Below are 228332 nucleotides of genomic sequence, written 5' to 3'. Positions count from 1 at the left end.
TGAATGGCTCAATAGAGCGGTCGATGCGCTGCACGGAGGCGGGTGCGATGACGTGGTGGTGGTGCTGGGAGCCGCGATCGTCGAGGTGCCGCCGCCCGCGCGCGCCGTCGTGGCCGAGGCCTGGGCCGATGGGTTGTCGGCCTCGCTGCGGGCCGGCCTGTCGGCGGTGGATGCCGACTACGCCGTGCTGCACACGGTCGACACCCCGGACATCGGTGCCGACGTGGTGCGCCGTGTGATCGCCGCGGCTGTCTCGTCGATTTCCGGCGTTGCGCGCGCTCGCTACGCGACGGCGCCCGGCCACCCGGTGGTGATCGCGCGCCGGCACTGGACCGCGTTGCTGCAGCAGGCGCGCGGCGACGAGGGCGCACGGTCGTTCCTGGCCGGGCGCGACGACGTCGTCGCCGTGGATTGCGCCGATCTGGCGACCGGGCGCGACGTCGACGTCAGGTGACGCCGGCGAGCCGGCAATCAGGCGACGGTGATCCCGAGCGCCGCCGCGGCGAACCGGCGCAGCGACTGCTCGGCGATGTCCGCCGCGTCGGCGTACCCTTCGCGAAATCGGCTGCGCAGCAACGCTGTCCGAGGATCGAGCGTGATCTCCGCGAGCATCTCGCCGGTGGTCGGTTCGCATACCGCCCAGGTGTACCCGTTGTCGGAAGCCCAGAGGGCGCGGCAGCGCGGGACGTATCCGGGGTCGGTCTCACCCATGGCCGCCAGCGCTGGGCGGTCGTCGATGAGTTCGTCGTCACGGGGCGGGCGCAGATACCAGGCGCCTGCATTGATTTCGACCGGCTCCATGCGATTTCGGTGCGCTAGCGTTCGCTCAGCGACCGTTTGCGCACCGAACTCACTTGATTTCGGCCAGGACGGTGCCCTGGGTGATGGCGGCTCCGGCCTCGACTGCCAGGCCGGTGATGGTGCCCTCCTTGTGCGCGGTGACCGGGTTTTCCATCTTCATCGCCTCGAGCACCACGACGAGGTCACCAGCGGACACCTCCTGGCCCTCCTCGACCGCGACCTTGACGACGGTGCCCTGCATCGGCGCGGTCACCGCGTCGCCTGATGCGGCTGCGCCACCACCGGCACCACGCTTACGGGCCTTGGGCTTCTTGCGAACGACATTGGAACCGGAGCTGCCCGCACTGCCCGATCCGCCACCGAGTGCGAGGTCGCCGGGCAGCGAGACCTCGAGCCGGCGGCCGCCCACCTCGACGACCACGGTCTGGCGCGGGACGGTGTCCTCCTCCTCGATCGGGTCGCCACCGGTGAACGGCTCGATGGTGTTGTCCCACTCGGTTTCGATCCAGCGGGTGTGCACGGCGAAGCCGTCATCGTCGCCGATGAACGCCGGGTCGGACACGACCGCCCGGTGGAACGGGATCACGGTGGCCAGGCCCTCGACGGTGAACTCGTCAAGTGCGCGACGGGACCGCTCGAGGGCCTCCTCGCGGTTGGCGCCGCTGACGATCAGCTTGGCCAGCATCGAGTCGAACTGGCCGCCGATGACCGAGCCGGTCTCCACGCCGGAGTCCAGCCGCACGCCGGGGCCGGTCGGCGGCACGAACTTGGTGACCGGGCCCGGGGCCGGCAGGAAACCGCGGCCGGCGTCCTCGCCGTTGATGCGGAACTCGATGGAGTGCCCGCGCGGGGTCGGATCCTCGGTGATGTCGAGAGTCTCGCCGTTGGCGATGCGGAACTGCTGGCGAACCAGGTCGATACCCGAGGTCTCCTCGGTCACCGGGTGCTCGACCTGCAGGCGGGTGTTGACCTCGAGGAACGAGATCAGCCCGTCCTGGCCGACCAGGTACTCGACGGTGCCGGCGCCGTAGTAGTGGGCCTCCTTGCAGATGCGCTTGGCCGACTCGTGGATCTCCTTGCGCTGCGCGTCGGTCAAAAACGGTGCAGGGGCCTCCTCGACCAGCTTCTGGAAGCGGCGCTGCAGCGAGCAGTCGCGGGTGCCCGCGACGACGACGTTGCCGTGCTGGTCGGCGATCACCTGCGCCTCGACGTGGCGGGGCTTGTCCAGATAGCGCTCGACGAAGCACTCGCCGCGACCGAACGCGGCGACGGCCTCGCGGGTGGCCGATTCGAACAGCTCGGGGATCTCCTCGATGGTGCGGGCCACTTTCATGCCGCGGCCGCCTCCGCCGAAGGCGGCCTTGATCGCGATCGGCACGCCGTACTCCTCGGCGAACGCGACGACCTCGTCGGCGTCCTTGACCGGATCGGGGGTGCCGGGCACCAGTGGAGCCTGAGCGCGCGCGGCGATGTGGCGGGCGGTGACCTTGTCGCCGAGGTCGCGGATGGACTGGGGGCTGGGCCCGATCCAGATCAGGCCGGCGTCGATGACCGCCTGCGCGAAGTCGGCGTTCTCGGACAGAAACCCGTAGCCCGGGTGGATCGCGTTGGCGCCCGACTTCGCAGCGGCGTCGAGCAGCTTCTCGAAGACCAGATAGGACTCCGCCGACGTCTGCCCGCCCAGGGCGAACGCCTCGTCGGCGAGTCGTACGTGAGGTGCGTCGGCGTCGGGCTCGGCGTACACGGCCACGCTCTGGAGCCCGGCGTCCTTGGCGGCCCTGATCACCCGGACCGCGATCTCCCCGCGGTTGGCGACCAGCACCTTGGAGATCTTCGAGCTGGCGTGACTGGGCACTGCGCCTCCTGGTGCATGTCTAAGAATCGTCTTTAAGAATGTAACCCGCGCAGTTTATGCGCCCACGCGCTGGCCACGGCAATTGACCCTGGATAGCCGCACGGCTAGCTGGCATGGCCATGCGCCTCCTCGACGGCCGGGTGGCGATTGTCAGCGGTGGCGCGGGCAATTTGGCCTCTCCGCCGCAGAACTTTTCCACGCTGGAACCGCCGAAGCGCACGCCCTGGCGGTGATTGCCCGATTGGCCGAGCGCTCACCCAGGTACGGTTTCGGCGCTCAATTCTGTACCAGGTTGAGCGCTCGGCACAGTCAGCGCAAGCGCTTCTTGATGCGTGCCAGCATCGCCGACATGCCGCGCAGGCGCAGCGGGCTGATCAGCGCCGCGAGCCCCAACTCGGAATAGAAGTCTTCGGGCACTGCCAGAATCTCGTCGGCTGGCCGGCCGTCGAGTCCTTGGGCCAGGATTGAGGCGAATCCGCGGGTGGTCGGCGCCTCGGCGGGTGCGCTGAAGTGCAGCCGGACGTGTTCGCGATCGTCGGCGTCGACGTGCAGGAACAGTGGGGACTGACACTCCGGCACGGGCTCCATCGCGGCCTCTTCGAGGTCGGCCGGCAGCGGCGGCAACTCGTTGGCGAACTCCAGCAGCAGTTGCAGCTTGTCCTGGCCCTGCACTTCCTTGAAGTCGGACACCACCTCGGCCAGGGCGGCCGGCATAGTCACGGCGCGTCGCCTGGCTCTTCCCCGACAGCCACCGGAACCCGCACCGCGTTGCCCCATTCGGTCCACGAGCCGTCGTAGTTGCGGACACCGGGAAGACCGAGCAGGTGGGTCAGCACGAACCAGGTGTGGCTCGAGCGCTCACCGATGCGGCAGTACACGATCGTCTTGTCGTCGGGGGTGAGGAAGCCGTACAACTCCTCGAGTTCGGCGCGGCTGCGGAACCGGCCGCTGTCGTCGGCCGCCTTGGCCCACGGGATGGAGCGCGCGGTCGGCACGTGGCCGCCGCGCAGCGCGCCTTCCTCGGGATAGTCGGGCATGTGGGTGCGTTCGCCGGTGTATTCCTGCGGCGAGCGGACGTCGATCAGGGGAGCGGTCCCGAGCGCCTCGAGCACGTCTTCCTTGTACGCGCGGATCGGCGCGTCGTCGCGCTCGACGACGGGGTAGCCGGTGCTCTGTTTGTTCGGCACGTCGAGGGTGGTCTCGCGACCGTCGGAGATCCACAGGTCGCGGCCGCCGTTGAGCAGCCGGACGTCGGGGTGGCCGAACAGCGTGAACACCCACAGGGCGTAGGCGGCCCACCAATTGCTCTTGTCGCCGTAGATCACCACGGTGTCATCGCGGGAGATGCCCTTGCGGTTCATCAGGTCGGCGAACTGCTCGCCGCTGATGTAGTCGCGCACGTGAGGATCGTTCAGGTCGGTGTGCCAGTCGATCTTGACGGCGCCGGGAATGTGTCCGGTGTCGTAGAGCAGCACGTCCTCATCGGACTCGACGATGGCCAGCCCCGGCCGTCCTAGGTTCGCCGACAACCAGTCGGCGGTGACCAGGCGTTCGGGATGGGCATACGACTGCAGGGCAGGGTCTGGATCGGCAGGCAGTGGCACAACTGCGAGCCTACCGAGGCCCTTATTTGTCGTCAGGTCCGGTGACCGGGTTGGCGCGCCAGAGGTCCGCCAGCGTCAGCCCGGCGCGCTCGAACAGCCTGCGGACCAGGGGCAGGCCGATCCCGATCACCGACGACGGGTCGCCCTCGACGCCTTCGACGAACCAGCCGCCCAAACCGTCGAGGGTGAAACCACCCGCCACCGCCGTCGGCTCGCCGCTGGCCACGTAGGCCGCCAGATCGGCCGCCGATGGCGTTCCGAAGTGCACCGTGGTGGTCTCGGCCTCTGTCAGTCGACACGCTACGTCGTTGTCTCGCAACCGGATTGCGCAGTGACCGGTGTGGAGCTCACCGGCGGTGCCCGCCATCTGCTGCCAGCCGGCCAGCGCGGCTTCGGCAGAGGCCGGCTTACCGAGCAACGTTCCGTTCCGGAACAGCATGGAATCGCAGCCGATCACGACGCAGTCCGCCGCGACCGCCGGATCCAGTCCCGCGACCACGGCGTCGGCCTTGGCGGCGGCAAGCGCGACCGTGACCTCCGCGGGTGTGGCCGAGTCGTCGAGGCCGGCGACGACAGCGTCCTCATCCACCCCGGAGACCACGGTCAGGGGATCGATTCCGGCCTGCCGCAACACTTTTCGACGGCCGGATGACGCCGACGCGAGAACGACCCGCGTCATCGACGGCGCATGTGCGTCCGTTCCACGAGCGTCACCCGCTGCCAGCTGAACGCCGTGTAACGCAGCCGGTCGACCGGATGGCCCCAGAGGTTCTCTTCCTGCTCGCGCGGCTCGGCCGGTACGCCCGAGGCGGCGGCGAGCACCGCCAGCAGGGCGGCCAGTTCGTCTTCGCTCGGCTCGCCCCTGACCACCTGGATGTGCGCCTCGTGATCCTGCGGCGCAGTGGTTTCCTCGTTCGCCCCGCTCACAGGAGCTGAATTGTTCGCCCCGCTCACAGGAGCTGAATTGTTCGCCCCGCTCACACGAGCTGAATTGTTCGCCCCGCTCACAGTGGAATGTTCCCGTGCTTCTTCGGCGGCGTCTGCGTGATCTTGCGCTCCAGCAGCCGCAGCGCATTCGCGACGTAACCCCGGGTGTGCGACGGCGGAATCACCGCGTCGACGTAGCCGCGCTCGGCCGCGACGTACGGGTTGACCAAGGTGTCCTCGTAGGTCTGCTGCAGTTCCAGTCGCAGCGCGTCGACATCCTTGCCGTCCTTGGCGGCCTGACCGAGCTCCTGGCGGTAGACGAACCCGACCGCGCCCGCCGCGCCCATCACCGCGATCTGCGCGGTCGGCCACGCGACGTTCACGTCGGCGCCCATCTCCTTGGACCCCATCACGCAGTACGCCCCGCCGTACGCTTTCCGGGTGATCACCGTGATCTTTGCGACGGTCGCCTCTCCGTATGCGTAGAGCAGCTTGGCGCCGCGCCGGATGATGCCGTTGTACTCCTGGCCGGTGCCCGGCAGGAAGCCCGGCACGTCCACCAGCATGACGATCGGGACGTTGAAGCAGTCGCACGTCCGCACGAACCGGGCGGCCTTCTCCGATGCGTTGATATCCAGGCAGCCCGCGAACTGCGTCGGCTGGTTGGCCACGATGCCGACCGGGCGGCCCTCGATGCGCCCGAAGCCCACGACGATGTTCTGGGCATAACCCGCCTGCACCTCGAGGAACTCGTCGTCGTCGAGGATGCGGGTGATGACCTCGTGCATGTCGTAGGGCTGATTCGGCGAGTCCGGGATCAGCGTGTCCAACTCGAGGTCTTCCTCGGTGAGGTTGTCCTCGATCGGGCCCTCGGGAACCGGCTCCGGATAGCGCGGCGGATCGGCGTAGTTGTTGCTCGGCAGGTAGCTCAGCAGTTCACGTACATACTCGAAGGCGTCCTGCTCGCCGGAGGCCACGTAGTGCGCGGTGCCCGACTTGGCCATGTGGGTGTGCGCGCCGCCGAGCTCTTCCATCGTGACGTCCTCACCAGTGACGGTCTTGATCACGTCGGGGCCGGTGATGAACATCTGGCTGGTCTGGTCGACCATCACGATGAAGTCGGTCAGCGCGGGGGAGTACACGTGCCCACCCGCGGCGGCACCCATGACCAGCGAAATCTGGGGGATCACGCCCGAGGCCAGGATGTTGTTGTGGAAGATCTGGCTGTACAGGCCGAGCGACACCACGCCTTCCTGAATGCGGGCGCCCGCGCCGTCGTTGATGCCGATCAGCGGGCGGCCCGTCTTCATCGCCAGCTGCTGCACCTTGACGATCTTCTCGCCGTAGACCTCGCCGAGGCTGCCACCGAACACCGTGACGTCCTGGCTGAAGATGCACACCTCGCGGCCGTCGATCGTGCCGTACCCGGTAACCACGCCGTCGCCGAACGGGCGCTTGTCCTGCAGCCCGAAATTGGTGCTGCGGTGGCGGGCCAGCGCGTCGAGTTCGACGAACGATCCCTCGTCCAGCAGCGCGAGAATGCGCTCGCGGGCGGTCAGCTTGCCCTTGGCGTGAGTTTTTTCGACCGCGGCCGCACCGACCGGATGCAGGGTCTCTTCGGTCCGCCTGCGCAGATCGGCCAGCTTGCCTGCGGTGGTGTGGATGTCGATCTCGTGTTCGCCTGACGGCTCGGCCGACGGCTTTTGAACGGAGGTCATGGTGGTCGATGCTAACGAACGGCCAGCCAGCGACCGACGCCGCGTCCTTAAGATCTCCTTAACCGGCGTGCGCGACGTGCCGACGGGTGCCGGGTAGGCCGTATCTTCGAGACGATGGAGCTCGGACTCGACGGGGCGGCGCTGCGGGACGACGTGTCCCGCGGCTCGCAGGTGTGGCGGCGCATCGACGTGGTGGCCGAGACCGGATCGACCAATGCCGACCTGATTGCGCGCGCCGGCCGCGGCGAGAACATCGACGGCGCCGTGCTGATCGCCGAGAACCAGACCGCGGGCCGTGGTCGTCGGGATCGGAGCTGGTCCGCGGTGCCGTTCGCGCAGATCACGATGTCGGTGGGGGTCGACGTGACCGCGATGCCCAGTTCCGCGTGGGGATGGCTGCCACTGGCGACCGGGGTCGCTGTCGTCGACGCGGTGGCCGACACCGGCGTCGTGTCGGGTCTGAAGTGGCCCAACGACGTGCTCGCCGGAGGCCGCAAGCTGGCAGGCATCCTGGCCGAGGTCGCCGCGGCGCAGCAGGCCGTCGTGATCGGCGTCGGCCTCAACGTCTCGCTACGGGCCGAGGACGTACACGTCGAGGGGGCCACCTCGCTGCTCGAGCTCGGCGTCCCCGCACCTGACCGGCACCGGCTGAGCGTTCGGTTACTGCACGAGCTGGGCAATCGCATCGAATCGTGGCGGCTGGCCGGTGGCGCCGACGCCGAGCTGGCCGCCGATTACCGCGCCCGAAGCTTGACTCTGGGCATGGGTGTCCGCGCGTTGCTGCCCGGTGACCGGGAGATCGTCGGAGTCGCGTGTGACGTCGACGACCAGGGCAGGCTCGTCATCGAGGCCGATGGCGAGTCGGTGACGATTTCCGCGGGCGACATCGTCCACCTCCGGCCGACTCACTAGCGCGATTTGGGTGCGCTAACGATCGCTCATCGGGTGTTTGCGCACCGAAATCACCATAAGGTCATCCTCATGGGATACCCGGACAATGTGCTCGCCTCCGACGAGCAGGTGGTGCTGCACCGTCATCCGCACTGGAAGCGGCTGATCGGGCCGGTCCTGATCCTGCTCGTCGTGACCGCGCTCGCCGCGTTCGGCGCCGGGTATGTCAACACCCTCGACTGGGATCAGACCGCCCGCAATGTCGTGCTGATCGTGATCGGCGCGATCTGGCTGGTGATCATCGGGTGGCTGACGATCTGGCCGTTCTTGAATTGGTGGACAACGCATTTCGTGATCACCGACCGTCGCGTGATGTTCCGGCACGGCCTGTTGACCCGGTCGGGAATCGACATCCCGCTGGCGAGGATCAACAGCGTCGAGTTCCGCCACGGCCTGCTCGACCGCGTCCTGCGGACCGGCACGCTCATCATCGAGTCAGCCGCGCAGGACCCGCTGGAGTTCCACGACATTCCGCGAGTGGAACGGGTCCACTCGCTGCTCTATCACGAGGTCTTCGACACCCTGGGCTCGGAGGAGTCGCCGAGCTGATCCGGCCGCCCCGCGCGTCGCCTGGGCCGGTGCAGCGGAGTGACGTTTCCCTTTTCGTGCTCGGCGACCACGCCCTCGTGGTGGTCCTCGAGGAGTTCGGCGAGCCCGCCCGCAGTGAGCGACTCCATCGCCCGGTCGGGTTGGCGGCCGAGCTCGTCGGGGAACACCCAGCGCCGGAACGCCCAGAACCGGAACGCCATCTGCAGCAGGTTGCCCACGATGTAGGCCGAGATGAAGTCGGCGATGTTCTCCACGGTGAGGCTGACCTCGGGGACCCGCAGCATCAGTACGTAGCTGGAGAACCACAGCGGGGCCATGCTCAACAGCACGCCGACCCCGCTGACCCCGAAGAACAGCAGCGCCTCGTGATGGCGCTCACGCCCGCCGCGGTCGCGGAAGCTCCACTCGCGATTGAGGATGTAGGACGCGATCACCGCGACGATGCCGGCGATGATCTTGGCCGTGACCGGCTTGGGTTCGAGGACCGTGAGCTTGAGCGTGTAGAAGACCGACGTGTCGATGATGAACGTCGTCGCGCCGACGATCGCAAACTTGATCAGTTCGTGATGCCGTTCGAAGTACGGCCGTACCGGGCGGGGCAGCCGTGCGATCGTTGCATCGGTAAAGGACACAACAGCACAGTGTACGGAAATCGAGCACTCTACGCGTACACATGCAGGTGGGCGCTGGTACATGGGAGCGAGCCGGGCCGGCGCTCATGACACGATGGGAGCGTGTCGCAGAGCCTCAACGACCCACCCGTGGTGGCCATGGTCGGCGGTGGACAGCTGGCCAGAATGACCCACCAGGCGGCGATCGCGCTCGGTCAGACGCTGCGCGTACTTGCCCTCCACGCCACCGACCCGGCTGCGCAGGTGAGTCCCGATGTCGTGTTGGGCGAACACACCGATATGGAGGCACTGCGCCGCGCCGCAGCGGGCGCAGATGCCCTGACCTTCGATCATGAGCACGTGCCCACCGATCTCCTGGAGAAGTTGGTTGCCGACGGCGTCAACGTGGCTCCGCCACCGTCGGCGCTGGTGCACGCCCAGGACAAGCTCGTGATGCGTCGCAGGCTCGACGAACTCGGCGCCCCGGTGCCGCGGTTCGCGGCGGTGCGGGAGCTGTCGGACGTCGACGCGTTCGCGGCGCGAGTGAACGGCCCCGTCGTGGTCAAGACCGTGCGTGGCGGATACGACGGGCGCGGGGTGACGCTGGCGCGCGACGTGGCCGACGCGCGCGACGCCGCGCAACAGTACCTGTCGGGCGGGGCCGAGGTGCTGGTCGAGGAGAGGGTCGAGATGCGCCGCGAGCTGGCGGCCCTGGTGGCGCGCTCGCCGTTCGGGCAGGGCGCCGCGTGGCCGGTCGTAGAAACCGTGCAGCGCGACGGGATCTGCGTCGAGGTGATCGCGCCGGCACCCCGTCTGGATAACGAGTTACGTTCTGCCGCAGCGCAATTAGGTTTGCAGCTTGCCGCGGAACTCGGCGTCGTCGGCGTGCTGGCCGTCGAGTTGTTCGAGACCGTGGACGGTGCCTTGCTCGTGAACGAACTGGCGATGCGACCGCACAACTCCGGGCACTGGACCATGGACGGGGCCCGCACCTCTCAGTTCGAACAACACCTGCGCGCGGTGTTGGACTATCCGCTCGGCGATACGGCCCCGCTGGCGCCCGTGACGGTGATGGCCAACGTCCTTGGTGCTCAACAAGAACCCGAGATGACGATGGACGAGCGGCTGCACCACCTGTTCGGGAGAGTTCCGGACGCCAAGGTCCACCTCTACGGCAAGGGCGAGCGGCCCGGCCGAAAGATCGGGCACGTCAACATCATCGGCGATGCCACCGGTTCGCTCGACGACGATAAGTACGTCGCCGAGGTACGCGAACGCGCGGTCAGGGCGGCACACTGGTTGTCGCACGCGGAATGGACGGATGGATGGGACCCACATGAGTGATGCGCTCGCGCCGCCGCGGGTCGGCCTGATCATGGGCAGCGACAGCGACTGGTCGGTGATGGAGGACGCCGCGCATGCGCTGGCCGAGTTCGAGGTGCCGTTCGAGGTCGGCGTCGTCTCCGCACACCGCACCCCGGTACGCATGCTCGAGTACGCGCAGAGCGCGGCAGACCGCGGGATCGAGGTGATCATCGCGGGCGCCGGCGGGGCGGCTCACCTGCCCGGCATGGTGGCCTCGGCGACCCCGCTTCCGGTCATCGGCGTGCCGGTGCCGCTGGCCAAGCTCGACGGACTGGACTCACTGTTGTCGATCGTGCAGATGCCCGCCGGCGTGCCGGTGGCCACGGTGTCGATCGGCGGGGCCCGCAACGCGGGGTTGCTGGCGGTGCGGATCCTCGGGACGGCCGACGCCGCGCTGCGGCAGCGGGTGGTGCGGTTCCAGGCCGACTTGCACGACACGGTGCTGCAGAAGGACGCGGCGCTGCGGGACCGCCTGCTGGGGCGGTAGGTCGCCGGGGCGCCGGTACCGCGGGGAGTAGGGTCACCCGCGAGTAGCGAGGAGTTGCGAGGAACTTTCATGGCCATTTCAAATCCGTCTTTCGACCTCTTTCGGCTCTCCGACGAGCACAACGAACTGCGCGCGGTGCTGCGCGACCTCTGTGAGAAGGAGATCGCTCCGCACGCGGCCGACGTGGACGAGAAGGCGCGTTACACCGACGAGGCACTGGCGGCGCTGACCGCTTCGGGGATGGCCGCGATCCACATCCCCGAGGAGTACGGCGGGCAGGGCGGCGACTCGATCGCGGCATGCATCGTGATCGAAGAGGTCGCGCGCGTGTGCGCGTCGTCGTCGCTGATCCCGATCTGCAACAAGCTGGGCACGATGGGTCTCCTGCTGCGCGGCAGCGAGGACCTCAAGAAGCAGGTGCTGCCCTCGATCGCGGCGGGCGAGGCAGTCGCGTCGTACGCGCTCTCGGAACGGGAGGCGGGCAGCGACGCCGCGTCCATGCGCACCAGGGCACGCCGCGAGGGCGACGAGTGGGTGCTCAACGGTGCGAAGTGTTGGATCTCGAACGGCGGCCAGTCGACGTGGTACACGGTGATGGCGGTGACCGACCCGGATAAGAAGGCCAACGGCATCTCGGCGTTCGTCGTGCACAAGGACGATCCCGGCTTCTCCGTCGGCGCCAAGGAGAAGAAGATGGGCATCAAGGGTTCGCCCACCACCGAGTTGTACTTCGAGGACTGTCGCATCCCCGCCGACCGCATCATCGGCGACGAGGGCACGGGCTTCAAGACGGCGCTGGCGACGCTGGACCACACCCGACCGACCATCGGCGCGCAGGCCGTCGGTATCGCGCAGGGCGCACTCGACGCCTCGATCGCCTATGTCAAGGAGCGCAAGCAGTTCGGCAAGCCGATCGGCGACTTCCAGGCGGTGCAGTTCATGCTCGCCGACATGGCGATGAAGATCGAAGCCGCCCGGTTGACGGTCTACACCGCTGCCGCCCGCGCCGAACGCGGCGAGCCGAACCTCGGGTTCATCTCGTCGGCGTCGAAGTGCTTGGCCTCCGATGTCGCGATGGAGGTGACCACCAACGCGGTACAACTGTTCGGCGGCTACGGCTACACCACCGACTTTCCCGTCGAGCGGTTCATGCGCGACGCCAAGATCACTCAGATCTACGAGGGCACCAACCAGATTCAGCGCGTAGTGATGTCCCGCGCCCTGCTGAAGTAGCTGTCGTTCCGCGAGTCGGGCGATCAGCCCTTGGTGACTTTCTCCATCTGGCGGCGGCGGTCCAGCAGCGCCGCATCGGGATTGGCCACCTGGACAAGCGAAGCACCCGCCGCGAACACGGCCATCAGATTGCCGACGAGCGCGTCGGCGGTATCCCAGCCGGCACTGGAAAGTACGCGGTCGGATGCGCTAAAGCCCTGTGCCGCGGCAGATTCGCGGGCCGCACCGAGAACGTCGTCGACGCTGCGTCCCTCCAGTGCAAGCCCGGGCACGGGTTCGGGTGAGACCTGGTCGCCGTGCACCCGCACGGCGGTGGCGTAGTCCGTCACCCCGACCGGCAGGTCGGCTGCAGGTTTGCCGAACGGGTCCAGCGACAGCACCGCGATTTCACCTGTTCCGCTACCCATGCCCACCGCCTCGTCGGCCTCGGCCAGCCGGTCCGCGGTACACAGTGCGATGTCGGCGGATAACTCGGATACCCCGCTGCCCAGCACGACCTCCGCCCCGATCCACCAGATGCCGAACAGCACTGCGGCGGTCTGCCAGTGCGCGGGCAGCAGAACCGCGACGCGGGTCGACGGGCCCGCACCCAGTTCCTCGCGTAACAGGTTGGCGGTCTTGGCAGCCCAGTTCGCCAGTGTGGCAGTCGACAACTCGATGCGTTCGCCCGTGGCGTCGTCGTAGTAGGTGATGCGCGGCCCGGCGGGGTCCGACGCCATGAGCGGATCGAGGATCGCTCCGCTGAGCGTCGTCACGCTAGTTGACGCATGCCGGATCGTCCGAGCCGGCGGTCAGGATCGGGGATGGGGGCGGTGCGGTCTCGGTCGAACCGATGGCGACGGAATCGGTGACCAATGTCGGATCGCTGCCGTCCAGTCCGGACCCGGGGCCCGTGTAGTCGTCGGCCAGCACCACCCGCACCCAACCGGGACCCACCGACGGGTCCTCGACCACCGGCAGCCCGCCGAGGTCCTTCGAGACGGCTTGCGCGCCTAGGTCATCGGCTCTGGCCGCGCGCACCTGGCTGCTGGCCACCGGGTCGCCTTCGTGGTTACCCGTCGTGCCCTGGGTGAACCCTTTGTTGGTCAGTACCCGCGACACCGCGGCGGCCAGACCGTTGATGTCGGTGGCATTGACCACCTCGACGGTGGTCTTGTCGGGCGAATAGGCGATCTCCTCGGTCTTGCCCTGGTCCTGGTCGTGCAGCAGTCCTTCGACCCAGCTCTTCACCTCGCTGGGGTCCACCCGCACGACGCTCTGCATCCCGTCGTCGCTCCAGCCGTTCTCCTGCAGCACCGGGATGGTCGCGAATGCGACGTTGCCGGCAGCCAGATCCTGCAGCTGCTCGGCGAATTCCATGACGTCCCAACCGTCGGAGAGCACGACGGAACGTTGCACAGCTTCCTGCAGCCGGTTCAGTGTCGCCGGGCTGGACAGCGTCTTACCGGAGATCACCTCGTGCGCCAGGGAGGCCATCACCGCCTGCTGGCGTGTCACCCGGTCGAGGTCGCCGCGCGGGAGGTCGTGCCGCTGCCGAACGAAACTCAACGCCTGCGGGCCGTTCAGCTTCTGCCAGCCCGCCGGGAAATCTGCGCCCGAAAGTGGTTCGTACACTGCCTCTTTCAAGCACACATTGACGCCGCCGAGGGCATCGGTGATCAGTGCGAAGCCGAGCAGGCCGATCTCGGCGTAATGGTCGACGGTGACGCCGGTGAGGTTGGCCACGGTCTTGATCAGGGCTTCCCGGCCGGACTCGGTCGCCTGCGGCTCGGCGTCGGCCGGATCCATGCCCTTCTGTTCGACCAGCTCGGTTTTCTTCTCCAGGTGCTCCGAGCCGTACACGCCGTTGATCTTCATTTTGCCGATGCCCGGCGCCTCGACGTAGGAGTCGCGGGGGATTGAGATCGCGGTGGCGGACTTCCCGTTGTTGGGGATGCGGATCAGGATGATCGTGTCGGTGTTGGTGGCCTCGTCGTCCCCGGCCCGCAGGGTTGCCAGCTCCTCCTCGGACAGGGGGTTGCCGTGCGCGTCGGTGCGGCTGTCCATACCGACGAGGAGGATGTCGATCGCCCCGTCCTCGCCGCCCTCGCCGAGCGCGATCGACGAGATGTGATTGATGCCGGATTCGAACGACCGGATCTTGCCCCACGCAAGGCCGGTCCCGACCATCACCGCCAAGGCCGCGGACATGGCTATGACACGGAGCATTCGACCGGGCATCAGCCAAGGTTACTGGCGAGATGGGCGCAGACCGGGTAGCGCGCGTCGGCGTGCCAGACTCGTGATTGTGTCTGTTGTGGGTTCATCCGAGTCGGCCCGAATCGTTATCCCCGGCGCCGGCGGGATGGTGGGCCGGGTTCTCGCAGGTCAGGCACGCCGGCAGGGCCGCGAGGTGCTCGCGCTGAAGTCATCGGAGTGGGACATCACCGACGCGGCGGCCACCGAACGCGTCATCGAACCCGGTGACGTGGTCATCAACTGCGCGGCCTTCACCAAGGTCGACGACGCCGAGGCCGAACAGGCCCGCGCGCACGCCGTCAACGTGGAAGGGCCGGCCCGTTTGGCGCGGGTTTGCGCAAGGGTGGGCGCCCGCTTGATCCACATCTCGACCGACTATGTGTTCTCCGGCGCACAACGACGGCCATATGAGATCGACGACGACACCGGGCCCGTGAACGTATACGGCCGCACCAAGCTCGCGGGCGAGTCGGCGGTGCTCGCAGCGCTGCCCGCGGCGCATGTCGTTCGCACGTCCTGGGTTTACGAAGGGGGCGACGGGACGGACTTCGCGGCGACCATGCGGCACAGGGCCGCCGGTGACGGGCCGGTGAACGCGGTGGCCGACCAGACCGCCTCGCCGACCTACGCGGGTGACCTCGCTGCGGCGCTGCTGGAGGTCGCCGACGGCGCGATCCGTGCACCGGTGCTGCACGCCGCCAACGACGGCGAGGCAACCCGATTCGACCAGGCCCGGGCGGTGTTCGAGGCCGTCGGCGCCGATCCCGCGCGGGTGTGTCCCGTCGCCGGGGAGCGTAGGCCAGCGCCGCGCCCGCCGTACTCCGCGCTGTCCGGTCGGCGGTCCGCCCTGGCCGGGCTCACGCCGCTGCGGCCGTGGCGGGAGGCGCTGGCCGATGCGCTCGCGGCGTACCGGCCCGACGGGCCGCTACCCTCTACGCCGTGAGTTCGCAACCGTCGGTGCCTCATGAGTGACGAGTTGGTTGTCGTTACGGTGACGTACTCGCCCGGTCCGCATCTCGACCGGTTCCTGGCCTCGCTGTCGCATGCCACCGACCGGCCGGTGACCGTGGTCATGGCCGACAACGGTTCGACCGACGGCGCGCCCGAGGAAGCGCTCGAACGTTATCCCAATTCCCGATTGCTGCGCACGGGCGGCAATCTCGGGTACGGCAGCGCGGTGAACCGCGCCGTCGAGGAGTACCTGCAGGACTCGGACTACGCCGACTTTTTCGTGGTCGCCAACCCCGACGTGCAGTGGGGTCCGCGCAGCATCGACATCATGCTCGAAGCCGCCGCCCGCTGGCCGCGGGCGGGCGCGCTCGGGCCGCTGATCCGCGACCCCGACGGTTCGGTGTACCCGTCGGCCCGACACCAACCGAGCCTGGTGCGCGGTGGGATGCACGCGGTGGTCGGGCCGGTCTGGAAGTCCAACCCGTGGACCGCCGAATACCGTCAGGAGCGGTGGGAGCCCAGCGAACGGCCCGTCGGCTGGCTGTCGGGATCGTGTCTGTTGCTGCGGCGGTCGGCTTTCGAAGAGATCTCGGGGTTCGACGAGCGCTACTTCATGTACATGGAGGACGTCGACCTCGGTGATCGGTTGTTGCGGGCGGGCTGGCAGAACATTTACGTGCCGGCGGCCGAGGTTTTGCACGACAAGGGTCATGCGACCGGCAGGGACCCGGCGCGCAACTTGGCCGCCCATCACACGAGCACCTACACTTTCCTGGCGGATCGATATCCGAGGTGGTGGCAGGGTCCACTGCGGTGGACGATCCGACGATCGCTCGCCGCGCGCGCGAGCCTGGTGGTGCGCAACTCACGTCGCAGACGGGCGAAAGGACGGCGCTAGGGTGAATCCCGCACACGTGGACGCCGTCATTCTGGTCGGCGGTTTGGGTACCCGGTTGCGGCCGTTGACCTTGTCCGCGCCCAAGCCGATGCTCCCGACGGCCGGGTTGCCGTTCCTGACGCACCTGTTGTCGCGCATCGCCGACGCCGGGATCGAGCACGTCGTGCTGGGCACGTCGTACAAGCCCGGGGTGTTCGAGTCCGAGTTCGGCGACGGCTCCAAGTTCGGCGTGCAGATCGAGTACGTTGTCGAGACCGAACCGCTGGGCACCGGCGGCGGTATCGCGAACGTGGCACCGAAACTGCGCCACGACACCGCGCTGGTCTTCAACGGCGACGTGCTGTCGGGGTCGGACTTGCGCGCGCTGCTCGACTACCACGAGAAGCACAACGCCGACGTGACGCTGCACCTGGTGCGCGTCGGGGACCCGCGGGCATTCGGTTGTGTGCCAACCGATTCTGACGGCATGGTCACCGCGTTCCTGGAGAAGACCCAGGATCCGCCGACCGACCAGATCAACGCCGGCTGCTACGTGTTCAAGCGCGAGGTCATCGAGCGCATACCCAAGGGCCGCGCGCTGTCGGTGGAACGCGAGGTGTTTCCGGGCTTGCTGTCCGACGGTCTTCGCGTGTGCGGCTATGTGGACGCCACGTACTGGCGCGATATGGGCACACCCGAGGATTTCGTGCGGGGGTCGGCCGATCTGGTTCGCGGTATCGCGCCGTCGCCGGCGCTGGGTGGGCATCAGGGTGAGAAGCTTGTGCACGACGGCGCCAGCGTGGCGCCCGGTGCGCTGTTGATTGGTGGCACCGTGGTCGGCCGCGGAGCCGAGATCGCCGGTGGCGCCAGGCTGGACGGTGCGGTGATCTTCGACGGCGCGCGGGTGGGCGCCGGCGCGGTGATCGAACGCTCGATCATCGGCTTCGGCGCCCGTATCGGTCCGCGCGCACTGATCCGCGACGGCGTGATCGGCGACGGCGCCGACATCGGCGCCCGGTGCGAGCTGCTGCGCGGTGCACGGGTGTGGCCGGGGGTCACGATTCCCGACGGCGGCATCCGCTTCTCGACCGACGTCTAGGAGGGATTTCGGTGCGCTACTGATCGCTGCGCGATCGTTAGCGCACCGAAATCACCTGTTGCGGGCCGCCGCTGCCAGTTGGGTGAGGCCGAAATCGCAGTCCTCCGGCAAGCCGTCTAGCGGCCACCACCGCAAATCCAACGACTCGTCGCTCACCACGATTTCGGCACCGGCGGGGGCGTGGACGACGAACTGCATGTCGAGGTGACGGGTGGGTGCACCCAGCGAACAGGTGACGGGATGCACGTGGAGCGCGGCCAGCGTCGGGTCGATCGTGAGCCCCCCGATGCCGGACTCCTCGGTGGCTTCCCGCAACGCCGCCGCCACGATATCGGAATCGGTTGGCTCGCAATGCCCGCCGAGCTGCAACCAGCGCCCGAACCGCGGATGCAGCGTCAGCAGTGCCTGAGTCCCGGTGTGGTCGACCACGAGCGCGGACCCGGTGACGTGTCCCGGCGCGCACTCACGCAAGCAGCCGTCGGGTCGGGCGGCCAGAAACGCCAGCACCGCATGCCGCAGGGTGTCCTGCGCGGGATCGGGTGCGCGCCAACGGGTCAGCGTCTCGACCGCCGATGCGTGCAGACTCACCTGCGCACCAGCAGACCGTCGGTCGGCACCGGAGACCGAGGGTCGGAGGGTCCGCCCTCCTCGGGATAGCCGATCGCCACGGCGCCCAACGGCTCCCAGTCGTCGGGCAGCGCCAACTCGTCACGGACCACGTCGGGAGCGAAGATCGTCGAACCGATCCAGCAGCTGCCGACACCGCGCACCGCCAGTGCTACGAGCAGCGCCTGCACCGCCGCACCGACCGCGACGGTGAACATCGTGTGCTCGGCGGCGGTGCGGTCAGCGTCGGGATAGCGGTGCGCGCCATCGGGCACCACGAACGGGATGACGACTTCGGGTGCGTCGTACAGGATTCGGCCGCGATCGACCCGACGCTCGACCGCGTCGGCAGGACGGCCGTCGACGCTCAGGTCGGCGCGCCACTTGTCCTTCATCCGGTCGAGCAGCGCCGAGCGGCGGCTGGCGTCCTGCAACCACACGAATCGGGCAGGGCGGGTGTGATGCGGGGCGGGCGCGGTGAGTGCTTCGGCCACAGCGGCTTCCACGATCTCGGGGGCCACCGGCTCGGCCGAGAATCGGCGCACCGACCGGCGCAGCAGTTGCGCCTGCCGCCGACCGAGGCTGATGGCCTCCGCCGTGCCCAGCCAGAACAGATCCTCCTCACCGGCCCGCACCAGCGTGCGCGCGGTCGAACCGTCGTCGCGCAGCCGCAGCCCGCGCACCACCGCCACCGGGATGTCGGTCAGCTTGCCCTTGACCAGATCCGCCGCCGCAGCGACCTCATCGGCGACCGCGATCTCGGTGACGATCAGTTCGTTGCCGTGCCGGTCCACCGTTCCCCCGTAACCGTGCAGCACGGTCAGGCCGGCCGCCCCGATCGCAACGTCGATCTGGCCGTTGCGCCACGCCCGCCCCATCGTGTCGGTGACGACGACTCCGACGGTCACCCCGAGGCAATCCCGTAGCGCCGATCGCAGCGCCGCGGCGCTGCCGTCGGGATCGGTTGGCAGCAGCGCGAGCTCAGCGGAGTCCACGTTGGAACCGTCGACACCCGCTGCGGCCTGCACCAGACCGAACGCGTTCTCGGTGATCAGGGTGCGGCCCTTTCGGGCGAGCACCCGAACTGCCTCAGCGTCGATGAGTTTGCGCCGCAGCACATCACGCTCTTCCGGGTCGATCGGGGCATCGACGATGCGCCCCTCGCACTTCGACAGCACCTTGCTGGTCACTACGACGATGTCGTCGTCGCGCAACCATGGTGCGCCAGCCGCGATGGCCGCGGCGAGGTCGTCGCCCGGGCGGAACTCGGGCAGACCCGGCACGGGCAGCAGTTCCACCGCGGCGGCGGTTCCATGGTCGCCGCTCGGCGGCGCCGTTGAGCCGGGGTCGCCGCTCGGCGGCGTCGTGGGGCTGCGGTCGGTCATGGCTTCACACCGGCTAGATCCAGCCCGGCACGCACCATTTCACCGGTTGCCGCGGGATCGCTCATCAGCAGGGGTATCGAGCGGACCTCGACCCCGTCGATGTCCGCGCGGTCGTCCTCGTGGACCAGCCAGCCGTCGAGGATCCCGACGCCGGAGCGTGCGCCGTAGTGTCGGCCGACGGCTTCCGACGTACTCTCCACGCCGATCACCGACAGGCATTCATCGGCCATGCCGCGCAACGGTTTTCCCCCGACGATCGGGGAGTAGCCGATCACCGGAGCCGGGGTCGACCGCAGCGCACCGCGGATGCCGGGCACGGCCAAAATCGCGCCGACGCTCACCACCGGGTTCGAGGGCGCCACCAGGACGACATCGGCGGATTCGATGGCCTCGGCGACATCGGGTCCGGCAGTGGCTTTCTCGGCACCCACGAACGCGAAGCTGTGCGTGGGCACCTTGGCGCGGTACCGCACCCACCACTCCTGAAAGTGGATCGCGCGCTTCTCGCCCGCGTGCTCGCCGGGTCCGGGATCGGTGATCACGACGTGGGTTTCGCTGCGGTCATCGCTGGCGGGCAGCAACCTCGCCCCGGGTGACCACCGTGTGCACAGCGCCTCGGTCACCTGCGACAGCGGGTAACCGGCACGCAGCATCTGACTGCGCACCAGGTGCGTCGCCAAATCCCGGTCGCCGAGTCCGAACCAGTCGGGTTGCACGCCGTAGGCCGCGAGTTCCTCCCTCGCATGCCAGGTTTCGTCCCGATGTCCCCAGCCGCGGTCGGGGTCGATACCGCCGCCGAGGGTGTACATGCAGGTGTCGAGGTCCGGACAGATGCGCACGCCGAACATCCACGCGTCGTCGCCGACATTGACCACAGCAGTCAGTTCATGCTCAGCAGTATCATCAGTCCCAGCAGCATCTTTCGCCGTGTGGAATCGCCCCAGCTTCAAGAGATGTTGTACGCCAAGCAGGAAGCGGGCGCCGCCCACGCCGCCGACCAGTACCGTGACCTTCACATCGACCGAGAGTAGGCCGTCCAGCAGGATTCGGTTCGGGCAGGAGGACCGCGGCCGGGGATGTGACAGACACGCCGAGGTCACGACTCGCCGCATTTCGATCACGGAATGGTATGAATTCCTGTTCCAACGCTTGACCGGGGCAGCTAACGCGTGTGTAATCACACCAGTGTCATTTCCCGGTAGGCCATCCGGTTTCGGTGCCGCAGACCGAGATTCGATCACTTGTTCGAATTGGAAGTGCCCTACAGATTCGCGGGGCGCTTATAGGGGATCCACGAGACCAGGTGAGGAGGCAAGATGTCTTTTGAGTACGGCGATTTCGATCGCATCGTTCCGTTCGACAACCGATTCTTCGGCTCAGTAGGCAGCGCGCCGCACACCGATCCGGAACTGGCACCGATTGAGACGCCACGGCGTCCCCAGTTGACTCTGGTGCCAGATCCGATTGATGTTGTGCCGGCACTGACGCCAGAGGACGACCTGTGGCAGGAGCGCGCGCTGTGCGCTCAGACCGACCCCGAGGCATTCTTCCCCGAGAAGGGTGGCTCGACACGCGAAGCCAAGCGCATCTGCCAGGGCTGCGAGGTGCGCGACGCGTGCCTCGAGTACGCGTTGGCAAATGACGAGCGTTTCGGCATCTGGGGCGGCCTCTCCGAACGCGAGCGTCGCCGCCTCAAGCGCGGAATCATCTGACCTGCGCGGTCAGTCGTCGTCGATCGTCGGGTCGATGACCGAAGGCTCGACGCCCAGGTACGTGGCGACCTGAGCCACCAGGATTTCATGCAGCAGTTCCTCGAGTTCGATGGTGTCCTTCGCCCGTCGCTCGATTGGCTTGCGAAACAGAACAATTCGCGCCCGGGTGGCGTTGCCCCTGACGTCGACACCAGCCGGGATCAGCCGGGCCAGCACGATCGGCCCGTCGGCGATCACCTCCGGCGGCCACTGCACGCTGTGGGGATCCTTCGGGGCGATGCGGGGTATCTCGTCGACGGCCACATCCAGCGCCGTGAGCCGGTCCTGCCAGCGCCGCTCGATCGGCTCGTATGCCTCGAGCACCGCCATGTCGAACCGCTCGGCGCGACTGCGCCAACCCGGGACCGTGGGGGGAAGTAACGGCCCGCGCATCTCGCGGCCCCGGCGTGCGCGCAGGTGTCCACGCTTGGCCACCGCTTCGATGCTCCTCTCGTGCGCGATGAAAGCGATCGTAACGGTTCGAGATCGGCCGTCGGCAGGCTGCGCGTGTCCGGCGGCGCGCGGAGTGCGGCCACGATAGCCTTCCGCTGTGAACGTTCCCCGTCGCTGTTGCCGGCCCGGGTGTCCGCACTATGCGGTCGCGACGCTGACATTCGTCTACGCCGACTCGACGGCGGTCGTCGGCCCGCTGGCCACTGTCGCCGAACCGCACTCGTGGGACCTGTGTGTGGTGCACGCCGGTCGCGTGACGGCACCTCGCGGCTGGGAACTGGTTCGGCACGCGGGGCCGTTGCCCGCGTATCCCGACGACGACGATCTCGTCGCGCTAGCGGACGCGGTTCGCGAAGGATATGACGCCCCGCCGCCGATCAACAGGATGGCGACCGGTTTCTCCGATCCCGTCACCGGCGCGCACGGGGGGTCGCTGATGGCGCCGCCGGCCAGGCGGCCGGAGTCCAACGGTCGTCGTCGGGGTCATCTGCGGGTGCTGCCCGACCCCACCGACTAGTCCGAGTGCACGTCAATCGGGACGGCTAGGCTGGCGCCACAAGTAGTCCGTGTCACAAGGAGTCCTTTCCGTGCGCTCTTCGCGCGAGCGTCCCCCTACCCTTCGGGCGGGAGGTGCCCCCACATCGCAGTCCCGGCCCGCTGCGGCGGTTCATCGCGTCATCAAGGCCTATGACGTGCGCGGGCTGGTCGGAGAGGAACTCGACGAGCGGTTCGTCGCCGACGTCGGAGGTGCCTTCGCCCGCCTCGTGCGGCCCAGCGCCTCGCAGGTCGTGATCGGTTACGACATGCGGGCCAGTTCGCCGGTGCTGGCGGCGGCCTTCGCCGAAGGGGTGACCGCGCAGGGCCTCGACGTGGTGCGGATCGGGCTCGCCTCGACCGACCAGCTGTACTTCGCGTCCGGGTTTCTGGACTGTCCCGGTGCGATGTTCACCGCGAGCCACAACCCGGCGGCCTACAACGGCATCAAGCTGTGCCGGGCCGGTGCCAAACCGGTCGGCAAGGACACCGGCCTGTCCGCCATCGCCGACGAGGTCATCGCCGGGGTCCCCGGCCACGACGGTGCGCGCGGCACGATCAGCGACCGCGATGTGCTCACCGAGTACGGCGAGTTCCTTCGCTCGCTGGTGAGCCTGGCGGACCTGCGGCCGTTGAAGGTCGCCGTCGATGCGGGCAACGGCATGGCCGGCCACACCACCCCCGCGGTGCTGGGTCCGATCTCCGCGGTCACCCTGTCGCCGCTGTACTTCGAACTCGACGGCACGTTCCCCAACCACGAGGCCAACCCGCTGGACCCGGCCAACCTGACCGACCTGCAGGCCCATGTTGTGCACGCCGGCGCCGATATCGGGCTGGCCTTCGACGGTGACGCCGACCGGTGTTTCGTCGTCGACGAGAAGGGGCATCCGGTTTCGCCGTCAGCGGTGACCGCGTTGGTCGCCGCGCGGGAACTCGGTAGGGAGATCGGCGCCACGGTTATCTACAACCTGATCACCTCACGGGCAGTGCCGGAACTGGTGACCGAACGGGGCGGTACGCCGGTACGCAGCCGCGTCGGGCATTCCTATATCAAGGCGCTGATGGCCGATACCGGTGCGATCTTCGGCGGCGAACACTCGGCGCACTATTACTTCCGTGACTTCTGGGGCGCGGACTCCGGCCTGCTGGCCGCGCTGCACGTGCTGGCCGCGCTCGGCGAACAACACCGGCCGCTGTCGGAGATGATGGCCGACTATCAGCGCTACGAGGCATCCGGGGAGATCAACTTCACGGTCACCGACGCCGAGAAGTGTGTGGACGACGTGCTCAAGGCATTCGGCGCCCGGATCCACTCGATCGACCACCTCGACGGTGTCACCGTCGACCTGGGCGACGGCGTCTGGTTCAACCTGCGGATGTCCAACACCGAACCGTTGCTGCGGCTCAACGTCGAAGCCCGCAGCACCGAGGAGGTCGACGAGATCGTCGCAGAGGTCGCCTCCCAGATCACCGCCGGCGCCGAGGCGGCTACATGAGCGCGGTCCCGCCGTCCTCGGCTGCGGTCGTGAACCTCGACGACGTCGACGGTTTGCAGACCGCCGACCGCGATGGCCTGCTCCGCGCCGCCGCGATGGCCGGTGCCCAGGTGCGCGCCACCGCCGCCGCGCTCGACGAGGGCGACCTCGAATCGTTGCGGGCCGACGGAGTACCCCGGACGCTGATCTGGGTTGCCGGCCGCGGCAGTGCGGAGACGGCCGGAGCGCTGCTCGCCTCGGCCTGGGGCGCCTCGGTGGCCGCACCCGTCGTCCTCGCGCCCGAGGCGCCGCCGTGGATCGGGCCGCTGGACGTGCTGATCGTCGCGGGTGACGACCCGGGTGATCCGGCCCTGGTGAACGCCGCCGCCGCCGGGGTGCGTCGCGGCGCGCGGGTGGTCGTCGCCGCCCCCTACGAGGGCCCGCTGCGCGACGTCGCGGCCGGGAGGGCCGCGGTGCTGCCGCCCCGAATGCAGGTGCCCGACGAGTTCGGCTTCGTGCGCTACCTCGCCGCCGGTCTGGCGACGCTGAAGGTCGTCGATCCGGCCGTGCACGTCGACCTCGCGGCTCTGGCCGACGAACTCGACGCCGAGGCACTTCGCAACAGCGCGGGCCGGGAGCTGTTCACCAATCCGGCCAAGGCGCTGGCCGAGCAGATGTCCGGCCGCGAGGTCGTGCTGGCCGGTGACAGCGCGGCGACGCTCACGCTGGCTCGGCACTGTGCGGCGGTACTGTTGCGTACAGCCCGCCAGGTGGTCGCCGCGGTCGGCTTCGCCGATGCGCTGGTGGCGCTGCGCGACGGCATGGGTGGCGCGTCGGCGGCCGACCGGGAGCGGTCGATCTTCCATGACGAACAGCTCGACGGTCCACTTCCCCGGCGGGTGCAGACGTTCGTGCTGACCACCGATGCGGAGCGGCCGTTCGTCGTCGCCCGAGCCGCGGGCATGGACGACGTCGACGTGATCAGTGCCCAGGACGTGCCGGAACTGCCGGAGGCGGCGGCGGTGCCCGATGCGCCGGCGTCGGCGGGACGCCTGGAACAACAGTTGGCCATGCTGGCGCTCCGCCTCGAGATGACCGCCGTATATCTGAAACTAGTTCGAGGTTAGCCAAGTGCACTTGCTACGCGGAGCGGTGCGGACCTACGCCTGGGGTTCGCGCACGGACATTGCCGAGTTCACCGGAAGGCCAAGTCCGACACCACATCCCGAAGCGGAGCTGTGGTTCGGTGCGCATCCCGGCGACCCCGCCACGCTCGAGTGCGAGGATGGGGAACGCTCGCTGCTCGACGCGCTGCGAGACGATCCCGAGGGGCAGTTGGGATCGACGGTCTGTGGGCGCTTCGATGACATGCTGCCGTTTCTGGTCAAGGTCCTGGCCGCCGACGAGCCGCTGTCCCTGCAGGCGCACCCCAGCGCCGAGCAGGCGATCGAGGGTTTCGACCGGGAGAACAGGCTGGGCATCCCGGTGTCGGCGCCGAACCGCAACTACCGCGATCCCAGTCACAAGCCTGAATTGATCGTCGCGTTGAGTACTTTCGAGGCGTTAGCCGGCTTCCGGCCCGTCGCCCGGACCATCGAGTTGATGCGTGCGCTCGCGGTCAGCGATCTCGACCCGTTCGTCAACTTGCTCTCCGGGCAACCCGACGGCGACGGGCTGCGTGCGCTGTTCACCACCTGGATCACCGCGCCGCAACCCGACCTCGACGTAGTGGTGCCGGCGGTGATCGACGGGGCGATCCACTATGTTTGTTCGGGTAGAAGCGAATTCGCGGCCGAAGCCAAGACCGTGTTGGAGCTCGGCGAACGGTATCCCGGCGATGCTGGTGTACTGGCTTCGCTGCTGCTCAACCGCATCACCCTGAGCCCCGGCGAAGGTATCTACCTGTCGGCAGGCAACCTGCACACCTATCTCAGCGGTGTGGGGGTGGAAGTAATGGCCAACTCCGACAACGTATTACGTGGCGGGCTCACCCCCAAGCACGTCGATGTGCCGGAGTTGTTGCGTGTGCTCGACTTCACGCCCGCGGAGGACGTGGTGGTCCGGCCCGAGCACGTCGAGGACAGCATCGAGTCGGTGTACCACACACCGGCGCAGGAGTTCTCGGTCTCGGTGCTGCACATCGACGGCGACCGGATCGGGCACGAGATCGACGCGCCCACGCGGCACGACGGCCCGCAGATACTGCTGTGCACCGAAGGCTCGACCGTCGTGCACGCCAAAGGCGGGTCGGTGACGCTGGATCGCGGGTCGGCGGCGTGGGTGTCGGCCGACGAGGGTCCGATCCGCCTCGCGGCGACGCAGCCGACGACGCTGTTTCGGGTCACGGTCGGTATCTGAAGCCCACCGGTCAGTGGGCCGCGTGCTTCTTGGCGCGGCGGCCGAACGGCAGCACGTGGATCGCCGCGAGGACGATCGCGCCGACCACCAGACCGATGAGCGCCGACGCGGCGGTGTTGACCAGCCACGCCAGCACACCGCCGATACCGCCGACGGCATGGTAAACGAGTTCCTCGAGGTGGTGGACCAGGCTGTACGGCAGGTGCCAGCCCAGCTCGTTGCTTCCGACGAGCAGGATGTGGCCGCCGACCCACAGCATCGCGACCGTGCCGACCGTGGAGAGCGCCGTAAGCAGCTTCGGCATCCCGGCCACCAGGCCGCGGCCGATCTTCTGTGCGAACCTCGAACTACGTTGCGCGAGGCCGAGCCCGATGTCGTCCATCTTCACGATGCCGGCGACGACGCCGTACACCGCGATCGTGATCACGACCGCCACGATGACGAGGATGATCAGCCGCGGCCAGAACGACTGGTCGGCCACCTCGTTCAGCGCGATCACCATGATCTCGGCCGACAGGATGAAATCGGTGCGGACGGCTCCGGTGACCATGAACTTCTCGGCGTCCTCACCCGACCCGGCGACGGGTGCGGGGTGGTGGTGGCTCGCATTTCTACGAAATCTCGCCACGACCTTCTCGGCGCCCTCGTAGCTCAGGTAGGTCGCGCCGAGCATCAGCAGCGGCGTCAGCAACCACGGTATGAACTGGCTGAGCAGCAGCGCCGCCGGCAGGATGAAGACCAGCTTGTTGCGCAGTGACCCGATCGCGATGCGCTTGATGATCGGCAACTCGCGCTCGGCCGCGAGCCCGTGGACGTACTGCGGGGTCACCGCGGTGTCGTCGACGACCACGCCCGCCGCTTTGGCGGTCGCCCGCCCCGTGGCCGCACCGATGTCGTCGACCGAAGCGGCCGCCATCCGCGCCAGTACCGCGACGTCGTCGAGAAGCCCGAACAGACCCGCGCTCATCGCGTCCTCGTCATGGCTACCAAATTACCGGCCCGGGTCTCACGCCGATTGCGGCGCCGTAACCGGCTGTCTGGCCGCCCGTCTCTCGGCCAACCACAGCCGCATGTTGTGCCGGATGGTGCGGCCGACCAGTCGCGGCGACGGCACCATGTAGAGGCTGTCGAGAAGGCTGAACCGGCGCAGAAACCATTCGGCCAGAACGGGATCCGTCTCCGCCGCGCCGAGGAACTGGTCGAACAGCCCGCCCACCGGCTTGTACCACCACTTCGACTCCCCGGTCGCATGGTGCAGCGTCAGGTCGCCGATGGCCGTCATCACCCAGACCGGCCACGTCGTCTTCGCCGTCGCCTGCGCGAGTCGCTCCGCGACGTCGGGGTCGCCGGATTCCAGCACGGTGCGCAGGTTGCCGGCCTGGATCGCCGTCATCGTCATGCCCTGACCGAATGTCGGGTTGAAGCTGACGACGGCGTCACCGAACGGAAAGATGCCGGCGGGAAAGTGCTCGAGATCGTGGTAGCGCCGCCAGCGACTCGTCGGGTATCTGTGGAACGCCATCTCGCCGAGCGGCGTGGCCTGCCGCAGCGCGGCGGAGACGTGGGCGGGCAAGATCTCGTCGGCGAGGTCGAGGATTTGCGCGACGGTCTGCGGCGGTTCGACCTTGCCGACGCCGAAGGTCGTGACGTTCCAGTTGCCGTCCTCATAGAACAGCATGCCGATGCCGAGCGGCTGTGCCCGCGAAGCGCCCGCCACCACAACCTTCTCGGCGAGCAGGCCCTCGGGAACGTGAAACTGGTGGCTGGCGTAGGCGATGCCGACGTCGACGGTTTCCTCGGCCGGACGCTCGTAACCCCACTTCTGGAGCCACACCGGCAGGCGGGTGCCGCGGCCGGTGGCGTCGACGACGAGATCGGCGTCAACGATCCGATCCGAATCGAGCACCACACCGGTCACCCGTTGCCCCGCCGGGTCGTAGGCCGGTTCGGTGATCACCGCCTGGACGAGGTCCACGTTGCCGATGTCGCTCACACGCTTGCGAATCTGCCATTCCAGCTGTGGGCGGCTGGGCACGTAGGCGGTGAACTCGTTCTGCAACCGGTGCGCCGTGCCCAGTACGTGCCCGGCGGCGCCGAAATGGATGCAGTCCGGCCGGTTCTCCAGCACCGGGACACCGTCGGCAACCATGTCGGCGAGCAGACCGGGGAAGTGGCTTTCGAACTCTTCGGCGCCCCGCGCCATCAGCAGATGAACGTGGCGGCCCTGCGGCACCGCGGCGCGGTTCGCCGGATGGTCGGGCAGATCGTCGCGCTCGTAGACGGTGACCCGTTCGCTGACGTCGGAAAGCACCCGGGCCGCACACATGCCCGCCAGGCTGCCCCCGACGACGGCCACGTGTTTATAACTCCACCCCATCGGGTGCACAGTACTCGGTACATTTCGTTTCCAGGGCGTGGTACAGCCCTTCAACAGGAGGTCGCGCAATGGCTCGGCGGACGAAGTCGGTGGAGCAGTCGATCGCCGACACCGATGCCCCCGAGAGCCGGTTGCGCAAAGACCTGAACTGGTGGGACCTCACCGTATTCGGCGTTTCCATCGTGATCGGCGCGGGCATCTTCACCATCACCGCCTCGACCGCGGGCAACCTCACCGGGCCGGCGATCTCGATCTCGTTCGTGCTCGCCGCCATCGCCTGCGGTCTGGCGGCGCTCTGCTACGCTGAGTTCGCCTCCACGGTGCCGGTCGCGGGCAGCGCCTACACGTTCTCCTACGCGACGTTCGGCGAGTTCGTCGCATGGATCATCGGGTGGGACCTGATCCTCGAGTTCGCCGTCGCGGCCGCGGTGGTCGCCAAGGGCTGGTCCAGCTACCTGGGCGAGGTGTTCGAGTTCGGCGGCGGAACAGCGGATCTCGGTGCACTGCAACTGGATTGGGGCGCACTGCTGATCATCGCGTTCGTCACCGTCATCCTGGCCTGGGGCACCAAGCTCTCCGCCGGGGTCAGCCTGGCGATCACCGTGATCAAGGTGGCAGTGGTGTTGCTGGTGGTCGCCGTCGGCGCGTTCTACATCAAGGCGGCGAATTATTCGCCGTTCCTGCCGCCCGCCGAAGCCGGCGAAGGCGGAAGCGGCACCGATCAATCGCTGCTCTCGCTTCTCACCGGCGCCGAGGGCAGTAGCTACGGCTGGTACGGCCTGCTCGCCGGCGCCTCGATCGTGTTCTTCGCGTTCATCGGGTTCGACGTCGTGGCCACCACCGCGGAGGAGACCAAGAACCCTCAGCGGGATGTGCCCCGCGGCATCCTGTCCACCCTCGCCATCGTCACGGTGCTCTACGTCGCGGTGTCTGTCGTGTTGACCGGCATGGTGCACTACACCGTGCTGCGCGATGCGGGCGAGAAGGCCAACCTCGCGACGGCATTCAGCGCGAACGGAATCGACTGGGCGGCGAAGGTCATCTCGATCGGCGCACTGGCGGGCCTCACCACCGTGGTGATCGTGCTGATGCTCGGACAGACGCGCGTGTTCTTCGCGATGTCCCGCGACGGGCTGCTGCCCCGCCCGCTGGCCAGGACCGGTGGTCGTGGCACTCCGGTGCGCATCACGTTGATCGTCGGTGTTCTGGTGGCGATCACGGCATCGGTGTTCCCGATCGACAAGCTCGAGGAGATGGTCAACATCGGGACGCTGTTCGCGTTCGTGCTGGTGTCGGCCGGCGTGATCGTGCTGCGACGCATTCGGCCCGATCTGAAACGCGGCTTCCGGGTACCGGGGGTGCCGTGGCTGCCCGTCGCGTCGATCGTGGCGTGCGTGTGGCTGATGCTGAACCTCACCGCGCTGACGTGGATCCGGTTCCTCGCGTGGATGGCAATCGGCGTCGTCCTCTACTTCGCATACGGTCGCCGCCACTCCGTGCTCGGCTGCCGGGAATCCTCGGCGATTTCGATGACTTAGGGCGCGAGCGCTCAACCCGGTACAGATTGCGGGCCGAAAACCGTACGTAAGTGAGCGCTCGCGCCGAAGGCACGCGCCAGCGCGGTTTACAAAAGGGATGTTCGTGTCTAGACAGCCGACAAATATCCCGTTATAGTCAAGCGAAGTCGTGACGGCACTCACAGGAGGCATGGCAGTGACCACACAGATGTCAGACGTCGAAGTGGCTCAATGGCGCGACAAGAAGCGCTATCTCTGGCTGATGGGCTTGATCGCGCCGACGGCGCTGTTCGTGGTGCTGCCGCTGGTCTGGGCTTTCAACCAGTGGGGCTGGCACGCCGCGGCGCAGGTGCCGTTCTGGATCGGCCCGATCCTGCTGTACATCCTGCTGCCCGCGTTGGACCTGAAATTCGGGCCGGACGGACAGAACCCGCCCGACGAAGTGATGGAGCGGTTGGAGAACGACAAGTACTACCGCTACTGCACCTACATCTATATCCCGTTCCAGTACGCGAGCGTCATTGTCGGCGCCTACCTGTTCACCGCATCCGACCTGAGCTGGCTCGGCTTCGACGGCGGGCTGGGCTGGCCCGCCAAGATCGGCCTCGCATTGTCGGTCGGTCTGCTGGGCGGGGTGGGTATCAACACCGCCCACGAGATGGGGCACAAGAAGGACTCGTTGGAGCGGTGGCTGGCCAAGATCACGCTGGCGCAGACCTGCTACGGCCACTTCTATATCGAGCACAACCGCGGTCACCACGTCCGCGTCGCCACCCCCGAGGATCCCGCCTCGGCCCGCTTCGGTGAAACCTTCTGGGAGTTCCTGCCACGCAGCGTCTTCGGTTCGCTGAAGTCTGCCTGGGAACTTGAGGGCAGGAGGCTCGAGCGCGCCGGAAAGGGCAAGTGGCACTGGTCGAACGACGTGCTCAATGCTTGGGCGATGTCGGTGGTCTTCTACGGCGTGCTGATCGCGGTGTTCGGCTGGTCCTTGATCCCCTACATCGTCATCTCGGCGGTCTTCGGCTTCACGCTGCTCGAGACGGTCAACTACCTCGAGCACTACGGCCTGTTGCGGCAGAAGACCCAGAGCGGTCGCTACGAGCGTTGCGCGCCCGCGCATAGCTGGAACTCCGATCACATCGTGACCAACCTGTTCCTGTATCACCTGCAGCGGCACAGCGACCACCACGCCAACCCGACCCGGCGCTATCAGACGCTGCGCAGCATGGCGGGCGCGCCGAACCTGCCGAGCGGCTATGCGTCGATGATCGCGCTGACGTACTTTCCGCCGGTGTGGCGCCGCGTGATGGACCACCGCGTGCTCGAGCACTACGACGGCGACATCGGCCGGGTCAACGTGCACCCCCGCGTGCGCGACAAGGTGGTGGCGAAGTACGGAGTTCCGGCATGACCGCCTACCGCTGCCCGGGCTGTGACTACGTCTACGACGAACGCAACGGCGCTCCGCGGGAAGGCTTTCCAGCCGGCACCCCGTGGAGCGACATCCCCGACGACTGGTGCTGCCCGGACTGTGCAGTACGCGAGAAGTTCGACTTCGAACAGATGGGAGCAACGAAGTGAGCGACTACAAGCTCTACGAGTGCCAGGTGTGCGGCTTCGAGTACGACGAGGCCAAGGGCTGGCCGGAGGACGGCATCGCCCCCGGCACGCGCTGGGACGACATTCCCGACGACTGGACCTGCCCGAATTGCGGGGCGGCCAAGTCGGACTTCGAGATGGTCGCGGTCGCGCGTTCGTGACGACGGCTTGGGCGACGGGAAAGACTAGTGTCGCGCGTGTGAGGACGCGTGACCGCGGGCAGCGCATTCCCTACGCGGAGGCGTCGAGGGTGCTGCTGCGCGACTCCATCTTGGACGGTATGCGGGACCTGTTGATGACCCGCGACTGGTCGTCGATCACGCTGGCGCACGTCGCCAAGGGCGCCGGCATCAGCAGGCAGACCATCTACAACGAGTTCGGCTCGCGGCAGGGCCTGGCGCAGGCGTACGCGCTACGGCTCGCCGACCGGCTCGTCGACCAGATCCACGACGCGATCGAAGGCAACGTCGGTGACGTCTACGCCGCGTTCCTTCAGGGGTTCCGGGACTTCTTCACCGAGTCCGCCGCCGATCCGCTGGTGATCTCGTTGCTGACCGGTGAGGCAAAACCCGACCTGCTGCAACTCATCACCACCGACAGCGGACCGATCCTGACACGGTGCAGCGAGCGGCTGACGTCCACCTTCATCGACAGCTGGGTACATGCCAGCGAAGAGGACGCCGGAGTGCTGGCCAGGGCCATCGTCCGGCTCGCCATGAGCTACGTGTCGATGCCGCCCGAAGCCGACCATCTGACCACCGACACGGTGGCGCGCGACCTGGCCAGATTGATGACGCCGTTTGCCGAACGCTACGGTGTTCTCGATACCCCTTAGCTGTCAGAGCGCCACCGCTGTCCAAACCGCACGGGCGCCTGTCCCGCGAGCCCGCAGGCTAGGGGTCTCGCACGGCCGTGGCGGTGTGCGCTGCCGTGCGCTCCAAGCCAAAGACGAACGAAAAGGGGCTCTGTATGACTGCTCTGACCGCCGATGTCCGCAACGGTCTCGACTACAAGGTCGCCGACCTGACGCTGGCCGAATTCGGACGCAAGGAGATCCGCCTCGCCGAGCATGAGATGCCCGGCCTGATGGCGCTGCGCCACGAATACGCCGAGGTCCAGCCGCTCAAGGGGGCGCGGATCTCGGGCTCGCTGCACATGACCGTGCAGACCGCGGTGCTGATCGAAACGCTGACCGCGCTGGGCGCCGAAGTGCGCTGGGCCTCATGCAACATCTTCTCCACCCAGGACCACGCCGCCGCGGCCGTCGTCGTCGGACCCAACGGAACTCCCGAGGAGCCCAAGGGCACGCCGGTGTTCGCGTGGAAGGGCGAGACCCTCGAGGAGTACTGGTGGGCCGCCGAGCAGATGCTCACCTGGGCGGGCCAGCCGGCGAACATGATCCTCGACGACGGTGGTGACGCCACGATGATGGTGTTGCGCGGCGCGCAGTACGAGAAGGCCGGTGTGGTGCCGCCCGCCGAGGACGACGATTCGGCGGAGTGGAAGGTGTTCCTGGGTGTGCTGCGGGAGCGCTTCGAAACCGACAAGAGCAAGTGGACGAAGATTGCCGAGTCGGTCAAGGGTGTCACCGAGGAGACCACGACGGGCGTGCTGCGCCTGTACCAGTTCGCCGCCGCCGGCGAGCTGGCGTTCCCGGCCATCAACGTCAACGACTCGGTCACCAAGTCCAAGTTCGACAACAAGTACGGGACCCGGCACTCGCTGATCGACGGCATCAACCGCGGCACCGACGTGCTGATCGGCGGCAAGAAGGTGCTGATCTGTGGCTACGGCGACGTGGGCAAGGGCTGCGCGGAGTCGCTGGCGGGCCAGGGCGCGCGCGTCGCGGTCACCGAGATCGACCCGATCAACGCGCTGCAGGCGCTGATGGACGGCTTCGACGTCGTGACCGTCGACCAGGCGATCGGCGAGGCCGACATCGTCATCACGTCGACCGGCAACAAGGACATCATCACCCTCGACCACATGAAGGCGATGAAAGACCAGGCCATCCTCGGCAACATCGGCCACTTCGACAACGAGATCGACATGGCCGCCCTGGAGCGCTCCGATGCCACCCGGCTCAACATCAAGCCGCAGGTCGACCAGTGGGTCTTCGAGAGCGGCAAGTCGATCATCGTGCTGTCGGAGGGCCGCCTGCTGAACCTGGGCAACGCGACCGGTCACCCGTCGTTCGTGATGAGCAACAGCTTCAGCAACCAGGTCATCGCCCAGATCGAGCTGTGGACCAAGAACGACGAGTACGACAACGAGGTGTACCGGCTGGCCAAGCACCTCGACGAGAAGGTAGCGCGCATCCACGTCGAGGCCCTGGGTGGCGCTCTCACTCGCCTGACCAAGGAGCAGGCCGAGTACATCGGCGTCGACGTCGAGGGCCCGTACAAGCCCGAGCACTACCGCTACTGACCGCTGCTACCAGTCGAGACTGCGGTGAGATCGCGTTTTCTGCGAAGCATGCGATCTGCCCGCAGTTTCGGCGCGGTGCGGTAACCTCCGCCGCGTGGATCGGGTCGTGGGGGTTCTCGTTGCGCTGCTGTTGATCGGAAGTCTGGGGATCCCGAGGGCGACGGCCGACGACCCGACCATCGACGCCCACAACCCGATCTTCAACGAGGACGAGTACCAGGCGTTCTACACCCCGCCCGATCCGCTGCCGCCGGGCAAACCGGGCGACCTGGTTCGCACCGAGCCGTCCCGGCTGGTACTCGAACCGTCCGGTGAGCTCGGCATGATCATGGCCGACGGCACGCGAATCATGTACCGCAGCACCGACGCTCGCGGCAACCCGGACGTCGTCACCGGCACCTACTTCGAACCGCACGCGCCATGGCCGTTCGGCGGGCCGCGGCCGCTGATCGTCTATGGCCCCGGCACTCAGGGGCAGGGCGACCAGTGCGCGCCGTCGCGGCAGTTCAACCAGGGCATCCACTGGTCGCCGTACCTCGACCTGGCGTTCAACTACGAGGAGCTGTTCGTCGCGACGATGGTGGCGCGCGGCTTCGCGATCGTGATGACCGACTACGAGGGCCTCGGCACACCCGGACTGCACACCTACGCGAACCGCGTGTCGCAGGGCCACGCGATGCTCGACGCGGCGCGGGCGGCCAAGAATCTGCCCGGTACCTCGCTGGACCCGGCCGGGCCGCTGGCGTTCTGGGGTTACTCGCAGGGCGGGGGCGCGGCGGCCTCCGCGGCGGAGATGGCCGAGTCGTACGCGCCCGAGCTCCACGTGGTCGGCAGCTACGCCGGTGCGCCGCCCGCGGACCTCAAGGCGCTGTTTCCGTTCATCGACGGCAGCATGCTCATCGGAGCCGTCGGTTATGCGCTGAACGGGGTGATGGCGGCCTACCCCGAACACGAGGCGGCGATCCGGGCGACGTTGACCCCGCGCGGTGCCGACATGCTCTTCAAGGTGCAGGACCAGTGCGTCGCCGAGACACTGACGAAGTTCATGTTCCGCCACCTCCAGCCCTACTTCAATCAGGACATCTTCGCGCTGGTCGAGCAGGAGCCGTTCAAGTCGCTGTTCGACGAGCAGAAGCTCGGACGCATGAAACCCAATGCGCCGGTGCTGATCAACTCGAACCGGTTCGACCCACTTGTTCCGTGGGCGCCGGCGATGCAGATGGGCCGCGACTGGTGCGCCCAGGACGCCGACGTCGAGGCGCGCACCAACGAGCAACCGCCTTTCCTGAACAAGGCGATGGTCAACCACGGGCTGCCCATGCTGGTCGACGGCGAGCCGGCCATGCAGTGGATCGCCGACCGGTTCAAAGGTGTGCCGACGACTCCCAATTGCGGCCGTTTCTGAACAGAGGAGCGATCAGCGGGGCCCGGGCGGCCGCGGCGCGTTGAGGTCGAAGCGGACCCCGATCATCCGGATCACGAAGCACACGGCTGCACATCCCAACGCCGCGGCAGTGCCGTGCACCCCCAGGCGGTACGTGACCGCGGCGCAGCCGGCGCCGATCAACGCCGGAATCGCGTAGAGCTCGCTGCGGAGCACGGTGGGGATCTGCCCGATCATCATGTCCCGGATGGTTCCACCGCCGACCGCGGTGACGGTGCCCACGATCAGCGCCTGCGGCATACCGAAGCCCAGATTCAGCGCCTTGTAGGCGGCCAGGACCGCGAACACGCTCAATCCGACGGCGTCGAGCACGGTGATGGGCATCGTGAGCCGGTCCAGCCGCCGGCTGAGCGCGAACGCGATCAGGCCGCCCGCCACCGCCACGGTCAGGTAGCGCCAGTCGACGAACGTCGCCGGCGGCAGAGCGTCGAGGAAGACGTCGCGGATCGTCCCGCCGCCCAGCGCGGTGAACATGCCGAGTGCGGTGACCCCGAAGATGTCGAGTCGCTCGGCGCGCACCGCGGTCAACGCACCGTTGAGCGCGAAGGCGAAGGTGCCGATGAGATCGAGCACCAACAGCAACGGCGTTTCGGAGGACATGGGTCGAGGTATACCCGCCCGGTGAGGCATTCCAGGGCAGCTGCGGACGCAGTGCTCGACGGGCTGGCACACGTGCGGGACTGGCAGCAGGACTTCTACCGCGACCTGCACCGGCATCCGGAGTTGTCGCACCGGGAGGTCGACACGGCTCGCAAGGTCGCCGAACGGCTTCGCGAGTTCGGCTACGAGGTGCACGACGGCATCGGCGGGACCGGTGTCGTCGGAGTGCTGCGCAACGGGGTGGGTCCCGCGGTGCTGCTGCGCGCGGACATGGACGCCTTGCCGGTCGAGGAGGCCACCGGTTTGGACTATGCCAGCACCGTGCGGGCCACCGACGCCGACGGCAACGAGGTTCCGGTCATGCACGCCTGCGGACACGACGTCCACGTGGCCGCCCTGCTCGGGGCGGCCGAACTCCTCGCCGAAGGCACCGACCATTGGGGCGGCACGGTCGTCGCGCTGTTCCAACCCGCCGAGGAGACCTCCGACGGCGCACGAGCCATGGTGGACGATGGATTGGCGGAATTGATTCCGGGGGTCGATGTCGCCCTTGCCCAGCACGTCCTGCCCGCACCGGCGGGCCGGGTCGGCACCGCTGCCGGTCCGCTGCTGTCGGCGGCCGACAGCATGCGCGTCACCGTCTACGGCCGCGGTGCACACGGTTCCATGCCGCAGGCCGCCGTCGACCCGGTGGTGTTGGCGGCGATGATCGTCGTCCGGCTGCAGACGATCGTGTCGCGGGAAGTCGCCCCGGGCGATTCTGCCGTGCTCACCGTCGGCAGCATCCAAGCCGGCAGCAAGAGTAACGTGATTCCGGATCGTGCTGTGCTGCAACTGAACATCCGGACCTACAGCGAGCAGACCCGCACCGCGATGCTGGACGCGATCCGGCGCATCGTGACCGCCGAATGCGAGGCGTCGGACTCGCCCCGCGAGCCCGAGTTCGATATTTTCGACCGATTTCCGTTGACGGACAACGACACCGCCACCACGGAGCGGGTAAGCGACGCGTTCACAACGTTTTTCGGAGACCGCTGCCAGCCCATGCCGCAGCAGACCGCCAGCGAGGACTTCAGCGAGATCCCGGCGGCACTCGGTGTGCCCTACACGTACTGGGGTCTCGGCGGCATCGAACCGGCGGCCTACCAGGAGGCGGCGAAGCGCGGCCGGATCGATCAGGAGATCCCGGTCAACCATTCGCCGACGTTCGCCCCGGTTATTCAGCCCACGCTGGATACGGGGACTCAGGCGCTTGTCGTGGCCGCGCTGGCGTGGCTGGCGCCCGAGTGAATTTCCGGGATACCGGCGGCATCGAGGTTTAGTTCCGGTTGTCGCGGGAAAACGCGCTCAGCGGGGAGCACTGGTGCGCGATAGACCGACCCCGGTTCACGCGGAAAACAGTCGGGAGGAATCCATGGCGAAAAATCAAGGGCCGAAGGACGCCATCAAGGGCGCCGTCGAGGACGTCGTCGAAGAGGTCAAGGACAAGACCAAGGAAGTCTTGGAGGCCGCTACTGGTAAGGGTGCCGGCGCCTACGTACCGGGCGCGCCGGGTCCGCAGCCGCCGCAGTTCGACGAGCCGACCACACCACGGGAGCCGCTGCCGCCCAAGCCGGATCAGACGGCCCCCGAATTGCGCACTGCGACAGGTACTCCCGTCGAGGGCCCGCCGACCGCGCGTGGACAACAGGGCGAGTACCTCACGACCGCGCAGGGTGCCCGGCTGTACGAGACGGATCACTCGCTCAAGGCGGGCGAACGCGGACCGACGCTGCTGCAGGACCATCACCTGCGCGAGAAGGTGATGCACTTCGACCACGAGCGGATCCCCGAGCGCGTGGTGCATGCGCGCGGTGCGGGCGCGCACGGCGTGTTCCGCGGGAACGGCGCAGCCGAGAAGATCTGCAAGGCCGGGTTCCTGAAATCCGGCGTCGAGACGAAGGTTTTCGTCCGGTTCTCGACCGTGATCGGCAATCGCGGATCGCTCGACACGGCCCGCGACACCCGCGGGTTCGCCACCAAGTTCTACACCGACGAGGGCACCTTCGACCTCGTGGGCAACAACATCCCGGTCTTCTTCATCCAGGACGGCATCAAGTTCCCCGACGTCGTACACGCGGCCAAGCCGCACCCCGACCGCGAGATCCCGCAGGCCCAGACTGCGCACGACACGTTCTGGGACTTCCTGTCACTGCATACAGAGGCGACCGCGCACACGATCTGGAACATGTCCGACCGGGGGATACCGCGGTCGTACCGGATGATGGAGGGCTTCGGCGTCAACACCTTCCGGCTGGAAGCCCCAGACGGTTCCACATCGTTGGTGAAGTTCCACTGGAAGCCGCGTCAGGGTGTGCACTCGCTGGTCTGGGAGGAGGCGCAGTTGGCCGGCGGGGTCGATCCCGACTTCCATCGCCGCGACCTCGCCGACGCGATCGAGGCGGGCGCCTACCCGGAGTGGGAACTCGGAGTGCAGGTGATGCCGGATACGCCGGAACAGACCTTCGAAGGCATCGATCTGCTCGACCCGACCAAGATCGTGCCCGAGGAGCTGGCCCCGGTTCAGCCCATCGGCACGATGCAACTCAACGGCAATCCGACGAACTTCTTCGCCGAGACGGAACAGGTGGCCTTCCATCCCGGTCATCTGGTCCCCGGTATCGACGTCACCGACGACCCGCTCCTACAGGCGCGGCTGTTCTCCTACCTCGACACGCAACTGACGAGGCTGGGCGGACCGAACTTCGCGCAGATCCCGATCAACCGCCCGCACGCGCCGGTCAACGACATGCTGCGCGACGGATACCACCAGCACGGCGTTCATCCAGGGGCGGCGCCGTACCGTCCCAACTCACTGGACGGCGGCTGCCCGTTCCTCGCCGCCGCCGAAACCGGCGCGTACATCGAGATTCCCGCCGCGCTGCCGGCTTCGACGAAACGCCGTGCCGCGCCTGCCAGCTTCGATGACCACTTCACGCAGGCGACGTTGTTCTACCGCAGCCTGCAACCGGTGGAGCAGGCGCATGTCGCCGATGCGTTCATTTTCGAACTCGGCAAGTGCTACGAACAGGCGATCAAGGAGCGGGCCGTCGCGGTGCTCGCGAACGTCGATGCGGAACTGTGCGCCACGGTCGCGGCCGGCCTGGGACTTGAACCGCCCGCGCCCAGCGTGGCGCCCACCAGTCCGGAGCTCAGCCCGGCGCTCTCGCAGATCGGCGGGCGTTGGCCGGTCGAGGGACGCAAGGTCGGCATTCTCACGGGCGCCGACTCCGAGCCGGGCGAGGTCGCAGCGCTCGTCGCCGCGATCGCCGCCGCGGACCTGGTTCCGTTGGTAACCGCCTCGCATGGCGGCATGCTCCCCAACGGCAATGCGGCCCTTCCGATTTCGCGCACCTATGGCACGGGACGATCGGTGGAGTTCGACGCCCTGGTCCTCGCGGGCTCACCGCCCGACACCGGGGCCAGGATCATGGTCGACGAGGCGTTCCGGCACCTCAAGGCCATCGGCGTGCTGCCGCAGGGGGAGGGTCTGCTCGCCACGGCGGGTGTCTCCGCCGAGGGGGAAGGCGTTCTCACGGGCTCAGATCCAGCCCAACTCGCCGAGGCGCTCATCGACAGTCTCGGTGAGCACCGGGTGTGGAATCGCGTCCTCCTCGCCTAGTTTCGGTACCGGCCGGTGGGGTCAGGGATTGACCATCGCGCCGCAATGGTTCTTGAGGTCGACCAGTGGCTGCCGGATTCCGGCCATCTCGGCGTTCTCCTGCGGATGGCCTGCCATGTACCCCTTCATCTGGTCGGCTACCTGCTCACGGGTCTTGCCCTGCATGGTGTGGAGGAAGCCGTTGAGGTCGGGGTGAATGAACAGATAAGCCGACGTCGACGCGTCCACGCCGGCCCGGACCCCCTCGAGATCTGCGGCGGTGCAGCCGGGGGCGTTCATACCCGAATCCGGCGTTGCCTGCGCTGATCCCGTGACACCGAACAGTGCGGCGCCGAACAGTGCGCCGGTGCCTGCGATGCTGGCCGTCCATTGCAGCGTGCGGAGACGCGACATCGGAAGATCTCCTCGGATTGGGACTGCGGTTATCTGTTATCTGCCAGTCTGTGCGTGCCGCTGGTCGGCTGCCCGCCGCCCAAGGGCCTTGCCAGTCAATCGGCAGCGAATCTGCAGGCTGTCCGCGCGCCGGCGCGCCGGTGCCGAAGGGGTCGGGTACACCGTGACGCCGCTGGGTATCCCACAGCGGAAGCCAATGTGTCGGAACCCAGGAGAAGTCATGGCGATGCGCCACACCGCCACACCTTCGGCAATGCGAATCTCCACCGCCCTCTACAACTTCCGCGAGAGCCTGTTCGCGCTGCCGGCTCTCGTGCTGGTCGGCGGCATCGTGTTGGCCGAGGTGACGGCCTATCTCGACGATGTGGTCGGCGTCGAGAACTCGCTTCCGTTGACATTGGAGATGAACAGCAATGCTGCGATCTGGCTGCTGAGCACCGTCGCGGGCGCGACGATCACGACCGCCGGGGTGGTGTTCTCCTTGACGGTGGTGAGCCTGCAACTGGCCAGCAGCCAGTTCTCGCCACGGGTGATGCGGTCGTTCATCAGGGACAGGTTCAGTCAGTTCGTCATCGGCCTACTGGTGGCCACGTTCGTGTTCTGCGTGCTGACACTGCGTCATATCAGCGGCGAACCCAACTCGAACGCGCCGCGGGTATCGATGACGGCGGCGGTCGTGCTGGCGGTCGCGACCGTGCTGCTGATCATCGCCTACCTGAACCGGCTGGCCTACGGGTTACAGGTCGGCGAGGTGGTGCGCACGATCGCTGCGGAGGCCGACGCGGTCATCGACGAGCAGGCCAGGGAGGCCCGCACGGAGACGCCGGCGCGCGACGAGCCGACCGCCGAACCGGACCGCCACCTGACGGTGCGCGCGCACACCAACGGATGGGTCACCCAGGCGGCCAGCCGCTACATCTTGGCCGCGGTACCGCCGTCGACGACCGTGCGGTTGGAGACCCGCACCGGGGCCTACATCCACCGCGGCGAGGTGCTGATGACCTTGTGGCCGGTGCCCTCCGACCCCGAACGCGTCGAACGAAAGCTGAGGTCGACGGTCGAGATCGCCGACATCCGGACGATGCAGCAGGACGTCGACTTCGGCATCCGTCAACTCGTGGACATCGCCCTGCGCGCGCTCAGCCCCGCCATCAACGACCCGACGACCGCGACCGACGTGGTGCTGCGCCTCGGCAGTCTGATGCGCGAACTGCTGATGGCGGACACCCCACCGCCGGCGGTGCGCGGCGCCGGCGACAAGGTGCTGCTGCGGCCCTGGGACCTGTCCCACGAGGAGTACATTGCGCACGCCTTCGAACAGATCCGCCAGAGTTCGGCGAGCCAGCCGCACGTGGTCACCGCGCTGGCGCGCGTTCTGCGGATGCTGATCGAGCATGCCCGGACGGTGGGCTGCGAGCAGTACGTGCCTGCGCTGCGGGAGCAGCTTCGGCTGCTGACGGACGAGATGGCCGCGCGCGACGACATTCACCCGGCCGATCTGGAACGGCTGCAGGCGATCTCGAACGACATCGATCCGGCAGAACACGAGCTCTGACCGCAGCTTCGAAACTGAGCTTCTACGCGACTTTCGTCCAGAATCTCGCGCATGTCTTCAGATTCGCCGAAACAGGCGCGGTGGCGCTCGAGACATCTGAGTCCTCGTGGCCCGCGCTACCCTCGTCGCGTGCTCATCGTGATCGAGGGGGTCGACGGCGCGGGTAAACGCACACTGACCAACGGGCTGCGAACCGCGTTCGAGGCCGCGGGCCGGACGACGACGAGCCTGGCGTTCCCGCGCTACGGCCAGTCCGTCGAGGCCGATATGGCCGCCGAGGCGCTGCACGGATCCCACGGCGACCTGGCGGATTCGGTCTACGCGATGGCGGTGCTGTTCGCGCTCGACCGCGCGCATGCCAGAGCCGAGATCGAGCGCCTGCAGAACACGTACGACGTCGTCATCCTCGACCGCTACGTCGGATCCAACGCCGCCTACAGCGCTGCGCGCCTGCATCAGGGCGTCGACGGCGAGGTCGTCGAATGGGTCCGCGCCCTCGAATACGAGCGGCTCGCGCTGCCGAAGCCGGACGCCCAGGTGCTGCTGGCGGTCCCGACCGAACTGGCGGCTCAGCGCGCCGAGCACCGCGCCAGCACCGAGGTGGACCGTGTCAAAGACGCCTACGAACGCGACGGCGGGCTGCAGCAGCGCACCTCAGATGTCTATGCCGCGCTGGCCGCCGCGCACTGGTGCGGACGCTGGACGGTCGCCGGGCCCGACGTCAATGCCGTGGCGCTCGCCGGGGAACTGACCGCCCGATAGGGCCCGGTTCGCCGGTCAACACGCGAAACGCGCCGTGTGGTAGCCGGGGTTTATCGCAATTCGGTGACACCATGGACTCCATGAGGCAAAGGATTCTGGTTGTCGACGATGACCCGTCGCTCGCGGAGATGCTCACCATCGTGCTGCGGGGGGAAGGTTTCGACACCGCGGTCATCGGTGATGGCACCCAAGCGCTCACCGCGGTCCGCGAGCTGCGGCCCGACCTGGTGCTGCTCGACCTGATGCTGCCCGGCATGAACGGCATCGACGTCTGTCGGGTACTGCGCGCGGACTCCGGCGTGCCGATCGTCATGCTGACCGCCAAGACCGACACCGTCGACGTGGTGTTGGGCCTGGAGTCCGGCGCCGACGACTACGTGATGAAGCCGTTCAAGCCCAAAGAACTCGTGGCGCGAGTTCGGGCCAGGCTGCGGCGCAACGAGGACGAGCCGGCCGAGATGCTGTCGATCGGCGACGTCGACATCGACGTGCCTGCGCACAAGGTCACCCGGCAGGGCGAACAGATCTCCCTGACGCCGCTCGAATTCGACCTGTTGGTGGCGTTGGCGCGTAAACCACGCCAGGTGTTTACTCGAGATGTGCTGCTCGAACAGGTGTGGGGGTACCGGCACCCCGCCGACACCCGTTTGGTGAACGTGCATGTCCAACGTTTGCGGGCCAAGGTCGAGAAGGACCCGGAGAACCCGCAGGTGGTGCTGACTGTTCGAGGAGTGGGATACAAGGCCGGACCGCCGTGAGCCGGCACGGCTGCGCCGTGATCCTGACATCGACCGCCCGGCGGTCGCCGTGATCCGGCGGTGGCCTTGATCTTCAGTTCGAGGCGGCGCATCCACCGGCGATCGGCACCACTGGTGCGCGGGCTGGGCGCGTTGGGACGAGCGGTGAGCCTCGCCTGGAGACGCTCGCTGCAGTTGCGCGTCGTCTCGTTGACGCTGGGCTTGTCGCTTGCCGTCATCCTGGTGCTCGGTTTCGTGCTGACCAGCCAGATCACCGACCGCATCCTCGAGGTCAAGTTGCGCGCGGCCACGGAGGAGATCGACCGGGCGCGCACCACGGTCAGCGGCATCGTCGGCGGTGAGGAGACCCGCTCGCTCGACAGCAGCCTGCAGTTGGCGCGCAACACGTTGATCGACCGTGCCGCCGACGCCGAAGCGGGCCTGGCGGGCACTTTCGATGCGGTTCTCCTGGTGCCGGGAGACGGGCCGCGCGCAGCGACCGCGGCCGGTCCGGTCCAGCAGGTGCCCGACGCGCTGCGGGAGTTCGTCAAGGCCGGTCAAGTCAGCTACCAGTACGCAGGAGTGCACACCGACGGCTTCTCCGGGCCCGCGCTGATCGTCGGGAGCCCGACGTCCTCGCCGGTGACGAATCTCGAGCTGTACCTGATCTTCCCGCTGAACAACGAGGAGTCCACAGTTGCGCTGGTCCGCGGCACGATGGCCACCGGCGGCGTGGTGCTGCTCGGTCTGCTCGCCGCGATCGCCCTGCTGGTGGCGCGCCAGATCGTGCTGCCGGTGCGCTCGGCGTCGCGGATCGCCGAGCGGTTCGCCGAAGGACACCTCACCGAGCGGATGCCGGTGCGCGGCGAGGACGACATGGCCCGCCTCGCCGTGTCGTTCAACGACATGGCCGAGAGCCTGCACCGCCAGATCACCCAGCTCGAGGAGTTCGGCAACCTGCAGCGCCGGTTCACCTCCGACGTCAGCCACGAACTGCGCACCCCGCTGACGACGGTGCGCATGGCCGCCGACCTGATATACGACCACATCCACGATTCGGCTGACGATCTCGATCCGGCGCTGCGCCGGTCTACCGAACTGATGGTCAGCGAACTCGACCGGTTCGAGACGCTGCTCAACGACCTGCTCGAAATCTCGCGCCACGACGCCGGCGTCGCGGAGCTGTCCGTCGAGTCGCTGGATCTGCGCTCGACTGTGCGCAGCGCGCTCGACAATGTCGGGCATCTCGCGCAGGACGCCGACGTCAAGCTCATCGTCGACATGCCCACCAAGGAGGTCATTGCCGAGGTCGATCCGCGGCGGGTCGAGCGCATCCTGCGAAACCTCATCGCCAACGCCATCGACCACGCCGAGCGCAAGCCGGTACGCATCCGGATGGCAGCCGACGATGACACCGTCGCTGTCACCGTCCGTGATCACGGCGTCGGTTTGCGGCCGGGCGAGGAGAAGCTGGTGTTCAGCCGGTTCTGGCGTTCGGACCCGTCACGGGTACGGCGTTCCGGCGGCACCGGCCTCGGGCTGGCGATCAGCATCGAAGACGCCCGATTGCACCAGGGCAGGCTGGAAGCGTGGGGCGAACCCGGCAAGGGCGCCTGTTTCCGTCTCACGCTGCCGCTGGTTCGAGGGCACAAGGTGACGACTAGCCCGCTGCCGATGAAACCCGTTGAGCCCGAGGTACCGCCGCGACGCAACTGCGATCGTGAACCGGCGCAGGAGTCCGTGTGAGCCGCGTGCCGGCGGCCGGCTGGTTGTTGGCGCTGGTGCTCGTACTCGCGGGCTGCGCGGGGGTGCCGAGCTCGTCCTCGCCGCAAGCCATCGGCACCGTCGACCGTCCCGCTCCGCCCAGCCTGCCCAAGCCGACGCCGGGGATGGACCCCGACGTCCTGCTGCGCGAATTCCTCAAGGCGACAGCAGATCCGGCGAATAGGCATCTGGCCGCACGTCAGTTCCTCACCGAATCAGCTTCGCAGTCTTGGGATGACGCGGGCAGCGCGCTTCTGATCGACAACGTGGTCTTCGTCGAAACCCGTGGCCCGGAACGAGTTTCGGTGCACATGCGCGCCGACATCCTGGGCTCGCTGTCGGACATGGGCGTGTTCGAGACGGGGGAAGGTGCACTGCCGGACCCCGGACCGATCGAACTGGTCAAGACCTCCGAGGGCTGGCGCATCGACAAATTGCCCAACGGCGTCTTCCTCGACTGGCAACAGTTCCAGGCCACCTACAAGCGCAACACCCTGTACTTCGTCGACCCGACCGGTTCCACGGTCGTGCCGGACCCGCGTTATGTCGCGGTGTCCGATCCCGATCAGTTGGCCACCGAACTGGTGAGCAAGCTCATCGCCGGGCCACGACCGGAGATGGCCAAGACGGTCCGCAACCTGCTCGAGTCGCCGCTGAAACTGCGGGGCCCGGTAACCCGTGCCGACGGCGGCAAGATGGGTGTCGGTCGGGGCTATGGCGGGGCGAGGATCGATCTGGACAACTTGTCGACCACCGACCCGCACAGCAGGCAATTGCTTGCCGCACAGCTTATTTGGACGCTGTCGCGGGCGGGTGTCAACGGGCCGTATGTGATCAACGCCGACGGCGCGGCCCTCGACGACCGCTTCGCCGACGGGTGGGAGACCTCCGACGTGGCGGCCACCGACCCCGGCGCGGCCTCCGGTGTCGCCGCGGGCCTGCACGCGCTGTTGGGCGGCTCGCTCGTCGCACTCGACGGTCAGCGGGCGCCGCGGGTTCCGGGCCCGTTCGGGCAGATGCCGAACCAGACCGCCGCAGCGGTGTCGCGCTCCGGGCAGGAGGTCGCGTCGATCGTCACCCTGCGGCAGGGCGCACCCGACACGGCGTCGTCGATGTGGGTGGGGGCACTCGGCGGGGACGCCTCACAGGTTTTGGACGCGCGCAGCCTGTCGCGCCCGAGCTGGTCGCTCGACAACGCGGTGTGGGTGGTGATCGACGGCAACAACGTGGTGCGCGTCATTCAGGACGCCTCGGGTCAGCCGGCGCGGATACCGGTCGACTCCACCCCCGTGTCGAGCAAGTTCCCCGGGGTGATCACCGAGTTGCAGTTGTCCCGGGACGGCACCCGCGCGGCGATGGTGGTCGACGGGCAGGTGATCCTGGCCGGTGTCGAGCAGACGGAGGGCGGGGGGTACGCGCTGACCTATCCGCGACGGCTGGGCTTCGGTCTGCGCAACACGGTGGTGTCACTGTCGTGGCGCACGGGCGACGACATCGTGGTCAGCCGGACCGATCCGCAGCACCCGGTCTCCTATGTCAACCTCGACGGCGTCAACTCCGACGGGCCGAGCCGCAACCTGCTGATGCCGGTCACCACCGTGGCGGCCAACCCGTCCACCGTGTACGTGGCCGACGCGCGCGGGATCGTCCAACTGTCCGGATCGGTCGCCGAGGACGACCCGGCGTGGGCGGAGGTGCGCCCGCTGATGGTGCCCGGCGCCGAACCCGTGCTGCCCGGCTGACGACTTGTGTGCGAGTACGCCGATTCTTCGAGCTCAATCCCACGTTCGGCCGCTAGAAGACTCGCAGCGGCAGCCGGCTGAAGCCCCGGCGGGATAGCGGGCCTTGGTCGGCTGGTCTCACCACGTCGGCGTGTTTGAATGCCGCCCAGGTGCTCGTGGTCGTGTAGGCGACCGGGCAGGTCCGACGCAGGCGGTCGTACGCCGCAATCTGGTCGGCCAGCACCGCGGCAGCGCCCGGATCCCAGTCGGGTTGCTGCGCGTCCGTCATCGGTGTCCGGTCCCTTGGAAGGTCGGCTCGACGGGTCTTGGGGGACTGTGCCCCGAAACACTCACATCGTCGCCGATGGCGGCTCGGTCCGTGTTGTCACCGGGTACGGCCACACTGCGGACATGCTGGACCTCGTGCTACCGCTTCAGTGCGGGGGATGCGGCGCCCCGTCCACGCGGTGGTGTGACGCGTGTGCGTCGACGCTGACGGTCAGGGCCGACGACCCGCACCTCGTCTCCCCGCGGCTGGACCCAGGCGTGCCAGTGTTTTCCCTCGGCCGCTACGCGGGGCCGCGGCGCTCGGCGGTAATCGCGCTCAAAGAGCACGGTCGCGCCGACCTGCTCCGGCCGCTTGCCGCGGCGCTACGAGTGGGCCTGATCCATTTGCTCACCTGGGGTCTGATCGACATTCCGCTGACGGTGGTGCCCGCACCGACCCGCCGATGGTCGGCCCGGCGCCGCGGCGGCGACCCGGTGACCCGGATGGCGCGCTCGGCGACGGCCGACCTGCCGGAAGTGGCCGTCGTGCCCGCGTTGCGGACCCGCGCGTTCGTCGCGGACTCGGTGGGGTTGTCCACGGCCGACCGCCAGCGCAACATCGCGGGCCGGGTCAAGGCGATGCGATCGGTCGCGGGCGAGGTGCTCGTCGTCGACGACATCGTCACCACCGGCGCGACGGCCGCCGAATCAGTTCGTGTCCTGCGTACCGGTGGGGCGCGCGTGGCGGCCGTGCTGGTTGTGGCCAACGCGTGACCACGGCCGCGAACGCTGCCGTATCAGACCGATGTGAAGAACTGAAAACAGGTCGGCGGATTCGCTGGCACTACCGGGTGAACGCGGCTACCGTCGGCTGCAACACCCGTGAATGACTCACGGCCGGCGCTCAGATCCGAAGCGCCAGCATCGCCGACGCGGTAGGAGGTGAGTAGACGACACCTTGCACCGGCGAGCGGCGAGACATGCAAGCGCCGTCGGTGCGGTTTCCATGACAACCCGGGCACGCTGACGCGTGCGGACGCCGAAGAAACGAGTTGCCAAGCATGTCAAGCCAATCCGCGGACCCCCGAACGACGGTGATCGAGGACGAGACGTCCGAACCCCAAACGCGGGCCGAGGTTGCGGTCACCGGCCGCAACGTCGAGATCCCCGACCACTTCCGCACCTACGTCGCAGAGAAACTGTCACGCCTGGAACGATTCGACCGCACCATCCACCTGTTCGACGTCGAACTCGACCACGAGCGCAACCGACGTCAGCGCAAGAACTGTCAGCATGTGGAGATCACCGCCCGCGGCCGCGGCCCGGTCGTACGTGCCGAGGCGTGCGCGGACAGCTTCTATGCCGCGATGGAGTCGGCTGTCGACAAGCTCTCCGAGCGGTTGCGCCGCGCGCGTGACCGGCGAAAGATCCACTACGGCGACAAGACCCCGGTGTCGGTCGCCAGGGCCACCGCCGTCACCCCGCCGCCCGATCCGTCGGACGCGACACCGTCCGAGCACGACGGCGCCGTCCTCGACGATCACGAACCCGGGCGGATCGTGCGAGTCAAGGAGCACCCGGCCACGCCCATGACTGTCGACGACGCGCTGTCGCAGATGGAATTGGTCGGCCACGACTTCTTCCTCTTCCACGACAAGGAGTCCGACCGGCCGTGCGTGGTCTACCGCAGGCACGCCTACGACTATGGCTTGATTCGGCTCGCTTGAGCCGGGTGGCCTGATTCGGCTCGCTTGAGCCGGGTGGCTTGATTCGGCTCGCTTGAGCCGGGTGGCCTGATTCGGCCTGGTACGACGTAGCTCGGCCCGGGTCCGGCCGCATGTCACTTACCATGGGTTGAGCTCAAGACTTCCAACCCATAGGGGAACTAGCGTGCTGCAAAAGTTGCTGCGTCTCGGCGAAGGCCGCATGGTCAAGCGCCTCAAGGGGGTGGCCGACTACGTCGACTCCCTGGCAGGCGATATCGAAAAGCTGACCGACGCCGAACTGCGGGCCAAGACCGACGTGTTCCGCAAGCGTGTCGACGACGGGGAAAGCCTCGACGACCTGCTGCCCGAGGCGTTCGCGGTCGCGCGCGAGGCGGCCTGGCGCGTGCTGGATCAAAAGCCGTTCAAGGTGCAGCTGATGGGCGGCGCGGCGCTGCACTTCGGAAACGTCGCGGAGATGAAGACCGGTGAAGGCAAGACCCTCACCGGTGTGCTGCCCGCCTACCTCAATGCGCTGTCCGGCAAGGGCGTGCACATCGTCACGGTGAACGACTACCTGGCCAGGCGCGACGCCGAGTGGATGGGACGTGTGCACCGGTTCCTCGGTCTGGACGTCGGCGTCATCCTCGCGCAGATGACCCCCGACCAGCGCCGGGTCGCCTACGGCGCCGACATCACCTACGGCACCAACAACGAGTTCGGCTTCGACTATCTGCGCGACAACATGGCGCACTCCCTGGACGACCTGGTCCAGCGGGGGCACAACTTCGCGATCGTCGACGAGGTCGACTCCATCCTCATCGACGAGGCCCGCACGCCGCTGATCATCTCCGGCCCGGCCGACGGCGCCTCGCAGTGGTACACCGAGTTCGCGCGGATCGCGCCGTTGATGGAAAAGGACGTGCACTACGAGGTCGATATCCGCAAGCGGACCATCGGCGTGCACGAACTCGGGGTCGAGTTCGTCGAAGACCAGCTGGGCATCGACAACCTCTATGAGGCGGCCAACTCGCCGCTGGTCAGCTACCTCAACAACGCGATCAAGGCCAAGGAGCTGTTCCAGCGCGACAAGGACTACATCGTGCGCGACGGCGAGGTGCTCATCGTCGACGAGTTCACCGGCCGCGTACTGGTCGGGCGTCGCTACAACGAGGGCATGCACCAGGCCATCGAGGCCAAGGAACGCGTCGAGATCAAGGCCGAGAACCAGACGCTGGCCACGATCACGCTGCAGAACTACTTCCGGCTCTACGACAAGCTCGCGGGCATGACCGGCACCGCCCAGACCGAGGCGGCCGAGTTGCACGAGATCTACAAGCTCGGCGTGGTGCCCATCCCCACCAACAAGCCGATGATCCGTGCCGACCAGTCCGACCTGATCTACAAGACCGAAGAGGCGAAGTACATCGCGGTCGTCGACGACGTGTCCGAGTGCTACGAGAAGGGTCAGCCGGTGCTGATCGGCACCACCAGCGTGGAGCGCTCCGAGTACTTGTCGCGGCAGTTCACCAAGCGCCGCATCCCGCACAACGTGCTCAACGCGAAGTACCACGAGCAGGAGGCCAACATCATCGCCGAGGCCGGGCGGTTGCGCGCGATCACCGTCGCGACGAACATGGCGGGCCGCGGCACCGACATCGTGCTCGGCGGCAACCCCGACTTCCTCACCGACAAGCGGCTGCGGGAACGCGGTCTGGACCCTGTCGAAACGCCCGAGGAATACGAGAGTTTCTGGCACGAGACGCTGTCCCAGGTCAAGGCAGAATGCGCGCGAGAGGCCGAGGACGTCATCGCCGCAGGCGGCCTCTACGTGCTGGGCACGGAGCGGCACGAGTCCCGCCGCATCGACAACCAGTTGCGCGGGCGCTCCGGCCGTCAGGGCGACCCGGGTGAGTCCCGGTTCTACCTTTCACTGGGCGACGAGCTGATGCGACGCTTCAACGGCGCCACGCTGGAGGCACTGCTGACCCGGCTGAATCTGCCCGACGACGTGCCGATCGAGGCGAAGATGGTCACTCGCGCGATCAAGAGTGCCCAAACCCAGGTCGAGCAGCAGAACTTCGAGGTCCGCAAGAACGTCCTGAAGTACGACGAGGTGATGAACAAGCAGCGCGTGGTCATCTATGACGAGCGGCGGCGCATCCTCGAGGGCGAGAACCTCGCCGAGCAGGCCCGCAAGATGCTCGTCGACGTGATCACGGCCTATGTCGACGGGGCGACCGCCGAGGGCTACGCCGAGGACTGGGACCTCGACCAGCTTTGGACCGCGCTCAAACAGCTCTATCCCGTCGGTATCGACCACCACGACCTGATCGACTCCGAAGCCATCGGCGAGCCCGGCGAACTGACGCGCGACGAACTGCTCGAGGCGTTGATCGCCGACGCCGAGCGCGCCTACGCCGAGCGCGAGAAGCAGATCGAGCAGATCGCCGGTGAGGGTGCGATGCGTCAGCTGGAGCGCAACGTGTTGCTCAACGTGCTGGACCGCAAGTGGCGCGAGCATCTCTACGAGATGGACTACCTGAAGGAGGGCATCGGCCTGCGCGCGATGGCACAGCGCGATCCGCTCGTCGAGTACCAACGCGAGGGCTACGACATGTTCATCGGGATGCTCGAGGGCCTCAAAGAGGAGTCGGTCGGGTTCCTGTTCAACGTCGCGGTCGAAGCGGCGCCGCAGCCGACCGTCGCCCCGGTCGCTCCGCCGTCCGGGTTGACCGAGTTTGCCGAGGCCGCCGCGGCGCAAGCGCAGGGAGGCGTGGCGACGAAGGAGCGTCCGGCTCCGGCTGGATCGCCGGCTGGACCGGCGGCCTTGCGCGCCAAGGGAATCGACGACGACTCGCGGCCGCTGACCTACACCGGGCCGTCGGAGGACGGCTCGGCGCAGGTGCAGCGATCGGGCAACGGCGGGGGAGCACCGCGGCCGGCGGCCGGCGGCGGCACCCGCAAGCAGCGGCGCGAGGCCGCGCGCCAGCAGGCCCGCCAACAGAAGGCGATGCGCAGGCGTTAGGGCTCGACGAGCGCGGCGATGCGTTCGAGGGTGGCCCGCATCCCGTCCTCGATCTGTCTGGGCATCGCGCCCGCCGTGAGGATGAGGCGTTGCCGGTCCTCGGAGACGTCCCACGTTTCGCGCACCAGCGTTACGGGCGCGTTGATGACGCGCTGCACGCTCACGGTGTTTCCTTCCATGATGAGCACGCCAGCGCTCAACCGATCTGCAGCGCGACGATGCGCCAGCGTTCGCCCTCGAGCGCGATCCGCGCCGCGATCGCCCGGATGCGCCGTCCGCGGCTGTAGGCGCCGAACACTTCGGCGGCCGGACCGTCGTCGTCGACCATCCGTAACCGGACGCGGCGCAGGGTGGCGGCTGCGGAATGCTGGTGACCGGTCATCTCGAGGACGGTGTCGGTCAGCGCCGGGGCCAGCAGCGGGCGCAACTGCGCAATGGGGCGGCGCCGGTCGATCACCTCGAGGACGCGACGCAACGCCGCGTCGGCGAAAGCGACGGCTGCCGGCGACGGTGCCGGTTCCCCGACGGGCGCAACCGCCACCGGCCGGGGAAGGTGTCCGGACCGCACGCCGGCGCCCTGCCCGCCGGAAGGCCGGCGGTGCAGGGTTTTCGGGGTCGGCGGCGGACACGCGCCGACGCCGACGGGTGGCGGTTCGCAGTCGATGACGGGCGCCACCAACGCGGTTGGGGCTGTTTCGGCAGGGCTGCGGGATGGTGTCACAACAGGCTCTCCAGCTACTCGACGAGACGGGACGCGTCTGCTGGAGAGGGACAGACCCCACCATGATCCCACGGTTTGCGCGGGCTCAGGTGCACCGAGTTTCACCCCACCCGCCACCCCGGACGCACCCGCGCTGCGCATCCACAGCGTTGGGCTATAGCGTGGCGGAGTCTCGGCACACGCGGTGGGACCGCGGAAGGTACAGGGGAGGGTAGGCGTCGCGATGGTCACCCGGTTGTCGGCGGCGGACGCGTCGTTCTATCACCTGGAGAACACGTCGACCCCAATGTATGTGGGGTCGCTGTCGATTCTGCGCAAACCGCGCAGCGGGCTGAGCTATGAAACCCTGCTGGCCACGGTCGAACAACGGCTGCCTCAGATACCGCGCTACCGCCAGAAGGTCCGCGAGGTGCCGTTGGGCCTGGCGCGTCCGGTGTGGGTGGACGATCGCGACTTCGACATCACCTACCACGTCCGCCGGTCGGCGTTGCCGTCTCCGGGCAGCGACGCCCAACTGCACGAGCTCATCGCCCGGCTGGGATCGCGGCCGCTGGACAAATCGCGGCCGCTCTGGGAGATGTACCTGATCGAGGGCCTTGCCAAGAACCGCATCGCGATCTACACCAAGACGCACCAGGCGTTGGTGAACGGAATGACGGCCTTGGAGATCGGCCACGTCATCGCCGACCGCACCCAGAAGCCGCCGGAGTTCGGCGAGGACATTTGGATTCCGGTGCGCGAGCCCAGCGATCGGCAGTTGCTGCTCGGCGCCGTCGGCGAGTGGATCATGCGCCCGGCAGAGCAGCTCGGTGCGGTCCGCTCCGCCGTCATCGACATCGCCACGAACGCGGGCCAGTTGGTCGACATGGGACGCCGGTTCCTCGAAGTGGCCCGCACGGTCGCCCGCGGCACCGCACCGAGCAGTCCGCTGAACACCACCGTCTCGCGTAATAGGCGGTTCACCGTCGCCAGGGGGCGACTCGAGGACTTCCGCATGGTGCGGGCCCGCTACGACTGCGACGTCAACGACGTCGTGCTGGCGGTGGTGGCCGGTGCCTTACGCAACTGGCTGATGTCGCGCGGTGAGCCGGTGACGGCGACGACGAGGGTGCGGGCGATGGCGCCGATGTCGGTGTATCCGGACGCCGAACTCGACGCCGCCGGCCCCGGCCAGGCCATCAGCGAGGTGACCCCGTTTCTGGTCGACCTTCCCGTCGGCGAGCGCAATCCCGTCGTGCGGCTGTCGCAAATCGCGCACGCCACCGAATCGGCGTCCACCGCCGCCAGCCTGGTCGACGCCAGGACCATCGTGACCCTGTCCGGGTTCGGGCCGCCGACCCTGCACGCCATGGGCATCCGGGTGGCGACGACGTTCTCCGCCCGCCAGTTCAACCTGTTGATCACCAATGTGCCCGGCGCGCAGCATCAGATGTACATCGCCGGCGCCAAGCTGCTGGAGACCTATGCGGTGCCGCCGTTGCTGAGCAACCAGGTTCTGGCGCTCGGCGTGACGTCCTACAACGGCATGGTCTATTTCGGGGTGAACGCCGACCGCGATGCGATGAGCGACGTCGACGTTTTGCCCAGCTTGCTGCGCGAATCACTGGAAGAACTGTTGGAGGCCGCGCAGTGATTCGATCTGTGCGTTTGCTGGATTGACTGGCTCACGGCCAGCGGGGTCGAATTGGCTCGCCATGGCCACAAGCGCAGAGAACGAGACGACGGCAAAGGCCAAGGCCGCGACGCGGCGGGCGCTGAAATCGCCCACCGATGACGTCGTGCCCCACCCGGTGCTCGATCAGCCGCCGCGGGATGCTTTCCTCACTCGCTCGCGCGGCGTGGACTGGATTGTCTTCGGGGTTACCGCGGCCGTCGCGATCGGGTTTCTGACCTGGGGCTTCGTCAGCACTCGATCGCTGGCCTCGGCGTCGGGCAGTGCGCTGACCTGGGTGATGGACAACACCGGGTGGCTGTTCGTGCTGACAGGCTCCGGCTTCGTGGTCTTCATTCTGTGGCTGGCCATCGGCCGGTTCGGCGCGATTCCGCTGGGGCGAGACGACGAGGAACCCGAATTTCACGGGGTGTCGTGGGTAGCGATGATGTTCAGCGCCGGCATGGGTATCGGGTTGATGTTCTTCGGGGTGGCCGAACCGCTGTCCCACTTCGCGACGCCGCCACCCGGCACCGGCGAGGAGGGCAACCCGGAGGCCGTCCAGACCGCGATGGCCACCACGCTGTTCCACTGGACGCTGCACCCGTGGGCGATCTACGCGGTCGTGGGCCTGGCAATCGCCTACGGCGTTTACCGCAAGGGTCGGCTGCAGTTGATCAGCGCGGCCTTCGAACCGCTGCTGGGGTCGCGCGCGAACGGGCCGTGGGGCAAGGTCATCGACATGTTGGCGATCTTCGCCACGCTGTTCGGCTCGGCCGCGTCGCTCGGCTTGGGTGCGTTGCAGATCCGCAGCGGTCTGCAGATCGTCGGTGGTATCGGGGGAACCGGCAACACGATCCTGGTGGTCATCATCACCGTGCTGACGGTGGCGTTCGTGCTCTCGGCGGTCTCGGGCGTCGCGCGCGGCATCCAGTGGCTGTCCAACATCAACATGGTGCTGGCGGTCCTGCTCGCCGCGTTCGTATTCGTCGTCGGGCCAACGGTTTTCATCCTGAACCTGTTACCGACATCTCTGGGTAGCTACCTGGCAGACCTCGCGATGATGTCGGCGCGCACCGGCGCCGAGGGTTCCGATGTCAATGTGTGGCTGCGGTCGTGGACGATCTTCTACTGGGCCTGGTGGGTGTCGTGGACGCCGTTCGTCGGGATGTTCATCGCGCGAATCTCGCGGGGGCGCACCATCCGTCAGTTCGTCACCGGTGTGCTGTTGGTGCCGAGCCTGGTGTCGCTGGTGTGGTTTTCGGTGTTCGGAGGTTCGGCGATCCGAGTACAACAGGGCGGGGTGGACCTCGCGGGCGAGAGCAGCATCGAGGCCCAGCTGTTCGGGCTGCTCGACCGGTACCCGATCGCCACCGTCGCCAGCGTGTTGGTGATGCTGCTGGTGGCGATCTTCTTCGTCTCCGGCGCGGACGCCGCGTCGGTGGTGATGGGCTCGCTGTCCGAACGCGGCACCATCAGGCCCGGCAGGGGGACGGTGATTTTCTGGGGCGTTGCGACGGGCGCCGTCGCGGCGGTGATGCTGCTGGTCGGCGGGGAGGACGCCCTGACCGGGCTGCAGACCATCACGATCATCGCCGCGCTGCCGTTTGTGGTCGTGATGGTCGGCATGGCAGTGGCGTTGGTGCGCGATCTGCGTCGCGACCCGTTGATGGTCCGCCGACAGTACGCGGCGGAAGCCGTCGACAGCGCGGTCATCCAAGGCGTCACCGCACACGGCGACGACTTCATCATCTCGGTGGAGAAGGACCCGGCGAGCGAGAAGACCCAGGACTTCTCGGACGGTTAATCTCGCCTGGTGCGCGTCTACATCCCGGCGACCCTGACCATGCTGCAGCAGCTCGTGGCTGACGGGATGCTGCATGCCCGCAGCGGCACGGCGTTCGCGGTGACGCCCGCGCTGCGCGAGTCGTACGCCGAGGGTGATGACGAAGAACTGGCCGAGGTGGCGCGACGGGAAGCGGCGCTGGCGTCGCTGCGGTTGCTCGCCGGCGACGGGCTCGGCGCACTGCCGCCGCGGCGCGCGGTGCTGGAGGCCGACGTCGGCGGTGCGACACACCGCCCCGATCTCGACGATGCGGTCGTGCGGCTCGCCGGTCCCATCGCATACGAGGACGTCATCGCCGCCTATGTCGACAACGCCGAGGCCGAAGCGGAGGTCCTGCCCGCCCTCGATGCCGTCGATGAGGCCGACCTCGGCGACGAGGACGCGGAGTTCGTCGTCGGCGATGCGCAGGACCACGACCTGGCCTGGTATGCACCGCAAGAACTGCCGTTCCTGCTCGACCTGCTCTGAGCTCGGATTTCTCCGCGAAAAGACGCAAAACTGCCCCTCCGTCGCGCGAAACAGGCAGTCTCGCGCCTGCTGGGCAGCTAGATACGGCAGCGTAAGTTACGGTACCGTAGCTTCATGGCCAAGAACTCCGTCAAGGTCTCGGCCAACGTCGCCGACACCGTGCGACCGACCGTCGCCCAGGGCAAGCACCCGGGCTTGGGCGCGCTGCGGAAAATCGCGACGCGCATCACCACGCCACTGCTGCCCGACGACTACCTCAAGCTTGCGAACCCGCTGTGGTCGGCACGCGAACTGCGCGGCCGGGTGCTCGACGTCCGGCGCGAGACCGAGGACTCGGCGACGCTGGTCATCAAGCCGGGGTGGGGATTCTCGTTCGATTATCAGCCCGGCCAGTACATCGGGATCGGTGTGCAGATCGACGGTCGCTGGCGGTGGCGGTCGTACTCTTTGACGTCCGCGCCGTCGCGAACCGCGCGCACCATCACGATCACGGTCAAAGCCATGCCCGAGGGGTTCCTGTCGACGCATCTCGTCGAGGGCCTGGCCCCGGGCACGGTCGTGCGGTTGGCCGCGCCGCAGGGCAACTTCGTGATGCCCGACCCCGCGCCGCCGAAGGTGCTGTTTCTCACGGGCGGCTCTGGCATCACGCCCGTGATGTCGATGCTGCGCACGTTGGCCCGGCGCGATCAGATCACCGACATCGTGCACTTGCATTCGGCGCCAACGGAATCCGATGTGCTCTTCGCCGATGAGCTCGATGCGTTGGCCCGCGACCATCACGGCTACCGGCTGCGGCTGCGCTCGACGCGCAGCCAAGGTCGGCTGGATTTGTCGCGGTTGGCCGACGAGGTGCCCGACTGGCACGAGCGCCAGACATGGGCGTGCGGGCCCGAGGGCATGCTCGACGCGGCCCTGCGGGCCTGGTCGGACGCCGGCCTCGTCGAACGGCTGCATCTGGAGCGCTTCGCGGTGTCCTTGAAGGGGCAAGCGCACGGGCAGGGCGGCACGGTCGAGTTCGCGCGCAGCGGCAAGACCGCCACCGTGGACGCCGCGACCCCGCTGATGGAGGCGGGCGAGAAGGCAGGTGTCCGGATGCCGTTCGGCTGCCGGATGGGCATCTGCCAGTCGTGCGTGGTGGGCTTGGTCGACGGATATGTCCGTGACCTGCGAACCGGTGTGGAGCACGAACCGGGGAGCCGCGTGCAGACCTGTGTCTCCGTGGCATCGGGCGATTGCGTACTCGATGTGTGAGGTTTACTGGCTAGTAACTTACGGCTTCGTAGGTTACGCTAGCGTAGGCACGCGAGAGGAGGCTTGACGATGGCAATCACCGACGTTCCCGAGTTCGCGCATCTGACCGATGCGGACATCGAGAGTCTTGCCGTGGAGTTGGATGCGATCCGGCAGGACATCGAAGACTCCCGCGGTGAGCGCGATGCGCGCTATATCCGCCGCACCATCGCGGCCCAGCGCGCGCTGGAGGTGGCAGGTCGGGTGATGCTGGCGGCGAGCGCGCGGCGCTCCGCCTGGTGGGCGGGCACCGTCACGCTGGGTGTGGCCAAGATCGTCGAGAACATGGAGATCGGCCACAACGTCATGCACGGCCAGTGGGATTGGATGAACGATCCCGAGATCCACTCCTCGACGTGGGAGTGGGACATGAGCGGCGCCGCCAAGCACTGGCGCTTCACGCACAACTTCATGCATCACAAGTACACGAACATCCTGGGCATGGATGACGACGTGGGTTACGGCCTGCTGCGTGTGACCCGCGACCAGAAGTGGAAGCCGCACAACGTATTCAACGTCTTCTTCAACGCCATGCTCGCGACGCTGTTCGAGTGGGGTGTCGGGCTGCAGCACCTCGAGATCGGCAAGATCTTCAAGGGTCGCGACGACCGCAGGGCGACCTTGGTGCGGATGCGGGAGTTCGGCGCCAAGGCGGGCCAGCAGGTGGTCAAGGACTACGTGGCCTGGCCCGCGCTGACCTCGCTCTCGCCGGGCGCGACGTACAAGTCCACCCTGAAGGCCAACGCGGTGGCCAACATCATCCGCAACATCTGGTCGAACGCGGTGATCTTCTGCGGCCATTTCCCCGACGGCGCAGAGAAATTCACCAAGACCGACATGGTCGGCGAGACCAGAGGCGAGTGGTACCTGCGCCAGATGCTGGGCAGCGCGAACTTCGAGAACGGTCCCGTGTTGCGGTTCATGAGCGGCAACCTGTGCCACCAGATCGAACACCACCTCTATCCGGACCTGCCCAGCAACCGCCTCTACGAGATCTCGCTTCGGGTGCGCCAGTTGTGCGAGAAGTACGACCTGCCGTACACGACGGGTTCGTTCGTGGTGCAGTACGGCAAGACGTGGCGGACCATCGCCAAACTGTCGTTGCCGGACAGGTACCTGCGCGACACCGCCGACGATGCGCCGGAGACCCGAAGCGAGCGCATGTTCGCCGAACTCGAACCGGCTCAGCGCCGTGGGCTCAAGTCGGCGATCGCGGCAGCGCGGGCACGCCGCCGCGAGAAGCGGATGGTGCGCGAGGGTGCGCGTCTGTAGACGACACGCCGTCGAATCCCGGACCTTTGCGCACGCTCGCGGCCTACGAGCGTGACGGTGGTGCCATCGTCGTTGGGGTCCGCACCGAAAGGCGATCCCAGCCCAGGCGTCCCGGATCGCGGCGCCGGAACGTCAAATCACCGAAAGTATCGGTGACTAACTGGGTTTGACCCTTCTCGATCTACCGAAACGACATCCAAGTCCGAGGTCGAGGCGCTCCACCCGCCAATCGCGTTGGCGGACAGATCGGCCCGACGCCTCCGCGAGCGTGCGCAAAGTGCTGAATTTCCGCGGCGGGTCGTGCGCAAACACGCACGCTCACGGCACGAGGGCGGACAGCAGCCGCCTGGCCGCCGCGACACGGCCCACCGCTGAGCCGGTCAGCGTGTCCAGCGCGCACTCCGGATCGGCTGGTGGGCCCATGTGTCCGCAGCCGCGGGGACAGTCCGTGATGGCCTCCGCCAAATCCGAAAAGGCCAGCAGCACATCGTCGGGCTTGATGTGGGCCAACCCGAACGACCGGATGCCGGGGGTGTCGATGACCCAGCCGCCGAAATCGAGCGGCAGTGCCACCGACTGCGTCGATGTGTGCCTGCCCTTGCCAATGTCGGTCACCTCACCGGTGGCCCGCTCGGCCTGCGGCACAAGACGATTCACCAGTGTGGACTTGCCGACCCCGGAGTGGCCGAGCAGTACGGTGACGTGTCCGGCCAACAACGGGGCGACCACGTCGAGCGGGTCGTCACGGCCCGCGGTGGTGATGGTCAGATCCAGATCCGCGAACTGCGTCGCGAACGGTTCGGGCGCCGCGAGATCTGTCTTCGTCAGACACAGGATCGGTTGCAGGCCACCGGCGTAGGCGGCGATCAGCGCGCGCTCGACCAGACCGGCGCGCGGCGGCGGGTCGGCCAGCGCGACGACGATCAACAGCTGATCGGCGTTGGCGACGACGACGCGCTCGGTGGGATCGGTGTCATCGGCCGTGCGGCGCAACACCGTTCGCCTGTCACCGCGCCGCACGATACGGGCCAGCGTGTCCGGCTTGCCGGACAGGTCCCCGACGATGCAGACGTCGTCGCCGACGACGATCGGAGTGCGGCCCAGTTCCCGGGCCCGCATCGCGGTGACGCGGCGGCCCGGATCGCCGCCGAGCGCGCAACCCCACCGTCCCCGGTCGACGGTCACCACCATCGCTTCCTGTGCGTCGGCGTGGTCCGGCCGAATCTTGGTCCGCGGCCGCGAGCCTCGGCCGGGTCGCACCCGGACATCGGACTCGTCGTACTCGCGCGGACTCAAGCCGGGTCGACCTCCGTCGCCTGACCCGCCATCATGTCGGCCCACAACTGCGCGAAACCGGGCAGCGTCTTGGCGGTGGTTTCGATGTCCTCCACCGCTACGTCGGGCACCCGAAGCCCGACGATCGCGCCCGCCGTGGCCATCCGATGGTCGGCATACGACCGCCACAGCCCCCCGTGCAGCGGCCGCGCGGTGATCACCAGGCCGTCGGCGGTCTCCTCGCAGCGGCCGCCGAGGCCGTTGATTTCGGCCGCCAGTGCGGCGAGGCGATCGGTTTCGTGTCCGCGCAGATGCGCGACACCCGACAGCTTGGACACCGAATCGGGGGCGGCCAGTGCAGCGAGCGCCGCGACCGCGGGCGTGAGTTCTCCGATCTCGTGCAGATCCACGTCGATGCCGCCGTAGACCGCGGAGCCGTGCACTTCAAGATATGTGTCCCCATGGCGCACAACAGCTCCCAGCTTCTCGAGGATCGAGATGATGGTGTCTGCCGGTTGTGTGCTGACCCGCGGCCAGCCGGCCAACCGCACGGCGCCTCCGCTGACCACCGCGGCCGCGAGAAACGGCACCGCGTTGGACAGGTCGGGCTCGATGCTCCAGTGCCGCGCGGCGACCGGCCCGGGCGACACCCGCCACCTGTTGGGCTCGCTGTCGTCGACGTCGACACCGGCGTCGCGCAGCATCGCCACCGTCATCGCCACGTGCGGTGCAGACGGCACCGACTGGCCGGTGTGCACAACGGTCAGCCCCTCGGTGAAGCCCGCGCCGGACAGCAGCAGCCCAGAGACGAACTGCGACGACGCCGACGCGTCGATCTCCACCGTCCCGCCGGCGACCGTGCCGGCGCCGCGCACGGCGAACGGCAGCCCATCGCCGTCGATGTCGACGCCGAGGGCGCGCAGGGCGTCGAGAAGGGGCGTGATCGGGCGGGCGCGGGCCTGTTCGTCGCCGTCGAACGTGACCGTGGCGGTGCCGAGGGCCGCGACGGGCGGGACGAATCGCAGCACCGTACCCGCCAGTCCGCAGTCGATGCGCGCTCCGTCCAGCGGCGCGATCCGCCCGCTGACGCCGAGCTCGTCGCCGTCTCCGTCGACCGTCACCCCGAGCGCCTGCAGCGCACCGATCATCAGGTCGGTGTCGCGGCTGCGCAGCGCGCCGCCGATCGTCGAATCGCCGTTCGCGGTGGCGAGCGCCGCCAGCACCAGCGCCCGGTTGGTCTGCGATTTGGAGCCGGGCACGGTGACGGTCGCATGCACCGGACTCGACGTCGACGGCGCGGGCCAGGCCTCGCGTTCTTGATGTCGATGCACGCTCACCGCTCCATCTTCCCTTGTCGGCTGCGCGTGCCACCATGGGATTCATGTGTGGACGTTTTGCGGTGACCACCGACCCGGCGCTGCTGGCCGAGAAAATCAAGGCGATCGACGAGACGGTGACGGCCACCTCCGACGGTAAGGACGCCGCGGGGCCCAATTACAACGTCGCGCCGACCACCACGATCAGCAGCGTGGTCAGGCGCCACAGTGAACCCGATGACGAGGCCACTCGGCGGGTGCGGTCGATGCGGTGGGGGCTGGTGCCCCCGTGGGCCAAGGCCAGCGCGGACGGCGGCCCGGAGACCAAGGGGCCGCTGCTGATCAACGCCCGCTCCGACAAGCTGACCACCTCGCCGGTGTTTCGTGCCTCGGCGAAGAGCAAACGCTGCCTGGTGCCGATGGACGGCTGGTACGAGTGGGAGGGGCGGAAGGGCGCGAAGACCCCGTTCTACCTTTACGGCGGCGACGGTGAGCCCCTGTTCGCGGCGGGGCTGTGGTCGACGTGGCGGTCCAAGACCGCGCCGAAAGACGCCAAGCCGTTGCTCAGTTGCACGATCATCACCACCGACGCGGTCGGCCCGCTGGCCGAGATCCACGACCGGATGCCGCTGACGATCAGCGAACGTGACTGGGACCGCTGGCTGGACCCCGATGCGCCGATCGACGAAGGTCTGCTGCGCGGGCACGGCGACCTCGACCGCATTCAAATCCGGGAGGTGTCCCGCCTGGTGAACAGCGTCCGCAACAACGGCCCGGAACTGATCGAGCCCGTCGAACCGCAGGCCGAACAAGGCACCCTGCTTTGACGCGGCCGGACGCGTCCGGCACCGACCCTTGACAGAGGATTTCTCGGTTCGACTAGAGTAATCCTCGTGCCTTCGAGGATCCGTCCCGATGCGCGGAGCCGGCTGCTGGACGCCGCGCGGCGCCGGTTCGCGTTCGACGGCGCGCTGTCGGCCACCCTGGACGAGGTACGTCGCGAGGCCGACGTGAGCGTCGGCGCGCTGTATCACCACTTTCCGGACAAACTTTCGCTCGCCACCGCCGTCTTCGCCCAACTGCTCGGCGAATACCAGGTCGGCTTCGTCGCCATGCTGCGCGAACACGAAACCGCCGAGGCAGGCATCCGCGGCGGGGTCGCCTATCACCTGCGGTGGGTATCGGCTCATCGTGGCGAGGCCACCCTGCTGCTCGGCCCCCGGCTCGACAGCGCACAACTGCGCGAACACAACGACGCGTTTTTCGCCGCCGTCCGCGACTGGTGGCGCCCCCATCACGCCTACGGGGTGCTGCAGCCGATGCACATCGGGGTGACGGCGGCGCTGTGGCTCGGCCCGGCCCAGGAGTACAGCAGGTACTGGATCGCCAGGGCGGCCAAACGGATACCTCCGGCCACGATCGAGATCTTCGCCGACGCCGCCTGGGCCACGTTGCGCGCCAACACCATCGAGGAGGACACGACATGACCGACAAAGACTCGCTGTACCGGGCGATGGTCGCAGACGGCGACGACCCCGACGCGCCCGCCCGCGTGCGCGTCGAGCGCCGCGGGGACCGGGCCGTCGTCACGCTCGACGAGCCCAGGCGGCTCAACGTGCTGTCCGCCCCGCTGGTGCGCCAACTGCGGCGTGCACTGGCCGATCTGGACGCCGACCCCGACGTGCGCAGCGTCGTGATCACCGGCGCCGACCCGGGCTTCAGCGCCGGCGGGGACCTGCGCATGATGGAGGCCGCGATCGAGCAGCTCGGCGCGTCGGAGGGCGCTGCGGACATCTGGCGCTGGATTCGCCGCGAATTCGGCGGTATCGCACGGCTGATCGCCGGGTCGGACACGATATACGTGGCCGCGCTCAACGGCCCGGCGGCCGGCGTCGGGCTGGCCTGGGCGCTGACGTGCGACGTCGTGATCGCCAGCGAGCGTGCCGTTGTGGTGCCCGCATTCGGACGGTTGGGCCTGATCCCGGAGGTGGGCACCAGTTGGGCGCTGACCCGGCGTCTGGGTTATCAGGGCGCGCTGGCGTACTACCTGCGCGGCGAGCACATCGACGCGTACGAGGCGCAGCGCCTCGGCCTCGTGCAGGAAGTCGTCGAACACGACCGTCTGCTAGCGGTCGCCGACGAATGGTGCTCGCGGATCTCCGCGATGCCGCCGCATGCGGTCGCGATGACCAAGCCGCTGCTGCGTGCTGCCGCCGACGCCGAATGGGCCGGTGCGCTCACGTTGGAGGAGTTCGCCGAACCGACGTGCTTCACCACCGCCGCATTCGCCGACAGTGTGCGCTCGATGCTCTCCTGAATGCCCGGCGTCCGGTGCCGACTTCGGCCGAATCCGCCTGCTCACGCTTGAATGGCCATTAACATATTGCGCTACGACGGACGAGGGGGCCGGTATGGTCGGTGCGGTGAAGAAGGTCTTGAGCTTCGAGATGACCATCGCCGAGTGGATCGGCACCGCGCTCATTCTCGCCGCTCCGTACGTCGTCATCGGCATCGCGTGGACGGCCTTCAACCCGGGCCGGCTCGACGGCGGTGGGGTGGTCTGGCTGGTCCAGTTGATCGGTTCGATCGCGTTCTGGCCCGCGCTGGTCTTCTCGGCGGTGTGCGCGGCATGACCGACCGCTATCGCATTTCGGTCCGACGGCGCACCGCCCGATGGGACCCCGACGCTCAGGTCAGCGCTGCCGAGGCGATGGACTTCTGGGCGTTCGCCGGGGCCGCCGCCAATGTCGTCATGCAGCTGTCCTGGCCGGAGGTCGGACACGGCGTCGCGGAGAGCAAGGTCGATTCCGGGAACTTGCTCAAGCATCCCTGGAAGCGGGCCAGGACCACGTTGCAGTACCTCGCGGTGGCGGTGCTAGGGACTCCCGATGACCGCTGCGCGTTCCGGGAAGCCGTCGACGCCGCGCACCGGTACGTCAAGTCGACCGCGGAGAGCCCCGTCCGGTACAACGCCTTCGACCGCAACCTGCAGATGTGGGTGGCCGCTTGCCTTTTCGTCGGGCTGGAGGACACCTATCAGCTGCTGCGCGGGCAGATGACAGCCGAGCAGGCCGAGCAGTTCTATCGCTCTGCCTGGCCGCTGGGCACCACCCTGCAGGTGACCGAAGACCAGTGGCCGCCGACCCGCGCCGAGTTCGACGAGTATTGGCGAACCGGCTGCGAGCGGGTCTCGATCGACGACCGGGTGCGTGAACACCTGCTGCACATGTTGAACCTGCGCATGATCAACCCGCTATTGGGGCTGCCGTTTCGGCCGCTGTTGAAGTTCCTCACCGCCGGGTTCCTCGCGCCCGTCTTCCGCGACGCAATGGGGTTGCGGTGGAATCGGTTTCGGCAATTGCTGTTCGAATCGCTGTTCCTGCTGGTCGCTTTCGTCAATAGGTTCATGCCGGTGTTCCTCCGCCAGGGTGGCAGCTACGTGCTGCTCGCCGATGTGCGCCGCCGGGTTCGCGCACAGCGGGCGCTGGTATGACGACGTTGCGGCGCATGCTGAGTCGGCGTGTCAGCGTCGCGGCGATGATCGAGACCGCGATGTGGCTGGCGATCCCATACCTGCTGATCGGACTGGCGTGGGCGTTCTTCGACGCGGGGCAGGTGCAGTTGATCGACACCGCGCTGCGCACGCGGATACCGGCAGGGTCGGACATCGGCGCGTTCCTGGTGACCGCGGCGTTCTGGCCGGCCAACCTGTTCGGCATCGAGCTCTGCGTCCCCTGAGCTGTCGAGCGCGACGTGACGACGGGCCGAAGGCACGCCCACCTGATGAGATGCGCCGGCGGAGAGACCCTGTCGTCGCCGATGCGGTGGCGCGTCTCGTCGCCGGACTACGGACCGGTGTATCCCGGCGGGTTAGGGGTGTCGACCCACAAGTCGACGCCCAGTTCCGCGCCGGGCACGCAGTCGTACACCGACAGGTCCGTCACGCCGGATTCCAGCAGCACGTCCTCACACAGCAGCGACTGGCCGGTGTACTCGCGGGCGGGTTGGGTGAGGATCACGTACGCAGCGTCGGCGTAGACGTCGGGCTTGCGGGCGCGCCTCATCGCCTCGTCGCCGCCGAGCAGGTTCTGCACCGCGGCGGTGGCCACCATCGTGCGCGGCCACAGCGTGTTGGAGGCAACGCCCGCATCGCGGAGTTCTTCAGCGATGGCCAACGCGCACAACGACATTCCGTACTTGGCCATCATGTATGCGGTGGGTTTCAGCCACTGCGGCTCCAAACGCACCGGCGGCGAGAGTGTCAGGATGTGCGGGTTCTCTCGGCCCACCATGTGCGGGATGCAGGCTTGGGAAACCGCGTACGTGCCGCGCACCTGGATCCCGTTCATCAGATCAAACCGCTTGAGCGGCACCTCGGTGATCGAGCCGAGGTTGATCGCCGAGGCGTTGTTGACGCAGATATCGATACCGCCGAACTGCTCGACGGTCTTCGCGACCGCCGCCGCTACCGAGTCGCCGTCGCGGATGTCGCCCACGATCGGCAGCGCCTGCCCGCCGGCGTCCTCAAGCTCCTTGGCTGCGGTGTAAACCGTGCCGGGCAACTTGGGATGTGGCTCGGCGGTCTTGGCGATCAACGCGATGTTGGCGCCGTCGGCCGCCGCGCGCTTGGCGATCGCCAGCCCGATGCCGCGGCTCGCGCCGGAGATGAACATGGTTTTGCCGGACAACGATGCGTGTGCCATGGCTCTCACCCTAGATGCCGCGAAACTGGATCCAGCAGGCTTCCACTCGGACTTTTTCCTGACGGAATACTGATTCGTGAGCAGGCACGCCACCGCTGAAGACTGGTGCGCTGGGTGGATGCCGGGGGGTTCGGGAACAACCCGGCCCGGGGCCGCTGTTATTGCCGGTGACTGCTGCCGCGGTTCCGCGGGCAGAAAACATGTCGGTCTCAACCTCTAGGATGAGTGAAGGGGGTCAGGTGCCAACGCTGGTGATGGATATTCCAGTGCGCCCGGTGGACCTACCGGGCTGGTTCGCTGGCACCGCGACAGAAGGGACGGTGTTCCCCGTGACCGACTCCGACGGGTCAACGCCTGATACGGCGGCGCAGACGTCTCCGCCGCCGGAGACCGACGCCGAATTGACGGCCCGCTTCGAACGTGACGCGATCCCGCTGCTCGACCAGCTGTACGGCGGTGCGCTGCGCATGACGCGCAACCCCGCCGACGCCGAGGACCTCCTGCAGGAAACCATGGTCAAGGCCTACGCCGGCTTCCGGTCGTTCCGCGAAGGCACCAATCTCAAGGCCTGGCTGTACCGGATCCTGACCAACACGTACATCAACAGCTACCGAAAGAAACAGCGCCAGCCCGCGGAGTATCCGACCGAGGAGATCACCGACTGGCAGCTCGCCGCCCATGCCGAGCACTCGTCGACCGGGCTGCGCTCGGCCGAGGTCGAGGCGCTCGAGTTGCTGCCCGACAGCGAGATCAAGGAAGCCTTGCAGGCTCTGCCGGAGGATTTCCGGATGGCGGTGTACTACGCCGACGTCGAGGGCTTTCCCTACAAGGAGATCGCCGAGATCATGGACACGCCGATAGGGACGGTGATGTCGCGGTTACACCGGGGCAGGCGCCAGCTCCGCGAACTGCTGGCCGGGGTGGCCAAGGACCGCGGGTTCCTTCGGGGACAGCAGCTGGACACGCCCGAGGAGGTCTCGTCATGAGCTCTGACGAGGAGCGCTGGCAGCCCCCGATCGGCCCCGTCGACCCGGAGCACCCCGATTGCGCCGCGGTCGTCGCGGAGGTATGGACGCTCCTGGACGGCGAGTGCACCCCCGAAACACGGGACAAGTTGCGGCATCACCTCGAAGCGTGCCCTGCCTGCCTACGTCACTACGGCGTCGAGGAGCGGGTCAAGAAGCTGATCGCGAGGAAGTGCAGCGGCGAAAAAGCGCCGGAAGGGCTGCGTGAGCGGCTGCGCATCGAGATCAGCCGCACCACCATCATTCGGCGCGGTTAGCGCACTCCCGCCGTTTGGTGCGCTCAGCGCACCCGCGTCGTTTGGTGCGCTCAGCGCACCGACTTCGAACCGGCGTTCGGCCGCTTGCCGTGGTTGGCCTTGGAGTGCTTGCGGTCGCGCTTCTTACGGCCACGCTTGGCCATGGTCTACCTCCGAAATGCTCTGGCGATTTACTCGACCCGCATCCGGCGGGCGCGTTCGAACCATTGTCTCATGACCCGGCGACACCGCTGACACGCCGGTGGTGTGGTTCGATGTAGGCCGAAACGCATACAGCAGCGGAAAGCAAATGGGGTGATGATGGCCGAGGACGTTCGCGCTGAGATCGTGGCCAGTGTGCTCGAGGTCGTGGTGAGCGAGGGCGATCAGATCGGTGAGGGGGACACCCTGGTGCTGCTGGAGTCGATGAAGATGGAAATCCCGGTGCTGGCCGAGGTGGCGGGCACCGTGAGCAAGGTGAGCGTGTCAGTTGGCGACGTCATCCAGGCCGGTGACCTCATCGCGGTGATCAGCTGATCGGCGCGTCCGCCTGACACTCCGTCGGAAGTAACCCGTCATGTCGACCCTCGGTGACCTGCTCGCCGAGCACACCATGCTGCCCGGCAATGCGGTCGATCATCTGCATGCGGTGGTGGGCGAATGGCAGCTGCTCGCCGACCTGTCCTTCGCCGACTACCTGATGTGGGTGCGCCGCGACGACGGCGCCCTGGTCTGCGTGGCGCAGGTGCGGCCGAACACCGCGCCGACGGTACTGCTGGCGGACGCCGTGAGCACGCTGGCCGACGTCGACGCGATGCCGCTCGTCACCACGGCGTTCACCTCCGGTGACATCGTAGTGGGAGACGATGCCGGCCAACAGGTTTCGTCGGGGCTCAACGTCGAGGCCGTGCCCGTTCGGTACAAGGACGAGGTCGTCGCGGTGCTGACCCATCGGGCCGCGCTGGCCACCCGCAAGGCCAGCCGGCTGGAGGCTGCGTACCTCGACTGCGCCGGCGACCTTCTGCACATGCTCGCGGAGGGCACCTTTCCCAACGTGGGGGACCTGGCGATGTCGCGGTCGAGCCCGCGTGTCGGTGACGGGTTCATCCGGCTCGACGAGGCGGGTGTGGTCACCTTCGCCAGCCCGAACGCGATCTCGGCCTACCACCGGATGGGGTTTGCCGCCGAACTCGGGGGTCACAACCTCGTCACCGTCACGCGTCCGCTGATCGGCGACCCGTTCGAGGCGCAGGAGTTGGCGAACCACGTGCGCGACTCGCTGGCCGGTGGGTCGAGCATGCGCATGGAGGTCGAAGCGGGGGGCGCGGCCGTGCTGCTGCGCACCTTGCCCCTGGTGGTGCACGGCAAGGCCGTCGGGGCCGCGGTGTTGATCCGCGACGTGACCGAGGTCAAGCGCCGCGACCGTGCCCTGCTGAGCAAGGACGCGACGATTCGTGAGATTCACCATCGCGTGAAGAACAACCTGCAGACCGTCGCCGCGCTGTTGCGCCTGCAGGCCCGGCGCACCAACAACGCCGAAGGCCGCGAGGCGTTGATGGAATCGGTGCGGCGAGTGTCGTCCATCGCGTTGGTGCACGATGCGCTCTCGATGTCGGTGGACGAGGAGGTCAACCTCGACGAGGTCGTCGACCGGATCCTGCCGATGATGAACGATGTTGCGGCGGTGGACAGCCCGATCCGCATCACCCGCGTCGGCGATATGGGTGTGCTCGACGCCGACCGGGCCACCGCGCTCGTCATGGTCATCACCGAGCTGGTGCAGAACGCCATCGAGCACGCGTTCGACCCGGGCACGCCGCAGGGCTGCGTCACGATCAAGGCCGAACGGTCGGCCCGGTGGCTCGACGTGGTCATCCACGACGACGGGCGCGGCCTGCCCGATGGGTTCAGCCTGGAGAAATCCGACCGCCTCGGTCTGCAAATCGTGCGCACGCTGGTGTCGGCGGAACTGGACGGGTCGCTGGGCATGCACGAGGTGGCCACCGGCGGCACCGACGTCATCCTGCGGGTGCCGCTGGGCCGGCACCGACGGGCCGCGCAGTAATCGACTCAACTGTTCGTGAATTGACCAATGGCGTCGCTAATCGGCCTTCAATGAATTCGCAGAAAAGATACGGCCCCGACAAATGTCGGGGCCGTAATGGTTGGTGCGAGAAGGGCTCAGACTCCGCTGCGAGCCTTGGTGCGGGCGTTGCGCCGCTTGAGTGCGCGCCGCTCGTCCTCGCTCATACCACCCCACACGCCGGCGTCCTGTCCGGACTCCAATGCCCAGGTGAGGCACTCGGTGGTCACCGGACAACGATTACAGACGAGCTTCGCGTCAGCGATCTGAGTGAGCGCCGGCCCACTGTTCCCCACCGGGAAGAACAGCTCCGGATCTTCATCGCGACAGACCGCCTTGTGGCGCCAATCCATTGATTCAACTCCTCGTCAAATACGTCCCGTGTGCGCAGCACAGCGCACGGATTTTTCTTCGGCTGTTTAACGCGTGCACATTGAATGTTTCTGCAACGTTGCTTCGATGCTTTCACAGGCTGGACAGATGTCAATACTCGCGAGTTAACAAGTGCGCAATGTCACTAGACCGGTGGCTTCGCACTCCGCTCATTCGTCTGTACTAGACTCGATCCAACTGCGCCTAGAATCGTACGCCGCGGGCATATCACCGCAGGTCAGCGGCGTTCTCCGGCGGCGGTGCCAGTACGCCGAGCGCGTCGGGAACGGCAGTGAACGTCATCGAGTCACGCAACCCCACGTAATCGCCGTCGATCTGGCAGGCGACCGGTGCATCGCTGGTCACCTGTAGCCACGGCAGGTCGTCGTCGCGGATCAGGTGCTTGGCTTCGATGCGGGGTTTCTTCGCCAGCATCCGGCGCACCAAGCCCAGATTCGCCCACACATTCATGCTGGTGGTGGCGAAAACGCCCAGGCCGGTCTCGAACGTCGTCATCGGGTTGGTCCACACCGGCCTGGCGTTGACGTAAGTCCAGGGGCTGGCGTTGGACACGAATGCGAAGTGGACTCCGCGGACCGGGTCGCGACCGGGCAGATGCAACGTCAGCGACGGTTCCTTGCGGGCGCTGGCCAGCACCTCCCGGATGGCGACGCGCACATAGCGGGAGGCGGTCACCTTGCGGCCCTTCGCGCGCTGCGCCTCGACGGCCGCCACCACATCGCCGTCCACCCCCATGCCGGCCGTGAACACCCCCCAGCGTTCCCCGCAGTCCATGAGCCCGATGCGCCGCCAGACCTTGCGGCGGCGGTACCCCGACAACAGGTCGATCAGCTGATTGGTCGCCTCGATGGGATCCGCGCTGATGCCGAGGGCGCGCGCGAACACGTTGGCCGAGCCGCCGGGCACCACGCCGACGGCCGGCGCGGCGGCCCCGGGACCGCCGATCTCGAGAATGCCGTTGACCACCTCGTTCACCGTGCCGTCGCCTCCGTGCACGATCAGCACGTCGACTCCGTCGCGCGCCGAGTCGCGAGCGATCTCGATCGCGTGTCCGCGGTGATCGGTATGGACGACGGTGAGCTTCACCCGGCTTTCGAGCGCGTGCGCCAACAGGTCGCGCCCGGCCGGAGTCGTCGAGGTGGCATTCGGATTCACGATCAGCACGGCGCGCACGAGGGTCGAGCCTAACCGGCCACGGTTTAGGCTCGGGGGCGTGACCGTTCCCTCTCCGACGACGGTGCGCCAGGCCGCTGTCCTCGTCGCTTTGGAGGGTGCCGCCGCGCTGGTGGCGGCGTTGGTCTACGTCGTCAGCGGGTTCGGTAGGGCCGAGGAGTCCGGGCTCAACAAGTACGGAACCGCGCTGTGGTTCGCGCTCATGGGCGCGGGCGTGCTCGCCGCGGCCTGGGCACTGTGGACCGGGCGGCGGTGGGGTCGCGGGATCGCGGTGTTCGCACAACTGCTTCTGCTGCCGGTGGTCTATTACATGGGTGTGGGCTCACACCAGTGGCTCTACGCCGCCCCCATCGGCGTGGTGGCGGTGGTGACGCTGATACTGCTGTTCAGCCCGTCGACGCTGCAGTGGGTGGGCGCTCAGGGTGACTCTGCGGCCAGCGCCGACAACTCGGGTCCCGAGACTCGGTAGGTGATCCAGTCGGTCTGCTGCTTGCCGCCGACGGCGTCGTAGAGCGCGATCGCGTTGACGTTCCAGTCCAGCACCGCCCACGACAGCCGGCTGTATCCGTGCGCGACGCACTCACCGGCCAGCGTGGCCAGCAGCTTGCGGGCCAGTCCGCGCCTGCGGAATTGCGGGCGCACGTACAGGTCTTCCAGATAGATACCGCCGACGCCGTCCCACGTGGAAAAGTTGCAGAACCACAGCGCGCCCGCGGCCGCCTGCCCGTCGACCTCGACGATATGGCCGTACACCGTCGCCGGCTCGGTGAAAAGCGCTCGGCGCAACTGGTCTTCGGTGACGGTGCACTCGCGTGCGGCGTGTTCGAACTCGGCGAGCTCGTGGACCATCGCGGTCAATTCCAGCTCGTCACCCGGCTGCACCCGGCGTATCACCTCGGTCACGGCGGGACACCCAGAGCAGTGAGGATCGTCGTGAATTTCGTTGTGGTCTCCTCGACTTCGTCGTCGGGATCGGATTCGGCGACGATGCCGCCACCGGCATAGGCTTCGGCCGTGCGGCGATCGGCCGACAGTTGAGCACAGCGGATCGACACCACCCAGCGGCCGTCACCGCGCTGATCGCACCAGCCGACGGCGCCGGCGTAGAAGCCGCGGTCGCCTTCGAGTTCGGCTATCAGGGCGACCGCATCGGCTGTGGGCACACCACCGACCGCCGGCGTCGGGTGCAGTGCGATCGCCAAATCCAATGCGGTGATGTTTCTTTCGCGGATCTTGCCGGTGATGCGGGTGGCCAGGTGCCAGACGGCGTCGGTCTTTCGCAGCACCGGTTCGGCCGCGACGTGGAGATCTGCGCACAGCGGTTCGAGCGCATCGCGGATCGTGTCGACCACGAACTGGTGCTCGCGAAGATTCTTGGCCGACGCGGCCAGCGCGGCGCCGTTCGCCTCGTCGGTGTCCGGATCCGGGGAGCGCGGCGCCGATCCCGCGAACGGCGCGCACAGGACTTGGTCGCCGCGGCGGGCCACCAGCAGTTCCGGGCTCGCGCCCACCAGCATCGTCCCCGAGTAACCACCGCCCGCCGCGGTCAGATCGGCGAGGTAGCCGTTGGCGAGCGGATCGGCGGTGACGAGTCGGTGCAGGACGGTGCGCGCATCCAGTGGGCGCTGGGCGGCCAATCGCAGCGCGCGGGCCAGCACGACTTTGTGCAGCCCGCTCGACGGGTTGTTCAGCCGGTCCACCGTGGCGGCGACCCGCGCGCGATGTTCGTCGGGGTCCGGCAGCAACTCGGCGATCCGCACGTCCGGCAGCTCACGTAGCGGCCAGTCCGGCAGCGCGTCGAGGAACTGAACGCTCTGCGGCCGGATCAGCGCTGCCGGCTTGGTCATGTCAAAAGGCAACGCGCCCACGATGATCGGAGCGCTGTGCGACGCCAGCGCGGCGCGCGCATCGCCGACTTTCGGGAAAGCGGTGTGTACGCCGTCCGCGACGACGGCGCCGCGGGATGCCAGGACGAAGGACGGCTCGCGAGTCACCGTGGTTTACACGGATCTCGATGGCCGGTCAGTCCCTGCGCGATGATCTGACGCACCGCGTGTTCGAACCCGAGCACCGCGATCGCCGCGGGCGCCATCGCGAACCGGATGCCGTCGGGGACCGGCAACTCCAGCCACCGCGCGATCACCGAGCGGGAGAAGTGCGCGTGCCCGACGAACACCACATCGCGCGAGCGCAGGCGCCTCAGCGCCAACTCGACGGCGCCGTCGGCGCGTTGGGTGATCGCGTCGATGCTCTCGCCGCCGTCGGCGCCGTGGGTCCAGATCAGCCAGTCCGGAACCGTCTGGCGGATCTGCGGCGTCGTCAAACCCTCGTACCGGCCGTAGTCCCACTCCTGCACGAGCGGGGTCACCTCGTCGACGGTCAGCCCGGCCAGTTGGGCGGTGTCCCTGGCACGTCGCATCGGACTGCACAGCACGAGGGGATTGTCGAGTTGGAGTTCGGCCAGCGCTTCGGCGGCCAGCTTGGCACGCTCTCGGCCCGTATCGGTGAGCTCGAGGTCGGTGTGGCTGGTGTGCCGGCCGTTCTTCGACCACTCCGTCTCGCCGTGACGAAGCAGGATCAGGCGGTGCTCCAGAAGGGCCACGCCGACTGATTCTGCCGCACGGCGCGGCGCGGTGTACCCGCCCGTGCAACGATGGGCACCGTGACGCGGGTACTTGTGGTCGCCAATCAAAAGGGTGGGGTAGCCAAGACGACGACGGTGGCGTCGTTGGGTGCGGCGATGGTGGAGAACGGTCAGCGGGTGTTACTCGTCGACCTCGACCCGCAAGGGTGTCTGACGTTCTCGCTCGGCCAGGATCCCGACAAGCTGCCGGTGTCCATCCACGAGGTGCTGCTCGGCGAGGTCGAACCGGAGGCAGCCCTGGTCGACACGGCAGAGGGAATGACCCTGCTGCCCGCCAACATCGACCTGGCCGGCGCCGAGGCGATGTTGCTGATGCGCGCCGGGCGCGAATACGCGCTCAAGCGCGCGCTGGCCAAGATCAGCGACCGGTTCGACGTGGTGATCGTCGACTGCCCGCCGTCGCTCGGCGTGCTCACGCTCAACGGGCTGACGGCCGCCGACGATGTGATCGTGCCGTTGCAGTGTGAAACGCTGGCGCACCGCGGCGTCGGGCAGTTCCTGCGCACCATCGCCGACGTCCAGGCGATCACGAACCCCGATCTGAACCTGCTGGGTGCGCTGCCGACGCTGTACGACTCGCGCACGACGCACAGCCGCGACGTGTTGCTCGACGTCGCCGACCGCTACGACCTGCCGGTGCTGGCGCCGCCGATCCCGCGCACGGTGCGGTTCGCCGAGGCCAGCGCGTCGGGCGCGTCGGTGTTGGCCAGCCGCAAGAACAAGGGTGCGGGCGCCTATCGCGAGTTGGCGACCGAGCTGCTCAAGCACTGGAAGAGCGGCAAGCCGATGCCGACGTTCGCCCCGGAGATCTAGCGATTTGGGTGCGTAACCGATCGCTGCGCGACTGGTTTCGCACCCAAGTCGCTCAGCCGCCGAGCGCCACGACCTGGTCCCCGCGCTGCTCGAGCAGCGTCGAGCCGGCGACCGCGGGCACCACCGGCGCCGAACTCGACGGCCGCGTCACCGGAATGTGGCGTTCGCCCTGGCCGGTTTCGGGGTCGAACACGTCGTAGCCGCCGGTGACGGGCACCAGCAGCCGTCCCGCCATGATCGTCGCCGGACCCAGCGGAACGTTGCGGGCCGCGGCCGCGACGGTGTACTTGTAGCCAAGTCCGTTGGCGGAGAACACCATTACGCTGTCACCGGTCCACCAGGTGATCAGGTCGCCCACCCGCGACATCGTGGCTTGCGGCGACGGCGGGTTGGCCAACCCGGTGCTGGCGATCATGTCGCCTGTCTCGTCGACGATGTTCACCGCGGGTTTGGGCGTCGGCACGTAGACGGCGGTCGTGGTGTCGGCGACGGCCACCACCCGCGCGTCCGAATCCGACGCAACGCCCGGCTGCGGCACGTACTTCAAGTCGGGAGTGTCCTCCTCGTCGGAGGGCCGCAACAGCGTGAGGCGCAGATCGGGTTGCCGTGGGCACGCCTCGAGCACCGACACCGCGCTCGAACTCGCCTGCGCCGACACCAACCGGCACAGCGGCATCGTGGGGACGTCCGGCTTGATGCGGGCATCGAGGGCGCCGTAGCTGATCATCCGCACCATGTCGGAGCGCCACAGCTCCAGCCGATTCTGGCCCGCCGAGAGCACGGTGGTGCCGTCGGAGGTCAACGTCACCTCGGCGTCGGCGTATGAGGTGCGGGCCGACCCGCGCGTGCCGGTTTTGGCGTCGATGGTGCTGACTTGGCCACATCCGCGCGTGTCGGGATAGACCGCCACCGCGTACTGGTAGACGTAGCTCACTCCGCACAGGTCGAGATCACGCGCATAGGTCCACAGCGTGTTTCCCGTCGCGGGATCACGGCCCTGCACCGTTTGGCCGTCGCCGGTCACCACGGCACCCCCGACGACCAGCGGCATCGTCGTGCGCCCGCTGGGCGCGGTCCACAACTCGTGCAGCGACTGCGGAACCGTCTTCGCGGGAGTCAGGGCCGGAACCGGGGCGGCCGCGGGCCTGCTGATCGTGGCCCGCGCGTCGCTGACCCACCAGACCAACCCGGCGGCCACCGCAACCACCACGCCTATCGCAAGAGCCACCAGCACATCGGTTCGGGTGCGGCGTTCGGGTTTGACCATCGCGTGGGCGGCGCCTGGCTAGCCGGTGCCGGCCGCGGCCTTGCGTGGCCGGCGACGGCGCCTGCGCTTGGCCGGTCCCGCGTCGCCGGAACCTTCGTCGGCATCGCCCGTGCCCTGCTCGGGCGACGTCGTCGCTTCGGGATGCCCGGTGACCGGCTTGCCCCCGCGCGTGCGGCGACGTGTCCGGTTGCTGCTGCGAGCGGGACGGTCGACCGTTTTGTCCGCCTGGGCGCGCTTGCTTCGCACCTTGGCGGGCTCGCCGACGGTTCCGGTGGCATCGGTGGGGATGCCCAGCTCGCTGTAGAGGTGCGGCGAACTGGAGTACGTCTCGGCCGGATCTGGGCAGCCGAGGTTCAGCGCCTTGTCGATCATGGCCCAGCGCGCGAGCTCGTCCCAGTCGACGAGGGTGACCGCGACGCCGGTCTTACCGGCCCGCCCGGTGCGCCCGATGCGGTGCACGTAGGCCTGCTCGTCCTCGGGGATCTGGTAGTTGATCACATGGGTGACGTCGTCGATGTCGATGCCGCGGGCGGCGACGTCGGTGGCCACGAGTACGTCGATTCCGCCAGTGCGGAACGCCTTGAGTGCCTTCTCGCGTGCGCTCTGGCCGAGGTCTCCGTGCACGGCGCCGACCTTGAACCCGCGCTCGGCGAGCTCGTCGGAGACCTTCTGCGCAGTGCGCTTGGTGCGGGTGAAGATCATCGTGGCGCCACGGCCCTCGGCCTGCAGCACGCGGCTGACCAGCTCGACCTTGTCCAGCGCGTGGGCCCGGTAGGCGAACTGCTCGGTGGTGTCGTGGGTGGCCGCCGAGTGCGGGGCCTCGGCCCGGATGTGAGTGGGCTGGTTCATGAAGGTCCGGGCCAGCGTGATGATCGGGTCGGGCATCGTGGCCGAGAACAGCATCGAGTGCCTGCTGTCGGGAATCTGGCGCAGAATCCGCTCGATATCGGGCAGGAAGCCCAGGTCGAGCATCTCGTCGGCCTCGTCGAGCACCAGCATGGAAAGACCACCCAGTTTCAGGTGGCCCTGCTGGGCGAGGTCGAGCAGCCGGCCGGGCGTGCCGACGACGACGTCGACGCCCTTCTCCAGCGCCTCGATCTGTCCCTCGTACGGCCGTCCACCGTAGATCGAGGTGACCGACAGCTTGCGGTCGGGCGGGTCTGAAGACGGTCCGCCTCCGACGGTGAGATACTTCGCTGCCATCGCCAGGTCGCCGTAGACCTGAAGACACAGCTCGCGGGTCGGCACGACCACCAGCGCGCGTGGCACGCCGGTCAAGGGGCGGTCGGGATCGGTCGTGATCCGCTGCAGCAGCGGCACACCGAAGGCAAGCGTCTTGCCCATACCGGTGCGGGCCTGGCCGATCAGATCGTCGCCGGCCAGGGCCATCGGCAGGGTCAGCTCTTGAATAGCAAACGGGTGGTGCTTACCGTCCTCGGCGAGGGCGCGCACTATTTCGTCGCGAACTCCGAGTTCAGCAAATGTGGGATTGAGATGCGTCATACGCGAAAACGAGGCCTTTCACTTGTCGTCCTCATGGGCTTCCACGCGCGCACGAGTTCGACGAAATGATGGCCGGTGAAGACCAGAGCCCTGCACTGAGGTAGGCGGGCCGACTGCGTGCACGCACATTTCCTGGGCCGTGGCGGGCGTTCCGAATGCCTTTCCCGATACACGGCCCGGACCCATCATACCTGGCCGGGTTCGCCCGACGGGCGAGGTGCGTGGCGACGTTTAGAGTTGGCCGTATGAATGCGACGCCACCGGCACCCGGGCGGACCGACTCGGCCAGTCCGGGTATCGAGCCAGGGGTGTCGGCCGACCATCCCGGCGTGAACGAACTGTTCTCGCTGCTGGCCTACGGGGAGGTGGCGGCGTTCTACCGGCTCACCGACGAGGCGCGCATGGCGCCGAACCTTGGCGGGCGCATCAACATGGCGTGCATGGCTGCCGCCGAGATGAACCACTACCTGGTGCTGCGCGACGCACTCGAGGGCCGGGGAGTGGACGTCGTACCTGCGATGACGAAATACGCGTCAGCCCTTGAGAATTACCATCGGCTGACCACCCCGAGTACCTGGCTCGAGGCGTTGGTCAAGACCTATGTCGGCGACGCTCTCGCCGCGGACTTCTACCTCGAGATCGCGCACGCCATGCCCGATGAGGTCGCCGACGTGGTGCGTGCGGTGCTGTCGGAGACCGCCCACTCGCAGTTCGTCGTCGCCGAGGTGCGTGCGGCGGTGACGGCCAGCGACAAACAGCGGCATCGGCTCGCCCTGTGGTCACGGCGGCTGCTCGGTGAGGCGATCACCCAGGCGCAGTTCGTGCTGGCCGACCACGATGAGCTCGTGGATCTGGTGTTGGCGAGCGGCGAGGGGTTGACGCAGATGACCGAGTTCTTCGCCCGGCTGCAGCACACGCACGCCTCCCGCATGCAGGAGTTGGGCCTGGCGTGACGCGATCGCCCGAGCCCGCTATCGGGTGCAGGTGGCGATCATCGAGTTGTTGTTCTGCGCGGCGATCAGCGTGCCCGCCGCATCGAGGATGCTGCAGTTGAGCTGGCCGGCGACGCTGGTCGCGGTGACCGACTTGAGCTCCACGCCGGGGTCGAGGATCACCTGTTTGACCCACGGCAGCGCGACGTTGACGTCGGTCCTCAGCGCGCCCTGTCCATCGGTGTAGATCACCGTCACCAGATCGAGCAGCTGGCGGTTGCCCGTCACCCGGTAGGTGAAGGTGCGCGGGGACGGTGGCGGGGGCGGCGGGACGGCGGCCGGCGGCGTCGTACTGGGTGGTGGCGTCACTTCGGCGGTGGGGCTGACGGTCGTGACCGTCTCCGGCGGCAGTGAGGGCACGATCGGCGCAGACGTGCCCGCGGCGCGTGGTGCGCTGGTGGTGGCCGGCGCGCTCGACGGCGCGGGCGCCTCGGACGTCGCGGTGGCGGACACCGAACCGCTGTCGCCGCCGCCCAGGATGATGCCGGTGGTGCCGATCGCGATGAACAGGATGGCGCCGGCGATTCCGGCCACCCACATCCAGCGCCGGTCGATGCGCTCCTCGTCGAACCGCTGCTCGTAATCGTCGTAATCGTCGTCGTAGTCGCGGTATTCCTCGGGTTCTTGCTCCCCGGGGTACTCGTAGTCGAGGTCCTCCGCGGGCGGATCGGAGTATCCGGGGTAGCTGGGAATCCGCTCCGTCGGGGCCAGCGAATACGGTGAGTGCGCGGTATGTGACCTGTTCATGTGGGCTTTCCCAGTCGTCTTAACCATTGCCGCGCCTGATGCTATCGAGGCGCAAGTGACAGATGAGGTTCACCGGCTGGTGTGTTGATTACGGTCCGGACTCGGTTCGGTCGCCGATTGTCTCGAAGCTTCGCTGACCGCGAAGTCACCGGCGCGGAGCGAGCGGTGCGCCGTCCACTAGCCTTGCCTCAAGTACTTCGATGCGACGGAAGGACCATGGCGTGGAGGTCAAGATCGGTGTCACGGACAGCCCGCGCGAGCTGAGCTTCAACAGCGCGCAGACACCAAGCGAGGTGGAGCAGTTGTTCACGGACGCGCTGGCCAAGGACTCGGGCGTGCTGGCCCTCACCGACGAGAAGGGCCGGCGTTTCCTGGTGCAGACGTCCAAGATCGCCTACGTGGAGATCGGCGCCGCCGATGTGCGGCGCGTCGGTTTCGGGGTCGGGCTCGGGGCTAAGACCGGGTAAGCGGGACGTGTGACAGGCCGCCCCAGGCGAACTGCACGGTGCCCTCGACCGCGTCGTCCTTGGAGATCGGCCGGTCGTTGTTGAGCCAGTAGCGCGCGGAGTCCACGCTGATCGCGACCAGACCGACCGCGATCATCCTGGCGCGGTGCGCCTCCAGCCCCGAATCGCGGCTGATCAGGTCGAACACCGCGTCGGTGCACGCCTCGGTGGCCACTTTCACCTGTGCGGCGACCTTCGGTTCGTTCACATAGTCGTTCTCGAAGATCAGGCGGTAGCCCTGGCTGTCGTGCTCGATGAAGTCGAAGAACGCCTGGACCGCGGCACGCAGCCGCTGACGGTTGTCGGTGGTGGTGCGCAGCGCCTGGCGCACACCGGAGACCAGGTTTTCGACATGCCTGGCAAGCACCGCCAGGTACAGCTCCAACTTCGACGAGAAGTGTTGGTAGAGAACCGGTTTGCTCACACCGGCACGCTCGGCGATCTCGTCCATCCCCGCCGCGTGGTAGCCGCGGTCGACGAAAACCTTGCTCGCAGCGCCCAGTAGCTGACCGCGGCGCTCATCGCGCGGCAGCCTGCCGCCCCGACGGTTCAAGGCTTCGCCGCTGCCCGGCTGCGCGCCTCTCCTCGCGGCGGTGTCGGCGAGCTCGCTCATCGCATCCTTCGTCCGGGGTCATCTGGGTCAGGTTTTCGCAATGACATTACTACCGTCGGCGAAGCGTGCAGCTGAGGCGCGGCTCACAGTGCCCGCGACGATCGCGGGCGTGCCGGAAGTAGGAGGGCTCTGACCTGTGTCATCCTGTTGCGGTGACCTACGACTCCCGCACGCTAGGAGGAGAAATGGGTCTGGAGCATCGCGGGGGTGGTCGCGTGCCCGCGCTGCGCAACGAGTGGCGCGAGCCGCTCCGCGCCCAGCGCGACCCCCTCACGGAGAGTTCGGGACGGCCCAGGTCCAACCGCGACGAGCGCCGCGGGTTGCGCAAACAGACGTGGCTGGGCCGTTTCATCTCCACCTACGGCTGGCGGGCATACGCGCTCCCGGTTCTGGTCGTGCTGACCGCGGTCGTCGTCTACCAGACGATCACCGGGACCAGCGCGCCCGCACCCAAGCAGGCCGAAGGTCCGGTCCAGGGGCCACCGACGATCGGGGTGGCGAGCACGGCGATCATCGGCGCGCCACCGAAGGGACTGACGCAGTTCGACGCCAACCTGCCGACCGGGATCCTGCCGCAGGGCGGTCCGTTCACCGAGGCCGGAGCCAAGACGTGGCACGTCGTACCGGGCGGCACTCCGCAAGTCGGTCAGGGCACCGCGAAGGCGTTCACCTACACCGTCGAGGTGGAGGACGGCATCGACACCACGACGTTCGGCGGTGACGAGGCGTTCGCCCGCATGGTCACCGAAACCCTGGCCAATCCCAAGAGCTGGACGCACAATCCACAGTTCGCATTCACCCGCCTCGACGCGGCGTCCGGGGTCGAGCCCGACTTCCGGGTGTCGTTGAGCACGCCGATGACGGTGCGCGAGGGGTGCGGCTACGACATCCAGCTGGAGGCGTCCTGCTACAACCCGGCCTACCGTGACGGGCAGCCGCGCGTGTTCATCAACGAGGCTCGCTGGGTGCGCGGCGCGGTCCCGTTCCAGGGCGACGTCGGCTCCTATCGCCAATACCTCGTCAACCACGAGGTCGGCCACGCGATCGGCTATCAGCGGCACGAGCCGTGCGGCGGCGACGACGAACTGGCGCCGGTGATGATGCAGCAGACGTTTTCGACCAGCAACAACGACGCCGCTCGGTTCGACCCGCAGTCGGTGCAGCCGGACAACCACACCTGCAAACCGAACCCCTGGCCGTACCCTATCGCCTGATCGCTGCCCCCTTTCTTCGCGAGCGTGCGCGCCTGCACGCGACACGCCGCCGTTTTTCAGCCTTTTGCGCACACTCGCCGGCGCCGTGGCCCCACGCGCAGCTGGGGACGTGCGGGAAGCGTCGGCGTCTCGTTGTTGTTGAACGTCGCAACTGCTGAGATGGTCAGAGACGTAGCGTCAAGCTGCAACGTCAAGGTGAGACAAGGAGAAACACGGTGTCGACACCGTTGCCGCCGCTGGTGGAACCGGCGGCCGAACTCACCCGCGAGGAGGTGGCGCGTTACAGCCGTCACCTCATCATTCCGGACTTCGGTCTGGACGGGCAGAAGCGGCTGAAGAACGCCCGCGTGCTGGTGATCGGGGCGGGCGGACTCGGTTCACCGACGCTCTTGTACCTGGCCGCCGCCGGCGTCGGGACGATCGGGATTGTCGAGTTCGATGTGGTCGACGAGTCGAACCTGCAGCGCCAGATCATCCACGGCGTGTCCGACATCGGCCGCGCCAAGGCCGAGAGCGCCCGTGACTCGATTCGCGCCGTCAACCCGCTGGTTGATGTGCGGTTGCACCAGTTCCGGCTCGAGGCCGACAACGCGGTCCAGTTGTTCGCGCAGTACGACCTGATCCTGGACGGAACCGACAACTTCGCGACGCGCTACCTGGTCAACGACGCCGCAGTGCTGGCCCACAAGCCTTACGTGTGGGGGTCCATCTACCGGTTCGAGGGCCAGATCTCGGTGTTCTGGGAGGACGCCCCCGACGCGCCGGATGGTGAAAAGCGGGGCCTGAACTACCGGGATCTGTACCCGGAGCCGCCTCCGCCGGGAATGGTGCCGTCGTGCGCCGAGGGCGGGGTGCTCGGCATCCTGTGCTCCTCGGTTGCCTCGGTGATGGGCACCGAAGCCATCAAGCTGATCACCGGCACCGGGGAAAGCCTGCTGGGCCGTCTGATGGTCTACGACGCACTGGACATGACCTACCGCACCATCAAGATCCGCAAGGACCCCTCGACACCGAAGATCACCGAGCTCATCGACTACGAGGAGTTCTGCGGGGTGGTCTCCGACGCCGCCACCGAAGCCGCCGCCGACGCGACCATCACGCCGACGGAACTCAAGGAACTGTTGGACTCCGGAAAGCCGTTGGCGCTGATCGACGTCCGCGAACAGGTCGAGTGGGACATCAACCGCATCGAGGGCGCCGAGCTCATTCCGAAGGGCGCGTTCGAGTCGGGTGAGGCGCTGGCCAAGCTGCCCGTCGACCGGACGCCGGTGTTCTACTGCAAGACCGGTGTGCGCTCGGCGGAGGTCTTGGCCATCGCCAAGAAGGCGGGCTTCTCCGACGCGCTGCATGTGCAGGGCGGCATCGTCGCATGGGGCAGGCAACTCGAGCCCGACATGGTCATGTACTAACCGCTGGTTTGCCAGAACTCGGCTTACGCTGAGGTGGTGACTGTCGAACGGCCACCGGATCATGTGCTGGCCGCATTCGGTCTGACGGGTGTCGCACCGGTTCCGCTCGGGCCGGGTTGGGAAGGCGGCTGGCGTTGCGGCGAAGTCGTGGTGTCGATGGTCGCCGACCATGCCCGCGCCGCTTGGTCGGCCAAGGTGCGGGAGACGTTGTTCGTCGACGGGGTGCGGCTCGCGCGGCCGGTGCGCTCCACCGACGGACGGTATGTGGTGGCTGGGTGGCGCGCGGATACTTTCGTCGCCGGGACCCCGGAACCCCGCCATGACGAGGTGGTTTCGGCCGCAGTGCGGCTACACGAGGCGACGGCCAAACTCGAACGCCCGAGGTTCTTGACGCAGCCGCCGGTGGCGCCGTGGGCCGACGTCGACGTGTTCATCGCCGCCGACCGCGCCGCGTGGGAGGAACGCCCGCTGCATTCGTTGCCGCCCGGCGCCACGGTTTCCCCCGGCTCCGCCGATGGGGAGCGGTCGATCGAGTTGCTCAATCAACTTGCCGGCTTGCGCAGGCCGACGAAGAGCCCCAGCCAGTTGGTGCACGGCGACCTCTACGGCACGGTGCTCTTCTCCGGCACCGCCGCACCCGGTATCACCGACATCATCCCGTACTGGCGGCCCGCCTCGTGGGCGGCCGGTGTCGTCGTCGTCGACGCGCTGGCCTGGGGCGAGGCTGACGACGGGCTCATCGAACGTTGGAGTCCGTTACCCGAATGGCCACAGATGTTGTTGCGCGCGTTGATGTTCCGCATCGCCGTACATGCGCTTCACCCGCGGTCGACGGCGGCTGCGTTTCCCGGTCTGGCGCGCACGGCGGCGCTGGTCCGCCTGGTGCTGTGAACCCGGCATCCACGAAATAGCATTCCTGGCGGCATTTCGGCCTCCATCACGACCACCGGTTCTCGCTCGGCGCTAGCTAGAAGGCGTGACGGACCTCGCTGAGGCGGACGCGGCCGTCATCGGCCAGCACCCCTTCGGCGCGCAGCCGTTCCAGTTGTCGGGTGGCCAGATGCGCGGCCGGTTTGCCCGAGGCGGTGATCACCCGGTGCCACGGCAGGTCCGACGAATCGGTGCGCATGATCCAACCGACGATGCGCGGACTGGAAAGCCCTGCGGCTTGCGCGATGTCGCCATACGTCGACACCCGGCCGGGAGGAATCGCGGCGACCAGCGCGCGCACGGTTTCCACCTGCTCGTCGGTGATCGCCGCCATCGCTAGGACTCGAGTTGCTCGCGGATCAACGCCGCCGTTTCGGCGGGCTTGGCGTGGGGCACCATATGGTCGCAGTCCCACTCCAACAGTGTGAGATCCGCGCCGAGACGCTGCGCCAGCGCCGCGACGATTTCCTCGGTCGCATACGGCGGTGTCGTGCGGGCGGCACGCACCAAGGTCGTGGGAGTACCAGTGGGCGGCAACGGAACCGGACGGGCCAGCTCGCTCCAATACGACATCATCGCCGGGATGCTGATCCGCCAGCCGACCCGCCCGGACGGCAGTGCGATCAGGTGTTCGTCGAGATCACGATCCAGTTCGGCCGGCTCGACCTCACCCCACGACCCGTTCGCCTTCTCGGCGCGCGCCTCGGCGCGGTCCGTGTAGTCGGGCGAGGCGAACATGTCGTCGGCGATCCGACGCATCCAGTCGCCGTCCAGGCCCATCGCCGGGTCCAGCAGCACCACCCGCGACACCAGATCCGGCCGGGCGGCAGCGAGACTCAGCGCGACCGCGCCGCCGAAGGAGTGGCCGACCACCACCACGGGTCCGTCCGCTTCGATCAACTCGGCCAGTGCCGCGACGTTCGACTCGACCGTCCACGGCGCCGCCCATGACGACCGCCCATGCCCGATCAGATCCGGTGCGACGATGGCATGCTCGGGCAGGTGCCGTGCCGCCAGCGTCTGCCACCGCTGACCGTGGCCGGTCAGGCCGTGGATCGCCAACACCTGGGCCCGCGTCGCCGGCCCGTACCGGTGAACATGCAGTAGTTCGGTCACAACGGTTGATGCTGCCAGCTTCGGCTGCCGGTGAGATGTCGGACCCCCGTGGTGTCATGCCCACATGTCTGCACCGCACACCGACCTCACGCCGAGCGCGCTCACCGATCCCGGCGCCCGCGGCGTGGTTCGGGTGATCGGCGGGGCGGGTAATGGTAAGAGCGCGCTGCTGGTCCAGACGGCGGCCGCGCGCATCGCCGCCGGGATGGACCCGGAATCGGTTCTGCTGCTGACCGGTTCGGCCCGGCTCGGTGTGCGGGCGCGCGCACACATCACCTCCACGCTGTTGCGGGCGGGTGTCCGCGCGGTGGTGCGCGAACCACTGGTGCGCACCGTGCACTCGTACGCGTTCGCGGTGTTGCGCTTGGCCGCGCAGCGCAACGGCGATCCGCCCCCCCGGTTGATCACCAGTGCCGAACAGGACGGCATCATCCGCGAACTGCTCGCCGGCGACCTCGAGGACGGCGACTCCGCGGCGACCGCGTGGCCGCAACACCTGCGGCCCGCGCTGAGCACCGTCGGCTTCGCCAACGAGTTGCGTGACCTGCTTTCTCGCTGCACCGAACGCGGAGTGGATCCCCTTGAGCTGCAACGAATCGGGCGGCGTGCGGGCCGGTCGGAGTGGCTGGCGGCCGGTCAGTTCGCCCAAGCCTATGAACAGATCATGCTGCTGCGCTCGGCGGTGGGAACGGCCGCACCGCAAGCCACCATCCCGGCGCTCGGCGCCGCCGAGCTGGTGGGCGCGGCGCTGGAGGCGTTCGCCACCGACTCCGAGCTACTGGCCGGCGAGCTGGCCCGCGTCAGACTGCTCCTCGTCGATGACGCGCAGCAACTGGACCCGCAGGCCGCGCGGTTGGTTCAACTGCTCGCGCAGGGTGCCGAACTCACCGTGCTCGCAGGCGATCCCAACCAGGCGGTATTCGGTTACCGCGGTGCCGACCCGGTGTTGCTGCGCGGTGACGAACCGGCGATCGTCCTGACCGAGTCGCGCCGCTGCGCACCGGTCATCGCCGGAGCCATCACCGAAGTCGCACGACGGTTGCCGGGTGCCGGCGACGGTCGCGTGCTGACCGGAAGACCCGGTTCGGCGGGCACGCTTGGCGTGCGCATCGCCGCCTCACCGCACGCCGAGTCGGCGATGATCGCCGATGCGCTGCGACGGGCCCACCTCGTCGACGGGGTCCCGTGGTCGCAGATGGCTGTCATCGTGCGCTCGGTCCCTCGCCTCGGCGCCGCGCTGGCCCGCACGCTGTCGGCCGCGGGCGTCCCGGTGCACACGTCGACGTCCGCGGCGCCGCTGGGGGAGCAGCCCGCGGTGCGGGCCCTGCTGACCGTGCTCGCGGCGACCGCGCAGGGTCTCGACGCCGAACAGGCGTCGGCATTGATGACCGGGCCGATCGGTCGCGTCGATCCGGTGTCGTTGCGCCAGTTACGGCGCGCGCTCCGGCGGGCCGACGGTTCCCAACCGCCACGCGAGTTCGCCGGGCTGCTGGTCGACGCACTGAAGTGTGGCGTCGACGGACTGCCCGAGCACCTGGCTCGGCCCGTGAATCGCGTGCGCAATGTGCTGGCCGCCGCCGGCCGCAGCGTCGACGACGGGGCCGACTTGCGCTACACCCTGTGGCAGGCCTGGCACCGCTGCGGCCTGCAACGGCGCTGGCTCGCGGCAAGCGAACGCGGCGGCCCATCGGGCGCGCAGGCCGATCGTGATCTCGACGCCGTCACCGCGCTGTTCGATGTCGCCGAGCAGTACGTCAACCGCACCGCGGGCGCCACCCTGCGCGGGCTCATCGACCATGTCCAGGGGCTGCGGCTGCCTCCCCGCGACGAGGGCAGCGACCTCGAGGCGGTCGCGGTGCTCAGCGCTCACGCCGCGATGGGCCGCGATTGGGAATTCGTCGTCATCGCCGGTCTGCAGGAAGGCCTCTGGCCCAACACCGTTCCTCGCGGCGGTGTGCTGGCCACCCAACAGCTCGTCGACGTGCTTGACGGCGTCATCGCACCCGGCGACCGCGCAGTGTCGACCAGGGCGCCGCTGTTGGCGGAGGAGCGCCGGTTGCTCATCGCCGCGATGGGCCGTGCCCGAAACCGCCTGCTGGTGACGGCCGTCGACAGCGACAACGGTGACGAGTCGATGCTCCCCTCGGCGTTCTGCTATGAGTTGAGCGCGCTGGCCGGCGACAGTGGTACGGACGTCACCGCCCCGGTCGCCGCACCCCGGGTGCTGGCGCCCGCCGCGTTGGTCGGGCGGTTGCGGGCAGTGGTGTGCGCAGCCGATGGTGCGGTCGATGATTCCGCCCGCCGCTGTGCAGCAACGCAGTTGGCGCGTCTGGCGGCTGCCGGTGTGCCGGGCGCCGACCCCGCGCAGTGGCAGTCGCTGACGCCGCTGTCCAGCGAGGAACCGCTGTGGAGCGGCGACGGCCACGTCGTGACGCTCTCGCCGTCGACGCTGCAGATGCTCACCGATTGCCCGCTGCGCTGGCTGCTGGAGCGTCACGGCGGCGCCGACGCTCGCGATGTGCGTTCCGCGGTCGGCTCGCTGGTGCACGCCCTTGTCGCCGGCCCGGAACGCACCGAAAGCCAGATGGTCAACGAGCTCGAAAAGGTCTGGCCCAAGCTGCCGTTCGAGTCGCACTGGTATGCCGGCAACGAACTCGGCCGCCACCGTGCGATGCTGGCGACGTTCGCGCAGTGGCTCGCACAGACCCGTGGCGAACTCACCGAGGCGGGCACCGAGATCGATATCGACGGCGTGATCGTCGGCGGCCCGGACGGCGAGCCGGACGTGCGAGTGCGTGGGCGCGTCGACCGCCTCGAGCGGGACAGTGATGGGCGGCTCGTGGTGGTCGACCTCAAGACCGGCAAGAGCCCGGTGACCAAGAACGACGCGCAGAGCCACGCCCAACTGGCGATGTATCAGCTTGCGATCGCCGAAGGCCTGCTCGGTCAGGGTGACTCGGCGGGTGGCGGTCGCCTGGTCTACCTCGGCAAGACCGGTGCCGCGGGTGCCACCGAGCGGGTCCAGGACGCGCTGACGCCCGAGAAACGCAGCGGATGGCGCGACATCGTGCGCCAGGCCGCGACAGCCACGCAGGGCCCCGAGTTCGTCGCGCGGATCAACGACGGGTGCAGTCACTGCCCGGTCCGCGCGATGTGCCCCGCACACACCACCATTGGAGGCGGACGATGAACCAGCGCTACAGTCCGCACGAACTCGCCGCGGCACTGGGCATCTTCGCACCGACCGACGAGCAGGCCGCGGTGATCGCCGCGCCCTCGGGACCCCTCGTGGTCATCGCCGGCGCCGGCGCGGGCAAGACGGAGACGATGGCCGCACGGGTGGTGTGGCTGGTCGCCAACGGGTACGCCCGCCCCGGCGAGGTTCTCGGCCTCACGTTCACCCGCAAGGCCGCCGGACAACTGCTGCGTCGGGTTCGCACCCGGCTGGCCCGCCTCTCGGGAACCAGCATCCTCGATGGCGCCATCGGCGTTGACGAAACCCCCACCGTCAGCACGTACCACGCCTTCGCGGGCAACCTGCTACGCGAGCACGGGCTGCTGCTGCCCCTCGAGCCCGAAACCCGGCTGGTGAGCCAAACCGAACTGTGGCAGTTGGCCTTTCGCGTGGTCTGCGACTACCCGCAACTGGACACCGAGAAGACACCGGCTGCGGTCACGTCGATGGTGATCAGACTTGCGGGCCAGCTTGCCGAGCACCTCGTCGACACCAACCAGTTGCGCTACACCCACGTCGAACTCGAGCGGCTGGTGCACACGCTGCCCGCCGGTCCGTACCAACGCGATCGTGGTCCGAGCCAGTGGCTGCTGCGCCTGCTGGCCGCCCAGACCGACCGCACCGAGCTGGTGCCTTTGATCGACGCATTGCGCCAGCGGATGCGCGCCGAGAAGGTGATGGACTTCGGTATGCAGATGGCTTCGGCCGCCCGGCTGGCCGAGGGTTTCCCGCACGTCGGGGAGCAACTGCGCGCCCGCTACCGGGTCGTGCTGCTCGACGAGTACCAGGACACCGGCCACGCCCAGCGGGTCGCGTTGTCGTCGTTGTTCGGCGGCGGGGTGGACGACGGCCTCGCCCTGACCGCCGTCGGCGACCCCATCCAGTCGATTTACGGCTGGCGCGGCGCGTCGGCCACCAACCTCCCGCGCTTCACCACCGACTTTCCCCGTTCGGACGGCACTCCGGCGCCCACGTTGGAGCTGCGCACCAGCTGGCGTAACCCGCCGCGCGCCCTGTACCTGGCCAACGCGGTGTCGGCACAGGCGCGGCGCCGTTCGGTGGCGGTGCGTTCGCTGCTGCCCAGGCCCGACGCCCAGCCCGGGACGGTCCGGTGTGCGCTGTTGAACAACGTTGCAGCAGAGCGTGATTGGGTTGCCGATCACATCGCCGAGATCTACCACGGTGCGCGTGCCGACGGTGTGCCCGCGCCGACGGCGGCCGTACTGTTGCGGCGTAACGCCGATGCCGCACCGATGGCCGATGCGCTCACCGCACGCGGCGTGCCGGTCGAAGTGGTGGGTCTGGCAGGCCTTCTCGGCATGCCTGAGGTCGCCGACGTGGTTGCGATGTTGCGACTGATCGCCGATCCGACGGCGGGCAGCGCGGCCATGCGTGTGCTCGCTGGGCCGCGGTGGCGGCTTGGTGGCCGCGACATCACGGCGCTGTGGCGGCGCGCGGTGCAACTGGACGGCATCGGCAGCGACGAGATCGCCGGCGCCGCCGAGCGGATCGCCGCTCAGGCTGCCCCTGACGCCGACACCGCCTGTCTGGCCGAGGCGGTGACCGATCCCGGTGCGGCCGAGGCGTATTCGTCGACAGGTTACGCCCGGATCGTCGCGCTGGGTCGCGAGTTGACCGCCCTGCGGGCGCACCTCTCGCACCCGCTTGCCGAATTCGTCGCCGAAGTGCGCAGGGTGTTGGGAGTCGACACCGAGGTGCGCGCACGCCGTCCGGTCTCGGCGGGCTGGTCGGGGACCGAACATCTCGACGCGTTCGCCGATGTGGTGGCCGACTTCGCCGGCCGCCCGGGCTCCGACGTGACCGGGCTTCTGGCCTACCTGGAGGCCGCCGAAGACGTCGAGGACGGGCTGGCGCCCGCCGAGATCTCCGTCGCCACCGACCGGGTGCAGATTCTGACGATCCACGCGGCGAAGGGACTCGAATGGCAGGTGGTGGCCGTTCCACACCTGAGCGGCCGGGTGTTTCCGTCCACCGGCGCCAGCCGCACCTGGCTCACCGACGCGGGGGAGCTACCGCCGTTGCTGCGCGGCGACCGGGCCACGATGTCCGAGCACGGCGTCCCGGTGCTCGACGCCACGGACGTCAACGACCGCAAGCAGTTGTCCGACGTGATCGCCGAGCACAAGAAGACTCTCGAGCAGCGCCGTATCGATGAGGAACGCCGATTGCTCTACGTGGCGCTCACCCGCGCCGAGGGCACCCTGCTTCTGTCCGGTCACCACTGGGGAGCGGCCGAGACCAAGGCCCGCGGCCCGTCGGCGTTCCTGTGCGAACTCAAGGACATCATCGACGAGTCCGCCGCCGCGGGTGAACCCTGCGGCGTCGTCGAGCAGTGGGCGACCGCTCCCGCCGACGGCGAACCGAACCCGCTGCGGGACAGGGTTATCGAAGCCGTGTGGCCCGCAGACCCGGCCGGATCGCAGCGCGGCGACCTGGATCGGGGCGCCGCGCTCGTGGCCGAGGCGATGGCGGGGGGCTGCGAGGAGTCTGCCGCCGACTCCGGCGAGGGTTGGGTGGCCGACGTCGACGCGCTCATCGCCGAGCGCGATCCAGTGGCCGATCGGTCCGCGCCTCCGCTCTCACTTCAGGTGTCGGTCAGCACGCTGGTGGAACTGGGTAGGGACCCCAAGTCGGTCGTGCAGCGGATGCGCCGGCGCGTACCGACGCGGCCCGATCCGCATGCGCTGTTGGGCACGGCATTTCACGATTGGGTTCAGCGCTTCTATCATGCCGAGCGGCTGTTCGACCTCGACGATCTGCCGGGCGCGGTCGACCACGCCGCCGTCGTGGCCGACGAACTCGCCGAACTGCAGGCGGCGTTCGCGGTGTCACCGTGGGCCGCCCGCACCCCGATCGATGTGGAGGTACCCTTCGACATGGTCATCGGCGAGCGGGTGGTGCGGGGCCGCATCGACGCGGTGTTCGCCGACGACGACGGCGGCGCGACCGTGGTGGATTGGAAAACCGGTGAGCCGCCGAGCACACCGCAAGCCAAGCAGCACAGCGCAATTCAGCTGGCGGTCTACCGGCTGGCGTGGGCGGCGCTGCACGGATGCGCGGTCGAATCGGTACGGGCCGCGTTCCACTACGTGCGCAGCGGCGTCACCGTCACCCCCGACACGCTGCCCGGCGTCGACGAACTCGCCGGATTGCTCGAGGTCGCCTAGGACTCGCGGTAGACCTTCACGGCCTCGACGATCATCGGAACCTGCAGCGGCAGGCGAACGATCGCGATCGCTCGCATCGGCCACGGCTTGTTCCACCACAACCGGACCATGTTGAGGTTGCCCGGGAAGACCGCAAAGAACAGCGCCGCCGCGGCCAGGGCACCGAAGCGCCGCGTCTGCGGGGCGGCCAGCAGCCCCGCCACGCCGAGTTCGGCCACACCCGACGCGTAGGTGTAGAACCGCGGGCTGCCGGGCAGTTCGGCGGGAATGATCGCGTCGAACGGTTTCGGCGCGACGAAGTGCAGGGTGCCGATTCCGAGCAGGCCGGCGGCCATCCGGTAGGCGCGCGACGGATTGGCGGCTTGCTGCAGTTCGGGCGGGACAGAGGTCATGATTACATTGTGGCGTGCACATCCCTGCGGGACCGGTAATGGGTTCTCGTGGAAAAAGGTAGGTTGCGGCGCCGGCTCGCCGCGATCGAGCAGGACCTGACCACCCAGCCCGTCGCGGCGCTCACCGACATCCTGCGGATTCCCGAACCGTTCGTCAGCCCGGGGCAGAAGATCTTCCGCCGGGTCATCTACGCCACGCTGGCGCTGTTCGCCGCGGTGCTCATCGTCTATTTCGACCGCGACGGCTACCGCGACGTGCAGGACAACCAGCTGTCGTTTTTGGACTGCTTCTACTACGCGACGGTGTCGCTGTCGACGACCGGCTACGGCGACATCACCCCGTTCTCGCCCGAGGCGCGGTTGGTCAACGTCCTGGTGATCACCCCGTTGCGGGTGGCGTTCCTGATCGTTTTGATCGGCACCACGGTGGAGACGCTGACCAGCCAGTCGCGTGCGGCATTGAAGATCCAGCGATGGAGGAGCAGAGTGCGCAACCACACCGTCGTCATCGGCTATGGCACCAAGGGCAGGACGGCCGTCGCCGCGATGGTCGGCGACGAGGTCGCACCCGCCGACATCGTCGTCGTCGACATGAATTCCACTTCGCTGGAGCGGGCCCGCGGCGCCGGACTGGTCACCGTCCACGGTGACGCAACCAAAGCCGACATCCTGCGCCTGGCCAGCGCACAGCACGCGAAGTCGATCATCGTCGCCACGGACGACGACGCCAGCGCGGTGCTGGTCACCCTGACCGCACGGGAACTCGCGCCAAACGCCAAGATCATCGCCGCCGCCCGTGAATCCGACAACCAGCACCTGCTCAAACAGTCCGGGGCGGACTCCACCGTGGTGTCCTCCGAAACCGCGGGACGGCTGCTGGGCATCGCCACCCAGACCCCCAGCGTCGTCCAGATCATGGAAGACCTGCTGACCCCCGACGCCGGCTTCGCGATCGCCGAACGCGAGGTGACGCCCAAAGAGGTCGGCGGGTCCCCGCGGCATCTGCACGACATCGTGCTCGGCGTGGTGCGCGACGGAGCGCTGCTGCGGGTCGACTCACCGGAGGTGGACACGGTCGAGGCCGGTGACCGGCTTCTCTACATCCGCAATGCGGATTCCGAGTGAATATCCGAGTGAATATCCGAGTGAATATCCGAGTGATATCCGAGTGATGACGCCGTTCCGCCTTCGCAACGTCCCGCTGCTCTCCCGCATCGGCGCCGACCGCGCCGACGCGCTGCGTACCGATATCGACGCGGCGCTGGCCGGGTGGCCGGACGCGCAGGTGCTGCGCGTCGACCGTCGCAACCAGGTGCTGATCGCCGACGGCCGGGTCGTGCTCGGCGACGCCGCCAAGCTGGGGGACCGGCCTCCGGAGGGCGCGGTGTTCCTCGGCCGGCTGAACGACGGTCGGCATGTGTGGGCGATCCGCGCCGCGCTCGAGGGCCCGCAGAACCCGCACACCGAGACCGAGGTGCTCGACCTGCGCCGGGCCGGCCAGGTGTTCGACGACGTCAGCGCGCAGCTCGTCGCGACCGCGACCGCGCTGCTCAACTGGCATGACAACGCGCGGTTCAGCACCGTCGACGGTTCACCGACCAAATCGATCAAGGGCGGCTGGTCGCGGATCAACCCGGTCAACAGGCACGAGGAATTCCCCCGCATCGATCCCGCGGTCATCTGCCTGGTGCACGACGGACACGATCGCGCGGTGCTGGCCCGCCAAACGGTGTGGCCGGAGCGGCTGTTCTCGATACTGGCGGGCTTCGTCGAGGCCGGTGAGTCGTTCGAAAGCTGCGTCACCCGCGAGATCGCCGAAGAGATCGGATTGACCGTCACCGACGTGACCTATCTCGGCAGCCAGCCGTGGCCGTTCCCGCGCTCGCTGATGGTCGGCTTCCACGCGATCGGCGATCCCGAGCAGGAGTTCTCGTTCAACGACGGCGAGATCGCCGAGGCGGCGTGGTTCACTCGCGCCGAGATCCGCGACGCCCTCGAGCACGGCGACTGGAGCAGCGACTCGCCGTCCCGGCTACTGCTACCGGGGTCGATCTCGATCGCGCGGGAGATCATCGAATCCTGGGCCGCACTGGACTGAGCGCGACTAACTCGCCAGCTTGGCCTTGACCTCACGGGCGGTCGGGTTCGTCAGCGTGGAACCGTCGGGCAGCTTCAGTGTGGGGACGGTCTGGTTGCCGCCGTTGGCCGCGGCGACGAACTCCGCGGCAGCGGGGTCCTCTTCAATGTCGACCTCGGTGAACGCGATGCCCTCGACCTGTAGCGCCTTCTTCAGGCGCACGCAGTAGCCACACCACGTGGTGGTGTACATGATCACGGGAGTCTGTGTTGCGCTCATAACGGGTTCAACGTAACGGATGGATCGAACATGCCCTGCGGCGTACCGGTCACTTGTCACCGGGCCCTGCCAAGATGGACCGCATGTCGGTAGAGGCCGCTTCTGTGCGCAGTGGCTCGAACTCGATCGAAGACCTCGACGACGAGCAGCGCGAAGCCGTGCTGGCCGCACGCGGACCGGTGTGCGTGCTGGCCGGCGCGGGTACCGGCAAGACCCGCACCATCACCCGGCGCATCGCTCATCTGGTCGCGGCCGGGCACGTCGCGCCCGGACAGGTCCTCGCGGTCACGTTCACTCAACGCGCCGCCGGGGAAATGCGGGCTCGGTTGCGCGCGCTCGATGAAGGCGTCGGCACCGGTTCGGTGCAGGCGATGACGTTTCACGCCGCTGCCCGGCGCCAACTGTCCTACTTCTGGCCCCGGGTCGTCGGCGACACCACCTGGGAACTGCTCGACACCAAATTCGCGGTGGTGGCGCAGGCCGCGAACCGGGCGCGCCTGTCGACCAGCACCGACGATGTGCGCGACCTCGCCGGCGAGATCGAGTGGGCGAAGGCGTCGTTGATCAGCCCGGAGGGCTATCCCGCGGCGGTCGCGCAGGTGGGCCGCGACATCCCGTTCGAAGCGGCGAAGGTGGCGGCGGTGTACGCGGGCTATGAGGCGCTCAAGGCCCGCCGCGACGGGACCACCCTTCTGGATTTCGACGACCTGCTGCTGCACACCGCCGCGGCCGTCGAGACGGATGCCGCGGTCGCGCAGGAGTTCCGCGACCGCTACCGCTGTTTCGTCGTCGACGAGTATCAGGACGTCACGCCCCTTCAGCAGCGCGTGCTCGATGCCTGGCTCGGTGAACGCGACGACCTCACCGTCGTCGGCGACGCCAACCAGACCATCTACTCGTTCACCGGCGCCACTCCCCGCTACCTACTGGACTTCTCGCGGCGCTTTCCCGATGCGGCGGTTGTCCGCCTGGAACGCGACTACCGTTCGACGCCGCAGGTGGTGTCGCTGGCGAACCGGGTCATCGCCGCCGCGCGTGGCCGGATGGCGGGCAGCAAGCTGCATCTCGTCGGCCAGCGGGACCCTGGCCCGGCGCCCTCGTTCGGCGAATATCCCGACGAGGTCGCCGAAGCCAAGGCGGTGGCCAAGCACATCAAACGCCTGCTGGAATCCGGCACCGAACCGGCCGAGATCGCGGTGCTCTACCGCATCAACGCACAATCGGAGGTTTACGAGGAGGCGCTCACCGAGGCGGGCGTGCCGTTCCAGGTCCGCGGCGGCGAGGGGTTCTTCAACCGCCAGGAGATCCGGCAGGCGCTGGTGGCGCTGCAGCGGGCGGCCGAACGTGACCTCGACGGCGAGCTGCCCGAGGTGGTGCGTTCCGTGCTGGAACCGCTCGGGCTCACCGCCGAGCCGCCGCCGGGCACCAAGGCGCGGGAACGGTGGGAAGCGCTGACGTCGCTGGCCGAACTCGTCGACGAGGAGGTCGCGCTGCGTCCCGGCCTTGATCTGCGCGCACTGCTGGCCGAACTACGCCACCGGGCCGATGCCCGCCACCCTCCGGTCGTTCAGGGCGTCACGCTGGCGTCGCTGCATGCGGCCAAGGGACTGGAGTGGGACGCGGTGTTCCTGGTCGGGCTCGCCGACGGCACGTTGCCGATTTCGCACGCCCTGGCGCACGGTCCCGACAGTGAAGCGGTGGAGGAGGAGCGCCGGCTCCTTTATGTCGGAATCACCAGGGCCCGTGTGCATTTGGCGCTCAGCTGGGCGCTGGCCCGCGCACCCGGTGGTCGTCAGAGCCGCAAACCGTCCCGGTTCCTCAACGGCATCGCACCACAGTTCCCGACGAACAGCGACATCCCGGCCAAGCCCCGCCGTCCGCGCGGTGCCACCCCGCGCTGCCGCGTGTGCAACGGCGTGTTGAGCGCACCTGCCGCAATCATGTTGCGCCGCTGCGAAAGCTGCCCGTCCGACATCGACGAGGCATTGCTGACCGAACTCAAGGACTGGCGCCTGCGCACCTCCAAGGAGATGAGCGTGCCCGCCTATGTGGTGTTCACCGACAACACACTGATCGCGATCGCCGAGGCGCTGCCCACCGACGATGCCGCGCTCGTTGCGATCCCGGGTATCGGTGCACGCAAGCTCGAGCAGTACGGCGCCGACGTGCTCGCGATGGTCAAGGCCCGCCAATCGTCGTAAAGATCGCGCCAAAACCGCTGGTCAGAAAATCAGTTGTCAGTCGCGGCTGTTACGCTTAGCCTCGAGTTCGCACCGCTTGGGTGCTTTTTCGTGCGAGAGGAGGGGCCGACATCATGGGTAGCAACAGCGCGTTCACCGGCGTAGCCGCTGTCGGCATGCCGCGGTCCCTCCATGCCGTCGCCACTGCGGCGCATCCCGCGCACGCCGCCGGTGCCGCCGCTGCCATCACCCCGCAGCGCAAGCGCCGCGCCGCCGCCGCGACTGCGAAGTCCGTCGATCGGGGCACCATCTAGGTAAGCCCAGATTTCGCCGAAAAAGGCCACGGACCCGCAGTCGGATCCGTGGCCTTAGTCATTGAGAAGTCATCGGCCCTCTCGAAGACCTGGTCACGGATCGAGCAGAAGAGATACGAAACCCACGACCAGGAAGCAGAGGACTGGACATGTCAATCGCGACATGCCGAGAGAAGACGAAGCTGGCGGTGCCGTGTCACGAGACCGATCCCGATCTGTGGTTCGCCGAGGATCCCCTCGAACTCGAACGCGCCAAGGCGTTGTGCGCGGACTGCCCGATCCGGCGCGAGTGTCTCGCTGCCGCGCTGGAAAGGCAAGAGCCATGGGGTGTTTGGGGTGGTGAGATCCTCGAGCGGGGCACGATCATCGCCCGTAAGCGGCCACGTGGCCGGCCACGCAAGGACACCGTCGGGAACCCGGCAGCGGCCTGAGCCGGCTGTGCGAATACGTCGCCGAGCGCACGGTTGTGCACGCAAACCGCGAGTAGAGCCGCGAACAAGCGTGCGCTCGGCGTGACGCCGCCGAAACGTTAGGCCGCTTCCTGGGCGAAGCCCGGAATCAGCTCGGTGGCCAGCCTTCTCGCCGGAACGTGGGCATCCAGTTGGCACGCGATCGCCACGTTGGAGGCGATCACCCGCATCGGAATCGCCAGATGGGCCGGGATGTCCATCTGCCGAGCGGCCTTGAGTTGGCCGGCGGCGCGATCGGGTCTGATGTTCGCCGTGGTGATGCGCTGCAGCCATTTGCGGTTGTAATGGAACGTCTCGTTTTCGAGTGGTTCGACGTATTGGCGCATCATGTCGTCCATCTCACGCTTGGACACCTGCTCGCCCTTCTGGATGAACCCGACCTTCTGCATCGTCGTCAGCAGGTTGTCGTAGTCGTCCTCCAAGGCATACCGCGTCGCCAGGCCGATCTCGATCGGAATACCGCCGGGCATCGGCGCGACGGCGCCGAAGTCGATGACGCCCATCCTGTCGTCGGACAGCAGCATGAAGTTACCGGGATGCGTGTCGCCGTGCATCATCTCCAGCCGGCGAGGCGCGTCGTAGGTCAGCTCGAAAAGCCTGGTGCCCATCAGGTCTCGCTGTTGCTGGGTACCCTCGCGAATGATCACCGACATCGGCACGCCCTCGATCCACTCCTGGATCACCACCTTGGGCGCGCTGGCCACGATGTGCGGCACCACGAAGTGCGGGTGGCCTTCGTAGGCCTTGGCGAACGCCCGCTGATTGTCGGCCTCGAGCCGATAGTCGAGTTCCATCTCGGTGCGCTCGATGAGCTCGTTGACCACACCGTCGACGTCGGCGCCGGGAGCGAGCTGCTTGATCACACCCACCATCCGCTGCATCGTCTTCAGGTCCGCGCGCAGCGCCTCGTCGGCGCCGGGGTACTGAATCTTGACGGCGACCTCGCGGCCGTCCGACCACACCGCCTTGTGCACCTGGCCGATGCTGGCCGACGCGATGGGTTTGTCGTCGAACGACGAGAACCGCTCGCGCCACTTCGTGCCCAGTTGCGCGTCCAGGACCCGGTGGACCCTGGCGGCGGGCAACGGCGGAGCCTCGCGCTGCAACTTGGTCAGCGCCTCGCGGTACGGCTTGCCGTACTGCTCGGGGATCGCCGCCTCCATCACCGACAGGGCCTGGCCGACCTTCATCGCGCCGCCTTTGAGCTCACCGAGCACGGTGAACAGCTGCTGGGCAGCTTTGTCCATCAGCTCGGCGTTGACCTCGTCTTTCGACTTACCGGTCAACCGCTTTCCGAAGCCCAACGCGGCCCGGCCGGCCATGCCGACGGGCAGGCTCGCCAGCTTGGCGTTGCGCGCAGCCCGGCCCCGTTTGATTTCACTCACCAGACCATCATCCACGACACCGCTGAACACACCGCACCGACTTGCCAACGCGCGATGTCAACATGCGCACCGCGGATGCCGCGACCATCGGCGCGCCACCACCGAGCCCACGTTGACGTCGAACTCCAGCGTGGTGTCGAGCGTCGGTGGCGGGTCGGTGGGACGGCTCACGTCGGCGCCGCCGCGGACCGCCCGAATGACGCGGTCGACCTGGTTGAGTGCCAGCGCGGCGGTAGCCAGCACCGTCGCCCGGTCGGCGCTTCCGACGGTGTGGCGCAGCTGCGCGGCGACCGCGGGCCACGCCGCATCCCGGTCGCTGCGGTGTAGATCCGCGCACCTCAGACAGCTCGTCACACCCGGGATGACCAGCGGCCCGACCAGGCCGACGCCGTCGCGCACCCGCACGGGCAGATGTGCGACCCCGGCGGCGTGCAGTTCGCGCACCACGCGGGGGTCCGCCACCAGATAGTCCGCCAGGACCACCAGATCAGTGGGCGCCGACGGCGCGCCGGTGTTGGTTCGGTTGCTGTGGGTGATGCGCGCACCCGAGCAGCGCAGCGCCCCGGCGAGCAGATCCGACAGGGGCCCGCGGCCATGGATGCGCACCGCCGCGGCGCGACCGCGACGTCGCGCGCCGGATGTGACCACCCCGGCGTCGACCAACGACGCGATCAGGTCCTCAACGATCGCTGCGTCCACCGCGGGGGCGCGCGCCTGCAGGTCGGTCAGTTCTGCGCCGGACTGCAGGTGGCGCAGCAGGTTCGCCAACGTCGCTGTGGGCAGCCCGGACGGCGGACGGATCAGCACCGCACGCCGCGGGTCCCAGCCCACCTGCACGGCCCCGTCGGGCCGCAGGAGCACCGGTGTCTCCGCGCTCAACGCGTATCGCGTCATCGATCGAGCCTGCCACGGCGCGCGAGGACCAACCGGAGTTATCCACAGGGCTCAGCGGCCGGTGTCGTCGTCCTTGCCGCTGTCGGGATTCTGGATCTCTTTTTCGAGGTCGGCGATCGCCTCCTCGATGGCGCTGTCCATGCCGCTGGTGTCGCCACCGATCATCCGGTCGATGAACCCGGCGGGCTCGTCGAGATCCTCGGCGCTGGGCAACAGGTCGGGGTGCTGCCACACCGCGTCGCGACGGTCGGAGCCGACAGCCTGGGTCAACCGCTCCCAGAGCACCGCGGCCTCGCGCATCTTGCGCGGCCGCAGTTCCAGCCCCACCAGCGTCGCGAACGTCTGCTCGGCCGGTCCTCCGGTGGCGCGGCGCCTGCGCAACATCTCCGCCAGCGCCGACGTCCCTGGAATGCGGTTGCCGAGCGCGTCGGACACGACGGTCTGCACCCAACCCTCGATGAGCGCAAGCAGCGTCTCCAGCCGCTCCAGGGCTGCGGTCTGCTCCGGCGTCGCCTTCGGCTCGAAGATGCCCTGGTTGAGTAGCTGCTCCATCTGCGCGGGGTCGGTCAGGGCGGCCGGATTGATCCCCGACGCCAATTCCTCGATACCGCTCATGTCGATCTTCATGCCCCGGGCGAACGCCTCGACCGCGCTGAGCAGCTGACTGGCCAGCCACGGCACGTGGCTGAACAGACGGTGGTGCGCGGCCTCGCGGGCAGCAAGGAACGTGAGCACCTCGCTGCGCGGCTGCTCGTGGCCTTCCGACAGCGACTCGACCGCCTCCGGCAGCAGCGCGGCCACCCCCTTGGGTCCCAGGGGCAGCCCGATATCGGTGGAGGTCAACACTTCTCGCGACAGCTTGCCCAGCGCCTGACCGAGCTGCGAGCCGAACGCCATTCCGCCCATCTGCGTCATCATCGCCAGCAGCGGGCCGGCCATCGCGCGGGCCTCCTCGGGTAGCGCGGAGACCCACACCGTGGAGATCTGCTCGGCGACCGGGTCGCACAGCCGCTTCCACGTGTCGAGCGTGTTGTCGATCCAGTCCGTCGGCGTCCAGGCGACGGCCTTGCTGGTGCCGGCGGGCAGCGCGGTCACGCCGTCGAGCCAGGTGTCAGCCAGATGCACGGCGTCGGCGATGGCCGCAGCGGTCTTTTCCGGCACCGGCGCGACGAAACCGATCTGGCTCGACGCCAGCTGGCGGGCCAGGTCGTAGTTCACCGGTCCGGACTGCTTACCGCCGGCCATCGCGCCGCCGGCGCCGCTGAACATCTCGCCGAGCTTGGAAAAGATCTGACCCAGCTGCGACATGTCGAACTCGGACCCGCCTTCGAAGCCCATGCCGAACGGGTCGCCGGCCCCGCCGGGGCCGGAGTCGGGATCTTTCTTGCGCTTCTCGCCCTCGGGGTCATCCCCGGCGGAAAAGCCGAAAGGCAGGTCAGCCATGTCCTCAACCGTACTCACCGAGGCCGTGCGGTGTGGGTGCGCGGCTCTCGCTGACAGCGAACCGGCCCTCGACCCCGCCGATTTCTGCGTGACGGTCGTGCTCGGGGGTTTTTCACAGCCCTGCGGTGGAAGTCGTGTGCACGGTCACCTTTACATTGGGCGGCGTGAACAGGCGGACTTTGACGTTGCTCGTCGCGCTCGCCCCCATCGTGGCGTTCGGGGTGCTGGTGTCGATGGTGAAGGTGCCGTACGTCTCACTGGGGCCCGGGCCGACGTTCAACACGCTCGGCGAGGTCGACGGCAAGCAGGTCGTCGCCATCGAGGGTGCCGACGTCTATCCGACGTCGGGACATCTGAACATGACCACGGTGTCGCAGCGCGATCAGCTCAGGCTGGGCGAGGCGATGGTGCTGTGGCTGTCGGGCCGCGAGCAGCTGGTCCCGCGTGATCTGGTGTACCCGCCGGACAAGACCCGCGAAGAGATCGACAAGGCCAACACCACCGACTTCCGCAACTCCGAGCGCAGCGCCGAGTACGCCGCGCTGCACTACCTGGACTTTCCGATGGCGGTGACGGTGGAGAACGTCAACGACCCGGGACCGTCGGCGGGCAAGCTGGCCGACGGCGACGCGATCGACGCCGTCAACGGCAAGCCGGTGGCGACCCTCGAGGAGTTCCAGGCCCTGCTGAAGGACACCAAGCCCGGCGACACCGTGGTGCTCGACTACCGTCGCCAGGACGGTCCGCCCGGCGTCGCCACCATCACGCTGGGCGAGCACCCCGAGCGCGACCAGGGCTATCTCGGCATCGGGGTCCTCGACGCGCCCTGGGCGCCGTTCTCGATCGACTTCAACCTCGCGAACATCGGCGGTCCGTCTGCGGGATTGATGTTCTCGCTGGCGGTGGTGGACAAGCTCACCACCGGCGACCTCAACGACGGCCAGTTCGTCGCGGGCAGCGGGACCATCAGCGGGGACGGGGAGGTCGGCGGGATAGGCGGCATCACCCACAAGATGCTGTCCGCGCGCGAGGCGGGCGCGACCATCTTCCTGGTGCCCGCCGACAACTGCGAGGAAGCCAAGACCGCACCGCAGGACGGCCTGGAACTGATCAAGGTCGACACCCTGGGGCACGCCGTCGACGCCCTGAAGACCTTGTCCGCCGGTGGCGAACGCCCCCATTGTTAGATCGACGCGGCAGAGCCGTTGCGTAGAGTTGTGGCGGAGTTTGGGGTGACGTCGATCAGGACGTACGGGAATGAGACTGGAGTCGACGAGTGGGTATGCGGCCCGCAGCACGAATGCCGAAGCTGACACGACGTAGCCGAATTCTCATCGCGGTGGGGGCCGTAGCCGTCCTCCTGTTGTTGATCGGGCCCCGGCTGATCGACACCTACGTCGACTGGCTGTGGTTCGGCGAACTCGGCTACCGCTCGGTGTTCACCACGGTGCTGTTCACCCAGATCATCTTGTTCCTCGTCGTGTCGCTGGTGATCGGCTCCATCCTGTTCGCCGGGCTGGCACTGGCCTATCGCACGCGGCCGGTGTTCGTGCCGACCAACGGCCCCAACGACCCGGTCGCGAGCTACCGCACCGCGGTGATGGCGCGGCTGCGGCTCGTGGGCTTCGGCATCCCCGCGCTGATCGGCCTGTTCATCGGGCTGTTCGCGCTGGGGCAGTGGGAGACCGTGCAGCTCTTCCTGCACGGCAACAGCTTCGGGATCACCGACCCCCAGTTCGGCAAGGATCTCGGCTTCTACGCCTTCGACCTGCCGTTCTATCGGCTCGTCCTCAACTACTTGTTCGTCGCGACCTTCCTGGCGTTCCTCGGAAACCTGTTGGGCCACTACCTGTTCGGCGGTATCCGGCTGTCCGGCCGCACCGGCGCGTTGAGCCGTGCGGCGCGCATCCAGTTGATCACCCTGGTCGGCATCCTGATGCTGCTCAAGGCGGTCGCCTACTGGCTGGACCGCTACGAGTTGCTCAGCCACACCCGCGGCGGTAAGCCGTTCACCGGCGCGGGCTACACCGACATCAACGCGGTGCTGCCGGCCAAGCTGATCCTGATGGCGATCGCGGTGATCTGCGCGGCCGCCGTGTTCTCGGCGATCGTGTTGCGCGACCTGCGCATTCCGGCGATCGGCGTGGTGCTCTTGCTGCTGTCGTCGCTGGTGGTCGGTGCGGGCTGGCCGCTGGTGGTCGAGCAGTTCAGCGTGCGGCCCAACGCGGCGCAGAAGGAAAGCGAATACATCAGCCGCAGCATCTCGGCGACCAGACAGGCCTACGGACTCACCGACGAGGTGGTCAGCTATCGAGACTACCCGGGCGACGCCCCGGCGACCGCCGCGCAGGTGGCCACCGACCGGGCGACGACATCGAACATCCGGGTGCTCGACCCCAACATCGTCAGCCCGGCTTTCACGCAGTTCCAGCAGGGCAAGAACTTCTACTACTTCCCTGATCAGCTGAACATGGACCGGTACCGCGACAACGACGGCAACCTGCGCGACTTCGTCGTCGCCGCGCGCGAACTCAATCCCGACCGACTCATCGACAACCAGCGGGACTGGATCAACCGCCACTCGGTTTACACCCACGGCAACGGCTTCGTCGCCTCACCGGCGAACACCGTGCGCGGGGTGGCCAACGACCCCAACCAGAACGGCGGGTATCCGGAGTTCCTGGCCAGCGTCGTCGGCGCCAACGGCGAGGTGATCTCGCCCGGGCCGGCCCCGCTGTCGCAGCCACGGATCTACTACGGTCCGGTCATCGCCAACACACCGGCCGATTACGCGATCGTCGGCGAGAACGGCGCGCCACGCGAGTACGACTACGAGAACAACGTCGAGACCAGGAACTACACCTACACCGGCAGCGGCGGCGTCCCGATCGGCAACTGGCTGACCCGCAGCGTGTTCGCCGCCAAGTACGCCGAGCGGAACTTCCTGTTCTCCAACGTGATCGGTGAAAACAGCAAGCTGCTGTTCAACCGAGACCCGGCCGACCGCGTGAAGGCGGTGGCGCCGTGGCTGACCACCGACACCACCGTGTACCCCGCGATCGTCAACGAGCGGATCGTCTGGATCGTCGATGGTTACACCACGCTGGACAACTACCCGTACTCCGAGCTGACGTCGTTGTCCTCGGCCACCGTCGACTCCAACGAGGTGGCGCTGAACCGGCTGCAGCCCGACAAACAGGTCTCCTACATCCGAAATTCCGTCAAGGCCACCGTCGACGCCTATGACGGCACGGTGTCGCTGTACGCCCAGGACGAGCAGGATCCTGTTCTGCAGGCGTGGATGAAGGTCTTCCCCGGCACCGTCAAGCCCAAGAGCGAGATCACCCCGGAATTGCAGGAACATCTGCGCTATCCCGAGGATATGTTCAAGGTGCAGCGTGCGCTGCTGGCCAAGTACCACGTCGACGACCCGGTGACCTTCTTCTCGACGTCGGACTTCTGGGATGTCCCGCTGGATCCGAACCCGACGGCCAGCAGCTTCCAGCCGCCGTACTATATCGTCGCCAAAGACCTTGCCTCCGACGATCGTTCGGCGTCCTTCCAGCTGACCAGCGCGATGAACCGGTTCCGCCGCGACTTCCTGGCCGCCTTCATCAGCGCCAGTTCTGACCCGGACACCTACGGCAGGCTCACTGTGCTGACGATTCCCGGTCAGGTCAACGGTCCGAAGCTGGCGTTCAACGCGATCAGCACCGACACCACGGTGTCTCAGGAACTGGGCCTGATCGGCCGCGACGGCCAAAACCGCATCCGCTGGGGCAACCTGCTCACGTTGCCCATGGCCGACGGAGGGTTGCTCTATGTCGCTCCGGTGTACGCCTCGCCGGGTACCAGCGATGCCGCATCGTCCTACCCGCGCCTGATCCGGGTGGCGATGATGTACAACGACAAGATTGGTTTCGGCCCCACCGTGCGCGATGCGCTGACCAAGTTGTTCGGCCCCGGAGCTGACGCCACGGCCACCGGGCCCGCGCCGATCGCCGGGCCGGGCGGGCAGCAACCCGCCGCGCCGCCACCGGCCGACGGTCAACAGCCCGCGGCCCGTCCGCCGGCCAACCAGGAAGGCCGGGCGCCGGAGGCGCCTACCCCCGCGGCGGTGCCGCCGGGTGGGCCGGTGCAGCTGTCGGGTCCGAAAGCCGCTGCGCTGCAGGAGGTCAATACGGCGCTCGACGCGCTGCGTCAAGCCCAGCAGAGCGGTAACTTCGGTCAGTTCGGCGAGGCTCTGCAACGCCTCGACGACGCGATGCGCAAGTACCAGTCGGCCGGGTAATCACTTGCCGGCGCGAGCGACCGCGTCTGTACAGCGACACGCCGCGTCGGCACGTACATTCGCGGTCGCTCGCGCCAGGTGACCGGCCATGCGAGGGCAAGTCATCGCCCGCGGTGACCGCGCGATTTGGAAGTGCACGTCCGCCTTCGGTAACGTGGCGTTCACCCGACGCGGGGTGGAGCAGCTCGGTAGCTCGCTGGGCTCATAACCCAGAGGTCGCAGGTTCGAATCCTGTCCCCGCTACTAGATGAGAACGGCCCTCGGACTTCGGTCCGGGGGCCGTTCTCTATGGGGTGGGCGACACGCTTGGGAGCATTAGCTGAGCTAGTAGACAATTGGCTCACGGCGCGGCGACCGGTTTCATTCGCCGGCTGGGTCGTGTGGTGGAGGAGAGAGTCACGATGAGCGATGCCGGAGTCGGGACATTCCGGCGGCCCCCTGCGGTGGCCGTTGAGGCGGTCGGCCGGAAATTGATCGAAGCGGGTCTTGGGAGAGCCGATTCTCTACTGACACCAGGGCGTCCCGTGTGGACCATCGACAACCTCGATGAGCTGACCCGGCTGTATGTCGACAAGCCCGACGAGAGCGACCGCGGCTTCTTCGAGAAGTTGCACGATCAGCTGACCGGCGCAGCACCGGATGCGGTCCAGTTGTTCGCCGAACTGCTGATTCTCAACGTCCTGCCCATCGTCAACGTGGGAGGCGTCTTGAAGGTGAAGCAGGTGAAAGAGGTTCTGGCAATGAGCGCCACACCAGTCGACCTGCCCGATGACGTGGAGGCTGCCCTCGCTGGTGGTGGTGTCTTCCACGGTGGCCAAGCTTTCACGACCTACCGGTGGGCCCAGCTCGTGTACTTGATCGAGTTGGCTCAGCACTTCAAGTCTTTACCTGAAGCGCGGTTGCTGGATGTGATGGCTGAGCCGATCCCGTTTCGGGAGGAGGTCAACGCCGTGCCCACTGGGCAGGCGGCGCAGCGACAGTCGCTGCTTTACCTGGCTTTTCCTCTGTTCTTCCTTCCTGTCGTGAAGTTCGAGCACCGCAAGGCGATTCGAGATGGACTGGCTCCAGACTTCCTGACCACGCCCACTGGAGACGTCGACGCCGATCTGTCTGCGATCTACGAGGCCATCACCGATAGCGAAGGCGGTCACGTCGACCTCTACGGGGAGCCTTGGCTGAGCCGTTGGCAGAAGCCCAACAAAGAGTCGGAGCCTACTAGCCCGGTGCAGCACGCATGGAAGGTGCACGGGTCGAACGTCAAAGGCCAAGACATGGTGCCGATCTGGCGGCACAAGCAGTCGGTGTCGCTCGCGGCGAGCTTGCTAAGACCCGTTGATGACGACCTCAGGCGAGAAGAGCTGAAAGACATCGTCGACGAGGATTATCGTTCGTCGGGATACGCAGCTCGCCAAGAGAAATTTGAGGAGTTCTATTCGTTCCTCAAGCGAATGCATCGCGGGGACCTGATCGTGACGGTAAGCCAAGGAGGCGTCGTCCACCTTGGCACCATCACCGGACCCGCCGAATTCGTCGCAAGTAGCGACGGCCGATCAAACCTGCGTCGGTCGGTGAAGTGGTTCGACTACCAGTGCCCGTGGTCGGATGTTCCCGACGACCTCGCAGCCCTCCTGAGTGCGCAACGGGAAGTTCTCGACCTCAGCCAACACTTGGAGACGCTCGTGGCGCTGGCCGAACGGCGTCCAAGGCAGCCGGGCTCCGGAACAGTTCACCTTCCGGACGCCACCGGCGAGCTTGCCGATCGGATCCATGTCGGTGTCGGTTGGCTGCAAGACTGCATCGAGCTTCTTCGGGAGCGTCGTCAGCTCGTTTTCTACGGCCCACCCGGGACCGGAAAGACCTACATCGCACAGCAACTCGCCCGTCACATCACCGACAAGGCGAATGTGAAACTGGTGCAGTTCCACCCGGCCTACTCGTACGAGGACTTCTTCGAGGGCTTCCGTCCTCAGGGCGAGGGGGAAGGTCAGATCGGGTTCACGTTGAAGGCCGGCCCGCTTCGCTCGCTGGTTGACAAAGCCGCCGACAATCCCGACGCCGCATACGTTCTGATCATCGACGAGATCAATCGCGGCAACCTGCCGAAGATTTTCGGTGAACTGTACTTCCTCCTGGAATATCGCGATCAAGCGATCGACCTGATGTACTCGTCGGACAGTTCCGAGCCGTTCTCGCTACCGAAGAACATCTTCGTGATCGGCACGATGAACACCGCGGACCGGTCCATCGCCCTCGTCGACGCCGCACTGCGGCGACGCTTCGCCTTTCTGCCGCTTCACCCCTCCGAGGAGCCCACCCGCGGAATCCTGCGGAGCTGGCTGGCGTCCAAGGGACATCCGAGCGCCCTGGCCGACCTGCACGAGGAGCTGAACTCGCGCATAGCCGACACCGATTTCAAGGTCGGACCGTCCTACTTCATGCGCGACCGGATCGCCGGCGACGCAACGGGCAAAGCCCTGGAACTCATGTGGCGCACCGACATCCTGCCTTTGCTTGAAGAGCACCACTTCGGTGATCGCAACGTGGACGTCCGCGCCAGGTACGGGCTGGATGTCTTGACCAAGAGCATTGCCGCGAAATCTGCTGTGGTCTATGAGGATAGTGACGATGCCGGAACCACTTCTTCTGACTGAGGGCGGTCCGCCTCAAACTGCGAAACTGTCGGTCAGCGAATACCGAGCGTTGACGGACCTTGGTCTTGCGGTTGTCACTCCGACGCTGCATGACGGGCTGTTCGACGTGGTTGCCGGACGCAAGATCGGTGCCGTCAGCATAGACGGACGTCAAGTCGTCGTGCGGCCGAAGATCACCGACTTGAACCGACTGTTGTTCTTGCTCGGATATGCACGAGACCCGCAGATATGGCGCGACGACGCGGTGCAACTCGACGCGGCCGACGACCTCTTGCCGGCCGTCGCCGAACCGTTCGCCCGGCTCGGCGGCCGTGCAGTCGAGCAAGGGCTGCTACAGGGATACCGGACGATCACCGACACCCTTCCGGTGCTACGCGGCCGCATCCTGGCCGGTGAACAGATGAACCGCCTTTACGGCCTTCCGGTTCCGATTGCGGTCGAATACGACGACTTCACGGTGGACATTGCGGAGAATCAACTTCTGGCAATGGCGGCTCTGCGACTGTTGACCGTTCCGCGCGTCAGCGACCCCGCACGCAGATTGCTGCAACGGCTCCGGCGCACGCTGGCTGAAGTATCGATACCTGCTCGCGGCAGCCGGCTTCCGCGGTGGCAGCCGAGCCGGCTCAATACCCGCTACCAGCCGGCGTTGCAGCTGGCCGAGATCGTCTTGGCCGCTGAGTCGTTCGACCACCACCTCGGGGATGTCACCGTCACCGGCTACATGTTCGACATGTGGCGGATCTTCGAGGACTTCGTCACCGTCGCGTTGTCCGAATCCCTGACCGCCCGCGGATGGCAGTGCGAGACGCAAGCCAGATTGCATCTGGACGAGCACCGCCGGGTCGACATGCGACCGGATCTCTTATGCCGCCGCCGTGGATTGCCGGCAGGGGTCATCGACGCCAAGTACAAAGCCGAACGGCCCGAGGGCTTTCCGAACGCTGACCTCTACCAAATGCTGGCCTATTGCACGGTTCTCGGACTGCGGAACGGGCACCTCGTCTATGCAAAGGGTAACGAGCCGGTAAGTACCCACATTGTGCAGAACGCCGGTGTGACGATTCATTGCCACGCACTTGATTTGGCGCTTCAACCCACCGATCTGCTCGGACAGATCGACGGCCTCGCACAAACGATGACCCCGATACACATGCTTGAGTATCACTGAGGAGTGATGACCGTTGGCAGAGGGAACTAGCGCCCGGCTCGACACCGTCGATGTCGCGGATAATTCGGGTTGGACAATCGAGTCGACGCATCAGGCCGATCTATTCACCAGAGGTGACACCGTTATTGAAGTCCGGTACTCCACAAGCGATGTCATCGAGAGCGCCGTGAAGCATGGCACGAAAGGTGAATCCGAGGCCATCGACCAGGAGACCGCCCGCAAGGTCGACCTACTTCGTTCTTGGCTGACCGGCGGCGGGCAAATTGTGGCAGACGAAGTGGTTACCGCTGCAGACCCTATTACAACGCAATCCCAGCTCTACTCGGAGTTTTGGCGACAGTTCCGTGACCGTGTCGCCACGGAGCATCCCGACTGGAAGGCGCGAGCCGGTACGTCGAGAACGTCGCCGAATGCCACCCTGCCGGCCGGCACGCCCCGGACGATCTTCTGTTCGGCTTTCAAACCGGGACCTCTTCGCTTTGAGCTGGCATTCGTACATCCCGACCCTGCGGTCAATATCGCTCGCTTCGAAGCCTTGCGCGCGAAGAAGGAGCAGTTCGAGAAGGCGTTGGGATACAGCCTGGTGTGGGATGAGATGAAGGGCAAGAACGACACTCGGGTGTACATCGAGTCGCCGTTCCGCAGCATTGATGCGCGCGATGGGTGGCCAGCGATGATGGATTGGCTCATCGAACAGCACGTTCGTTTCAGACAAGCGATACAGGTAGTCGGTGGCCTGGACGACGGGCCGACGATCACACGCAATCGATAACATCCGATTCATACGCTCAAGTACGAGATCAGGAGACCGTATTGGTGCAGGGAACTGGAGCTCGGCTCGACACAGTGGACCTCGCGGACAGCTCAGGGTGGAAGGTTGAGTCGACGCACGAGGCCGATTTGTTCACGAAAAGTGATACCACCATTGAAGTTCGGTACTCCAGGAACGACACGATCGACAGCGCGGTGAAGCGTGGTGCAAACGGCGACGTTGACATTATCGACCACAAGACGGCTCGGAAGGTCGAGCTGCTCCGGTCATGGCTGACCGGCCGGCCGTTGGTTCCCAGCGCCTCGGCGAGCTACCCCGAGGCCTACTCCACGGCGGAGGCGGGAGGCTGGACGCGTCGAGAGTTCGTGGCGGCCGTCGAAGATCCGGGCGACCAGGCCTTTCTCCTGCGATTCCTCGAACTGATCGACGCCAACGGCCAGCTCCCCGCGCAGGGAACCCATTCCAGGTTGCACTACGGGAAGCGCCCGCGTGGGGCGGTGTTCGTCTACCCCTATGGAAGAAGGTTCCCGCCGTTCAAACTGTCGATCAAAGACGGGCGCCTGATGATCTCGGGCTGCTGGAAGGGCAACTTCAAAGCCACCGGTCATCCCGGATTCGCCGAGATCGCCTCGATGTTGGGCCAGGACGAGAACGGGCCGGCGAGCGTGGTACCGGTCGCGGGACTTGATCCCGATGAGCTCTGGAACGTGGGAGACAGGGTCTCTCGGGCGGTGAATTGATTGCGTGGTGGTCTGGAGTACCGCCAGGCTCGTCGTCACGGGCGGCCCCGCTACAACAAGTGGCGTCAACCCCAACCGGGATCTGAGGCAGAGCCCCGGAGCGGAGGAATCGCCGCAAGATCCGAACGGACGCCCTTGCGCCAGCCCCACATAGGATCAACGCGGCCGAACACAATGACGCCGAGGCCATACAAGCGCCGTAGCGCATCGATCACGAGCTCGCGGTCACCGCGGTCGTCACCGTGCGCGACCGCGTCAACCACCTCCTCCGTCGTTCGACGGCCGTCGCAGTTTTCGAGCAGTGCGACGACGACGGGATTGACCTCCAGCTCACACGGCACAAGGTTCACGGTTCGGTGGAACAGGACGAGGCAGTGCCGGGCCTCGGCCCTCGCCAGGGGATCGTCCGCGGCGGTGTCGCTTGGCCGGCCCGCGCCGAACACCTTGGACACGTCGTAGTCGAACTCCTCGACAACCGCCGAGTTTCCGCGCACCGGATACAGCTTGGCCGCGTCGCTCAAGCTGAACACGCGGCCGTGAAGTTCGTCGGCAACCGCAAACGGCGGCGGGTCGCCAGCCACGTCGAATCCGGCGCGAAGGCGCGCGGCCGTGTACCGCAGCGCTTCGGCAAGAACGGGTCGTCGATCTTCGGCCAATGCCGCCGGCAAGTCGTGTCCGAGAACGGAACAGAAGTCCAGAGCGCAGCCGGGAAGTCCGGCGTCGCCGCCACCGTTGATGAACCTGTCGACGATGGACGGCCCCACTGTCTCGGCGTAGGCCAGAAGGGACGGCACGGCCACCTCGAGCGCCAACCGGCGGGCCGTCGGGCCCCGAGCGACCGCGCTGGTGAGAGGCCGGGAGAAACGCTCGAAGAGACCCTCCCACGCGACAATAAATCGCTCGTACTCGCCATGCTGGGCCACGGCTTGCGCGCCCGCTGCCCCGATCTCCTTTGCCCTCGCTGGATCGTCGACGACGGTACGGAGACATTCCGCGAGCTCATCGGTGTCGCGCGGATCGCTGACCACGAGAAGATGAACCCCACTGGCCAGCTGTTCACGGTTCCACTGCTTGTCGGCGATCTCTTTGGAGACGACAAGACAAGAACCACATGCGAGGACCTCGCGCGCGATCATCGGCCCATGGCTGACGACTGGAAAACCGCGCTCCAAGAAGCACACCGCGGTACAGGCGCGAATGAACTCAGCTACCCGCCAGTTCGGGAGGAACGGAAGAATCAGCGTTCGTTCGGCGATGCCTGCTTCCACCAGAGCGGTTCGCAGTGTTGACCCGAAGTCGTCACCCACCATCGCAGCGAACTGAAAGGACCGACCCTCGTCGGCCAGCCGGCCGAGTGCGGTGATGAGATCGAATGTCCCCTTTGCCATCCCGACCTTGCCGTAAACGCCGAACGTCGGTATGGGTGCTCGTCGAAGAAACGGCCTTCCCGCCCCGTCGCAAAGTGCCGTCGCACCCACATCGAGGACGGCTCCGTCGCGGCTGAAGAAGCGGGAGTCATGCCGATAACGCGGCGCCTCCACAATCTGCGATGGGGCGACACGCATGCCCGCGAAGCGACGCACGAGCCAAGGGAACGTCAGCACCGCGGCGGCGTCGCGAAGAATCTCCTTGTACGCGAGCGCTAGGTCGGGCACCCTGGCAAGGCGGTCGATGTCACTGGCAGCATGCCTGATCAGCAGGGGCCTACCGCAACGCTGGGCGGCGAACCACCCCGCCATCCCATAAGGCTCGAGGTAAGACGCCAGGACCACCTCGCACTCGAATCGACGAACCACGTCGGTTGCCAGTGACGCGAGCCGGGTGAAGTAGGGGTTGGCGGACGGGATGTGAGCCATCGCGATCGGGTCGAACGCCTCGATGTGATGGACGCGAACAAAACCACCGTTGTCGAACTGCGCCGCAAGCATTTCTGCGTCACCTGGCTCAAGTCGCATACGAAACCGGTCTTCGACCTCATCGGCGTTGGTGACGATGTGTATCTCGTGCCCCCGCGATGCCAGACCCCGAGCCAACCAGTAGGTCGTCGCGCTCACTCCGCCCTCGATCGGTGGGTACTTGCCCACGATGCAGACGCGCAGTGGCCTCATGGTCACCCGCGCGACCGCGCCGCAACTGTGACTCGTCGAAGAGACCAAAGTGGCTGCACGACGCCCGCTCGTCGTGGTCTCATAGGTGCAAACTCTTGCATTTATCGAGGACGACAGCAATGAGCACCGTGACAAGGCTCGGTAGCAGAATCGGTGCGCGAGTCGACGGCGTGCGGCTCGGTGGCGACCTTGATACGGCCACCGTCTGCGAGATTCGCCGGGCCCTGTTGGCCTATCGGGTGATCTTCTTCCGCGGCCAACTCCACCTCGATGACGATCAACAGCTCGCGTTCGCCAGATTGCTGGGCACGCCGATCGCCAACCCGGCCGCGCACCGAACACGACGCGGAAGGCCGACGTTCTGGCACACCGACCTCGCGTACTTCGCCAATTACCCCGCGGCGTCGATCCTGCGCCCGGTCAATCTGCCCACCTACGGCGGGTCGACGCTGTGGGCGTCCACCGCGGCGGCCTATGAGGAGCTGCCCGGTCCGCTCAAAGTGCTCACCGAGAACCTGTGGGCTCTGCACACCAACCGCTACGACTACGTGATGACCGAAACCGTCACCGACCAGCGGCAGGCACCGGATTTCCGCACCGAGCATCCCGTCGTGCGCGTGCACCCCGAGACGGGCGAACGGACCCTGTTGGCCGGCGCCTTCGTGCGCGGCTTCATCGGTCTGGACAACCACGAATCAAGCGTGCTGCTCGAGTTGCTGCAACGACGAATCACCACGGCTAACAACACTGTTCGATGGAACTGGGAGTTGGGTGACGTCGCCATCTGGGATAACCGCGCCACACAGCATCGGGCCGTCGACGACTACGACGACCAGCATCGGCTGATGCACCGGGTCACGTTGATGGGCGACGTGCCCGTCGATATCCACGGGCAGACGAGTCGAATGATCAGCGGCACGCCGATGGTCGCGGCCGCTGACTGACCGGCTAGGGCCGCGGATCGTCGACGCTTCCGAGGATGGACACCAGCACCTGGGCGTATTCGGACCAGGGGCGGCTGGGTTCGGATCCTGCCTTCTTCGACAAGCAGTACAAGGCGCGTTGCGACACGATCAACGGAAGCTCAAGTGCTTGGAGCCAGGTTCGAGCGAGTATGTAGTCGTCGAAGTCGAGAGGCGATGCTTCGCCTCCTGCGATCGACGGCTTGACGCCAGGGCACGGTTCCAGGTCGGCGGCCAAGCGCAGTCCGCTGGCGGCATTGCGCACGCGCCAGTCGAAAACGAAGTGGTGGCTCGGCCACAGGGCAGCCAGCAGGGAAGCGGTGGTCGATACGTCCGCGCCCGCCAGGTTGTCGCGCAGGGATTCCCACGACGCGCGGTCGTCTCGATCGACACGCAGACCCTCGGGAGTATCAAACGAGTCGGCGATCTTGGGCTGCTGCCGCGGGATTGCCGCCAGCGGGTCGGGACGCAGCCACCGGGCCCGCGGCCGCTTGAAATTGCCGGCGGCCAACACGAGATGGTGCCATCTGACAGCGCGATCGACTGTGTCGCCCGCAGCCCAGAAGCGTTCGCCAAGCCACGCTACGTCGTCCCAGAGCCCGTCGTCGTCCCACTCCGCGGCGAGTCTGCGTGCTCTCGATGCAGTAAAGCCGGGAAGCGGGTACGAGTCGTCTCGAGGTGACATAGTTGGTGACAGTATGACGTGGCCCAGTGGAGGAGCCATGCTGTCGCGAAAGAAGATTCTGTGCGCCGGGGCGCCCATCTATGGCCACACGGTGCCTGTGTTGTCGTTGGGCCTCGAGCTTTTCAAGGCCGGGAACGATGTACAGATGGTGTCGTTCAACGATACGACCCAGGAGCTGTTCGGTCGATACCAGATCTGTGCGACCCCCGCGACGTTGCGGCCGAATGATCCGGTGCGAAATCTGTTGGAAGTCAAGAAGATTCTCGAGACCTATCGACCTGACGTCACCGTCTGTGACTGGAGCAGGGCGCTGTGGCTGGCGCTGCAGGCGTGGCGCCCGGCATGTCGGGTCTCGATCCTGCGATGCGAGCTGCTGTACGGATACGAGCGTCGCAATCCATTACTCCCGGCCAAGTTTCCGTTCGAAACCGTGGGTTTGCTCGACAGGGTGAATGACTGCCTGTCCCAGCTCGGGCTGGACCGGCTCACCGACTGGCGGGAGCTCTGCCGAGCCGAGATCATTGTCGTGCCGAGCATCCCTGAGATCGATCCGCTGCCCGAGGGTGTACGGGACCACTACCCGGAGTCGACGTTCGTGTACACCGGTCCTCTGTTGCTTCAGATCGGCAGCCCTACACCCGCGTCGCTGCGAGAGTGGATCGCGTCTTGCCGACGAAGAGGTGCTCCGGTCATTCTCGTGACCCTTGGGACGGCGTGGGAAACGAAGATGTACACGGCGCTCGCCGACTGCCTGGACCGAACCGACTTCGCCGCCATCATGGTCGTTCCCGACGACCGTGAGCGGCAGCGTCTCGAGCGGCGAAACGGCTCACGATTTCAAGTCGTCGGTCTCACCGACCTCAGTGATCTGGCCGAACGGGTGGACCTCGTCGTCCACCATTGCGGGCACGGAACGCTGCATACCGTGCTCCTCGCCGGCAAACCGTCGCTGACGCTGACAAGCGGTCAATACGATCGAGAGGACAACGCTTTACGTCTCGAAGATCTTGACTGCGGACGTCATCTCGGCCGTGACTTCCTCAGGAACAGTCTGGATGCTCAAGCGTTTTCAGCCGCGGTGAACAGCGTTCTGACCGACGACGCCATCAAGACAGGCGTGTCGGCGATGTCAAGGACCGTGTCGGAGTACGTCGAAAAGCGTGGTGCGGCAGAGTTGGGGCGCGCCTTGTCGGCGCAAGGCACCATGCAGTGATGGTCCTCCCCACGCGTCACCGGAGGTCGTAGCCATAGCCCCCGGCGATGCGCGACGTCTCCGCTGAACACTCGATCACCACGGGAGGACGGGTTGCCGTACGGGTCTGTCGCACGGCTTCGTCCAGCATGTCGGGAGAGGTCGACAGTTGGAGGAAGGCGAACAACCGCGAAACCTCCTCTTCAGTCCGTTCGCAGAGGTCCTCGTACCGCAGGCTGTGCACGCGGTCGGGCAGCCTGTCGCGAAGCGATAGGACTCGTTGCTCGTGGAAGGCCCACCGTTCGACCTTCTCCTCGCGGGTAAGGCCCAGCCAGAAGTCCCCGCCGCGCCTCTCGTTGAAGCGGTCCGAGCTGAGCGCCACCGAAAACGGATGACGGACGATGTGCAGGAAATGCGCATCGGGAAAGTGCTCGAGCATGAAGGTCACCAGTTGCGGATCGCCGTGCTGGAACGGCTTTTTGTCGCCGATCCAACAGAGCTTGGATTTGGTCTGGGCCGGCAGGAAAGGGGTGCCGGCGGCCATCAGCCGCCGTTGGACGGCCAGGAAACTCTCGCGTGGGCTCAAGTCCTGACGAAACAGGTCCGCGCAGCTGTTTACGGTGTGCCGGAGACCGCGGTCGGAATCCCACGGATGGGATCGAAACGGCTGATTGTGGGAGAACTGATAGAGGGCCCACACGATGTCCGATTCGTGGGAGACGAAGACCTGTGGGTGCAGGTTCAAGAGACGGACCAGATGCGAAGTGCCCGAGCGCTTGTTGCCGACGATGAACAGCGGCCGAGTCATACCGGTACTGTTTCGATCTCGAACTCGTCGAGCAACTGCCGCATGCGTGCTTCCACCTCATCGACGGAGATCCCGCTCACATGAACTCCGCCGGAACCGAAATGTGAATTCCGCCGCGGTGTGATGACATCTCCCGGCTGGAACCTCACGAACCCTTCCAGGATTTCGGGCCGCTCGAGCAGTTCGTCGACCGTGGTGATCTTGGTGATCCGGCCGGCCGGTGCCGGAAACACCAAGTCGCCCACGAACCGGAATTGCGTAGGGGTCAAGTCGGGAACTCGACCGACATGGATGTCGAGCAAGGCGTCGAATACGTCGTAACCGAAAGCGAGGGAGTGGTTGCGAGGGATCAGACCGCCGGCCACACGCGCCGCCACCTCGCCGAAGGTCAATCTGGCGTCATTCAAGAAGAATTCCGAGTGCAGGTATCCGGCTTCGAGCCCTAAGCCGCTGATCACAGCCTGGGCGATTTCCCGCGGTTGGATCGGAACATCGCAGGGGAGTTCGCGGAATGTGATGTTGGCGTTCATGGCCCCCTCGACGATCGCAAGAGGGCGCTCGGGCATCGCGGACAGGAACGCCGCGAGTACGCGACCGTGCTGGAACAGCGCACACAACTCGTATTCGACTCCGTGCTGGTAAGCCTCAACCATCATGGGCCACTGATTGAGCGGACCCAGCGCCGTGAGGTCTTTCTCGCTGTTGACCAGATGCGTGCCGATGCAGGCAAGGCCATCGCGCCGCTTCACCACTACAGGCCAACCATGTTGTGCGGCAAAGTCAATGACGTCCTCAGGCCGGATGACCAAGGCGTGAGCAGCGACGTGAAAGCCGATAGCTCGCAGTTTGTGTTTCATCGCCGACTTGTCCCGGACCCACAACACTTGTTCTGCGCTCAACGCCGGGAGGCCGGCGTGACGGGCGAAGGTGTGCGCGATGTCCTGACGGGCTTCGCTCGGGTTACAGAAGTACTCCACGGAATGACCCTGGGCGCCCATCCACGCTCTGAATCGTTGCGCCTCCACCGCCGCGTCACGATCGGTATCGACCATGAATGAGGAAAACCGCTCCGTTCTGGCCAGGTGTTCGCGAGGCAGATCGGAGAGCGCATCGGAGAAGCGCAGCAGCACCGGGGCGATATCGGTTCGCTTGGCCAGCGCGTCGAAAAGTGGGCCCGGCCGATCGTCGACGAACACCAGGGTCGGGTTCACGGCTTTCTCAATCGGTTCCTGCGGCGTCGGGTAGGCGTAATCGCAGCGTCTCACCCGGCGCGTTTCGGATCCGAAGGGCGGTACCGTCTTCGGTCACGTGATCTCCATCCACCCGAACCTTTCCGATGGTCGTCGTGATCACATACTCCGGCACGGCGAAACCCGTTGTCGACCACTCCAACTGACGCATGATTTCCCGTCCGGTCTGAAGCGAGGTCTGGAAATGGCTCACGCCTGTCACGTTGTCGCAGTGGTAGAGGTAATAAGGCCGCACCCGTGCTCGTACGAGTCCAGTATTCAACGCGCGCATGGTGTCGATATCGTCATTGACGCCCTTCAGCAGCACGGTCTGATTCTGCACGGGTACCCCTGCACGCAACAGCCTGTCGCACGCCGCTTTTGCTACCGACGTCAGTTCCTTCGGGTGATTGAAATGAGTGCTCACCCAGACCGGATGGTGCCGTTCGAGCATCTGGCAGAAAGAGGAAGTGATTCGTTGGGGCAACAAGACGGGAAAGCGCGTTCCGATACGGAGGATTTCCACATGGGGTATGGCCCGCAGCAGTCCGAGCAGGTGATCGAGCCTGGCATCGGGATAGGTCAGCGGATCGCCGCCGGTGAGGAGAACATCGCGAATCTCGGGGTGTGCGGCGATGTATGCGACGTCTTCGTCGTACGGCAACGCCTCGCCGTCGCCGAAATAAGTTCCGTCCAGATTCGTGGTGTGGAACTTGCGCGTGCAATGGCGGCAGTAGACAGGACACACCCTCGTGACGAGAAGGATCGCACGATCGGGATACTTGTGAACGACCCGGTTGGTCTTGCGAAACTGCCGGTCGCCCACGGGGTCGACGTCGTCCCCGGGTCGGATCTCGAATTCGCTCATCCTCGGTATGGCCTGCCGGCGCACGGGACATTCCGGGTCGACCGGATCCATCAGGGCCGCGTAGTAGGGGGTGATCCCCCAGCGGTAGACGCCCGCGCAGGCCTCGATCGCCTTTGCCTCGTCCTCGGTGACATCGATCCAGCCGCGCAGCCCGTCTAGGCTGACGATGCGGTTGGCGAGATGCCACCTGTAGTCGTCCCACGATTCCGAGTCGATCTGGCCTCGTTGCGTTGTCTTCGGCATCGTCAACTCATTTGCGGCGTCAGTCGCAGGTGACGAGCGTGAAGAGGCCCGTCTCTTCCAATGCCTCTGTGAGCGCCCATCTTTCGTCGTCGGTCAAGCGTCCAGGTATGTCCTGCACATCGAAATATGGTGCGGCGACACAGAAGGCGATCGCTTCCCGAGCGACGCGTGAAACCGTGAGTTCTTCGACCCACCCGCCCTCTGTCTCGACGCCGAGAGCAACGGAATCGCCTGTTTCTCGGTAGTCGAGGACCAACTCGTCGTGGGACCGGACAAGAGTGCGCGTCGTCGGCGATCCGGCGTTCGTAAGGTCGCCTCCGCCCAATCCATAGATGAACCGCCGAGTCCCAGAGCAGCCTTGCTGAACGCAGCGCTCAAGCAGATGGGCGGCCGGTACCACCTCGATTTGTGCGAGGAATTGGGCGATCACGCGAAGCTTCAGCTGACGCAGTCGAGTCGCAATGACCTTGTCGTAGGCGGCGCCGAGACCGCTCACCCGACGCGATGCGAATTCATTGAGTATGGGCAGACATTGCTCGTCGTCTGCCGGCCGTTGACCGTCATGTGGGCTACTGACGTGCATCGAGAGCGACCACTTGTCCGATGGGTTGCGCGGATCGTGGATGCAGGGCTCGTAGATGAAGCCGACCTCTCCGGCATGAGCATCGAACAGATTCTTCGGAACCAAGCTCTGACGGCGGTACGACTCATTGCGGTCGAAGGTCTGGACGAGCAGCCGATTGCGGCAGACGCTGGTGATCGTCCAGTCAGTGTGTTCGTGGGCACCGGCGTTGCTGCCCGGCGGCCAATAGCCGAAGGCGAAGCGAATCCCGGTTCCGGGGACGGTGAAGAACGGCACCAAGTCCTGACGACGCCGACTGGGCCGTTCCAGCAGCGTCAGCTCATATCCGAGGCAATCGGCCAGAAACTCGTCGTCGCGAACGGCCGCGGTCATCGCCGCACGGGCGGCGAGGACTGCGTCCTTGTGTGGACGCTCGAGCTCTTGCTCGCCGGGGAATGCGTACCTTTCGATTTGGTCGCAGAGCTCTTCGAATTTCACGGACCCCCCGGGATTTCAACCGACTCGGAGGACCTTGAGTTCGACCAGTGCCGAGACCAGCGCGACCTTCTCCTGCACGGTGAGGTCGTCGGGTATTTCGCGGACGTAAAATGCGCCTGTGTCGACAATGAATCGCAATGCGTTCTGCGCGATGGGGCTCACACTGAGTAGGGTTCGGCCCTTGCCGTCCACCAAGTCAACCATCCCGCCGGCGGCGCCGAGTGCCCATTGTCCGGGGAAGTAGTTCACCACTCGCCGGCGGGGGGTCACCCAAGTTGCGTCATCCCAGACCGACGGCAACGCCTCACCGAACACGTCCCGATACCGGTCACAGAACTCGACGAATGTCGCTTCGGGAGCGTGCCCCTCGCCGATGTCAGGCGCATTGCTCGGCGCGTGGTGGCGGTAACGACCGAAGTACTTGGCGCAGAACGCGGTGTACTCCGCGGTGAAGAGCACGAACTGGTGCCACGCCTCATCGACGGCCAGCGAATGCATCTTCCAGGATTTCGTCCGGTCGACATGGCATAGCACCAGGTATCGCTTCACCTCGGCGAAAAGCGCGTCGGCGCCTTGGGCCGTGTCGACAAACTGTTCTTTGACCAGCTTCTCGATTACGAACGGCGCCTCGTAATCGAGCGCTTCAAATGCGCCGGGCAGGACGTCGGGAACTGAGAGGGCCACAGTCGGTCCCCTGACTGACGGTGTAGCCGGATTCGGCTACACCAGCAATTCCTTTTCATAACAACAACATGCACCACATGTGCCGGAGCAGTTGGACATGCCCTCAGCGCTTGAGTGCAACACAATCCGCAGGCGGCCACTCTCGACTTCGGTCGGCTCGACCATGTCAATTCCTGTACTCATAACCGCGGATAGTATCTCCGCCCGTTATCATGTACCGACACTTTTTGCAAGATTGCAGTGAAATCCGGTGCATCATATTGCTTAGACAACGATGTGTTCACCTGAAAAGTGCTTGCTACTAGCTGAAGTGGTCCCGGAAGGACATCGTGGGCCTCTTTTTTCGTCGGTGAGCGTCCCCGGAAAACGTTGAATATCGAAGGATTCTCATCACAGTGCCGGATGCAGCTGGACTTCTTGTGTTTTGACGACGAAGTACACCTCTTGACCCGGTTGAAGGTCGAGATCAGCGGCAGCGGCAACAGTGACATCGGCGGCCAGCCCGGTGCCGCCGTCGGGCTGCTCGGCACCTCGGATCCGGACCGCCATCCCGTGTACGTCGAGTTCTGCGATTCGCACCGCGATGACGTTGCGGGGGCTGGCGTGCGGTGGATCGAGATGGACGGCCACTGCAGCGGGCCGAAACAGTGCGATCGCTTCGGCACCCGGATCGACGTCGCCGAGCCCGGAGATGCTTGGCCCCCAACCGCTCTGAAGTACTCCCGGCTTAACGATGACCCCGGACATGAGGTTGACGCCCGCGATACGGGCGGCGAAATCGCTGCGGGGTGCGCCCAGAACGGTGCGGACGGGACCGCTCTCGACCACACGCCCGCCGTCGACGACGACGACTTTGTCGGCCACCGCCAGAACGTCGAGCAGGTCGTGGGTCACGATGATGGCCGTGCGGCGGCCCCGGTTCAGCACTTCGCGGAGCAGGCGGCGAAGGGCCGGGGCGGCAGTGACATCGAGCGCGGCCATCGGTTCGTCGAGTAGCAGCAATTGCGGATCGGCGGCCAGGGCGCGGGCGACCGCCACGCGCTGGGCCTGGCCACCCGACAGCTCGGCGGGTTTACGGTCGGCGAGATCGCCGGCGTCCACTGCGTCGAGCCAGTGCTGCGCCACACTCCGCGCCGCCGAGCGGGAATGCCCTTTGCAGCGTGGGCCGTACGCCACGTTCGCGAGAACGTTCATATGGGGAAACAACATCGCTCGCTGGCTCAACATCGCCACGCCGCGAGCATGAGCGGGGACAAACCTTCCGGTGGAAGTGTCGGTGACGACGGATCCACCGAGTTCGATGCGACCGTGATCGGGCTTGAGCAGACCGGCGATCAGCAGCAGCAGTGTCGACTTGCCAACGCCGTTGGGCCCCAGCACAGCCAGGACCTCTCCGTCGTCGAGCGCGACGTCGAACTCGACGCCGCGCTGCGCCAGCCCGGCCTGCACCAGCACCCCACTCATAGCGGGCCCGTCAATCGACGGCTGGCAGAGGCGATGACGATCACCGCGGCGACGACGATGAGCAGCAGCGACAGCGCCACGGCGGCATCGGCGTCGGTTTCGCGCTGCAGATAGATCTCCAACGGCAGCGTCCGCGTCACCCCCTGCAGCGACCCGGCGAATGTCAAGGTTGCGCCGAACTCACCGAGCGAGCGCGCAAACGAAAGCACCGCCCCCGACATGAGTCCGGGTAGCACCAGCGGCAACGAGACCGTCCGCAACACCGTGGTGGGTTTGGCCCCGAGGGTCGCGGCGATGTGCTCGTAGCCCGACCCTGCGGATCGGAGCGCACCCTCGAGGCTGACCACCAGGAAGGGCAGCGACACGAACGACTGGGCCAACACCACCGCCGTGGTGGAGAAGGCGATGCGGATGCCCAGCACCTCGAGATGGTGGCCCAGCAGTCCCTGTCGGCCGAAGGTGTACAGCAGTGCGATGCCGCCCACGACCGGTGGAAGCACCAATGGCAGCAACACCAGTGATCGCAGTACCGGCTGGCCGGGAAACTGCCCGCGGGCCAGGACCAGAGCCATCGGGACACCGACGAGCACACAGACCGCCGTGCTCGCAGCCGCGGTCTTGATGCTCAAAACCAGTGCCGCACACGATGATTCCGACGTCACGAGTGGGACGAAGTGCGCCCAGTCGATCTTGAGCAAAATCGCGATCAACGGCAATAGCACAAACAGCGCACCGACCGTCGCCGGGAAGTAGACCCAGGCCGGCAGGCCGACCTGGATCAGTCCACCCGCTCGTCGCCCAGGGCTCACGGCTTTGCGAAGCCCGCCGCCGTAAGGACCCCCTGACCCTCCGGGCTCGTCACGAGTTCGACGAACTCCTGCGCTGCTTGAGGATTCGTCGACCCTTTCAGAACGGCGATCGGGTAGGTGTTCACCGCCTCGCTGGACTCGGGAAAGGGGATGGCGGTGACCTTGTCCCCGGCACCGGCGGCGTCAGTGACGTACACCAGTCCGGCGTCGGCCTGACCCGACGTGATCTTGCCGAGGACATCGGTGACGGCGGACTCCTCGCTCACCGGCGCCAGCGTGACGCCGGTGGCCTTCTCGATCCTGTCGGTCGCCGAGCCGCACGGTACCTGCGGCGCGCACACCACCACCTGCAACCCGGGTCTGGCCAGGTCCGCGAAAGACGCGATGTGCCCTGGGTTCTCCGGCGGGGTGACGATTGTCAGGGTATTGGCCGCGAAGTTCACCGGCCCCCCCGATACCAGGCCCGCATCGACTGCCTTCGTCATGTTGTTCGTGTCGGCGGAAGCGAAAACGTCGCCTGGCGCGCCCTGGCCGAGTTGCGTGGCGAGATCCGACGAGCCGGCGAAGTTGAAGGTGACTTTCGTTCCGGGGTGGGCGGTTTCGAACTTGGCCCCCAGTTCGGTGAACGTCGACTTCAGCGACGCGGCCGCGAGGACGGTGAGATCTCCGGCGATACCCGTCGACGAGCCGTTCTGCGATGAGGAACAACCCGCGGCGAGCGCACTGACACTCAACACCGCCGCGATGCCGACGATCGATTTCACGACGATCCTCCTGGGGTCTCGACGATCACGTTGGTCGCCTTGACCACGGCCACCGCCAGCACGCCGGCTTCGAGGCCGAGTTGCTTCGCCGATTGGGTGCTCATGAGGGAGACGACGGTGAACGGTCCGCATTGCATCTGCACTTCGCTCATCACCTGGTCGGCGGTCACCTTCGTGACCAGACCCACGAGTCGGTTTCGCGCTGAACTGCCAACTCCGAGCGGGTCCGGTGGCGGCGTCGCATGGTCCCGGGCGAACTCGGCCAGCACCTCACCGGCGATCACCTTGCGGCCCGACTCGTCCTTGAACGACGCCAGCGCGCCGCTGTCGATCCACCGGCGCACGGTGTCGTCGCTGACCCCGAGGACCGCCGCCGCATCCCTGACTCGAATCGCCGGCACCCGAACTCCTCAAGGTCATATAAATCCGCGTTCGCGGCTAATTCAGCCTAGTTCATCCCAGGCCACGGATGATTCCACCTTTTGGACCCGCATTATCGGTGTGCCGTAGTTCGCCGTGCAGTAAGGAACATGCGGTAAGAAGTCGGTGGCGAAAGGAGCTCAATCATGCGTCTGTCCACCCGTAACCAACTCACCGGAACCGTCGCCGAGGTCAACATCGGGACCGTGATGGCAACCGTCAAGGTGCGACTCGAGCCCGGAGGGCAGATCGTGACCGCGTCCATCACCAAGGAGGCCACCGAGGAACTCGGACTGGCCGAGGGCGCCGCAGTCACCGTGCTGGTGAAATCGACCGAAGTCATGCTCGGCGTGGAGTAGGGCTCGGCGAAAACCGCACCGAGGCTACAGGTTCGCCAATCGGTCGCTGCCAGGTCGAGAGCAGTCGTAGGCTCACGGCGATGCTGGGCAAGTCCACGATCCGGTTCCTTCCCCTCGGCGCCCGTCGGATGGCGTACGAGGTAGCCGGCGACGGCCCACCGCTCGTCGCACCGGCGTGGTGGGTGAGCCACCTCGAACTCGACGCGCAGAGCGCGGGTCTCCGGCGCTTCTGGGAGGACCTGGCGCACGGGTACACGCTGATCCGCTATGACCGCCTCGGCGTCGGCATGTCGGACCGCACGCTGCGGGATTCGGATCTGACCCTCGACTGCGAGGTCGCGACACTGCGCGCCCTCCTCGACGAGCTCGGACTGGAGCGTGTCTCGCTCGTCGGCGGCTCATCCGGGAGTTGCACCGCGATCGCCTTCGCCGCGGCGTATCCGGATCGTGTCGACCGGCTGGTCTTGTACGGGTCCTACCGCGACGGCACGACCCTCACGGCTCCCGGTGTCGCCGACGCGATCCTGGCGGCGGTGCGCGCGCATTGGGGACTGGGTTCTCGCCTGCTTACCGACATCTTCCTCGGCAGCTCCGAGCCAGCAGAGCAGGAACACTTCGCACGATTGCAGCGCGAGGCGACGACCGCCGAAACTGCAGCCGCCCTACTGGATTTCGTCTATCACCTCGACGTCCGCGACCGCCTGCCCCTCGTCCGCTGCCCGACACTCGTCGTACATCGCCGCGACGACCGTGCCGTACCCTACCGATGCGGGCGTGAGGTCGCTGCGGCGATTTCAGGCGCGACATTCATTCCGCTGCAGGGGAGTGCGCACTTCCCTTGGCACGGTGACGCCGACTCCGTCGTCCGCGCTTGCCGGGAAGCGCTGGCGCCTGTCGAGCCGCCGGAGCGCCATCCGAGTGGACCGGCGGCGGGCCTCCTGACTGGCCGTGAGCGTGAGGTTCTTGTTTGCATCGCGCGCGGTCTCGGCGATCGCGAGATAGCCGAGCAGCTGGTGCTGAGTCCGCACACCGTGCACCGCCACGTCGCGAACATCCGCCGCAAGCTGGGGCGCACCTCACGCACGGCCGCCGTCGCGGAGGCCGCCCGTCTCGGCCTTCTGTGACATTGGCCGAAATCGGCCAGCTGAGCATGATGGCCCCGGCGGGCGATGCGCGGATCACCTGGATGTTCGTATCTTCGGCGGCATGACCGAAACAGCGAACCTCCGAGCGAGCACCGAACCCTCGACGGGTGGGCCGTCTGCGGCGTGGCTGCGGATCATGGCCCGGTTGTACGATCCGTTTCTCTGGCTTGGCGAGATAGCAGGTATGCGCCGCCGGCGGAGGGCGCTGCTGGCCGGTGCCTACGGTCGTGTCGTCGAGATCGGTGCCGGGACAGGACTGAACATTGAGCACTATCCCGAGGACGTCGCAGAGCTGGTTCTCAGCGAGCCCGAGCCCGCGATGCGCCGGCGACTCGGTTGCCACCTGGAACAGAATCGGCGCGTCGCGCGGATAATCGACGCCCCTGCGGAGCACCTACCGCTGGCCGACGCATCCGTCGATACCGTCGTTTCGACGCTCGTCCTGTGCACCGTCGACGACCCCGAGGGCGCGCTCCGCGAGATCGCACGAGTGCTCCGCCCGAACGGGCAGCTGCTGTTCATCGAGCACGTGCGCGCGAGCTCGCGGTTGCTCGCGGCGTTCCAGGACAGGCTGGTCACGCCATGGCGCCACTTCGCGGGCGGATGCCTGTGCAACCGGCCGACCACGGAGCTGATGCGCGCTTGCGGCTTCACCGTCGAAGCCGACGACGTCGTGTGGCGTGGCATGCCGGCGATCGTCCATCCGCTGAGGGCGGGACGTGGGACACCGTCGCAGTAACTCTCGTCAGCCGCCGGGAGGAGTCTCGGCCGGGCGGGTCGTTGCCGTCGTCGTCGTCGGCGGTGCGGTGGTTGTCGTCGCGTCCGTCGTCTGCACGTGGTCGTGGCGGTGGTCGCATCGACCGGCGACACATCGGCTCACGCCGCCTGACAGGATGTCCGGCGTGGGTGAACGCGTCAGTTTCCCGAGCAGCAGCGGACCCGCCCTCGCGGGCGTGGTCGACATGCCCGACGGCGATGTCCGCGGCTGGGGCGTCTTCGCGCACGGCTTCACGCTCGGCAAGGACAGTCCCGCCGCGAGCCGGATCTGCAAGCAACTCGCCATCGAGGGCATCGGCATGTTGCGCTTCGACAACCTCGGCCTCGGCGACTCCGAAGGCGACTGGAGCGACGGGTCGTTCTCGCACAAGGTCGCCGACACCGTGCGCGCCGTGGAGTTCATGGCCTCGGAAGGCCGCGAGGCGCACCTGCTGGTCGGGCATTCCTTCGGTGGCTCGGCCGTTATCGCCGCCGCCCAGGAGTGTCCGAGCGTCGTTGCGGTGGTCAGCATCGCGGCGCCCTATGACCCCGCCCACGTCGAGCGCATCTATGACGCGCTGGTGGAACGGATCGAGAACGAGGGGGAGGCGCCGTTCCTCATCGGCGGTAAGGCGCTCACGCTCAAGCGGCACTTCATCGAAGACGTCCGCAACGTCGATCTCCGGGAGCGTATTCACACGCTGCGCCGTGCGCTGCTCGTCATGCATTCGCCGACCGACAACGTCGTCGGCATCGCGAACGCCAGCGAGATCTTCCAGTGCGCGCGGCACCCGCGCAGCTTCGTCTCGCTCGAGGGCGCCGACCATCTGCTGACCGAAGGGCAGCAGGCGGTGCGTGCGGCACGGATCATCAGCGCCTGGGCCGACCCCTACCTGTAGTCATCGAACTGCTGTAGTCATCGAACCGCTGTAGTCATTTAACTGCGACGACGACCTTGCCCTTCGCCGAGCGGTCCTCGAGCGCGGCGATCGCGTCCGCGGCGCGCTCGAACGGAAAAACCTCGGGCTCGGGCGCCGACACCTTCCCCGACGCCAGCAGTGGCTCGAGCTCGGCCCACTGCTCGGCGAGGTAGTTGGGATGGGTGAAAGTCCAAGCGCCCCAGCCAACGCCGACCACGTCGACGTTGTTGAGCAGCAGCCGGTTCACCTTGACGGTCGGGATCTCGCCACCGGTGAAGCCGATCACGAGCAGTCGTCCGCCCGGCGCCAGCGAGCGCAGCGAGTCGGTGAACCGGTCACCGCCGACCGGGTCGACGACGATGTCCACGCCGCGACCCTTCGTCAGCTCCTTCACCCGGTCCTTGAACCCGTCTACCAGCACCACATCGGTCGCCCCGGCCGCTCGGGCCACTGCGGCCTTGTCCTCGGTGCTCACCACCGCGATGACTCGCGACGCACCCCACGCGGGCGCCAACCGCAGCGTCGACGTCCCGATACCGCCGGCCGCCCCGTGCACCAGCACGGTCTCGCCTTCGGCCAGCCGCCCCCGGGTCCGCAACGCGTGGTGCATCGTGAGGTCGTTGAAGAGCAGACCCGCACCGGCCTCGAAGGAGACGTTGTCGGGCAGCTTGAAGACTCGTTCGGCGGGGAGTGCGACGACTTCGGCCATCGCGCCGCACAGCATCGTCAGCGCCGCGACGCGATCGCCGGCCTGCACGTGCGCGTCGGCCGGCGCGCTGCGCACCACGCCGGCGACCTCGCCGCCGGGCGTATACGGCATCTCCGGTTTGTACTGGTAGAGGCCGCGCGACTGCAGGACATCGGGAAACGCCACGCCGGCCGCGTGCACGTCGATGACAACCGCGCCGTCGCCGACCGGCTCGTCGACCTCGACGAGTTTGGCGGCTTGCGGTCCGTCGAGGCTGGCAATCTGAATCGCGCGCATGGGCGCTATTTAACCCGCACCGGGTGCCCGGGTCCGCGCCGCGGCGGCAGATCGCCGTCGATACCGGGCGGGTCGGACATTCGGAGCGCACACTCTTAGATACGCTCAGTTATTCGGCAACGTTGCCGAGTCCGAACGGAGCGCACATGAACAGTGGTCCACGAGGCCGGTCCAAGGTGCACGGGTTCGCCCCCGCCGAGTCACTGCCACCAGGTCGCGCGACCGTGGTGCGCTCCAAGGACGGCACCCGCCTGCACGCCGAAATCTTCGGGCGCGAGGACGGCTATCCGATCGTGTTGGCGCACGGCATCACGTGCGCGATCCGGGTGTGGGCGCATCAGATCACCGACCTGTCGCAGGACTACCGCGTCATCGCGTTCGACCACCGCGGCCACGGCCGTAGCGCGGTACCGGCCCGACGGCACGGCTACAGCCTCGATCATCTGGCTGCCGACCTGGATTCCGTGCTCGACGCGACGCTCGCGCCCGGGGAACGCGCGGTCATCGCCGGCCATTCGATGGGCGGCATCGCGATCACCTCGTGGGCGGAACGGCACGCCGAGCAGGTGGCCGAACGCGCCGACGCCGTCGCGCTCATCAACACCACCACCGGCGACCTCTTGCGCGACATCCAACTGCTGCCCGTGCCTCCGCCGCTGTCGCGGCTTCGGATACGCACCGCCGGGACATTTCTGAAGACGTTCGGAGCGGTGCCGGTGCCGCGCGCTATTCACGGCCCGAATCAGCGGTTTCTGTCGATGTTGGCGGTGGGCCGCGACGCCGATCCCACGATTGCGGCGTTCGTGCACGACTTGTTCACTTCGACCCCGCCCGCCGGTCGTGGCGGTTGGGCCCGCACGCTCGTCGACCACGTCGGTTCGCGGCACATCGGGCTGGCCAACCTGGTGGTGCCGACGCTGGTGATCGGCAGCGAGAAGGACCGGCTGCTGCCGGTGACGTCGGCTCGTCGCATCGCGAGCGGGGTGCCCAATCTGGCCGACTTCGTCGAACTCGATGGTGGGCACTGCGCGATCCTGGAACGGCCCGACGAGGTCAACAAGCATCTGCGGGGACTGATCGAGTCGGTGACCGCCGACCGCCGCCTCAGCTCCTAACCCGCCAGCGCCCGATGCACCTCGTCGGCGGCGCGCCGGCCGGACCGTACGGCGCCGTCGAGGAAACCGGTCCAAGTGTCGGCAGTTTCCGTTCCGGCCCAATAGATCCCGTCGATCGGCTCGCGCAACCACGGTCCATACGTCGTCCAGGAGCCCGGCGGCACTGCGGCCGTCGGCCCGCCCGGCGCGAACTGCTCTGCGCCCCAACAATGATCGAGGTAGTCGATCGGCTGTAGCGCGGCCTCACCGAACAATGCCGCAAAGCCCGACAGTGCCCGGTCGCGGCGCTGCGCCGGCGGCAACGAGTCGAACGAGCGGGCGTCGACGAACCCGAGCAGGATGCCGGGACCCTCATCTCCGGGGCTGACGTCGAACGTGATGAAAACCGGGCCTTCATCGGAAAGCGCCTCTCCGGAGAGGCCTTTCGCGCGCCAGAACGGCGTTTCGTACGAGGCGTAGGCCTTGCTGAGATTGCCCTGAGGCCAGTGCTGCGCGAGCTTGCCGTACTCGGGTGGTAGCTCGGGCGCGAATTCGATGGCTTTGCGGTGTTCGGGCGGGATGGCCACGACGACCGCCTTCGCGCGCACGGCACCCTGGTTGGAAGTTACGGTGAGTGTGCCGTCGCTGTGGCGTTCGATGCTGCGCACCGCGGCGTCGAGCACGACCCGCGAACCCAGCTCCTGGGCCATCCGGATCGCGATCTGCTGTGTGCCGCCGGGGAAGCGGCTCTGTTGCGCGCCGCCCTCGACGTCGAGCATGCGGTCCAGCCCGCCGGCGGCCTTGACGTAGCGCACCGCGTGCAGCATCGACACCTCGTCGGGCTCACAACCCCAGGTGACCCTCGACATGATCGCCATCAGGTCCCGCGTTCCCGCGCTGGCATGCACCGACTTGAGCCATCCGTCGAGTGACTGTGAGTCCAAGGCGTCGGCGTTCGGCGACGTCCACGGCGCGTCGACCGACACCCGACGGCAGGCCCGCTCGAAGCGCCACTGAATTCGCGACACGTCGAGCAGCTCGATGATCGACAGCCGCGGAATGGTGCTGCGGTAGGAGCGGACCCGGCCCCGCCACCGGATCAGGTTCTTACCGCGACTGAAGGTGGGGACGGCCGCACAGCCCAGTTCTGCGGCCAACTTGCCGACGGCGTCCTGGGTCGGCCCGACGAACGTGGCGCCGAGGTCGACCGGAAGGCCGGCGATGGTCGCCGTCGACGACCGCCCGCCCACGCGGTCGCGGCCCTCGAGGACTACGACGTCGTGACCGAGGCGAACCAATGCGCGCGCCGCCGTCAACCCGGCGAACCCTGCACCTACCACGACGACATCTGTACTGGCTGGGGATGTCACGCGATTAGGCTCTCACGCCGTGAAGGTCATGACAGCGTTGTTCGGCCCAACCGATGCGATCGAACGCGCGGGATTGCTGCGCGACGCGGGGGCCGGCGGCGTGTTCACGTTCGAGGGGCCGCACGACGTGTTCGCGCCGCTGACCCTGGCATCCGCCGTCGACGGCTTGGACCTGATGACCAACGTGGCCATCGCGTTCCCGCGCAATCCGATTCAGCTCGCCCATCAGGCCTACGACCATCAACTGCTGGCCAAAGGCCGCTTCACGCTGGGCCTCGGCACGCAGGTGCGCGCGCAGATCGAGAAGCGCTACGGCGCGGCGTTCGACCGACCGGTCGCCCGGATGACCGAGATGGTCGGCGCGCTGCGGGCGATATTCGCGGCGTGGGAGACCGGCGAACGCCTCGACTTCCGCGGCGAGTACTTCCAGCACACGTTGATGACCCCGACGTTCAACCCCGGCCCCAACCCGTACGGAGTGCCACCCATCTACCTCGGTGCCCTGGGCCCGCGGTTGACCCGGGCCACCGCGGCCGTCGCCGACGGCCTGCTGGTGATGCCGTTCGGCTCGAAGCGGTTCCTGCACGAGGTGACGATGCCCGAGGTCCGCGCCGGATTATCCGAGTCGGGGCGGTCCCTCGACGACTTCGCGGTGGTGCCGGAGATCATCGTGTCGGTCAGTTCAGGCAACGAGCACGGAGCCGCGCGCCGGCTGTTGGCGTTCTACGGCTCGACGCCGGCCTACCGGCCGGTGCTCGAGGCTCACGGTTGGGGTGCACTGCAGCCGGAGCTCAACGCGCTGTCCAAGCAGGGTCGTTGGCAGGAGATGGCCACGCTGATCGACGACGAGGTGCTGTACACCATCGCCGCGTGCGGCAGTCCGGCCGAGGTCGCTGCCCACATCCGCGACCGGGTCGACGGGGTGTCCGACCGCATCTGCCTCTACCAGCCCGGACCCATCGCGATCGACGCGTTGGCCGAGATCGTCGACGCGCTGGCCGCCTGACTCCTATGGTGGTACTCAGCGGGACCAAGGGAGGTTGCGGACAGTGGATTACGCCGACGTATTGATCATCGGCGCGGGCATCTCGGGAATCGGGGCTGCCTACCGCCTGCAGGAGAAGAACCCAAGCGTGTCGTACACGGTGCTCGAGCGTCGAGCGCGCATCGGGGGCACCTGGGACCTGCATCGCTATCCGGGTATCCGGTCCGACAGCGACATCTTCACGCTGAGCTACCCGTTCGAACCGTGGACACGGCCGGAGAACGTGGCCGACGGACCCGACATCCGTGACTATCTGGTGCAGACCGCCCGCAAGCACGGGATCGACGACCACATCCGGTTCAACACCCGCGTGTTGTCGGCGGACTGGGATTCGACGACAGACACGTGGACGGTGCAGGCCGAGCAAGACGGGACGCCCGCGGCGTACCGCAGCCGCTTTCTGTTCTTCGGTACCGGTTACTACAACTACGACGAGCCCTACCGTCCGGAACTGCCGGGCCTCGACGAGTTCGGCGGCCAGGTGGTGCACCCGCAGCACTGGCCCGAGTCGCTGGACTACGCCGGCAAGCGCATCGTGGTGATCGGCAGCGGCGCAACCGCGGTGAGCATGATCCCGTCGCTGTCCGAGAAAGCCGGGCACGTGACGATGCTGCAGCGGTCGCCGACGTACATGCTGTCGACGCCGCGGGTCAACCCCGTCGTGCAGGCGCTGCGTAAGGTGCTGCCTGGTCGGGTCGGTTACTGGGGTGCCCGCATCTACAACACCATCTTCACGGTGTTCATCTATGCGTTCGCCAAGGCGGCGCCCAAGCTCAGCCGGCGCTTCATCCGCGCGAACGCCGCACGCCAGTTGCCCACCGGCTATCCCGTCGACGTGCACTTCAAGCCGCGTTACGACCCGTGGGATCAACGGTTGTGCGCGATGCTGGACAACGACTTCTACGAGGCGATCAGCACCGGCCGCCTGGACGTCGTGACCGACCACATCGACCAAATCGACGCGACCGGCATCGTGTTGCGCTCGGGGCAGCGACTCGACGCCGACGTGATCATCACCGCCACCGGCATCCAGTTGCAGGCGCTCGGCGGGGTGATCCTGCGCATCGACGGCGAAGAGGTCAAGCCGCAGGACCGCTTCGTCTACAAGGAGCACATGCTCGAGGACGTGCCGAACCTGGCCTGGTGCGTCGGCTACATCAACGCCTCATGGACGTTGCGCGCCGATCTGACCGCGCGAGCCTTCGCAAAACTGGTTTCCTACATGGACTCTCACGGTTACACGCACGCCTACCCGCATCTGGGCGACAAGCCGATGGCGGAGAAGCCCGCATGGAACATCAACGCCGGTTACGTGCAACGCTCCGCCCACGTGCTGCCGAAGTCAGGCACACACCGGCCGTGGAACGTACGACACAACTATGTGCTCGACGCCATCGACCACCGACTCGACCGCATCGAGGAGTCGATGGTGTTCGGCCGGACGCCGGCGCGGATGACGCCGGTCGCCTGACGATTTGGTGATTTCGGTGCGCTACTGATCGCTCGGCGATTGGTTACGCACCGAAGTCCGCTCAGTCGACGACGGTGAACCAGTCCTTGAAACCGGAGGGGTCATGCCGGCCGAGCGCACCGTGCTCGAACAGCCCCCAGCCCTCGGCGGACTTACCGCCCTCCTGACATACCGCGCGTCCGACGTGATCGATGACCCCGAACATGCTGCGGCCGTTGACCGCCGGATCGGTCATGTCGTAGGTGAGACGTTCGGTGAACTTGTCGCCCTTCCACATTCCGTGCAGCCAGTCGGAGTCGCCGCCATACCCGCCGCCGATGTGGATCGGAACCGCCAACTTCGACTCGACCTCGAACACCACCGGCGAACCATCCGTGGCGGTCGCTTCGATGGTGGCGCCGTAGGGGATTCGAGTGCCCGAGGTGTAATGGATCTTCACCCGCGGCCAGCCGAGTTGTTCGACCCGGCCGTCGCGCCAGATGCGCGTGCAGTCATTGAGGCTTCGGAATCCGCTGGGCTCCTCCTGGATGATCAGCACGATGCCGAAGTCCTCGAAGGCCATCGGCACGTACAGCCACCACATCCCCTCGAACGGCGGATACGCCGGCCGGCCCGCGGGTTCCGGTTCGCCGATGGGGCGGATGCCCCATGACCGGTCGCGACTCCCGATCCACACCGACGGGTCGACGCTGATCTCCTCGCCGTCGACCGACATGACGCCGCTCCACGACCCGACCTGCGCGAATCGCTGAGCGTCCAAGGTGATTCGGGTACCGGTGCGCAGCACGTGCCGCTGTTCTTGCACCGCGTCGAAAAGACCGTTCCAGGTGAGGTCGACGGCGATGCCGTCGGTCTCCTCGAGGACGATCCTCAGCTTGCGCAGCGGTTCGCTGACCTCGACGCGATAGCCGAGTACGCGCTGGTTGAGCCGGTCGGAGTCGATGCCGTCGGACAGGTGCACCGCGGTCTGGGTATCTCCCCGCCGCACCAACACGAACGCGTCCTTCACGCCCAGATTGGGGTAGTAGCCGATGCCGGTGATCAGGAAGATGTCGCCGGTGCGGTCGTGGGCGTTGAAGTAGGACCGGTCGTAGAAGTTGCGGTCGGAGGATCCGGGCCAGGCGATCGGTTGCGGGATCTGGTGAATGGGGAATTCGTCGGTAGGACCGAGCATTACGCCTCCTCGCCAATGAGCCTCTTGAGCAGCGCGCCGTGGTAGAACAACGATTCGACGTCGTCGGGCCGTTCGATCTCGCCGAAGCGCGCCCGCCTCGCGCTGGTGCGCATGAACACGCACGCCCAGATCACGCCGGAGTACACATAGAACCAGTGCAGATCACCGAGGTCGACGCCGGTCAACGCGGCGTAGGTCGACTTGACGTCGTCCTCACGCATGAAATCGGGCAGCCCGGGCAGCCCCGCGAGCCCGGCCAGCTCTTGGAACACGTTGTGCGCGAAGATCATCCATGCCGCATCCATCTCGCGCGGGCCCAGCGTGGCCATCTCCCAGTCGAGTACCGCGACCGGCTGATAGCCGGAGTACAGCACGTTGCCGACACGGGAGTCGCCCCACACCAGGACCGGGTCGTTCGCCGCGACCTCAGCCGGCCAGTTCGCCTCGAGCCAAGCGAGGGCACGCTCGACCAGCGGTGACCGCCCGATGTCCGGGACTGCGAACTGGTACCAGTCTTTGAGCCAGTTCAGATTGCGCCGCAACGCATTACGGTCGGACCCGTCATCGAGGAAGCCGAACGTCGTCTGCGGCTGTGGAATCGAATGCAGCGCAGCGATCACACCGACGGTGTTGTCCTGCAGTTCCCGCTGTTGTTCGGCGGAGGAGTCGGCGAACCAGTTCCCGCCGAAGGTGTACGGCATGACATCCGGCGGCACCCGGCCGTCGACGTAGTCCATCAGAAAGAACGGCGTACCGAGCACGTCCCCGCTGTTCTCCAGCCACCGCACCTGCGGCACCGGGACATCGGTCTGCTCCTGCACCAACCGGATCACATCGAACTGATGATCCATCCGGTACGACGAGAACACCGGGACGTCTTCGCTGGTGGGTGCGACCCGCGCCACCCACTTCTGTTCCTGCCTCCGATCGTCTTCGGTCCATCGTCCGGTCAGGATGATCGTCTCCGATGACATCCCGTTGGCGTCGACGCCGCTCTCGACGGTGATCTCCGGCGTCACGCCGCCCGGCAAGACGGTCGAGAGCCAACGCGACATCACACCGGGCAGCGTGGACAGATCGCGACTCGAATGCTCGAGGCGGCTGACGTCTTCGACAGCCGGTTCGTCGGCCACAGGTTCTTCCTTCTGGCGATAATTACGATACGGTTAGTAGCGTTATGAAACCAGACGCGCCATCGGTTGACAAGACCCCGGGCGCCGGGCGACCCCGCGATCCGCGTATTGACGCTGCCATACTGCGGGCGACCGCGGATCTCCTTGCGGAAATCGGCTATTCGAACCTCACGATCGCCGCGGTGGCCGAGCGGGCGGGCACCACCAAGACCGCGTTGTACCGACGGTGGTCGAGCAAGGCCGAACTCGTGCACGAAGCCGCGTTCCCGGCCGCGCCGACGGCGATCGGGACGCCGCCGGGCGACATCGCCGCCGACATTCGCGCCATGCTCGCGGCCACCCGTGACGTGTTCGCCACTCCCGTGGTGCGCGCGGCGTTACCCGGCCTGATCGCCGACATGGTCGCCGACGCCGATCTCAACGTGCGGGTGATGGACCGATTCACCGGGGTGTTCGCAGCGGTGCGCAACCGGTTGACCGAGGCGGTTCAGCGCGGCGAAGTCCGTCCCGATGTCGAACCGGATCGGCTTGTCGAAGTGATCGGCGGAGCGACCCTGCTGCGAATGCTGCTGCAGCCCGGCCAGCCGCTCGGTGACGATTGGGTGGAGCAGACCACTGCGCTCGTGGTCCACGGTGTGGTGGCATAGCAGGCGTGGCTGACGTATTCCCGTCCGATTGGCGCACCGCGCTGGTGCTGGTGCCGCATCCCGATGATCCCGAGTACGGCTGCGCCGCGGCGGTGGCCAAATGGACCGCTGCGGGCAAGACCGTCCATTACGCGCTGGCCAGCCGGGGGGAGGCCGGCGTCGCCGGAATGGCGATCGAACAGGCCGGCCCGCTGCGTGAGCAGGAGCAGCGGCGGTCGGCTGCGGTCGTCGGCGTCGCCGACGTCCGGTTCTGGGAGTTTCCGGACGGCGCGATCCGCAACAGCGCGGGACTGCGCGCACAGATCGTCGAGGCGATCACCGAGTTCGAGCCGGATGTGGTGATCAGTGTCTACGGCGGTCCCGAGTGGGCGCCCGGGGCCCCCAACCAGCGGGATCACATGGAGTTCGCGGCGGCCGTCGTCGCCGCTCATGACAGCCTGCCCGACCCGCCGCGCTGGCTGTTCCAGAACGGTCCAGAGCTCACGCACGCCGAGGTGATCGACGACGCCTGCTTCGAGCGGGCGGTCGCGTCGCTGGCCGAGCACAAGGTTTATCTTTCGGTGCTCGATCCGGGTACTCCGGTCACGGCGCAGGCCCGTAAGCAGGTGGAGCTGTCGACGCCGCCGCGGCCCGAGTTCGGCGGGCGCCGCGCTGTCGGCTTCATCCAGGTGCGCCCCTGACTTCTTCCGCGAGCGTGCGCGTCTGAACACGAAACACCGCGCTGAAGCGGCACTTTCGGCACGCTCGTCAGCCCGCGAGCGTGCACAAACCCGGTACGGCGACGGCGAGTCGCGCAGCAGACACGCACGCTCGCGCAAAAAGGCTGGCTAACGGTCGATCTGGCGCTTGTTGCGCTCCGACACTGCACGGAACTGGTCGCCAAGCCCATCGAAAGCGGTGCCGGGGTCGCGATGCTGTGCGAAGGCGATCTTCTCCTCGGCGGCCAACGCGGGATCGATCACCGCGGCCGCGCCGGTCGTATAGATCTCCTTCAGGCCGTGCATGACCGACGACGGCACCTCGGCGATCTGGGTGGCCAGTTCGACGGTACGGTCGAGCAACCGATCATGCGCGACGACCTCGGTGACCAGTCCGATGCGCTCGGCGCGCGGCGCGTCCACCACCTCGCCGGTCATCGACAGTCGACGTGCCGTCGCGAGGCCCACCAACTGGGGGAGTCGGGCGGTCATGCCGCCACCCGGCAAAATGCCGACCCGAGCGTGGGTGTCGGCGAACACGGCTCGCTCCGAGGCGATGAGAAAGTCGCAGCCGAGCGCCATCTCCAGACCGCCGGTGAACGTCGCCCCGTTGATCGCCCCGATGATCGGCGTGCGCATGTTGCCCGTGGCCGCGATGCAACTCTGCGACCGGAACTCCTCGAAATAACCCAGGCCGTCGCGCTGCGCCTCCTTGAGGTCGACACCGGCGCAGAATGCCGGGTCGGTTCCGGTGAGCACCACGACGCCGACGGACTCATCGGCGTCGGCCTCGGTGAGCGCGCTGTAGGCGGCCTTGATCAGCGTACGGCTCAACGCGTTTCGTGCCTCAGGGCGGTTGAGGGTGAGCACCCGCACAGGCCCACGGTCGGCGACGAGGACGAGTTCGGTCATGCCTAGACGGTAGCCGGGCGCGGCTGAGCGCAAAAGATACGGTTAACGCAGGAACTGGTCTGCGTTGTTCGCCAGGTCCAGCAGCGGCTGCGGCAGCGCGCCGAGCACGAAGGTGACCGCCGCCGTGACCGTCACCACCGTGGTGCTCAGCAGGCTCGGCACCACCACCGTCGGAGCGTCGTCGGGGGGGTCGGTGAAGAACATCAACACGATCACCCGCACGTAGAAGTACGCGGCGATCGCGCTCGCGATCACACCGACGATGACCAATGGGATCGCGCCGCCCTCGCCCGCGGCTTTGAACACCGCGAACTTGCTGACGAAGCCGCTAGTCAACGGGATACCGGCGAAAGCCAGCAGGAACAGTGAAAACACAACGCCGACAATGGGATAGCGTCGTCCGAGTCCAGCCCAGCGCGCCATTGCGGTGTCCTCCTCGCCGCCCGCGTCGCGCACGAGGCCGACGACGGCGAACGCTCCCACGGTGCTGAACCCGTAGGCGAACAGATAGAACAGCGTCGACGAGACCCCGGCTTCGTTGGCGGCGATCAACCCGGTCAGCATGAAACCGGTATGCGACACCGCGGAATACGCCAGCATCCGCTTGACGTCGGCCTGAGTAACCGCGGCCACGGTGGCGACCACCATCGTGAGGATTGAGACAGCCCAGAGCACCGGACGCCAGTCGTCGCGCAGTTCGGGCAACACGACGTAGAACACGCGCAGCATGGCCCCGAATGCGGCGATCTTGACCGCCGCCGCCATGAACGCCGTGATCGGGGTCGGCGCGCCCTGATACACGTCGGGGACCCAGAACTGGAACGGTACCGCGCCGATCTTGAACAGCAGGCCGACCAACAGCAGGCCGGTGCCGACCAGCACCAGTGAGGTCTTGCCCGACCCGGCGGCGACCACCTCGGCAATGCCGACCAGCTCCAGCGTGCCCGCGTACCCGTACAACATGGCCACGCCGTAGAGGAAGAACGCCGACGAGAATGCGCCCAGCAGAAAGTATTTCAGCGCCGCCTCTTGGGAGAGCAGGCGACGCTTGCGCGCCAGCCCGCACAACAGGTACAGCGGCAGTGACAGAACTTCCAGCGCGACGAACATCGTCAGCAGGTCGTCGGATGCGGGGAACAACAGCATGCCGCCGATGGCAAACATCGTCAGCGGGAAGACCTCGGTCTGGATGACCCCGGCCTTGGTGGCCAGCTGCTCGGTGATGCTGCCTGGTACCGCGGACGCCTGCGAGGTGAACCCGTCCAGACCTCGGCGCACCCCAGGGCCGTCGCCGGCGCCGACCTGACGTTCGGCGATCAGCAGGATGCCCAGCACGCCCACCAGCAGAATGGTGCCCTGAAGGAACAGGGCCGGGGTGTCTACGACGACCGCCCCCATCACGGCCGAACGTCCGACGGTGCCGTGCAGGTCGCGCGCCAGCACCACCACCGCCACCAGAGCGGCGGCCAATGCACCGAAGCAGATCAACAGTTGGCTGGCGTACCGGCGCTGCCGCGGGAGCAATGCCTCGACGAGCACCCCGGCGATGGCAGCCCCGAACACGATCAACATCGGGGAGACCAGGCCGTATTCGACGGTCGGCGGGGTGAGGGTCATGGCGTCGGCCCTTCCGCGAGTCTGGGGGCGGGGTCAGGCTTGTCGATGGTGATCAGCGTGTGGTCGACCGCCGGATTGATCACGTCCAGAGCGGGTTTCGGATACACGCCCAGCACCAGCAGCAAGGCGATCAACGGTGCGACGACGACGAGTTCGCGGGGCACCAGGTCGCGCACTCGGTCGTTGCCGTGGGTGACGGGGCCGCCCATCATCCGCTGATACATCCACAGGATGTAGATCGCCGACAGCACCAGTGCTGTAGACGCGAACACCGCCAGCACCGGGTAACGCGTGAAAGTACCGATGAGGACCAGGAATTCGCTGATGAACGGCGCCAGGCCCGGCAGCGACAGCGTCGCCATGCCGGCCACCAGGAAGGTGCCCGCCAGCACCGGCGCCACCTTCTGCACGCCTCCGTAGGCGTTGATCAGTCGAGTTCCCCTGCGCGACACGAGGAATCCGGCGATCAGGAACAGCGCGGCCGTCGACAAGCCGTGGTTGATCATGTACAGCGTCGAACCGGACTGTCCCTGGCTAGTCATCACAAAGATGCCCAGGATGATGAAGCCGAAGTGAGAGATCGACGTGTAGGCGATCAACCGCATGACATCGGTTTGGCCGATCGCGAGGATCGCCCCGTAGACGATTCCGATCACCGCCAGTGTGACCACCAACGGCTGGAAATACGTTGACGCGTCGGGGAACAACTGCAGGCAGTAGCGCAGCATCCCGAATGTGCCGACCTTGTCCATGACCGCCATCATCAGCACCGCGCTCGCCGGGGTTGCTTCGACGGCCGCGTCGGGCAGCCAGCGGTGGAACGGCCACAGCGGCGCCTTGACGGCGAAGGCGAACATGAAGCCGAGGAACAGCAGGTTCACTACGGCTGGGTTGACGGCGAACTCACCGCTGGCCACCGCGGCCACGATCTCGCGGAAGTCGAACGTGCCCGAGGCGAACGCGTCGCTCGAGGCGGTCACCACATACAGCCCGATCACCGCGGCCAGCATGATCAGGCCACCGAACAGGTTGTACAGCAAAAACTTCACCGCCGCCTTACTCCGGTTCGCACCGCCGAAGCCGCCGATGAGGAAATACATCGGGATCAGCATGGCCTCGAAGAACACGTAGAACAGCAGGATGTCCAGCGAGATCAGCGACATGAGGACCATGCCCTCGACGGCCAGTGTCAGCGCAAGATAGGTCTGCACCGACCGTCCGCGGAGGCCGATCTGGGCGTCGGCATCGTTCCAGCCCGCGATAATCAGCAACGGGACCAACACGGCGGTGAGCACGACGAGCGCGAGCGCGATGCCGTCGACACCGAGGATGTAGCCGGTGCCGAAAGACGGTATCCAGCGGTGGGACTCGACGAACTGGTACTGCTCACCGCCGGGTTCGAACCCGATCGCCAGCACGGCGGTGATCGCCAGCACCGCCACCGAGATGGCCAACGCGAACCACTTGGCCAGCACCCGCTGAGCGGCGGGCAGCGCGATCACCAGCGCGGCACCGACGGTCGGCGTCGCCCACAGCACCGTGAGCCAGGGGAAGTTGTCTACCACAGTTGCACCGCCAGGATTGCCGCGACCACCAGGACTGCACCCGTGAGCATCGAGAGCGCATACGAGCGGGCATAACCGGTCTGCGCCCGCAGCAGGCTCGCCGATATTCGGCTGACCAGTCCGGCGAGCCCGCCGGCCGCGCCCTCGACCGCCTCGTCGTCGATCTCGACGAGTCCGCGGGTCAGCACCTGGCCGGGCCGCATCAGCACCGCTTCGTTGAAGGCATCGCCGTACAGATCCCGGCGCGCCGCGACGGTCAGCGCCGAGCCCGCCGGGACTTGTTCGGGCACAGGCTTGGTGCCGTACATCCGGTAGGCGATCAGGATGCCCACCGCGACCACGGAAAGGATCACCGTCGTCACCACCCAGACGGGTGCGACGTGGTGCACCTCATGCGCCCCGACGACCGGTTCGAGCCAGTGCTCGAGGGTGCCGCCGATCGCGAACGCTGCGCCGGATCCGACGGAGCCGATGGCCAGCAGGATCATCGGCCAGGTCATCACGGCCGGCGATTCGTGCGGATGGGCCTCTGCTTGTCCCGTCGTCCCCTGCCCTTCGGGCGTGGGCCCACCGCTCGCACCGGTGGCGGCCCAACGCTTCTCGCCGAAGAACGTCATCAGCATGACCCTGGTCATGTAGAACGCGGTGATACCGGCGCCCAGGATCGCCGCGCCGCCCAGAATGAATCCCTTGACGCCGCCGGCGCCGAGCGCCGCTTCGATGATCCCGTCCTTGGAGAAGAACCCTGCCAGCGGCGGCACGCCGATGATCGCGAGGTAGCCGAGGCCGAACGTGACGAACGTGATCGGCAGCGCTTTGCGCAGGCCGCCGTAGCGGCGCATATCGACCTCGTCGTTCATCGCGTGCATCACCGACCCGGCACCCAGGAACAGGCCGGCCTTGAAGAAGCCGTGGGTGAGCAGGTGCATGATCGCGAACGCGTAGCCGGTCGGGCCGAGGCCCGCGGCCAGCACCATGTAGCCGATCTGCGACATCGTCGACGCCGCAAGCGCTTTCTTGATGTCGTCCTTCGCGCAGCCGATGATGGCGCCGAACAGCAGGGTGACCGCGCCGACGATGACGACGCCCAACTGCGCGTTGGGTGCGAGGTTGAACACCGGCCCGGAACGCACGATCAGGTAGACGCCGGCCGTCACCATGGTGGCGGCGTGTATCAGCGCGGACACCGGGGTCGGGCCCTCCATCGCGTCACCCAGCCAGGACTGCAGCGGCACCTGCGCCGACTTGCCGCACGCGCCCAGCAAGAGCAGCAGCCCGATGAACGTGAGCGCGCCCTCGCTCACCTCGGGCGCTGCGGCGAAAACGCCTTCGTACGAGATGGAACCGACGTTGGCGAACATCGCGAAAATGGCTATCACCAAAGCCATGTCGCCGACGCGGTTGACGACGAACGCCTTTTTGGCCGCCGTGGCCGCCGACGGCTTGTGCGACCAGAAGCCGATCAGCAGATAGGACGCCAGACCGACACCCTCCCAGCCGACGTAGAGGCCGAGGTAGTTGTCGGCGAGCACGAGCAGCAGCATCGCCGCAAGGAACAAGTTCAGGTATGCGAAAAACCTTCGACGGCCGGGATCGTCGGCCATGTAGCCGATGGAGTAGATGTGGATCAACGAGCCGACCCCGGTGATCAGCAGCACGAAGCACATCGACAGCTGGTCGAGTTGCAGCCCGAAATCGACCTGCAGGCCCGCCACCGGGACCCAGGAGAACAGGTTCTCGTGGATCGTGCGGTGTTCGGCGTCGCGGCCGAGCATGTCGGCGAACAGCACCGCACCGACGGCGAACGACGCGATCGATGCCGCACAACCCAACAGATGACCCCAGCCGTTGGTGCGTCGGCCGCCGATCAGGAGTATCGCGGCACCCACCAACGGAAGGGCGATGGTAAGCCACACCGGAGTTGTCATCGTGCCCACCTGGGTTGTCTCTTCTTCGCGCGAGCGCTCATCAGTGTCTCAGCAGATTGGCGTCGTCGACCGAAGCCGAGCGACGCGTGCGGAAGATGGTCATGATGATCGCCAGGCCAACCACGACCTCGCATGCGGCGACGACCATCGTGAAGAACGCCACCACCTGGCCGTCCAGTTGGCCGTGCATACGCGAGAACGCGACCAGAGCCAGGTTGGCGGCGTTGAGCATCAACTCGACGGACATGAACATGACGATGGCATTGCTGCGCAGCAGTACTCCGCTGGCGCCGATGGTGAACAACAGCGCCGACAGGTACAGGTAGTTGTCCGGGTTCATGTGCGACCGTTCCCGCCGTCGATCGAGGTGACGGATCGCTTCTGCAGAATGGGGCTGACGGACAGCTCGGAATCGGAGCCGTCGGGCAGGCGCGCTGCGACATCGACTGCGTTATAGCGGGCGTAGACACCGGGATTGGGCAACGTCGTCGGATAGCCGCCTGGCTTGAACCGCTCTTCGGCGAGTTCGCGCTGGCTCTTACGACGCGCGAAGCGTTCGCGGTGCGCCAGCACCATGGCGCCGAGGGCGGCGGTGATCAGCAGTGCGCTCGTCAACTCGAACGCCCACAGGTAGCGGATGAAGATCAGCGCCGCCAACCCCTCGACGTTGCCGCCGGCATTGGCCGACCCCAGCCCGGCGAACCCGCCCGCTGAGACGTTTCCGATTCCGGCGATCATCAGGATGCCGAACCCCAACGCGAACACCATCGTGGCGACACGTTGTCCGCGAATGGTTTCCACCAGGGATTCCGCGGAATCGACGCCGATGAGCATCATGACGAACAGGAACAGCATCATCACCGCGCCGGTGTAGACCACGACTTGCACGACGCCGAGGAACAGGGCCCCCTGCGCGATGTAGAACACCGCCAGCACGATCATGGTCAAGGCCAGAAACATCGCGGAGTACACCGCCTTGGGCGCGATCACCACGCCCAAGGCGCCGATCAACGCGACCGTTCCGAGCACCCAGAACAGCACCGCTTCGGTGGTCGTCGTGTGGCCTGCGGTATCGGCGGCCATCGCGGCGACCCACTCGAGCGTCATCGGATGTCCTCGGTCACGGGTTTGATGTTTCCGAGGTAGTAGTCCTCATCGGTGCTGCCCTCGGCCATGGGGTGCGGCGGTAACAGCATCCCCGGCTCGAGCGGGGCCAGCAGCTTGTCCTTACCGAAGATCAGGTCGGCGCGGTTGTCATCGGCCATCTCGTAGTTGTTGGTCATCGTCAGCGCGCGGGTGGGGCAGGCCTCCACGCAGTAGCCGCAGCCGATGCATCGCAGGTAGTTGATCTGGTAGACGCGGCCATAGCGCTCGCCGGGCGAGTACCTTTCCTCCTCGGTGTTGTCGTCGCCCTCGACGTAGATGGCGTCGGCCGGACATGCCCATGCACACAGTTCGCAACCGATGCACTTCTCCAGTCCGTCGGGGTAACGGTTGAGTTGGTGTCTGCCGTGATAGCGCGGCGCGACAGGGCCCGGCTTCTCCGGATACTCCTCGGTAATGGGTTTCTTGAACATGGTCCCGAAGGTGACCCCGAAACCCTTTATCGCCTCGAGGAACTTAGGCATCGGCTCGCTCCTTAGTTGCGGTCGGCTCCTTGGTGATCGGCAGGGGCGGGGTGGGGAAGATGCCGTGGTCCAGCTTCTGCTCCGGAATCGTGCGAACCTTCCGCCGGCGTGCTGTGCGCCAAAGGCCGGCGACGATCAGCAGCGCCACGATGGTGCCGAGCGACGCCAACGTCGTCGTCACTTGGCTGAAGCCCTCGTTACGCACGGCACGCGCGGTGGCGACGATCATGATCCACGCCAGCGAGAACGGGATCAGCATCTTCCAGCCCAACGCCATGAACTGGTCGTAGCGCATGCGCGGCAGGGTGGCGCGCAGCCAGAAGAACAGGAACATGAACGCCCATACCTTGGCGACGAACCACAGCAGCGGCCACCAACCGGTGTTGGCGCCGTCCCACATGTTGATCGGCCACGGGGCGTGCCAGCCGCCGAGGAACATCGTGGTCGCCAGAGCGGACACCGTGGTCATGTTGACGTACTCGGCGAGCATGAACATCGCGAACTTGATCGACGAGTACTCGGTGTGGAAGCCGCCGACGAGCTCGCCCTCGGCTTCGGGCAGATCGAAAGGCGCGCGGTTGGTTTCGCCGACCATCGAAATGACGTAGACCAGGAACGAGGGCAACAGCAGGAAGATGAACCAGGTGCCGTCCTGGGCGGCGACGATGCCGGACGTCGACATCGATCCGGCGTAGATGAACACCGCCACGAACGATAACGCCATCGCGATCTCATACGAGATGACCTGTGCGCTGGAGCGAATGCCGCCGAGAAGCGGGTACGTCGATCCGGATGACCAGCCCGCCAACACGATCCCGTACACGCCGATCGAAGTCGCCGCGAGGATGTAGAGCACGGCGACGGGCATGTCGGTCAGCTGTAACGCTGTGCGGTGGCCGAAGACGGACACCTCGCCGCCCATCGGGATGACCGCGAACGCGATGAAGGCGGGCACCGCCGAGATCACGGGCGCCGCCAGGTAGACGAACTTGTCGACCCCGGCGGGGACCAGGCCCTCCTTCAGTGCGAGCTTGACGCCGTCCACCAGTGACTGCAGAAGTCCTCTGGGCCCGACGCGGTTGGGGCCGAACCGCATCTGCATGCGTCCCAGCAGTTTGCGTTCGATCAGGATGGCCGCGAGGACCGACAGCATCAGGAACCCGAAGATCGCGACCGCCTTGCCTGCGATCAGCCACCACGGATCGTGCCCGAACAGCGTCGGATCGGGATGGATCACGGCTCGGCCCGCCCAATCGACACGACGTCGCCGATGGAAACGCCCAAGCTCGGATGCACCGTTGAACCGGGGGAGTTCAGCGGCAGCCAGAGCACGCGGTCGGCCATCTCAGTGATGGTCAACGGCAGCGTGATCGTTCCGCGCGGTGTCCTCGCGGTGACCAGATCCCCGTCGGCGGCACCGATTTCGGCGGCCGTTGCGGCAGAGAGTCGGGCGACCGGTGCGCGAGCGGTGCCCCCCAGGTGTGGCTCACCGTCCTGTAGGCGACCCTGGTCGAGCAGCAGGCGCCAACCGGTGAGCACGGCCTGGCCCTCGGCCGGGGGAGTCGGCTTTGACGGCGGGACATCCGGCGGCTCGGGTCGTCGACCGCCCCACCAGCCCAGGCGCGACAATTCGTCGCCCGCCGCGGACGGATTCGGCAGGTTCAGCGCGACACCGATCTCGTCGGCCAAGAAGTTCAGCACCCGCAGATCCGGGATGGCGTTCGTCTTCAGCGACGGCTCGAACGGGCGAAGCCGCCCTTCCCAGTTCAAGAATGAACCAGCCTTCTCCACCACCGGTGCGATGGGGAAGACCACGTCGGCGACCGCGGTGACCGCGCTCTCCCGGAGCTCCAGGCTGACCACGAAAGGCACAGTCTGGATGGCGGCCAGCGCCGCGTCGGGGTCGGGCAGGTCAGCGACCTCCACGCCACCGATGAGCAGGGCGCCCAGTTCACCGCTGCGCGCCGCCTCCAGGATCGCGGTGGTGTCACGACCCGGAGCGGTGGGCAGCTCACCGACATGCCAAGCCGCCGCGGTCTGCTCACGGGCTGCGCTGTCTTCGACCGGTCGGCCACCGGGCAGCAGGTTCGGCAACGCACCGGCCTCCACCGCGCCACGTTCGCCTGCGCGCCGTGGCACCCACGCCAACCGGGCGCCGGTCGCCGCCGCCAATCTGCTTGCCGCCGAGAGCGCCCCGGGTGAGGTGGCCAGTCGCTCGCCGACCAGGATGATCGCGCCCGGCAGCTGCAACTGCGGGTCGTCGGCAAGACCGTCGAGCGCAGCGGCCTCGTCGCCGGGCGTCGCTGCGACCAGCCGGCCACGTAGCTTGGTCAGGCTCCGGGTCGCGAACGGTGCAACGGAGATCACCTGCAGCGCCTTCTTGCGCACCGCCTTGCGCAGCCGCAAGAACACGATCGGCGATTCCTCTTCGGGTTCGAACCCCGCCAACAGGACCGCAGGCGCGTTCTCCAGATCGGTGTAGGTCACCGTCATCGGCTGGCCGGCTACGTGAGCTGCGAGGAAATCCGCCTCCTCGGAACTGAGCGCCCGGGCCCGCAGATCGATGTCGTTGGTGTTGAGCACAATTCGCGCGAACTTGGCGTAGGCATACGCATCCTCGACGGTCATCCGCCCGCCGACCAGCACGCCGGCGCTGCCGCTGGCCCCCGCCAGCCCGTTACCGGCCACCGCGAGCGCCTCGGACCACGACGCGGGCCGCAACTCGCCGCCTTCGTCGCGGATGAGCGGCGTGGTGATGCGATCACCCTGCGTGGTGTAGGTGAACGCAAACCGGCCCTTGTCGCAGTTCCATTCCTCGTTGACCTGTGGGTCGTCACCGGCCAAGCGGCGCATGACCTTTCCGCGGCGATGGTCGGCGCGCTGCGCGCATCCCGACGCGCAGTGTTCGCACACGCTGGGACTGGACACCAGGTCGAACGGCCGCGCACGGAACCGGTAGGCCGCGCTGGTGAGCGCACCGACCGGGCAGATCTGCACGGTGTTGCCGGAGAAGTACGACTGGAACGGCTCGCCCGGCGCGATGCCGACCTGTTGCAGCGCACCGCGTTCCAGCAGATCGATGAAGGGGTCGCCGGCGATCTGTTCGGAGAACCGGGTGCAGCGCGCGCACATCACGCAACGCTCGCGATCCAACAGCACCTGCGAGGAGACGTTGATCGGCTTGGGGAAGGTCCGCTTCACGTCCTCGAAACGCGTTTCCGGGCGGCCGGCGGACATCGCCTGGTTCTGCAGCGGACATTCACCGCCCTTGTCGCACACCGGGCAGTCCAGCGGGTGGTTGATCAGCAGAAACTCCATGATGCCCTGCTGAGCCTTGTCGGCGACCTCGGACGTGAACTGGGTGCGCACCACCATGTCGGGCGTGCATGTGATGGTGCACGACGCCATCGGCTTACGCTGCCCTTCGATGTCGACGAGGCATTGTCTGCACGCACCCACGGGGTCCAGAAGCGGGTGGTCGCAGAACCGCGGAATCTCCACACCGATCAACTCCGCGGCCCGAATCACCAAAGTGCCCTTCGGAACACTGATCTCCACGCCGTCGATGGTGAGATTCACCATTTCGACCGGCGTCGCATCGGCACCGGTGTCAGCCGTCTGCGTCATCGCGCTCCCACCCCCAGGGCTCTGCGAACGTGCAGCCACTGCGAAAATTCGCAGCGATTTTCGCGTTGAGCGCACGTTCGACGACTCATGGTGTGCAGTTTCATCACATCCCCACGCCTTCGGTGGCCATCAACGTCGAGGCGTGCGGGTCGAACGGGCAGCCTCCGTCGAGATGGGCGATGTACTCGTCGCGGAAATACTGGATCGAGGACATGACCGGGGCTGTCGCGCCGTCGCCCAATGCGCAGAATGCTCTTCCGAGGATGTTGTCGGAAATGTCGAGAAGCTTTTGGATGTCGTCCGGCGTCCCGGCGCCTGTCTCGAGGCGCTCATAGATCTGGATGAGCCAATAGGTTCCCTCGCGGCAGGGTGTGCACTTGCCGCACGACTCGTGCGCGTAGAACTCGCTCCACCGGCGAACCGCCCGCACCACGCAGGTGGTCTCGTCGAAGATCTGCAGGGCCTTGGTGCCGAGCATGGTGCCGGCGCCGGCCATGCCCTCGTAATCCAGTGGTACGTCGAGGTGCTCATCGGTCAACAGCGGCGTCGACGAACCGCCCGGCGTCCAGAACTTCAGCTTGTGGCCGGCGCGGACGCCGCCGGCGTACTCGAGGAGTTCACGCAGCGTGATGCCGAGCGGCGCTTCGTACTGCCCGGGATTGGTGACATGGCCGGACAGCGAATACAGCGTGAAGCCAGGAGATTTCTCCGTGCCCATCGACCGGAACCAGTCCACCCCGTTGAGCACGATCGGTGGCACGCTGGCGATGGATTCCACATTGTTGACCACTGTCGGACAGGCGTACAGTCCGGCGACCGCCGGAAACGGCGGGCGCAGCCGGGGCTGGCCGCGTCGGCCCTCCAACGAGTCCAGCAGCGCCGTCTCCTCACCGCAGATGTAGGCGCCGGCGCCGGCATGCACGATCAGCTGCAAATCGAATCCGGAGCCCGCAACATCCTCACCGAGGAAGCCGGCCTGATACGCCTCGGCCACCGCGGTATTGAGTCGCCGCAGTACCGGAGCCACTTCACCGCGCAGATAGATGAACGCGTGGTGCGCCCGAATGGCGTACGAAGCGATGATCGCGCCTTCTATCAGGAAGTGCGGCGTCGTCAGCATCAACGGAATGTCTTTACAGGTACCGGGTTCCGACTCGTCGGCATTGACCACGAGGTAGTGCGGCTTTGCGCCCGCGCCGGTGTCGTCCTGCGGAATGAACGACCACTTCGTGCCGGTCGGGAAGCCCGCACCGCCGCGGCCCCGCAGGCCGGAATCCTTCACGAGCGTGATGACGTCGTCGGGCGACATGGCCAACGCCTTCTCGAGTGCGCGGTAACCGCCGTGCCGTCGATAGGTGTCCAGGGACCACGGCTCCGGTTCGTCCCAGAACTTGCTGAGTACGGGTGTCAGTGCGGTCATTCTTGCGAATCCGTTGCGTCTGGGGTTGTCTCAGTCGTGTTCGGCTTGGGCGGGACCGTCGCCGACGGCCCCGGCGCCGGAGCATCCTGAGTCGCTTCTGCGGCTGCCTTCTGGTCGTCCGGTGCGTCGCCGGATACCGCTGCGGTGTCCGGGGCCGGAGCCGTCATGCCGTGTTCGCGCGCCACCCGCAGGCCCGCGAGGGTGGCGTCACCGGTCCGGTCGCCGCCGGATCGCGAATCGGGCAGGCCTGCCAGCGTGCGCGCCGTCTCGCGGAACGTGCACAGCGGTGCGCCGCGCGTTGGCTCCGGCGGATTTCCTGCGCGTAACCCGTCGACCAGGTCGCGTGCCGAAGACGTGGTCTGGTTGTCGAAGAACTCCCAGTTGACCATCACTACCGGTGCGTAATCGCATGCCGCGTTGCACTCGATGTGTTCCAGCGTGACGCGACCGTCTTCGGTCGTCTGGCCTGCGTGAACGCCGAGATGGTCCTGGAGTGCATCCAGGATCGCGTCACCGCCCATGATCGCGCACAACGTGTTGGTGCATACGCCGACCAGATAGTCACCCGTCGGGGTGCGCCGGTACATCGTGTAGAACGTGGCCACCGCGGTGACTTCGGCGTCCGTTAGCCCTAACCGCTTGGCGCAGAACGCGATACCCGCCGTGGTGAGGCAGCCGTCTTCGGCCTGCACCAGATGCAGCAACGGCAACAGCGCTGAGCGTGGTTGCGGATAGCGCGCGATGATCTTCTCGGCGTCGGCCGCCAACCGTGCCGTGACGTCATCCGGATACGATGCACGCCCGCTGATCGGTGGGCCGGGTTCTTCGGGTCGCTGACCAAGCTCGAGGAAAATGCTCATCGGGCCCCTCGCCTCTTCGCGCAAACGCTCATCACCGGTCCACCCCGCCCATCACCGGATCGATCGATGCCACCGCGGTGATCAGATCGGCGACCATGCCGCCCTCGCACATCGCCGCTACAGCCTGCAGGTTGTTGAACGACGGATCGCGGTAGTGCACCCGATAGGGGCGGGTGCCGCCGTCGGACACCATGTGGACCCCAAGCTCCCCGCGGGGCGACTCGACCGCGGAGTACACCTGGCCCGGCGGGACCCGGATGCCTTCGGTCACCAGCTTGAAGTGGTGGATCAGCCCCTCCATCGAATGTCCCATGATGTTCGCGATGTGTTCGGGTGAGTTACCGAGGCCGTCGGAGCCGACTTTCAGATCGGCCGGCCACGCCAACTTCTTGTCCTGCAACACCACCGGGCCCGGCTTGAGCTTGTCCAGACACTGCTCGACGATCTTCAGCGACTCGTGCATCTCTTTGACCCTGATCATATAGCGGCCGTAGGAGTCGCAACCCTCGTCGGTGATGACGTCGAAGTCGTAAGTCTCATAACCGCAATAGGGTTGGGCCTTTCGCAGATCGTGAGGCAGGCCGGTGGAGCGCAGGCACGGCCCGGTGATGCCAAGCGCCATGCACCCGGTCAGATCCAAGTAGCCGATGCCCTGCGTGCGAGCCTTCCAGATGTAGTTCTCGTTGAGCAGGTCTTCGAGGTCTTTGATCCGTTTCGGCAGCAACTCGAGCAGATCGCGAATCTGAGGGACGGCGTCGTCGGGAAGGTCCATGGCCACCCCGCCGGGACGGACGTACGCGTGGTTCATCCGCAGGCCGCTGACGGCTTCGAAGACGTTCAGCACCAACTCGCGCTCCCGGAAGCCGTAGAACATCGCGCTCATCGCGCCGAGTTCCATGCCGCCGGTGGCCAACGCGACCAGATGCGAGGAGATCCGGTTGAGTTCCATCATCATCACTCGGATGACGCTGGCCCGCTCCGGGATGTCGTCGGTGACCCCGAGGAGCTTTTCGACGGCCAGGCAGTATGCCGTTTCGTTGAAAAAGGGTGAGAGGTAGTCCATCCGGGTCACGAAGGTGACCCCTTGAGTCCAGTTGCGGAACTCCAGGTTCTTCTCGATCCCGGTGTGCAGATACCCGATCCCGCAGCGGGCCGAAATGACCGTCTCGCCTTCGATTTCGAGGATCAGCCGCAGCACGCCGTGCGTGGAGGGGTGCTGCGGCCCCATGTTGACGACGATCCGTTCGCCCGCGTGCGTCGCCGCCGCCTCCCTGGCGGCCCGCACGACCTGGTCCCAATCCTGGCCGCCGACAACGACGACAGGTCCGTCGCCGGATGCGCCCGAGGGGGAAGCGCCGCCCTGCTCGGGCGGGGTGGGGGATGCGCTCATCAGTTGTAGGCCCTCCGCTGATCGGGCGGTGGGATCTCGGCACCGTGATACTCCACCGGAATGCCGCCCAACGGGTAGTCCTTCCGTTGCGGGTGCCCGACCCAGTCGTCGGGCATCTCGATGCGGGTCAGTGAGGGGTGGCCGTCGAAGATGATCCCGAAGAAGTCATAGGTCTCGCGTTCGTGCCAGTCGACGGTCGGGTACACGCCGAACAGCGACGGAATGTGCGGATCGTCGTCCGGCGTCGCCACCTCCAGGTGAATCCGCCGGTTGTGGGTGATCGACATCAGCGGATAGAAGGCGTGCAGCTCGCGTCCGGTTTCATCCGGGTAGTGCACCCCGCTGACGCCGAGGCACAGCTCGAAGCGCAGCCCCGGATCGTCGCGTAACGCCTGCGCGACCGCGGGTAGCTGCCCGCGGAACACCTCCAGCGTCAGTTGATCGCGGTATACCACCACCCGCTCGATCGACTGCGCGTAGCCGTCATCGCCCAGCGCGGCCTGCAGCTTGTCGACGACGTCGTCGAAATAGCCGCCGTACGGGCGCGGTGAGCCGCCCGGAAGCTCGATCGGCTGGATGAGGCGGCCGTAGCCCGACGTGTCGCCAACGCCCTCGACGCCGAACATGCCGCGGCGCACGCCGATGATCTCGGGTGCCTCGGCCGAGGTGTCGCTGTCGTTCCCGCTCATCTTTGTCTGTTCTTCGCCCGAGTGGCTCGTCACCGCAGCAGGCCTTTGAGCTCGATGGTCGGAGGAACTGCCAGTGCCGCCTGCTCTGCTTCGCGAATCGCTTCCTCGCGGTTGACGCCGAGCGGCATCTGCTGAATCTTGTCGTGCAGCTTGAGGATCGCGTGCAGCAACATTTCAGGCCGCGGCGGACAACCCGGCAGGTAGATGTCGACCGGTACGACATGGTCGACGCCCTGCACGATGGCGTAGTTATTGAACATCCCGCCGGACGATGCGCACACTCCCATCGCCAGCACCCACTTGGGCTCGACCATCTGGTCGTAGATCTGCCGCAGCACCGGAGCCATCTTCTGGCTGACCCGACCTGCCACGATCATCAGATCGGCCTGCCGCGGAGTGGCGGAGAACCGCTCCATTCCGAACCGGGAGATGTCGAACCGCGGGCCCGCTGTGGCCATCATCTCGATCGCGCAGCAGGCTAGGCCGAAGGTCGCGGGCCACAACGAACCCTTCCGGATGTAGCCGGCCACCGTCTCGACGGTGGACAGCAGAATCCCGGCGGGTAGCTTTTCCTCTAGTCCCATGTCAGGCCTCCCCGCCGCCATACGTAGGCGTAGGCGACGAACACCGTCGCCATGAACAGCAGCATCTCTATCAGCGCAAACAGCCCGAGGCTGTCGAACGCCACGGCCCACGGGTACAGGAACACGATCTCGATGTCGAAAATGATGAACAACATCGCGGTCAGGTAGTACTTGATCGGGAACCGTTGACCGATCCCTTGGCGCGACGGATCGTCTGGCGGCAGCGGCTCGATGCCGCACTCGTAGGCCTCGAGCTTCGAGCGGTTGTAGCGCCGCGGACCGACCAGCAGAGCAATGCCGACCGAGCCGACTGCGAAGGCAGCCGCAATAGCGCCAAGCACCAGGATTGGCGTGTACAAATCCATACCGAGCAAACGCTCCCTCGTGGGCTGTTACGTGTGAGCTTACCCACACCCTAGCGGGCTTTTGGATACACCCCACACCTTTTGGTTAGTATCGCTATTGGCAACGCGTGGCTATGTCGTCGTGCCTTCAAAAGCCAAGCGCGCCAGGTGATTATGTCTTTTCTGGCTATCGCACCGGCGTGCGCAGCAGCGACGCTACGGCGTCCCCGAGTCGGATCGGGTCGATCGGGTGAGGAACCGCGGCTTCCGCACGCGACCAGCGGGCCAGCCACGCGTCGTCCGGCCGGCCGGTGAGCACCAGGATCGGCGGGCAGTCGGCGATCTCGTCCTTGAGTTGTTTGGCGATTCCCATGCCGCCGGTCGGCGCGGCCTCGCCGTCGAGGATCACCAGATCGAACCCGCCCTGGTCCATCTGCCGGATGACCATGGGACCGGTCGCCACCTCCAGGTAGCTCAGTTCGGGCAACTCCGGATGCACCCGCTTGCCGAGCGCGAGCTGCACCTCTTCCCGGGTCCTGGGGTTGTCGCTGTAGACGAGGACCCGCAACGGGCGCGATGACTCGACCATGCGGTGATCGTACGGCTACCCGGTGTGCCGGAACACCAAGTCGCCGGAGATCGTCGCGTTGTCCCCGACCATGCCCACCAGGTTGCCGTCGACGCCGAAGTCCTGTCGGTTGACGGTCGCCTTCGTGACGAGGCGCATTCCGCCGTCACCGACCGGTGTCACCTTGGTCCGCAGCGTCAGCGGTTTCGTGGTGCCCTTGATGGTCAGCTCGGCACGAAGATCGATGGTGTCACCGTCGACCGCGTCGACTCCGGAAACGAGCACCCCGATTTCCGGGAACTTCTCGGCCGCAAAGAAATCGGCGGAATGCAGGTGTTTGTCTCGTTTGCGGATACCGGTGCGCAGGGATGCGGACTTGATGGCGACGCTGCCGGAAATCGTTTGCGGCGCGGTCAGTTGGCCGTCGCCGCTGAACTCGGCGAACCGGCCCTTGACGGGCACGAGGCCCCACATCGACTTCGCTATCACCGCGATGGTGGATGGGCCGGGGTCGAGGGTCCATGTGCCGGCCGATGCCTGATCGCTGAGAAGCTCGCTCAGACTTGCCATGTCGTCTCCTCGGTTTCTCGGTCGGCTCGCCGACGGGTCATTGGGCCGGCTCGAGCAGCGGCGCGATCTCCGCTGGATCGAAGTACTCGTCGATCCGGCTGATCAGCCCGTTGGCTGCGAGCTTGATCACGATGCCGACGCGCATTGCGATCACCCCGCCGTTGTGTCCGGTCGCGTGCAGGATGTGCTGTTGGACGAACCCTCCGTCGAACAGTTGGCGATCGAGGATCTCGTATCGGCGCTCTGTGGTGGTATCGATGAACCAGTAGAGAACTCGCAGCGCGCGATCCTTGTCACGCTCGCGGTCGGCGACCTTCCAGACCACGATGTCGTCGTTCCACAGCCGGTCAATCGCGTCGTGGTCCCCGGACTCGATCGCCTGGAACAGTCGGTCCGCCACGTCGGCGACGGTGTCGTCGGCAATGGTCACGATGTCCTCCTTCACCTCAACATTCGTTGAGGTTGAACACTGGCGGCAGGGACGCGGCACCTACTCTCTCGCGATTCGACGACGCCGACAAGCCGCACGATTTGTGGAGCCGCACCGGCGCTCACCGCCGCTGCCACTCCACAAGTCGCTAGTAACCGGGGTGGGCGATGTCGAGACGGTGCCGCACCAGTGTGCGCAACACCGGTAACACATCGGCGACGCGGCCGTCCAGCTCGCCCGCGCGGATCGCGGCCGCCAGCGTCGGTTCATCGGTGAAACCGAGAGTCTCGAGCGCGTCGCTGACCTCACCGGCGGTGGAATCGAGCAGCTCGCGCTCGACGATGCGCAGCACGTTGGCCGCGACACGGGCGTGAAAGTTGACCTGCGCGGCATCGGCGAGCGGACTGTCGGGCCCGGTGGCGTTTCGTACGTCGTTCTCCAGGAATGCGGCGACCGCGGCGACGAGTTCCGCCGCGGTCGGGCGGCCGTAGAGCCAACTCATCGCGGACCTCCACCTTCCAACAGATCCAGTACGTCCCATTCGGTTTCGCTGACCCGCCGCCCGATCGCGGCGAGCTCGACCGACTCCGTCAGTCCCGACAAATGACGTTCGGCCTGATACCGGCAGATGACGCCCCACCGCAAGGTGGCGACGGTCAGCCACCAGCGGAACGCGTCGCGGTCCAGCGTCATGCCCGCCGCCGATTCGTAGGCGCTCAGGAAGGTCTCGACGCTGCCCAATCCGCCGGCGCCTTGATGTTCGGGGGCGCCGAAGCGCCACGCGCGGATGCAGAACCAGGCCAGGTCCTCGTAGACCTCACCGACATGTACCAGTTCCCAGTCCAGTACCGCGGCCAGACCCTCGTCGTCGACGATCAGGTTGCCCATCCGAAAGTCACCGTGCACCAAAACCTGCGGGGTGGGGGAGGGTCGGTGCTCGGCCACCCAGCGAAACGCCCATTCGAATGTCGCTGTGGTATCGCCCATCTCGTCGAGCCGCTCACGCCACTCGGAGAGCTGGTCTGACGGCGCGACGCCGATCCCCTGATAGTCGGCGCGGTGGATCGCGGCCAGCGCGCGGGCGCATTGGTTCAGCAAGCGTTCCCGCTTGGTGTCGTCCAGGGCGCGGTAGATCCTGCGCACGATCGTCTCACCACCGATGGCATCGCAGATCAGGTACGGATTGCCCAGCGCCACAGGGGAGTTGTCGGCGGTCAAGATGTGCGGCACCGGTGCTCCGGCGGCGGCGGCCCGCTGCTGAACGGCGGCTTCCAACTCCATGCTGGCGTGGACGTCATCCGGCAGCCCGGTGCGCAGGATCAGCGCCCTGCGGGACTTCGCCACCGCTTCGAACGCCCACGTCGTGCGGCTGGCACCGCCGGTCAGGGCGTGCAGGTTCTCGACGCCGACGCCCTCGCCGAGCACCGGGCCCAGCACCCCGGTGAGAGCCTCGGCAAGTTCCCGGCTCAACGCTTGCCGAACCCGAACAGGCGCTGCGCCACGCGCCGGATCTGGATCTCCTCGGCCCCCTCGGTGATCCGGTAGCGGCGGTGATGCCGGTAGATGTGTTCGAACGGTTCATGCCTGCTGTAGCCGACGCCGCCGAACACCTGCATCGCGCGGTCGGCGGCCTCACACACCAACCGATTGGCGCGGTAGTTGGCCATCGACACCTTGTCCGAGACCTCCATATGGTGGTTGCGGTCCAACTCCGTGGCCGCGTAGTACACCAGCAGCCGCACCATCTGGGCCTCGGTCTGCAACTCGACCAGTGGCCACTGCACCGCTTGGTTCACCGCCAGCGGCTTGCCGAAGACCTTGCGGTCTCTTGCGTACTGCACGGCGCGGTCGATGCAGTACTGCGCGGCGCCGAGGCTGCTGGCGGCCTGGCGGATCCTGTTCTCGTGCAGGAATGTCTGGCCCACCTCGAGGCCGCGGTCCACCTCGCCCAGGACCGCGCCGGCGGGCACCCGGACGTCCTTGAGTTCGACCTCGCCGTGGTCGGTCGGCATGTTGAACGACCACCAGTAGTACGGCACCGTGAACCCGGGAGCTTCCGTGGGCACCAGGAACGCGGTGATGCCGCGTGCCTGTCCGGGGTCACCGGAGGTCCGGGCGAACACCAGGTCATGAGTGGCGCGGTGCACACCGGTGTTGAATCGCTTGGCGCCGTTGATGACCCATTCGTCACCGTCGCGTACCGCGGTGGTCTCCATCCAGGTGGCGTCGGATCCGTGGTTAGGTTCGGTCAGGCCGAACGCCATCGACCGCTTTCCGGTGATCAGTGCGTCGGTCCACTCGGCCTTCTGCGTCTCGGTGCCGAACCGGTCCATCATGATGACCTGGGGGAAGTTGCCGACGATCGACGACTCGTTCTGCAGGTCGTTGTGCAGTCCGAGGCCCTTATGCGCGAGATGCTCGCGGATGACCGCCATGTCGATGTTGCTGCCGTCTCGCCCGCCGAACCGCGACGGCAACCCGTAGCGCAGCCATCCCGCCGCGTCCGCGCGCCTACGCATCTCGTCGAGTAGGTCCTCCCATTCCCGGCGCGGCACACCGTCGTTGTCCCAATCGGTGCGGGCATGTTCACGGCGCTTGTCGAAGTACTGGATGTTCTCGCGTTCCAGCGGTTTGATCTCGGCTTCGATGAACGCGTCCATCTCGGCGAGCAGTCCGGGCAGATGGTCGGGAAGGGTGAAATCCACGGTGACTTCCTTTCAAACTTGTCGCCGAGCGCACGGTTGTTCGCGGTCGCACTCGGGGTTTGCGTACAACAACCGTGCGCTCGGCGGCTGTGGACTAAAAGCCATACAGCGTCTTCTTCCAGATCCGCGACAGTGTCGCGATCGCATCCTCGTCGGTGAGTTCGACGCCGAGACCGGAGCTTCCGACGAAGACCGTGGTGAAGTTCTCGAACAACAGCGCGATGGCCGCGGCGGTGTGCTCGGGGTTCAGTTCGACACCGTAGCCCTGTTCCCGCGCACGGTGTACGGATGAGGCGACGATATCCATACCGAACCGCCGGAACTCGTTCTGGACAGCGGCAAACCGTGGCTGTGTCGCGGCCAACTGCGCAACCGCGATCATGATGCCGATGTTCTGCTTGAACATGTTCCAGTAACCGGTGACCGCCGTGCGGAAGAACGCTTCGTCATCCGGTGAGCTGGGCAGGTCGAGGTTCACCCCGGAGGGCGCCACCACCTCGTGCAGGAAGGACTCCGCCAGCACCGCCAACAGGTCTTCCTTGTCGGCGAAATAGCGATAGAACGCGGCAGGCGACTTGCCTGCCGCGGACGTGATGTCGCCCAGCGTCGTACCGTGAAAACCACGCTCGGCGAACAGCTTCCGGGCAGCCTGCTCGATCGCCTCGCGGGTCTGGCGGCCCTTGGCGCTGAGCGTCTCGGCGGGCACGCGGCTACTCGCCGAGAATCCGGTCGCCGGCGCGCAACAGCGAACTCGGGAGGTCGTGTGCGACCAGGCGTTGCGCCACACCGGCCGCCTCGATCGCAGCACTGAGGTCGACGTCGACACCAATCCCGCTGTCACGCAACAGGTAAACCAAGTCCTCGGTGGCAATGTTGCCGCTCGCACCTGGCGCGAATGGGCAGCCGCCGAGGCCGCCCACCGACGCGTCCAGCCGGGCGACGCCCGCACCGACCGCCGCATAGGCGCTGGCCAGTCCGGCGCCCCGGGTGTTGTGGAAGTGCGCACCCAAAGGGATCTCGCCGATCAGCGGCCGCAGCGCCGCAACGGTTTGCGTCACCCGCCGCGGGGTGGTGGTGCCGATGGTGTCGGCGATCGCCAGCCGGTCGACATCGCCCTCCAGTGCCGCGGTGATCACGTCGACCACCCGCTGATGCGGCGTCGGACCGTCGAACGGGCAATCCCATGCGGTCGCGACGATCACCTCGACGGTCGCGCCGCTGTCATGCGCGATCGCGACGATCTCGCCGATCAGCGCCGTCGCCTCGGCGGAGGTGCGGCCCACGTTCGCGCGGCTGTGCCCGTCGGCGGCCGAGACCACGTACTCGATCGACGACAACCCCGCCGCAATCGCGCGTTTGGCGCCGTTCGGGCTGGCCACCAGCGCCGAGAACTCGATGCCGCGTGAGTCGCGAAACTCCTGCAGGTGCGCGGCCAGTTCGGCGGCGTCGGCCAGTGCGGGCACCTTCGAGGGCGACACGAACGCCGTCGCCTCCATCTCCTGCACCCCGGTGGCGGCGACGGCGGCGAGCAGTTCGAGCTTGGCCGACAACGGGATCGGCTCCTCGATCTGCAGCCCGTCGCGCAGCGAGACATCGCGGATGCGTACGTGTTCCGGTAATTCGCTCACAGCACTCACAGCACTCCCTCCGCATTCAGCGCCTCGAGTTCGGTGGCGCTCTTACCGAGTAGGCCGCGGTAGATCTCGTCGTTGTGCTGGCCGGGTGTGGCCGGTCCGGCGTAGCGCACCGTGCCGGGGGTCTCCGAGAGCACCGGCACGACGCCGGGACCCAATACCGGCCGACCGATTCGTTGGTCGTGATGCTCGACCAGCATTCCGCGGGCACGCAACTGGGGATCCTCGACGACCTCGGCAACGGTGTTGATGGGCCCGGCGATCACTCCCGCCGCGCTGAGGGTTTCGATGATGTCGGCGGGCTGGCGCTCGGCGGCCCAGTCAGCGATGATCTTGTCCAGCTCGTCCTGGTTGCGGCCGCGGGCCACATGATTGGCGAACCGGTCGTCGGTGGCGAGTTCGGGTCGGCCCATCGCCTCGCACAGTCGCCGGAACACGGTGTCCTGGTTGGCAGCGATCACCACCCAACTGCCGTCGGCGCTGCGGTAGATGTTCGACGGCGCGATGCCCTCCAGCCGGGTGCCCGACGGGCCGCGCACCACGCCGCCGACGTCGTAGTCGGGAATGGTGGATTCCTGCACCGCCAAACAGGATTCGGTCAGCGCCGCGTCGACGACCTGACCGTCCCCGGTGACCGAGCGGCGGTACAGCGCCGCCAACGCGCCTTGCGCGGCGAACATGCCCGCCAGGCTGTCGCCCAGCGACAGTGCCAGCCGCGGCGGCGGACCCCCGGGAAAGCCGTTCATGTGCCGCAGGCCGCTGGCCGCCTCGGCAACCGAGGCGTAGCCGGCCTTGTGGGCCTCGGGACCGGTCTGCCCGTACCCGGAGACGCGAACCAGGATGATGCCGCGGTTGCGTTCGCGTAGAACGCTATAGCCGAGGTTCCACTTTTCCATCGTGCCCGGTCGGAAGTTCTCCACGATGATGTCGGAGCGCTCGACGAGCTCGAGAAACAGTGCCCGCCCCGCCTCGGTGCGCAGGTTCAGCGTCACCGCTTTCTTGTTGCGGGCGTGCACAGTCCAGAAGAAGTGATGGCCGTCGAGTTCGGCCTGCCCCCAGGTACGTAACGGGTCGGGCGCGCCGGGCGGCTCGATCTTGATCACCTCGGCGCCCATGTCGCCGAGCAGGCGTCCGGCGAACGGCCCGGAGATCAGCGTGCCGACCTCGATGACGCGGATGCCGTCCAGCGGACCGGTCACGCTCATAGCGAGAAGCCGTGCCTGTGCAGCCAGTCGGTGACGACATCGACCGCCTCGCGCAGCTTGTCGCGCTGGTCGGCGCCCGCGTAGTAGTGGTTCGCGCCCGGAATCTCGTGCATCTCCTTGTCATCATGCCCGATCGCCCCGAAGAGCCTGTGGGTATGACTCGGTGTGCAGGCGTCGTCGGCGAGGTTGCCGATCACCAGCGTCGGCACCGCGATGTCCGGTCCGCACTGCACCGCGTCGCCGTTGGCGTCGTCGTAGCTCCATTGCGACAGCCAGCTGCGCAGGGTGCAGAACCGGGCCAGCCCGACGGGGCTGTTGTTCACCACCGCAGGATCACCGAGATAGCAGGTGCCCGGGGCACGCTCGTTCGGGTCGACGGCGGGATCCAGCCATCGCGGGTCGGCCATCGTGCCGTGCACGACGAAGGCGAACTCGTCATCGGGCCGGCCGTCAGCGGCAAGCTTCGCGAGTTTCTCCTTGACCCACTTGGTGATTCGGCGGTTGCGGTCGATCTGAGCCTGCCGATAGCGGTCGAGGAACTCTTGGGTATAGGGCGGCTGATTGGGGTTGTCCGGGTTGTAGAGATCCAGTTCCGGATTGCGCTTGGTCGGGTCCGACTCGTCGAGGATCGACGCGTCGAGCCACTCGGTCATGGTGCCGTGGCGGCTGATGTGGGCGGCCAGCAGCATCAGCCCGTCGGCGGGAATCAGGCCGAGCTTGGTCAGGTCGGGGCCGTCGCCCGAGGGGCTGGCGGTGACCGTCGGGTGCTGCGCCTGCTGCTGGTAAAAGACCGACAGCGAACCGCCGCCGCTCCAGCCGGCCAGCACCACCTTCGAGTAGCCCAACCGGTTCTTGGCGTCCTTGATGCACTCGCCGAGATCCTCGACGACCTTCTCCATCAGCAGCGCGGAGTCGGTGCCGCGAAAGCGGCTGTTGCAGTAGATGACGTGATGACCCGCGCGCGCCAGCGCGTTGATCATCGGCAGATAAGCACCCCCGCCGATCGGGTGCATGAACACCAGCACGGTATCCGAGGGCTTGTCCTTCGGTCGTAGCAGGTGGCTTTCCAGCACGACCAGTTCCGCGACGCCGCCGTATACATCCCGAACCCCCGACTTGTTCTGGTAGGCAACCAGATACGGGATTCGGTCGTATTCGTGTTTGACTGCGGTGGTCATGAGTGCTGCGCCAGGTCGTGTGCCAATACCTCGGCCGACGGCGTCAGCCGTTTGGTGGTGTCGATCGAGATGACGTACCAACCGACGCGGTCCTGTTCGTCGAACTTGCGCCGCGCCCGTTCGCGGGCCTTCTCGGGCGCGCCATGATGCACGCCCTGCGGGGCATGGCTGACCAGACCCGGCGGCATCGGGATGCCGAACAGGTCGCCGCCGTGGAAGAACGAGACCTCGTCGTAGTCGACGTTGCGGTGATACCACGGTGGCCGCTCGGTGCCGGGCACGGTTTCGGCGGGCCGGGGCAGGAAGTTCATCACCGCCACGCCCGTCGCCTGCATGAACAGGTGCACGGTCGGCGGCAGATGGACACTCTCGCTGGCGATGACGTTGTAGTCGGCGATATTGAAGGTGAACGGGAAGTTGTCACCCCGCCAGCCTTCGACATCCATCGGATTGTGTTGGTAGAACAGCGATGTCGGCCCGCCGTCATGGACCAGCCGGACTTCGTACTCGGCTCGACCATCGTCGTCGATCGGTTGCGGTTCCGGCACGGTGACCTGCGACGGGTCGAACGGGAAATGCCTGCCGAGCGGGCCCGGGGGAGGGACCCTGAACTCGTCGGTGGCCTCGATCATCAGCAGCGTGGTCTCGCTGTCGGGTAGCTGCCGCCACGTCGTCGCCTTCGGCACGTAGACCCAGTCGCCCTCGCGGTAGCGCAGGGGGCCGAACTCCGTCTCAAAATGGCCCGCACCCCGGTGCACGAACGACAGGAGATCCCCGTCGACGTACCGCACGAAGAACGGCATCTCCTCGCTGCGCCGGCTCAGCGAGATCCGGCAGTCCGCGTTGCTGAACAGCAGCAGCGGCGTGCCGGCGGCGTCGGTCGCATCGCCGGGTTTGAGCTCGCTGGTCATCACGTCGACCGGGCGCAGCGGCCCCGAGGCCCGGTACGACGTGGGGTCGTGGCGGCGGTAGATGTTCGCGGTGCGGCCCACGAACCCGCCGCGCCCGAGTTCGTCGTCCTTCAATCCGTCCAGGTCGGCGTGCAGCCGTTTGGGTGTGCGGCCCTTGCGCAGGTGAACAAACGATTCCATGGTTCGCTCCATCGACGGCTACCGCGGGGCCAAACGAGCCCAGAACTAAAACTAACTTTAGTTTTACTTAGGGGCGGAGTCAATCCTCGAGATCGACTCTGATGGTCAGTAGGTTCGTGCCGAAGGTCCGCACGCCGAAGCTGTTGAACTGCGGGAGCGAACGCAGCCGTTCATGGGGGTCGTCGTCGGGCACCAGATGCGCAACGCCCTTGTGCCACTTGCCGTTCAGCCTCACTCGCACGGCGGGATTGGCGCGGATGTTCTTCACGTAGTGCGAGTTCTCGCCGAACTCGGAGACGAACCAGAACTCGTTCCCGACGCGGCGTCCGCCCAGCGGGGTGCGGCGCGGCTGACCCGACTTCCGTCCCGTCGTTTCCAGCAGCGTCTGGAACGGCAGGACTTTGGTCAACCGGTTCGCGACGTTCTTCTGAAACAGCTTGGTGACTCGGTCGCGTAAGTCCTCGGCCATGGTTCCCCCTTCGGTCACACCATCGCGGTCCTTGACACCTTCATACCCAACCTAAGCGCACCGGCGAGCTCGCGGCTGGTGTCGTAGTCGAAGACGACGTGGCCGGCCAGTACGTCCACGTCGCGCTTGATCCGCTGCAGCGGATTGTCGACGAAATGGACGCTGGCGCCCGACGCCTCGAGCAGCAGTCCGATGACTTGGCGCGACTCGTGCACGATCTGGGCCGCCGCCATCCGGGCGGCGCCGCGCACCGGTCGCGGCACGGGGTCGCCCGCCGCGACGATGCCTTCGATCTCGCCGACGGTATCGGCCAGCAGACCGCGCAGCGCCCGCAGACGGACCTCGGCCTCCCCGAGGCGAGCCTGCGCGATCGGCTTGTCCTTCTGCATGACGCCCTCGTACGCCAGGACGCGCTCCGACAGGCGTTCGGCATAGATTTCGGCAACGCGTTCGGCGCTGCCCAGCGCCGGCATGGCCGCCAGCAGGGCCAGCGCGGGCACCATCGGCCAGCGATAGGTATCCGTGTCGTGCAGCGCGGCGCCGGGCGCGGTGCCGGTGTAGATGTCGGCGACCCGCACCAGCCGGTGTTCGGGGACGAATGCGTCGCTGATCACGACGTCGTTCGAGCCGGTCGCACGCATGCCGTCGGTGTGCCAGACGTCGTCGATCGCGGCCTCGTCGATCGGCAGCAGCGCGAGCGCCGGGTAGATCGCGTCGTCCGGTCCGCACAGCGCGCCGACGATGATCCAGTTGCCGTGCATCACGCCGGTGGCCCACGACCAGCGGCCGGTGAGCGTGATCCCGCCCTCGACGGGCAGCCCTCGACCGGTCGGCGCCAGCGGGGCGGGGGCCAGGAACGGGCGGGTCGCGAATGCCTCCTCCTGGGCCCGCTCATCGAAAAGCGCCAGCATCCAGTTGTGCAGGACGTAGAAGCCGATGGTCCACGCGCTCGACGCGCAGCCGTGCGCCATCCGGCGAACCGGATCGAGGATCGCCGGCAGCGGCGCCTGCCTGCCGCCGTACCGCGCCGGTACCAGCAGGTCGGTGAGTCCCGACGCGGTGACTTCGTCGACCGTCGCCGACGGGAGCCGGCGCAACCGCTCGGCCTCCGCCGCCCGCTCGGCGAGCCGACCGACGAATCCGGCGTCGATCAGAGCCGGAGCCGAGATGGCCGTCATGCGCCCGACGTTACCATACTTTTTTGTATGGTCGGCTACGGTTCCGGCCGAGGGTCCGCGTCTGCCCCCCGACACGCCGATCCGGAGGGGCAATCCTGCACGCTCGCGGGCGATCAGCGTGCGGGTCAGCCGGCGAGCATGATGTCGAGAAAGCGTTCCCGGCGCGCGGCGACCTTCGCGCTGGCCTTCGAACCCGACAGGTGCAGAAACCCGATACCCGCCGCGAACGTGGCGTTGGCACGCAAGTCGGCCTCCTCGTCGTCGAACCCGTGATCGACGAACGCCTGTCGCACGGCGTCGACCACCTTTGCATCCGACTCCCGCACGCCCGCCGCCACCGTGGGATCAGTTCGGGCCCACTCCCGCATCGCTTGTTCGACCGTCCAATGCCGCGGGTCGACGAGCGCCGACATCATTTGCGACAACCGCTGCCGGGGCGGCAGATCGGTCAGCGTGGCGAAATGCCGGCGATCGACGTCGCGCGACTCGCTCCACGCCTGGATCAACGCGGCCCGATAGCCGGCCATATCGGTGAAGTGCCAGTAAAAGCTGCCTTTCGTGGCCCCGACGCGAGCGCACAGGGAATCCAGCTTGAGCGCCTTGATGCCCTCCTCGGCGAGGATCGCGTAGCCGGCCTGGATCCAGCTCTCGACCGACAATCGCGGCGTGCGCGCCGTTGCCATGACGGGCAGCCTACGGGTGCTCGACGGGCCCTGCCGACACCTGTAATGCGTGCGTGGTCGACGTCGCCGTCAGTTTTCCATCGGCTCAAGACGTGACGCGCGGCGCCGCCCTGAGTTTCTCCTGCGCTGACGATCATGTTTTACTGCACACGCGACAACTGAAATTTTCTCGGTCCGTTCGACGGCCCTAGACTCGGTCGAGCGGGCATGACAGCGCAGCGAAGTCGGTGCGGTGTCGATGGCGATCGCTCGATCGCGTAACGGAAGAGCCTCGTAAGCGGCAACCGGAAGATGGATGGACTTGCAGTATGAGCTTGATTGACAAGATTCGTGGCCCATGGGCGCGGCGCTTCGCGGTGGCAGCCATCGCGGCGGCCCTGCTACCCGGCCTGGTGAGCTTGACCGGCCAGTCAGCCACCGCTGGGGCGTTCTCCCGGCCCGGCCTGCCGGTCGAGTACCTGATGGTGCCGTCGCCGTCGATGGGCCGCGACATCAAGGTGCAGTTCCAGAAGGGCACCGGCTCCAAGGCGGTGTACCTGCTCGACGGCCTGCGCGCTCGTGACGACTACAACGGCTGGGACCTCGAGACCCCGGTGTTCGAGTGGTTCTACGAGACCCCGCTGTCGCTGATCCTGCCGGTGGGCGGCCAGTCCAGCTTCTACTCCGACTGGTATGCGCCGGCCTGCGGCAACAACGGCTGCCAGACCTATAAGTGGGAAACCTTCCTGACCAGTGAGCTGCCCCAGTGGCTGGCCGCGAACCGGGGCGTTTCCACCACCGGCAACGCCGCCGTGGGCCTGTCGATGGCCGGTAACTCGGCGATCATCCTGTCGGTCTACCACCCGGACCAGTTCATCTACGCCGGGTCGCTGTCAGCGTTCCTGAATCCATCCGAGGGCCAGTGGCCGTTCCTGATCAACATGGCGATGGGCGACGCGGGCGGATACAACGCCAACGACATGTGGGGCAGGACCGAAGACCCGAACAGCGCGTGGAAGCGCAACGACCCGATGGTGCAGATCCCGCAGATCGTGGCCAACGGGACGCGTCTTTGGGTGTACTGCGGGAACGGCACGCCGAACGAACTGGGTGGCGCGAACATGCCCGCCGAGTTCCTCGAGGGCCTGACGATCCGCACGAACATCACGTTCCGGGACAACTACATCGCCGCCGGCGGCAACAACGGAGTGTTCAACTTCCCGCCGTACGGCACGCACAGCTGGGAGTACTGGGGTGCGCAGCTTCAGGAGATGAAGCCTGACCTGATCTCGCACCTCGGCTCGTAGCCCAAGTCGCAAGGTCCCCGGACGATGCACGTCCGGGGACCTTTGCGTGTGATGAACAATGAGCGGCATGAGCGCAGTCAACGCCTTGGTCGCACATCAGGACGCCGAAGGGGAGATCACCCTCCGCCACGAGGTCGTCGACGACACCTTCCTGCCCGACGGGGACGTCACGATCTCCGTCGAGTACTCGGGGGTCAACTACAAGGACGCTCTCGCAGTGACGGCCAAAGGTGGTGTGGCGCGGTCTTATCCGCTTATTCCAGGGATCGATGTGGCCGGCACTGTCACGGCGTCGTCGACGCCGGAGTTCGCCGTCGGTGACCGGGTCGTCGCCCACGGCTACGACATCGGCACCGGTAGGCACGGCGGGTACGCCGACACCGCCCGCTATCCGGCCGACTACGTGGTCAAGCTCGGCGGTTTGACGACGGCGGAGGCGGCCGCGGTCGGCACCGCCGGCTTCACCGCGGCTATGAGCGTCAACGCGATTCGCGCACACGGCGTGCGGCCACCGGACGGCCCAGTGCTGGTCACCGGTGCGACGGGCGGTGTCGGCAGCATCGGCGTCGACCTGCTGGCCGGTCTGGGCTACGAGGTTGTCGCCTCGACGGGCAAGGCCGAGGCGCACGACTATCTCATGGGCCTCGGCGCGAACCAGGTGATCGGGCGGCTACCCGAAGAGGGGGAGAAGGTCCGGCCGCTCGGCAAGTCCAAGTGGGCGGCTGTTTTCGACAGTGTCGGGGGCGACACCCTGGCCTATGCCTTGAGCACGTTGAATTACGGTGGTGTTGCGGCGATTTCGGGCCTGGCCCGATCCGCCAACCTCCCGACGACGGTGATGCCGTTCATCCTGCGCGGCGTCACCCTGGCCGGGATCGACTCCGTCCAGCTCGCGATCGGGCCGCGCCGCGAGATCTGGAAGCAGATCGACGGCGAGCTCAAACCCAGGCATCTCGCCGACATCACCACAGACGTTTCGGTGTTGGAGGCGTCGCAAACCTTGCGCACGATCATTGGCGGCGCGGTCATCGGCCGTACCCGCGTGGTCGTGCACGACGGCTTCTGATCCCATCAGCCGCGAGGGAACGTTACTTCAGTTCGGCCGACGACAGGCCGAGGAGACGGCGCGCCACCACCAGCAACTGAATCTGCTGGGTGCCCTCGAAGATGTCGAGGATCTTGCTGTCGCGGGCCCACTTCTCCAGCAGGGTGACCTCCGAATATCCGACGGTGCCGGCGAGCTCGACGGCCTTGAGCGTGATGTCGCTGGCCACCCGGCCCGCCTTCGCCTTGCCCATCGACGCTTCCTTCGAGTTCGGAATGGCGTTGTCGGCCTGCCACGCCGAGCGCACCATCAGCAGATACGCTGCCTCCCAATCGGATTCCATCCGCAGGAACTCCGCAGCGGGTGCGCTTTGGGCGTGGGAGGGCTTGTCGTAGGAGATTTCGATGCCCGCCTCGGTGAGGATCTTGCGCACCTCCTCGAGCGCGGCGCGCGCAATGCCGACGGCCATCGCCGCGACGACCGGCCGAGTGTTGTCGAAGGTCTCCATAACCCCGGCAAAGCCCTTCTCCACCTGAATCTCCGGGCTGCCCAGCAGGTTGTCCTTGGGAATCCGGGCGTTGTCGAACCGGATGACCGCGGTGTCGGAGGCCTTGATGCCGAGCTTGTCCTCGAGCCGCTCGACCGTCACCCCGGGGTGTTCGCGCGGCACGATGAACGACTTGATCGCCGCGCGCCCGAGCGACTTGTCCAGCGTCGCCCACACCACGATGTGGGTAGCCCGGGATCCGGCCGTGACGAATATCTTCTCGCCGTTGATCACGTACTCGTCGCCGTCGAGCTTGGCCGTCGTCGACACCGCCGCCGAGTCGGAGCCGAAGCCCGGTTCGGTGATCGCCATCGCCGCCCACACGTCCTTGCCGAGCCGGTCCAGCTGCTCGGGCGTCGCCACGCTCGAGATCGCCGCGTTACCCAGCCCTTGACGCGGGACCGACAGCATCAAAGCCACGTCGCCCCAACTGATCTCCATCACGTTGAGCACGGCCGACATATTCGCGCCGTTGTGGTTGGTGTCTCTGGTCTCGGTGCCGTCGCGGAACGCCTCGGCACCGGCGAACGCGACCGTCTTCGCGCCCTGGATACCCTCGAAGAGCGTGGCCAGGGTGTCCAGCTCCACCGGGTACTCGTGCTCGCGCAGGTCCCACTTGCGCGATATCGGGCGCAGCATCTCCGCGGCCCCCTGGTGGGCTTTCTCGATTACCGCCTCGAGCTTGCGCGGCAGTTCCAAATTGATTGCCATGGTTCGACTTCCGCTCGTAAGACCCAGATGACTGCTAGATGACCACGACACCTTCGGCAACGCCGACGGCGCGCAGATCGCGATACCAACGTTCGACCGGGTGTTCCTTGGTGTAGCCGTGGCCGCCGAGTAGCTGTACGCCGTCCAAGCCGATCTGCATGCCCTTGTCGGTGCCCAGTCGCTTGGCCAGCGCCGCCTCGCGGGCGAAGGGCAGGCCTTGATCGGCGCGTGATGCCCCGCGCCACGTGATCAACCGCAGGCCGTCGAACTCGATCGCCATGTCGGCGCACATGAACGCCACCGCCTGACGGTGCGCGATCGGTTCGCCGAAAGCCTGCCGCTCCTTGACATATGGGACGACGTAGTCGAGCACCGCATGTGAGGTGCCGACGGCCAGCGCCGCCCAGCCGAGGCGCGACAACGCAAGGGCCTCCGAGTAGTCGTCGTCGGTCGCGCCGTCCTCGCCGAGTCGGGCCGACAGCGGCACGGTGACCCCGTCGAGGGCGACCTGGCCTATCGCCGCGGCGCGAATACCCATGCCGGGGTCGGGCGTGACGCTCAACCCCTTCGATGCCGACTCGACGATGAAAAGCGCCGGCTTGCCGTTAAGCTGCGCCGCCACGATGAACAGTTCGGCGTCCGCCGCGGCCGGCACGAGCGACTTGACGCCGTCGAGGCGGTAACCGCTGGGGGTGCGTACGGCGGTGGTTTTCAAGGCGGTCGGATCGAACAGCGGACGCGGTTCGGCGATCGCCACACACGCCTGCGGCACGTTCTCGCCGGCGAACTCCTTCAGGTAGGTGGCTTGCTGATCGGCGCTGCCCCAGTGCGTCAGCGCCGACGCGACACCCGCGGGGGCCAAGATCGGCAGCGCAAGCCCCATATCCCCGTAGGCCAACGCCTCGGCCACCAACACGTTGGTGACCGCCGCCCGGTGCGCCGCGATGCCCTCGAAGTCCTCCGGCACGTTGATCGCGGTGATGCCGAGTTCCGACGCCTTGGCGACGAGGTCCCCGGGGTAGCGGGCGGACTCGTCGGCCTCGCGCGCCACCGGACGAATGGCCTCCTCGGCGAACTCGGTGACAGTCTCGACGATCATCTGCTGCTCGTCGTCGGGAGTGAGGTCGAAGTAGTCCGAACCGCTCTTCTTCAGCCTTGTGGGACCGGCCTGGCTGCCGGCGACGCGCTTGAACTGGCGGCTCGCCGCGCCTGCGACGGAGAAAACCTGCTTGACGCCGTACTTCAGGCCGCGGTTGAGTGGGTCGCGCAGGTTGTGGCGGTCGAGGAACTCCTGGCCGACCAGGGGGGTGACCAGCGCGATCCCGAGATCGATCGCACTGCGCTTGTGTTTCTTCAGGCCGACGGCGCTTTCTCTGCCGCTTTCTCTGCCGCTTTTATGTCGCTTGGATCCGCTTTTCGACGGCGCGGGTCTGGTCATGTCGACTGCTGCCTCGCTTGGTGGGGGACGTTCGGGTTCGCCGAACTGACTCCAGAGTAAGGTATCAGCGCAAGCGAGCGAGCACCGCCTCGTGCAGCAGGCCGTTGGTCGCCACCGCGCTGCCGCCGTGGGGCCCGGGTTCGCCGAGGAGGTTGGTGAACCGACCGCCGGCCTCACGCACCAGGACATCGAGCGGCGCCAGATCCCACGTCGACACCTCCGGCTCCATCGCGATGTCGACGGCCCCCTCGGCGACCAGGCAGTAGTTGTAGAAGTCGCCGTATCCGCGCACCCGCCACACGTCGTCGGTCAGTGCGACGAAGCGCTCCCGTAGCCCTCGCGTGGCCCAGCCGGAGAGGCTGGAGAAGGCCAGGCTCGCCGACCCCAGCTCGTCGACCTTGGACACGCTCAGGCGCCGCTCCGCCTGCCCGGCTACCCGCGCGAACGCGCCCAAGCCGGTAGCCGCCCGCCAACGACGTTGCAGCGCAGGCGCACTCACAACACCAAGCACCGGAACGCCGTCGTTCAACAACGCGATCAACGTCGCCCATACCGGCACTCCGCGGACGAAGTTCTTGGTGCCGTCGATCGGATCGATGACCCACTGCCTGCCCACCAACGCCTTCGTGCCGCCGAACTCCTCGCCGAACACGGAATCGTCCGGACGCGCACGGTCCAACCGGCTGCGAATCATCGATTCGACGTCCAGGTCGGCATCGGTGGCGGGGGTCAGGTCGGGTTTGGTCTCGACGACGAGGTCGAGCGCGCCGAATCGGGCCGTCGTCTGCGCATCCGCGTCGTCGGCCAGGGCAAGTGCCAGCGTCAGATCGTCCGCCAGGGAAACCATGCCTGTCGTCCTACCATGTCGGTGTGTGGGAATTGACGGTGATACTGCTGCTGGTCGGTGCGCTGATACTGCTGGCCCGACCGATGCTGATGCGGCGCCGCGGCGTCCCCGCCGAGTGGCCGTCCGGTCAGCTGCTGGTCACCGGCGTCAGCCCCCGGCCCACAGACGTCGCCGGGCCGCAATACGTGACCATCACCGGCGTCATCAACGGTCCGACGGTCAACGAGCACGTCGTCTATCAGCGCCTCGAAGTGGACGTCAACGATTGGCCGGCGATGGGCCAGTTGCTTCCGGTCGTGTACTCGCCGAAGAACCCGGACAACTGGCGGTTCGCACCGCCCCAAGCACCGCCACCGCCTCCGGCACCCTACTCGTGAGATTGCACACCGGGTCGTTGATCCGCGGGAATCGCAGCCCTCAGCGCGATATCGAGCGCCGAAGGGGCTAAGCGTGCCCGATACGCAACATCTCCGCCACGCTCGTCAGCTTCACCCGCGGCCGGCCGTGCGGTTCACCGGCTGACCGCTCGTACTCGTCGATCACCCGCCAGTGGTCGTCTGTGACCACCTTGGGTTGCCGCTCGACCAGCCACTCCGCCAGCCGCTGGGAATGGTCGTCGGCGAATTCGGACAACTGGGCGCCGGACAGATCGGCGAGCAACGTGTCGACGGTTTCCTGCGAGTCGCTCTTGTTGCTGCCGATGACGCCGGTGGGCCCCCGTTTGATCCAGCCGACGACGTACTCGTTGCGGCTTCCCTCGATGCGGCCCTTGGTGTGCGGGATCGTGCCGTTGCGCTCGTCGAACGGCAGACCGGTCGTGGGCACACCGCGATAACCGACGGCGCGCACCACCAGTTGCGCGGGCACCTCCTCGCGCTCGCCGGTGTCCTTGGCGGCGATGTGGCCGTTGTCGTCGACCAACTCGTTGCGTCCGAGCACGATCGATTCCACGCGGCCGTCGCCCTTGATCTCGATCGGCGAGGTGCGGAACCGGAACACGATGCGCCGCTTGGCGTTCTTCGGTGTCTGTTCGGCGTACCCGCGCAGCACCTTGATGTTGTTGCGCACGGTCTTGCCCGCCGCCTCGAGGTCCTCGTCGGTGATGTCGGCGAAGTCGGCGGGATCGATGATCACGTCCACGTCGCAGAGCCCCTCCAGCTGGCCGAGCTCGCGCAACTCCAGCGTGGTGAACGGCGCCTGCAGCGGCCCCCGCCTGCCGATGATGAGGACTTCCTCCACACCGCGGTCGTGCAGCGACTTCAACGCGTGGTCGGCGATGTCCGTCGCACCCAGCACATCGGGGTCGGTGACGAGGATCCGCGCGACATCGAGCGCGACGTTGCCGTTGCCGATCACCACAGCGCGCCCGCAGGAGATGTCCGGCGCGCACTCCTCGAAGTGGGGGTGGGCGTTGTACCAGCCGACGAAGTCGACGGCGGCGACGCTGCCCGGCAGGTCCTCCCCGGGGATGCCCAGGGCGCGGTCGGACTGCGCGCCGACGGCGTAGACCACCGCGTCGTAGCGCTCGGCCAGTTCGGCGGGCTGCACATGCTCACCGACGGCGACGTTGCCGAAGAACCGGAACCGCGGATCCAGCGCGGTCTTCTCGAACTGCGCGCTGATCGACTTGATCTTGGGATGATCGGGCGCCACACCGGAGCGCACCAGCCCCCACGGGGTCGGCAACATCTCGAGCATGTCGACGCGCACATCTGTTTTCTGGCCGGCGCCGCCTTGCGACTCCTGAGAATCGGCGAACTTGAGCAACGACGCCGCGGCAAAGTAACCCGAGGGGCCTGAGCCGACGATTGCCACGTGGTAAGGGCGCATGGATACCTTTTGTTGAAGCCTTCGGTTGCTGGCTGGACTCGCGCGGAGGCTGTCGCGCGGGGCCGGGCCGGTTACCCCCCGATGCTAGATCGCGCACCGCGTTCGTTGCCGCCAGTCGTGAGAACCGGCGCCGATCCGCCCACGGGTAACCTGAACTCCCGTGGATCCTGACCGTCAAGCCGACCTCGCCGCCCTAGACTCCACTCTCACCACGGTGGAGCGGGTGCTCGACGTCGAGGGCCTTCGCGGTCGCATCGAAAAGCTCGAGCACGAAGCGTCCGACCCGAATCTGTGGGACGACCAGGCGCGGGCTCAGAAGGTCACCAGCGAGTTGTCGCACACCCAGGGCGAGTTGCGGCGCGTCGAGGAACTGCGGCAGCGCCTCGACGACCTGCCGGTGCTCTACGAACTGGCTGCCGAAGCCGGCGACTCCGACGAACTCGCAGGAGCCGACGCGGAGCTGGCCAAGCTGCGCGAGGACATCGAGGCGATGGAGGTCCGCACCCTGCTGTCCGGCGAGTACGACGAGCGCGAGGCCGTCGTCACGATCCGCTCGGGCGCGGGCGGGGTGGACGCCGCGGACTGGGCCGAGATGTTGATGCGGATGTACATCCGGTGGGCCGAGCAGCACAACTATCCCGTCGAGGTGTTCGACACCTCCTACGCCGAGGAGGCGGGCATCAAGAGCGCGACGTTCGCGGTGCACGCGCCGTTCGCCTACGGCACGCTCTCGGTCGAGCAGGGCACCCACCGGCTGGTGCGGATAAGCCCGTTCGACAACCAGAGCCGCAGGCAGACGTCGTTCGCCGACGTCGAGGTGCTGCCGGTGGTGGACACCACCGACCACATCGACATCCCGGAAAGCGACGTGCGTGTTGACGTGTATCGGTCCAGCGGGCCGGGCGGGCAGTCGGTCAACACCACCGACTCCGCGGTTCGGCTCACCCACGTCCCGACCGGCATCGTGGTGACCTGTCAGAATGAAAAGTCGCAGCTGCAGAACAAGGTCTCGGCGATGCGGGTTCTGCAGGCAAAGTTGTTGGAACGCAAGCGCTTGGAGGAACGCGCCGAGATGGACGCGCTGAAGGGCGACGGCGGCAGCTCGTGGGGCAACCAGATGCGGTCCTACGTATTGCACCCTTATCAGATGGTCAAGGATCTGCGCACCGAGTACGAGGTCGGGAACCCGGCCGCGGTGCTGGACGGCGACATCGACGGCTTCCTGGAAGCCGGCATCCGTTGGCGCAAGAGCCAAGATGGCGAATAGCATCCTCGCCGTCTCGCCGGTCGACGCCTGGCATGACTTCTGGCATCGGGGGGTCGGCGAGTGGCTCCTCACCAAGGGACTGAATATCGCGCTGCTGGTGATCGGCGCGATCCTGGCGGCCCGCTTCATCAACTGGGCGGCGCGTCGCGTCACTCGGCGGCTGGAGGAGAGTTTCCAGTCCGGCGACAGGTTGGTGCGGTCGGAGGCCTCCAAGCACCGTCAGGCGGTCGCGAACGTCATCTCGTGGGTCGCGATCGTGCTGCTTTTTGTGATGGTGACGGCACAGATCACCGATGTCCTCGACCTGCCGATCAGCTCTCTGGTGGCGCCGGCGGCCGTGCTGGGTGCCGCGCTGGGCTTCGGTGCCCAGAAGGTGGTGCAGGACCTGCTCAGCGGTTTCTTCATCATCACCGAGCGCCAGTACGGATTCGGCGACCTCGTGCAGTTGAGCATGGTGGGCGCATCGGAGGAGTCGGTCGGCACCGTCGAAGAGGTCACGCTGCGGGTGACCAAGCTGCGCACCGCCGAGGGTGAGGTCTACACCGTCCCCAACGGCAACATCGTCCGGTCGTTGAACCTGTCCAAGGACTGGGCGCGTGCGGTTATCGACATCCCCGTTCCGGTGAGCGCCGATCTCAATCGCGTCAACGAACTGCTGCACGAGGTGGGTGGCAAGTCGATGGAGGATCGTCAGCTCAAGGATCTGTTGTTGGACGAGCCATCGCTCATGGGCGTGGAGAACATCGGTTTGGACAACGTCAACCTGCGCATGGTCGCGCGCACCCTGCCGGGCAAGCAGTTCGAGGCCGGCAGGCGCTTGCGCGTGCTGGTTCTTCACGCGCTGGCCACCGCTGGGGTGGTCAACCCGGCCGACGCGACGCCGGTCGCCAGCGCGATGCCGCAGTCGGCGGCGACCCGCGACCCTGAATTCGACAAGCAGACCGCCGAAGCCCGGAGATCCGGTGACGGCGAGTAGGTTCCGCATCCCGGGCCACCTGTTCGGCGGTCGCATCCGCACGTCGACGGCCACGCTGCTCGTCGCGTTCGTCGCCCTGGTGTGGTTGAACAACGTGTACCAACCGCCGCCGCAGGAACCGCCGGCGGCGCCGCAGGTGGTACCGCCGGGTTTCGTACCCGACCCGCAATACACGTGGGTGCCGCGCACCAATGTGCGACGGACCACTGAACCGGAGTACACGACCACCACGACCACCCCGACGACGACCACCACGACCGAGACCACCACGACGAGTCCGACTCCGACGCCCGCTACCGAACCGGACGGCTCACCGGAGACGACACCGACGACGACCGAGTCGCCGTCGTTGCTGCCGGACGTGCCGCAACTGGTACCGCCGACCACGACCACGACTCCGCCCAGCTAGGGCACCGCCGTTGCCCCGCTACACTGGCGTGCCGTGATGATCACCCTCGACAACGTGACCAAGCAGTACAAGTCGTCTGCGCGGCCCGCGCTCGACAACGTCTCGGTCAAGATCGACAAGGGTGAGTTCGTCTTCCTCATCGGTCCGTCGGGTTCGGGCAAGTCGACGTTCATGCGGCTGCTGCTGGCCGAGGAGACCCCGACCCACGGCGACATCCAGGTCTCGAAGTTCCACGTCAACAAGCTGCCCGGCCGCCACATCCCCGGCCTGCGCCAGGTCATCGGCTGCGTGTTCCAGGACTTCCGGCTGCTGCAGCAGAAGACCGTCTTCGAGAACGTCGCGTTCGCGCTCGAGGTCATCGGCAAGCGTGCCGAGACCATCAACCGGGTGGTGCCCGACGTGCTGGAGATGGTCGGCCTGTCGGGCAAGGCCAACCGGCTGCCCGCCGAACTGTCCGGCGGCGAACAGCAGCGCGTTGCGATCGCCCGGGCCTTCGTCAACCGGCCCCTCGTGCTGCTCGCCGACGAACCGACCGGCAACCTGGATCCCGAAACCAGCAAGGACATCATGGATCTGCTCGAGCGGATCAACCGCACCGGAACCACGGTGCTGATGGCCACCCACGACCACCACATCGTCGACTCGATGCGCCAGCGGGTCGTCGAACTCGAACTCGGCCGGCTGATTCGCGACGAGCAGCGCGGCGTCTACGGAATGGATCGCTAGTGCGCTTCGGCTTCCTCATCAACGAGGTCCTCACCGGGTTTCGTCGCAACGTCACCATGACCGTGGCGATGATCCTGACGACCGCGATCTCGATCGGCCTGTTCGGCGGCGGCCTGCTCGTCGTCCGGCTCGCCGACCAGTCCCGCAACATCTATCTGGATCGCGTCGAGAGCCAGGTCTTCCTGACCAACGACGTCTCGGCCAACGACCCGTCGTGCGATGCCGATCCGTGCAAGGCGCTGCGCCAGCAGATCGAGGACCGCGACGACGTGCGCTCGGTGCGGTTCCTCAACCGCGACGAGGCCTACGACGACGCGATCAAGAAGTTCCCGCAATACAAGGACGTCGCCGGGCGCGACGCGTTCCCGGCGTCGTTCGTCGTCAAGCTCGACGATCCCGAGCAGCACAAGGACTTCGACGAGGCGATGGTCGGTCAGCCCGGCGTGCTCAACGTGCTCAACCAGAAGGACTTGATAGACCGGTTGTTCGCGGTGCTCGACGGGATCAGTAACGCCGCGTTCGCGGTGGCGTTGGTACAGGCGATCGGCGCGGTCCTGTTGATCGCCAACATGGTTCAAGTCGCGGCGTACACCAGACGCACCGAGATCGGCATCATGCGACTGGTCGGGGCCAGCCGCTGGTACACCCAGTTGCCCTTCCTGGTGGAGGCGATGTTGGCTGCGTTGATCGGCGTGGTCATCGCGATCATCGGGCTGATACTGGTGCGGGCGCTGTTCCTGGAGAACGCGCTGAACCAGTTCTATCAGGCCAACCTGATCGCCAAGGTCGACTACGCCGACGTGCTGTACTTCAGCGCTCCGTTGATGCTGTTCCTGGGTCTGGCGATGTCCGGAATCACCGCCTACGCCACACTTCGGCTCTACATCCGAAGGTAGCGGTGGCCAAGAAGGCGGACCCCGCACGGTCCAGAAACAACAGGATCGTCGCGTCGAATCGCAAGGCCCGGCACAACTATTCGATCTTGGAGACCTTCGAGGCGGGCATCCAGCTGGTCGGCACCGAGGTGAAGAGCCTGCGTGACGGGCAGGCGTCGCTGGCCGACGCGTTCGCCACGGTCGACGACGGTGAGGTGTGGCTGCGCAACGTCCACATCCCCGAGTATCACCACGGCAGCTGGACGAACCACGCGCCGCGGCGCAACCGGAAACTGCTGCTGCACCGCAGGCAGATCGATCAGCTGATCGGCCGGATCCGGGACGGCAACCTCACCCTGGTGCCGCTGTCGCTCTACTTCTCCGACGGCAAGGTGAAGGTGGAACTGGCGCTGGCCCGCGGTAAAGAGGCCCGCGACAAACGCCAGGACTTGGCACGCCGCGATGCGCAACGGGAGATCACCCGCGAGTTGGGCCGCCGCGCCAAGGGCATGACCTGATCGGAGTGGCGCTGGCGCTGGCGTCGGCGCTGGGTTACGGGATCAGTGATTTCGTGGGCGGGTTGGCCTCCCGCCGGGTGGCCGCGCTGCGGGTGGTGCTGGTCTCGTATCCGATCGCGATGGTGTTGCTCGCGGTGGTGGCCGCGGTGGTCGGCGGCGACGTGTCGCAGGGCGCGGTTCTCTGGGGCGTGTTGTGCGGGGTGTCGCAGGCGTTCGGGGTGTGGTGGTTCTACGCCGCGCTGGGTTCAGGGCCGATCTCGGTGGTGTCGCCGTTGACCGCGATCCTGGTCGCGGGCATTCCGGTCGGTGTCGGCTTGGCGTTGGGGGAGCGGCCCGGCCTGGTCGCCGGGATCGGCGTCGTGCTGGCGTTGATCGCGGTGGTGCTGGTCAGCCGCGATGCCACCGACGAGGACGTGACCACGCACAGGTTCACCGCGACGGTGGCGTGGCTGACGGTCGGCTCCGGCGTCGCCTTCGGGTTGAACTTCGTGCTGATCGACCAGGCGCCGGTGGAGGCGCGACTGTGGCCGCTGGTGTTCGCCCGCGCGTCGGCGACGGCTCTGGTGATCGTCATCGCGCTGTTGAGCTGCAATCTGCGGCCGCCATCCGGCACGCCGCTGAAGCTGGCGGTGCTGGCGGCATTCCTCGACGTCGGCGCGAACATCGCGATGTTGCTGGCGCTGCAGGCGTCGTTGCTGTCGCTCGCCGGCGTGCTGATGTCGCTGTACCCGGCGGCGACGGTGCTGCTGGCGATCGTGGTGCTGCGCGAGCGGGTGTCACGCGGGCAGGCACTCGGAATGGCGCTGGCGCTGGCCGCCGTAGCGATGATCGCGGCGGGCTGACTCCCACCCGCCGCCAGCGACCGCGTCTGCACATCGACACGCCGCGATCGCGCGTACAAATGCGGTCGCTCGCGAACTGAACATGGCTAGCATCACGGGGTGCTCAAACTGAAGAGTGGAATCGTCGTCGCCGCAATCACCTTGATGGTCTCGGGGCTGACGCTGACGGCCGCGCCGGCAAGCGCACAACCCGACACCGCCCCCGGCGGTGCACACATCACCGGCGTCGAACAGGTCACCGATCGCTGGCAGAAGATCTCGGTCTTCTCCCCGTCGATGGACAAAATCATCGTCAACGACGTGTTCCGCGCGCCGGACGGCGTGCAGGCGCCGATCTTCTATCTGCTCAACGGCGCCGACGGCGGCGTCGACGACAAGGGCTGGTTCGGCCTGACCAACATCCCGGAGTTCTTCGGCGACAAGCGGGTCAACGTGGTGTCGCCGATCGGCGGGCGGTCGAGCTTTTACACCGACTGGATCGCCGACGACCCCGCGCTCGGCCGCAACAAATGGCAGACCTACCTGACGCAGGAGCTGCCGCCGCTGATGGATCAGGAGCTGAACAGCAACGGCCTCAACGCGATCGCTAGACTGTCGATGAGCGGCGGCTCGGCGCTCGACCTCGCCATCCAGGCACCCGGCCTGTACAAGGCCGCCGGCTCGTACAGCGGCTGTCCGGCAACGTCGCAGGGCAAGCAGTACACCCAGACGGTGCTGACCGTCTTGGGCGGGGGCGGCAACGCCACCAACATGTGGGGGCCGGAGGGCAGCCCCGAGTGGCGCGCGCACGACCCTTCGCTGAACGCCGGAAAGCTCAACGGCGTAGCGGTGTACGTGGCCGCGTCGGCAGGTGGCGTCGGCGCGGTCGACAACCTTCCTCCGGACTTTCCCACCCCCGCCGGCGGGCTCCTCGTCGAGGGCATCACACTGGACTGCAGCCGCCAGTTCAGGGACGCGGCGCAGGCCGCCAGCGTGCCGATCACGTACATCGAACGGCCCGAAGGAGCTCACACCTGGGGGCTGTTCGACTCGGAGATGAGGGAGTCGTGGAATCTGGTGATCGGACCGGCGTTGGGCGTCTGAGATGACTCGGCTGGTCACTCGCTTGGACAAGACAACAGTGCTCGACGCCTTGTTCGCGCAGTGGGACGCCATCGGCGACGTGGTCGACGGATTGGCCGACGACCAGTGGCAGGCGCCGACCGCGCTGCCCGGATGGTCCGTGCGCGACGTCGTCGCGCACGTGGTCGGGACCGAGTCGATGCTGCAGGGCGTGGGCACGCCGGACGCCGATGTCGACGTCTCGACGCTCGAGCACGTCCGCAACGACATCGGCGTGCTGAACGAGCGGTGGGTGCGCACGCTTCGCGGCCTTCCCGCCGACGAACTGCTGGACACGTACCGGACCATCACCGCGCAGCGGCAACAGACACTGGCTGCGATGCCGGACTCCGATTGGAACGCGATCACCGCGACGCCGGCGGGCCCGGACAGCTACGGCCGCTTCATGCGGGTGCGCGTCTTCGACTGCTGGATGCACGAGCACGACATCCGCGACGCGATGGAGCTACCCGCCGCGAACCCGGCCGGTGCGCCTGCGGAACTCGCGTTGGACGAAATGGCGGCCAGCATGGGCTTCGTGGTCGGCAAGCTGGGTCGGGCGCCCGACGGTTCTCGGGTATCGATCGTGCTGACCGGGCCGTTGGGGAGGACGATCAACGTCGCGGTCGAGGGCCGTGGCGCGGTGGTCGACGACTTCGGTGACGAGGAACCCACGGCGACGATCACCCTCGACGCGTTACTGTTCGCACGTCTGGCCGGTGGGCGTACCGCGTTGGCCCAGCATGCCGACGCCATCGTCTACGGCGGCGACGAGTCGGTTGGGAAGCGAGTCGTCGAGCACCTGAATTACGTGATCTGAGCTTTACCGTGGGACAACCCGGTAGCGATGTTCAGATCGGGCAGGTCGCCGAGTAACTCCGGGTTGTCGACCCTGCGGGAGGCCGCGGCGTACTTGACGTGGCGACCCAGGAAGAAATCGATGGCCTCGCCTGTTACAACTCGCGTAGGATGAAATGTCCTGCCGCAGGCCGGCGGGCACGTTGTTCGATAAGTAAACAGGGGGCTGAACGGTTTCGACTTCGAGCGTCGAATCAAGGGAAGCGTGCCGGTGCAGGCAAGAGACCACCGTAAGCGTCGTTGCAACCAATTAAGCGCCGATTCCAATCAGCGCGACTACGCTCTCGCTGCTTAAGCGACAGCTAGTCTGTCAGCCCGGGAGTTCCCTCGACCCGGTGTCTGGCATCAGCTAGAGGGATCCACCGGTGAGTTCGGTCGCGGGACTCATCGGGACACCAAACAGCGACTGGGATCGTCATCCTGACTTGTTCGCATGATCAGGAGATCCGAGTAGAGGCATAGCGAACTGCGCACGGAGAAGTCTTGAGGGAACGCCGTAGGACCCGGGTTCGATTCCCGGCAGCTCCACTAGAAGGGCCGCAGAGATGCGGCCCTTTTTTGGGCCGAGGAATCAGCAGCGGTGCGGTGAGAGCCTTCCCGTCGTCCGTCAGCGGTTGTGCAGCGTATGCATGCGCGCCTGGTCCGCTGCGAGGGCCCGATCGAGGCCGTCGACTTCCCCCACGCGTCACTCCCAGACGAGGCGATCCTGCACGCCGTCGTTGTACACCACCCGGGTGGGGCTCGCGCCGGTCACGTCGAAGTAAAGGTTGCCTTGGGCCTCTGCCCCTTGGCTCAGGGTGGCCCCCCTCACGGATTCCTCTCCGACGACCTGGTAGAGCACGCGGTAGTTCTGGCCGTCGGCGGAGCGGGCGTTGAAGAACGGGATAACGGGTATGACGGTGCCTTGGACGGCCTTGACGGTGATGTCTGCTTCCCACAGCTCACCTTGGACCGCGAAATCGACGGTGTCATCGCTGGGCTCGAATTCGTCGATGGCGTAGGCGATGGTGACGCCGCCATCGTTAAGTTCTTGAGCCGCGCCGAACTGCGCGACAGTCGGCTCGGCGGACGCGATGCCTGCGCTGCAGACCGCTAGCACTGCTGCAACCGGTGCCATGGCGATTCGTGTGCTCAACTTCATCGTCTTCGCACCTTCCGTGAGTGCCTGACCGGCCAGCCCAACTGCTGGTCGTTGCGCACCGAATATTGCCCGGACCTGATCTCCGAGTCCAGCGAAGTCGCTTCTGTGCCGGTCGCACTCTTTGCCACCAGCGCACCGCCCGTGACTTCCCGGTACTTCGAGGGCTCTTCCGTACTCGAACGCTCGCTGTCAGAGCGAACGAGCAACGCGGTGTATAGCCGCCACCACTGTGCGCAGGCGAGCCTGCGTAGGCTACTAAAGGCCACTGCGCGGCCGTCGTTCGCGTTCTACGACACTTCGACGCGAGACACGTTCCTCCGCACGGCGCGCCGCATCGCCGACGGCGGGACAGATAACGGATAGACCTGAAGGGGACACTCTGTGGGCCAGATCTACGACGACGTCACCGAACTGATCGGACGGACACCGCTCGTGCGGTTGAACAAGCTGACCGGGGGACTCGACGCGCAGGTCCTCGCGAAACTCGAGTTCTACAATCCGGCCAGCAGCGTCAAGGACCGGATCGCGGCGGCGATCATCGATGCCGCCGAGCAGTCGGGCGAGCTGCGGCCCGGCGGCACCATCGTCGAGGCGACGAGTGGGAACACCGGCATCGCGCTGGCGATGATCGGGGCTGCCCGCGGCTACAAGGTCATCCTGACGATGCCCGACACCATGTCCACCGAACGCCGGGTGATGCTACGCGCCTTCGGCGCCGAGATCGTGCTCACCCCGGGCGCGGAAGGTATGGCCGGGGCGGTGGCACGCGCGAAGCAGATCATCGACGACACACACAATGCGGTGGCTGCTGACCAGTTCGCCAACCCCGCCAACCCGGCAATCCATGAGAAGACGACGGCCGAGGAGATCTGGGCGGACACCGACGGCGCGGTCGACATCTTCGTCGCCGGTATCGGCACGGGTGGGACGCTGACCGGGGTCGGTCACATCCTCAAGGCGCGCAAGCCCGGCGTGCAGATCGTCGGTGTCGAGCCGAAGGATTCCCCGATCCTCAACGGCGGCGATCCCGGACCCCACAAAATCCAGGGGCTCGGCCCGAATTTCGTCCCCGAGGTGCTCGATCGCGACGTCTACGACGAGATCATCGACGCGGAGTTCGACGACTCGATCCGGGTGGCCCGCGCGCTGGGAACCGAGGAGGGCATCCTCGGCGGAATCTCGGCGGGGGCCAACGTCTGGGCCGCCCTCGAACTCGCCAAGCGGCCCGAGAACGCGGGAAAGCTCATCGTGGTGATCATCCCCGACTTCGGCGAACGCTATATCTCCACCCCGCTGTTCGAGCACATTCGGGAGTGAGCCGGTGACGTTCCTGTCCAGGTTGCGCGAGGATCTCGAGAACGCGCGCCGCCATGACCCGGCTGCCCGCGGCGATCTCGAGAACCTGATCGTCTACTCCGGCTTGCATGCGATCTGGTCCCATCGCCTGGCCCACCGGCTGTGGGCGCATGACCGGCTGCGGAGCGTCGCGCGGGTACTCGCGCAGCTGACGCGGTTCTTGACCGGCATCGAGATCCATCCGGGTGCGACGATCGGGCGCCGGTTCTTCATCGACCACGGCATGGGCGTGGTGATCGGCGAGACCACCGAGATCGGCGACGACGTCATGCTCTACCACGGCGTGACGCTCGGCGGCCGGTCGATGAACAAGGGCAAGCGGCATCCGACGATCGGTAACCGGGTGACCGTCGGCGCCGGCGCCAAGGTCATCGGACCGGTGGTCGTCGGCGATGACAGTGCGATCGGCGCGAATTCCGTTGTCACGCACGACATCGCTCCAGAGTCGATCGCGACCGGTATTCCCGCGGTCGTTCGCCCGCGCACCGCAAAGCAACGGGAGCCGAACGTGGACCCCACCGAGTACATCGACCCGGCGATGTACATCTGAGCTGGGCAGAGTTCCACTTTCGGGTAGACCGACCTTCGCACCCCAGCAGAAAGCGATAACCTCTCGGCATGGCAAAGTCGTTCGACTGCACCGTCGAATCTTCGATCAGCATCCAACAGATGCACGCCGTGTATTGCGAGCGGGACTATTGGTTGGCGCGGTTGGCGCCTCACAGTGAAACGGTTGAACTCCGGTCATTCGACGTGGACGCAGGCGGCACGGTGCGGGTGACGGTCGTCCAGAACCTGCGAGACGTTGTCTTACCCCCGCCCTTCGGGAAGCTCTATCCCCGGGGTCTTGAACTCGTCCAAAACGAAACGTGGGCCGTGGACCGCGGGGACTCGATGCGTGGAGAATTCCACGTGAAGGCCCACGGGGCCCCAGGCTCCGGGCGCAGCACCATATTGATCGCCCCTGCGCGCGACGGGGAGCGTCTCGATTGCAACGCGACGATCAAGGTCAAAGTCCCGCTCGTCGGCGGCAAACTCGAGAGCCTTTTTGGCCGCCAGATCGTCGAGCAGATCCCTGAGACACTCCGCTCGGTCACGGAGTGGCTCGGTGAGCGGGCCTGACGGCCAATACACCCGAGATATTACGGTTTCCGCAGCACAGATGCCGAGGATCGTGGTTCACTGACCTCCTGGCTGATTCTTGACGGGCGTCAGGGGGAGAACAATGGCCGACCAAAGCGTCGACGGCCCGGAGCAGGACCACGACTCGGAGCTGGCGGTGGAGGCACGCGTCGTCGTCAACCGAGCTACGGACACCGAGGCGCGTGGCGTCATTGTTGAGGACTTCGGCGAAATGACGGCCGTTTCCGTGGACATCGGGTCCAACCATTTCGCCGATCCCGCCCGTCGGTGGGCGGTACGGCTTGACGAGGGCACCCTGTTGTTCGCCGATTCCGACCAACTCTCGCGCGAGTAGACCGCTCAGCGAGGCCCGCCGAAGCCTTTTACGCCGGCGGTGGGGGTGGTGGCGGTAGCGGAGGCGGTGGTGGCGGCGCGGGTCCGAGAATGATCGGCGGCAGTCCCGGAATCTGCACGACCATCGGATCCGGTGGAGGCGGCGGTGGAGCATTCGGCGGTGCGCCAGGCGACGACGGCGGCGGCGGTTCCACCGGACGGGGCGGCGGCGCGGGTGCAATCCCGGTGCTGGTGTTGATCGTGACGATGGAACCGGGGATGGTGCGGCCACTTGGCGTCGTTCCCACCACGGCACCGTAGGAGGCCGTGCTGTTGACCGGGGTCGTCTTCTCGGCGACCTGGAATCCGGCGTCCCGCAGCCGCTGACGGGCCCGGTCGACATTCATGCCGGACACGTCGGGCACCTCGCTACCCGGTGCGCCCTCGACGTAACGCGGATCGGTCGGTGGTAGATGCACCTCACCGAAGTCGTTGGCGATCGGCTTCATCGCCTCGAACCAGATGCGCGCCGGCTCGTTGCCGCCGTACAGGTCACCGCTGTAGCACTTGCGCAGCGGGAACGAGCAGATCCCCGACGGCTCGTTGGAGTCGTCGAAGATGTAGACACTCGCCGCGTACTGATTGGTGAAGCCGACGAAGCCCGAGGACCGGTGCGATTCCGTCGTGCCGGTCTTACCCGACATCGGCAGATCCCATCCCACCGAACCGGCCGCGCCCGCGGCCGTCCCGCCGCCTTTGTCATCCTTGCTCATCGCGTTCGCGAGCGTGTTCGCCAGTCCCGTCGGCACTGCCTGGTCACACTTTTCCGCGGTGAACGTCACCTCGTTGCCGTGGCGGTCGACGATCTTGTCGATGGGGTTGGGCGGGCACCACATGCCGCCAGAGCCCAGGGTCGCCGCCACGTTCGACAGCTCGAGCGCGTTGAGCTGAAACGGCCCCAGCGTGAATGACCCGGCATTCTGTCTTTTGATGTAGTCGGCCAGGCTCTCGTTACTCGTCCGGTCGTAAGCGCGTGCCGTTCCCGGAACCGCGTACGAACGCAGCCCCAACCGAACGGCCATGTCGACCGCGCGGGGCACCCCGACCTGCTGAATCAGCTTGGCGAACGCGGTGTTGGGCGAGGCGGCCAATGCGTCGGTGACGTTCATCGATCCGCGGTAGTTGCCTACGTTTCTCACGCACCAGGTCTCCTTGGGGCAACCGGGCGTATCGCTGCTGCCCAGCCCCCTGGCTTGGAAAAACCCCGGCACGGGCAGCTGAAAGTCGATGCCCATGCCCATCTCCAGCGCCGCGGCCGTGGTGAAGAGCTTGTAGATCGATCCCGCTCCGTCGCCGGCGAGCGAAAACGGTTGCGGTTGGACCGTCTCCCCAGCATCCCGGTTGAGGCCGTACCGACGATTGCTGGCCATCGCCAGAACGCGATGTGAATCTCTGCCCGGCTTAATGACGCTCATCACGCTGGCGATTCCCGGCAGCGTTGGGCTCGCAACCTTGTCGATCGCTTGTTTGACCGAGGATTGGACCCTCGGATCCAGGGTGGTGCGGATCAGGTAGCCGCCGCGGGCGATTTGTTCCTTCCCGATGCCGGCGCGCGCCAGAAAGGCGAGCACGTACTCACAGAAAAAACCGCGGTCGCCGGCGGCGATGCATCCGCCTGGCAACTGGTTGGGCCGCGGCAGCACGCCGAGCGGAGCTGACTTGGCGGAGCGTAGTTCGTCGGCATGCTGAGGGAGGTGTTGAATCATGGTGTCCAACACCAGGTTCCGACGCTGCAATGCACCCTGCGGATTGACGTAGGGGTCGAGCGACGTGGGCGACTGAACCAGCCCTGCCAGCAACGCCGCCTGCTGCCAGTTCAACTGTGATGCGTTGATCCCGAAGTAGGTCTTCGCCGCGTCCTGAACCCCGAAAGCCCCGTTGCCGAATCCGACCAGGTTCAGGTATCTGGTGAGGATCTCGGCTTTGGTGAACGTCCTGTCGAGGGTCAATGCCATCCGCATTTCACGGAGCTTGCGCGCCGGCGTCAGTTCGACCGCAGCCCGCCGCTCGGCGTTCGTCTGAGCGGTCACCAGCAACTGGAAGTTCTTCACGTACTGCTGTTCGATGGTCGAACCGCCCCGGGTGTCGAGGTTGCCCGAGAGGTAGCCGGACAAACCGGTTAGCGTGCCTTGCCAATCCACGCCACTGTGCTCGGCGAACCGCTTGTCCTCGATCGACACGATCGCCAGTTTCATGGTGTTGGCGATCTGATCGCTCGCCACCTCGAACCGGCGCTGGGTGTACAGCCAGGCGATCGGTTTACCTGAAGCGTCGACCATCGTCGTCACCTGGGGAACGTCTTCTTCGACCAGTTGCGCCGATCCGTTGGCGACGACGTCCGAGGCCCGATTCGACAACAATCCGAACCCGCCCGCGATCGGAAACATGAGCGCAGCCAACAGCACGCCCGCCAGAACGCAGCACAAGGCCAGCTTGGTGACCGTCCCCCCGGGCGGGTCGCGCTCCGGCATGTCAGCAGGGTAGTAAATGCGGGCCGACTACGAAGGCTCCCGCGCCGATTCGGCGCGCGATGTTGCGCCTCTGTCGAGGTCCCACTGGCCGAAATCGGGCGCGAGGACCTCGTCCACGTCCACGTGCGTGTCCCCGATGGGTACACCGGCCTCGGACCCGCCGATCACCACGGTTTGATACAGCACTGCCCGTGGCTCCCGCTCACCACCGGACCATGCCTTGGTCTGCCAGGCCCACCAGTGTCCGTCGCTGGTCGAGCGTCCGATGACCTCGTCGCCGATCGCCCACGCACACGCCCTCGAGTGCCCGTAGAGGCCGGTGCGGTCGACGCCCAGCACAGAATTGATCCCTCGGAACCATTCGACGGCAACGTTTCGCCAGGTGTCGAGGTCGATATCCTCGTCGACGCTGAAGAAGATCGGCGCCCCGTCCGGACCGCCCGCCGCGCCGTGCAACCGAAGGGCCGTCCGGGCATCCGCCACGCCGCCGTCGTACCCGCGGGTGTAATCCGATGGCGTCGGCCATCCGGGCTTGCCGTACTGGTAGCAACTGACGACATGCAGGCCCTCGGCGCGCAGCGATTCGGCATACTCGCGGGTCACCGGTTTGAAGTCGAAGTCCGCGCCCGGCCGTAGTTCGGAGACATAGACAAGCGCGCCGTCGAAGCCCGCCGCTTTGAGCTGATCCGCCGGGACCTTTCGGTGAGCGAAATCGACCAGCCTCAGCGGGGCGGCGCGGGCCTGCTGTCCCTGAAGCGTCGCCGCCGCCGCCCCGAGAAGCACGAGCGACGGTGCCGCGACGGCGTACTTGAGAACATCGCGCCGTGAACGAGCGGGCCACCCGCCGCTGCGGAAGGGCGCGGGGGAGTCGGGCACGGCGCGATGGTAACAACAGCAGGCCTGCGCGGATGCCGGTCGGCGGATTCCTCTTGGCCGAAGCGCCTTCCGCCTATGCTGGTGGCCGGCCCGCAGCTGGACGTTGCGGCGTTGCACGCGCACGACGAGGTGGTATGCCAGCAGACCGAACAGCCACGCTCGGCACACGGTCTATGCGGAGGACCATGGCCGTTGCGGCGGTCTTGCTCACACTCGCAGCGGCTCCCGCGTGTGGCCGTGCCGACCATCCGGCGGCCAATCCCGGTCCGCCGGCGCCGCCGCCCGCTGCGGCCCCGGCTCGCACGCCTACCCCCGACCTTCCGGCGGTTTCCCGCCTGATGAACGACGCCGTCGCCGCAAACAGAATGCCCGGCGCCGTGGTCGCGGTCGGGCACGGCGGCGAGATCGTATTTCAGCGGGCATACGGTTCGCGAAGGCTGGCAACCGAACCGGCGTTGGACGGAGCGCCTGCGCCTGCCGAGCCGATGACCGAGGACACGATTTTCGACGTCGCGTCGCTGACGAAACCCCTCGCCACGGCGACAGCGGTCATGCAACTGTACGAGCAGGGCAAGGTCGGGCTCGACGATCCAGTGCAGCGGTATCTGCCGCGCTTCAACAGTGCGGATGACCCGCAGCGCGCCGAGGTGACGGTCCGCATGTTGCTTACGCACACTTCAGGGATAGCGGGGGATATCGACCTCAGAGATCCGTGGGGACTGGCCGGCGCCGACAGCGCTGAAGGCGTCCGTCGTGCGCTCGCTACGCCGCTGCAGTCGGTCCCCGGCGAGGTGTTCCGCTACTCCGACATCAACTTCATCCTGCTCGGGATGCTGATCGAAGAGGTCACCGGCGAGCCGGAAGACGTCTACGTCCAGCGGAAGGTGTTCGCGCCGCTCGGCATGGAAGACACCCGCTACCTTCCGCCCGCCAAAGCGTGCGGCCCGCACAAGACCAGGGGCGCTGCGATCGCATGGGCTTCTGCGTCAGCGCCGCCCGCGTTTCCCGCCTGCCCTGCAGACGCTTGGAGCACCGGCCTTCTGCCGCGGATCGCGCCGACAGCGCGTGACGAGGAAGGCAGAGCCCAGCCCGGCAGCAATCCGGATATCGACTACCTGCTCCGAGGCACGGTTCACGACCCGACGGCCCGCCGCATGGGGGGTGTCGCCGGGCATGCCGGTGTGTTCTCCACGGCGCTCGATATCGGCACCTATGCGCAGGCGCTGCTCGACCGGTTGGCGGGCCGCCCGAGCAAGTTCCCGCTGACGCAGGCGACCTTGCAGCTGATGACCACTCCGCAGCAGCCCGGACATTCGGCACAACAACTCCAAGCGGCCAACGTCGCCGCCCGAGATGCCCTCGTCGCGACGCCGAATTCCTGGCTCGCGCCGGAGTATCCGGCGATTGGGGGACAAGTCCTGCGAGGTCTCGGCTGGGACATCGACTCCGGTCATTCCCGGCCGCGCGGATCGATCTTTCCCGTTGGCAGCTTCGGACATACGGGGTTCACCGGGACCTCCGTGTGGGTGGATCCTGGATCGGACACCTTCGTCATCTTGCTCACCAACGCGATCCATGTGCGTGGTAGTCGGCCGCTCTCGGATCTGCAAGGCGAACTGGCGACGGTGGCGGCCCAGTCACTGGGCCTGTATGGCAGCGCGGTTGCGGACACGACTTCGCCACCGGGCCCTCGGCCGCGCTGAAGTAGCGCTGTGAACAGGGAGGTGCTCGACTTGTTCTACGCACAACGAGAATTCGAGGCGTACGGGCCGTCGCACCTCGTGGTGCTGGCACTCTTCGCGGCGGGCGCCGCACTGTTGATCTGGACCGGTCGCCGGCAGACCGAAGCTCAGGCCCGAGTGTTCTCTCGCGTCTTCGCGCTTCTGCTTCTCGCAGCCTTCTTGGTGGCGCTGGTCTACAAACTGGCCCGGCCAGACCTCCAGACGTCCGTTCCGATCCAGCTGTGTGACATCGCGGAGCTGGTAGCCGCATATGCGCTTTGGTCGCATCGGCATTGGGCCTTCGCGCTGACGTACTACTGGTGCCTGGTGCTCAGCTCGCAGGCGTTGGTCACACCGGACGTCGGCACACCCAGAGAAGGCGCTCCGGATTTTCCACACCATCTGTTCGTCACGTTCTTCGTCCTTCACGTCCTCGCGGTGTGGGCGGCCATCTATCTCACGTGGGGCCGCGGGATGCGTCCGCGATGGCGCAGTTACCGTTTCGCCATCGTCACGACCCTGGTCTGGGCAGCGTCGACGTTCACGTTCAACGCGGTCGTCGGGACCAATTACGGCTACCTGAACAGAAAACCGCCGACCGCGTCCATATTGGACGTCTTCGGGCCTTGGCCGGTGTACCTGCTGGCCGAAGCCGCGGTCGTGGTCGCAGTGTGGGCGCTGATGACCTGGCCGTGGGAGCGGAGGCGAAGAAATGCGACCGAAGGCGCGGGGTTGGCCTGAGTGATGCACACGTGAGAGAAGTTCCCTATTGAAATCGGTTGCGGCTGGGGCGTAACACTCCTAGCGTCCTGCCCAGCGGGGGAGCCGCCTTGGCTGCCGGCGTCGCTGCGACGGCCACGGTGCGAGACGAAGGTTCGCCGCTGCGAGTGCATGGGCGACCGCTTGCCGTAGCACGTTCCGGGTCCCACGCCACCTCGGCAGAGCCGCACCCGCCATGAATCCGCAGAGGACGCCGAGTAGGAAGACGCGCCGTGCGTGTCGCTTGCCCCGCCGCATTGCCGTCGATGTGGCGAATCCACTCGCCGCGCCGACGATGGCGACGACGAACAGCAGAGCAAGCGAATGGGGCGGTCCGAGCGAACCCATAGGCAACCTTCCGGCCCGACGTCTACGTACGCCGCTCGGCCATCAAATCATTCCGTTGCCGCACTGGCGCTCTCGTTCACGGTTCGTGATCAAAGCGAGCGAAAAGCGTTAGCAGGATGACCGCGCACTTGCCGCTACGTGATCGTCACACCGCCATCGACAACGATGGTCTGGCCGGTGACGTATCCGCCGGCGTCGGACGCGAGCCAGATCAACGTGGCCGACAGTTCATACGGCTCACCCACCCGGTTGAACACCACGCGACTGGCCAGTGTGCGGTCCAGGTATCCCGGCGCGTACTCGTCGGTCATCTCCGACTTGAAGAAACCCGGTGCCAGCGCGTTGACACGTATTCCTTTCCGTCCACCCCACTGTTGGGCGAGGTCGCGGGTGAGCCCGACGATCGCCGCCTTGCTCGCGCTGTAGGCGGCCTGGGGCAGTCCCGCGGTGGTCAGACCCAACACACTCGACACGTTGATGATCGAACTGCCGGGCTGCATCACCCGCGCGCCCGCCTGAGCGGCCCAATACGATCCGTTCAGGTTGACGTCGATCACCGTGCGGAACTGCTCGGGAGTCTCCCGGACGGCGGGCACCGCGGTACCCACACCGGCGTTGTTCACCAGGACATCGACACGGCCGAACTTCCGCATCGCGGCATCGACGAGCGCCGCACACTGGTCGGGATCCGCAACATCGGTTTGGACGGTGAGCGCACCCCGGCCGGTGGCTCGGACGAGTTCGGCTGTCGCCTCGAGCTTTTCGGCGCGCCGAGCAGCCAGGACCACATCGGCGCCGGCCTCTGCACACGCCTTGGCGAACGACACTCCGAGACCGGACGATGCGCCGGTGATGACGGCGACTTTGTCGTCGAGTCGGAAGCGGTCCAGGATCGTCATCTGCGGCGTTCCCCAATCTGTCGTGTGATCCGTCAACTCGACCAACCGTAGTGTGCGGGGCGGCCGCGTTGACCACGGCGGGTCGCGAACAGCACACGAAGATTCGGCCCGGCGATTGGAGCTACTACTACAGGCCATCGTCGATGGGAGGGCAAGATGGTCTCAGACGAGGAATAGCGAGCGGCGCATGGATATATCCGGATGGGTGTGGGCGCTGACGGTTGCCGGCATTGCCGGGCTCCTGGCCTTCGACTTCGTCTTCCATGTGCGAAAGGCCCACGTCCCGACCCTGAAGGAGGCGGCGGTCTGGTCGGCGGCGTATGTCGGGATCGCGCTGCTGTTCGGGGTGGGTGTGCTGATCTTCGGCGGGGTTGAACCCGGCTCGGAGTACTTCGCGGGCTACGTCACCGAGAAAGCCCTGTCAGTTGACAATCTCTTCGTCTTCTTGATCATCATCAGCAGCTTCCGGGTGCCGCGCGAGGACCAGCAGAAGGTCCTGCTGTTCGGCATAGTGTTCGCGCTGATCGCACGCACCGGCCTCATCTTCGTCGGAGCCGCGCTGATCAACACCTTTGCCTGGGTCTTTTATGCGTTCGGACTGGTTCTGCTGCTCACCGCGGGCAACATGCTCGCGCCCAAGGGCGGCGACGACTCCCATACGGCCGACAACTTCGTCATTCGCCTGGCCAGGAAGACCTTCCACACCACCGACCACTACGACGGTGACAAACTCTTCACGACGGTGGACGGTAAGCGGGCGATGACGCCGATGCTTCTGGTGATGGTGGCCATCGGCGGCACCGACATTCTCTTCGCGCTCGACTCGATCCCGGCGATCTTCGGTCTGACGCAGAACGTGTACCTCGTCTTCACCGCGACGGCGTTCTCACTGTTGGGTCTGCGGCAGTTGTACTTCCTCATCGACGGCCTGCTCGACCGGCTGATCTACCTGTCCTACGGGTTGGCGGCCATCCTGGGATTCATCGGCGTAAAGCTGATTGTGCATGCGCTGCATGAGAACAACGTGCCGTTCATCAACGACGGGGAACCCGTGAAGGTCGTCGAGATCAGCACCGGCCTCTCGCTCTCCGTGATCATCGGCATCCTCATCGTCACCATCGTCGCATCGTTGTTCAGCCGTAGGGGGGCGGCCCGGACCGCGATCGCCAACGCGCGTCGGCACGCGACGGCCTACCTCGACTCGGAGTACACCCGCAGCGCCGCGGAACGCGAACGTATCTTCAAGGCGCTGCTTCGTGAGCGCGACCAGATCATCTCGCTGGGCCCCAAGTACCGTCGTATGGTCCGTGACGAACCGGCCCTCACAGAACTGCTCGATCGTGCGGCCGCCAAACACAACGAGGCGGTCGAGCGAGGCGAGGCCGAGCCGTTCACCCGAAGGGGGCTCACGTCCTGACCGGGCGCGCCGCGGACCTCTGCGAAGCCGTTGTCTGGTTCACCGTTACGCTGCCCGTCGACGCCGGTGCAATGCAGTGGCCGACACCGACTGGGGGTTCGCGATATGGGCGTATATGTGGTAACCGGATCCGCGTCCGGTATGGGGAGCCAAGCGGCCACGAAGCTGACGGGCCGCGGCCACACGGTCATCTCCGTCGACGTCAAAGAAGGCGACGTCGTAGCCGATCTGTCGACACGCGATGGGCGACAGGCGGCGGCCGATGCGGTGCTGGAGACGGCATCGAACCGACTTGACGGCGCCGTGCTGGCCGCCGGGATCGGGCCGACGCCCGGCAAAGACAGCGTGCGGCGGATCCTCGAGGTCAACTATCACGGTGTGGTGGACCTGCTGCAGAAGTGGCGACCGGCCTTGGCTGCCGCGGATCGGGCGAAAGTCGTAGTGATCGGGAGCAATTCGACGACCACCACACCGGCGGTGCCGCGGCGCACGGTTCGTGCGCTGCTAGCCGGCGACACCGACAAGGCGGTGCGCTCGCTGCGGTTCCTCGGTCCGGCCGCGCCGTCGTTGGGATACGCCGCCTCCAAGATCGCGGTATCGCACTGGGTGCGGCGCAGCGCGGTGACACTGCAATGGGCGGGTGAGGGCATCCGACTGAACGCTCTCGCACCGGGCGCGATCATGACGCCCCTGTTGGAGAAGCAACTGTCGACACCGAACCAGGCCAAGGCCGTCAACGCATTCCCGGTGCCCATCGGAGGATTCGGAGACGCCGCTCAACTCGCCGACTGGATGCTGTTCATGCTGTCGGACTCCGCGGATTTCCTCTGCGGCAGTGTCATTTTCGTCGACGGCGGCTCCGACGCATACTTCCGCGCGCAGGACTGGCCGAAGAGCCTGCCCGCTCGACGGCTGCCGTCGTACCTGTGGCGCTTCGGCAGGTTCAACGCCTCCAGGTGAGGCAGCGGTCAGAATTTCGCGACGGCACCGGCGTCGACGGGCAGCGCCGCCCCGGTGATGTACTGCGCCTCGTCGGAGGCCAGAAACAACACGGCGTTGCTCACGGCGCGTGCTTCGATCACCGGCTTCGGCAACAGATGGAAGTGTCCGATGACCTGGGTGGCGTCGTCCATTGTCGGATCGCGCAGGTCCGGTCGTACGGTGCGACGGAAGTGGTCGTTGTCGATCATCGGCGTCAGGATGTTGCCGGGATGTATCGAGTTGACCCGGATCCATTGTGGTGCAAGCTCGTTCGCCAGCGAGTTCATCAAGCCGACCACGGCGTGTTTGGCGGACGCATAGTGGGCCATGTAGCCGCCGCCGCGGAGCCCCAGCATCGAACTGACCAGGATGATCGATCCGCCGCCGTTGGTCATGTGCGGTAGGGCGGCTGTCACGGTATTCCAAACGCCGGTCACGTTGATGTCGAACATCGTCTGCCACGCGGACTGCTCGATCATCGCGGCAGGGGCGGGATTCGCGCTGATGCCGGCATTGGCCACCACGATGTCGACCGGGCCGAGTTCGGTCACGCCACGATCGAGGGCCGCACGGAGGCTTGCCAGGTCGCGCACGTCGGCCTTGGCGGTCACGATGCGACGGCCCGACTTCTCGACGAGGGCCGCCGTGTCGGCCAGGTCCGCCTCGGTGGGGCCCGGATATCCGGCGGCGTCGATGTCGCTGCACACGTCGACCGCGATGATGTCGGCGCCCTCTTCGGCGAGCCGGACCGCGTGTTCGCGGCCCTGACCGCGCGCTGCGCCGGTGATGAAGGCGACCTTGCCGGCAACTCTGCCTACCTTGTTCTCTGTCATTGCGGCCTTTCGCCTGACGATGGGGGAGCGCAGACAGCGCACACGGTAGCGCTCATCGGTTTTCGGTGTGCTCGATGACGAATTTGACCACGGCCGCGGCGAAGACGTCGTTGCGATCGCCGGCGACCATGTGCCCGGCACCGCCGACGTCGACGAACTCGATCTCGGGGAACCGACCGAGAAACCGCTCGGCACGCTCTTCGGTGACGAGGTCGCTCATCTGCCCCCGCACGAGGAGCACCGGTACGCCGGTCCGCAGGATCGACGCCACCGCCGCGTTCATCCGCTCCACGTCGGTCACCTCGACGGGCGGGGATGCCGCCGTCCCGTCGACGAACTTCGGGTCCCAATGCCAATACCAGCGGCCGTCGCGCTCGCGGAGATTGGTCCGCAGCCCGTCGAGATCGCTTGGTCTGCGGCGGTGCGGGTTGTACTCGGAGATCATGTCGGCGACTTCGTCGAGCGACTCGAACCCCGACCGCATGCGGTCGACCATGAAGTCGTGGATGCGTGATGCGCCGGACGGGTCCATGTCCGGCACGATGTCGACGAGCACGACGGCGCGTACGGTGCCGGGCGCCAGTTCACCGGCCAGCAGCATCGTCGTGAACCCGCCGAGAGAGGCGCCGACGATGACGGGCTGTGGTGGCAGCTCACGGAGCACTTCGAGAACGTCACCGGCGAAGCTGGTGACGCGGTAGTCGCCGTCAGGTGACCAATCCGACTCGCCGTGGCCGCGCAGGTCCACCGTGACGGCCTGCCATCCGCGTTCGGCGACCGCCACCGCCGCCCGGCCCCACGATCGCCGGGTCTGCCCGCCGCCGTGCAGGAACACCACCGCCGGTGCGGTCGGATCACCGATGCGATCGGCGACAACCGTCACGCCGCCGGCGCCGAATACCCGAAATACATTGGGCGGGCGAGTCATCGGCAGGCTCCGGCGATGACGGTACGGGTGATCGACTCCGCCCGGCTCCGGCGGAACGAGCGTCCCTCGTTGAGGATCGCGTAGACGATACCGCCGACGATGGCGTCGGCCGCAGCTTGCGACGTGGCGGAGTCCAGGCCGTCGGCCGACAGTCGCGTCTTGACACTGCCGTGCAGCGGCGCGCTGAGTCCCGCATGCATCCGCGCCTTGGTTTCGTCGTGCTCCAACCCCGCGACGGTGAGGATGCGCAGCATGGCGTTGCCCCGTTCGGTGGTGAGCGTCGCCGCGAGGTTGACCGCCCAACGGCTCAGATCGGCTACGAGGTCGTCGGTGTGGGCGACTGGTCGCAGAATCTTGTCGGCGTCTTCGAGCAGCACGTCGGCGACGAGCGCGGGACGACTGGGCCACCAGCGGTAGATCGTCTGCTTGCCGACGCCGGCGCGTGCCGCGACGGCTTCGATGCTGAGCCCGTCGAATCCGCGCTCCAGCAGCAGTTCCTTGGTGGCCGTGACGATCGCCGACCGGGACTTCTCGCTACGACGACGAGGGGTGCTCGTCTCGGTGACCATGAGTTGACTCCGCATCTGACGGTGGGCCGTCTTTACAGATCGTGACACTGCGCCATACTCTTGGCAAGACGAGACGTTGCGTCTCGTAGCAGATGAGAGGGAACCAGATTGGCCGACCACCGGTGACGCCCACGAAACTCGTCATCGGCGCCAGCGGATTCCTTGGGTCGCACGTCACCAAGCAGTTGGTCGCTCGCGGCGACGACGTGCGGGTGCTGATCCGCCCGACCAGTTCCACCCGCGGCATCGACGGGCTGCCCGTCGACGTCCGGCGCGGCGACATCTTCGACCCGGGCAGCGTGCGCTCCGCGATGAGCGGATGCGACGTCGTGTACTACTGCGTCGTCGACGCCCGCGCGTGGCTGCTGGACCCGGCACCGATGTGGCGCACCAACGTCGACGGCCTGCGCGCTGTGCTCGACGTCGCGGTCGAGGCTGACCTGCACCGCTTCGTGTTCACCAGTTCGATCGCCACGATCGGACGGCGTACCGACGGCCTCGCCGACGAAACCACGGCGCATAACTGGCTCGACATCGGCGGCGACTACGTCCGCAGTCGCGTCGAGGCCGAGCAGATGGTGCTGCGTTACAGCTACGAGCAGGGGCTGCCGGCGGTCGCGATGTGCGTCTCGAACACGTACGGGCCGGGGGACTGGTTGCCGACCCCGCACGGCGCGCTGCTCGCTGCGGCCGTGCACGGAAGGATGCCCTTCTACATCGACGGGTACGAGGCCGAGACGGTGGGAATCGAGGACGCCGCACAGGCGATGATCCTGGCCGCCGAGCACGGCAGGATCGGCGAGCGGTACATCGTCTCCGAGCGGTGGATGAGCTCGCGCGAGATCTTCGAAGCCGGCTGTCGTGCAGTGGGAGTCGAACCTCCGCGGTATCGCGTGCCGATCGCGGTGATGGCCGCCGCGAGCTACCCGAGCAGCTGGATCGCCCGGCTCCGTGGTCACGACACAAAGCTGACGCCGCTGAACATTCTCCTGATGCACGTCATGACCCCGCTGGACCACTCGAAAGCGGTCCGCGAGTTGGGCTGGAATCCCTCACCCACCCCCGAGGCGATCGTTGCCGCGGCCCAGTTCTACCGCGAATCGCGCCTGACCGGCAGGGGATCCCGTTGACCCTGGCCCTCACTCCCGAACAGCGCGAACTCAGCGAGTCGATCGGCCGGTTCGCCGCACGACGCGCTCCGATAGCCGCCACCCGCGAGGCCTTCGAATCGATTGCGCAAGGCCGCCTTCCGTCATGGTGGGAGGAGTTCGTGGCCAACGGCTTTCACGCCGTGCACCTGCCGGAGAACTACGGCGGTCAGGGCGGGGATCTGCTCGACGCCGCCTGTGTGCTCGAGGCGGCGGGCAAGGCGTCACTGCCGGGTCCGCTGCTGCCCACGGTGGCGACGGGCGCGGTCGCGCTACTCGCCGAACCAGCCCGGCCCGCCGAAGCGCTGCTGACCCGTCTCGCCGAGGGCACGCCCGCCGCGCTCGTGTTGCCACGCAACTCCGCCTTCACCGCCCGCCCCGACGGGGAGCAGTGGACGATCACCGGCGACTCGGGCCTGACAGCGGGGATCTGCGCAGCAGCAACCGTTTTGGTGTGTGCAGCCACGGATGCCGAAGCCGATATCTGGGTCGTCGTCGACAGGACGCACCCAGCCGCCGTCGTCGAATCCGTGGCCGGCACCGATCTGTTGACCGATCTCGGTACGATGCGTCTCGCGGGATACCCGGTCGAGAAGGCCGATGTTCTCATCGGTATCGATGCCGACCGGGCCGAATACCTCGACACCGCGCTGACGGCGAGTGTGGCCGCGGGCATCGCACAGTGGTGCGTGCAAGCCGCGACCGCGCACCTGCGCACGCGCGAGCAGTTCGGCAAGCTCATCGGCACGTTCCAGGCACTACAGCACAGCGCTGCGATGCTGCTGGTCGACAGTGAGTTGGCAAGTGCGGCAACGTGGGACGCCCTGCGGGCGGCCGGTGAACCGGTCGAACAGCAGCGAGTGGCTGCGGCCGGCGCGGCATTGATGGCGATCGCGCCGTGCCCGGACCTCGCGCTGGACACGCTGACCATGTTCGGGGCCATCGGCTTCACCTGGGAACACGACCTGCACCTGTACTGGCGGCGCGCGACCAGCCTGGCCGCGTCGGTCGGGTCCCCAAGCCGGTGGGCCAGGCGGCTCGGCGAGGTGACCGCCACACAGGAGCGGGACTTCTCTGTCGACCTCGGCGACGCCGAAGCGGAGTTCCGGGCCCGCGTGGCCGAGACGCTCGACGCAGCCGCCGCGCTGCGCAACGACGGGCCCGGCCGCCAGGGCGACTACGAGCACTTCGCGACCGGACCGCAGCGGACCGCGATCGCCGAGGCGGGGCTGATCGCACCACACTGGCCGCCGCCCTGGGGGATCGACGCCAGCCCGCTGCAACAGCTCATCATCGACGAGGAGTTCGGCAAGCGATCCGCGGTGGTGCGGCCGTCCCTGGGGATCGCCGAGTGGATTCTGCCGTCGCTGATCAAGGCAGGCTCAAAAGAGCTGCAGGACCGCCTCATTCAGGCTACTCAGCGCGGGGAGCTCGCGTGGTGCCAGCTGTTCAGCGAGCCGGGCGCGGGTTCGGATCTGGCCGCGCTGGCGACGCGGGCGACCAAGGTCGACGGCGGGTGGCGCATCCACGGACACAAGATCTGGACGTCGTCGGCACACCGGGCGGACTTCGGGGCACTGTTGGCCCGCACCGATCCAACCGCCGCCAAGCACCGCGGGATCGGATACTTCATCGTGGACATGCGCTCCGACGGCATCGACGTGCAGCCGATCAAGCAGGCGAGCGGCGAGCAGGAGTTCAACGAGGTCTTCCTGGACGACGTCTTCGTTCCCGACGAGATGCTGCTCGGCGAACCGACCGGGGGATGGGCGCTGGCGATCGCCACGATGGCCGAAGAGCGTTCGGCCATCAGCGGATACGTCCAGTACGACCGTGCGGCACCACTGCGCCGGCTCGCCGCTGGTGACGAGCGCGACGATATCCTGCGCGCGCTCGGCGAACTCGACGCGTACGCCAACGCGATCAAGGCGCTGGGGGTGCGCGAGACGATCCGATTGCTCGGCGGGCAGGCATCGGGACCGGCCTCCAGCATCGCCAAGGTCGCGATGAATGAGCTGCTGCGGCGGACGTTCCCGGTCACGCTGGCGTCGGTGGGCCGGTCGGCGATGGCTGCCGAGTCCGACGTCGTGCAGCCGTACCTGCGGGTGCCCGCGGAACTGATCGGGGGCGGCACCAAGGAGATTCAGCTCAACATCATCGCCCAGATGATCCTCGGGCTGCCCCGCAAGTAGCGAATCAAAGGACACCAGATGGGATTACGTGGGGAAGCCGCGATCGTCGGCTATGTGGAACTGCCGCCGGAACGGATGAACAAGGCCTCCCCGGCGCCGTTCACCCTCGAACAGTGGGCCGAACTGGGATCGGCTGCGCTCGCGGACGCCGGGCTCTCAGGTGAACTCGTCAACGGCATCGTCACCTCGCACCTCGCCGAGTCGGAGATCTTCGTGCCGTCCACGATCGCCGAATACCTTGGTGTCGGAGCGAACTTCGCCGAACTCGTCGACCTCGGCGGGGCCAGCGCGGCCGCAATGGTGTGGCGAGCGGCCGCGGCGGTCGAACTGGGCCTGTGCGACGTGGTGCTGTGCGCGCTGCCCGCGCGCTACATCACGCCGATGTCGGAGAAGAAGCCGAGGCCGTTGGTGGACGCGGTGTTCTTCGGGTCGTCGAGCAACCAGTACGGCTCCCCGCAGGCCGAATTCGAGATTCCCTACGGCAACCTCGGGCAGAACGGGCCGTACGGTCAGGTGGCCACCCGCTACGGTGCGGTCTACGGCTACGACGAACGGGCGATGGCCAAGATCGTCGTCGACCAGCGGGTCAACGCCAACCACACCGACGGCGCGATCTGGAAGGACAAGCCGCTCACGGTCGAAGACGTACTCGCCAGCCCGGTCATCGCCGACCCCTTGCGCATGCTCGAGATCGTGATGCCGTGCGTGGGCGGCGCTGCGGTGGTCATCGCGAACGCCGACATCGCCAGGCGGGCGCGTAACCGGCCGGTGTGGATCAAGGGCTTCGGCGAGCACGTGCCGTTCAAGACCCCGACCTACGCGGCCGACCTGCTGCACACCCCGATGGCCGAAGCCGCCGAAACCGCCTTCGGGATGACCGATCTGGCGCGCGCCGAAATGGACATGGTGTCGATCTACGACTGCTACACGATCACCGTGCTGCTCTCGCTGGAGGACGCCGGGTTCTGCGAGAAGGGCAAAGGCATGCAGTTCGTCGCCGATCACGACCTCACGTTCCGCGGCGACTTCCCGCTCAACACCGCCGGCGGTCAACTCGGCTTCGGCCAGGCCGGCTTGGCGGGGGGAATGCACCATGTCTGCGACGCCGCCCGGCAGATCATGGGGCGCGCGGGCGCCGCGCAGGTGGCCGACTGCAATCGCGCGTTCGTATCCGGCAACGGCGGGATCCTGTCCGAGCAGACCGCGTTGATTCTCGAAGGAGCCTGACCCGTGACCACGTTCGAGCGGCCGATGCCGGTCAAAACCCCCACCACCGCGCCGTTCTGGGACGCGTTGACGCAGCACCGCATCGTGATCCAGTACTCGCCGTCATCGGAGGCGTACGTGTTCTATCCGCGCGTGCGGGCGCCCCGCACCCTTGCCGGCGACCTCGAGTGGCGCGAGATCTCCGGGATGGGCACGCTGTACTCCTACACGGTGGCGCGCCGGCCCGTCGGGCCACACTTCGCCGACGCGGTGCCGCAGTTGCTCGCGATCGTCGAATGGGATGAGGGCCCGCGGTTCTCCACCGAGCTCGTCAATGTCGACCCGGCCGAACTGAAGGTCGGGATGCGGGTCAAACCGGTGTTCTTCGACTACCCCGAGCACGATGTGACGATGCTGCGCTACGAGCCCGCCGACATCGCGCCGAAATAGCATTCCAGGTCGTGACTCGCGACGGATCACGACCATGGCTTCTCAGTCGCGAGGGTGTCTCGAAGGCGCAACGATGCCAGCAGCGCTTGCAGGCCGTACTCGAAGACCGCGTCGTAGTCGGTCGGCGACTGCAGCGCCCGCACCAGCGCCTGATCAGGCCAGTCGTCGGTCCACAGCGACGGGTCCTCCTCGTCGTGCTTGGCCCCACGCACCGCCGAGAACTGCATCACCGCAGACGAAATGACGTGCACCTGAACGGCGCGCAGTACGAGCGCGGCGTCCTGGCCCGTTACGCCGAGTGCCGCCAGTTGAGCCGCCAACGCCCGTTGCACCGGCAGGAACAGCCGCGGCGTGGTGTCCCTTTCATGGGCGATGGCAAGCAGGTGCTGCCGCTCGATCAGCAGCTTGCGTTGCGCGCGGGCCAGCGAAGCGATGCGGTCCACGGGGGTGTCTCCGGTGACGGGTAGGTGCGCCATCTCGTCGAGCAGTCGATCCACCAGGCTGTCGAACAGTTTGTCGCGACCGCCGACATGCCAGTAGATCGACGTCGCGGCGACACCGAGTTGTTCGGCCAACCCCCGCATGGTGAAGCCGTCCACCCCGTGCGTTTCGATCAGCTTCGCGGCGCTGTCGAGGATGGCTTCGGGGCTGCTCGGTGTGCTAATCGGTCTCACCTCCGGTCATCCGGTCGGACTCCGGCAGGTCGAGGTAGCGCTCGAGGTTGCGGTGCATGTTGATCACGCGTCGCTCCTCGTTGGACAGCGTCAGGTGCGTGAAACCGGGCTGATGCATGCCGCGCTGCAACCCGGCCAGCACCGAGATGTCCTGTGTGAGAACCAGTCCCGGGTGAGCCTCGGCGGCGGTCATCCGCACGTCGACCGGTTTGGTGCGGGGCGCACCGGGTGGCATGCGCGTCCACAGCACCATCACCAACTCGCCGCGATCCGGGTCGGCCCCGGGATGTGACGTCATCACGGTCAGGTGGTCGGCGTTCATCAAGAGCGTCATATTCGGGAACACGTTGTACTGGTGCAGTCGCATGACCTCGTCGGTGCCGGCCCAGTCCAGGTCGACGCCGCGGGAGGCCGCGAACGCCCGGGTCCGAGCGGCGATCACGTCGGCCACCGAAGCTCCGGGGTCACGGTCGTCGGGCAGCGGCGTGCCCTCCTCGACGCCCATCAGCGCACCCTGGGTGCAGACGTATGCGTCCCAGACCTCGCTGTCGGCGAGGGCGCGCTTCAGGTGTGGGCTCGGAACACCGTACAGCTGTTCGGATTTGCCCGTGTGTCCCCAGATCGTCTGCGGCGCATAGACGTCGTCCATGCAGCGGTGCAGCTCCGGGTGCAGGGTCTGGATGTGGTAGGTCTCGCTGTACCCGTCGGCGATCGTCTTCCAATTCGCGTCGACGTCGATCGTCATGGTGGCGTAGCAGCGGAAGTCGGCGAGCCTGCACCACTCGACATCGCCCGGCATGCCTTCCAGGTAGTCGAGCAGGGGCATCGCGTCGACATCGAGGTTGACGAAGACCAGCCGCTCCCAGGTGTCCACGGCGACCGGGACCAGCGGAAGCTCGGCCATGCGCAGGGCGCCGAAGCCTTTGCGGTTCGGCACTCGTCGCAACTCGCCGCCGAGATCCCATGTCCAGCCGTGATATCCGCATCGCAACTCGTTCAGGCCCGAGCCGGAGCCCGAGCACAACGAGTTGCCGCGGTGCCGGCACACGTTCTGGAACCCGCGCAGGACGCCGTCCTCGCCACGCACGATCAGAACCGAGTATGGGCCGCAACGGTATTCGAAGTAGTCACCGGGCTCGGCGACGTGGTCGACCGTGCAGGCGCACTGCCAGACCTTCGGCCACATGCGCTCGATCTCCAATCGCGCGAACGCCGCCGAGTAGTACCGCTCGGCGGGCACCAGCGTCGGCCGCGCGGGCGGGGCGCCGATCGCGTCTTCGCGACGGACGTCGTGCGCGATGCGCGTCATGATCGGTCCTCTCCGAAGCCGCCTCATGGCTCTCTGTAACGGTGTTACAGTGCCCGACATTAGCGGCTGCAATCCGGATCCGGAGGAGTAATCGTGTTCGACCTGAAGATCACCGGCGGGACGGTCGTCGACGGCACGGGTGCGGACCGGTTCATCGCCGACATCGGGGTGAAGGACGGCAAGATCGTCGACGTCCGCCGACGAGGCGCCGGCGACGCGCCGATGCAGGGTGGGGCCGCCGAGACCATCGACGCGAGCGGGAAGGTCGTCGCGCCCGGCTTCGTGGACATCCACACCCATTACGACGGTCAGGTCAGTTGGGACAGCATGCTCGAGCCCTCCAGCGGTCACGGGGTGACCACCGTGGTCACCGGCAACTGCGGTGTCGGGTTCGCGCCGGTACGGCCCGGCCGGGAGGAGTGGCTGATCGGGCTGATGGAGGGCGTCGAGGACATCCCGGGCACCGCGCTCACCGAAGGTATCTCGTGGGGGTGGGAGAGTTACCCCGAATACCTCGACGTTGTCGACAAGCAGCAGTTCGCCATCGACGTGGGCAGCCAGATCGCGCACGGTGCGGTTCGCGCGTACGCGATGGGGGAGCGGGGAGCCCGCAACGAGCCCGCCTCCTCCGAGGACATCGCCGCGATGGCGCGCCTGGTGCAGGACGGCATCGAGGCGGGCGCGCTGGGTTTCTCGACCTCGCGCACCCTGGGCCACCGTGCCATCGACGGTGAACCGGTCCCCGGCACCTTCGCCGCGGAGGACGAACTCTTCGGGCTCGGCCGGGCCATGGCCGCCGGTGGGCGGGCCGTGTTCGAGCTGGCGCCGCAGGGTGTCGCCGGCGAGGACATCATCGCTCCCAAGAAGGAACTGGAGTGGATGAAGCGCCTCGCCGCGGAGATCGACCGCCCGATCTCGTTCGGGATGATCCAGGTCGACGCGGCGCCCGACTTGTGGCGCGAACAACTCGACATCTCGGCCGAGGCGCACGCCGCGGGCAGCCAACTGTATCCGCAGATCGCCGCGCGCCCGTTCGGGATGTTGTTCGGCTTCCCGGGACACCATGCGTTCACGCACCGCCCCACCTTCCGCAGGCTCAAGGCCGAGTGCAGCCGGGAGGGACTGGCGGCGCGCCTGGCCGATCCCGCGGTCAAGGCAGCGATCCTCTCCGAGGCCGACCTGCCGGCTGACCCTTCGGTGTTGTTCGACGCCATGTTCGCGCTCGTGCAGCACTCGCTCGGTCGCATCTATTCGCTGGGCGATCCGCCCGACTACGAACCGACACCGGACCGCGCGGTGACCGCCATCGCGAGTGAACGCGGCGAAGACCCGCTGTCGACGCTCTACGACCTGATGCTCGAAGACGACGCCACGGCGATGTTGATGCTGCCGTTCTACAACTACTTCTACGGCAACCACGACGCGATCCGGGAGATGCTGCTGCATCCGGCTGGTGTGGTCGGACTGTCCGACGGTGGGGCGCACTGCGGCATGATCTGCGACGCCTCGTATCCGACGTTCCTGCTGACCCATTGGGCGCGGGACCGCCATCGCGGTGACAAGCTGCCGCTGGAATATGTGGTCCGCAAGCAGTCCCACGACACCGCGCAGCTGTTCGGGCTCTCCGATCGCGGCGTCATCGAGGTGGGTAAGAAGGCCGACCTCAACGTCATCGACATGGACGCGCTTACCCTGCATCCCGCGCGGATGGCCTACGACCTGCCCGCCGGCGGTCAGCGTCTGGTACAGGGTGCCTCCGGATACAGCGCGACGGTCGTCAGCGGCGTCGTGACGCGCCGCGACGGCGCCGACACCGGGGCCCGGCCGGGACGGCTCGTGCGTGGTGCGCGCTGAGCGGCGTCCGGTATCTGTGAACTCGCTGTCAGACCTGCGTTGACAGTGGATACTTCGACGGGCTAGATATACGACACACCTGACGGAGTTTTCAATGTCCGAGCTCCGCCGTGAAGTGACGGGCGAGCGAGGGGCGGGGCATGAGCAGAACCGAGGCGGTTCGCGCCCAGCATGGCGACCCGGGACCCGGAACCGTGCCCGCCCACCGCTCGCGGATCGCCCATGCCATCCGGGTGCTCGCGGTGCCCATCATCATCGGGTGGTTGGTCTTGACCGCGGTCACCAACGTGTTGGTCCCGTCGCTGGAAGAGGTGGGCAAGGCCAACACCGTTTCAATGAACGCCCATGACGCACCGGCCTTCATCGCGATGCAGCGCGTCGGCGCGAATTTTCAGGAGTTCGACTCCGACAGCAACGCGATGGTCATCCTCGAGGGCGACAAGCCACTCGGCGCCGACGCGCACCGCTACTACGACGAGCTGATCAAGAGGTTCCGGGCCGACCCACACCACATCGAGCACGTCGCCGACTTCTGGAGCGACCCGCTCACCGCGGCGGGCGCCCAGAGCGCCGACGGTAAGTCCGCCTACGTGCAGATCTATCTGCGCGGCAACATGGGCGAGACGATTTCCAACGAGTCGATCCAAGCCGTCCGCGACATCATCGCGGAAACGCCCGCCCCGCCAGGGGTCGAGGCCTATGTCACCGGCGGAGCGGCGCTGGGCGCAGACCAGCGCGTCGCCGGCGACAAGGGAGCCTTCAAGGCCACCGTCGCCACGCTGATCGTCATCGCGGTGATGCTGCTGTTCGTCTTTCGCTCGATCGCCACCATGATCCTGATCCTGTTGATGGTGTTCGTGGAACTCGGTTCCTCCCGCGGGATCGTCGCGTTCCTCGGGGACTCCGGGCTGATCGGGCTGTCGACGTTCGCGACCAGCCTGCTGACCCTCATCGCGATCGCCGCGGGCACCGATTACGCGATCTTCCTCATCGGCCGGTACCAGGAGGCGCGACAACTCGGCGAGGACCGCGAAACCGCTTACTACACCATGTTTCACGGCACCGCCCACGTGGTGCTGGCCTCGGGGCTCACGATCGCAGGCGCGCTGCTGTGCCTGAAGTTCACTCGGCTGCCGTGGTTCCAGACCATGGCGGTGCCGTGCGCGGTGGGCGTTCTCGTCGCGGTGATCGCCGCCTTGACGCTGGGACCGGCCGTGGTCGTCGTCGGCGGCCGGTTCGGGCTGTTCGAACCGAAGCGGGCCATCAACTCGCGCTGGTGGCGGCGGGTGGGCGTCGTGGTCGTGCGGTGGCCCGGGCCGGTCCTCGTCGCGACGTGCGCGCTGTCGCTGATCGGGCTGTTGGCATTGACCGGATACAAGGTCGACTACGACGGTCGCCACTTCCTGCCCGCCGACACCCCGGCCAACATCGGATATGACGTGGCCGACCGGCATTTCGACGCGGCCCGGATGAACCCTGAGCTGATGATGGTGGAAAGCGACCACGATCTGCGCAACTCGGCCGACTTCCTGGTGATCGACAAGATCGCCAAGGGGGTGTTCCGCGTACCGGGCATCGCCCGGGTGCAGACCATCACCCGGCCGCAGGGTAAGCCGATCGAGCACACCACGATCCCGTTCCTGCTCAGCATGCAGGGCACCACCAACCAGATGAACCAGAAGTATCTGCAGGACCGGATGGCCGACATGCTGGTGCAGGCCGACGAGATGCAGACGACCATCGACACGATGGAGAAGATGGCCGGCCTGATGCAGCAGATGGCCGACACCACCCACAGCATGGTCCAGAAGACCAAGGCCATGGCGATCGACGTCGCCGAGTTGCGGGACCACATCAGCGATTTCGACGATTTCTTTCGGCCGATCCGCAATTACTTCTACTGGGAACCGCACTGTTACAACATCCCGGTGTGCTGGTCGCTGCGGTCGGTGTTCGACACGCTCGACGGTATCGACACGCTGACCGACGACATCCAAGAGCTGGTACCGGACCTCGAACACCTCGACACCCTGATGCCCCAGCTGGTCGTGCTGCTGCCACAGCAGATCGAGACCATGAAGACGATGAAGTTGATGATGCTGACCATGCGCACCTCGCAGAAGGGGCTGCAGGATCAGATGGCGGCCATGCAGGAGAACTCGCACGCGATGGGCGACGCGTTCGACGCATCGATGAACGACGACTCGTTCTATCTGCCGCCGGAGGCGTTCGAGAACAAGGACTTCCAGCGCGGCATGGACAACTTCATCTCACCGGATGGCAAGTCGGTGCGCTTCATCATCGAGCACGAGGGCGACCCGGCCACTCCGGAGGGCATCGACCACATCGACGCGATCAAGCTGGCCGCCAAGGAAGCGATCAAGGGCACCCCGCTGGAGGGCTCGACCATCTACCTCGGCGGGACCGCTGCCACGTACAAGGACATGCGCGACGGCTCGAACTATGACCTGGTGATCGCCGGATTATCCGCGGCCGCACTGATTTTCATCATCATGCTGATCGTCACGCGCGCCGTGGTGGCGGCAGCGGTGATCGTCGGCACGGTGCTGCTCTCGCTCGGCACGTCGTTCGGTCTGTCCGTGCTCGTCTGGCAGCACCTGCTGGGCATCCGCCTGCACTGGATCGTGCTGGTGATGTCGGTGATCCTGTTGTTGGCGGTGGGTTCGGACTACAACCTGCTGCTGGTGTCCCGGTTCAAGGAGGAACTGCACCACGGCTTCAAGGTCGCGATCATCCGGGCGATGGCCGGTTCCGGCTCGGTGGTCACCTCGGCGGGTCTGGTGTTCGCCGCGACGATGGCCTCGTTCGTCGTCGGTGATCTGCGCAGCATCGCCCAGGTCGGCAGCACCATCGCGCTGGGCCTGCTGTTCGACACTCTGGTCGTGCGTGCCTTCATGACGCCGTCCATCGCGGCACTGCTGGGCCGGTGGTTCTGGTGGCCGCAGGTGGTGGCCACACCGGCGTCGAAACGCAGGCTGGCCGCCGTATTCCCGGAACGCGTGGCGGCGTCGACCCGCGCGGGCGGCTGAGTCCGATCTGACCGGTACGGGGCTTTTCGAACCCGCTCCTCACGGCGGTTGTGGTGCGATGATGGGGGTATGTCGAACCCGGAGCCGGCGGGTAGTCCGCTGCCATCCGCCTCGGGCTGGGCCACCGCGGACCGCAACGTCGGCACGTTCCGGTTCTGGTTCGTCGGGCAGCGCTGGGAGTGGTCCGACGAAGTGGCGCGGATGCACGGATACGAACCCGGTGCCGTGGTGCCGACAACCGAGTTGCTGTTGTCACACAAACACCCCGACGACCGCCAGCATGTGCAGGACCTTCTCGACCACGCGCTGCACATGGGCGGGTCGTTCTCCAGCCGCCACAGGTTCATCGACACGGCGGGCAGGGTGCACACCGTGATCGTGCTGGGGGACCGGATGCTCGACGACGCGGGTGCCGTGGTCGGTACCGAGGGCTACTACGTCGATCTGACCGACACATTCGCGCAAACTCGCCGCCAGGCGTTGAGCGACTCACTTCCCGAGCTGTTCGAGGCGCGGGCGGCGATCGAGCAGGCCAAGGGCGCCCTGATGCTCGTGTACCGGATCGACGCCGACGCCGCGTTCGAGCTGTTGATGTGGCGCTCCCAGCACACGAACACCAAACTGCGCGCGCTCGCCGCCCAGATCGTCGCCGAACTCGGCACCATCGATCCCCCGCGTGACGATCTGCGCAGGCAGTTCGATCATCTGCTGCTCACCGCGCACAATCGCGTCGACGCCGACCGCGGCGAGTAGGCGAACGAGGGTCGTGTGGCGCTGATAGACGTGAGCCTGGATCTGCGTGATGCGGCCGTGCTGGTGTCCGTGGTGGGCGAAGTGGACTCGGGCAGTGTAGGCACGCTGCAGCCCGAGCTCGACGCCGCGATCGAGGCCGCCGGCGGACATCCGGCCAAGCTGCTGATCGTCGAACTCTCGAGGGTTGCCTACTTCGGCAGCGCGGGGCTCAACGCCGTTCTCGAGTGCTACGAGAAGGGACTCGCAGCAGGGGTCTCGGTGCGGGTGGTGGCCGCCAACCCCGAAGTGGTGCGACCCATCGAGATCACCAAGCTCGACACCATCATCCGGCCATACCCGAACGTCGCCGACGCGGTCCGAGATGAGTGACGCGAGCGGGTCGCGGGATCGGCTGACCACCGTCTTCGACGCAGACAGCGAGGTCGGAGCCGACCTCGCCCGGGTGCGTTGGGAGGCCACTTTGCTCGGTGCGCCCCCGAGCTGGCCGCAGAGCCTGCAGACCGCGGTCTCCATCCTGCTGTCGTCGCGATTTCCGATGTGGATGGCCTGGGGGCCGGAGCTGACGTTCTTCTGCAACGCGGCGTATCGCCGGGACACGCTGGGGCGCAAATACCCCTGGGCGCTCGCCCGTCCCGCCCGCGAGGTTTGGGCCGAGATCTGGCCCGATATCGGCCCGCGCATCGACAAGGTGCTCTCGACCGGCCAGGCCACCTGGGACTCGGCGCTGCTGCTGTTCCTCGAGCGTTCCGGATATCAGGAGGAGACGTACCACACGTTCTCCTACAGCCCACTTCGCGACGACGCGGACCGGGTGGTCGGGATGTTGTGCGTGGTCAGCGAGGACACCCAGCAGGTGATCAGCGAGCGCCGGATGGCGACGTTACGCGACCTCGGATCGGATCCGAGCGTCGTGCGCACCGAAGAGGAGGTCATGGCGTTCGCCGAGCGCCAACTCGGCCAGAACCTGCGCGACCTCCCCTTCACGCTGACCTACCTGTTCGACACCGACGGCGGCGCACGGCTCGCCGGGAGCAGCGGGATCGCCGTGGGGCACCCAGTCGCTCCGGCGCGGCTTGCCGCGGGCGGGCAAACAACGTGGCCGCTGGACGGACCGGTGCGTGGGGAGGCCGTGGTCGTCGAACTCGACGACGGTCGGTATCCGAACCTGCCGACCGGCGACTGGCATGGTCCACCGATCCGCGCGCTGGTCGTGCCGTTACAGCAGCAGGGTGCCTCGCCGAGCGGCTTTCTGGTGGCCGCTCTGAATCGCTACCGCCCGTTCGACGACGCGTACCGCGGCTTCGTCACACTCGTCTCGGGGCACATCGCCGCGGGCATCGACAGCGCGCGCAACTACCAGGCCCAGCAGCAACGCGCTGAGGAACTCGCCGAGCTGGACCGCGTCAAGACGACGTTCTTCTCCAACATCAGCCACGAGTTCCGCACCCCCTTGACGTTGATCCTCGACCCGGTTGCAGAGCTACGGGCCCGCAGCACCGGTCTCGACGAACTGGCCCGCGAAGAGCTGGATATCATCTGGCGCAACGGATTACGGCTAGCCAAGCTGGTCAACACACTGCTCGACTTCTCGCGGATCGAGGCCGGCCGCATGCAGGCCAACTTCGCGCCGGTCGACCTCGGCGCGGTCACCGGCGAATTCGCCAGCGTCTTCCGGTCGGCGATCGAGCGGGCCGGGCTCAGGTTCACCGTCGACTGTGCTGCCCTCGACGACACGGTCTACATCGACCTCGACCTGTGGGAGAAGGTGGTATTCAATCTCCTGTCGAACGCGCTCAAGTTCACGTTCAGCGGCGGTATCTCGGTCGGCGTGGGCCGTGACGGCGGCGAAGCGGTGGTGACCATCTCCGACACCGGTGTCGGCATGGCCGCCGCGGAGATGCCCCGATTGTTCGATCGGTTCCACCGCATCGAGAACGTACGGGCGCGGTCCAACGAGGGCAGCGGCATCGGGTTGGCGTTGGTCAAGGAGCTGATCGAATTACACAGCGGCAGCATCTCCGTCGACAGCACCGAAGGTGCGGGCACCGCCTTCACGATTCGCCTGCCGTTCGGCGCCGCGCATCTTCCCGCCGATGCCCTCGCATCGCCCGAGCAGACCGGAACGCCGACCGCTGGTGCCGAGCCCTATCTGCAGGAGGCGCTGCGCTGGCTGCCGCCCGACGGCGAAGCGCCCATGCCCCACACCTCGCCGCAGGCACCTGGGGCGCTCGGTTCCGGTCCGACACCGTACGTGCTCGTCGCCGACGACAACGCCGACATGCGTGACTACGTCGCCCGGCTGCTGCGTAACCACGGCTACCTCGTCGACACGGTCGCCGACGGTCGGCAGGCGCTCGACGCGGTACGTGCGGACCTGCCCGACATGGTGATCAGCGACGTGATGATGCCCGGCGTCGACGGATTGCATCTGGTCGCCGCTTTGCGGTCGGATTCCCGTACCGCAGCCGTGCCGGTGCTCCTGCTATCCGCGCGCGCCGGACAGGAGGCCGCCATTGAGGGCCTGCAGGCCGGCGCCGACGACTATCTCGTCAAGCCGTTCGCCGCCGCAGAACTGCTGGCCCGGGTCCGCGCCAACGTCAAACTCGCCCGCCTGCGCAACCACCACGCCCGCTGGCGCACCGCGCTGATCGACTCCTTGCAGGAAGCGTTCTTCGTGGCCGACGACCGCGGCGTAGTGGTCGAGATCAACGCGGCGTTCACCGACATCCTCGGCTTCGGCGTCGAGGGACTGCCGTATGAGCCCCTGCAACCGTGGTGGCCGTCGGCTGAGTCCGACCCGGACGCGCACCGCCAGGCGCGCGAGGTGTTGGCGCGGGTACTGACCGAACCACATGGCAGGCACACGGTTCCGGTCACCCATCGCGACGGGCATCGCCTGTGGGTGACGTTCACCTTCAACCAGATCGAGGAGATCGACACCGGCCGCCGCGTGATGGTCGGCACCTTCCGTGACGTCACCGCCGAGCACTACACCGTACAGCGGGAGGCCGCGTTGGCCGCCCTCAACCAAGAACTCGCCCAAGCCGATACGCTCGACGACGCGGTGCGTGCGGCCGCCGACGAGCTGCGTTCGATATGGGGTGCGCGCCGTGTTTTGGCAGCGACCTTCCCGACCGACGAGGGTGAGACAGCGCTCGAGCCGACGGCCCTGATCTGTTCCGGCGAGCCGGCGCAGTGGCAGGACCTGTCGGCGGCCGCCAAACTGTCGATCACCTCGCTGCGCTCCGCCGATTCGCTCGTCGCCGACATCTCGGAACCGGGATCGGCGCGCATCGGGCTGCAGCATCCGCAGGGGGTGCTCGTCGTCTACCTCGAGTTGGCCGAGCGGCGCCCGTTCGTACCGGAGGACCAGACACTGCTGGCCGTCCTCGCCGGGCGCCTGGGCCAGGGCCTGCATCGCGTACACCAACTCGACCAGCAGCGTGAAACGGCGCTCGCGCTGCAACACGCGATTCTCGGGCCCAGCGTCTCGAGCGGGTTCGCCGTGCGGTACCAGCCGGCCACCCGCCCGCTCCAGGTGGGCGGTGACTGGTATGACCTCGTCGACCTCGACGACGGCCGCATCGCGTTGGTCGTCGGCGACTGCGTCGGGCACGGGCTGAGCGCCGCGACCGTGATGGGCCAACTGAGAAGCGCCTGCCGGGCGCTGCTACTCGAACATCCCGGCCCTGCCGCGACGTTGACGGCCCTCGACCGGTTCGCCGCCCGCTTACCGGGGGCGCGCTGCACGACCGCGTTCTGTGCCGTGCTCAATCCGGACACCGGTGAGCTGTTGTACTCCAGCGCCGGACACCCGCCGCCCGTCGTGGTGCTGCCCGACGGCAGCAGTCGGCTGCTCGACGATGCCTCGGTCACTCCACTGGGATTGCCCTACGACCACGTCCGTCCCGAGGGCCGCGCAATTCTGCCGCCCCGCGCGACCCTGCTGCTCTACACCGACGGCCTGGTCGAGCGCCGGCGCGAGGCGTTGGACAAGGGCATCCGCCGGGCCGCGAGCGTGCTCGGGAAGCATCCCACCACCACGCTCGAGGACCTGGCCGACGAGATCATGTCGAAGCTGGCCCCCCGCAACGGATACCAGGACGACGTCGCACTGCTGCTGTATCGCCAGCCGGCGCCGCTGGATCTCCATTTCACCGCGGACGCGCGCGAATTGGCGGGCACACGCGACGTGCTGCGTAAGTGGCTGAAGCGGGCCGGGGTCGATCCGACGCAGACGCTCGACGTGCTCATCGCCACCGGGGAGGCGCTCGCCAACGCCGTCGAGCATGGCCACCGCGACGATCCCGGCGGGACCGTGCGTCTGCACGCAACCGCGCTGGCCGACCGACTGCACCTCACCATCGCCGACACCGGCGCCTGGAAAGCGCCGCATCACGACCCTGCCGCGCATCGCGGCCGCGGCATCGCGATGATGCGGGCGCTGATGCACGAAGTCTCGATCGAACCGGGCGAAAGCGGCACGACGATCAACATGCACGCGAGCATCGCCTGATGGCCACCCCATTGACCCTGCGCACCCGCCGCCGCGAGGACGGCACCGTGCTGCTGACCGCAACCGGGGAACTCGACCTGAGCAACATCGAGGCGTTCAGCAAAGCCATCGCCGCCGCCGTGAACGACCAGAAGGACGATGTCGCAAGGCTGACCGTCGATCTGAGCGCGGTCGAGTACCTCGACAGCGGCGCGATCAACACGTTGTTCGAACACGCCGAGCGGATCCGCCGGATCGTCGCCAATCCGATCCTGATGCCGGTCCTGACCATCAGCGGTCTGACGTCGGTGGCCACAGTCGAAGCGGCGGAAGAGAATTGAGTTCGACCGTCGGCGTTACGGCAGCACGGTGCGCATCAACATGACGTTGTAGGCAGACCACAGCGAAAGGTTGAAGTACAGCTCCTTACCGGTCGACCACGGGTGCAGGAACGGCGCGTAAATGCCGCCGGGAATGTCCCACGACCGCACCAGCAACTGCTCGGGACCCCAGGGGCCCTGCGGGGCGGGCGCCATCCTGGCCACCACGTCGTTGGCTCCGTTGCAGTACAGCGCCACGTACTGCTTGAGGTAGGTGTTGTACTGGGCGCTCATCTCTCCCACCGGGCCGGGAATCACGACCGTCGCGACGCCGGGATCCCTTGGTACCCAGGCATTCTGCTCGGCGTTCCAGTACTCGTACCGATTGAGATCGGGCACCGCTCCTTGTGGAACGCGCGCAATGTAGGCCGCGCCGGCCCGGCCCGACGGCGTGCCGAACGAGTACACGTAGGGATCGCCCGGCCCGCCTCGAAGGAACGCGCCCTGCTGGAAGTTCTCGTTGCCGCGCACATACGCAGCGTCTCGGACGTCGCCCTCGCGGGCCGCCCGCACGCTGCCGGGGTACACCCCCCAGTGCTCGCCGTTGTCGGGGGAGACCGCGATCGCCGAGAAGTTCGTCGTCCATCTCCCGTCGGCGTCCCAGTTCTTGATGGACATGAAGTTCACGTACTGGTTGCCGCCGTCGGCGATACCCGCCGTCGGGATGATGCCCTTTTCGTTCGGTGCCCACTTGGTGCTGTTGATGATCTGCTTGGAGAGGCCCGGGGCCCACAGCGGTGAACCGGAATACCGGTTGGCGAGCACGCCGTCGGGCACTGCGACCGTTTTGGAAAGAGCGCCGTCCTGAGTGCGGAACAGCGTGTTGTACCGCCACTGTTGACCGCGCACGCTGCAGTACCCGTAGGTGTCGCCGAAGGCCACCAGCACCTGGCGGTTGGCGGGATCGCCGTTGTCCCACATGATCCCGAGGTCGGTGCCGGTGATCGCGAAGCGCCCCACGGTGTTGTTCGGGCTCTCCGGCCCGGTCACCCAGCCGACGAGTGTGGTCCCGGGCGGCGCGGGCGGCGGGGGTGGATCGGGGGTCGCGGCAGCGGGAACCTGTTGCGCTGCAGGTTGATCGGCGGTCGGACGGGGCGGTACGGGCCGCACGCCGGCCTGCTGTTCGACCGCCGCCGAATCCGGCGACAGCGAGTCGAGAATCTCCCCGGGCAACCGGCCGAGCTGCGGTAGCGGCGCCTCCTCGTTCGTGTTGCGCGGCCGATGGCCCACCGGCGGCCCGCCGGGCAGTTCAGGGGTCGCTTCGGTGTTCGGCGCGGCGGGAGGTTGGGCGGCTGCCGCGGCACCGGTGCAGGGTTCCGCCGTGGCCGACGGGGCGACGCCGAGCACGGAGCACAATCCGATCACGGTTGCCGACGCCACTGAAATCGAGGCGATGCGCGGACGCGGCGACATGTCACACCTTTCCGGAAGCGAACGTCGGAGCGACGTCAGCGATGGGCGGATGTGACGTTAGTGACCAAAGTGACGGTTGAGATGTTGGTGTCCGGATAGGTACTCATCCGTGACCGTGTCGCAACCCGAACAACCCGCAAGTTGCGCGTAATTGCCCGCGCTGAACTCTTGTTTTCACGCCCGGATCGCGTACTCGCCGCTGGCGTGGGGTATGAAGACCGCCATGACTTCCGCGGCGAGGGCGCATACCAGCGAGCCTGACGACACGGCCGCCGGCAGGCTCAAGCGCGGGATCACCGGACCGCTGCTGTTCCTGTTCGTCCTCGGCGACGTGCTCGGTGCCGGGATCTACGCGCTGATGGGTGTGTTGGCCGGTGACGTCGGCGGCGCGCTGTGGGCGCCGCTGCTCGTGGCGCTGCTGCTCGCCCTGCTCACCGCCGGTTCCTACGCCGAACTCGTGACCAAGTACCCGAAGGCCGGCGGAGCGGCGGTGTTCGCCGAGCGGGCCTTCGGCCGACCCGCGGTGTCGTTCCTGGTCGGATTCTGCATGCTGGCCGCGGGCGTGACCAGCGCGGCCGGATTGGCGCTCGCCTTCGCCGGCGACTACCTCGCGACGTTCATCGACGTTCCCGCCGTCCCCGCAGCGATCGTGTTCCTGGCACTGATCGGCTGCCTGAACGCGCGGGGCATCAGCGAGTCGGTCAAGAGCAACGTCGTGATGACGGTGATCGAGTTGACCGGTCTGCTGATCGTCGTCATCGCGGTAGCGGTCATGGTCGGCGCCGGCCGCGGCGAGGTCGGCCGTGTCACCCAGTTCCCCGACGGCGCGACGCCGGCGCTGGCGATTCTCAGCGGGGCGATCGTCGCCTATTACTCGTTCGTCGGCTTCGAAACCTCGGCCAATGTCGCCGAGGAGATCCGCAACCCGAGCAAGGTGTATCCCACGGCGCTGTTCGGCGCGCTCATCACCGCGGGTGTCCTCTACGTCCTGGTCGGGATGGCGAGCGCGACCGCGCTGCCTGCCGAAGAACTCGCGCAGTCGTCGGGGCCGTTGCTCGACGTGGTGGCGGCCTCGGGCGTGGGCGTGCCCGATTGGGTCTTCAGCGCGATCGCGCTCGTCGCGGTCGCCAACGGCGCGCTGCTGACGATGATCATGGCGAGCCGGCTCACCTACGGCATGGCCGAATACGGGCTGCTGCCCAGCGTGCTCGGTCGGGTGCTGCCGCGGCGGCGTACGCCGTGGACGGCGATCGTGGCGACCACCGCGGTCGCGATGGTGCTGAGCCTGTTTTCAAATCTGGCCACGCTCGCCGAAACCGTGGTGCTGCTGCTGTTGGTCGTGTTCATCTCGACGAACACCGCAGTGCTGGTGCTTCGCCGCGACCAGGTCGAACATCGTCATTTCCGGGTGTGGACAGCGGTGCCGGTGCTCGGCGTGGCGTCCTGCGTGCTGCTGCTGACTCAGCAGACCGCCCAGGTCTGGCTCTTTGCCGCGATCCTGGTGGCGGTCGGCCTGGTGCTCTATCTGGCGGCTCGGGCGGCGACGCGACGCTGACCAGCCTTGTTCGCGACACCTACGACGAATACGTTTGCGCACATTGGGTTTCGTCGATGACCACCGCCGGATGCCGGCCGTCGATCGAAACGAAACCGGCCGACCCGGGGCAAAAGGGGAACACGCTGGACCAGCGTGCATTACGTTCGCGCCCGTGGCTGCAGTTCGGAACGGGGGTGGACGTGTCGTGAGGGCGATCGTGCGATCGGCGGTCGTGCTGGCGGCGGTGTGCTGTCTTTTCGGATCCGGCGGCGCGCGGGCGTCGGCGTTCCCCGGCGGTGACGCCGCGGGCGCGCTGACGATCGGCGGGCTGAACCGCACCTATCACGTGCACGCCCCGCACGGGCTCGATCGCCCGGCCGGGCTCGTGCTCAACCTGCACGGTGCCGGAATGACCGGGCCGGCGCAGGCGGGGGCGACCAACTACAACGCGATCGCCGATCAGTACGGATTCGTGGTGGCCTATCCCGACGGCGTCGATATGAGCTGGGCGGACGGGCGCGGCGCCTCGATACCGGACCGCCAGGGCGTCGACGACGTAGGTTTTCTCGTCGCCCTGGCGGACCGACTTCGTCAGGAGTACGGCATCGACCCCGGTCACGTCTTCGCCATCGGGACGTCGGCGGGGGGCTTCATGGCGTCGCGGTTGGCGTGCGAACGTGCCGACGTCTTCGCCGCCGTGGCGCCGGTCGCGGGCTCGTTGGCGGCGGGACTTCCGTGTGCGCCGTCGCAGCCCGTGTCCGTGCTCGCGGTGAACGGGACGGCGGATCCCGTCGTACCGATCGGCGGGGGGCGGATGATGGGCCGCGGCGGTCCGAGCGACATCGTGGCACCGGCGGCGATGGCGCAGCGATGGCGCGACATCAACGGATGCCCACCGCCGGTGGACGAGGTGCAGGGCAGCGTGCACCGGTTGGTGGCCACCGGCTGCGCGGGCGGCAGCGAGGTGGTGTTCGTGCAGATCGACGGCGGAGGCCACGTCTGGCCCGGGGGCATGTTCGCCCCGTTCGACACCTCCCAATCCAGCGGACAGTTCTTCGCAACCCACGGCAGATGAAGTCAGGAGATCCAATGAGCGACGACGTGCCGGGCATCACCGGCATACACCACATCTCCATCACCGTGACGGACCTGGCGGCCAGCCTGGCTTGGTACGAACGGCTGCTCGGGGCCGACCGGCTGCCGATGAAGTTCCCTCACTACGAATGCGAAGACACCGGATACGCCGAACTGCTGATCGAGCCGGGCTCGGGTGTCGTGATCGGCCTGCACACCAATACCGGCAACGACGGGGCCCGATTCGATGAAGCCGCAACCGGATTGGACCACGTGGCGTTCAATGTGGCTTCCCGCGCCGAGTTGGACGCATGGACGCGGCGACTCGACGAGCTCGGCATCGAGCACTCCGATGTCAGGGCTGTTGAGGAACCGTTTCCGTTCGCGACGGTGGTTTTCCGCGACCCCGACAACATCCAGCTCGAGTTGTTCGCTGTGGGCTGACATGTGAGTCGACCGCGCCGCTCAGGGCGAGCTCAGCAGGTCAAAAGCAGGCACCCCGCGATCGGTCCGCCGCCGGCCGCAGCGACCGCCACTTCCGGGCGGCGCGCCAGCTGCCGGCCACCGGCCTGCCCGCGTAGCTGCAGACATGCCTCGTGCAGCAGCCAGTAGCCGTGCATCCGGCCCGCCGACAGCTGTCCTCCGTAGGTGTTGAGGGGCAGCGCGCCGTCGAGCGCGATCCGCGATGCGCCTTCGACGAACGGACCGGCCTCGCCGTCGGCGCAGAACCCCAGCGCCTCGAGCCAGGCGAAGGTCAGAAAGGTGAAACCGTCGTAGAGTTCGGCGATGTCGACGTCCGACGGTGTCAGGTCGGTGCGCGACCACATCTCGGCTGCGGCGTCGGTGGACGCCATCTTCGGGAAATCGTCACGGTGGAACCAGCCTCCCGAACCGTACGCTCCGCCAACGGCTTCCACAGCCACCGGCGGCTGCGGGCAGTCCGGCGCGAAGTCAGCATGAGAGATGACGAACGCGATCGATCCGTCGATCGGCACGTCGCAGTCGAACAGCCCGAACGGTGTGGACACCGGCCGCGACGCCAGATAGTCGGCCATGGTCATCGGGTCTCGGTAAGCCGCAAGCGGATTGAGCCCGGCATTGCGCCTGCTGTTGATCGCCAGCCAGCCCAGCTGTTCCTTCGTCGTGCCGTACAGCTCCATGTGCCGCATGCAGTGCATCGCCAGCCAGTTCGCCGCCGAGTAGGCGTGTGCGGCCAGCAATTCGTCGATATCGCCGAACGGCCCGAGCTGGCGCCGGGTTCCGGGTGCGCGCGGCTCGATCGGCGGGTTGGCCAGCGGGCTGGGCTCGGAAGTAGGCGGTGCCTGTGTCATCGTCCCGCCGAGCATCTGCACGGTCCGATACACCAACACATGCCGTGCGCGCCGCTCGGACACCGCCAGGATCGCCGACATCACCGGGGTGAGCACACCGCCGGTCGGAAATCCGTACCCTTGGTCGACGGCCTGAGTGCCCAGTGCCGCAACGACTTCGGCCAACGGTGTGTCACCGAAGGTGACGATCCCGTCGATGTCCCGCGCAGCCAGGCCGGCATCGGCGACGGCGCCGTGCACCGCCTCCATCGTCAGTTCCAACCCGGCAATCCCCGTGCGGCGGCCGATGCGGGAGATACCGAGGCCGCTGATGATCGCGTCCTTTTCGAACGTGCTCAACCGGCCACCGCCTCGCTGCGTCGCACTTCCTGTCGCGGAAGTCTTGTGATGACACCCGGTGCAGACTGTACTTTCCTAGACGTGTCCGAAGACGTGCCACCCGCCGCTGCGGCCAGAGTGCTGCCGACCCTCGATGAGCACAATCGGGCGTTCTGGACAGGTGGGGGCGGCAACCGACTGCTGATCCTTCGATGCGTGCGCTGCGAACTATGGGTGTCCCCGCCTGCCGCCGACTGCCCCGAGTGCGGGGGAGAACTCAACCCCCGCCCGGTCTCGGGTCGCGGCACGGTGTTCACCCACACCGTCAATTACCAGCCGTTCAATCCCGCCGTCCCGGTGCCGTATGTCGTCGCGATCATCGAGCTCGACGAGCAACCGGATCTGCGAATTGCAGCGAATATCGTGGACTGCGAACCGGATTCGGTTCGCGTCGGCCTACCCGTCGAGGTGCGCTTCGAACGGCAGGACGTCTACGGCGAAATCGCTTTCGTTCCCGTGTTCGCGCCGCGGTAGCGAATACGGCTGCGAACTCAGGCGCCGCGCTTGAGATGAGACGCCGGCGCAGGTGTGACGGGTATGGCCGACGGATGTCGCCCGCCCGCCGGCGCAGCGTTCACGCCGGGGTCGCACACCTGTTCGCGAAGTCGGCGAAGGGCCTGGGCGAGCAGACGCGACACATGCATCTGCGAGTAACCCATCCGTTCGGCGATCTGGGTCTGCGTCATGCTCTCGAAGAACCTCAGGAGCAGCACGGTCTTCTCACGCTCGGGCAACGCGGTGATCAGTGGTCGCACCGTTTCGAGGTCGACGACCTTGTCGATATTCGGGTCGATGTCGCCAAGGGTGTCACCGACCGAGCGGAACTCGTCATCGGCGGTGGCTTGGACATCGGTCGACAAGGTGGAGTAGTTGCTGCTGGCGATCGTCGCCTCCATCACCGCTTCACGTTCGATGCCGAGATGCCTGGCGACCTCGGACGGGGTGGGAGCACGACCGATCTGCTGCGACAACTCGGCGCGCGCCTTGACCAGCTGCCCCTGGAGGTCCTTGAGCCGGCGCGGCACCTTGACCGCCCAGCCGTAGTCCCGGAAGTGACGACGAACCTCACCCATGATGGTCGGGACCGCAAACGACAGAAAATCGGCACCGTTGTCCGAGTCGAAGCGGTTCACCGCGTTGACCAAGCCGACCCGCGCCGCCTGCACGAGATCGTCGATCGGCTCACCGCGATTGCGGTAGCGGCGAGCGACGTGGTCGGCGAGCGGCGATGTGCGTTCGACGATCGCCTCGCGCTGACGCCGGTAAGCCGGAGTGTCGTTTCCGAGCGTCTTGAGACGACGGAACATGTCGGTCACGTCTGCGTACTCGGAAGTCGCCTCGGATTGAGACTGGGACACTGCACAGGCTCCTAACGTCGCGACCCTGCCGTACGGATCACACGGCTCGGATCTGAACCTGTGGCTGCGGCGGTTTACCCCTCGGGACGCCGTGCCGAAACATCGCCCGTCGGACTTCTCCGCACCTCAGCGTAGCCCTCGCAGGGCCTTCCCGTGGTCAACCGGCGAATTCTTGCGCCTTTCGCGGTGCGTTGACCGGCATCGCGTGCTTTCCGTACGGGCGCTGTCTGCGCCCGGGTCGCGCGGGCGCGGTGACCAGGGGACTGTCCCAGATCGCCCCGGTGAACACTGCCGCACCCAGGGCCGTCAAGCCCGCCATCGCGATCAACGTGTCGGCGTCCATGGTTGCAGGGATACCCACCGATGGCGGCTTCGCAACCCGCGAACGCGGCGTGATTTGCTCGACCGTCAGCGGGCCCGGCGGGCGAGCAGTTCGGTCTGATGGATCACGAGGCTCTTACCGTCGACGGTGATCCAGCCCCGCTGGACGAACTCCGACAGCGCCTTGTTGACCGATTCCCTTGAGGCGCCCACCAATTGAGCGATCTCGGCTTGGGTCAGACCGTGGTCGAGGCGTAGCTGGCAATCATGCCGGATGCCGAAACGCTGTGCGAGGTGGAGTAGTTGTTTGGCGATCCGGCCGGGGACGTCGGTGAAGTTGATGTCGGTGATCAGGTCTTCGGTGCGCTGCAGGCTCCGCGCCAGAAGGCGCATCAATTGCTCGGCGATGTGCGGCCGGCCGTCGATACACGCCTGCAACGTGCCGCGGTCGATCGCCGCGGCGACCACAGCGGTCAGCGCCGTCGCGGAAGCGATGCGTGGCGCGGGATCGAACATCGACTCGGCGCCGAGGATGTCCGACGGGCCCAGGACGCCGAGGAGCTTCTCGGGGAGGTCCGGTGAACGCCAGCCGATCTTCACCTTGCCGTCGATGACGATGTACAGCCGGTCATCGAGCTGGCCTTCGCGGTAGATGGGTTCACCGGCGAGGAACCGGACGTGGGTGAAGAGGCCGGCCAGTGCCGCTCGGTCAGCCGGCTCCAGCCCACGCAGGATCGCCGAGCGGGTCAGCACTGCATCGCTGCGACCGTCCAGGTCGTTTCGGACCGCGGCGCCGGCAACCATGGCCATGTCTCTCTTAAGCCCCCTCCCAAGCGCCCTCCCAACCCGATGCGTACGGGGCTACCCGGCAGCGGGGCGGGTAAACGCCGGCGCTGGACTCACGGTCGCGCGGTGTTCTCCACGATGATCTCGCGCGCGGTCTCGTAGAACGCGCTGATGAGTGTGGAGAAGGACAACTCGAAGGGGTAGATCATGTGCACGTCGAGGGATTCGAGCTGCCATCCTGGCAGCACCGGCACGAGACTGCCTTCGCGAAGCTCCGTGGTGCACAGGATCTGGCTGGGCATCGCACCGATGCCCAGGCCCTGCATGATGTACTGCTTGCACACTTGAAAGTTGTTGGCACGGGCCCGGACCGGCGGCGTGAGCTCCCGTCGCCCGGTGTCTGCGGTGACGGCGAGCTTGCGGGGCCCACCGAATCCGAAGTCGATGAACGGCAGCGTGTTCAACTGCGTCGGATCGGTGATCGGCTCCGGCAGCTGCGCAACGAAATCCGATGAAGCGCAGAGGAACAGCTCGAGGCTGAACACCTTGCGGGCGATCAGCGTGGAATCTTGCAGCGGGCCGGTGCTGAACACCACGTCGAACCCGTCTCGAATCGGGTCGGCCATGTTGTCGACGAGGCGAATGTCCAGCCGCGAGTTCGGGTAGTGCCGCAGGAAGGCGGCACCCACCCGCGACGCATAGTCGATGCCGACGAACACCGGGAGCGCCACGCGCAGTTCCCCGCGGGGTTCTTGCCTGCTGCCCTCGACGAGTGCGCGGACGCCGTTGGCTTCGGCCAAAATGTTGACCGCGTGGTCGTACACCTTTTCGCCGAGGTCGGTGACGGTGAGCTGACGGGTGTTCTTGCGCAGGAGCTTGATGCCGAGGTCGGACTCCAGCTTGGCCAGCTTGCGGCTGACGGTCGACTTCGGCATGCCGAGGAGCGCCGCCGCCTTCGACAGGCTCCGGTTCTCCACCACCTTGCCGAAGATCAGCAGGGCGTCGACGTCGAAGGGCGGGTTCTGTTTCATCTCGTTCCGAATATGCAACAGCGTGTTGCGGCCATGGGTCTGTTTTGCCCATTTCGCCGCCGGTACCTTCGGCCCTACCGTCTTCATCCCGGCGGAGGAGAGACCGTTGAGCCACGACAGCCTGGTGGAAAAGCCCGCGAGCGGGCACTGGACCGACGCCTACCCCGAACTCGGCCGCGGGCCGGTGTCGCTTCAGGACTGCGTTTCAGAGGAGTTCTACGAAAAGGAACGCGAACACGTCTTCAAGAAGACCTGGCTGTACGTCGGGCGGGTCGAGCGGGTGCCCAAGTTTGGCAGCTACTTCACCCGGGAGTTCAAGTTTCTCAACACCTCGGTGATCGTTGTCCGCGGCAAGGACGACAAGATCCGGGCCTTCCACAACATCTGCCCGCACCGGGGCAACAAGATGTTGTGGGAGGACGATCCCTTCGAGGAGGTCCAGGGCCGCGCGCCCCTGCTGTACTGCCGCTTCCACGGCTGGCGCTACAAGCTGGACGGCTCGCTGCACTCGGCCACCCGCGCGGATCTGCTGCTCGACTTCGACGCCGACGGCTGCCGGGTGCCGGCGATCCAGTGCGAGGTGTGGGAGGGCTTCATCTTCATCAACCTCAACCCGCACAACACCGAACCGGTGCGCGCTTTCCTCGGCGAGTTGGCGCACGACATCGAGGGGTATCCCTTCGCCGGCCCGCACCAGGTCTACAAGTTCAAGGCCGAACTGCAGTGCAATTGGAAGATCTTCGCCGACGGTTTCGCCGAGAGCTACCACGGTCCGTATCTGCACGCGTCGTCATTCGGCAATCTCACCGCGGAGGCCAAAGAAGCGCTGGACAAGCCGAACCCGTTCACCGACGCGCTGGCGTACCGCATCAAGGGCCCGCACCGGATGTTCTCCTTCTCCGGTGAACCGTCGCGAAAGACGCCGTACTCCAAACCGATCGAGTGCGTGTTCGAGGCCAGTGCGGCCGGCCCGTGGAACAAGCGCACCGATCGTGGGCCGCTGCCCCCGGGGTTGAACCCCACCCGGTCGGAGAAGTACGGCTTCGATTCGTTCCAGTTCTTCCCGAACTTCGTGCTGATCTTCGGGGCGTCCGGCTACACCGTCCACACGCACTGGCCGACGGGTCCGCACTCGCACATCTTCGAGACCGAGATGTACTACCAGCCGCCCAAGACGCACAAGGAGCGCCTCGGCCAAGAGTTGACGGTCACCTTCCTCAACGACATCATCCTCGAGGATGCCAGCCCCTCCGAGGGGCTGCAGGCCATGCTCAACAGCGGTGTGCTGACCCACTTCACGATGAACGACGAGGAGATCCTGCTGCGCCATCTGCACAAGGTCGTCGGCGACTACGTCCGGATCGGTGAGGGGGCACAGGTGTGAACGCCCCTCTGCCACCTGAGTTTTCGCAGCTCGAACACCTCGTGCCCGAATGGGCGATCGAGGACGGGCACGAGCGCTACGTGAAGCGCGTCAACACCCCGATGCAGGAGATCCGCGCCTTCTATGACGAGATCTTCCCCTACGCCGAGGAAGCGGTCGCCTACATCGACAAGTTCGACTACTCCGAACCGCTGCCCGAGGACGTCGCGAACCTGCGTAACCTCCTCTACTCGTTGATCACGGTCTCGCTCGCGGTCGAGTTGTGGAACCAGCCGCGAGTCAAGCATTCGGCCAACACTATTCTGACGAGAGTGAGCTGAGCCGTCGTGAGCCTGACCTCCGCACAACTTGACGTCATCGACCTGACCCCCAGGATCGGCAGCGAGATCAGAACCGACCTCGACACACTGAGCAGCGGCCGGGAGGCCGAAAAGATCCGCGCCACACTGGAACAACGCGGCGTCGTGTTCTTCCGAGGACTGCAGATCAGCGACGAACAACAGGTCACGATCGCCAGAACGCTCGGCACTGTCGTCGCCAACGAGGGCGAAGACGGAATCTACAGGATCTCACTCGACGAGAATGTCAACCAGCGCGCGAAGTACCTCAGGGGCTCGTTGTTCTGGCACTTCGACGGTTCCCTGCAGCCCTATCCGAACCTGGCGACGCTGCTGCGGGCGGTGAAGCTGCCGGAGACCGGGGGAGACACGGAGTTCTGCAACACCTATGCCGCCTACGACGATCTACCGCAGTCGGACAAGGATTTGATCGCCGACCTCCGCGTCGTGCACAGCGCCGAACGGTCGCAGTACTACGTGACACCCGAGATGAGCTACGACGAGATCGCGTTCTGGCAGAAGTCCCCGACGAAGGCGTGCCCCATCGTGTGGACGCACCAGTCCGGCCGAAAGTCGCTGCTGCTCGGCGCGACGGCCGACTACGTGGTGGGGATGCCCGTCGAACAGAGCCGGGCACTGCTTGCGCGGCTTCGTGATTGGGCCACGCAGCCGCAATATGTTTACCGCCACAAATGGGAGGTCGGCGATCTGCTCATCTGGGACAACACCGGGACCATGCACCGCGCGCTGCCCTACGCCGCCGACAGCGGTCGCCTCATGCACCGGACGATCCTGGCCGGCGAGGAGCCGTTGACTTGAGACTGGGCATCGCGACACCCGTCGTCACCAACGTCGCCGGTGCGGCGTTGACGTGGGAGCGGGACGCCACGATCGAGGACATCGGCCGCGTCGCCGAAGCAGCGGACCGGCTCGGCTATCACCACCTCACCTGCAGCGAGCACATCGGCATCCCGGCATCCGAGGCCGGGCGACGCGGAGCCAGGTATTGGGATCCGCTGGCCACCCTGGGATACGTGGCGGCCCGCACCGAACGCATCCGGCTTGCCACCATGACGTTGGTACTCGGGTACCACCATCCGCTGGCGGTCGTAAAGCGTTACGGCACACTGGATCACGTCAGCGGTGGCCGGGTGATCCTCGGGGTGGGCGTCGGGTCACTCAAGGAGGAGTTCGACCTCCTCGGGGCCCCGTTCGACGACCGGGGTCCGCGTGGGGACGACGCCCTGCGGGCATTGCGGGCGTCGCTGTCGAGCAACGAACCGACCTACGACGGCGAGTACTACTCGTTCGGCGGCCTCATCGTCGACCCGTGCGCACTGCAGCCGCACATGCCGATCTGGGTGGGCGGTCGCACCAAACGCTCGCTGCGACGGGCGCTCACCCTCGCCGAAGGGTGGGCCCCGTTCGGAATTCCGGTTGCGACCGCGGCGGAATGGCTGCGGGCCCGTGAGGTGCCGCCCGACTTCGACGTAGTACTGGCCGCCGACCGTCCGCTCGATCCGCTGGACAACCCCGACGCGACGCGGGAGACATTGCGCGCGATGGCGGCGGCCGGCACCACGATCGTGTCCGCGCGGTTCGTCCACCGTTCGGTCGAGCACTACCTCGAGCAGATCCACGCGCTCGCCGAACTGCACCACGCCGACGAAGGATGACCATGACCGAAGACACGGCGGACGTTCCGCTGCTGACGCCGGTGACGGCCGAGGAATGGGGTGACGACGAGTACGCCGCCGTCGGTGCGCTGATGGGGATACCGGGCGAGGACGTACCACGGGCCGGCTCGGGCGAGGCCAGGGACCCGCTCAACTTCGACATCATCGGCGTACTGGCCCGCCACCCGAAGATGGCGCGAAAGTTCCTCGGCTACAACGCTTACCTGTTGCAGCGCGGCGAGCTGCCCCTGCGCCTGCGCGAGCTGGCCGTGCTGCGGCTGGCCCATGCCCGGCGCTCCTCGTTCTTCTGGGGCGAGCACGTGAGGGTCGCCAAGGCCGGTGGCCTTTCGGGCGACGACATCGCCCGGCTCGCGCGCGGCAACGCCGAGTTCGACGGAGTGGACCGGCTGGTGCTCGAGACGACCGACGAGCTGCTCGCTAACGGCCGGGCGACACCCACTGCGTGGCGCCGGCTCGTCGACGAACTCGGCACCCATCAGGCGATGGAGCTGATCTTCGTCGTCGGCACCTACGCCATGCTGGCGATGGCGTGCGACACCTGGCGGCTCGTCCCGCCGCCCGGCAGCGTTGCGCTGCCGGACTAAACGCTGCGAGCCGGCAGCGCAGCGCTCGCTGCGAGCCCTCGTGTGTGAAACGGTGGCGCAAATCAGGCCCGGTTTCCGCCAAATCTTCACACGGGGCGCGCCCTCCTCACCCTCAGCCGACTCAGTCTGGTGCCGGTTCGTCGTCGGTGCGTGCCCGTCCGCGCCAACTCCGCACCCCCCGGTGGGCGGCGAACGCACCGACGACGGCGGTGCCACACCACACCGCGATCGCCGCATATGTCAGCGGCGAGGACAGGTCCGAGATCGACGCGCCCAGCGCGGTGTACACGAAGGCCCGCGGCACGGAACCGATGAACGCGCCGACGGCCATCTGCCACACCGGAACTCCGAACGCGCCGAAGGCATAGGAGGCGAGCGCGTCGGAGATGCCGGGAACGAAGCGCTGCCCGACGACCGCCCACAGGCCTCGTCGCGCGATGAGATCGTCCAGCCGGGCGGCCCGGTCCTCACCGAGAAGCGCGCGGGCACTGTCGCGTCCGGCGCGTCTGCCCAGCAGGCTGGTGACGACCGCGGTCGTGACGGTCGCACCGAGTGTGGCAAACGTGCCGACCACCGGGCCGAACAACACCCCGCTGGTGGCGGCCAGGATCGGGCCGGGCACGAACACCGCGCCGAGCAGACCCGATACCACGACGTAGACCAGCGGAGCGGCGGGACCGGCGGCGGCCACCGTGCGCCGGACGTGCTCGACGTCGACGGCACCGGTGACAGCCACCAGATAGAACAGCCCCAGCAGGAAGGCTGCGAACAGCACCAGCCGGAGAATGTGTCGCCGACGTGTGGTGGGGCGGTCGCTGAGCGTCATGTCGAGGCCATCTTCCCGCACGCCCGACTGCACCTCCGACCCCGAGTGAGAGGCCATGGCTGTTGTGGCGGCGAAAAGACTGCCAGGAATGCTATTTCGGCGACCGGTTTGGCCCTTCTCCGGGACGCCAGCATGTACCATCTGGTACATGATTACCGAGAGCGACGTCGAGATCGACGCACCCGCCGCCGTCGTCTGGGAGGTGTTCAGTGACGTCCAGCGCTGGCCGGAGTGGACGGCCTCGGTGACTCGACTCGTGGCACTCGATGGTCCAGAGCTGGTCGCGGGCAACCGATTCGAGATCAAACAACCCCGCATGCCGAAGTTGGTCTGGACGGTCACCGAGGTGTCGCCGGGCTCGTTGTGGACGTGGGCGCAGCGCTCGCCGGGCGGGCTGACGCTGGCCCGCCACGAGATCATCGCCGAATCCGAGGCGCGGAGCCGAATCCACCAGCGGCTCGAACAAAGTGGTCCGGTCGGGGCTCTCGTAGGGTTGCTGATGCGCTCGATGACCAGGCGCTATCTTGCACTCGAGGGCGAGGGTCTGAAGGCGCGTTGCGAGCAGCTGCATCGGCTCGATGGCCCGACCCCCTGACCTACAGCGGCGGCGGGAGCTACTGGACGCGCTCGTCGCGGACGTCGCCGCCAACGGCATCGGCGACCGGTCGCTGCGCGATCTAGCTGCGGCGGTCGGCACCAGTCACCGCATGCTGCTGCACCATTTCACCTCGCGTGAGGAACTGCTTCTGGCGGTCGTCGGCGAGGTCGAGCGGCGTCAGATGGTGCTGACGCGGGAGTTGCCCGCGGATCCCGCCGAGGCCATCGCAGCGATGTGGGCGAACCTGCGGCGCCCGGAACTGCGTCCGTTCGAGCGGCTGTTCTTCGAGTGCTACGCGCGTGGTGTGCAGGGCGAGCAGCCATTTGCCCGGATGCTTCCGGGCGCGGTCGAGGACTGGCTGTCCCGGGCGCCGATCGGCACGAATCCCGCGATGATGCGTCTCGGCCTGGCCGTGGCGCGCGGCCTGCTGCTGGACCTCGTCGCGACCGACGACCTCGACGGCGTCGACGCCGCGGTCATCGCCTTCGCCGAACTGGTCCGCGCGGATGTCAGTCCTCGCTGCTGCGACGCTCGCCGATGAACTCGAGCAGGCGGGGGTCGTCGGAGGTGAACACGTCGACCTCCTCGCCGCCGTCGCAGCGCAGCAAGGCGACGGTCACGCCGTCGTCGCGGCGG

Annotated in this window: 224 protein-coding genes, 1 tRNA gene and 1 other RNA gene (2 of these 226 running past the window's edge); 120 read left to right on the top strand and 106 right to left on the bottom strand. The window is 67.0% G+C overall.

The genetic code is table 11. The annotated features are described in order from the left end of the window. Nucleotides 1–454, top strand: partial view of a nucleotidyltransferase family protein gene (locus tag QGN32_RS05760; protein WP_326547675.1) — the 3' portion only. 83 nt of this gene lie to the left of the window's left edge; the window shows 454 of its 537 coding nt (coding positions 84–537); its start codon lies off the left edge, out of view; its stop codon occupies nt 452–454. A gap of 17 nt (nt 455–471) precedes the next feature. On the opposite strand, the gene QGN32_RS05755 is transcribed toward QGN32_RS05760, so the two are convergent. From QGN32_RS05755 to QGN32_RS05725, 7 genes are all read right to left on the bottom strand, one after another. Continuing rightward, on the bottom strand, nt 472–801 hold the full coding sequence (locus QGN32_RS05755) for a hypothetical protein (protein ID WP_326547674.1): 330 nt from the start codon (nt 799–801) through the stop codon (nt 472–474). Between the two features lie 49 nt (nt 802–850). Continuing rightward, nucleotides 851–2656, bottom strand: coding sequence for an ATP-binding protein (locus tag QGN32_RS05750; protein ID WP_326547673.1), 1806 nt, complete (start codon nt 2654–2656; stop codon nt 851–853). A 309-nt stretch (nt 2657–2965) separates the two neighbouring features. Further along, nucleotides 2966–3370: a SufE family protein gene (locus QGN32_RS05745; RefSeq protein ID WP_326548951.1), complete on the bottom strand. Its 405-nt coding sequence runs from the start codon at nt 3368–3370 to the stop codon at nt 2966–2968. Nucleotides 3371–3372: 2 nt separating this feature from the next. Beyond that, on the bottom strand, nt 3373–4260 hold the full coding sequence (locus tag QGN32_RS05740; protein ID WP_326547672.1) for a sulfurtransferase: 888 nt from the start codon (nt 4258–4260) through the stop codon (nt 3373–3375). A 22-nt stretch (nt 4261–4282) separates the two neighbouring features. Next, nucleotides 4283–4939, bottom strand: a complete 657-nt coding sequence (locus QGN32_RS05735) for a Maf family protein (protein WP_326547671.1) — start codon at nt 4937–4939, stop codon at nt 4283–4285. Further along, entirely contained in the window at nt 4936–5187 is a 252-nt protein-coding gene (locus QGN32_RS05730) for an acyl-CoA carboxylase epsilon subunit (protein ID WP_326547670.1), read from the bottom strand. Before QGN32_RS05730 ends, QGN32_RS05735 begins: the two co-directional genes overlap by 4 nt. 77 nt (nt 5188–5264) lie before the next feature. Beyond that, on the bottom strand, nt 5265–6905 hold the full coding sequence (locus QGN32_RS05725; protein WP_326547669.1) for an acyl-CoA carboxylase subunit beta: 1641 nt from the start codon (nt 6903–6905) through the stop codon (nt 5265–5267). A 114-nt stretch (nt 6906–7019) separates the two neighbouring features. On the opposite strand from QGN32_RS05725, the gene QGN32_RS05720 reads away from it, so the two are divergent. Together QGN32_RS05720 and QGN32_RS05715 are read left to right on the top strand one after the other, a co-directional pair. Beyond that, nucleotides 7020–7817: a biotin--[acetyl-CoA-carboxylase] ligase gene (locus tag QGN32_RS05720; protein ID WP_326547668.1), complete on the top strand. Its 798-nt coding sequence runs from the start codon at nt 7020–7022 to the stop codon at nt 7815–7817. Nucleotides 7818–7886: 69 nt separating this feature from the next. Beyond that, nucleotides 7887–8405 (top strand): PH domain-containing protein, encoded by a 519-nt coding sequence (locus tag QGN32_RS05715; RefSeq protein ID WP_326547667.1) that lies wholly within the window; start codon nt 7887–7889, stop codon nt 8403–8405. On the opposite strand, the gene QGN32_RS05710 is transcribed toward QGN32_RS05715, so the two are convergent. After that, the gene (locus tag QGN32_RS05710; protein WP_326547666.1) at nt 8360–9037 is read right to left on the bottom strand and encodes a GtrA family protein; all 678 of its coding nucleotides are present in this window, start codon (nt 9035–9037) and stop codon (nt 8360–8362) included. The two genes, QGN32_RS05715 and QGN32_RS05710, sit on opposite strands and share 46 nt — an antisense overlap. A gap of 138 nt (nt 9038–9175) precedes the next feature. Here QGN32_RS05710 and QGN32_RS05705 point away from each other — a divergent pair, with 138 nt between their 5' ends. The 3 genes from QGN32_RS05705 to QGN32_RS05695 all read left to right on the top strand — a co-directional run bounded on the left by QGN32_RS05705 (nt 9176) and on the right by QGN32_RS05695 (nt 12101). After that, nucleotides 9176–10360, top strand: coding sequence for a 5-(carboxyamino)imidazole ribonucleotide synthase (locus tag QGN32_RS05705; protein ID WP_326548950.1), 1185 nt, complete (start codon nt 9176–9178; stop codon nt 10358–10360). After that, nucleotides 10353–10868 carry a 5-(carboxyamino)imidazole ribonucleotide mutase gene (purE, locus tag QGN32_RS05700; protein ID WP_326547665.1) on the top strand — a complete coding sequence of 172 codons (516 nt, stop codon included), beginning with the start codon at nt 10353–10355 and terminating at the stop codon, nt 10866–10868. The genes QGN32_RS05705 and purE overlap by 8 nt, the downstream gene beginning before the upstream one ends. Before the next feature lie 69 nt (nt 10869–10937). Next, a complete protein-coding gene (locus QGN32_RS05695; protein WP_326547664.1) occupies nt 10938–12101 on the top strand; it encodes an acyl-CoA dehydrogenase in 1164 nt (387 codons plus the stop codon). Nucleotides 12102–12124: 23 nt separating this feature from the next. Here QGN32_RS05695 and QGN32_RS05690 read toward each other — a convergent pair whose 3' ends face one another. Together QGN32_RS05690 and QGN32_RS05685 are read right to left on the bottom strand one after the other, a co-directional pair. Then, nucleotides 12125–12856, bottom strand: coding sequence for a TIGR03089 family protein (locus QGN32_RS05690; RefSeq protein ID WP_326547663.1), 732 nt, complete (start codon nt 12854–12856; stop codon nt 12125–12127). Between the two features lies 1 nt (nt 12857). Then, on the bottom strand, nt 12858–14321 hold the full coding sequence (locus tag QGN32_RS05685) for an LCP family protein (protein ID WP_326547662.1): 1464 nt from the start codon (nt 14319–14321) through the stop codon (nt 12858–12860). Nucleotides 14322–14445: 124 nt separating this feature from the next. Between QGN32_RS05685 and rfbD the strand changes: the two genes are divergently transcribed. From rfbD to manB, 3 genes are read left to right on the top strand one after another with little or no spacing between them, the layout of a single operon-like run. Beyond that, a complete protein-coding gene (rfbD, locus tag QGN32_RS05680; protein ID WP_326548949.1) occupies nt 14446–15282 on the top strand; it encodes a dTDP-4-dehydrorhamnose reductase in 837 nt (278 codons plus the stop codon). Between the two features lie 21 nt (nt 15283–15303). Continuing rightward, nucleotides 15304–16188: a glycosyltransferase family 2 protein gene (locus tag QGN32_RS05675; protein ID WP_326547661.1), complete on the top strand. Its 885-nt coding sequence runs from the start codon at nt 15304–15306 to the stop codon at nt 16186–16188. Between the two features lies 1 nt (nt 16189). Further along, on the top strand, nt 16190–17266 hold the full coding sequence (manB, locus tag QGN32_RS05670; protein ID WP_326547660.1) for a mannose-1-phosphate guanylyltransferase: 1077 nt from the start codon (nt 16190–16192) through the stop codon (nt 17264–17266). Between the two features lie 51 nt (nt 17267–17317). Here manB and QGN32_RS05665 read toward each other — a convergent pair whose 3' ends face one another. The 3 genes from QGN32_RS05665 to cofD are packed head-to-tail and all read right to left on the bottom strand — an operon-like array spanning nt 17318 to nt 20228. Next, entirely contained in the window at nt 17318–17854 is a 537-nt protein-coding gene (locus QGN32_RS05665) for an NUDIX hydrolase (RefSeq protein WP_326547659.1), read from the bottom strand. After that, nucleotides 17851–19257 (bottom strand): coenzyme F420-0:L-glutamate ligase, encoded by a 1407-nt coding sequence (locus tag QGN32_RS05660; protein ID WP_326547658.1) that lies wholly within the window; start codon nt 19255–19257, stop codon nt 17851–17853. Before QGN32_RS05660 ends, QGN32_RS05665 begins: the two co-directional genes overlap by 4 nt. Then, nucleotides 19254–20228 carry a 2-phospho-L-lactate transferase gene (cofD, locus tag QGN32_RS05655; RefSeq protein WP_326548948.1) on the bottom strand — a complete coding sequence of 325 codons (975 nt, stop codon included), beginning with the start codon at nt 20226–20228 and terminating at the stop codon, nt 19254–19256. Before cofD ends, QGN32_RS05660 begins: the two co-directional genes overlap by 4 nt. 477 nt (nt 20229–20705) lie before the next feature. On the opposite strand from cofD, the gene QGN32_RS05650 reads away from it, so the two are divergent. Beyond that, nucleotides 20706–20969, top strand: a complete 264-nt coding sequence (locus QGN32_RS05650) for a WhiB family transcriptional regulator (RefSeq protein ID WP_442791824.1) — start codon at nt 20706–20708, stop codon at nt 20967–20969. Nucleotides 20970–20978: 9 nt separating this feature from the next. Here QGN32_RS05650 and QGN32_RS05645 read toward each other — a convergent pair whose 3' ends face one another. Further along, entirely contained in the window at nt 20979–21401 is a 423-nt protein-coding gene (locus tag QGN32_RS05645) for a metallopeptidase family protein (RefSeq protein ID WP_326548946.1), read from the bottom strand. 157 nt (nt 21402–21558) lie between these two features. On the opposite strand from QGN32_RS05645, the gene QGN32_RS05640 reads away from it, so the two are divergent. The 4 genes from QGN32_RS05640 to manA all read left to right on the top strand — a co-directional run bounded on the left by QGN32_RS05640 (nt 21559) and on the right by manA (nt 25828). After that, the gene (locus QGN32_RS05640; protein WP_326547657.1) at nt 21559–21978 is read left to right on the top strand and encodes a DUF3499 domain-containing protein; all 420 of its coding nucleotides are present in this window, start codon (nt 21559–21561) and stop codon (nt 21976–21978) included. A gap of 70 nt (nt 21979–22048) precedes the next feature. Further along, nucleotides 22049–23491, top strand: coding sequence for a phosphomannomutase/phosphoglucomutase (locus QGN32_RS05635; RefSeq protein ID WP_326547656.1), 1443 nt, complete (start codon nt 22049–22051; stop codon nt 23489–23491). Continuing rightward, nucleotides 23488–24597: a TobH protein gene (locus tag QGN32_RS05630; RefSeq protein WP_326547655.1), complete on the top strand. Its 1110-nt coding sequence runs from the start codon at nt 23488–23490 to the stop codon at nt 24595–24597. The genes QGN32_RS05635 and QGN32_RS05630 overlap by 4 nt, the downstream gene beginning before the upstream one ends. A 4-nt stretch (nt 24598–24601) precedes the next feature. Further along, nucleotides 24602–25828: a mannose-6-phosphate isomerase, class I gene (gene manA, locus QGN32_RS05625; protein ID WP_326547654.1), complete on the top strand. Its 1227-nt coding sequence runs from the start codon at nt 24602–24604 to the stop codon at nt 25826–25828. 10 nt (nt 25829–25838) lie between these two features. On the opposite strand, the gene QGN32_RS05620 is transcribed toward manA, so the two are convergent. Then, nucleotides 25839–26795, bottom strand: coding sequence for a DUF808 domain-containing protein (locus QGN32_RS05620; protein WP_326547653.1), 957 nt, complete (start codon nt 26793–26795; stop codon nt 25839–25841). Between the two features lie 39 nt (nt 26796–26834). Further along, the gene (locus tag QGN32_RS05615; RefSeq protein WP_326547652.1) at nt 26835–28205 is read right to left on the bottom strand and encodes an FAD-dependent oxidoreductase; all 1371 of its coding nucleotides are present in this window, start codon (nt 28203–28205) and stop codon (nt 26835–26837) included. 68 nt (nt 28206–28273) lie between these two features. On the opposite strand from QGN32_RS05615, the gene QGN32_RS05610 reads away from it, so the two are divergent. The 7 genes from QGN32_RS05610 to QGN32_RS05580 all read left to right on the top strand — a co-directional run bounded on the left by QGN32_RS05610 (nt 28274) and on the right by QGN32_RS05580 (nt 35153). Beyond that, a complete protein-coding gene (locus QGN32_RS05610) occupies nt 28274–29743 on the top strand; it encodes an amino acid permease (protein ID WP_326547651.1) in 1470 nt (489 codons plus the stop codon). A 169-nt stretch (nt 29744–29912) separates the two neighbouring features. Beyond that, nucleotides 29913–31133, top strand: a complete 1221-nt coding sequence (locus QGN32_RS05605) for an alkane 1-monooxygenase (RefSeq protein ID WP_442791785.1) — start codon at nt 29913–29915, stop codon at nt 31131–31133. Then, entirely contained in the window at nt 31130–31303 is a 174-nt protein-coding gene (locus tag QGN32_RS05600; protein ID WP_326547650.1) for a rubredoxin, read from the top strand. The genes QGN32_RS05605 and QGN32_RS05600 overlap by 4 nt, the downstream gene beginning before the upstream one ends. After that, nucleotides 31300–31482: a rubredoxin gene (locus tag QGN32_RS05595; RefSeq protein ID WP_326547649.1), complete on the top strand. Its 183-nt coding sequence runs from the start codon at nt 31300–31302 to the stop codon at nt 31480–31482. Before QGN32_RS05600 ends, QGN32_RS05595 begins: the two co-directional genes overlap by 4 nt. 38 nt (nt 31483–31520) lie before the next feature. Continuing rightward, nucleotides 31521–32156 carry a TetR family transcriptional regulator AlkX gene (alkX, locus tag QGN32_RS05590; RefSeq protein WP_326547648.1) on the top strand — a complete coding sequence of 212 codons (636 nt, stop codon included), beginning with the start codon at nt 31521–31523 and terminating at the stop codon, nt 32154–32156. Between the two features lie 134 nt (nt 32157–32290). Then, on the top strand, nt 32291–33748 hold the full coding sequence (gene ahcY / locus QGN32_RS05585; RefSeq protein ID WP_326547647.1) for an adenosylhomocysteinase: 1458 nt from the start codon (nt 32291–32293) through the stop codon (nt 33746–33748). Nucleotides 33749–33842: 94 nt separating this feature from the next. Continuing rightward, on the top strand, nt 33843–35153 hold the full coding sequence (locus tag QGN32_RS05580) for a lipase family protein (RefSeq protein ID WP_326547646.1): 1311 nt from the start codon (nt 33843–33845) through the stop codon (nt 35151–35153). Nucleotides 35154–35165: 12 nt separating this feature from the next. On the opposite strand, the gene QGN32_RS05575 is transcribed toward QGN32_RS05580, so the two are convergent. Then, on the bottom strand, nt 35166–35792 hold the full coding sequence (locus tag QGN32_RS05575) for a trimeric intracellular cation channel family protein (protein WP_326547645.1): 627 nt from the start codon (nt 35790–35792) through the stop codon (nt 35166–35168). A gap of 21 nt (nt 35793–35813) precedes the next feature. On the opposite strand from QGN32_RS05575, the gene QGN32_RS05570 reads away from it, so the two are divergent. Together QGN32_RS05570 and QGN32_RS05565 are read left to right on the top strand one after the other, a co-directional pair. Next, entirely contained in the window at nt 35814–37082 is a 1269-nt protein-coding gene (locus QGN32_RS05570) for an amidohydrolase (protein WP_326547644.1), read from the top strand. Between the two features lie 124 nt (nt 37083–37206). Next, nucleotides 37207–39453: a catalase gene (locus tag QGN32_RS05565; protein WP_326547643.1), complete on the top strand. Its 2247-nt coding sequence runs from the start codon at nt 37207–37209 to the stop codon at nt 39451–39453. Nucleotides 39454–39474: 21 nt separating this feature from the next. Here QGN32_RS05565 and QGN32_RS05560 read toward each other — a convergent pair whose 3' ends face one another. Further along, nucleotides 39475–39846 carry a heme-binding protein gene (locus tag QGN32_RS05560; RefSeq protein ID WP_326547642.1) on the bottom strand — a complete coding sequence of 124 codons (372 nt, stop codon included), beginning with the start codon at nt 39844–39846 and terminating at the stop codon, nt 39475–39477. A gap of 220 nt (nt 39847–40066) precedes the next feature. Here QGN32_RS05560 and QGN32_RS05555 point away from each other — a divergent pair, with 220 nt between their 5' ends. The 5 genes from QGN32_RS05555 to lpqB all read left to right on the top strand — a co-directional run bounded on the left by QGN32_RS05555 (nt 40067) and on the right by lpqB (nt 46406). Then, on the top strand, nt 40067–41401 hold the full coding sequence (locus QGN32_RS05555; protein WP_326547641.1) for a DUF2254 domain-containing protein: 1335 nt from the start codon (nt 40067–40069) through the stop codon (nt 41399–41401). A gap of 129 nt (nt 41402–41530) precedes the next feature. Then, the gene (locus QGN32_RS05550) at nt 41531–42163 is read left to right on the top strand and encodes a dTMP kinase (protein ID WP_326547640.1); all 633 of its coding nucleotides are present in this window, start codon (nt 41531–41533) and stop codon (nt 42161–42163) included. A 71-nt stretch (nt 42164–42234) separates the two neighbouring features. Beyond that, a complete protein-coding gene (mtrA, locus tag QGN32_RS05545; RefSeq protein ID WP_059099010.1) occupies nt 42235–42921 on the top strand; it encodes a two-component system response regulator MtrA in 687 nt (228 codons plus the stop codon). 66 nt (nt 42922–42987) lie between these two features. Continuing rightward, nucleotides 42988–44646, top strand: a complete 1659-nt coding sequence (gene mtrB / locus QGN32_RS05540) for an MtrAB system histidine kinase MtrB (RefSeq protein WP_326548944.1) — start codon at nt 42988–42990, stop codon at nt 44644–44646. Continuing rightward, nucleotides 44643–46406 (top strand): MtrAB system accessory lipoprotein LpqB, encoded by a 1764-nt coding sequence (gene lpqB, locus QGN32_RS05535; protein ID WP_326547639.1) that lies wholly within the window; start codon nt 44643–44645, stop codon nt 46404–46406. Before mtrB ends, lpqB begins: the two co-directional genes overlap by 4 nt. Before the next feature lie 52 nt (nt 46407–46458). Here the strand turns inward: lpqB and QGN32_RS05530 are convergent, their stop codons facing one another. Then, nucleotides 46459–46674, bottom strand: coding sequence for a hypothetical protein (locus QGN32_RS05530; protein ID WP_326547638.1), 216 nt, complete (start codon nt 46672–46674; stop codon nt 46459–46461). 122 nt (nt 46675–46796) lie between these two features. Here QGN32_RS05530 and QGN32_RS05525 point away from each other — a divergent pair, with 122 nt between their 5' ends. The 3 genes from QGN32_RS05525 to secA all read left to right on the top strand — a co-directional run bounded on the left by QGN32_RS05525 (nt 46797) and on the right by secA (nt 51383). Further along, nucleotides 46797–47426: a ComF family protein gene (locus QGN32_RS05525; RefSeq protein WP_326547637.1), complete on the top strand. Its 630-nt coding sequence runs from the start codon at nt 46797–46799 to the stop codon at nt 47424–47426. A 287-nt stretch (nt 47427–47713) separates the two neighbouring features. Continuing rightward, nucleotides 47714–48379 carry a ribosome hibernation-promoting factor, HPF/YfiA family gene (hpf, locus tag QGN32_RS05520; protein ID WP_326547636.1) on the top strand — a complete coding sequence of 222 codons (666 nt, stop codon included), beginning with the start codon at nt 47714–47716 and terminating at the stop codon, nt 48377–48379. Between the two features lie 163 nt (nt 48380–48542). Beyond that, nucleotides 48543–51383, top strand: coding sequence for a preprotein translocase subunit SecA (gene secA, locus QGN32_RS05515; RefSeq protein WP_326547635.1), 2841 nt, complete (start codon nt 48543–48545; stop codon nt 51381–51383). Here secA and QGN32_RS05510 read toward each other — a convergent pair. Together QGN32_RS05510 and QGN32_RS05505 are read right to left on the bottom strand one after the other, a co-directional pair. After that, on the bottom strand, nt 51380–51547 hold the full coding sequence (locus tag QGN32_RS05510) for a hypothetical protein (RefSeq protein ID WP_326547634.1): 168 nt from the start codon (nt 51545–51547) through the stop codon (nt 51380–51382). The genes secA and QGN32_RS05510 overlap by 4 nt on opposite strands. Nucleotides 51548–51579: 32 nt before the next feature. Then, nucleotides 51580–52104, bottom strand: a complete 525-nt coding sequence (locus tag QGN32_RS05505) for an Rv3235 family protein (RefSeq protein WP_326547633.1) — start codon at nt 52102–52104, stop codon at nt 51580–51582. Nucleotides 52105–52327: 223 nt separating this feature from the next. Here QGN32_RS05505 and QGN32_RS05500 point away from each other — a divergent pair, with 223 nt between their 5' ends. The 5 genes from QGN32_RS05500 to QGN32_RS05480 all read left to right on the top strand — a co-directional run bounded on the left by QGN32_RS05500 (nt 52328) and on the right by QGN32_RS05480 (nt 58631). Then, entirely contained in the window at nt 52328–53737 is a 1410-nt protein-coding gene (locus tag QGN32_RS05500; RefSeq protein ID WP_326547632.1) for a WS/DGAT/MGAT family O-acyltransferase, read from the top strand. A 61-nt stretch (nt 53738–53798) separates the two neighbouring features. Further along, the gene (locus QGN32_RS05495; protein ID WP_326547631.1) at nt 53799–55562 is read left to right on the top strand and encodes a BCCT family transporter; all 1764 of its coding nucleotides are present in this window, start codon (nt 53799–53801) and stop codon (nt 55560–55562) included. A 6-nt stretch (nt 55563–55568) separates the two neighbouring features. Then, nucleotides 55569–56069 (top strand): DUF6912 family protein, encoded by a 501-nt coding sequence (locus QGN32_RS05490; RefSeq protein WP_326548943.1) that lies wholly within the window; start codon nt 55569–55571, stop codon nt 56067–56069. Between the two features lie 114 nt (nt 56070–56183). Continuing rightward, a complete protein-coding gene (locus QGN32_RS05485) occupies nt 56184–57320 on the top strand; it encodes a ferredoxin reductase (protein WP_326547630.1) in 1137 nt (378 codons plus the stop codon). 69 nt (nt 57321–57389) lie between these two features. Beyond that, complete coding sequence (locus QGN32_RS05480; protein ID WP_326547629.1) at nt 57390–58631, top strand: fatty acid desaturase family protein; 1242 nt, start codon at nt 57390–57392, stop codon at nt 58629–58631. Nucleotides 58632–58949: 318 nt separating this feature from the next. Here QGN32_RS05480 and rsgA read toward each other — a convergent pair whose 3' ends face one another. Beyond that, nucleotides 58950–59927: a ribosome small subunit-dependent GTPase A gene (gene rsgA, locus QGN32_RS05475; protein WP_326547628.1), complete on the bottom strand. Its 978-nt coding sequence runs from the start codon at nt 59925–59927 to the stop codon at nt 58950–58952. Then, nucleotides 59924–61237, bottom strand: coding sequence for a 3-phosphoshikimate 1-carboxyvinyltransferase (gene aroA, locus QGN32_RS05470; RefSeq protein ID WP_326548942.1), 1314 nt, complete (start codon nt 61235–61237; stop codon nt 59924–59926). The genes rsgA and aroA overlap by 4 nt, the downstream gene beginning before the upstream one ends. Before the next feature lie 50 nt (nt 61238–61287). Between aroA and QGN32_RS05465 the strand changes: the two genes are divergently transcribed. The 6 genes from QGN32_RS05465 (at nt 61288) to QGN32_RS05440 (ending at nt 64960) form a co-directional block, all read left to right on the top strand. Beyond that, nucleotides 61288–62049 carry an SOS response-associated peptidase gene (locus QGN32_RS05465; protein ID WP_326547627.1) on the top strand — a complete coding sequence of 254 codons (762 nt, stop codon included), beginning with the start codon at nt 61288–61290 and terminating at the stop codon, nt 62047–62049. A 66-nt stretch (nt 62050–62115) separates the two neighbouring features. Then, nucleotides 62116–62709, top strand: coding sequence for a TetR/AcrR family transcriptional regulator (locus QGN32_RS05460; protein ID WP_326547626.1), 594 nt, complete (start codon nt 62116–62118; stop codon nt 62707–62709). Continuing rightward, nucleotides 62706–63539, top strand: a complete 834-nt coding sequence (locus tag QGN32_RS05455) for an enoyl-CoA hydratase/isomerase family protein (RefSeq protein ID WP_326547625.1) — start codon at nt 62706–62708, stop codon at nt 63537–63539. Before QGN32_RS05460 ends, QGN32_RS05455 begins: the two co-directional genes overlap by 4 nt. A 106-nt stretch (nt 63540–63645) precedes the next feature. Further along, nucleotides 63646–63855: a hypothetical protein gene (locus tag QGN32_RS05450; protein WP_326547624.1), complete on the top strand. Its 210-nt coding sequence runs from the start codon at nt 63646–63648 to the stop codon at nt 63853–63855. Then, nucleotides 63852–64715 carry an oxygenase MpaB family protein gene (locus tag QGN32_RS05445; RefSeq protein ID WP_326547623.1) on the top strand — a complete coding sequence of 288 codons (864 nt, stop codon included), beginning with the start codon at nt 63852–63854 and terminating at the stop codon, nt 64713–64715. The genes QGN32_RS05450 and QGN32_RS05445 overlap by 4 nt, the downstream gene beginning before the upstream one ends. Before the next feature lie 14 nt (nt 64716–64729). Then, nucleotides 64730–64960, top strand: coding sequence for a hypothetical protein (locus QGN32_RS05440; protein ID WP_326547622.1), 231 nt, complete (start codon nt 64730–64732; stop codon nt 64958–64960). Between the two features lie 107 nt (nt 64961–65067). Here QGN32_RS05440 and QGN32_RS05435 read toward each other — a convergent pair whose 3' ends face one another. Further along, the gene (locus QGN32_RS05435) at nt 65068–65925 is read right to left on the bottom strand and encodes an SDR family oxidoreductase (RefSeq protein ID WP_326547621.1); all 858 of its coding nucleotides are present in this window, start codon (nt 65923–65925) and stop codon (nt 65068–65070) included. Nucleotides 65926–66254: 329 nt separating this feature from the next. Here QGN32_RS05435 and QGN32_RS05430 point away from each other — a divergent pair, with 329 nt between their 5' ends. Further along, on the top strand, nt 66255–66911 hold the full coding sequence (locus tag QGN32_RS05430; protein WP_442791823.1) for a sigma-70 family RNA polymerase sigma factor: 657 nt from the start codon (nt 66255–66257) through the stop codon (nt 66909–66911). Further along, entirely contained in the window at nt 66908–67207 is a 300-nt protein-coding gene (gene rsrA / locus QGN32_RS05425; RefSeq protein WP_326547620.1) for a mycothiol system anti-sigma-R factor, read from the top strand. The genes QGN32_RS05430 and rsrA overlap by 4 nt, the downstream gene beginning before the upstream one ends. A 50-nt stretch (nt 67208–67257) precedes the next feature. On the opposite strand, the gene QGN32_RS24245 is transcribed toward rsrA, so the two are convergent. After that, complete coding sequence (locus QGN32_RS24245; protein WP_003882799.1) at nt 67258–67350, bottom strand: 50S ribosomal protein bL37; 93 nt, start codon at nt 67348–67350, stop codon at nt 67258–67260. A gap of 157 nt (nt 67351–67507) precedes the next feature. Between QGN32_RS24245 and QGN32_RS05420 the strand changes: the two genes are divergently transcribed. Both QGN32_RS05420 and QGN32_RS05415 read left to right on the top strand, forming a co-directional pair. Continuing rightward, the gene (locus tag QGN32_RS05420) at nt 67508–67723 is read left to right on the top strand and encodes a biotin/lipoyl-binding carrier protein (RefSeq protein WP_043414713.1); all 216 of its coding nucleotides are present in this window, start codon (nt 67508–67510) and stop codon (nt 67721–67723) included. 40 nt (nt 67724–67763) lie between these two features. Continuing rightward, the gene (locus QGN32_RS05415; RefSeq protein ID WP_326547619.1) at nt 67764–69251 is read left to right on the top strand and encodes a sensor histidine kinase; all 1488 of its coding nucleotides are present in this window, start codon (nt 67764–67766) and stop codon (nt 69249–69251) included. Between the two features lie 116 nt (nt 69252–69367). On the opposite strand, the gene QGN32_RS05410 is transcribed toward QGN32_RS05415, so the two are convergent. Further along, nucleotides 69368–69622, bottom strand: coding sequence for a WhiB family transcriptional regulator (locus QGN32_RS05410; protein ID WP_326547618.1), 255 nt, complete (start codon nt 69620–69622; stop codon nt 69368–69370). A 247-nt stretch (nt 69623–69869) separates the two neighbouring features. Next, nucleotides 69870–70835 (bottom strand): diacylglycerol/lipid kinase family protein, encoded by a 966-nt coding sequence (locus QGN32_RS05405; RefSeq protein WP_326547617.1) that lies wholly within the window; start codon nt 70833–70835, stop codon nt 69870–69872. 40 nt (nt 70836–70875) lie between these two features. On the opposite strand from QGN32_RS05405, the gene QGN32_RS05400 reads away from it, so the two are divergent. Then, on the top strand, nt 70876–71304 hold the full coding sequence (locus QGN32_RS05400) for a hypothetical protein (RefSeq protein WP_326547616.1): 429 nt from the start codon (nt 70876–70878) through the stop codon (nt 71302–71304). Here the strand turns inward: QGN32_RS05400 and QGN32_RS05395 are convergent. From QGN32_RS05395 to QGN32_RS05385, 3 genes are read right to left on the bottom strand one after another with little or no spacing between them, the layout of a single operon-like run. After that, a complete protein-coding gene (locus tag QGN32_RS05395; RefSeq protein WP_326547615.1) occupies nt 71253–71738 on the bottom strand; it encodes a GNAT family N-acetyltransferase in 486 nt (161 codons plus the stop codon). The two genes, QGN32_RS05400 and QGN32_RS05395, sit on opposite strands and share 52 nt — an antisense overlap. Then, a complete protein-coding gene (locus QGN32_RS05390; protein ID WP_326547614.1) occupies nt 71735–72829 on the bottom strand; it encodes an isochorismate synthase in 1095 nt (364 codons plus the stop codon). Before QGN32_RS05390 ends, QGN32_RS05395 begins: the two co-directional genes overlap by 4 nt. Continuing rightward, a complete protein-coding gene (locus tag QGN32_RS05385) occupies nt 72826–73437 on the bottom strand; it encodes an acid phosphatase (protein ID WP_326547613.1) in 612 nt (203 codons plus the stop codon). The genes QGN32_RS05390 and QGN32_RS05385 overlap by 4 nt, the downstream gene beginning before the upstream one ends. Nucleotides 73438–73488: 51 nt before the next feature. On the opposite strand from QGN32_RS05385, the gene QGN32_RS05380 reads away from it, so the two are divergent. Then, on the top strand, nt 73489–74292 hold the full coding sequence (locus tag QGN32_RS05380) for a ParA family protein (protein ID WP_326547612.1): 804 nt from the start codon (nt 73489–73491) through the stop codon (nt 74290–74292). Between the two features lie 52 nt (nt 74293–74344). On the opposite strand, the gene QGN32_RS05375 is transcribed toward QGN32_RS05380, so the two are convergent. Further along, on the bottom strand, nt 74345–75559 hold the full coding sequence (locus QGN32_RS05375; RefSeq protein ID WP_326547611.1) for an Rv3212 family protein: 1215 nt from the start codon (nt 75557–75559) through the stop codon (nt 74345–74347). Nucleotides 75560–75577: 18 nt separating this feature from the next. Then, on the bottom strand, nt 75578–77062 hold the full coding sequence (locus tag QGN32_RS05370) for a DEAD/DEAH box helicase (protein ID WP_326547610.1): 1485 nt from the start codon (nt 77060–77062) through the stop codon (nt 75578–75580). 245 nt (nt 77063–77307) lie between these two features. Between QGN32_RS05370 and QGN32_RS05365 the strand changes: the two genes are divergently transcribed. Next, on the top strand, nt 77308–78015 hold the full coding sequence (locus tag QGN32_RS05365) for a ferritin-like fold-containing protein (protein WP_326547609.1): 708 nt from the start codon (nt 77308–77310) through the stop codon (nt 78013–78015). 18 nt (nt 78016–78033) lie between these two features. Here QGN32_RS05365 and QGN32_RS05360 read toward each other — a convergent pair whose 3' ends face one another. Then, the gene (locus QGN32_RS05360; protein WP_326547608.1) at nt 78034–78801 is read right to left on the bottom strand and encodes a hypothetical protein; all 768 of its coding nucleotides are present in this window, start codon (nt 78799–78801) and stop codon (nt 78034–78036) included. Between the two features lie 221 nt (nt 78802–79022). Here QGN32_RS05360 and QGN32_RS05355 point away from each other — a divergent pair, with 221 nt between their 5' ends. Next, complete coding sequence (locus QGN32_RS05355) at nt 79023–79268, top strand: DUF3107 domain-containing protein (protein WP_326547607.1); 246 nt, start codon at nt 79023–79025, stop codon at nt 79266–79268. Here QGN32_RS05355 and fasR read toward each other — a convergent pair. Then, nucleotides 79255–79920 (bottom strand): HTH-type transcriptional activator FasR, encoded by a 666-nt coding sequence (gene fasR / locus QGN32_RS05350; RefSeq protein ID WP_326547606.1) that lies wholly within the window; start codon nt 79918–79920, stop codon nt 79255–79257. The genes QGN32_RS05355 and fasR overlap by 14 nt on opposite strands. 185 nt (nt 79921–80105) lie before the next feature. On the opposite strand from fasR, the gene QGN32_RS05345 reads away from it, so the two are divergent. The 3 genes from QGN32_RS05345 to QGN32_RS05335 all read left to right on the top strand — a co-directional run bounded on the left by QGN32_RS05345 (nt 80106) and on the right by QGN32_RS05335 (nt 83434). Then, entirely contained in the window at nt 80106–81134 is a 1029-nt protein-coding gene (locus QGN32_RS05345; RefSeq protein WP_326547605.1) for a DUF3152 domain-containing protein, read from the top strand. A gap of 215 nt (nt 81135–81349) precedes the next feature. Further along, entirely contained in the window at nt 81350–82543 is a 1194-nt protein-coding gene (gene moeZ / locus QGN32_RS05340) for an adenylyltransferase/sulfurtransferase MoeZ (RefSeq protein ID WP_326547604.1), read from the top strand. Nucleotides 82544–82579: 36 nt separating this feature from the next. Next, nucleotides 82580–83434: a TIGR02569 family protein gene (locus QGN32_RS05335; protein ID WP_326547603.1), complete on the top strand. Its 855-nt coding sequence runs from the start codon at nt 82580–82582 to the stop codon at nt 83432–83434. Nucleotides 83435–83510: 76 nt separating this feature from the next. Here QGN32_RS05335 and QGN32_RS05330 read toward each other — a convergent pair whose 3' ends face one another. Next, complete coding sequence (locus QGN32_RS05330; RefSeq protein ID WP_326547602.1) at nt 83511–83807, bottom strand: MGMT family protein; 297 nt, start codon at nt 83805–83807, stop codon at nt 83511–83513. A gap of 2 nt (nt 83808–83809) precedes the next feature. After that, entirely contained in the window at nt 83810–84589 is a 780-nt protein-coding gene (locus tag QGN32_RS05325) for an alpha/beta fold hydrolase (protein ID WP_326547601.1), read from the bottom strand. A 64-nt stretch (nt 84590–84653) separates the two neighbouring features. Between QGN32_RS05325 and QGN32_RS05320 the strand changes: the two genes are divergently transcribed. Together QGN32_RS05320 and QGN32_RS05315 are read left to right on the top strand one after the other, a co-directional pair. Then, nucleotides 84654–87779 (top strand): ATP-dependent helicase, encoded by a 3126-nt coding sequence (locus QGN32_RS05320; protein WP_326547600.1) that lies wholly within the window; start codon nt 84654–84656, stop codon nt 87777–87779. After that, nucleotides 87776–91012 carry an ATP-dependent helicase gene (locus QGN32_RS05315; protein ID WP_326547599.1) on the top strand — a complete coding sequence of 1079 codons (3237 nt, stop codon included), beginning with the start codon at nt 87776–87778 and terminating at the stop codon, nt 91010–91012. Before QGN32_RS05320 ends, QGN32_RS05315 begins: the two co-directional genes overlap by 4 nt. Here the strand turns inward: QGN32_RS05315 and QGN32_RS05310 are convergent. Then, complete coding sequence (locus tag QGN32_RS05310; protein WP_326547598.1) at nt 91009–91404, bottom strand: DoxX family protein; 396 nt, start codon at nt 91402–91404, stop codon at nt 91009–91011. The two genes, QGN32_RS05315 and QGN32_RS05310, sit on opposite strands and share 4 nt — an antisense overlap. A 48-nt stretch (nt 91405–91452) precedes the next feature. Here QGN32_RS05310 and QGN32_RS05305 point away from each other — a divergent pair, with 48 nt between their 5' ends. Next, a complete protein-coding gene (locus QGN32_RS05305) occupies nt 91453–92529 on the top strand; it encodes a potassium channel family protein (protein ID WP_326547597.1) in 1077 nt (358 codons plus the stop codon). Nucleotides 92530–92575: 46 nt separating this feature from the next. Further along, nucleotides 92576–93502 carry an NAD(+) diphosphatase gene (nudC, locus tag QGN32_RS05300; protein ID WP_326547596.1) on the top strand — a complete coding sequence of 309 codons (927 nt, stop codon included), beginning with the start codon at nt 92576–92578 and terminating at the stop codon, nt 93500–93502. A gap of 6 nt (nt 93503–93508) precedes the next feature. Here nudC and QGN32_RS05295 read toward each other — a convergent pair whose 3' ends face one another. After that, a complete protein-coding gene (locus QGN32_RS05295; RefSeq protein WP_326547595.1) occupies nt 93509–93760 on the bottom strand; it encodes a mycoredoxin in 252 nt (83 codons plus the stop codon). Nucleotides 93761–93834: 74 nt separating this feature from the next. Between QGN32_RS05295 and QGN32_RS05290 the strand changes: the two genes are divergently transcribed. From QGN32_RS05290 to QGN32_RS05280, 3 genes are all read left to right on the top strand, one after another. Beyond that, a complete protein-coding gene (locus QGN32_RS05290) occupies nt 93835–95961 on the top strand; it encodes an ATP-dependent DNA helicase UvrD2 (RefSeq protein ID WP_326547594.1) in 2127 nt (708 codons plus the stop codon). A gap of 113 nt (nt 95962–96074) precedes the next feature. Next, the gene (locus tag QGN32_RS05285) at nt 96075–96254 is read left to right on the top strand and encodes a hypothetical protein (RefSeq protein WP_326547593.1); all 180 of its coding nucleotides are present in this window, start codon (nt 96075–96077) and stop codon (nt 96252–96254) included. A gap of 149 nt (nt 96255–96403) precedes the next feature. After that, the gene (locus QGN32_RS05280; protein ID WP_326547592.1) at nt 96404–96685 is read left to right on the top strand and encodes a WhiB family transcriptional regulator; all 282 of its coding nucleotides are present in this window, start codon (nt 96404–96406) and stop codon (nt 96683–96685) included. 98 nt (nt 96686–96783) lie between these two features. Here the strand turns inward: QGN32_RS05280 and QGN32_RS05275 are convergent, their stop codons facing one another. From QGN32_RS05275 to QGN32_RS05265, 3 genes are read right to left on the bottom strand one after another with little or no spacing between them, the layout of a single operon-like run. Continuing rightward, complete coding sequence (locus QGN32_RS05275) at nt 96784–98124, bottom strand: macrolide-binding ATPase MABP-1 (RefSeq protein ID WP_326547591.1); 1341 nt, start codon at nt 98122–98124, stop codon at nt 96784–96786. A 42-nt stretch (nt 98125–98166) separates the two neighbouring features. Then, nucleotides 98167–99003 (bottom strand): cyclodehydratase, encoded by an 837-nt coding sequence (locus QGN32_RS05270; protein ID WP_326547590.1) that lies wholly within the window; start codon nt 99001–99003, stop codon nt 98167–98169. A gap of 51 nt (nt 99004–99054) precedes the next feature. After that, nucleotides 99055–100446 (bottom strand): zinc-dependent metalloprotease, encoded by a 1392-nt coding sequence (locus QGN32_RS05265; protein ID WP_326547589.1) that lies wholly within the window; start codon nt 100444–100446, stop codon nt 99055–99057. A gap of 164 nt (nt 100447–100610) precedes the next feature. On the opposite strand from QGN32_RS05265, the gene QGN32_RS05260 reads away from it, so the two are divergent. From QGN32_RS05260 to QGN32_RS05230, 7 genes are all read left to right on the top strand, one after another. Continuing rightward, nucleotides 100611–101633 carry a YlbL family protein gene (locus QGN32_RS05260; RefSeq protein WP_326547588.1) on the top strand — a complete coding sequence of 341 codons (1023 nt, stop codon included), beginning with the start codon at nt 100611–100613 and terminating at the stop codon, nt 101631–101633. An 89-nt stretch (nt 101634–101722) separates the two neighbouring features. Then, the gene (locus tag QGN32_RS05255; protein ID WP_326547587.1) at nt 101723–104737 is read left to right on the top strand and encodes a UPF0182 family protein; all 3015 of its coding nucleotides are present in this window, start codon (nt 101723–101725) and stop codon (nt 104735–104737) included. Between the two features lie 169 nt (nt 104738–104906). Then, a tRNA-Met gene (locus QGN32_RS05250) sits at nt 104907–104980 on the top strand. 158 nt (nt 104981–105138) lie between these two features. Then, complete coding sequence (locus QGN32_RS05245) at nt 105139–107388, top strand: McrB family protein (RefSeq protein WP_326547586.1); 2250 nt, start codon at nt 105139–105141, stop codon at nt 107386–107388. A gap of 49 nt (nt 107389–107437) precedes the next feature. Further along, nucleotides 107438–108559: an McrC family protein gene (locus QGN32_RS05240; protein WP_326547585.1), complete on the top strand. Its 1122-nt coding sequence runs from the start codon at nt 107438–107440 to the stop codon at nt 108557–108559. A gap of 13 nt (nt 108560–108572) precedes the next feature. Further along, nucleotides 108573–109331: a DUF4268 domain-containing protein gene (locus QGN32_RS05235; RefSeq protein ID WP_326547584.1), complete on the top strand. Its 759-nt coding sequence runs from the start codon at nt 108573–108575 to the stop codon at nt 109329–109331. A gap of 74 nt (nt 109332–109405) precedes the next feature. Then, on the top strand, nt 109406–110071 hold the full coding sequence (locus QGN32_RS05230) for a hypothetical protein (protein ID WP_326547583.1): 666 nt from the start codon (nt 109406–109408) through the stop codon (nt 110069–110071). Nucleotides 110072–110136: 65 nt separating this feature from the next. On the opposite strand, the gene QGN32_RS05225 is transcribed toward QGN32_RS05230, so the two are convergent. Further along, complete coding sequence (locus tag QGN32_RS05225) at nt 110137–112179, bottom strand: glycosyltransferase (protein ID WP_326548940.1); 2043 nt, start codon at nt 112177–112179, stop codon at nt 110137–110139. 119 nt (nt 112180–112298) lie between these two features. On the opposite strand from QGN32_RS05225, the gene QGN32_RS05220 reads away from it, so the two are divergent. Beyond that, nucleotides 112299–113123, top strand: coding sequence for a TauD/TfdA dioxygenase family protein (locus QGN32_RS05220; protein WP_326547582.1), 825 nt, complete (start codon nt 112299–112301; stop codon nt 113121–113123). Nucleotides 113124–113127: 4 nt separating this feature from the next. Here the strand turns inward: QGN32_RS05220 and QGN32_RS05215 are convergent, their stop codons facing one another. Further along, entirely contained in the window at nt 113128–113652 is a 525-nt protein-coding gene (locus QGN32_RS05215) for a hypothetical protein (protein ID WP_326547581.1), read from the bottom strand. A gap of 187 nt (nt 113653–113839) precedes the next feature. Between QGN32_RS05215 and QGN32_RS05210 the strand changes: the two genes are divergently transcribed. Beyond that, nucleotides 113840–115039, top strand: a complete 1200-nt coding sequence (locus QGN32_RS05210) for a glycosyltransferase (RefSeq protein ID WP_326547580.1) — start codon at nt 113840–113842, stop codon at nt 115037–115039. A 16-nt stretch (nt 115040–115055) separates the two neighbouring features. On the opposite strand, the gene QGN32_RS05205 is transcribed toward QGN32_RS05210, so the two are convergent. The 9 genes from QGN32_RS05205 to QGN32_RS05165 form a co-directional block, all read right to left on the bottom strand. After that, nucleotides 115056–115826 (bottom strand): sulfotransferase family protein, encoded by a 771-nt coding sequence (locus tag QGN32_RS05205; protein ID WP_326547579.1) that lies wholly within the window; start codon nt 115824–115826, stop codon nt 115056–115058. Then, on the bottom strand, nt 115823–116956 hold the full coding sequence (locus tag QGN32_RS05200) for an ATP-grasp domain-containing protein (protein WP_326547578.1): 1134 nt from the start codon (nt 116954–116956) through the stop codon (nt 115823–115825). The genes QGN32_RS05205 and QGN32_RS05200 overlap by 4 nt, the downstream gene beginning before the upstream one ends. An 88-nt stretch (nt 116957–117044) precedes the next feature. After that, nucleotides 117045–118166 (bottom strand): KamA family radical SAM protein, encoded by a 1122-nt coding sequence (locus QGN32_RS05195; RefSeq protein WP_326548939.1) that lies wholly within the window; start codon nt 118164–118166, stop codon nt 117045–117047. 19 nt (nt 118167–118185) lie between these two features. Next, nucleotides 118186–119121: a cupin domain-containing protein gene (locus tag QGN32_RS05190; protein WP_326547577.1), complete on the bottom strand. Its 936-nt coding sequence runs from the start codon at nt 119119–119121 to the stop codon at nt 118186–118188. Nucleotides 119122–119241: 120 nt separating this feature from the next. After that, nucleotides 119242–119910, bottom strand: a complete 669-nt coding sequence (locus tag QGN32_RS05185; RefSeq protein ID WP_326547576.1) for a glycine-rich domain-containing protein — start codon at nt 119908–119910, stop codon at nt 119242–119244. A 390-nt stretch (nt 119911–120300) separates the two neighbouring features. Continuing rightward, nucleotides 120301–121374 carry a sulfate/molybdate ABC transporter ATP-binding protein gene (locus QGN32_RS05180; protein ID WP_326547575.1) on the bottom strand — a complete coding sequence of 358 codons (1074 nt, stop codon included), beginning with the start codon at nt 121372–121374 and terminating at the stop codon, nt 120301–120303. Continuing rightward, nucleotides 121371–122183 (bottom strand): ABC transporter permease, encoded by an 813-nt coding sequence (locus QGN32_RS05175; RefSeq protein ID WP_326547574.1) that lies wholly within the window; start codon nt 122181–122183, stop codon nt 121371–121373. The genes QGN32_RS05180 and QGN32_RS05175 overlap by 4 nt, the downstream gene beginning before the upstream one ends. Beyond that, nucleotides 122180–122947, bottom strand: coding sequence for a molybdate ABC transporter substrate-binding protein (modA, locus tag QGN32_RS05170; RefSeq protein ID WP_442791784.1), 768 nt, complete (start codon nt 122945–122947; stop codon nt 122180–122182). Before modA ends, QGN32_RS05175 begins: the two co-directional genes overlap by 4 nt. Further along, complete coding sequence (locus tag QGN32_RS05165) at nt 122944–123348, bottom strand: TOBE domain-containing protein (protein ID WP_326547573.1); 405 nt, start codon at nt 123346–123348, stop codon at nt 122944–122946. Before QGN32_RS05165 ends, modA begins: the two co-directional genes overlap by 4 nt. A gap of 165 nt (nt 123349–123513) precedes the next feature. Between QGN32_RS05165 and QGN32_RS05160 the strand changes: the two genes are divergently transcribed. The 4 genes from QGN32_RS05160 to QGN32_RS05145 all read left to right on the top strand — a co-directional run bounded on the left by QGN32_RS05160 (nt 123514) and on the right by QGN32_RS05145 (nt 126526). Further along, on the top strand, nt 123514–123726 hold the full coding sequence (locus tag QGN32_RS05160) for a TOBE domain-containing protein (RefSeq protein ID WP_326547572.1): 213 nt from the start codon (nt 123514–123516) through the stop codon (nt 123724–123726). A gap of 80 nt (nt 123727–123806) precedes the next feature. Then, nucleotides 123807–124850, top strand: a complete 1044-nt coding sequence (locus QGN32_RS05155) for an alpha/beta fold hydrolase (protein WP_326547571.1) — start codon at nt 123807–123809, stop codon at nt 124848–124850. Between the two features lie 82 nt (nt 124851–124932). Continuing rightward, nucleotides 124933–125610 (top strand): class I SAM-dependent methyltransferase, encoded by a 678-nt coding sequence (locus QGN32_RS05150; RefSeq protein WP_326547570.1) that lies wholly within the window; start codon nt 124933–124935, stop codon nt 125608–125610. A gap of 163 nt (nt 125611–125773) precedes the next feature. Then, nucleotides 125774–126526: an alpha/beta hydrolase family protein gene (locus QGN32_RS05145; protein ID WP_326547569.1), complete on the top strand. Its 753-nt coding sequence runs from the start codon at nt 125774–125776 to the stop codon at nt 126524–126526. 34 nt (nt 126527–126560) lie between these two features. Here the strand turns inward: QGN32_RS05145 and QGN32_RS05140 are convergent, their stop codons facing one another. Next, nucleotides 126561–127532, bottom strand: coding sequence for an NADPH:quinone oxidoreductase family protein (locus tag QGN32_RS05140; protein WP_326547568.1), 972 nt, complete (start codon nt 127530–127532; stop codon nt 126561–126563). A gap of 146 nt (nt 127533–127678) precedes the next feature. On the opposite strand from QGN32_RS05140, the gene QGN32_RS05135 reads away from it, so the two are divergent. Beyond that, nucleotides 127679–128647, top strand: a complete 969-nt coding sequence (locus QGN32_RS05135) for an alpha/beta fold hydrolase (protein WP_326547567.1) — start codon at nt 127679–127681, stop codon at nt 128645–128647. On the opposite strand, the gene QGN32_RS05130 is transcribed toward QGN32_RS05135, so the two are convergent. Further along, complete coding sequence (locus tag QGN32_RS05130) at nt 128644–129996, bottom strand: flavin monoamine oxidase family protein (protein ID WP_326547566.1); 1353 nt, start codon at nt 129994–129996, stop codon at nt 128644–128646. The two genes, QGN32_RS05135 and QGN32_RS05130, sit on opposite strands and share 4 nt — an antisense overlap. Before the next feature lie 19 nt (nt 129997–130015). Here QGN32_RS05130 and QGN32_RS05125 point away from each other — a divergent pair, with 19 nt between their 5' ends. Together QGN32_RS05125 and QGN32_RS05120 are read left to right on the top strand one after the other, a co-directional pair. Continuing rightward, nucleotides 130016–131002: a TIGR03617 family F420-dependent LLM class oxidoreductase gene (locus QGN32_RS05125; RefSeq protein ID WP_326547565.1), complete on the top strand. Its 987-nt coding sequence runs from the start codon at nt 130016–130018 to the stop codon at nt 131000–131002. Between the two features lie 43 nt (nt 131003–131045). Further along, nucleotides 131046–132512 (top strand): flavin-containing monooxygenase, encoded by a 1467-nt coding sequence (locus QGN32_RS05120; RefSeq protein ID WP_442791783.1) that lies wholly within the window; start codon nt 131046–131048, stop codon nt 132510–132512. Between the two features lie 61 nt (nt 132513–132573). Here the strand turns inward: QGN32_RS05120 and QGN32_RS05115 are convergent, their stop codons facing one another. After that, nucleotides 132574–133686, bottom strand: coding sequence for an Rv3169 family protein (locus QGN32_RS05115; RefSeq protein ID WP_326547563.1), 1113 nt, complete (start codon nt 133684–133686; stop codon nt 132574–132576). Next, the gene (locus tag QGN32_RS05110; protein WP_326547562.1) at nt 133686–134819 is read right to left on the bottom strand and encodes a phosphotransferase family protein; all 1134 of its coding nucleotides are present in this window, start codon (nt 134817–134819) and stop codon (nt 133686–133688) included. Before QGN32_RS05110 ends, QGN32_RS05115 begins: the two co-directional genes overlap by 1 nt. Nucleotides 134820–134863: 44 nt before the next feature. Between QGN32_RS05110 and QGN32_RS05105 the strand changes: the two genes are divergently transcribed. Next, the gene (locus QGN32_RS05105; protein WP_326547561.1) at nt 134864–135466 is read left to right on the top strand and encodes a TetR/AcrR family transcriptional regulator; all 603 of its coding nucleotides are present in this window, start codon (nt 134864–134866) and stop codon (nt 135464–135466) included. A gap of 5 nt (nt 135467–135471) precedes the next feature. Continuing rightward, complete coding sequence (locus tag QGN32_RS05100) at nt 135472–136146, top strand: PIG-L deacetylase family protein (RefSeq protein WP_326547560.1); 675 nt, start codon at nt 135472–135474, stop codon at nt 136144–136146. 147 nt (nt 136147–136293) lie between these two features. Here QGN32_RS05100 and QGN32_RS05095 read toward each other — a convergent pair whose 3' ends face one another. The 29 genes from QGN32_RS05095 to QGN32_RS04955 all read right to left on the bottom strand — a co-directional run bounded on the left by QGN32_RS05095 (nt 136294) and on the right by QGN32_RS04955 (nt 164439). After that, a complete protein-coding gene (locus tag QGN32_RS05095) occupies nt 136294–137076 on the bottom strand; it encodes an enoyl-CoA hydratase (protein ID WP_326547559.1) in 783 nt (260 codons plus the stop codon). Between the two features lie 42 nt (nt 137077–137118). Then, nucleotides 137119–138693, bottom strand: a complete 1575-nt coding sequence (gene nuoN / locus QGN32_RS05090) for an NADH-quinone oxidoreductase subunit NuoN (protein WP_326547558.1) — start codon at nt 138691–138693, stop codon at nt 137119–137121. Then, entirely contained in the window at nt 138690–140258 is a 1569-nt protein-coding gene (locus tag QGN32_RS05085; protein ID WP_326547557.1) for an NADH-quinone oxidoreductase subunit M, read from the bottom strand. Before QGN32_RS05085 ends, nuoN begins: the two co-directional genes overlap by 4 nt. After that, nucleotides 140252–142186: an NADH-quinone oxidoreductase subunit L gene (nuoL, locus tag QGN32_RS05080; protein ID WP_326547556.1), complete on the bottom strand. Its 1935-nt coding sequence runs from the start codon at nt 142184–142186 to the stop codon at nt 140252–140254. The genes QGN32_RS05085 and nuoL overlap by 7 nt, the downstream gene beginning before the upstream one ends. Nucleotides 142187–142226: 40 nt before the next feature. Beyond that, nucleotides 142227–142526, bottom strand: coding sequence for an NADH-quinone oxidoreductase subunit NuoK (gene nuoK, locus QGN32_RS05075; RefSeq protein WP_326547555.1), 300 nt, complete (start codon nt 142524–142526; stop codon nt 142227–142229). After that, nucleotides 142523–143293, bottom strand: coding sequence for an NADH-quinone oxidoreductase subunit J (locus tag QGN32_RS05070; RefSeq protein WP_326547554.1), 771 nt, complete (start codon nt 143291–143293; stop codon nt 142523–142525). Before QGN32_RS05070 ends, nuoK begins: the two co-directional genes overlap by 4 nt. Next, the gene (nuoI, locus tag QGN32_RS05065) at nt 143290–143814 is read right to left on the bottom strand and encodes an NADH-quinone oxidoreductase subunit NuoI (RefSeq protein ID WP_326547553.1); all 525 of its coding nucleotides are present in this window, start codon (nt 143812–143814) and stop codon (nt 143290–143292) included. Before nuoI ends, QGN32_RS05070 begins: the two co-directional genes overlap by 4 nt. Then, complete coding sequence (gene nuoH / locus QGN32_RS05060) at nt 143807–145051, bottom strand: NADH-quinone oxidoreductase subunit NuoH (protein WP_326547552.1); 1245 nt, start codon at nt 145049–145051, stop codon at nt 143807–143809. Before nuoH ends, nuoI begins: the two co-directional genes overlap by 8 nt. Continuing rightward, on the bottom strand, nt 145048–147441 hold the full coding sequence (locus tag QGN32_RS05055) for an NADH-quinone oxidoreductase subunit G (RefSeq protein ID WP_326547551.1): 2394 nt from the start codon (nt 147439–147441) through the stop codon (nt 145048–145050). The genes nuoH and QGN32_RS05055 overlap by 4 nt, the downstream gene beginning before the upstream one ends. Before the next feature lie 103 nt (nt 147442–147544). Further along, nucleotides 147545–148861: an NADH-quinone oxidoreductase subunit NuoF gene (gene nuoF, locus QGN32_RS05050; protein ID WP_326547550.1), complete on the bottom strand. Its 1317-nt coding sequence runs from the start codon at nt 148859–148861 to the stop codon at nt 147545–147547. Continuing rightward, nucleotides 148858–149721: an NADH-quinone oxidoreductase subunit NuoE gene (nuoE, locus tag QGN32_RS05045; RefSeq protein ID WP_326547549.1), complete on the bottom strand. Its 864-nt coding sequence runs from the start codon at nt 149719–149721 to the stop codon at nt 148858–148860. Before nuoE ends, nuoF begins: the two co-directional genes overlap by 4 nt. A gap of 31 nt (nt 149722–149752) precedes the next feature. Then, nucleotides 149753–151111 (bottom strand): NADH dehydrogenase (quinone) subunit D, encoded by a 1359-nt coding sequence (gene nuoD, locus QGN32_RS05040; protein WP_326547548.1) that lies wholly within the window; start codon nt 151109–151111, stop codon nt 149753–149755. Continuing rightward, complete coding sequence (locus tag QGN32_RS05035; protein WP_326547547.1) at nt 151111–151800, bottom strand: NADH-quinone oxidoreductase subunit C; 690 nt, start codon at nt 151798–151800, stop codon at nt 151111–151113. Before QGN32_RS05035 ends, nuoD begins: the two co-directional genes overlap by 1 nt. A 29-nt stretch (nt 151801–151829) precedes the next feature. Next, nucleotides 151830–152384 (bottom strand): NuoB/complex I 20 kDa subunit family protein, encoded by a 555-nt coding sequence (locus QGN32_RS05030; protein WP_326547546.1) that lies wholly within the window; start codon nt 152382–152384, stop codon nt 151830–151832. After that, on the bottom strand, nt 152375–152749 hold the full coding sequence (locus tag QGN32_RS05025) for an NADH-quinone oxidoreductase subunit A (RefSeq protein ID WP_326547545.1): 375 nt from the start codon (nt 152747–152749) through the stop codon (nt 152375–152377). Before QGN32_RS05025 ends, QGN32_RS05030 begins: the two co-directional genes overlap by 10 nt. A gap of 166 nt (nt 152750–152915) precedes the next feature. Next, on the bottom strand, nt 152916–153317 hold the full coding sequence (locus QGN32_RS05020) for an Rv3143 family two-component system response regulator (RefSeq protein WP_326547544.1): 402 nt from the start codon (nt 153315–153317) through the stop codon (nt 152916–152918). A 15-nt stretch (nt 153318–153332) separates the two neighbouring features. After that, nucleotides 153333–153866, bottom strand: coding sequence for a YceI family protein (locus QGN32_RS05015; protein WP_326547543.1), 534 nt, complete (start codon nt 153864–153866; stop codon nt 153333–153335). Between the two features lie 37 nt (nt 153867–153903). Continuing rightward, on the bottom strand, nt 153904–154299 hold the full coding sequence (locus QGN32_RS05010) for a nuclear transport factor 2 family protein (protein ID WP_326548937.1): 396 nt from the start codon (nt 154297–154299) through the stop codon (nt 153904–153906). A gap of 145 nt (nt 154300–154444) precedes the next feature. Then, entirely contained in the window at nt 154445–154798 is a 354-nt protein-coding gene (locus QGN32_RS05005; RefSeq protein WP_326547542.1) for a DUF6285 domain-containing protein, read from the bottom strand. Further along, nucleotides 154795–155766, bottom strand: a complete 972-nt coding sequence (locus QGN32_RS05000; protein ID WP_326547541.1) for a phosphotransferase family protein — start codon at nt 155764–155766, stop codon at nt 154795–154797. The genes QGN32_RS05005 and QGN32_RS05000 overlap by 4 nt, the downstream gene beginning before the upstream one ends. Further along, nucleotides 155763–157001: an acyl-CoA dehydrogenase family protein gene (locus QGN32_RS04995; protein ID WP_326547540.1), complete on the bottom strand. Its 1239-nt coding sequence runs from the start codon at nt 156999–157001 to the stop codon at nt 155763–155765. The genes QGN32_RS05000 and QGN32_RS04995 overlap by 4 nt, the downstream gene beginning before the upstream one ends. A gap of 94 nt (nt 157002–157095) precedes the next feature. Then, complete coding sequence (locus QGN32_RS04990; protein ID WP_326547539.1) at nt 157096–157707, bottom strand: TetR/AcrR family transcriptional regulator; 612 nt, start codon at nt 157705–157707, stop codon at nt 157096–157098. A 4-nt stretch (nt 157708–157711) separates the two neighbouring features. Then, nucleotides 157712–158629, bottom strand: coding sequence for a hydroxymethylglutaryl-CoA lyase (locus QGN32_RS04985; RefSeq protein WP_326547538.1), 918 nt, complete (start codon nt 158627–158629; stop codon nt 157712–157714). Nucleotides 158630–158634: 5 nt separating this feature from the next. Further along, a complete protein-coding gene (locus QGN32_RS04980; protein ID WP_326547537.1) occupies nt 158635–159840 on the bottom strand; it encodes a CaiB/BaiF CoA transferase family protein in 1206 nt (401 codons plus the stop codon). After that, the gene (locus QGN32_RS04975) at nt 159837–161018 is read right to left on the bottom strand and encodes an alpha/beta hydrolase (RefSeq protein ID WP_326547536.1); all 1182 of its coding nucleotides are present in this window, start codon (nt 161016–161018) and stop codon (nt 159837–159839) included. The genes QGN32_RS04980 and QGN32_RS04975 overlap by 4 nt, the downstream gene beginning before the upstream one ends. Continuing rightward, nucleotides 161015–162109 carry a homogentisate 1,2-dioxygenase gene (locus tag QGN32_RS04970; protein ID WP_326547535.1) on the bottom strand — a complete coding sequence of 365 codons (1095 nt, stop codon included), beginning with the start codon at nt 162107–162109 and terminating at the stop codon, nt 161015–161017. The genes QGN32_RS04975 and QGN32_RS04970 overlap by 4 nt, the downstream gene beginning before the upstream one ends. Before the next feature lie 79 nt (nt 162110–162188). Further along, nucleotides 162189–162578 (bottom strand): nitroreductase/quinone reductase family protein, encoded by a 390-nt coding sequence (locus tag QGN32_RS04965; RefSeq protein WP_326547534.1) that lies wholly within the window; start codon nt 162576–162578, stop codon nt 162189–162191. A gap of 14 nt (nt 162579–162592) precedes the next feature. Continuing rightward, the gene (locus QGN32_RS04960; RefSeq protein ID WP_326547533.1) at nt 162593–163756 is read right to left on the bottom strand and encodes an acyl-CoA dehydrogenase family protein; all 1164 of its coding nucleotides are present in this window, start codon (nt 163754–163756) and stop codon (nt 162593–162595) included. Between the two features lie 125 nt (nt 163757–163881). Beyond that, on the bottom strand, nt 163882–164439 hold the full coding sequence (locus QGN32_RS04955) for a TetR/AcrR family transcriptional regulator (RefSeq protein ID WP_326547532.1): 558 nt from the start codon (nt 164437–164439) through the stop codon (nt 163882–163884). 308 nt (nt 164440–164747) lie between these two features. Between QGN32_RS04955 and QGN32_RS04950 the strand changes: the two genes are divergently transcribed. Next, a complete protein-coding gene (locus QGN32_RS04950) occupies nt 164748–165725 on the top strand; it encodes an esterase family protein (protein WP_326547531.1) in 978 nt (325 codons plus the stop codon). Between the two features lie 67 nt (nt 165726–165792). Then, entirely contained in the window at nt 165793–166791 is a 999-nt protein-coding gene (locus QGN32_RS04945) for an MDR family oxidoreductase (RefSeq protein WP_326547530.1), read from the top strand. Nucleotides 166792–166813: 22 nt separating this feature from the next. Here QGN32_RS04945 and QGN32_RS04940 read toward each other — a convergent pair whose 3' ends face one another. From QGN32_RS04940 to hisN, 3 genes are all read right to left on the bottom strand, one after another. Next, a complete protein-coding gene (locus QGN32_RS04940; RefSeq protein ID WP_326547529.1) occupies nt 166814–168028 on the bottom strand; it encodes an acyl-CoA dehydrogenase family protein in 1215 nt (404 codons plus the stop codon). Between the two features lie 34 nt (nt 168029–168062). Next, entirely contained in the window at nt 168063–169466 is a 1404-nt protein-coding gene (locus QGN32_RS04935) for an acyl-CoA dehydrogenase family protein (RefSeq protein ID WP_326547528.1), read from the bottom strand. A 64-nt stretch (nt 169467–169530) separates the two neighbouring features. Then, nucleotides 169531–170313 carry a histidinol-phosphatase gene (hisN, locus tag QGN32_RS04930; RefSeq protein WP_326547527.1) on the bottom strand — a complete coding sequence of 261 codons (783 nt, stop codon included), beginning with the start codon at nt 170311–170313 and terminating at the stop codon, nt 169531–169533. A 23-nt stretch (nt 170314–170336) separates the two neighbouring features. Between hisN and QGN32_RS04925 the strand changes: the two genes are divergently transcribed. Next, nucleotides 170337–170690: a hypothetical protein gene (locus QGN32_RS04925; RefSeq protein WP_326547526.1), complete on the top strand. Its 354-nt coding sequence runs from the start codon at nt 170337–170339 to the stop codon at nt 170688–170690. A gap of 67 nt (nt 170691–170757) precedes the next feature. Here the strand turns inward: QGN32_RS04925 and QGN32_RS04920 are convergent, their stop codons facing one another. Beyond that, nucleotides 170758–172143, bottom strand: coding sequence for an FAD-dependent oxidoreductase (locus QGN32_RS04920; RefSeq protein ID WP_326547525.1), 1386 nt, complete (start codon nt 172141–172143; stop codon nt 170758–170760). 160 nt (nt 172144–172303) lie between these two features. On the opposite strand from QGN32_RS04920, the gene prfB reads away from it, so the two are divergent. From prfB to ssrA, 10 genes are all read left to right on the top strand, one after another. Further along, nucleotides 172304–173410 carry a peptide chain release factor 2 gene (gene prfB / locus QGN32_RS04915; RefSeq protein ID WP_326547524.1) on the top strand — a complete coding sequence of 369 codons (1107 nt, stop codon included), beginning with the start codon at nt 172304–172306 and terminating at the stop codon, nt 173408–173410. Beyond that, the gene (locus tag QGN32_RS04910; RefSeq protein ID WP_326547523.1) at nt 173400–174386 is read left to right on the top strand and encodes a mechanosensitive ion channel family protein; all 987 of its coding nucleotides are present in this window, start codon (nt 173400–173402) and stop codon (nt 174384–174386) included. Before prfB ends, QGN32_RS04910 begins: the two co-directional genes overlap by 11 nt. Beyond that, a complete protein-coding gene (locus QGN32_RS04905) occupies nt 174373–174795 on the top strand; it encodes an Rv3103c family proline-rich protein (RefSeq protein ID WP_326547522.1) in 423 nt (140 codons plus the stop codon). Before QGN32_RS04910 ends, QGN32_RS04905 begins: the two co-directional genes overlap by 14 nt. A gap of 36 nt (nt 174796–174831) precedes the next feature. Continuing rightward, nucleotides 174832–175521 (top strand): cell division ATP-binding protein FtsE, encoded by a 690-nt coding sequence (gene ftsE, locus QGN32_RS04900; RefSeq protein ID WP_326548936.1) that lies wholly within the window; start codon nt 174832–174834, stop codon nt 175519–175521. After that, a complete protein-coding gene (gene ftsX, locus QGN32_RS04895; protein WP_326547521.1) occupies nt 175521–176417 on the top strand; it encodes a permease-like cell division protein FtsX in 897 nt (298 codons plus the stop codon). Before ftsE ends, ftsX begins: the two co-directional genes overlap by 1 nt. Before the next feature lie 2 nt (nt 176418–176419). Continuing rightward, complete coding sequence (gene smpB, locus QGN32_RS04890; RefSeq protein ID WP_326547520.1) at nt 176420–176914, top strand: SsrA-binding protein SmpB; 495 nt, start codon at nt 176420–176422, stop codon at nt 176912–176914. Next, entirely contained in the window at nt 176911–177756 is an 846-nt protein-coding gene (locus QGN32_RS04885) for an EamA family transporter (protein ID WP_500862310.1), read from the top strand. Before smpB ends, QGN32_RS04885 begins: the two co-directional genes overlap by 4 nt. Before the next feature lie 99 nt (nt 177757–177855). Beyond that, nucleotides 177856–178839 (top strand): alpha/beta hydrolase, encoded by a 984-nt coding sequence (locus tag QGN32_RS04880; protein WP_326547519.1) that lies wholly within the window; start codon nt 177856–177858, stop codon nt 178837–178839. 1 nt (nt 178840) lies between these two features. Further along, nucleotides 178841–179677 carry a maleylpyruvate isomerase family mycothiol-dependent enzyme gene (locus QGN32_RS04875; protein WP_326547518.1) on the top strand — a complete coding sequence of 279 codons (837 nt, stop codon included), beginning with the start codon at nt 178841–178843 and terminating at the stop codon, nt 179675–179677. A gap of 200 nt (nt 179678–179877) precedes the next feature. Continuing rightward, nucleotides 179878–180246, top strand: a transfer-messenger RNA (tmRNA) gene (ssrA, locus tag QGN32_RS04870). Between the two features lie 154 nt (nt 180247–180400). On the opposite strand, the gene QGN32_RS04865 is transcribed toward ssrA, so the two are convergent. Next, the gene (locus QGN32_RS04865; RefSeq protein WP_326547517.1) at nt 180401–180856 is read right to left on the bottom strand and encodes an MPT63 family protein; all 456 of its coding nucleotides are present in this window, start codon (nt 180854–180856) and stop codon (nt 180401–180403) included. 381 nt (nt 180857–181237) lie between these two features. Here QGN32_RS04865 and cysK point away from each other — a divergent pair, with 381 nt between their 5' ends. The 4 genes from cysK to QGN32_RS04840 all read left to right on the top strand — a co-directional run bounded on the left by cysK (nt 181238) and on the right by QGN32_RS04840 (nt 183689). After that, nucleotides 181238–182173, top strand: a complete 936-nt coding sequence (cysK, locus tag QGN32_RS04855; protein ID WP_326547516.1) for a cysteine synthase A — start codon at nt 181238–181240, stop codon at nt 182171–182173. A 4-nt stretch (nt 182174–182177) separates the two neighbouring features. Continuing rightward, nucleotides 182178–182762, top strand: a complete 585-nt coding sequence (gene epsC, locus QGN32_RS04850) for a serine O-acetyltransferase EpsC (protein WP_326547515.1) — start codon at nt 182178–182180, stop codon at nt 182760–182762. A 68-nt stretch (nt 182763–182830) separates the two neighbouring features. Beyond that, the gene (locus tag QGN32_RS04845) at nt 182831–183334 is read left to right on the top strand and encodes a DUF2505 domain-containing protein (protein ID WP_326547514.1); all 504 of its coding nucleotides are present in this window, start codon (nt 182831–182833) and stop codon (nt 183332–183334) included. 103 nt (nt 183335–183437) lie between these two features. Continuing rightward, nucleotides 183438–183689, top strand: a complete 252-nt coding sequence (locus tag QGN32_RS04840; protein WP_326547513.1) for a hypothetical protein — start codon at nt 183438–183440, stop codon at nt 183687–183689. A gap of 28 nt (nt 183690–183717) precedes the next feature. Here the strand turns inward: QGN32_RS04840 and ponA2 are convergent, their stop codons facing one another. Together ponA2 and QGN32_RS04830 are read right to left on the bottom strand one after the other, a co-directional pair. Continuing rightward, nucleotides 183718–186198, bottom strand: coding sequence for a transglycosylase/D,D-transpeptidase PonA2 (gene ponA2 / locus QGN32_RS04835; RefSeq protein ID WP_326547512.1), 2481 nt, complete (start codon nt 186196–186198; stop codon nt 183718–183720). Nucleotides 186199–186225: 27 nt separating this feature from the next. Then, on the bottom strand, nt 186226–187074 hold the full coding sequence (locus QGN32_RS04830) for a DUF1906 domain-containing protein (RefSeq protein WP_326547511.1): 849 nt from the start codon (nt 187072–187074) through the stop codon (nt 186226–186228). 185 nt (nt 187075–187259) lie between these two features. Here QGN32_RS04830 and QGN32_RS04825 point away from each other — a divergent pair, with 185 nt between their 5' ends. After that, nucleotides 187260–188777, top strand: a complete 1518-nt coding sequence (locus QGN32_RS04825; protein ID WP_326547510.1) for a serine hydrolase domain-containing protein — start codon at nt 187260–187262, stop codon at nt 188775–188777. Nucleotides 188778–188798: 21 nt separating this feature from the next. After that, nucleotides 188799–189536 carry a YwaF family protein gene (locus QGN32_RS04820; RefSeq protein WP_442791822.1) on the top strand — a complete coding sequence of 246 codons (738 nt, stop codon included), beginning with the start codon at nt 188799–188801 and terminating at the stop codon, nt 189534–189536. 500 nt (nt 189537–190036) lie between these two features. Here the strand turns inward: QGN32_RS04820 and QGN32_RS04815 are convergent, their stop codons facing one another. Beyond that, a complete protein-coding gene (locus QGN32_RS04815) occupies nt 190037–190801 on the bottom strand; it encodes an SDR family NAD(P)-dependent oxidoreductase (protein WP_326547509.1) in 765 nt (254 codons plus the stop codon). A 187-nt stretch (nt 190802–190988) separates the two neighbouring features. Between QGN32_RS04815 and QGN32_RS04810 the strand changes: the two genes are divergently transcribed. After that, nucleotides 190989–192218 (top strand): TerC family protein, encoded by a 1230-nt coding sequence (locus QGN32_RS04810; RefSeq protein ID WP_326547508.1) that lies wholly within the window; start codon nt 190989–190991, stop codon nt 192216–192218. A 105-nt stretch (nt 192219–192323) separates the two neighbouring features. Further along, nucleotides 192324–193178, top strand: a complete 855-nt coding sequence (locus QGN32_RS04805; protein ID WP_326547507.1) for an SDR family oxidoreductase — start codon at nt 192324–192326, stop codon at nt 193176–193178. 8 nt (nt 193179–193186) lie between these two features. Here the strand turns inward: QGN32_RS04805 and QGN32_RS04800 are convergent, their stop codons facing one another. From QGN32_RS04800 to QGN32_RS04790, 3 genes are read right to left on the bottom strand one after another with little or no spacing between them, the layout of a single operon-like run. Beyond that, on the bottom strand, nt 193187–194032 hold the full coding sequence (locus tag QGN32_RS04800; protein WP_326547506.1) for a mycofactocin-coupled SDR family oxidoreductase: 846 nt from the start codon (nt 194030–194032) through the stop codon (nt 193187–193189). 52 nt (nt 194033–194084) lie between these two features. Beyond that, nucleotides 194085–194960, bottom strand: a complete 876-nt coding sequence (locus QGN32_RS04795; RefSeq protein ID WP_326547505.1) for an alpha/beta fold hydrolase — start codon at nt 194958–194960, stop codon at nt 194085–194087. Beyond that, on the bottom strand, nt 194957–195529 hold the full coding sequence (locus QGN32_RS04790) for a TetR/AcrR family transcriptional regulator (RefSeq protein WP_326547504.1): 573 nt from the start codon (nt 195527–195529) through the stop codon (nt 194957–194959). Before QGN32_RS04790 ends, QGN32_RS04795 begins: the two co-directional genes overlap by 4 nt. A 122-nt stretch (nt 195530–195651) precedes the next feature. On the opposite strand from QGN32_RS04790, the gene QGN32_RS04785 reads away from it, so the two are divergent. From QGN32_RS04785 to QGN32_RS04770, 4 genes are read left to right on the top strand one after another with little or no spacing between them, the layout of a single operon-like run. After that, a complete protein-coding gene (locus QGN32_RS04785; protein WP_326547503.1) occupies nt 195652–196659 on the top strand; it encodes an NAD-dependent epimerase/dehydratase family protein in 1008 nt (335 codons plus the stop codon). Continuing rightward, a complete protein-coding gene (locus QGN32_RS04780; RefSeq protein WP_326547502.1) occupies nt 196656–198869 on the top strand; it encodes an acyl-CoA dehydrogenase family protein in 2214 nt (737 codons plus the stop codon). The genes QGN32_RS04785 and QGN32_RS04780 overlap by 4 nt, the downstream gene beginning before the upstream one ends. 18 nt (nt 198870–198887) lie before the next feature. Beyond that, nucleotides 198888–200096, top strand: coding sequence for a thiolase family protein (locus QGN32_RS04775; RefSeq protein WP_326547501.1), 1209 nt, complete (start codon nt 198888–198890; stop codon nt 200094–200096). 3 nt (nt 200097–200099) lie between these two features. Further along, nucleotides 200100–200525: a Zn-ribbon domain-containing OB-fold protein gene (locus tag QGN32_RS04770; protein WP_326547500.1), complete on the top strand. Its 426-nt coding sequence runs from the start codon at nt 200100–200102 to the stop codon at nt 200523–200525. 26 nt (nt 200526–200551) lie between these two features. Here QGN32_RS04770 and QGN32_RS04765 read toward each other — a convergent pair whose 3' ends face one another. Then, nucleotides 200552–201199 carry a TetR/AcrR family transcriptional regulator gene (locus QGN32_RS04765; RefSeq protein ID WP_326547499.1) on the bottom strand — a complete coding sequence of 216 codons (648 nt, stop codon included), beginning with the start codon at nt 201197–201199 and terminating at the stop codon, nt 200552–200554. Next, nucleotides 201186–202508 (bottom strand): aromatic ring-hydroxylating oxygenase subunit alpha, encoded by a 1323-nt coding sequence (locus QGN32_RS04760; protein WP_326547498.1) that lies wholly within the window; start codon nt 202506–202508, stop codon nt 201186–201188. Before QGN32_RS04760 ends, QGN32_RS04765 begins: the two co-directional genes overlap by 14 nt. Nucleotides 202509–202601: 93 nt before the next feature. Here QGN32_RS04760 and QGN32_RS04755 point away from each other — a divergent pair, with 93 nt between their 5' ends. The 6 genes from QGN32_RS04755 (at nt 202602) to QGN32_RS04730 (ending at nt 213001) form a co-directional block, all read left to right on the top strand. Continuing rightward, the gene (locus QGN32_RS04755) at nt 202602–204362 is read left to right on the top strand and encodes an N-acyl-D-amino-acid deacylase family protein (protein WP_326547497.1); all 1761 of its coding nucleotides are present in this window, start codon (nt 202602–202604) and stop codon (nt 204360–204362) included. 140 nt (nt 204363–204502) lie between these two features. Further along, nucleotides 204503–207412 carry an MMPL/RND family transporter gene (locus QGN32_RS04750; protein WP_326547496.1) on the top strand — a complete coding sequence of 970 codons (2910 nt, stop codon included), beginning with the start codon at nt 204503–204505 and terminating at the stop codon, nt 207410–207412. Between the two features lie 69 nt (nt 207413–207481). Beyond that, the gene (locus tag QGN32_RS04745) at nt 207482–208165 is read left to right on the top strand and encodes a PAS and ANTAR domain-containing protein (RefSeq protein ID WP_326547495.1); all 684 of its coding nucleotides are present in this window, start codon (nt 207482–207484) and stop codon (nt 208163–208165) included. A 15-nt stretch (nt 208166–208180) separates the two neighbouring features. Then, entirely contained in the window at nt 208181–208534 is a 354-nt protein-coding gene (locus tag QGN32_RS04740; RefSeq protein WP_326547494.1) for an STAS domain-containing protein, read from the top strand. Further along, complete coding sequence (locus QGN32_RS04735; protein ID WP_326547493.1) at nt 208527–212681, top strand: SpoIIE family protein phosphatase; 4155 nt, start codon at nt 208527–208529, stop codon at nt 212679–212681. Before QGN32_RS04740 ends, QGN32_RS04735 begins: the two co-directional genes overlap by 8 nt. Beyond that, a complete protein-coding gene (locus QGN32_RS04730; RefSeq protein WP_326547492.1) occupies nt 212681–213001 on the top strand; it encodes an STAS domain-containing protein in 321 nt (106 codons plus the stop codon). Before QGN32_RS04735 ends, QGN32_RS04730 begins: the two co-directional genes overlap by 1 nt. Before the next feature lie 15 nt (nt 213002–213016). On the opposite strand, the gene QGN32_RS04725 is transcribed toward QGN32_RS04730, so the two are convergent. Further along, nucleotides 213017–214453: a glycoside hydrolase family 183 protein gene (locus QGN32_RS04725; RefSeq protein ID WP_326547491.1), complete on the bottom strand. Its 1437-nt coding sequence runs from the start codon at nt 214451–214453 to the stop codon at nt 213017–213019. 223 nt (nt 214454–214676) lie between these two features. Between QGN32_RS04725 and QGN32_RS04720 the strand changes: the two genes are divergently transcribed. From QGN32_RS04720 to QGN32_RS04710, 3 genes are all read left to right on the top strand, one after another. Further along, a complete protein-coding gene (locus tag QGN32_RS04720; protein WP_326547490.1) occupies nt 214677–216008 on the top strand; it encodes an APC family permease in 1332 nt (443 codons plus the stop codon). Nucleotides 216009–216162: 154 nt separating this feature from the next. Next, nucleotides 216163–217065, top strand: coding sequence for an extracellular catalytic domain type 1 short-chain-length polyhydroxyalkanoate depolymerase (locus QGN32_RS04715; RefSeq protein ID WP_326547489.1), 903 nt, complete (start codon nt 216163–216165; stop codon nt 217063–217065). Between the two features lie 14 nt (nt 217066–217079). After that, nucleotides 217080–217508 (top strand): VOC family protein, encoded by a 429-nt coding sequence (locus tag QGN32_RS04710; protein WP_326547488.1) that lies wholly within the window; start codon nt 217080–217082, stop codon nt 217506–217508. Between the two features lie 32 nt (nt 217509–217540). Here the strand turns inward: QGN32_RS04710 and QGN32_RS04705 are convergent, their stop codons facing one another. Then, complete coding sequence (locus QGN32_RS04705; protein WP_326547487.1) at nt 217541–218734, bottom strand: thiolase family protein; 1194 nt, start codon at nt 218732–218734, stop codon at nt 217541–217543. 81 nt (nt 218735–218815) lie between these two features. On the opposite strand from QGN32_RS04705, the gene QGN32_RS04700 reads away from it, so the two are divergent. After that, on the top strand, nt 218816–219247 hold the full coding sequence (locus QGN32_RS04700; RefSeq protein ID WP_326547486.1) for a Zn-ribbon domain-containing OB-fold protein: 432 nt from the start codon (nt 218816–218818) through the stop codon (nt 219245–219247). Nucleotides 219248–219264: 17 nt separating this feature from the next. Here the strand turns inward: QGN32_RS04700 and QGN32_RS04695 are convergent, their stop codons facing one another. The 4 genes from QGN32_RS04695 to QGN32_RS04680 all read right to left on the bottom strand — a co-directional run bounded on the left by QGN32_RS04695 (nt 219265) and on the right by QGN32_RS04680 (nt 222269). Continuing rightward, nucleotides 219265–220080 carry a SigB/SigF/SigG family RNA polymerase sigma factor gene (locus tag QGN32_RS04695; RefSeq protein ID WP_326548933.1) on the bottom strand — a complete coding sequence of 272 codons (816 nt, stop codon included), beginning with the start codon at nt 220078–220080 and terminating at the stop codon, nt 219265–219267. A gap of 208 nt (nt 220081–220288) precedes the next feature. After that, entirely contained in the window at nt 220289–220492 is a 204-nt protein-coding gene (locus QGN32_RS04690; protein ID WP_326547485.1) for a hypothetical protein, read from the bottom strand. A 47-nt stretch (nt 220493–220539) separates the two neighbouring features. Further along, a complete protein-coding gene (locus QGN32_RS04685; protein ID WP_326548932.1) occupies nt 220540–221256 on the bottom strand; it encodes a Crp/Fnr family transcriptional regulator in 717 nt (238 codons plus the stop codon). A 95-nt stretch (nt 221257–221351) separates the two neighbouring features. Next, nucleotides 221352–222269: a LysR family transcriptional regulator gene (locus QGN32_RS04680; RefSeq protein WP_326547484.1), complete on the bottom strand. Its 918-nt coding sequence runs from the start codon at nt 222267–222269 to the stop codon at nt 221352–221354. 106 nt (nt 222270–222375) lie between these two features. Between QGN32_RS04680 and QGN32_RS04675 the strand changes: the two genes are divergently transcribed. The 5 genes from QGN32_RS04675 to QGN32_RS04655 are packed head-to-tail and all read left to right on the top strand — an operon-like array spanning nt 222376 to nt 226272. Continuing rightward, a complete protein-coding gene (locus tag QGN32_RS04675; RefSeq protein ID WP_326547483.1) occupies nt 222376–223653 on the top strand; it encodes an aromatic ring-hydroxylating oxygenase subunit alpha in 1278 nt (425 codons plus the stop codon). Next, nucleotides 223650–223973: a hypothetical protein gene (locus tag QGN32_RS04670; protein ID WP_326547482.1), complete on the top strand. Its 324-nt coding sequence runs from the start codon at nt 223650–223652 to the stop codon at nt 223971–223973. The genes QGN32_RS04675 and QGN32_RS04670 overlap by 4 nt, the downstream gene beginning before the upstream one ends. Before the next feature lie 6 nt (nt 223974–223979). After that, nucleotides 223980–224810, top strand: a complete 831-nt coding sequence (locus QGN32_RS04665; protein ID WP_326547481.1) for a TauD/TfdA dioxygenase family protein — start codon at nt 223980–223982, stop codon at nt 224808–224810. Further along, nucleotides 224807–225667, top strand: coding sequence for an LLM class F420-dependent oxidoreductase (locus QGN32_RS04660; RefSeq protein ID WP_326547480.1), 861 nt, complete (start codon nt 224807–224809; stop codon nt 225665–225667). Before QGN32_RS04665 ends, QGN32_RS04660 begins: the two co-directional genes overlap by 4 nt. Nucleotides 225668–225669: 2 nt before the next feature. Further along, nucleotides 225670–226272, top strand: a complete 603-nt coding sequence (locus QGN32_RS04655; RefSeq protein WP_326547479.1) for a carboxymuconolactone decarboxylase family protein — start codon at nt 225670–225672, stop codon at nt 226270–226272. A gap of 121 nt (nt 226273–226393) precedes the next feature. Here QGN32_RS04655 and QGN32_RS04650 read toward each other — a convergent pair whose 3' ends face one another. After that, nucleotides 226394–227098 carry a TVP38/TMEM64 family protein gene (locus QGN32_RS04650; protein ID WP_326547478.1) on the bottom strand — a complete coding sequence of 235 codons (705 nt, stop codon included), beginning with the start codon at nt 227096–227098 and terminating at the stop codon, nt 226394–226396. 148 nt (nt 227099–227246) lie between these two features. On the opposite strand from QGN32_RS04650, the gene QGN32_RS04645 reads away from it, so the two are divergent. After that, nucleotides 227247–227693 (top strand): SRPBCC family protein, encoded by a 447-nt coding sequence (locus QGN32_RS04645; RefSeq protein WP_326547477.1) that lies wholly within the window; start codon nt 227247–227249, stop codon nt 227691–227693. Beyond that, nucleotides 227677–228237, top strand: coding sequence for a TetR/AcrR family transcriptional regulator (locus tag QGN32_RS04640; protein ID WP_326547476.1), 561 nt, complete (start codon nt 227677–227679; stop codon nt 228235–228237). Before QGN32_RS04645 ends, QGN32_RS04640 begins: the two co-directional genes overlap by 17 nt. On the opposite strand, the gene QGN32_RS04635 is transcribed toward QGN32_RS04640, so the two are convergent. Continuing rightward, nucleotides 228206–228332 carry the 3' portion of a hypothetical protein gene (locus QGN32_RS04635; RefSeq protein WP_326547475.1) on the bottom strand. The gene runs 68 nt beyond the window's last position, so 127 of the gene's 195 nt are visible here — the last part of the coding sequence; its start codon lies beyond the right edge, outside the window; its stop codon occupies nt 228206–228208. The genes QGN32_RS04640 and QGN32_RS04635 overlap by 32 nt on opposite strands.

Origin of the sequence: Mycolicibacterium sp. ND9-15 (genome assembly GCF_035918395.1) — a bacterium.
Lineage (GTDB): Bacteria > Actinomycetota > Actinomycetes > Mycobacteriales > Mycobacteriaceae > Mycobacterium.
This window is presented reverse-complemented; position numbering and strand designations above follow the sequence as displayed.

What these genes read in the sequence shown, in the direction of transcription:
- QGN32_RS05755 (WP_326547674.1), bottom strand. Translation starts at nt 801, where the DNA reads ATGGAGCCGGTCGAAATCAATGCAGGCGCCTGGTATCTGCGCCCGCCC.
- QGN32_RS05745 (WP_326548951.1), bottom strand. Translation starts at nt 3,370, where the DNA reads ATGCCGGCCGCCCTGGCCGAGGTGGTGTCCGACTTCAAGGAAGTGCAG.
- QGN32_RS05735 (WP_326547671.1), bottom strand. Translation starts at nt 4,939, where the DNA reads ATGACGCGGGTCGTTCTCGCGTCGGCGTCATCCGGCCGTCGAAAAGTG.
- QGN32_RS05725 (WP_326547669.1), bottom strand. Translation starts at nt 6,905, where the DNA reads ATGACCTCCGTTCAAAAGCCGTCGGCCGAGCCGTCAGGCGAACACGAG.
- QGN32_RS05720 (WP_326547668.1), top strand. Translation starts at nt 7,020, where the DNA reads ATGGAGCTCGGACTCGACGGGGCGGCGCTGCGGGACGACGTGTCCCGC.
- QGN32_RS05715 (WP_326547667.1), top strand. Translation starts at nt 7,887, where the DNA reads ATGGGATACCCGGACAATGTGCTCGCCTCCGACGAGCAGGTGGTGCTG.
- QGN32_RS05705 (WP_326548950.1), top strand. Translation starts at nt 9,176, where the DNA reads ATGGTCGGCGGTGGACAGCTGGCCAGAATGACCCACCAGGCGGCGATC.
- purE (WP_326547665.1), top strand. Translation starts at nt 10,353, where the DNA reads ATGAGTGATGCGCTCGCGCCGCCGCGGGTCGGCCTGATCATGGGCAGC.
- QGN32_RS05695 (WP_326547664.1), top strand. Translation starts at nt 10,938, where the DNA reads ATGGCCATTTCAAATCCGTCTTTCGACCTCTTTCGGCTCTCCGACGAG.
- QGN32_RS05685 (WP_326547662.1), bottom strand. Translation starts at nt 14,321, where the DNA reads ATGCCCGGTCGAATGCTCCGTGTCATAGCCATGTCCGCGGCCTTGGCG.
- rfbD (WP_326548949.1), top strand. Translation starts at nt 14,446, where the DNA reads ATGGTGGGCCGGGTTCTCGCAGGTCAGGCACGCCGGCAGGGCCGCGAG.
- QGN32_RS05675 (WP_326547661.1), top strand. Translation starts at nt 15,304, where the DNA reads ATGAGTGACGAGTTGGTTGTCGTTACGGTGACGTACTCGCCCGGTCCG.
- QGN32_RS05660 (WP_326547658.1), bottom strand. Translation starts at nt 19,257, where the DNA reads ATGACCGACCGCAGCCCCACGACGCCGCCGAGCGGCGACCCCGGCTCA.
- QGN32_RS05645 (WP_326548946.1), bottom strand. Translation starts at nt 21,401, where the DNA reads ATGCGCGGGCCGTTACTTCCCCCCACGGTCCCGGGTTGGCGCAGTCGC.
- QGN32_RS05630 (WP_326547655.1), top strand. Translation starts at nt 23,488, where the DNA reads ATGAGCGCGGTCCCGCCGTCCTCGGCTGCGGTCGTGAACCTCGACGAC.
- QGN32_RS05620 (WP_326547653.1), bottom strand. Translation starts at nt 26,795, where the DNA reads ATGAGCGCGGGTCTGTTCGGGCTTCTCGACGACGTCGCGGTACTGGCG.
- QGN32_RS05615 (WP_326547652.1), bottom strand. Translation starts at nt 28,205, where the DNA reads ATGGGGTGGAGTTATAAACACGTGGCCGTCGTCGGGGGCAGCCTGGCG.
- QGN32_RS05610 (WP_326547651.1), top strand. Translation starts at nt 28,274, where the DNA reads ATGGCTCGGCGGACGAAGTCGGTGGAGCAGTCGATCGCCGACACCGAT.
- QGN32_RS05605 (WP_442791785.1), top strand. Translation starts at nt 29,913, where the DNA reads ATGGCAGTGACCACACAGATGTCAGACGTCGAAGTGGCTCAATGGCGC.
- QGN32_RS05600 (WP_326547650.1), top strand. Translation starts at nt 31,130, where the DNA reads ATGACCGCCTACCGCTGCCCGGGCTGTGACTACGTCTACGACGAACGC.
- ahcY (WP_326547647.1), top strand. Translation starts at nt 32,291, where the DNA reads ATGACTGCTCTGACCGCCGATGTCCGCAACGGTCTCGACTACAAGGTC.
- QGN32_RS05575 (WP_326547645.1), bottom strand. Translation starts at nt 35,792, where the DNA reads ATGTCCTCCGAAACGCCGTTGCTGTTGGTGCTCGATCTCATCGGCACC.
- QGN32_RS05565 (WP_326547643.1), top strand. Translation starts at nt 37,207, where the DNA reads ATGGCGAAAAATCAAGGGCCGAAGGACGCCATCAAGGGCGCCGTCGAG.
- QGN32_RS05560 (WP_326547642.1), bottom strand. Translation starts at nt 39,846, where the DNA reads ATGTCGCGTCTCCGCACGCTGCAATGGACGGCCAGCATCGCAGGCACC.
- QGN32_RS05555 (WP_326547641.1), top strand. Translation starts at nt 40,067, where the DNA reads ATGGCGATGCGCCACACCGCCACACCTTCGGCAATGCGAATCTCCACC.
- mtrA (WP_059099010.1), top strand. Translation starts at nt 42,235, where the DNA reads ATGGACTCCATGAGGCAAAGGATTCTGGTTGTCGACGATGACCCGTCG.
- QGN32_RS05530 (WP_326547638.1), bottom strand. Translation starts at nt 46,674, where the DNA reads ATGACGGACGCGCAGCAACCCGACTGGGATCCGGGCGCTGCCGCGGTG.
- QGN32_RS05525 (WP_326547637.1), top strand. Translation starts at nt 46,797, where the DNA reads ATGCTGGACCTCGTGCTACCGCTTCAGTGCGGGGGATGCGGCGCCCCG.
- hpf (WP_326547636.1), top strand. Translation starts at nt 47,714, where the DNA reads ATGTCAAGCCAATCCGCGGACCCCCGAACGACGGTGATCGAGGACGAG.
- QGN32_RS05500 (WP_326547632.1), top strand. Translation starts at nt 52,328, where the DNA reads ATGGTCACCCGGTTGTCGGCGGCGGACGCGTCGTTCTATCACCTGGAG.
- QGN32_RS05495 (WP_326547631.1), top strand. Translation starts at nt 53,799, where the DNA reads ATGGCCACAAGCGCAGAGAACGAGACGACGGCAAAGGCCAAGGCCGCG.
- QGN32_RS05485 (WP_326547630.1), top strand. Translation starts at nt 56,184, where the DNA reads ATGGCCAAGAACTCCGTCAAGGTCTCGGCCAACGTCGCCGACACCGTG.
- QGN32_RS05480 (WP_326547629.1), top strand. Translation starts at nt 57,390, where the DNA reads ATGGCAATCACCGACGTTCCCGAGTTCGCGCATCTGACCGATGCGGAC.
- QGN32_RS05465 (WP_326547627.1), top strand. Translation starts at nt 61,288, where the DNA reads ATGTGTGGACGTTTTGCGGTGACCACCGACCCGGCGCTGCTGGCCGAG.
- QGN32_RS05455 (WP_326547625.1), top strand. Translation starts at nt 62,706, where the DNA reads ATGACCGACAAAGACTCGCTGTACCGGGCGATGGTCGCAGACGGCGAC.
- QGN32_RS05445 (WP_326547623.1), top strand. Translation starts at nt 63,852, where the DNA reads ATGACCGACCGCTATCGCATTTCGGTCCGACGGCGCACCGCCCGATGG.
- QGN32_RS05440 (WP_326547622.1), top strand. Translation starts at nt 64,730, where the DNA reads ATGCTGAGTCGGCGTGTCAGCGTCGCGGCGATGATCGAGACCGCGATG.
- QGN32_RS05435 (WP_326547621.1), bottom strand. Translation starts at nt 65,925, where the DNA reads ATGGCACACGCATCGTTGTCCGGCAAAACCATGTTCATCTCCGGCGCG.
- rsrA (WP_326547620.1), top strand. Translation starts at nt 66,908, where the DNA reads ATGAGCTCTGACGAGGAGCGCTGGCAGCCCCCGATCGGCCCCGTCGAC.
- QGN32_RS24245 (WP_003882799.1), bottom strand. Translation starts at nt 67,350, where the DNA reads ATGGCCAAGCGTGGCCGTAAGAAGCGCGACCGCAAGCACTCCAAGGCC.
- QGN32_RS05420 (WP_043414713.1), top strand. Translation starts at nt 67,508, where the DNA reads ATGGCCGAGGACGTTCGCGCTGAGATCGTGGCCAGTGTGCTCGAGGTC.
- QGN32_RS05415 (WP_326547619.1), top strand. Translation starts at nt 67,764, where the DNA reads ATGTCGACCCTCGGTGACCTGCTCGCCGAGCACACCATGCTGCCCGGC.
- QGN32_RS05410 (WP_326547618.1), bottom strand. Translation starts at nt 69,622, where the DNA reads ATGGATTGGCGCCACAAGGCGGTCTGTCGCGATGAAGATCCGGAGCTG.
- QGN32_RS05380 (WP_326547612.1), top strand. Translation starts at nt 73,489, where the DNA reads ATGGGCACCGTGACGCGGGTACTTGTGGTCGCCAATCAAAAGGGTGGG.
- QGN32_RS05375 (WP_326547611.1), bottom strand. Translation starts at nt 75,559, where the DNA reads ATGGTCAAACCCGAACGCCGCACCCGAACCGATGTGCTGGTGGCTCTT.
- QGN32_RS05370 (WP_326547610.1), bottom strand. Translation starts at nt 77,062, where the DNA reads ATGACGCATCTCAATCCCACATTTGCTGAACTCGGAGTTCGCGACGAA.
- QGN32_RS05365 (WP_326547609.1), top strand. Translation starts at nt 77,308, where the DNA reads ATGAATGCGACGCCACCGGCACCCGGGCGGACCGACTCGGCCAGTCCG.
- QGN32_RS05360 (WP_326547608.1), bottom strand. Translation starts at nt 78,801, where the DNA reads ATGAACAGGTCACATACCGCGCACTCACCGTATTCGCTGGCCCCGACG.
- fasR (WP_326547606.1), bottom strand. Translation starts at nt 79,920, where the DNA reads ATGAGCGAGCTCGCCGACACCGCCGCGAGGAGAGGCGCGCAGCCGGGC.
- QGN32_RS05345 (WP_326547605.1), top strand. Translation starts at nt 80,106, where the DNA reads ATGGGTCTGGAGCATCGCGGGGGTGGTCGCGTGCCCGCGCTGCGCAAC.
- QGN32_RS05330 (WP_326547602.1), bottom strand. Translation starts at nt 83,807, where the DNA reads ATGGCGGCGATCACCGACGAGCAGGTGGAAACCGTGCGCGCGCTGGTC.
- QGN32_RS05320 (WP_326547600.1), top strand. Translation starts at nt 84,654, where the DNA reads ATGTCTGCACCGCACACCGACCTCACGCCGAGCGCGCTCACCGATCCC.
- QGN32_RS05315 (WP_326547599.1), top strand. Translation starts at nt 87,776, where the DNA reads ATGAACCAGCGCTACAGTCCGCACGAACTCGCCGCGGCACTGGGCATC.
- QGN32_RS05310 (WP_326547598.1), bottom strand. Translation starts at nt 91,404, where the DNA reads ATGACCTCTGTCCCGCCCGAACTGCAGCAAGCCGCCAATCCGTCGCGC.
- nudC (WP_326547596.1), top strand. Translation starts at nt 92,576, where the DNA reads ATGACGCCGTTCCGCCTTCGCAACGTCCCGCTGCTCTCCCGCATCGGC.
- QGN32_RS05295 (WP_326547595.1), bottom strand. Translation starts at nt 93,760, where the DNA reads ATGAGCGCAACACAGACTCCCGTGATCATGTACACCACCACGTGGTGT.
- QGN32_RS05290 (WP_326547594.1), top strand. Translation starts at nt 93,835, where the DNA reads ATGGACCGCATGTCGGTAGAGGCCGCTTCTGTGCGCAGTGGCTCGAAC.
- QGN32_RS05285 (WP_326547593.1), top strand. Translation starts at nt 96,075, where the DNA reads ATGGGTAGCAACAGCGCGTTCACCGGCGTAGCCGCTGTCGGCATGCCG.
- QGN32_RS05280 (WP_326547592.1), top strand. Translation starts at nt 96,404, where the DNA reads ATGTCAATCGCGACATGCCGAGAGAAGACGAAGCTGGCGGTGCCGTGT.
- QGN32_RS05270 (WP_326547590.1), bottom strand. Translation starts at nt 99,003, where the DNA reads ATGACGCGATACGCGTTGAGCGCGGAGACACCGGTGCTCCTGCGGCCC.
- QGN32_RS05265 (WP_326547589.1), bottom strand. Translation starts at nt 100,446, where the DNA reads ATGGCTGACCTGCCTTTCGGCTTTTCCGCCGGGGATGACCCCGAGGGC.
- QGN32_RS05245 (WP_326547586.1), top strand. Translation starts at nt 105,139, where the DNA reads ATGAGCGATGCCGGAGTCGGGACATTCCGGCGGCCCCCTGCGGTGGCC.
- QGN32_RS05225 (WP_326548940.1), bottom strand. Translation starts at nt 112,179, where the DNA reads ATGAGGCCACTGCGCGTCTGCATCGTGGGCAAGTACCCACCGATCGAG.
- QGN32_RS05220 (WP_326547582.1), top strand. Translation starts at nt 112,299, where the DNA reads ATGAGCACCGTGACAAGGCTCGGTAGCAGAATCGGTGCGCGAGTCGAC.
- QGN32_RS05210 (WP_326547580.1), top strand. Translation starts at nt 113,840, where the DNA reads ATGACGTGGCCCAGTGGAGGAGCCATGCTGTCGCGAAAGAAGATTCTG.
- QGN32_RS05205 (WP_326547579.1), bottom strand. Translation starts at nt 115,826, where the DNA reads ATGACTCGGCCGCTGTTCATCGTCGGCAACAAGCGCTCGGGCACTTCG.
- QGN32_RS05195 (WP_326548939.1), bottom strand. Translation starts at nt 118,166, where the DNA reads ATGCCGAAGACAACGCAACGAGGCCAGATCGACTCGGAATCGTGGGAC.
- QGN32_RS05190 (WP_326547577.1), bottom strand. Translation starts at nt 119,121, where the DNA reads ATGACCGCGGCCGTTCGCGACGACGAGTTTCTGGCCGATTGCCTCGGA.
- QGN32_RS05180 (WP_326547575.1), bottom strand. Translation starts at nt 121,374, where the DNA reads ATGAGTGGGGTGCTGGTGCAGGCCGGGCTGGCGCAGCGCGGCGTCGAG.
- QGN32_RS05160 (WP_326547572.1), top strand. Translation starts at nt 123,514, where the DNA reads ATGCGTCTGTCCACCCGTAACCAACTCACCGGAACCGTCGCCGAGGTC.
- QGN32_RS05155 (WP_326547571.1), top strand. Translation starts at nt 123,807, where the DNA reads ATGCTGGGCAAGTCCACGATCCGGTTCCTTCCCCTCGGCGCCCGTCGG.
- QGN32_RS05150 (WP_326547570.1), top strand. Translation starts at nt 124,933, where the DNA reads ATGACCGAAACAGCGAACCTCCGAGCGAGCACCGAACCCTCGACGGGT.
- QGN32_RS05140 (WP_326547568.1), bottom strand. Translation starts at nt 127,532, where the DNA reads ATGCGCGCGATTCAGATTGCCAGCCTCGACGGACCGCAAGCCGCCAAA.
- QGN32_RS05135 (WP_326547567.1), top strand. Translation starts at nt 127,679, where the DNA reads ATGAACAGTGGTCCACGAGGCCGGTCCAAGGTGCACGGGTTCGCCCCC.
- QGN32_RS05115 (WP_326547563.1), bottom strand. Translation starts at nt 133,686, where the DNA reads ATGCTCGGTCCTACCGACGAATTCCCCATTCACCAGATCCCGCAACCG.
- QGN32_RS05105 (WP_326547561.1), top strand. Translation starts at nt 134,864, where the DNA reads ATGAAACCAGACGCGCCATCGGTTGACAAGACCCCGGGCGCCGGGCGA.
- QGN32_RS05095 (WP_326547559.1), bottom strand. Translation starts at nt 137,076, where the DNA reads ATGACCGAACTCGTCCTCGTCGCCGACCGTGGGCCTGTGCGGGTGCTC.
- nuoN (WP_326547558.1), bottom strand. Translation starts at nt 138,693, where the DNA reads ATGACCCTCACCCCGCCGACCGTCGAATACGGCCTGGTCTCCCCGATG.
- nuoL (WP_326547556.1), bottom strand. Translation starts at nt 142,186, where the DNA reads ATGACAACTCCGGTGTGGCTTACCATCGCCCTTCCGTTGGTGGGTGCC.
- nuoK (WP_326547555.1), bottom strand. Translation starts at nt 142,526, where the DNA reads ATGAACCCGGACAACTACCTGTACCTGTCGGCGCTGTTGTTCACCATC.
- QGN32_RS05070 (WP_326547554.1), bottom strand. Translation starts at nt 143,293, where the DNA reads ATGACGCTCGAGTGGGTCGCCGCGATGGCCGCCGATACCGCAGGCCAC.
- nuoI (WP_326547553.1), bottom strand. Translation starts at nt 143,814, where the DNA reads ATGCCTAAGTTCCTCGAGGCGATAAAGGGTTTCGGGGTCACCTTCGGG.
- QGN32_RS05055 (WP_326547551.1), bottom strand. Translation starts at nt 147,441, where the DNA reads ATGACGCAGACGGCTGACACCGGTGCCGATGCGACGCCGGTCGAAATG.
- nuoF (WP_326547550.1), bottom strand. Translation starts at nt 148,861, where the DNA reads ATGACCGCACTGACACCCGTACTCAGCAAGTTCTGGGACGAACCGGAG.
- nuoE (WP_326547549.1), bottom strand. Translation starts at nt 149,721, where the DNA reads ATGAGCATTTTCCTCGAGCTTGGTCAGCGACCCGAAGAACCCGGCCCA.
- nuoD (WP_326547548.1), bottom strand. Translation starts at nt 151,111, where the DNA reads ATGAGCGCATCCCCCACCCCGCCCGAGCAGGGCGGCGCTTCCCCCTCG.
- QGN32_RS05035 (WP_326547547.1), bottom strand. Translation starts at nt 151,800, where the DNA reads ATGAGCGGGAACGACAGCGACACCTCGGCCGAGGCACCCGAGATCATC.
- QGN32_RS05030 (WP_326547546.1), bottom strand. Translation starts at nt 152,384, where the DNA reads ATGGGACTAGAGGAAAAGCTACCCGCCGGGATTCTGCTGTCCACCGTC.
- QGN32_RS05025 (WP_326547545.1), bottom strand. Translation starts at nt 152,749, where the DNA reads ATGGATTTGTACACGCCAATCCTGGTGCTTGGCGCTATTGCGGCTGCC.
- QGN32_RS05020 (WP_326547544.1), bottom strand. Translation starts at nt 153,317, where the DNA reads ATGGTCGAGTCATCGCGCCCGTTGCGGGTCCTCGTCTACAGCGACAAC.
- QGN32_RS05015 (WP_326547543.1), bottom strand. Translation starts at nt 153,866, where the DNA reads ATGGCAAGTCTGAGCGAGCTTCTCAGCGATCAGGCATCGGCCGGCACA.
- QGN32_RS05005 (WP_326547542.1), bottom strand. Translation starts at nt 154,798, where the DNA reads ATGAGTTGGCTCTACGGCCGCCCGACCGCGGCGGAACTCGTCGCCGCG.
- QGN32_RS04980 (WP_326547537.1), bottom strand. Translation starts at nt 159,840, where the DNA reads ATGAGCGTGACCGGTCCGCTGGACGGCATCCGCGTCATCGAGGTCGGC.
- QGN32_RS04975 (WP_326547536.1), bottom strand. Translation starts at nt 161,018, where the DNA reads ATGACCACCGCAGTCAAACACGAATACGACCGAATCCCGTATCTGGTT.
- QGN32_RS04970 (WP_326547535.1), bottom strand. Translation starts at nt 162,109, where the DNA reads ATGGAATCGTTTGTTCACCTGCGCAAGGGCCGCACACCCAAACGGCTG.
- QGN32_RS04965 (WP_326547534.1), bottom strand. Translation starts at nt 162,578, where the DNA reads ATGGCCGAGGACTTACGCGACCGAGTCACCAAGCTGTTTCAGAAGAAC.
- QGN32_RS04960 (WP_326547533.1), bottom strand. Translation starts at nt 163,756, where the DNA reads ATGACGGCCATCTCGGCTCCGGCTCTGATCGACGCCGGATTCGTCGGT.
- QGN32_RS04955 (WP_326547532.1), bottom strand. Translation starts at nt 164,439, where the DNA reads ATGGCAACGGCGCGCACGCCGCGATTGTCGGTCGAGAGCTGGATCCAG.
- QGN32_RS04950 (WP_326547531.1), top strand. Translation starts at nt 164,748, where the DNA reads ATGAGCTTGATTGACAAGATTCGTGGCCCATGGGCGCGGCGCTTCGCG.
- QGN32_RS04945 (WP_326547530.1), top strand. Translation starts at nt 165,793, where the DNA reads ATGAGCGCAGTCAACGCCTTGGTCGCACATCAGGACGCCGAAGGGGAG.
- QGN32_RS04940 (WP_326547529.1), bottom strand. Translation starts at nt 168,028, where the DNA reads ATGGCAATCAATTTGGAACTGCCGCGCAAGCTCGAGGCGGTAATCGAG.
- QGN32_RS04935 (WP_326547528.1), bottom strand. Translation starts at nt 169,466, where the DNA reads ATGACCAGACCCGCGCCGTCGAAAAGCGGATCCAAGCGACATAAAAGC.
- hisN (WP_326547527.1), bottom strand. Translation starts at nt 170,313, where the DNA reads ATGGTTTCCCTGGCGGACGATCTGACGCTGGCACTTGCCCTGGCCGAC.
- QGN32_RS04920 (WP_326547525.1), bottom strand. Translation starts at nt 172,143, where the DNA reads ATGCGCCCTTACCACGTGGCAATCGTCGGCTCAGGCCCCTCGGGTTAC.
- QGN32_RS04910 (WP_326547523.1), top strand. Translation starts at nt 173,400, where the DNA reads ATGGCGAATAGCATCCTCGCCGTCTCGCCGGTCGACGCCTGGCATGAC.
- ftsE (WP_326548936.1), top strand. Translation starts at nt 174,832, where the DNA reads ATGATCACCCTCGACAACGTGACCAAGCAGTACAAGTCGTCTGCGCGG.
- QGN32_RS04875 (WP_326547518.1), top strand. Translation starts at nt 178,841, where the DNA reads ATGACTCGGCTGGTCACTCGCTTGGACAAGACAACAGTGCTCGACGCC.
- QGN32_RS04865 (WP_326547517.1), bottom strand. Translation starts at nt 180,856, where the DNA reads ATGAAGTTGAGCACACGAATCGCCATGGCACCGGTTGCAGCAGTGCTA.
- QGN32_RS04845 (WP_326547514.1), top strand. Translation starts at nt 182,831, where the DNA reads ATGGCAAAGTCGTTCGACTGCACCGTCGAATCTTCGATCAGCATCCAA.
- QGN32_RS04840 (WP_326547513.1), top strand. Translation starts at nt 183,438, where the DNA reads ATGGCCGACCAAAGCGTCGACGGCCCGGAGCAGGACCACGACTCGGAG.
- ponA2 (WP_326547512.1), bottom strand. Translation starts at nt 186,198, where the DNA reads ATGCCGGAGCGCGACCCGCCCGGGGGGACGGTCACCAAGCTGGCCTTG.
- QGN32_RS04825 (WP_326547510.1), top strand. Translation starts at nt 187,260, where the DNA reads ATGGCCGTTGCGGCGGTCTTGCTCACACTCGCAGCGGCTCCCGCGTGT.
- QGN32_RS04815 (WP_326547509.1), bottom strand. Translation starts at nt 190,801, where the DNA reads ATGACGATCCTGGACCGCTTCCGACTCGACGACAAAGTCGCCGTCATC.
- QGN32_RS04810 (WP_326547508.1), top strand. Translation starts at nt 190,989, where the DNA reads ATGGATATATCCGGATGGGTGTGGGCGCTGACGGTTGCCGGCATTGCC.
- QGN32_RS04805 (WP_326547507.1), top strand. Translation starts at nt 192,324, where the DNA reads ATGGGCGTATATGTGGTAACCGGATCCGCGTCCGGTATGGGGAGCCAA.
- QGN32_RS04800 (WP_326547506.1), bottom strand. Translation starts at nt 194,032, where the DNA reads ATGACAGAGAACAAGGTAGGCAGAGTTGCCGGCAAGGTCGCCTTCATC.
- QGN32_RS04795 (WP_326547505.1), bottom strand. Translation starts at nt 194,960, where the DNA reads ATGACTCGCCCGCCCAATGTATTTCGGGTATTCGGCGCCGGCGGCGTG.
- QGN32_RS04790 (WP_326547504.1), bottom strand. Translation starts at nt 195,529, where the DNA reads ATGGTCACCGAGACGAGCACCCCTCGTCGTCGTAGCGAGAAGTCCCGG.
- QGN32_RS04775 (WP_326547501.1), top strand. Translation starts at nt 198,888, where the DNA reads ATGGGATTACGTGGGGAAGCCGCGATCGTCGGCTATGTGGAACTGCCG.
- QGN32_RS04760 (WP_326547498.1), bottom strand. Translation starts at nt 202,508, where the DNA reads ATGACGCGCATCGCGCACGACGTCCGTCGCGAAGACGCGATCGGCGCC.
- QGN32_RS04750 (WP_326547496.1), top strand. Translation starts at nt 204,503, where the DNA reads ATGAGCAGAACCGAGGCGGTTCGCGCCCAGCATGGCGACCCGGGACCC.
- QGN32_RS04745 (WP_326547495.1), top strand. Translation starts at nt 207,482, where the DNA reads ATGTCGAACCCGGAGCCGGCGGGTAGTCCGCTGCCATCCGCCTCGGGC.
- QGN32_RS04735 (WP_326547493.1), top strand. Translation starts at nt 208,527, where the DNA reads ATGAGTGACGCGAGCGGGTCGCGGGATCGGCTGACCACCGTCTTCGAC.
- QGN32_RS04730 (WP_326547492.1), top strand. Translation starts at nt 212,681, where the DNA reads ATGGCCACCCCATTGACCCTGCGCACCCGCCGCCGCGAGGACGGCACC.
- QGN32_RS04725 (WP_326547491.1), bottom strand. Translation starts at nt 214,453, where the DNA reads ATGTCGCCGCGTCCGCGCATCGCCTCGATTTCAGTGGCGTCGGCAACC.
- QGN32_RS04720 (WP_326547490.1), top strand. Translation starts at nt 214,677, where the DNA reads ATGACTTCCGCGGCGAGGGCGCATACCAGCGAGCCTGACGACACGGCC.
- QGN32_RS04710 (WP_326547488.1), top strand. Translation starts at nt 217,080, where the DNA reads ATGAGCGACGACGTGCCGGGCATCACCGGCATACACCACATCTCCATC.
- QGN32_RS04695 (WP_326548933.1), bottom strand. Translation starts at nt 220,080, where the DNA reads ATGTTCCGTCGTCTCAAGACGCTCGGAAACGACACTCCGGCTTACCGG.
- QGN32_RS04685 (WP_326548932.1), bottom strand. Translation starts at nt 221,256, where the DNA reads ATGGTTGCCGGCGCCGCGGTCCGAAACGACCTGGACGGTCGCAGCGAT.
- QGN32_RS04680 (WP_326547484.1), bottom strand. Translation starts at nt 222,269, where the DNA reads ATGAAACAGAACCCGCCCTTCGACGTCGACGCCCTGCTGATCTTCGGC.
- QGN32_RS04655 (WP_326547479.1), top strand. Translation starts at nt 225,670, where the DNA reads ATGACCGAAGACACGGCGGACGTTCCGCTGCTGACGCCGGTGACGGCC.
- QGN32_RS04650 (WP_326547478.1), bottom strand. Translation starts at nt 227,098, where the DNA reads ATGACGCTCAGCGACCGCCCCACCACACGTCGGCGACACATTCTCCGG.
- QGN32_RS04645 (WP_326547477.1), top strand. Translation starts at nt 227,247, where the DNA reads ATGATTACCGAGAGCGACGTCGAGATCGACGCACCCGCCGCCGTCGTC.
- QGN32_RS04640 (WP_326547476.1), top strand. Translation starts at nt 227,677, where the DNA reads ATGGCCCGACCCCCTGACCTACAGCGGCGGCGGGAGCTACTGGACGCG.